At 57.3% G+C, this 230,686-nt stretch carries 205 protein-coding genes, 8 tRNA genes and 2 pseudogenes (2 of these 215 only partly in view); 122 read left to right on the top strand and 93 right to left on the bottom strand.

All coding sequences use genetic code 11. The annotated features are described in order from the left end of the window. The 12 genes from rppH to recD all read left to right on the top strand — a co-directional run. A protein-coding gene (rppH, locus tag GNG29_RS18540) for an RNA pyrophosphohydrolase (RefSeq protein WP_103180968.1) crosses the window boundary here: on the top strand, positions 1–151 show its 3' portion. 380 nt of this gene lie to the left of the window's left edge; only the last 151 of its 531 coding nucleotides appear in the window; the start codon falls outside the window, past its left edge; it ends in the stop codon at positions 149–151. A gap of 12 nt (positions 152–163) precedes the next feature. Further along, positions 164–2,410 (top strand): phosphoenolpyruvate--protein phosphotransferase, encoded by a 2,247-nt coding sequence (gene ptsP, locus GNG29_RS18535; protein ID WP_103180967.1) that lies wholly within the window; start codon positions 164–166, stop codon positions 2,408–2,410. A 185-nt stretch (positions 2,411–2,595) separates the two neighbouring features. Next, positions 2,596–3,468: a prolipoprotein diacylglyceryl transferase gene (gene lgt / locus GNG29_RS18530; RefSeq protein ID WP_103180966.1), complete on the top strand. Its 873-nt coding sequence runs from the start codon at positions 2,596–2,598 to the stop codon at positions 3,466–3,468. Between the two features lie 6 nt (positions 3,469–3,474). Beyond that, complete coding sequence (thyA, locus tag GNG29_RS18525; protein WP_103180965.1) at positions 3,475–4,269, top strand: thymidylate synthase; 795 nt, start codon at positions 3,475–3,477, stop codon at positions 4,267–4,269. 183 nt (positions 4,270–4,452) lie between these two features. Next, positions 4,453–4,917 (top strand): prepilin peptidase-dependent protein, encoded by a 465-nt coding sequence (locus GNG29_RS18520; protein ID WP_156655183.1) that lies wholly within the window; start codon positions 4,453–4,455, stop codon positions 4,915–4,917. Beyond that, positions 4,908–5,471 carry a prepilin peptidase-dependent protein gene (locus tag GNG29_RS18515; RefSeq protein WP_103180963.1) on the top strand — a complete coding sequence of 188 codons (564 nt, stop codon included), beginning with the start codon at positions 4,908–4,910 and terminating at the stop codon, positions 5,469–5,471. Before GNG29_RS18520 ends, GNG29_RS18515 begins: the two co-directional genes overlap by 10 nt. Further along, positions 5,468–5,872, top strand: a complete 405-nt coding sequence (locus GNG29_RS18510) for a DUF2509 family protein (protein ID WP_156655182.1) — start codon at positions 5,468–5,470, stop codon at positions 5,870–5,872. Before GNG29_RS18515 ends, GNG29_RS18510 begins: the two co-directional genes overlap by 4 nt. Further along, entirely contained in the window at positions 5,857–6,180 is a 324-nt protein-coding gene (locus tag GNG29_RS18505; RefSeq protein WP_156655181.1) for a prepilin-type N-terminal cleavage/methylation domain-containing protein, read from the top strand. Before GNG29_RS18510 ends, GNG29_RS18505 begins: the two co-directional genes overlap by 16 nt. A gap of 11 nt (positions 6,181–6,191) precedes the next feature. After that, a complete protein-coding gene (gene recC / locus GNG29_RS18500; RefSeq protein WP_156655180.1) occupies positions 6,192–9,566 on the top strand; it encodes an exodeoxyribonuclease V subunit gamma in 3,375 nt (1,124 codons plus the stop codon). A 141-nt stretch (positions 9,567–9,707) separates the two neighbouring features. After that, positions 9,708–12,590 carry a pitrilysin gene (gene ptrA / locus GNG29_RS18495; protein WP_156655179.1) on the top strand — a complete coding sequence of 961 codons (2,883 nt, stop codon included), beginning with the start codon at positions 9,708–9,710 and terminating at the stop codon, positions 12,588–12,590. After that, positions 12,587–16,132 carry an exodeoxyribonuclease V subunit beta gene (recB, locus tag GNG29_RS18490; RefSeq protein ID WP_156655178.1) on the top strand — a complete coding sequence of 1,182 codons (3,546 nt, stop codon included), beginning with the start codon at positions 12,587–12,589 and terminating at the stop codon, positions 16,130–16,132. The genes ptrA and recB overlap by 4 nt, the downstream gene beginning before the upstream one ends. After that, entirely contained in the window at positions 16,129–17,949 is a 1,821-nt protein-coding gene (recD, locus tag GNG29_RS18485; protein ID WP_103180957.1) for an exodeoxyribonuclease V subunit alpha, read from the top strand. The genes recB and recD overlap by 4 nt, the downstream gene beginning before the upstream one ends. Positions 17,950–17,997: 48 nt before the next feature. On the opposite strand, the gene argA is transcribed toward recD, so the two are convergent. Continuing rightward, positions 17,998–19,329 carry an amino-acid N-acetyltransferase gene (gene argA, locus GNG29_RS18480; RefSeq protein ID WP_103180956.1) on the bottom strand — a complete coding sequence of 444 codons (1,332 nt, stop codon included), beginning with the start codon at positions 19,327–19,329 and terminating at the stop codon, positions 17,998–18,000. Positions 19,330–19,558: 229 nt separating this feature from the next. Between argA and amiC the strand changes: the two genes are divergently transcribed. Further along, positions 19,559–20,812, top strand: a complete 1,254-nt coding sequence (gene amiC, locus GNG29_RS18475; RefSeq protein WP_156655177.1) for an N-acetylmuramoyl-L-alanine amidase AmiC — start codon at positions 19,559–19,561, stop codon at positions 20,810–20,812. A 103-nt stretch (positions 20,813–20,915) separates the two neighbouring features. On the opposite strand, the gene GNG29_RS18470 is transcribed toward amiC, so the two are convergent. The 3 genes from GNG29_RS18470 to GNG29_RS18460 form a co-directional block, all read right to left on the bottom strand. Beyond that, positions 20,916–20,992: transfer RNA gene (locus GNG29_RS18470), tRNA-Met, on the bottom strand. A gap of 33 nt (positions 20,993–21,025) precedes the next feature. Beyond that, positions 21,026–21,102, bottom strand: a tRNA-Met gene (locus GNG29_RS18465). Between the two features lie 34 nt (positions 21,103–21,136). After that, positions 21,137–21,213 (bottom strand) — tRNA-Met (locus GNG29_RS18460). A 207-nt stretch (positions 21,214–21,420) separates the two neighbouring features. Between GNG29_RS18460 and mltA the strand changes: the two genes are divergently transcribed. Continuing rightward, positions 21,421–22,518: a murein transglycosylase A gene (gene mltA, locus GNG29_RS18455; protein WP_103180954.1), complete on the top strand. Its 1,098-nt coding sequence runs from the start codon at positions 21,421–21,423 to the stop codon at positions 22,516–22,518. Positions 22,519–22,588: 70 nt separating this feature from the next. Continuing rightward, entirely contained in the window at positions 22,589–23,395 is an 807-nt protein-coding gene (gene tcdA, locus GNG29_RS18450) for a tRNA cyclic N6-threonylcarbamoyladenosine(37) synthase TcdA (RefSeq protein ID WP_103180953.1), read from the top strand. Here the strand turns inward: tcdA and csdE are convergent. Next, positions 23,386–23,826, bottom strand: a complete 441-nt coding sequence (csdE, locus tag GNG29_RS18445; protein ID WP_103180952.1) for a cysteine desulfurase sulfur acceptor subunit CsdE — start codon at positions 23,824–23,826, stop codon at positions 23,386–23,388. The two genes, tcdA and csdE, sit on opposite strands and share 10 nt — an antisense overlap. Next, positions 23,826–25,031 (bottom strand): cysteine desulfurase CsdA, encoded by a 1,206-nt coding sequence (gene csdA, locus GNG29_RS18440; protein WP_156655176.1) that lies wholly within the window; start codon positions 25,029–25,031, stop codon positions 23,826–23,828. Before csdA ends, csdE begins: the two co-directional genes overlap by 1 nt. 192 nt (positions 25,032–25,223) lie before the next feature. Between csdA and GNG29_RS18435 the strand changes: the two genes are divergently transcribed. The 4 genes from GNG29_RS18435 (at position 25,224) to rlmM (ending at position 28,249) form a co-directional block, all read left to right on the top strand. Continuing rightward, positions 25,224–25,451 carry a YgdI/YgdR family lipoprotein gene (locus GNG29_RS18435; protein WP_039029916.1) on the top strand — a complete coding sequence of 76 codons (228 nt, stop codon included), beginning with the start codon at positions 25,224–25,226 and terminating at the stop codon, positions 25,449–25,451. Positions 25,452–25,800: 349 nt separating this feature from the next. Continuing rightward, positions 25,801–26,715, top strand: coding sequence for a glycine cleavage system transcriptional regulator GcvA (gcvA, locus tag GNG29_RS18430; protein ID WP_103180950.1), 915 nt, complete (start codon positions 25,801–25,803; stop codon positions 26,713–26,715). Positions 26,716–26,760: 45 nt separating this feature from the next. After that, the gene (locus tag GNG29_RS18425; protein ID WP_039029918.1) at positions 26,761–27,156 is read left to right on the top strand and encodes a DUF423 domain-containing protein; all 396 of its coding nucleotides are present in this window, start codon (positions 26,761–26,763) and stop codon (positions 27,154–27,156) included. Further along, on the top strand, positions 27,149–28,249 hold the full coding sequence (gene rlmM, locus GNG29_RS18420; protein WP_103180949.1) for a 23S rRNA (cytidine(2498)-2'-O)-methyltransferase RlmM: 1,101 nt from the start codon (positions 27,149–27,151) through the stop codon (positions 28,247–28,249). The genes GNG29_RS18425 and rlmM overlap by 8 nt, the downstream gene beginning before the upstream one ends. Before the next feature lie 91 nt (positions 28,250–28,340). Here rlmM and xni read toward each other — a convergent pair whose 3' ends face one another. The 5 genes from xni to queF all read right to left on the bottom strand — a co-directional run bounded on the left by xni (position 28,341) and on the right by queF (position 34,806). Further along, positions 28,341–29,099, bottom strand: a complete 759-nt coding sequence (xni, locus tag GNG29_RS18415) for a flap endonuclease Xni (RefSeq protein ID WP_156655175.1) — start codon at positions 29,097–29,099, stop codon at positions 28,341–28,343. Positions 29,100–29,211: 112 nt separating this feature from the next. Continuing rightward, positions 29,212–30,579 carry an L-serine ammonia-lyase gene (locus GNG29_RS18410; protein WP_156655174.1) on the bottom strand — a complete coding sequence of 456 codons (1,368 nt, stop codon included), beginning with the start codon at positions 30,577–30,579 and terminating at the stop codon, positions 29,212–29,214. A 63-nt stretch (positions 30,580–30,642) separates the two neighbouring features. Further along, positions 30,643–31,932: an HAAAP family serine/threonine permease gene (locus GNG29_RS18405; protein ID WP_103180946.1), complete on the bottom strand. Its 1,290-nt coding sequence runs from the start codon at positions 31,930–31,932 to the stop codon at positions 30,643–30,645. A gap of 550 nt (positions 31,933–32,482) precedes the next feature. Next, positions 32,483–33,847 (bottom strand): nucleotide 5'-monophosphate nucleosidase PpnN, encoded by a 1,365-nt coding sequence (gene ppnN, locus GNG29_RS18400; protein ID WP_103180945.1) that lies wholly within the window; start codon positions 33,845–33,847, stop codon positions 32,483–32,485. 116 nt (positions 33,848–33,963) lie between these two features. Further along, positions 33,964–34,806, bottom strand: coding sequence for an NADPH-dependent 7-cyano-7-deazaguanine reductase QueF (gene queF, locus GNG29_RS18395; RefSeq protein WP_103180944.1), 843 nt, complete (start codon positions 34,804–34,806; stop codon positions 33,964–33,966). Between the two features lie 68 nt (positions 34,807–34,874). Between queF and syd the strand changes: the two genes are divergently transcribed. The 8 genes from syd to GNG29_RS18355 all read left to right on the top strand — a co-directional run bounded on the left by syd (position 34,875) and on the right by GNG29_RS18355 (position 43,383). Continuing rightward, positions 34,875–35,420, top strand: a complete 546-nt coding sequence (gene syd, locus GNG29_RS18390; protein WP_156655173.1) for a SecY-interacting protein — start codon at positions 34,875–34,877, stop codon at positions 35,418–35,420. 632 nt (positions 35,421–36,052) lie between these two features. Beyond that, on the top strand, positions 36,053–36,379 hold the full coding sequence (locus tag GNG29_RS18385) for a YqcC family protein (RefSeq protein ID WP_103180942.1): 327 nt from the start codon (positions 36,053–36,055) through the stop codon (positions 36,377–36,379). Then, entirely contained in the window at positions 36,376–37,170 is a 795-nt protein-coding gene (gene truC, locus GNG29_RS18380; protein ID WP_103180941.1) for a tRNA pseudouridine(65) synthase TruC, read from the top strand. The genes GNG29_RS18385 and truC overlap by 4 nt, the downstream gene beginning before the upstream one ends. Before the next feature lie 3 nt (positions 37,171–37,173). Next, positions 37,174–37,623 (top strand): flavodoxin, encoded by a 450-nt coding sequence (locus GNG29_RS18375; RefSeq protein ID WP_103180940.1) that lies wholly within the window; start codon positions 37,174–37,176, stop codon positions 37,621–37,623. A gap of 484 nt (positions 37,624–38,107) precedes the next feature. Then, the gene (gene gudP / locus GNG29_RS18370) at positions 38,108–39,460 is read left to right on the top strand and encodes a galactarate/glucarate/glycerate transporter GudP (protein ID WP_103180939.1); all 1,353 of its coding nucleotides are present in this window, start codon (positions 38,108–38,110) and stop codon (positions 39,458–39,460) included. Between the two features lie 2 nt (positions 39,461–39,462). Then, positions 39,463–40,803: an enolase C-terminal domain-like protein gene (locus GNG29_RS18365; protein ID WP_103181129.1), complete on the top strand. Its 1,341-nt coding sequence runs from the start codon at positions 39,463–39,465 to the stop codon at positions 40,801–40,803. 12 nt (positions 40,804–40,815) lie between these two features. Then, a complete protein-coding gene (gene gudD, locus GNG29_RS18360; RefSeq protein WP_168192060.1) occupies positions 40,816–42,156 on the top strand; it encodes a glucarate dehydratase in 1,341 nt (446 codons plus the stop codon). A gap of 87 nt (positions 42,157–42,243) precedes the next feature. Then, on the top strand, positions 42,244–43,383 hold the full coding sequence (locus GNG29_RS18355) for a glycerate kinase (protein ID WP_103180937.1): 1,140 nt from the start codon (positions 42,244–42,246) through the stop codon (positions 43,381–43,383). 38 nt (positions 43,384–43,421) lie between these two features. Here the strand turns inward: GNG29_RS18355 and barA are convergent, their stop codons facing one another. After that, complete coding sequence (barA, locus tag GNG29_RS18350; protein ID WP_156655172.1) at positions 43,422–46,193, bottom strand: two-component sensor histidine kinase BarA; 2,772 nt, start codon at positions 46,191–46,193, stop codon at positions 43,422–43,424. A gap of 57 nt (positions 46,194–46,250) precedes the next feature. On the opposite strand from barA, the gene rlmD reads away from it, so the two are divergent. From rlmD to eno, 5 genes are all read left to right on the top strand, one after another. After that, positions 46,251–47,549, top strand: a complete 1,299-nt coding sequence (rlmD, locus tag GNG29_RS18345) for a 23S rRNA (uracil(1939)-C(5))-methyltransferase RlmD (protein WP_156655171.1) — start codon at positions 46,251–46,253, stop codon at positions 47,547–47,549. Between the two features lie 52 nt (positions 47,550–47,601). Further along, positions 47,602–49,839, top strand: a complete 2,238-nt coding sequence (gene relA, locus GNG29_RS18340; RefSeq protein WP_103822711.1) for a GTP diphosphokinase — start codon at positions 47,602–47,604, stop codon at positions 49,837–49,839. Positions 49,840–49,908: 69 nt separating this feature from the next. Next, complete coding sequence (mazG, locus tag GNG29_RS18335) at positions 49,909–50,700, top strand: nucleoside triphosphate pyrophosphohydrolase (RefSeq protein WP_103180933.1); 792 nt, start codon at positions 49,909–49,911, stop codon at positions 50,698–50,700. Positions 50,701–50,924: 224 nt separating this feature from the next. Next, positions 50,925–52,562, top strand: coding sequence for a glutamine hydrolyzing CTP synthase (gene pyrG, locus GNG29_RS18330; protein WP_103180932.1), 1,638 nt, complete (start codon positions 50,925–50,927; stop codon positions 52,560–52,562). An 82-nt stretch (positions 52,563–52,644) separates the two neighbouring features. Then, the gene (eno, locus tag GNG29_RS18325) at positions 52,645–53,940 is read left to right on the top strand and encodes a phosphopyruvate hydratase (RefSeq protein ID WP_103180931.1); all 1,296 of its coding nucleotides are present in this window, start codon (positions 52,645–52,647) and stop codon (positions 53,938–53,940) included. A gap of 56 nt (positions 53,941–53,996) precedes the next feature. Here eno and GNG29_RS18320 read toward each other — a convergent pair whose 3' ends face one another. After that, entirely contained in the window at positions 53,997–55,211 is a 1,215-nt protein-coding gene (locus GNG29_RS18320; RefSeq protein ID WP_156655170.1) for a glycosyltransferase, read from the bottom strand. 252 nt (positions 55,212–55,463) lie between these two features. Between GNG29_RS18320 and queE the strand changes: the two genes are divergently transcribed. After that, positions 55,464–56,135 (top strand): 7-carboxy-7-deazaguanine synthase QueE, encoded by a 672-nt coding sequence (gene queE, locus GNG29_RS18315; RefSeq protein WP_103180929.1) that lies wholly within the window; start codon positions 55,464–55,466, stop codon positions 56,133–56,135. 20 nt (positions 56,136–56,155) lie between these two features. On the opposite strand, the gene GNG29_RS18310 is transcribed toward queE, so the two are convergent. Next, the gene (locus GNG29_RS18310; protein WP_103180928.1) at positions 56,156–57,550 is read right to left on the bottom strand and encodes an MFS transporter; all 1,395 of its coding nucleotides are present in this window, start codon (positions 57,548–57,550) and stop codon (positions 56,156–56,158) included. A 26-nt stretch (positions 57,551–57,576) separates the two neighbouring features. Then, the gene (locus GNG29_RS18305; protein ID WP_156655169.1) at positions 57,577–58,746 is read right to left on the bottom strand and encodes a M20 aminoacylase family protein; all 1,170 of its coding nucleotides are present in this window, start codon (positions 58,744–58,746) and stop codon (positions 57,577–57,579) included. 171 nt (positions 58,747–58,917) lie between these two features. Here GNG29_RS18305 and GNG29_RS18300 point away from each other — a divergent pair, with 171 nt between their 5' ends. Next, a complete protein-coding gene (locus GNG29_RS18300) occupies positions 58,918–61,242 on the top strand; it encodes a helix-turn-helix domain-containing protein (protein ID WP_156655168.1) in 2,325 nt (774 codons plus the stop codon). Here GNG29_RS18300 and queD read toward each other — a convergent pair whose 3' ends face one another. Continuing rightward, positions 61,243–61,605 carry a 6-carboxytetrahydropterin synthase QueD gene (gene queD, locus GNG29_RS18295; protein ID WP_103180925.1) on the bottom strand — a complete coding sequence of 121 codons (363 nt, stop codon included), beginning with the start codon at positions 61,603–61,605 and terminating at the stop codon, positions 61,243–61,245. 307 nt (positions 61,606–61,912) lie between these two features. Here queD and cysJ point away from each other — a divergent pair, with 307 nt between their 5' ends. The 3 genes from cysJ to cysH all read left to right on the top strand — a co-directional run bounded on the left by cysJ (position 61,913) and on the right by cysH (position 66,264). After that, complete coding sequence (gene cysJ, locus GNG29_RS18290; protein ID WP_156655167.1) at positions 61,913–63,718, top strand: NADPH-dependent assimilatory sulfite reductase flavoprotein subunit; 1,806 nt, start codon at positions 61,913–61,915, stop codon at positions 63,716–63,718. Further along, a complete protein-coding gene (cysI, locus tag GNG29_RS18285) occupies positions 63,718–65,430 on the top strand; it encodes an assimilatory sulfite reductase (NADPH) hemoprotein subunit (protein WP_103180923.1) in 1,713 nt (570 codons plus the stop codon). Before cysJ ends, cysI begins: the two co-directional genes overlap by 1 nt. Positions 65,431–65,529: 99 nt before the next feature. Further along, positions 65,530–66,264: a phosphoadenosine phosphosulfate reductase gene (gene cysH, locus GNG29_RS18280; RefSeq protein ID WP_156655166.1), complete on the top strand. Its 735-nt coding sequence runs from the start codon at positions 65,530–65,532 to the stop codon at positions 66,262–66,264. Between the two features lie 74 nt (positions 66,265–66,338). On the opposite strand, the gene GNG29_RS18275 is transcribed toward cysH, so the two are convergent. Next, entirely contained in the window at positions 66,339–67,382 is a 1,044-nt protein-coding gene (locus GNG29_RS18275; RefSeq protein ID WP_156655165.1) for an aminopeptidase, read from the bottom strand. Positions 67,383–67,622: 240 nt separating this feature from the next. On the opposite strand from GNG29_RS18275, the gene cysG reads away from it, so the two are divergent. From cysG to GNG29_RS18220, 11 genes are all read left to right on the top strand, one after another. After that, complete coding sequence (gene cysG, locus GNG29_RS18270; protein WP_156655164.1) at positions 67,623–68,981, top strand: siroheme synthase CysG; 1,359 nt, start codon at positions 67,623–67,625, stop codon at positions 68,979–68,981. A 155-nt stretch (positions 68,982–69,136) separates the two neighbouring features. Beyond that, the gene (gene cysD, locus GNG29_RS18265; protein ID WP_156655163.1) at positions 69,137–70,045 is read left to right on the top strand and encodes a sulfate adenylyltransferase subunit CysD; all 909 of its coding nucleotides are present in this window, start codon (positions 69,137–69,139) and stop codon (positions 70,043–70,045) included. Positions 70,046–70,054: 9 nt separating this feature from the next. Continuing rightward, complete coding sequence (cysN, locus tag GNG29_RS18260) at positions 70,055–71,482, top strand: sulfate adenylyltransferase subunit CysN (protein ID WP_156655162.1); 1,428 nt, start codon at positions 70,055–70,057, stop codon at positions 71,480–71,482. Then, positions 71,482–72,087 (top strand): adenylyl-sulfate kinase, encoded by a 606-nt coding sequence (gene cysC / locus GNG29_RS18255; RefSeq protein ID WP_103180918.1) that lies wholly within the window; start codon positions 71,482–71,484, stop codon positions 72,085–72,087. Before cysN ends, cysC begins: the two co-directional genes overlap by 1 nt. Positions 72,088–72,145: 58 nt before the next feature. Continuing rightward, entirely contained in the window at positions 72,146–72,469 is a 324-nt protein-coding gene (locus GNG29_RS18250; protein WP_103180917.1) for a DUF3561 family protein, read from the top strand. Between the two features lie 167 nt (positions 72,470–72,636). Further along, complete coding sequence (ftsB, locus tag GNG29_RS18245; RefSeq protein ID WP_032613637.1) at positions 72,637–72,948, top strand: cell division protein FtsB; 312 nt, start codon at positions 72,637–72,639, stop codon at positions 72,946–72,948. Between the two features lie 19 nt (positions 72,949–72,967). After that, the gene (gene ispD / locus GNG29_RS18240) at positions 72,968–73,678 is read left to right on the top strand and encodes a 2-C-methyl-D-erythritol 4-phosphate cytidylyltransferase (RefSeq protein ID WP_103180916.1); all 711 of its coding nucleotides are present in this window, start codon (positions 72,968–72,970) and stop codon (positions 73,676–73,678) included. Next, a complete protein-coding gene (gene ispF, locus GNG29_RS18235) occupies positions 73,678–74,157 on the top strand; it encodes a 2-C-methyl-D-erythritol 2,4-cyclodiphosphate synthase (RefSeq protein ID WP_048959481.1) in 480 nt (159 codons plus the stop codon). Before ispD ends, ispF begins: the two co-directional genes overlap by 1 nt. Then, positions 74,154–75,203 (top strand): tRNA pseudouridine(13) synthase TruD, encoded by a 1,050-nt coding sequence (gene truD, locus GNG29_RS18230; protein ID WP_156655161.1) that lies wholly within the window; start codon positions 74,154–74,156, stop codon positions 75,201–75,203. The genes ispF and truD overlap by 4 nt, the downstream gene beginning before the upstream one ends. Next, positions 75,184–75,945: a 5'/3'-nucleotidase SurE gene (surE, locus tag GNG29_RS18225; protein ID WP_156655160.1), complete on the top strand. Its 762-nt coding sequence runs from the start codon at positions 75,184–75,186 to the stop codon at positions 75,943–75,945. Before truD ends, surE begins: the two co-directional genes overlap by 20 nt. After that, positions 75,939–76,565, top strand: a complete 627-nt coding sequence (locus GNG29_RS18220) for a protein-L-isoaspartate(D-aspartate) O-methyltransferase (protein ID WP_103180913.1) — start codon at positions 75,939–75,941, stop codon at positions 76,563–76,565. Before surE ends, GNG29_RS18220 begins: the two co-directional genes overlap by 7 nt. A 66-nt stretch (positions 76,566–76,631) precedes the next feature. Here the strand turns inward: GNG29_RS18220 and GNG29_RS23425 are convergent, their stop codons facing one another. Then, positions 76,632–76,835, bottom strand: coding sequence for a hypothetical protein (locus tag GNG29_RS23425; RefSeq protein WP_231736555.1), 204 nt, complete (start codon positions 76,833–76,835; stop codon positions 76,632–76,634). Here GNG29_RS23425 and nlpD point away from each other — a divergent pair. Both nlpD and rpoS read left to right on the top strand, forming a co-directional pair. After that, complete coding sequence (nlpD, locus tag GNG29_RS18215) at positions 76,741–77,805, top strand: murein hydrolase activator NlpD (RefSeq protein WP_231736666.1); 1,065 nt, start codon at positions 76,741–76,743, stop codon at positions 77,803–77,805. The genes GNG29_RS23425 and nlpD overlap by 95 nt on opposite strands. A 60-nt stretch (positions 77,806–77,865) precedes the next feature. Beyond that, a complete protein-coding gene (gene rpoS, locus GNG29_RS18210) occupies positions 77,866–78,858 on the top strand; it encodes an RNA polymerase sigma factor RpoS (RefSeq protein WP_103180911.1) in 993 nt (330 codons plus the stop codon). A 51-nt stretch (positions 78,859–78,909) separates the two neighbouring features. Here the strand turns inward: rpoS and GNG29_RS18205 are convergent, their stop codons facing one another. Together GNG29_RS18205 and GNG29_RS18200 are read right to left on the bottom strand one after the other, a co-directional pair. Then, the gene (locus GNG29_RS18205) at positions 78,910–79,287 is read right to left on the bottom strand and encodes a DUF4440 domain-containing protein (protein WP_156655159.1); all 378 of its coding nucleotides are present in this window, start codon (positions 79,285–79,287) and stop codon (positions 78,910–78,912) included. Then, the gene (locus GNG29_RS18200; protein ID WP_103180909.1) at positions 79,284–79,700 is read right to left on the bottom strand and encodes a MarR family winged helix-turn-helix transcriptional regulator; all 417 of its coding nucleotides are present in this window, start codon (positions 79,698–79,700) and stop codon (positions 79,284–79,286) included. Before GNG29_RS18200 ends, GNG29_RS18205 begins: the two co-directional genes overlap by 4 nt. Positions 79,701–79,872: 172 nt before the next feature. On the opposite strand from GNG29_RS18200, the gene GNG29_RS18195 reads away from it, so the two are divergent. From GNG29_RS18195 to GNG29_RS18185, 3 genes are read left to right on the top strand one after another with little or no spacing between them, the layout of a single operon-like run. Beyond that, complete coding sequence (locus GNG29_RS18195; protein WP_103180908.1) at positions 79,873–80,475, top strand: non-oxidative hydroxyarylic acid decarboxylases subunit B; 603 nt, start codon at positions 79,873–79,875, stop codon at positions 80,473–80,475. After that, positions 80,465–81,892 (top strand): non-oxidative hydroxyarylic acid decarboxylases subunit C, encoded by a 1,428-nt coding sequence (locus GNG29_RS18190; protein ID WP_156655158.1) that lies wholly within the window; start codon positions 80,465–80,467, stop codon positions 81,890–81,892. The genes GNG29_RS18195 and GNG29_RS18190 overlap by 11 nt, the downstream gene beginning before the upstream one ends. Before the next feature lie 10 nt (positions 81,893–81,902). Continuing rightward, positions 81,903–82,142 carry a non-oxidative hydroxyarylic acid decarboxylases subunit D gene (locus GNG29_RS18185; protein WP_114316919.1) on the top strand — a complete coding sequence of 80 codons (240 nt, stop codon included), beginning with the start codon at positions 81,903–81,905 and terminating at the stop codon, positions 82,140–82,142. A 153-nt stretch (positions 82,143–82,295) separates the two neighbouring features. Here GNG29_RS18185 and mutS read toward each other — a convergent pair whose 3' ends face one another. Both mutS and GNG29_RS18175 read right to left on the bottom strand, forming a co-directional pair. Beyond that, on the bottom strand, positions 82,296–84,857 hold the full coding sequence (gene mutS, locus GNG29_RS18180) for a DNA mismatch repair protein MutS (RefSeq protein WP_156655157.1): 2,562 nt from the start codon (positions 84,855–84,857) through the stop codon (positions 82,296–82,298). 113 nt (positions 84,858–84,970) lie between these two features. Next, entirely contained in the window at positions 84,971–85,201 is a 231-nt protein-coding gene (locus GNG29_RS18175) for a SymE family type I addiction module toxin (protein WP_103180903.1), read from the bottom strand. Positions 85,202–85,390: 189 nt separating this feature from the next. Here GNG29_RS18175 and GNG29_RS18170 point away from each other — a divergent pair, with 189 nt between their 5' ends. Continuing rightward, complete coding sequence (locus GNG29_RS18170; protein ID WP_156655512.1) at positions 85,391–85,735, top strand: nitrous oxide-stimulated promoter family protein; 345 nt, start codon at positions 85,391–85,393, stop codon at positions 85,733–85,735. Positions 85,736–85,739: 4 nt separating this feature from the next. Here the strand turns inward: GNG29_RS18170 and GNG29_RS18165 are convergent, their stop codons facing one another. From GNG29_RS18165 to ascF, 6 genes are all read right to left on the bottom strand, one after another. After that, entirely contained in the window at positions 85,740–86,972 is a 1,233-nt protein-coding gene (locus tag GNG29_RS18165; RefSeq protein ID WP_156655156.1) for an MFS transporter, read from the bottom strand. 13 nt (positions 86,973–86,985) lie between these two features. Beyond that, the gene (locus tag GNG29_RS18160) at positions 86,986–87,747 is read right to left on the bottom strand and encodes an ABC transporter ATP-binding protein (RefSeq protein ID WP_103180900.1); all 762 of its coding nucleotides are present in this window, start codon (positions 87,745–87,747) and stop codon (positions 86,986–86,988) included. Then, entirely contained in the window at positions 87,747–88,784 is a 1,038-nt protein-coding gene (locus GNG29_RS18155; RefSeq protein WP_156655155.1) for an iron ABC transporter permease, read from the bottom strand. The genes GNG29_RS18160 and GNG29_RS18155 overlap by 1 nt, the downstream gene beginning before the upstream one ends. Next, entirely contained in the window at positions 88,784–89,782 is a 999-nt protein-coding gene (locus tag GNG29_RS18150; protein WP_103180898.1) for an ABC transporter substrate-binding protein, read from the bottom strand. The genes GNG29_RS18155 and GNG29_RS18150 overlap by 1 nt, the downstream gene beginning before the upstream one ends. 193 nt (positions 89,783–89,975) lie before the next feature. Further along, complete coding sequence (locus GNG29_RS18145; RefSeq protein ID WP_156655154.1) at positions 89,976–91,400, bottom strand: 6-phospho-beta-glucosidase; 1,425 nt, start codon at positions 91,398–91,400, stop codon at positions 89,976–89,978. Positions 91,401–91,418: 18 nt separating this feature from the next. Then, complete coding sequence (gene ascF, locus GNG29_RS18140) at positions 91,419–92,870, bottom strand: PTS cellobiose/arbutin/salicin transporter subunit IIBC (RefSeq protein ID WP_103180896.1); 1,452 nt, start codon at positions 92,868–92,870, stop codon at positions 91,419–91,421. Positions 92,871–93,114: 244 nt separating this feature from the next. On the opposite strand from ascF, the gene GNG29_RS18135 reads away from it, so the two are divergent. Beyond that, a complete protein-coding gene (locus GNG29_RS18135) occupies positions 93,115–94,128 on the top strand; it encodes a LacI family DNA-binding transcriptional regulator (RefSeq protein WP_103180895.1) in 1,014 nt (337 codons plus the stop codon). Between the two features lie 350 nt (positions 94,129–94,478). On the opposite strand, the gene norW is transcribed toward GNG29_RS18135, so the two are convergent. Further along, on the bottom strand, positions 94,479–95,612 hold the full coding sequence (gene norW / locus GNG29_RS18130) for an NADH:flavorubredoxin reductase NorW (RefSeq protein ID WP_156655153.1): 1,134 nt from the start codon (positions 95,610–95,612) through the stop codon (positions 94,479–94,481). Further along, the gene (gene norV / locus GNG29_RS18125) at positions 95,609–97,057 is read right to left on the bottom strand and encodes an anaerobic nitric oxide reductase flavorubredoxin (RefSeq protein ID WP_156655152.1); all 1,449 of its coding nucleotides are present in this window, start codon (positions 97,055–97,057) and stop codon (positions 95,609–95,611) included. Before norV ends, norW begins: the two co-directional genes overlap by 4 nt. Before the next feature lie 189 nt (positions 97,058–97,246). Between norV and norR the strand changes: the two genes are divergently transcribed. Continuing rightward, the gene (norR, locus tag GNG29_RS18120; RefSeq protein ID WP_103180891.1) at positions 97,247–98,761 is read left to right on the top strand and encodes a nitric oxide reductase transcriptional regulator NorR; all 1,515 of its coding nucleotides are present in this window, start codon (positions 97,247–97,249) and stop codon (positions 98,759–98,761) included. On the opposite strand, the gene gutQ is transcribed toward norR, so the two are convergent. The 7 genes from gutQ to GNG29_RS18085 all read right to left on the bottom strand — a co-directional run bounded on the left by gutQ (position 98,758) and on the right by GNG29_RS18085 (position 103,699). Further along, positions 98,758–99,723 carry an arabinose-5-phosphate isomerase GutQ gene (gutQ, locus tag GNG29_RS18115; RefSeq protein ID WP_103180890.1) on the bottom strand — a complete coding sequence of 322 codons (966 nt, stop codon included), beginning with the start codon at positions 99,721–99,723 and terminating at the stop codon, positions 98,758–98,760. The genes norR and gutQ overlap by 4 nt on opposite strands. Then, positions 99,716–100,489, bottom strand: a complete 774-nt coding sequence (locus GNG29_RS18110; protein WP_103180889.1) for a DNA-binding transcriptional repressor — start codon at positions 100,487–100,489, stop codon at positions 99,716–99,718. Before GNG29_RS18110 ends, gutQ begins: the two co-directional genes overlap by 8 nt. 63 nt (positions 100,490–100,552) lie before the next feature. Continuing rightward, positions 100,553–100,912 (bottom strand): transcriptional regulator GutM, encoded by a 360-nt coding sequence (gutM, locus tag GNG29_RS18105; protein WP_103180888.1) that lies wholly within the window; start codon positions 100,910–100,912, stop codon positions 100,553–100,555. Positions 100,913–101,010: 98 nt separating this feature from the next. Beyond that, the gene (gene srlD / locus GNG29_RS18100) at positions 101,011–101,790 is read right to left on the bottom strand and encodes a sorbitol-6-phosphate dehydrogenase (protein WP_103180887.1); all 780 of its coding nucleotides are present in this window, start codon (positions 101,788–101,790) and stop codon (positions 101,011–101,013) included. 14 nt (positions 101,791–101,804) lie between these two features. Then, a complete protein-coding gene (srlB, locus tag GNG29_RS18095) occupies positions 101,805–102,167 on the bottom strand; it encodes a PTS glucitol/sorbitol transporter subunit IIA (RefSeq protein ID WP_103180886.1) in 363 nt (120 codons plus the stop codon). 12 nt (positions 102,168–102,179) lie between these two features. Next, positions 102,180–103,139 carry a PTS glucitol/sorbitol transporter subunit IIB gene (locus GNG29_RS18090; RefSeq protein ID WP_103180885.1) on the bottom strand — a complete coding sequence of 320 codons (960 nt, stop codon included), beginning with the start codon at positions 103,137–103,139 and terminating at the stop codon, positions 102,180–102,182. Then, a complete protein-coding gene (locus GNG29_RS18085; protein ID WP_103180884.1) occupies positions 103,136–103,699 on the bottom strand; it encodes a PTS glucitol/sorbitol transporter subunit IIC in 564 nt (187 codons plus the stop codon). The genes GNG29_RS18090 and GNG29_RS18085 overlap by 4 nt, the downstream gene beginning before the upstream one ends. An 84-nt stretch (positions 103,700–103,783) precedes the next feature. On the opposite strand from GNG29_RS18085, the gene GNG29_RS23460 reads away from it, so the two are divergent. The 18 genes from GNG29_RS23460 (at position 103,784) to GNG29_RS18000 (ending at position 118,795) form a co-directional block, all read left to right on the top strand. Further along, complete coding sequence (locus tag GNG29_RS23460; RefSeq protein ID WP_259935559.1) at positions 103,784–103,909, top strand: hypothetical protein; 126 nt, start codon at positions 103,784–103,786, stop codon at positions 103,907–103,909. Between the two features lie 57 nt (positions 103,910–103,966). Next, the gene (gene mltB / locus GNG29_RS18080; RefSeq protein ID WP_156655151.1) at positions 103,967–105,058 is read left to right on the top strand and encodes a lytic murein transglycosylase B; all 1,092 of its coding nucleotides are present in this window, start codon (positions 103,967–103,969) and stop codon (positions 105,056–105,058) included. A gap of 161 nt (positions 105,059–105,219) precedes the next feature. After that, entirely contained in the window at positions 105,220–105,717 is a 498-nt protein-coding gene (gene pncC, locus GNG29_RS18075) for a nicotinamide-nucleotide amidase (RefSeq protein ID WP_103180882.1), read from the top strand. 87 nt (positions 105,718–105,804) lie between these two features. Further along, positions 105,805–106,863, top strand: coding sequence for a recombinase RecA (gene recA / locus GNG29_RS18070; RefSeq protein WP_103180881.1), 1,059 nt, complete (start codon positions 105,805–105,807; stop codon positions 106,861–106,863). A 67-nt stretch (positions 106,864–106,930) separates the two neighbouring features. Next, positions 106,931–107,431, top strand: coding sequence for a recombination regulator RecX (gene recX, locus GNG29_RS18065; protein WP_103180880.1), 501 nt, complete (start codon positions 106,931–106,933; stop codon positions 107,429–107,431). A gap of 131 nt (positions 107,432–107,562) precedes the next feature. Continuing rightward, a complete protein-coding gene (gene alaS / locus GNG29_RS18060) occupies positions 107,563–110,190 on the top strand; it encodes an alanine--tRNA ligase (protein ID WP_156655150.1) in 2,628 nt (875 codons plus the stop codon). A 241-nt stretch (positions 110,191–110,431) separates the two neighbouring features. Then, the gene (csrA, locus tag GNG29_RS18055; protein ID WP_000906486.1) at positions 110,432–110,617 is read left to right on the top strand and encodes a carbon storage regulator CsrA; all 186 of its coding nucleotides are present in this window, start codon (positions 110,432–110,434) and stop codon (positions 110,615–110,617) included. A 342-nt stretch (positions 110,618–110,959) separates the two neighbouring features. Continuing rightward, a tRNA-Ser gene (locus tag GNG29_RS18050) sits at positions 110,960–111,052 on the top strand. Between the two features lie 4 nt (positions 111,053–111,056). Next, positions 111,057–111,133, top strand: a tRNA-Arg gene (locus tag GNG29_RS18045). 64 nt (positions 111,134–111,197) lie between these two features. After that, positions 111,198–111,274, top strand: a tRNA-Arg gene (locus GNG29_RS18040). Positions 111,275–111,435: 161 nt separating this feature from the next. Beyond that, positions 111,436–111,512: transfer RNA gene (locus tag GNG29_RS18035), tRNA-Arg, on the top strand. Positions 111,513–111,709: 197 nt separating this feature from the next. Then, positions 111,710–111,786 (top strand) — tRNA-Arg (locus GNG29_RS18030). A 248-nt stretch (positions 111,787–112,034) separates the two neighbouring features. Further along, positions 112,035–112,601: a fructose-1-phosphate/6-phosphogluconate phosphatase gene (yqaB, locus tag GNG29_RS18025; protein ID WP_156655149.1), complete on the top strand. Its 567-nt coding sequence runs from the start codon at positions 112,035–112,037 to the stop codon at positions 112,599–112,601. Continuing rightward, entirely contained in the window at positions 112,598–113,026 is a 429-nt protein-coding gene (locus tag GNG29_RS18020) for a YqaA family protein (RefSeq protein WP_103180877.1), read from the top strand. Before yqaB ends, GNG29_RS18020 begins: the two co-directional genes overlap by 4 nt. A gap of 71 nt (positions 113,027–113,097) precedes the next feature. After that, positions 113,098–114,642 carry a glutamate--cysteine ligase gene (gene gshA, locus GNG29_RS18015; protein WP_156655148.1) on the top strand — a complete coding sequence of 515 codons (1,545 nt, stop codon included), beginning with the start codon at positions 113,098–113,100 and terminating at the stop codon, positions 114,640–114,642. A gap of 152 nt (positions 114,643–114,794) precedes the next feature. Next, on the top strand, positions 114,795–115,310 hold the full coding sequence (luxS, locus tag GNG29_RS18010) for an S-ribosylhomocysteine lyase (RefSeq protein WP_103180875.1): 516 nt from the start codon (positions 114,795–114,797) through the stop codon (positions 115,308–115,310). Between the two features lie 228 nt (positions 115,311–115,538). Beyond that, positions 115,539–115,907, top strand: coding sequence for a hypothetical protein (locus tag GNG29_RS18005; protein ID WP_103180874.1), 369 nt, complete (start codon positions 115,539–115,541; stop codon positions 115,905–115,907). A 77-nt stretch (positions 115,908–115,984) separates the two neighbouring features. Next, positions 115,985–118,795: an FKBP-type peptidyl-prolyl cis-trans isomerase N-terminal domain-containing protein gene (locus GNG29_RS18000; protein WP_156655147.1), complete on the top strand. Its 2,811-nt coding sequence runs from the start codon at positions 115,985–115,987 to the stop codon at positions 118,793–118,795. A gap of 60 nt (positions 118,796–118,855) precedes the next feature. On the opposite strand, the gene emrB is transcribed toward GNG29_RS18000, so the two are convergent. The 12 genes and pseudogenes from emrB to GNG29_RS17940 all read right to left on the bottom strand — a co-directional run bounded on the left by emrB (position 118,856) and on the right by GNG29_RS17940 (position 131,794). Then, positions 118,856–120,403 (bottom strand): multidrug efflux MFS transporter permease subunit EmrB, encoded by a 1,548-nt coding sequence (emrB, locus tag GNG29_RS17995; protein WP_103180871.1) that lies wholly within the window; start codon positions 120,401–120,403, stop codon positions 118,856–118,858. A 16-nt stretch (positions 120,404–120,419) separates the two neighbouring features. Then, entirely contained in the window at positions 120,420–121,592 is a 1,173-nt protein-coding gene (gene emrA / locus GNG29_RS17990; protein ID WP_103180870.1) for a multidrug efflux MFS transporter periplasmic adaptor subunit EmrA, read from the bottom strand. A 124-nt stretch (positions 121,593–121,716) separates the two neighbouring features. Further along, positions 121,717–122,247, bottom strand: coding sequence for a transcriptional repressor MprA (gene mprA / locus GNG29_RS17985; RefSeq protein WP_039029994.1), 531 nt, complete (start codon positions 122,245–122,247; stop codon positions 121,717–121,719). Between the two features lie 309 nt (positions 122,248–122,556). After that, a complete protein-coding gene (locus GNG29_RS17980) occupies positions 122,557–123,741 on the bottom strand; it encodes an MFS transporter (protein ID WP_103180868.1) in 1,185 nt (394 codons plus the stop codon). 135 nt (positions 123,742–123,876) lie between these two features. Beyond that, the gene (gene proX / locus GNG29_RS17975) at positions 123,877–124,872 is read right to left on the bottom strand and encodes a glycine betaine/L-proline ABC transporter substrate-binding protein ProX (protein ID WP_156655146.1); all 996 of its coding nucleotides are present in this window, start codon (positions 124,870–124,872) and stop codon (positions 123,877–123,879) included. 9 nt (positions 124,873–124,881) lie between these two features. After that, positions 124,882–125,952 (bottom strand): glycine betaine/L-proline ABC transporter permease ProW, encoded by a 1,071-nt coding sequence (proW, locus tag GNG29_RS17970; RefSeq protein ID WP_156655145.1) that lies wholly within the window; start codon positions 125,950–125,952, stop codon positions 124,882–124,884. Beyond that, entirely contained in the window at positions 125,945–127,147 is a 1,203-nt protein-coding gene (proV, locus tag GNG29_RS17965; RefSeq protein ID WP_156655144.1) for a glycine betaine/L-proline ABC transporter ATP-binding protein ProV, read from the bottom strand. The genes proW and proV overlap by 8 nt, the downstream gene beginning before the upstream one ends. Before the next feature lie 341 nt (positions 127,148–127,488). Beyond that, on the bottom strand, positions 127,489–128,448 hold the full coding sequence (gene nrdF, locus GNG29_RS17960; RefSeq protein ID WP_156655143.1) for a class 1b ribonucleoside-diphosphate reductase subunit beta: 960 nt from the start codon (positions 128,446–128,448) through the stop codon (positions 127,489–127,491). Between the two features lie 9 nt (positions 128,449–128,457). After that, positions 128,458–130,602: a class 1b ribonucleoside-diphosphate reductase subunit alpha gene (gene nrdE / locus GNG29_RS17955; protein WP_156655142.1), complete on the bottom strand. Its 2,145-nt coding sequence runs from the start codon at positions 130,600–130,602 to the stop codon at positions 128,458–128,460. Then, positions 130,575–130,985: a class Ib ribonucleoside-diphosphate reductase assembly flavoprotein NrdI gene (nrdI, locus tag GNG29_RS17950; RefSeq protein WP_103180862.1), complete on the bottom strand. Its 411-nt coding sequence runs from the start codon at positions 130,983–130,985 to the stop codon at positions 130,575–130,577. The genes nrdE and nrdI overlap by 28 nt, the downstream gene beginning before the upstream one ends. Beyond that, a pseudogene (nrdH, locus tag GNG29_RS17945) lies at positions 130,982–131,227 on the bottom strand (glutaredoxin-like protein NrdH). Before nrdH ends, nrdI begins: the two are co-directional and overlap by 4 nt. A 240-nt stretch (positions 131,228–131,467) precedes the next feature. Next, positions 131,468–131,794 (bottom strand): DUF883 family protein, encoded by a 327-nt coding sequence (locus GNG29_RS17940; protein WP_103180860.1) that lies wholly within the window; start codon positions 131,792–131,794, stop codon positions 131,468–131,470. A gap of 161 nt (positions 131,795–131,955) precedes the next feature. Here GNG29_RS17940 and GNG29_RS17935 point away from each other — a divergent pair, with 161 nt between their 5' ends. After that, positions 131,956–132,300 carry a DUF2002 family protein gene (locus tag GNG29_RS17935; RefSeq protein ID WP_039030004.1) on the top strand — a complete coding sequence of 115 codons (345 nt, stop codon included), beginning with the start codon at positions 131,956–131,958 and terminating at the stop codon, positions 132,298–132,300. A gap of 32 nt (positions 132,301–132,332) precedes the next feature. Here GNG29_RS17935 and alaE read toward each other — a convergent pair whose 3' ends face one another. Beyond that, positions 132,333–132,782 (bottom strand): L-alanine exporter AlaE, encoded by a 450-nt coding sequence (alaE, locus tag GNG29_RS17930; RefSeq protein ID WP_103180859.1) that lies wholly within the window; start codon positions 132,780–132,782, stop codon positions 132,333–132,335. 629 nt (positions 132,783–133,411) lie between these two features. Between alaE and stpA the strand changes: the two genes are divergently transcribed. Continuing rightward, the gene (gene stpA / locus GNG29_RS17925) at positions 133,412–133,816 is read left to right on the top strand and encodes a DNA-binding protein StpA (protein WP_103180858.1); all 405 of its coding nucleotides are present in this window, start codon (positions 133,412–133,414) and stop codon (positions 133,814–133,816) included. A 45-nt stretch (positions 133,817–133,861) separates the two neighbouring features. Here the strand turns inward: stpA and GNG29_RS17920 are convergent, their stop codons facing one another. Continuing rightward, positions 133,862–134,041: a hypothetical protein gene (locus GNG29_RS17920; protein ID WP_103180857.1), complete on the bottom strand. Its 180-nt coding sequence runs from the start codon at positions 134,039–134,041 to the stop codon at positions 133,862–133,864. Between the two features lie 221 nt (positions 134,042–134,262). On the opposite strand from GNG29_RS17920, the gene GNG29_RS17915 reads away from it, so the two are divergent. After that, positions 134,263–134,421: a YqaE/Pmp3 family membrane protein gene (locus GNG29_RS17915; protein WP_103180856.1), complete on the top strand. Its 159-nt coding sequence runs from the start codon at positions 134,263–134,265 to the stop codon at positions 134,419–134,421. On the opposite strand, the gene GNG29_RS17910 is transcribed toward GNG29_RS17915, so the two are convergent. Then, entirely contained in the window at positions 134,418–135,347 is a 930-nt protein-coding gene (locus GNG29_RS17910) for a LysR substrate-binding domain-containing protein (RefSeq protein ID WP_103180855.1), read from the bottom strand. The two genes, GNG29_RS17915 and GNG29_RS17910, sit on opposite strands and share 4 nt — an antisense overlap. A 319-nt stretch (positions 135,348–135,666) precedes the next feature. On the opposite strand from GNG29_RS17910, the gene GNG29_RS17905 reads away from it, so the two are divergent. The 6 genes from GNG29_RS17905 to GNG29_RS17880 all read left to right on the top strand — a co-directional run bounded on the left by GNG29_RS17905 (position 135,667) and on the right by GNG29_RS17880 (position 143,285). Next, positions 135,667–136,272, top strand: a complete 606-nt coding sequence (locus GNG29_RS17905) for an ankyrin repeat domain-containing protein (protein WP_103180854.1) — start codon at positions 135,667–135,669, stop codon at positions 136,270–136,272. A gap of 105 nt (positions 136,273–136,377) precedes the next feature. Then, positions 136,378–137,919 (top strand): acyl-CoA synthetase FdrA, encoded by a 1,542-nt coding sequence (gene fdrA, locus GNG29_RS17900; protein ID WP_103180853.1) that lies wholly within the window; start codon positions 136,378–136,380, stop codon positions 137,917–137,919. Next, positions 137,919–139,334: a DUF1116 domain-containing protein gene (locus GNG29_RS17895; RefSeq protein ID WP_197431821.1), complete on the top strand. Its 1,416-nt coding sequence runs from the start codon at positions 137,919–137,921 to the stop codon at positions 139,332–139,334. The genes fdrA and GNG29_RS17895 overlap by 1 nt, the downstream gene beginning before the upstream one ends. Positions 139,335–139,345: 11 nt before the next feature. Next, the gene (locus tag GNG29_RS17890; RefSeq protein WP_156655140.1) at positions 139,346–140,899 is read left to right on the top strand and encodes a xanthine permease; all 1,554 of its coding nucleotides are present in this window, start codon (positions 139,346–139,348) and stop codon (positions 140,897–140,899) included. Continuing rightward, positions 140,896–141,843 (top strand): carbamate kinase family protein, encoded by a 948-nt coding sequence (locus GNG29_RS17885; RefSeq protein ID WP_156655139.1) that lies wholly within the window; start codon positions 140,896–140,898, stop codon positions 141,841–141,843. The genes GNG29_RS17890 and GNG29_RS17885 overlap by 4 nt, the downstream gene beginning before the upstream one ends. Before the next feature lie 53 nt (positions 141,844–141,896). Then, on the top strand, positions 141,897–143,285 hold the full coding sequence (locus GNG29_RS17880) for an amidohydrolase family protein (RefSeq protein WP_156655138.1): 1,389 nt from the start codon (positions 141,897–141,899) through the stop codon (positions 143,283–143,285). A 245-nt stretch (positions 143,286–143,530) separates the two neighbouring features. Here the strand turns inward: GNG29_RS17880 and GNG29_RS17875 are convergent, their stop codons facing one another. Further along, the gene (locus GNG29_RS17875) at positions 143,531–144,451 is read right to left on the bottom strand and encodes a LysR substrate-binding domain-containing protein (protein ID WP_103180848.1); all 921 of its coding nucleotides are present in this window, start codon (positions 144,449–144,451) and stop codon (positions 143,531–143,533) included. 281 nt (positions 144,452–144,732) lie between these two features. On the opposite strand from GNG29_RS17875, the gene GNG29_RS17870 reads away from it, so the two are divergent. From GNG29_RS17870 to GNG29_RS17855, 4 genes are read left to right on the top strand one after another with little or no spacing between them, the layout of a single operon-like run. Continuing rightward, on the top strand, positions 144,733–146,064 hold the full coding sequence (locus GNG29_RS17870; RefSeq protein WP_156655137.1) for an MFS transporter: 1,332 nt from the start codon (positions 144,733–144,735) through the stop codon (positions 146,062–146,064). 36 nt (positions 146,065–146,100) lie between these two features. Next, positions 146,101–146,850 (top strand): SDR family NAD(P)-dependent oxidoreductase, encoded by a 750-nt coding sequence (locus GNG29_RS17865; RefSeq protein WP_103180846.1) that lies wholly within the window; start codon positions 146,101–146,103, stop codon positions 146,848–146,850. 12 nt (positions 146,851–146,862) lie between these two features. Further along, positions 146,863–147,708 (top strand): transketolase, encoded by an 846-nt coding sequence (locus GNG29_RS17860; protein ID WP_156655136.1) that lies wholly within the window; start codon positions 146,863–146,865, stop codon positions 147,706–147,708. Next, entirely contained in the window at positions 147,708–148,706 is a 999-nt protein-coding gene (locus GNG29_RS17855; protein ID WP_103180844.1) for a transketolase family protein, read from the top strand. Before GNG29_RS17860 ends, GNG29_RS17855 begins: the two co-directional genes overlap by 1 nt. Before the next feature lie 37 nt (positions 148,707–148,743). On the opposite strand, the gene GNG29_RS17850 is transcribed toward GNG29_RS17855, so the two are convergent. Further along, positions 148,744–149,346, bottom strand: a complete 603-nt coding sequence (locus GNG29_RS17850) for a short chain dehydrogenase (RefSeq protein WP_103180843.1) — start codon at positions 149,344–149,346, stop codon at positions 148,744–148,746. A 98-nt stretch (positions 149,347–149,444) separates the two neighbouring features. Between GNG29_RS17850 and GNG29_RS17845 the strand changes: the two genes are divergently transcribed. Further along, positions 149,445–150,332, top strand: coding sequence for a LysR family transcriptional regulator (locus GNG29_RS17845; RefSeq protein WP_156655135.1), 888 nt, complete (start codon positions 149,445–149,447; stop codon positions 150,330–150,332). Between the two features lie 140 nt (positions 150,333–150,472). On the opposite strand, the gene GNG29_RS17840 is transcribed toward GNG29_RS17845, so the two are convergent. The 19 genes from GNG29_RS17840 to GNG29_RS17760 all read right to left on the bottom strand — a co-directional run bounded on the left by GNG29_RS17840 (position 150,473) and on the right by GNG29_RS17760 (position 168,070). Next, complete coding sequence (locus GNG29_RS17840; protein ID WP_103180841.1) at positions 150,473–151,033, bottom strand: Ail/Lom family outer membrane beta-barrel protein; 561 nt, start codon at positions 151,031–151,033, stop codon at positions 150,473–150,475. A gap of 168 nt (positions 151,034–151,201) precedes the next feature. Further along, positions 151,202–151,543 (bottom strand): hypothetical protein, encoded by a 342-nt coding sequence (locus tag GNG29_RS17835; RefSeq protein WP_156239645.1) that lies wholly within the window; start codon positions 151,541–151,543, stop codon positions 151,202–151,204. 42 nt (positions 151,544–151,585) lie between these two features. Beyond that, the gene (locus GNG29_RS23420; RefSeq protein WP_231736552.1) at positions 151,586–151,786 is read right to left on the bottom strand and encodes a hypothetical protein; all 201 of its coding nucleotides are present in this window, start codon (positions 151,784–151,786) and stop codon (positions 151,586–151,588) included. Then, positions 151,787–151,921, bottom strand: coding sequence for a hypothetical protein (locus GNG29_RS23455; protein WP_259935557.1), 135 nt, complete (start codon positions 151,919–151,921; stop codon positions 151,787–151,789). Positions 151,922–151,948: 27 nt separating this feature from the next. Beyond that, positions 151,949–152,356: a hypothetical protein gene (locus tag GNG29_RS17825; protein ID WP_231736549.1), complete on the bottom strand. Its 408-nt coding sequence runs from the start codon at positions 152,354–152,356 to the stop codon at positions 151,949–151,951. A 35-nt stretch (positions 152,357–152,391) separates the two neighbouring features. Beyond that, complete coding sequence (locus GNG29_RS17820) at positions 152,392–152,808, bottom strand: Imm63 family immunity protein (RefSeq protein ID WP_168192034.1); 417 nt, start codon at positions 152,806–152,808, stop codon at positions 152,392–152,394. Positions 152,809–153,305: 497 nt separating this feature from the next. Next, complete coding sequence (locus GNG29_RS17815; RefSeq protein WP_103822619.1) at positions 153,306–153,725, bottom strand: SMI1/KNR4 family protein; 420 nt, start codon at positions 153,723–153,725, stop codon at positions 153,306–153,308. 118 nt (positions 153,726–153,843) lie between these two features. Further along, positions 153,844–154,071, bottom strand: coding sequence for a hypothetical protein (locus tag GNG29_RS17810; RefSeq protein ID WP_156655133.1), 228 nt, complete (start codon positions 154,069–154,071; stop codon positions 153,844–153,846). A gap of 7 nt (positions 154,072–154,078) precedes the next feature. After that, on the bottom strand, positions 154,079–154,327 hold the full coding sequence (locus tag GNG29_RS17805) for a hypothetical protein (RefSeq protein WP_103180834.1): 249 nt from the start codon (positions 154,325–154,327) through the stop codon (positions 154,079–154,081). A 65-nt stretch (positions 154,328–154,392) separates the two neighbouring features. Next, complete coding sequence (locus tag GNG29_RS17800; protein WP_231736546.1) at positions 154,393–154,728, bottom strand: immunity protein YezG family protein; 336 nt, start codon at positions 154,726–154,728, stop codon at positions 154,393–154,395. A gap of 107 nt (positions 154,729–154,835) precedes the next feature. Beyond that, on the bottom strand, positions 154,836–155,297 hold the full coding sequence (locus tag GNG29_RS17795) for a hypothetical protein (RefSeq protein ID WP_156655132.1): 462 nt from the start codon (positions 155,295–155,297) through the stop codon (positions 154,836–154,838). Positions 155,298–155,403: 106 nt separating this feature from the next. Next, on the bottom strand, positions 155,404–155,886 hold the full coding sequence (locus GNG29_RS17790) for a hypothetical protein (protein WP_156655131.1): 483 nt from the start codon (positions 155,884–155,886) through the stop codon (positions 155,404–155,406). 152 nt (positions 155,887–156,038) lie between these two features. Then, positions 156,039–156,194, bottom strand: coding sequence for a DUF6966 domain-containing protein (locus tag GNG29_RS23540; RefSeq protein WP_371816560.1), 156 nt, complete (start codon positions 156,192–156,194; stop codon positions 156,039–156,041). Beyond that, positions 156,134–156,337, bottom strand: a complete 204-nt coding sequence (locus GNG29_RS17785; RefSeq protein WP_103180830.1) for a hypothetical protein — start codon at positions 156,335–156,337, stop codon at positions 156,134–156,136. Before GNG29_RS17785 ends, GNG29_RS23540 begins: the two co-directional genes overlap by 61 nt. Before the next feature lie 103 nt (positions 156,338–156,440). Then, on the bottom strand, positions 156,441–156,695 hold the full coding sequence (locus GNG29_RS17780; RefSeq protein WP_103180829.1) for a hypothetical protein: 255 nt from the start codon (positions 156,693–156,695) through the stop codon (positions 156,441–156,443). Continuing rightward, positions 156,682–165,237 carry a hemagglutinin repeat-containing protein gene (locus GNG29_RS17775; RefSeq protein WP_156655130.1) on the bottom strand — a complete coding sequence of 2,852 codons (8,556 nt, stop codon included), beginning with the start codon at positions 165,235–165,237 and terminating at the stop codon, positions 156,682–156,684. Before GNG29_RS17775 ends, GNG29_RS17780 begins: the two co-directional genes overlap by 14 nt. Then, positions 165,230–165,778, bottom strand: a complete 549-nt coding sequence (locus GNG29_RS17770; RefSeq protein ID WP_156655129.1) for a toxin-activating lysine-acyltransferase — start codon at positions 165,776–165,778, stop codon at positions 165,230–165,232. The genes GNG29_RS17775 and GNG29_RS17770 overlap by 8 nt, the downstream gene beginning before the upstream one ends. Further along, positions 165,778–167,427, bottom strand: coding sequence for a ShlB/FhaC/HecB family hemolysin secretion/activation protein (locus GNG29_RS17765; protein ID WP_231736664.1), 1,650 nt, complete (start codon positions 167,425–167,427; stop codon positions 165,778–165,780). The genes GNG29_RS17770 and GNG29_RS17765 overlap by 1 nt, the downstream gene beginning before the upstream one ends. Before the next feature lie 250 nt (positions 167,428–167,677). Continuing rightward, positions 167,678–168,070: a YdeI family stress tolerance OB fold protein gene (locus GNG29_RS17760; RefSeq protein ID WP_103180825.1), complete on the bottom strand. Its 393-nt coding sequence runs from the start codon at positions 168,068–168,070 to the stop codon at positions 167,678–167,680. A gap of 142 nt (positions 168,071–168,212) precedes the next feature. Here GNG29_RS17760 and GNG29_RS17755 point away from each other — a divergent pair, with 142 nt between their 5' ends. The 4 genes from GNG29_RS17755 to GNG29_RS17740 are packed head-to-tail and all read left to right on the top strand — an operon-like array spanning position 168,213 to position 170,705. Further along, positions 168,213–168,719 (top strand): hypothetical protein, encoded by a 507-nt coding sequence (locus GNG29_RS17755; RefSeq protein ID WP_103180824.1) that lies wholly within the window; start codon positions 168,213–168,215, stop codon positions 168,717–168,719. Positions 168,720–168,728: 9 nt separating this feature from the next. Continuing rightward, on the top strand, positions 168,729–169,181 hold the full coding sequence (locus tag GNG29_RS17750) for a DUF421 domain-containing protein (protein ID WP_103180823.1): 453 nt from the start codon (positions 168,729–168,731) through the stop codon (positions 169,179–169,181). Further along, positions 169,178–169,708 (top strand): 2-oxo-tetronate isomerase, encoded by a 531-nt coding sequence (locus GNG29_RS17745; RefSeq protein ID WP_156655127.1) that lies wholly within the window; start codon positions 169,178–169,180, stop codon positions 169,706–169,708. Before GNG29_RS17750 ends, GNG29_RS17745 begins: the two co-directional genes overlap by 4 nt. Before the next feature lie 10 nt (positions 169,709–169,718). Then, positions 169,719–170,705, top strand: a complete 987-nt coding sequence (locus GNG29_RS17740; protein WP_103180821.1) for an SDR family oxidoreductase — start codon at positions 169,719–169,721, stop codon at positions 170,703–170,705. A 123-nt stretch (positions 170,706–170,828) separates the two neighbouring features. On the opposite strand, the gene cydB is transcribed toward GNG29_RS17740, so the two are convergent. The 6 genes from cydB to GNG29_RS17710 form a co-directional block, all read right to left on the bottom strand. Then, positions 170,829–171,839, bottom strand: a complete 1,011-nt coding sequence (gene cydB, locus GNG29_RS17735) for a cytochrome d ubiquinol oxidase subunit II (protein WP_103180820.1) — start codon at positions 171,837–171,839, stop codon at positions 170,829–170,831. After that, entirely contained in the window at positions 171,839–173,242 is a 1,404-nt protein-coding gene (locus GNG29_RS17730) for a cytochrome ubiquinol oxidase subunit I (RefSeq protein WP_103822604.1), read from the bottom strand. Before GNG29_RS17730 ends, cydB begins: the two co-directional genes overlap by 1 nt. Before the next feature lie 74 nt (positions 173,243–173,316). Further along, complete coding sequence (locus GNG29_RS17725) at positions 173,317–174,189, bottom strand: manganese catalase family protein (RefSeq protein ID WP_156655126.1); 873 nt, start codon at positions 174,187–174,189, stop codon at positions 173,317–173,319. 15 nt (positions 174,190–174,204) lie between these two features. Further along, on the bottom strand, positions 174,205–174,711 hold the full coding sequence (locus tag GNG29_RS17720) for a ferritin-like domain-containing protein (RefSeq protein ID WP_103822602.1): 507 nt from the start codon (positions 174,709–174,711) through the stop codon (positions 174,205–174,207). A gap of 31 nt (positions 174,712–174,742) precedes the next feature. Continuing rightward, on the bottom strand, positions 174,743–175,237 hold the full coding sequence (locus GNG29_RS17715; RefSeq protein ID WP_103180816.1) for a ferritin-like domain-containing protein: 495 nt from the start codon (positions 175,235–175,237) through the stop codon (positions 174,743–174,745). Positions 175,238–175,329: 92 nt separating this feature from the next. Beyond that, on the bottom strand, positions 175,330–175,515 hold the full coding sequence (locus GNG29_RS17710) for a general stress protein (RefSeq protein ID WP_103180815.1): 186 nt from the start codon (positions 175,513–175,515) through the stop codon (positions 175,330–175,332). A gap of 581 nt (positions 175,516–176,096) precedes the next feature. Here GNG29_RS17710 and GNG29_RS17705 point away from each other — a divergent pair. After that, positions 176,097–176,615 carry a hypothetical protein gene (locus GNG29_RS17705; RefSeq protein WP_156655125.1) on the top strand — a complete coding sequence of 173 codons (519 nt, stop codon included), beginning with the start codon at positions 176,097–176,099 and terminating at the stop codon, positions 176,613–176,615. A 186-nt stretch (positions 176,616–176,801) separates the two neighbouring features. Further along, entirely contained in the window at positions 176,802–177,188 is a 387-nt protein-coding gene (locus tag GNG29_RS17700; RefSeq protein ID WP_103180813.1) for a hypothetical protein, read from the top strand. 33 nt (positions 177,189–177,221) lie between these two features. Here GNG29_RS17700 and GNG29_RS17695 read toward each other — a convergent pair whose 3' ends face one another. The 4 genes from GNG29_RS17695 to GNG29_RS17680 all read right to left on the bottom strand — a co-directional run bounded on the left by GNG29_RS17695 (position 177,222) and on the right by GNG29_RS17680 (position 180,194). After that, positions 177,222–177,908, bottom strand: coding sequence for an RluA family pseudouridine synthase (locus tag GNG29_RS17695; protein ID WP_103180812.1), 687 nt, complete (start codon positions 177,906–177,908; stop codon positions 177,222–177,224). A 42-nt stretch (positions 177,909–177,950) separates the two neighbouring features. Further along, complete coding sequence (locus GNG29_RS17690; protein WP_156655124.1) at positions 177,951–179,186, bottom strand: MFS transporter; 1,236 nt, start codon at positions 179,184–179,186, stop codon at positions 177,951–177,953. Positions 179,187–179,275: 89 nt separating this feature from the next. After that, positions 179,276–179,755, bottom strand: coding sequence for a DMT family transporter (locus GNG29_RS17685; protein WP_103180811.1), 480 nt, complete (start codon positions 179,753–179,755; stop codon positions 179,276–179,278). 4 nt (positions 179,756–179,759) lie between these two features. Then, positions 179,760–180,194, bottom strand: a complete 435-nt coding sequence (locus GNG29_RS17680; RefSeq protein WP_103180810.1) for a DMT family transporter — start codon at positions 180,192–180,194, stop codon at positions 179,760–179,762. Positions 180,195–180,292: 98 nt separating this feature from the next. Between GNG29_RS17680 and GNG29_RS17675 the strand changes: the two genes are divergently transcribed. Then, on the top strand, positions 180,293–181,237 hold the full coding sequence (locus GNG29_RS17675) for a LysR family transcriptional regulator (protein ID WP_156655123.1): 945 nt from the start codon (positions 180,293–180,295) through the stop codon (positions 181,235–181,237). Positions 181,238–181,333: 96 nt separating this feature from the next. After that, a complete protein-coding gene (locus GNG29_RS17670; RefSeq protein ID WP_103180808.1) occupies positions 181,334–181,726 on the top strand; it encodes a hypothetical protein in 393 nt (130 codons plus the stop codon). Positions 181,727–181,851: 125 nt separating this feature from the next. On the opposite strand, the gene GNG29_RS17665 is transcribed toward GNG29_RS17670, so the two are convergent. The 6 genes from GNG29_RS17665 to GNG29_RS17640 form a co-directional block, all read right to left on the bottom strand. Further along, the gene (locus tag GNG29_RS17665; protein WP_103181127.1) at positions 181,852–183,021 is read right to left on the bottom strand and encodes an HlyD family efflux transporter periplasmic adaptor subunit; all 1,170 of its coding nucleotides are present in this window, start codon (positions 183,019–183,021) and stop codon (positions 181,852–181,854) included. A 10-nt stretch (positions 183,022–183,031) separates the two neighbouring features. Then, positions 183,032–185,224: a type I secretion system permease/ATPase gene (locus GNG29_RS17660; RefSeq protein ID WP_103180807.1), complete on the bottom strand. Its 2,193-nt coding sequence runs from the start codon at positions 185,222–185,224 to the stop codon at positions 183,032–183,034. After that, on the bottom strand, positions 185,221–186,621 hold the full coding sequence (locus GNG29_RS17655) for a TolC family outer membrane protein (RefSeq protein ID WP_103180806.1): 1,401 nt from the start codon (positions 186,619–186,621) through the stop codon (positions 185,221–185,223). The genes GNG29_RS17660 and GNG29_RS17655 overlap by 4 nt, the downstream gene beginning before the upstream one ends. 77 nt (positions 186,622–186,698) lie before the next feature. Beyond that, positions 186,699–202,847, bottom strand: a complete 16,149-nt coding sequence (locus GNG29_RS17650; RefSeq protein ID WP_156655122.1) for a BapA/Bap/LapF family large adhesin — start codon at positions 202,845–202,847, stop codon at positions 186,699–186,701. Positions 202,848–203,878: 1,031 nt separating this feature from the next. Then, positions 203,879–206,683 (bottom strand): Ig-like domain-containing protein, encoded by a 2,805-nt coding sequence (locus GNG29_RS17645; RefSeq protein ID WP_156655121.1) that lies wholly within the window; start codon positions 206,681–206,683, stop codon positions 203,879–203,881. 688 nt (positions 206,684–207,371) lie between these two features. Continuing rightward, on the bottom strand, positions 207,372–207,926 hold the full coding sequence (locus GNG29_RS17640) for a YceI family protein (protein WP_103180804.1): 555 nt from the start codon (positions 207,924–207,926) through the stop codon (positions 207,372–207,374). A gap of 345 nt (positions 207,927–208,271) precedes the next feature. On the opposite strand from GNG29_RS17640, the gene nanR reads away from it, so the two are divergent. The 8 genes from nanR to GNG29_RS17600 all read left to right on the top strand — a co-directional run bounded on the left by nanR (position 208,272) and on the right by GNG29_RS17600 (position 215,259). Further along, positions 208,272–209,057 (top strand): transcriptional regulator NanR, encoded by a 786-nt coding sequence (gene nanR / locus GNG29_RS17635; RefSeq protein ID WP_103180803.1) that lies wholly within the window; start codon positions 208,272–208,274, stop codon positions 209,055–209,057. A gap of 127 nt (positions 209,058–209,184) precedes the next feature. Continuing rightward, on the top strand, positions 209,185–210,084 hold the full coding sequence (gene nanA, locus GNG29_RS17630; RefSeq protein ID WP_156655120.1) for an N-acetylneuraminate lyase: 900 nt from the start codon (positions 209,185–209,187) through the stop codon (positions 210,082–210,084). Positions 210,085–210,171: 87 nt separating this feature from the next. After that, a complete protein-coding gene (locus tag GNG29_RS17625) occupies positions 210,172–211,656 on the top strand; it encodes an MFS transporter (RefSeq protein WP_156655119.1) in 1,485 nt (494 codons plus the stop codon). Positions 211,657–211,680: 24 nt separating this feature from the next. Then, positions 211,681–212,370 carry an N-acetylmannosamine-6-phosphate 2-epimerase gene (locus GNG29_RS17620; protein WP_156655118.1) on the top strand — a complete coding sequence of 230 codons (690 nt, stop codon included), beginning with the start codon at positions 211,681–211,683 and terminating at the stop codon, positions 212,368–212,370. Beyond that, positions 212,367–213,242 carry an N-acetylmannosamine kinase gene (nanK, locus tag GNG29_RS17615; RefSeq protein WP_103180799.1) on the top strand — a complete coding sequence of 292 codons (876 nt, stop codon included), beginning with the start codon at positions 212,367–212,369 and terminating at the stop codon, positions 213,240–213,242. Before GNG29_RS17620 ends, nanK begins: the two co-directional genes overlap by 4 nt. Then, positions 213,239–213,721, top strand: a complete 483-nt coding sequence (gene nanQ, locus GNG29_RS17610) for an N-acetylneuraminate anomerase (RefSeq protein WP_103180798.1) — start codon at positions 213,239–213,241, stop codon at positions 213,719–213,721. Before nanK ends, nanQ begins: the two co-directional genes overlap by 4 nt. A gap of 229 nt (positions 213,722–213,950) precedes the next feature. Further along, positions 213,951–214,952 (top strand): zinc-binding alcohol dehydrogenase family protein, encoded by a 1,002-nt coding sequence (locus tag GNG29_RS17605; protein WP_156655117.1) that lies wholly within the window; start codon positions 213,951–213,953, stop codon positions 214,950–214,952. A 16-nt stretch (positions 214,953–214,968) separates the two neighbouring features. Continuing rightward, entirely contained in the window at positions 214,969–215,259 is a 291-nt protein-coding gene (locus tag GNG29_RS17600; RefSeq protein ID WP_197431860.1) for a putative quinol monooxygenase, read from the top strand. Between the two features lie 256 nt (positions 215,260–215,515). Here GNG29_RS17600 and GNG29_RS17595 read toward each other — a convergent pair. Continuing rightward, positions 215,516–216,636 (bottom strand): IS3-like element ISSen4 family transposase gene (locus GNG29_RS17595; RefSeq protein WP_156653759.1). Its coding sequence is split into 2 segments (ribosomal slippage): positions 215,516–216,378 and positions 216,378–216,636, totalling 1,122 coding nucleotides; the frame shifts between segments, so codons are not numbered across the junction. A 467-nt stretch (positions 216,637–217,103) separates the two neighbouring features. Between GNG29_RS17595 and GNG29_RS17590 the strand changes: the two genes are divergently transcribed. Together GNG29_RS17590 and GNG29_RS17585 are read left to right on the top strand one after the other, a co-directional pair. Then, the gene (locus tag GNG29_RS17590) at positions 217,104–217,643 is read left to right on the top strand and encodes a Panacea domain-containing protein (protein WP_156655115.1); all 540 of its coding nucleotides are present in this window, start codon (positions 217,104–217,106) and stop codon (positions 217,641–217,643) included. A gap of 1 nt (position 217,644) precedes the next feature. After that, the gene (locus GNG29_RS17585) at positions 217,645–218,112 is read left to right on the top strand and encodes a hypothetical protein (RefSeq protein WP_156655114.1); all 468 of its coding nucleotides are present in this window, start codon (positions 217,645–217,647) and stop codon (positions 218,110–218,112) included. A 24-nt stretch (positions 218,113–218,136) separates the two neighbouring features. On the opposite strand, the gene GNG29_RS17580 is transcribed toward GNG29_RS17585, so the two are convergent. After that, positions 218,137–219,309: a site-specific integrase gene (locus GNG29_RS17580; RefSeq protein ID WP_156655113.1), complete on the bottom strand. Its 1,173-nt coding sequence runs from the start codon at positions 219,307–219,309 to the stop codon at positions 218,137–218,139. Next, entirely contained in the window at positions 219,270–219,476 is a 207-nt protein-coding gene (locus GNG29_RS23415; protein ID WP_231736543.1) for an excisionase, read from the bottom strand. Before GNG29_RS23415 ends, GNG29_RS17580 begins: the two co-directional genes overlap by 40 nt. A gap of 1,162 nt (positions 219,477–220,638) precedes the next feature. Between GNG29_RS23415 and GNG29_RS17575 the strand changes: the two genes are divergently transcribed. Then, positions 220,639–221,127: a hypothetical protein gene (locus GNG29_RS17575; protein ID WP_156655112.1), complete on the top strand. Its 489-nt coding sequence runs from the start codon at positions 220,639–220,641 to the stop codon at positions 221,125–221,127. Between the two features lie 346 nt (positions 221,128–221,473). On the opposite strand, the gene GNG29_RS17570 is transcribed toward GNG29_RS17575, so the two are convergent. After that, a complete protein-coding gene (locus GNG29_RS17570) occupies positions 221,474–222,121 on the bottom strand; it encodes a LexA family transcriptional regulator (RefSeq protein ID WP_156655111.1) in 648 nt (215 codons plus the stop codon). Between the two features lie 97 nt (positions 222,122–222,218). Here GNG29_RS17570 and GNG29_RS17565 point away from each other — a divergent pair, with 97 nt between their 5' ends. From GNG29_RS17565 to GNG29_RS17495, 15 genes and pseudogenes are all read left to right on the top strand, one after another. Beyond that, positions 222,219–222,428: a Cro/CI family transcriptional regulator gene (locus GNG29_RS17565; RefSeq protein ID WP_156655110.1), complete on the top strand. Its 210-nt coding sequence runs from the start codon at positions 222,219–222,221 to the stop codon at positions 222,426–222,428. A 28-nt stretch (positions 222,429–222,456) separates the two neighbouring features. Beyond that, positions 222,457–223,008 carry a YmfL family putative regulatory protein gene (locus GNG29_RS17560; RefSeq protein ID WP_156655109.1) on the top strand — a complete coding sequence of 184 codons (552 nt, stop codon included), beginning with the start codon at positions 222,457–222,459 and terminating at the stop codon, positions 223,006–223,008. 163 nt (positions 223,009–223,171) lie between these two features. Further along, a complete protein-coding gene (locus tag GNG29_RS17555) occupies positions 223,172–223,390 on the top strand; it encodes a DUF4222 domain-containing protein (protein ID WP_156655108.1) in 219 nt (72 codons plus the stop codon). Next, positions 223,344–224,105: a helix-turn-helix domain-containing protein gene (locus GNG29_RS17550; protein WP_156655107.1), complete on the top strand. Its 762-nt coding sequence runs from the start codon at positions 223,344–223,346 to the stop codon at positions 224,103–224,105. The genes GNG29_RS17555 and GNG29_RS17550 overlap by 47 nt, the downstream gene beginning before the upstream one ends. Next, complete coding sequence (locus tag GNG29_RS17545) at positions 224,102–224,566, top strand: PerC family transcriptional regulator (RefSeq protein ID WP_156655106.1); 465 nt, start codon at positions 224,102–224,104, stop codon at positions 224,564–224,566. The genes GNG29_RS17550 and GNG29_RS17545 overlap by 4 nt, the downstream gene beginning before the upstream one ends. Continuing rightward, entirely contained in the window at positions 224,563–225,792 is a 1,230-nt protein-coding gene (locus GNG29_RS17540) for a phage N-6-adenine-methyltransferase (protein ID WP_156655105.1), read from the top strand. The genes GNG29_RS17545 and GNG29_RS17540 overlap by 4 nt, the downstream gene beginning before the upstream one ends. Continuing rightward, entirely contained in the window at positions 225,789–226,109 is a 321-nt protein-coding gene (locus tag GNG29_RS17535; RefSeq protein WP_231736540.1) for a LexA family transcriptional regulator, read from the top strand. The genes GNG29_RS17540 and GNG29_RS17535 overlap by 4 nt, the downstream gene beginning before the upstream one ends. Next, positions 226,106–226,492 carry a RusA family crossover junction endodeoxyribonuclease gene (locus GNG29_RS17530; protein WP_156655104.1) on the top strand — a complete coding sequence of 129 codons (387 nt, stop codon included), beginning with the start codon at positions 226,106–226,108 and terminating at the stop codon, positions 226,490–226,492. Before GNG29_RS17535 ends, GNG29_RS17530 begins: the two co-directional genes overlap by 4 nt. 15 nt (positions 226,493–226,507) lie before the next feature. Next, entirely contained in the window at positions 226,508–227,194 is a 687-nt protein-coding gene (locus tag GNG29_RS17525) for a phage antirepressor KilAC domain-containing protein (protein ID WP_156655103.1), read from the top strand. Then, positions 227,191–228,180, top strand: a complete 990-nt coding sequence (locus tag GNG29_RS17520) for a DUF968 domain-containing protein (protein ID WP_156655102.1) — start codon at positions 227,191–227,193, stop codon at positions 228,178–228,180. The genes GNG29_RS17525 and GNG29_RS17520 overlap by 4 nt, the downstream gene beginning before the upstream one ends. 14 nt (positions 228,181–228,194) lie before the next feature. Continuing rightward, positions 228,195–228,323: pseudogene (locus GNG29_RS17515) on the top strand (antiterminator Q family protein); the annotation flags it as partial. A 71-nt stretch (positions 228,324–228,394) separates the two neighbouring features. After that, a protein-coding gene (locus GNG29_RS17510; protein WP_156653759.1) for an IS3-like element ISSen4 family transposase occupies positions 228,395–229,515 on the top strand; the annotation gives its coding sequence in 2 pieces (ribosomal slippage) (positions 228,395–228,653 and positions 228,653–229,515; 1,122 coding nt in all). Positions 229,516–229,550: 35 nt separating this feature from the next. Next, a complete protein-coding gene (locus GNG29_RS17505) occupies positions 229,551–229,856 on the top strand; it encodes a hypothetical protein (protein ID WP_156655101.1) in 306 nt (101 codons plus the stop codon). Positions 229,857–230,043: 187 nt separating this feature from the next. Then, positions 230,044–230,532 carry a DUF1441 family protein gene (locus tag GNG29_RS17500; RefSeq protein ID WP_097455171.1) on the top strand — a complete coding sequence of 163 codons (489 nt, stop codon included), beginning with the start codon at positions 230,044–230,046 and terminating at the stop codon, positions 230,530–230,532. Further along, a protein-coding gene (locus tag GNG29_RS17495; protein WP_156655100.1) for a phage terminase large subunit family protein crosses the window boundary here: on the top strand, positions 230,532–230,686 show its start. Its footprint extends 1,948 nt past the window's final position; the window shows 155 of its 2,103 coding nt (coding positions 1–155); its start codon is at positions 230,532–230,534; the stop codon falls past the right edge of the window. The genes GNG29_RS17500 and GNG29_RS17495 overlap by 1 nt, the downstream gene beginning before the upstream one ends.

Below are 230,686 nucleotides of genomic sequence, written 5' to 3'. Positions count from 1 at the left end.
CAGCTACTGGTATCCCGTTCGGCAGGTCGTGTCGTTTAAGCGCGATGTTTACCGCAGGGTGATGAAAGAGTTCGCAAGTGCCGTAATGATGCTTCAGGAGGTTCCTCCTAAGCCCCAAAGCGCACCTGCCTGGCGACGTAAAAGAGGTTAAGCTACGCACATTATGCTCACCCGCCTGCGCGAAATAGTCGAGAAGGTGGCCAGTGCCCCACGGCTCAACGAGGCGCTGGATATTCTGGTCACTGATATCTGCCTTGCGATGGAAACCGAGGTCTGTTCGGTCTATCTGGCCGACCATGACCGCAGGTGTTATTACCTTATGGCCACGCGCGGATTGAAAAAACCGCGTGGTCGTACCGTTGCGCTGGCATTTGATGAAGGCGTTGTGGGTCTGGTCGGGCGTCTGGCCGAACCCATCAACCTTGCCGATGCGCAAAAACACCCCAGCTTCAAATATATCCCCTCCGTAAAAGAGGAGCGTTTTCGCGCCTTCCTGGGCGTACCGATCATCCAGCGTCGCCAGCTGCTGGGCGTGCTGGTTGTGCAGCAGCGCGAACTGCGTCAGTACGACGAAAGCGAGGAGTCATTCCTCGTTACGCTGGCCACGCAAATGGCGGCTATTCTCTCCCAGTCCCAGCTCGCGGCACTGTTTGGTCAGTACCGGCAGACGCGCATTCGCGCCTTGCCGGCCTCACCCGGCGTCGCGATCGCCGAAGGCTGGATGGACGCCACGCTGCCGCTCATGGAGCAGGTTTACGAAGCCTCCACGCTGGACACCGCCCTTGAGCGCGAACGTCTGACCGGCGCGCTGGAGGAGGCTGCCAACGAGTTTCGCCGCTACAGCAAGCGCTATGCCGCAGGTGCGCAAAAAGAGACGGCGGCGATCTTCGATCTTTATTCACACCTGTTGTCTGATGCCCGGCTGCGTCGGGAGCTGTTTGATGAGGTCGACAGGGGCTCGGTGGCGGAGTGGGCCGTCAAAAAGGTCGTCGAAAAATTCGCCGAACAGTTTGCCGCCCTGACCGATGGCTATCTGAAAGAGCGTGCCGGGGATCTGCGTACCTTAGGTCAGCGTCTGCTGTTCCATCTCGATGATACCATTCAGGCTGCCAATACCTGGCCGCCGCGCTTTGTACTGGTTGCGGATGAGCTTTCCGCCACCACGCTCGCGGAGTTGCCGCAGGACAGACTGGCCGGGATCGTGGTCCGCGACGGCGCCGCCAACTCCCATGCCGCCATTATGGTGCGGGCGCTCGGGATCCCGACCGTAATGGGGGCCGATATTCAGCCCTCTGCGCTGCACCGCCGAACGCTGGTGGTGGACGGTTATCGCGGCGAGCTGCTGGTCGATCCTGAACCGGTGCTGTTGCAGGAATATCAGCGGCTTATCAGCGAAGAGAACGAGCTGAGCCGTCTGGCGGAAGATGACGTCAACCAGCCCGCGGCGCTGAAAAGCGGTGAGCGCATCAAGGTAATGCTCAATGCCGGGTTAAGCCCGGAACATGAAGAGAAGCTCGGCAGCCGTATTGATGGTATTGGTCTCTACCGCACCGAAATCCCGTTCATGCTGCAAAGCGGCTTCCCCTCTGAGGAGGAGCAGGTAGCGCAGTATCAGGGCATGCTGCAGATGTTCAACGACAAGCCGGTGACGCTACGTACGCTGGACATTGGCGCAGATAAGCAACTGCCCTATATGCCCATCAGCGAAGAGAATCCCTGCCTGGGCTGGCGCGGGATCCGCATTACTCTCGATCAGCCGGAGATCTTTTTGATCCAGGTGCGCGCCATGCTGCGTGCCAATGCGGCGACCGGCAACCTCAGTATTTTGCTGCCGATGGTCACCAGCATTGATGAGATCGACGAAGCCCGACGCCTTATTGAGCGCGCCGGACGCGAAGTCGAAGAGATGATCGGCTACGAAATACCGAAGCCGCGAATTGGCGTGATGCTGGAAGTCCCGTCGATGGTCTTTATGCTCCCGCAGCTGGCCACGCGCGTCGACTTTGTTTCGGTGGGCACCAACGACCTGACCCAGTACATGCTGGCGGTGGATCGCAATAACACCCGGGTGGCGAGCATCTACGACAGCCTGCATCCAGCGATGCTGCGCGCGCTGGCAATGATTGCCCGCGAGGCGGAAGCCAACGGTATTGATCTGCGTTTATGCGGCGAGATGGCGGGCGACTCAATGTGTGTAGCGATCCTGATTGGTCTCGGCTTCCGCCACTTGTCCATGAACGGACGTTCCGTTGCCCGCGTGAAGTATCTGCTGCGCCATATCGACTTTGAAGAGGCTCAGCAGCTGGCGAAACGCAGTCTTGAAGCCCAGCTGGCAACGGAGGTGCGTCATCAGGTGGCGGCCTTTATGGAGCGTCGCGGCATGGGCGGGCTGATCCGCGGCGGACGTTAGGCACCAGGTATCCCTCAGCGTCTGCGCCGGGGGATACAAACCCCTATACACATCTTTTACATCTCTGGCGCAACCTCCACGCTCGCTTGTGCTATGATTCGCAACTTTGGAGCGCAGGGTACTCCTCTGCGCGCTTCTCTACCGCTGTCCACTTTCAGCGGAATAACAACATCTTGTGGTGACAGATGAACAGTGGCTATCTGCATTTTCCGGAGTTTGATCCGGTCATTTTCTCAGTAGGACCCGTCGCGCTGCACTGGTACGGATTGATGTATCTGGTCGGTTTCGTCTTTGCCATGTGGCTGGCTGGCCGTCGCGCCAAACGCCCGGGCAGCGGCTGGACCAAAGACGAAGTGGAAAACCTGCTGTATGCCGGTTTCCTCGGCGTTTTCCTCGGTGGACGTATCGGCTATGTGCTCTTTTACAACTTCCCGGTCTTCCTGAACGATCCGCTCTACCTGTTCCGCGTCTGGGATGGCGGCATGTCCTTCCACGGTGGCCTGATTGGCGTCATTCTGGTGATGGTCATTTTCGCGAAGCGCACCAAACGCAGCTTCTTCCAGGTCTCTGACTTTATTGCCCCGCTGATCCCGTTCGGTCTGGGCGCAGGCCGTCTCGGTAACTTTATCAACGGCGAGTTGTGGGGCCGTGTCGACCCGAGCGTGCCGTTTACCATGCTGTTCCCGCAGTCCCGTGCCGAAGATATGGCCCTGCTGCCGTCGCATCCGGAATGGCAATCGATTTTCGATACCTACGGCGTCCTGCCGCGCCATATGTCGCAGCTGTATGAAATGGCGCTGGAAGGGGTGGTGCTGTTTATCATTCTGAACCTCTTCATCCGTAAACCGCGCCCGACGGGCTCTGTATCTGGCCTGTTCCTGATCGGTTATGGCGCGTTCCGCATTATCGTGGAATTCTTCCGCCAGCCGGATGCGCAGTTTACCGGGACGTGGGTCCAGTACATCAGCATGGGGCAGATCCTCTCCATTCCGATGATCGTCGCGGGTATCGCGATGATGGTCTGGGCGTACCGTCGTCCACAGCAACAGGTCTCCTGAGGAATCATGAAACAGTATCTTGAACTGATGCAAAAAGTGCTCGATGAGGGCACGCCAAAAAACGATCGTACCGGCACCGGTACCCTCTCCATTTTTGGGCACCAGATGCGCTTCAACCTGCAGGAAGGCTTTCCGCTGGTGACAACCAAGCGCTGCCACTTACGCTCAATTATTCACGAGCTGCTCTGGTTCCTGCAGGGCGACACCAACATCGCTTACCTGCGCGAGAACAATGTCTCTATCTGGGACGAATGGGCAGACGAGAACGGCGATCTGGGCCCGGTATATGGCAAGCAGTGGCGCGCCTGGCCGACGCCGGATGGCCGCCACATTGACCAGATCACCACCGTGATGAACCAGCTGAAAAACGATCCCGATTCACGCCGTATCATTGTGTCGGCCTGGAACGTGGGCGAACTGGATAAAATGGCCCTGGCTCCGTGCCATGCCTTCTTCCAGTTCTATGTCGCGGATGGCAAGCTCTCCTGCCAGCTCTATCAGCGCTCCTGCGATGTCTTCCTCGGCCTGCCGTTCAACATCGCCAGCTATGCGCTGCTGGTGCATATGATGGCCCAGCAGTGCGACCTGGAAGTGGGTGATTTTGTCTGGACCGGGGGGGATACCCACCTCTACAGCAACCATATGGAGCAGACCCATCTGCAGCTGACCCGCGAGCCGCGCGCGCTGCCGAAGCTGATTATCAAACGTAAGCCGGACTCCATTTTCGACTATCGCTTTGAAGATTTCGAAATCGAAGGCTACGACCCGCACCCGGGGATCAAAGCGCCTGTAGCGGTCTGATGCTGCAATCCTGACACAACCGGCGCACTCTGCGCCGGTTTTTTTATGCCTGTCGTCGCCTTTTGCGAGCCTGCGTCCGCGAGGATTGCAACGAGCTGCAATCCCTCATAAAGCGCGGAAAGCGCCTCGTAATTCGCTTAACGCCGCCTCGACCTGTTTCTTCCCTCCCGGCACACTACCGCCATGAAAAAGGAAAAGGGGTTCACCCTCATGGAAATGCTGATCGCCCTCTCGCTCATCATGACGCTGAGCGCTGCGGGGCTGTACGGCTGGCGATCCTGGCAGCAGCAACAGCAGCTATGGCAGACGGCGCGCCAGGTGCGCGATTTTCTGGTGGTGCTACGCAATGATGCCTGGCGAAATAACCGCGACCATATCATCACACTCAAACAGGACGGCAAGCGGTGGTGCCTGTTAAAGACGGGGATTCCTACGTGTGAGGCGGAGAGCGCCTTTGTGCTAATCCCGCAGTGGGCGGATATCAGCCTTACCGAGTTAACGCCGGGGTTGGGATTTTACGGTTTGCGGGATACCGCCTGGGCCGGAAGGGTGCCTCTGCAAAGCCAGGCCGGCGAGTGGCTTATTCTCATCTCTTCGTGGGGACGTATCCGGATGTGTAACGGCAAGGGAGCGTTCGCATGCCGGTAAAGCAGCGGGGATTTTCCCTCACGGAAGTGCTGATCGCGATGGCGATAAGCAGCGTGCTGCTGTTAAGCGCAGCGCGGTTTTTGCCCGCGCTCCAGCAGTCAGTCACGCGGCTCACGAAACAGCAGGAGCTTGAAGAAGAGCTTTGGCTACGCATAACCACTATCGGTAAACATCTGCAGCGGGCGGGGTATTGCGCGGGCGAGTGCACTGGCGAGGCGTTAAAAGTGGGGCAGGGTGGTGAATGTGTCATTGTGCAGTGGGACGAAAACAGCAATGGCCGCTGGGAAACCTCCCCGCCTGCTGCGGCGGAACAGACCGGGTTTCGCCTGAACGGCGGTGCGCTGGAAACAGTGCGCGGCGCGACAGAGTGTGGCGGCAAGGGGTGGGAGAGAATAACCGATCCCGACCGGATCACGGTCCTGCGTTTTCAGGTGCAGCGCATTGCCCGCGCAGACTTTGCGCCGGAGCTGAGTCTGATGCTGGCGGCCGCCGTCAACGGAGAGCATGACGGCGGCGTTGAGGTGCGCCACATCGTTACCGGGTTTAATTTATGAGCCGCGAGCGGGGAATGTCATCGCTGGCGCTGGTGCTCCTGCTGTTAATTCTGGGTAGCCTGATGCTGGCGGGACTTAACCAGCAGCTTGACGCGCTGCTGCGTATCGTCAGTGCAGAACGCCAGGCGATACAGCATCAGGCTGCCGCCCAGTCAGCGCTGGAGTGGGGAAGAACGCTCGACTGGCGAACGCAGGTGGACTATGCGTGCCAGCAGCATCCTCTGCACCCCTGGCGAGTCTGTTTGCGTCTGACCGGGGAGCGCGCACTGCTTATCGCCAGCAGCGACAGCATCACGTTGTGGTGTCTGGGCGAGGTAAAGGCAGACGGCATACATTTTCTGCCCCACGGCTGGAGCGATTTTTGTCCCCTGAAGGAGAGAGCGTTATGTCAGCCACAGTAGCCAGACAGAAAGGGTTCAGCATCGTGGAGGTTCTGCTGGCAATGGTGCTGATGGTCGTGGTCGTCACCGCGCTGGCAGGTTACCATCGTGTTTTAGCCACTCGGTTTGTCGCGCTTGAGCAGTATCGCCAGCTCTGGCGTCATGCTCAGACGCTGTCCCAGCTGAGCGCCGGGGATGCGCCTGGCGGCTGGCAGGTAAACAGGATGCAGACAACACAGGCTGGATGTGTCAGCATCTCGGTCAAACTTATTTCTCCTCTGGGTCGGCAGGGTCAACTGACACGCCTGCACTGCCCGGTTAGCCAGTAGTTGGAGCAGCAATGTTAAGGGTCTACCACTCAAACCGTCTTGATGTGCTGGAAGCACTGATGGAATTTATTGTCGAGCAGCAGCGGCTCGACGATCCCTTTGAACCAGAGATGATCATGGTTCAGAGCACCGGTATGGCGCAGTGGTTACAGATGTCCCTTTCACAGAAGTTTGGTATCGCCGCCAATATTGATTTCCCGCTGCCGGCCAGCTTTATCTGGGATATGTTTGTCCGCGTACTGCCGGAGATCCCAAAACAGAGCGCATTCAGCAAACAGAGCATGAGCTGGAAGCTGATGTCGCTGCTGCCTGAGATGCTGACCCATGACGAGTTTGTCATGCTGCGCCACTACCTGAATGACGATACCGATAAACGGAAGCTGTTCCAGCTGGCGTCGCGTACGGCGGATCTCTACGACCAGTATCTGGTCTATCGGCCGGAGTGGTTAACGCGCTGGGAGGCGGGCGAGCTTGTCGACGGTCTTGACCAGGCGCAAATCTGGCAGGCCCCGCTGTGGAAAGCGTTGGTCGCCCATACTGAAGCGCTGGGTCAGCCGCAGTGGCACCGCGCAAATTTATATGAGCGTTTTATCGCGACCCTGGAGTCCGCCTCTGAGACGCCTGCCGGTTTGCCGTCCCGGGTCTTTATCTGCGGGATATCCGCACTGCCGCCGGTCTACCTGAAAGCGCTGAATGCGCTGGGCAGGCATATCGACATTCATATTCTCTTCACCAACCCCTGCCGCCATTACTGGGGAGATATTCAGGATGCCCGCTGGCTGGCCCGCATGGTGACGCGCCAGCGTCGTCGCCTGTTTGACGACGGCACGGTACCGCTGTTTAAAGACAGCGAGACGGCCTCTGAACTCTTTGACGAACAGGGGATCCAGCACTTGCCGAACCCGCTGCTCGCCTCCTGGGGCAAGCTGGGGCGCGACTATATCTATATGCTCTCGGAGCTGACCGCCTCCGGGGAAGGGGATGTCGACGCCTTTGCGGATATCACCCCGGACAACCTGCTGCATAACATACAGCGGGACATTCTGGAGCTGGATAACCGCGCGGTGACAGGCATCACCGCTACGGAGTTTGCCCGCAGTGACAGCAAACGCCGGCTCGATCCTGACGATCGCAGCGTGACCGTTCACCTGTGCCATAGCCCGCAGCGCGAAGTAGAGGTGCTACACGACAAACTGCTGGCGATGCTGGAGGAGGATCCGCAGCTGACGCCGCGCGATATCGTGGTGATGGTGGCGGATATCGACAGCTACAGCCCCTATATCCAGGCCGTTTTTGGGAGTGCGACGGGCGACCGCTACCTGCCGTTTGCCATATCAGACCGTCGTGCGCGTCAATCGCACCCGGCCCTGCAGGCGTTTGTCAGCCTGCTTTCCCTGCCGGATAGCCGCTTCGTCCCGGAAGATGTGCTGGCCCTGCTGGACGTGCCGGTCCTGGCGGCTCGTTTTGATATTGACGAGGAGGCGCTGCGCTACCTGCGTCAGTGGGTTAACGAGTCGGGCGTGCGCTGGGGCATGGACGATGACAACGTGCAGGAGTTTGAGCTGCCCGTCACCGGCCAGCACACCTGGCAGTTTGGCCTGACGCGTATGCTGCTCGGGTATGCCATGGAGAGTAGCCAGGGGGAATGGAATGCCGTGCTGCCTTATGATGAGTCCAGCGGCTTAATTGCCGAGTTGGTCGGGCATCTGGCGTCACTGCTGATGCAGCTTAACCGCTGGCGTCGGGAGCTGATGAAAGCCCGCCCGCTCGACGAGTGGATGCCGGTATGTCGCGAGATGCTCAATGATTTCTTCCTGCCGGATCAGGAAACCGAAGCGGCGATGGCGTTAATCGAGCAGCAGTGGCAGGCGATCATCGATGAAGGGATCTCCTCGCACTATGGTGAAGCGATCCCCCTGTCATTGTTGCGGGATGAGTTAACCCTGCGTCTCGACCAGGAGCGTATCAGCCAGCGTTTTCTCGCCGGGCCGGTAAACATCTGCACCCTGATGCCGATGCGATCCATCCCGTTTAAGGTCGTCTGCCTGCTGGGCATGAACGACGGCATTTACCCGCGCGCGCTGGCGCCGCTGGGCTTTGATTTAATGAGTCAGAATGCGCAGCGCGGCGACCGCAGTCGTCGCGATGATGACCGCTATCTGTTCCTTGAGGCGCTGATCTCCGCGCAACAGCAGCTCTATATCAGCTATATCGGCCGATCTATCCAGGACAACAGCGAACGGTTCCCCTCCGTGCTGGTGCAGGAACTGGTGGACTACATCGGGCAAAGCCACTACCTGCCGGGCGATGAGGCGCTCAACTGTGATGAGAGCGAAAAGCGCGTAAAAGCGCATATCACCTGTTGTCACAGCCGTATGCCGTTTGATGCGGAGAACTACAAGGCTAACGAGCAGCAGAGCTATGCCCGGGAATGGCTGCCCGCCGCGAAACGGGAGGGCGTAGCCCATGGCGACTTTATCCAGACGCTGAAGCCGTTAGCGCTTGATACCGTTCCCTTTGAACAGCTTCAGCGTTTCTGGGCGCACCCGGTGCGGGCGTTTTTCCAGATGCGGTTGCAGGTTAACTTCCGCTCCGAAGAGAGCGAGATCCCGGATGCCGAGCCGTTTACGCTGGATGGCTTAAGCCGCTACCAGCTCAATCAGCAATTGCTGAATGCGCTGGTGGAGCAGGAAGATGCCCAGAAGCTGTTCCGTCACTATCGCGCGGCAGGTCAACTGCCCTACGGCGCCTTCGGTGAGATCGTCTGGGAGGCTCAGTGTCAGGAGATGCAGGCCCTGGCTGGCCGGGTGATTGAGTGCCGTCAGCCGGGTACGAGCATGGAGATCGATCTCAACTGCAACGGTGTGAACCTGACGGGGTGGCTACAGCACGTGCAGCCCGACGGGCTGCTGCGCTGGCGACCGTCGATGCTTAGCGTTTCGCAAGGTCTGCAACTTTGGCTGGAACACCTTGTCTACTGTGCGAGCGGTGGCGAAGGTGAGAGCCGGTTATTTGTCCGCAAAGAGGGTGAATGGCGCTTCCCGGCGCTCTCTGCTGAACAGGCCATGAACTATCTGTCGCAGCTGGTTGAGGGTTACCAGCAGGGGATGAACACGCCGCTGCTGCTGCTGCCAGAAAGTGGGGGGGCATGGATTAAAACCTGTTATGACGCCTCAAATGATGCCATGTTAACGGATGAGGCGACCCTGCAAAAAGCGCGCAGCAAATTTTTGCAGGCCTACGAAGGCAACATGATCGTCCGCGGGGAAGGTGACGACGTCTGGTATCAACGCCTGTGGCGAACCCTTGAACCGGAGTACTTCGAGGCCATCACCAACGAGGCCCGACGCTACCTGTTACCGCTCTATAAATTTAATCAGTCCTGACGGCTGTATAAAAATTGCACGGATTTGGGCATTCATTTATGATGCGCAACTTGTCATGGACTGATGTACCAAAACAAAGAGATGCTGGCGTGTCCGGCACGAAGCTTGTTAATGATGATGTCCGTGATGAAGAGGTAGTGAATGCCAGGCAGCACCTTATTGAAAACGTTAGTTTTGTTCGTCGCTCTTTGGGCCCCCCTCAGTCAGGCAAATACCGGTTGGCAACCCGTTCAGGAAACGATCCGCAAAAGTGATAAAGATACCCGTGAATATCAGGCGATCCGCCTTGATAACGGGATGGTCGTGCTGCTGGTTTCCGATCCGCAGGCCGTAAAGTCACTGTCGGCGCTGGTGGTGCCGGTGGGCTCGCTGGAAGATCCTGAATCGCATCCCGGTCTGGCCCACTATCTTGAACATATGACCCTGATGGGCTCAAAGAACTATCCGCAGCCTGACAGTCTGGCCGAATTTTTAAAGATGCACGGTGGCAGCCATAACGCCAGCACCGCGCCGTACCGCACGGCTTTTTATCTTGAAGTGGAAAACGATGCGCTGGAAGGTGCCGTCGATCGTCTGGCGGATGCCATTGCTGCCCCGCTGCTGGATAAAAAATATGCCGATCGTGAGCGCAATGCCGTTAATGCGGAGCTGACGCTGGCGCGTACCCGGGACGGGATGCGGATGGCGCAGGTCAGCGCCGAAACCATCAACCCCGCGCACCCTGGATCGCGTTTCTCCGGCGGAAATCTTGAGACGCTGAGCGACAAGCCGGGCAGCCCGGTGCTTGATGCGCTGCACGCGTTTCGCGACAAATACTACTCCGCTAACCTGATGAAGGCCGTGGTCTACAGCAATAAGCCGCTGCCGGAACTGGCGCAGCTGGCTGCCCAGACCTATGGCCGGGTGCCGAATAAAAATATCACCCGCCCGGAAATCACCGTGCCGGTGGTCACCGACGCGCAGAAAGGCCTGATCATTCACTACGTTCCCGCGATGCCCCGCAAGGTGCTGCGCGTGGAGTTCCGTATTGATAACAATACGCCGCAGTTTCGCAGTAAAACCGACGAGCTGGTTAACTACCTGATTGGCAACCGTAGCCCGGACACCCTCTCCGACTGGCTGCAAAAGCAGGGGCTGGTGGAAGGTATTCGCGCCGACTCCGATCCCGTCGTTAACGGCAACAGCGGCGTACTGGCGATCTCCGCCACCTTAACCGATAAAGGTCTGGCCCATCGCGATGATGTCGTCGCCGCGATTTTCAGCTACCTTTCCCTGCTGCGTGAAAAAGGGGTGGATAAACGCTACTTTGACGAGCTGGCGCACGTGCTGGATCTCGACTTCCGTTATCCTTCCATTACCCGCGATATGGACTATGTCGAGTGGCTGGCTGACACCATGATCCGCGTGCCGGTTGAGCACACGCTGGATGCGGTCAATATCGCCGATCAATATGATGCCGACGCCGTCAAAGCCCGACTGGCGATGATGACGCCGCAGAACGCCCGTATCTGGTATATCAGCCCGAACGAGCCGCATAACAAGACCGCTTACTTTGTGAACGCCGAATACCAGGTGGACAAAATCAGCGAGCAAACTTTTGCCGACTGGCAGAAGCGAGCCGCCGGGATCGCCCTTAAGCTGCCGGAGGTGAACCCTTACATCCCGGACGACTTTACCCTTATCAAACCGACTAAAGATTATCCACAGCCGCAGCTGATTGTGGATGAGCCTGACCTGCGCGTGGTCTATACCCCGAGCCGCTACTTCGCCAGCGAGCCAAAAGCCAACGTCAGCATGGTGCTGCGTAACCCTGCGGCGATGAATACCGCTAAAAACCAGGTGATGTTTGCGCTGAATGACTATCTGGCCGGTATCGCGCTGGATCAGCTCAGCAACCAGGCCGCGGTAGGCGGGATCGGTTTCTCCACCAACGCCAATAATGGCCTGATGCTCAACGCCAACGGTTACACCCAGCGTCTGCCGCAGCTCTTTAAGGCGCTGCTGGAAGGCTATTTCAGCTACACCGCCACCGAGGAGCAGCTGGAGCAGGCTAAGTCCTGGTATGCGCAGATGATGGATTCCGCAGAAAAGGGCAAAGCCTTCGATCAGGCTATTATGCCGGTGCAGATGCTCTCGCAGGTTCCCTATTTCCAGCGCGAGGAGCGCCGGGAGCTGCTGCCGTCCATCACGCTGGACGACGTAATGGCCTACCGTGCCGCGCTGAAGACCAATGCCCGTCCGGAGTTTCTGGTGGTGGGCAACATGAGTGAAGATCAGGCGAAAACCCTGGCGCAGGATGTGCGTACTCAGCTGGGTGCGAAGGGGACCGAATGGTGTCGTAACCAGGACGTGCTGGTCGAAAAACAGCAGAACGTGATTTTCGAAAAAGCGGGCAGCAGCACGGATTCCGCTCTGGCAGCGGTCTTTGTCCCGACCGGCTATGACGAATACGCCAGTTCAGCATACAGCGCCGTACTCGGACAGATCGTGCAGCCCTGGTTCTACACCCAGTTGCGTACCGAAGAGCAGCTGGGCTATGCCGTCTTTGCCTTTTCGATGAACGTTGGTCGCCAGTGGGGGATGGGCTTCCTGCTGCAAAGCAGTGATAAACAGCCAGATTATCTCTGGCAGCGTTTCCAGGCCTTCTTCCCGCAGGCCGAAGCGAAGCTGCGTGCGATGAAGCCGGAAGAGTTTGCCCAAATTCAGCAGGCGGTCATTGCCCAGATTATGCAGCCGCCGCAGACGCTGGCTGAAGAAGCATCAAAAATCAGCAAAGATTTTGATCGGGGTAATATGCGCTTCGATTCGCATGATAAAGTAGTGGCCGAGATAAAACAGCTCACGCCACAGAAAGTGGCCGACTTCTTCCACCAGGCCGTGGTCGCCCCGCAGGGGATGGCTATCCTGTCTCAGGTTTCCGGTAGCCAGAGTAAGAAAGCCGATGTCACCCCGCCTGCGGGCTGGACGGTATGGAAGAGCGTGAGCGCATTGCAGCAATCTTTGCCCAGGAGTAAGAACGAATGACCGATACCGCTGAGTCCCTTAACCCCTTACGTTTACCGTTACAGGGGGAGCGACTGATAGAGGCCTCAGCGGGAACCGGAAAAACCTTCACCATCGCTGCACTCTATCTGCGACTGCTGCTCGGTCTGGGCGGCAGCGCGGCGTTTAGCCGCCCGCTCAACGTGGAAGAGCTACTGGTGGTGACCTTCACCGAAGCCGCGACGGAAGAGCTGCGCGGACGTATCCGCGCTAACATCCATGAGCTGCGCATCGCCTGCCTGCGGCAGAGTACAGATAACCCGCTGTATGCCAGCCTGCTGGATGAGATTGACGATAAACAGCAGGCGGCACAGTGGCTGCTGCTGGCGGAACGGCAGATGGATGAGGCTGCCGTGTTTACTATCCACGGCTTCTGCCAGCGCATGCTCAGCCTGAATGCGTTTGAATCAGGCATGCTTTTTGAGCAGCAACTTATCGAAGATGAATCCCAGCTGCGCTACCAGGCGTGCGCCGACTTCTGGCGTCGCCATTGCTACCCCCTGCCACGTGATATCGCCGAAGCGGTACACAATCTCTGGAAAGGCCCGGACGAGCTACTGCGGACCATCGATCGCTATCTGCAGGGGGAAGCCCCGGTCATCAAATCTGCCCCGCCTGCGGACGAAACGCTGGCTTCACGCCATGAGAAGATTGTCGGCCTGATCGCCGCCATGAAACAGCAGTGGTCTGACAGCGTGGCGGAAATCGAGGCGGTGATTGAACGCTCCGGCATCGATCGGCGTAAATTCAACCGCGGCAACCAGGCAAAATATATCGAGCGCGTTACGGCCTGGGCGCAGGAAGAGAAGCACAGCTATCAGTTGCCTGACGCGCTGGAAAAATTCTCCCAGTCGTTCCTTGCCGAGCGCACGAAAGCGGGGGGCGAGGTACCGGAACACCCGCTCTTTTCCGCCATCGATAACCTGCTGGCAGAGCCGTTAACCCTTAACGATCTGATGATCACCCGTGCGCTGTCAGAGATCCGCGAAGCGGTGGCGCGGGAAAAGCGCCGTCGCGGTGAGCTGGGCTTCGACGATATGCTCAGCCGTCTCGATGATGCCCTCAACAGCGACAATGGCGAGGCGCTGGCTGCCGCCATCCGGACCCGTTTTCCGGTGGCGATGATCGATGAATTTCAGGATACCGATCCCCAGCAGTACCGGATTTTCCGCCGCATCTGGCGCCAGCAGCCGGATACCGCCCTGCTGCTGATTGGCGACCCGAAACAGGCGATCTACGCCTTCCGTGGGGCGGATATTTTCACCTACATGAAAGCGCGTGGCGAAGTGGCCGCGCACTATACGCTGGATACCAACTGGCGTTCGGCGCCCGGCATGGTGGAGAGCGTGAATACGCTCTTTTCACAGATGAACGATGCTTTCATGTTCCGTGAAATCCCCTTCTTACCGGTCAAATCTGCCCCGAGAAACGCCACGCTGCGTTTCGAGTATAAAGGCGATTTCCAGCCCGCGATGCGCATCTGGCTGATGGAGGGCGAGGGGTGTGGCGTCGGAGATTACCAGACCTTTATGGCCCAGCACTGTGCGGCGCAAATCCGCGACTGGCTGAGCGCTGGCGTGCGCGGCGAAGCCATTCTGCACCGGGGCGACGATGCCCAACCGGTAAAGGCGTCAGACATTACGGTGCTGGTGCGCAGCCGTCAGGAGGCGGCGTTGATCCGTGATGCGCTGACCCTGCTGGGCATTCCTTCGGTCTATCTCTCCAACCGCGACAGCGTATTTGAAACGCTGGAAGCCCAGGAGATGCTCTGGCTGTTACAGGCGGTGCTGGCGCCGGAGCGTGAAAGCACCCTGCGCAGCGCCCTGGCAAGCGCCATGCTCGGCCTTAACGCCCAGGATATCGATACGCTGAATAACAGTGAGACACTCTGGGATGAGGCGGTGGAAGAGTTTACCCGCTACCGTGAGCGCTGGCAGAAGCGGGGCGTAATGGCGATGCTGCGCGACCTCATGACCCAGCGCAACATCGCCGAAAATATGCTGGCGACCGCCGGAGGGGAACGCCGCCTGACCGATATTCTGCATATCAGCGAACTGTTGCAGGAGGCGGGGGCCCAGCTTGAGAGTGAATATGCCCTCGTGCGCTGGCTGGCGCAGCACATTGCCGAGCCGAACAGCAACGCCTCAAGCCAGCAAATGCGTCTCGAAAGTGACAAGCATCTGGTTAAAATCGTCACCATTCACAAATCGAAAGGGCTGGAGTATCCCCTGGTCTGGTTGCCTTTCATTGCCAACTACCGGGTTCAGGATCAGGCCTTTTATCACGATCGTAAGACCTTCGAAGCGGTGCTCGACCTCAGCAAGGCCGATGACAGCGTGGAGCTGGCCGAAGCTGAACGGCTGGCGGAAGATTTACGCCTGCTCTATGTGGCACTGACCCGTTCGGTGTGGCACTGCAGCTTAGGCGTGGCGCCGCTGTTCCGTCGGCGTGGCGAAAAATCGGGTGACAGCGACGTCCACCTGAGCGCGCTTGGACGCCTGATCCAGCGCGGCGAGCCGAAAGATGCCGCCGGTCTGCGCCAGTGTCTGGAGGCGTTATGCAATGACCACATTGCATTGCAGGTTGCCGATGTGGCAGACGCCGCCCGCTGGCATATGCCGGATCCGGTGATGCCGGATCTGCAGGCGCGGCAGGTGGCTCGCATGCTGTATGACGACTGGCGGGTCACCAGCTATTCCGGACTTCAGCAGCACGGGCACAGTATCGCCCAGGATCTGATGCCGCGCCTCGATGTTGATGCCGCAGGCACCGGCGAAGTGCCGCAGGAGCCAGAGCTGACGCCGCATCAGTTTCCGCGCGGCGCCTCGCCGGGCACCTTTTTACACAGCCTGTTTGAAGCACTCGATTTTACGCAGCCCGTCTCCCCGGAGTGGGTGCTGGAGATGCTGCAAAAAGGGGGGTACGATGCCCGCTGGGAGCCGGTGTTAACCCGCTGGATCGCGCAGGTGCTGGAAACTCCGCTCAATGAGGAGGGGATCTCACTGAGCCAGCTGACAGCCGCTGATAAGCAGGTTGAGATGGAGTTTTATCTGCCCATCGCCGGGCCGCTCACCGCCGGGGCGCTGGATGCGTTGATCCGCGAGTACGATCCACTCTCCCGGGGCTGCCCGCCGCTCGATTTTCGTCAGGTGCGCGGCATGCTGAAAGGCTTTATCGACCTGGTCTTCCGCCATAATGGCCGCTATTACCTGCTGGACTATAAATCCAACTGGCTGGGTGAAAACAGCGAGGCCTATACCCCGCAGGCTATGGCCCGGGCGATGCAGTCGCACCGCTACGATCTGCAGTACCAGCTCTATACCCTGGCGCTGCACCGATATTTACGTCACCGTATTGCCGACTATGACTATCAACAACATTTCGGTGGGGTGATCTACCTGTTTTTACGTGGCGTCGATGGCAGCTCGCCGGGCGCCGGTTGCTTTGCCACCCGTCCGGATGAAGCGTTAATCGAACAAATGGATAGCCTGTTTTCCGCCAGCAACGAGGAGCTAACACAATGACGATGCAGGAACACTTGCTGGAAGCCGTAGAGCAGCGCGTGCTGCGTCGTCTGGATGTACAGTTTGCGATGATGGTAGCAGGGAACGACGAACCGGCGGTGATGCTGGCGGCGGCAATCTTAAGCCGTGATGCGGGAGAAGGGCACGTTTGCCTGCCGTTGTCCCGGCTGCGTGCCGAGGCGAAAAGCGCCGCGATGCAGGCCTGTTTTGCGCTGTTTGACCAGGAGCCGGACTGGACCGCTACGCTGCTGCGCTCCCGCGCGGTGAGTGCAGGGGATGAACCGACGCCGCTGGTGCTCACCGGCGAACGGCTCTACCTCAACCGGATGTGGCGCTATGAGCGGGCGGTGGCCCGCTTCTTTAGCGAAGCCAACCAGCCTTTGCCCCATGACAGCGCCGACGTTCAGCGCACGCTGAATGCGCTGTTCACCTCTGATGAATCCGTCAACTGGCAAAAGGTGGCTGCGGCAGTCGCGTTAACGCGGCGTATTTCCGTGATCTCCGGCGGGCCGGGGACCGGCAAAACGACCACCGTTGCCCGCCTGCTGGCGGCGCTGATCCAGATGGCGGGAGAGGAGAAATGCCGGATCCGGCTGGCGGCCCCCACCGGTAAAGCGGCCGCTCGTCTGACCGAATCCCTGGGCGGCGCGCTGCAAAAACTGCCCCTGACCGAGGCCCAGCGCGCGCGATTCCCGACGGAAGCGAGTACGCTGCACCGTTTGCTTGGCGCGCAGCCGGGCAGCCAGCGCCTGCGTTACCATGCAGGTAATCCGCTGCACCTGGATGTGCTGGTGGTGGATGAGGCGTCGATGATTGATCTGACGATGATGTCGCGTCTGATCGATGCCCTGCCGCCTCATGCCCGGGTTATTTTCCTCGGCGATCGCGACCAGCTGGCCTCCGTCGAAGCGGGCGCGGTGCTGGGTGACATCTGTACCTGGGCCAGCGCCGGCTTTACGGTCCGGCGCGCGCAGGAGCTTGCCAGCATGACGGGATGCGAGATGGAGGGCAACGTCAGCCCGGTCGCGGGTGCGCTACGCGACAGCCTGTGCCTGCTGCAAAAAAGCTACCGTTTTGGCAGCGATTCTGGCATCGGGCAACTGGCGGCCGCGGTCAACCGGGGCGATCGCCACGCTATCCGCTCGGTATTTGATGGCAAATTCAGTGATATTGAGAAAAAGCAGCTCCAGAGCGGGGAAGAGTATCTGGCGATGCTGGAAGATGCCCTGCAGGGGTATCAACATTTTCTCGACAGCGTGCAGCAGCAAGCCTCCGAAGCGGAGATCCTGGCGGCATTTGGCCGCTACCAGCTGCTTTGCGCCTTACGGGATGGCCCCTTCGGCGTTGCCGGGCTCAATGAAAAGCTCGAGCAGGTCCTGGCGCAAAAACGCCGTATTGGCCGTCAGCCGCATTCACGCTGGTATGAAGGCAGGCCGGTGATGATTTCACGTAACGACAGCGCGCTGGGCCTGTTTAACGGCGATATCGGGATTGCGCTGGACCGGGGTCAGGGGCTGCGCGTCTGGTTCCAGATGCCGGATGGCAGCGTGAAGTCCGTGCAGCCCAGCCGCCTGCCGGAACATGAAACCGCCTGGGCCATGACGGTGCATAAATCCCAGGGCTCTGAGTTCGATCACGCGGCGCTGATTTTACCTAACCAGATGTCGCCCGTCGTGACCCGCGAGCTGGTCTATACCGCCATTACCCGCGCCCGTCGGCGGTTGTCGTTGTATGCGGATGAAGGGGTGCTGACCCAGGCTGTCACTACCCGTACAGAGCGACGCAGCGGGCTGAGCGCGATTTTTGAAGCCTTATAAGCGTGTGAAAAGCCGGGCGGCGCTTGCCCGGCCTGTGGGTGATGACCGTTATCCCAGGTCCGCCATCAGCACTTTTGAACGGCGCTGGTAGTTGTACATCTCTTTCTTGGTTTCCGGCAGCGAATCAATATCCACCGGCGTGAAACCCCGCTCCTGGAACCAGTGAATGCTGCGGGTCGTCAGCACAAACAGCTTGCTCAGCCCCATCTGCCGCGCCTGGAGGGCGATCCGCTCCAGCAACACTTCGCCGCGCGATGAGCTGCGGTAATCCGGATGTACCGCCACGCAGGCCATTTCACCGATCTTCTCTTCCGGGAAGGGGTAGAGCGCCGCACAGGCGATGGTGAGGTTATCGCGCTGAATAATGGTGAACTTGTCGATCTCCATCTCCAGCTGTTCGCGGGAGCGGCGCACCAGGATCCCCTGCTGCTCCAGCGGGCGGATGAGTTCCAGAATGCCGCCGATGTCGTTGATGGTGGCGCGACGGATCTGCTCGGCGCTCTCCATCACAATCTGCGTCCCGATACCGTCGCGGGAGAAGAGCTCCTGCAGCAGGGCGCCATCTTCCTGATAGCTGATCAGGTGGCTGCGACGCACGCCGCTGCGGCAGGCTTTGATCGCGCCCCGCAGAAAACGCACGGTACCGGAGTAGTAGTCCCCCTGCGCCTCAAGGGCATCGACGCGTGCCTGAGCCTCGTTAGGGAACAGCTCAGAGACAATATTCCCGAGCTCGTTCATCACCCCCTGCGAGGAGCAGAAGCCGATCATTTTTTCTGCTTTCAGCTTGATCGCCAGCTGGGTGGCAATCTCTTCGGAGGTGAGGTTGAAACTTTCGCCCGTGACAGAGACGGCCACCGGGCCGGTCAGCACAATCGCGCCGCCATCGAGCTGACGGTGGATCGCCTCTTCATCAATACGACGAATACGTCCGCTGTGGCAGTAATCCACGCCATCATCCACGCCGAGCGGCTGGGCGATAATAAAATTACCGCTGACCACATTAATATGCGCCCCCTGCAGCGGGGTGTTGTTAAGGCTCATCGACAGGCGCGCGGTGATGTCCAGCTGCAGCAGACCGGCGGCCTGCTTAACCAGCTCCAGCGTTTTAGCGTCGGTGACGCGGGTATGTTTGTGGTAGATCGGCTCGTGATGATGCGCGGCCAGATTCGCCTCGATCTGCGGGCGAGCGCCATACACGACAACCAGACGAATACCCAGGCTATGCAGCAGGCCGATGTCATTGACAATACTGGAGAAATTCTCATGCTCAATGGCTTCGCCACCCAGCATGACGACAAACGTCTTTCCCCGGTGGGCGTTGATATAGGGAACAGAATGGCGGAATCCCTGGACCAGTTCGATTCTACGTTCCTTCACCACGGCACAACCCCTTAATGAATGTTTATTCGTAATTTTTGTATTTTTATTCGATTATCGCTCTGTGCGCAAGCCAAACTTTTCTGCGAAGCAAAGAAAAGATTCAGCTAAGTTATCGTTAACGCATGATTGTTTACCCTTTTAGGGATGACAGGTTATGCATCATTCGTTAAAGTTTTCGGTCAATTTGGACGTTATGAAAAGTTATTCGATATCTTTGCTCGGGAGAAGCATGTCGGGAGCCAGTAAAGCATTAAGTCGTCGTCGCCTGTTACAAGGGGCCGGAGCAATGTGGTTGCTTAGCGTCAGTCAGGTCGGGTTTGCCGCTGTCAGCCAGGTTGTTGCGGTGCGCGTCTGGCCGTCTTCGACCTATACGCGCGTGACGGTCGAGTCAAACCGGGTGCTGAACTATAAGCAATTCGCGTTGAGCAACCCGGAGCGGGTGGTGGTGGATATCGAAGGCGTAAATCTTAACTCGGTGCTGAAAGGAATGAGCGCCCAGATCCGCGGCGACGATCCCTTTATCAAATCCGCGCGGGTAGGGCAGTTTGATCCGAAAACCGTGCGCATGGTGTTTGAGCTCAAGCAGAACGTCAAACCGCAGCTGTTTGCCCTCGCACCGGTGGCCGGTTTTAAAGAACGTCTGGTTATGGATCTCTATCCTGCCAACGCGACCGATATTCAGGATCCGCTGCTGGCCCTGCTGGAAGATTACAACAAAGGCGATCTGGAAAAACAGGTACCGCCTGCGCAAAGCGGCCCGCAGCCCGGCAAAGCGGGACGCGATCGTCCGATTGTGATCATGCTCGATCCGGGGCACGGCGGTGAGGACTCCGGCGCGGTAGGCAAATACCGGACCCGGGAAAAAGATGTGGTGCTGCAAATCGCCCGTCGCCTGAAGGCGATGATCGACAGAGAAGGCAACATGCGCGCCTACATGACGCGCAACGAAGATGTCTTTATTCCGTTAAAAGTGCGTGTGGCGAAAGCGCAAAAGCAGCGTGCGGATCTCTTCATCTCTATCCATGCGGACGCCTTTACCAGTCGCCAGCCCAGCGGGTCATCAGTGTTTGCCCTCTCCACCAAAGGGGCGACCAGTACCGCAGCACGCTATCTTGCCGATACCCAGAACGCCTCCGACCTTATCGGTGGGGTAGGGCGGAGCGGCGATCGCTACGTCGACCACACCATGTTCGATATGGTCCAGTCGCTGACCATTACCGACAGCCTGAAGTTTGGTAAAGCGGTGCTGGGCAGGCTCGGGCATGTGAACAAGCTGCATAAGAACAGCGTCGAGCAGGCCGGATTTGCGGTGTTGAAAGCGCCGGACATCCCGTCGATTCTGGTGGAAACCGCCTTTATCAGTAACGTGGAAGAGGAGCGCAAACTTAAAACGGCTAAGTTCCAGCAGGAAGTGGCGGAGTCAATACTGGCGGGGATTAAAGCCTATTTCTCTGACGGGGCGACGCTGGCGAGACGCGGATAAGATCAACACTGCCCGGCGGCGCTGCGCCTGCGCGGGCCTACGGGTGGGCTGACGACAAAAACAAAAAAACACCCGGAAGGGTGTTTATTGTTTTAAGAAGTGTTGGTTGCGGGGGCCGGATTTGAACCGACGACCTTCGGGTTATGAGCCCGACGAGCTACCAGGCTGCTCCACCCCGCGGCACCGTACTGCTTCTACTTCTTCAAATTTGATTGGTTGCGGGGGCCGGATTTGAACCGACGACCTTCGGGTTATGAGCCCGACGAGCTACCAGGCTGCTCCACCCCGCGTCACCGTACTGCTTGTACTTCATCAAATTTTAATTGGTTGCGGGGGCCGGATTTGAACCGACGACCTTCGGGTTATGAGCCCGACGAGCTACCAGGCTGCTCCACCCCGCGTCCGTGGATGCGCACTATACTCTGCTGACTTTTTGTTGCAACCCTTTTTCGTAAAAATCACCAAATTAGACGTTGAATTGCCTGCTCTGCCGTCGATTTGGCTGTTTTTTACGCAAAATTTGCCTAAGGGGAGGCAATCGCATTTCAATACCTTTGCCGGTTTGTTATCTTCGTTGCGCAGAATGGGGCAACTTGAAGATGGGATATATGAAAGGACGTTGGGCGAAGTATCTGATGACAGGCGCAATGGTAGCAATCCTCGCCGCCTGTTCCTCCAAACCGACCGATCGCGGTCAGCAATATAAAGACGGGAAACTGACCCAGCCTTTCTCTTTAGTAAACCAGCCGGATGCCGTGGGTGCACCCATCAATGGCGGTGACTTCGCGGAGCAGGTAAGCCAGATCCGCACCGCATCGCCGCGGCTGTATGGCTCGCAGAACGCCGTCTATAACGCAGTACAGGACTGGCTACGCGCCGGGGGCGATACCCGCACCATGCGCCAGTTCGGCATTGATGCCTGGCAGATGGAGGGCACCGATAACTACGGTAACGTCCAGTTTACCGGCTACTACACCCCGGTGGTACAAGCCCGCCATACCGCTCAGGGTGAGTTCAAATACCCTATCTACCGCATGCCGCCAAAACGTGGCCGCCTGCCGTCCCGGGCCGAAATCTACTCGGGCGCGCTGAGCGACAACTATGTCCTCGCTTACAGCAACTCGCTGATGGATAACTTCATCATGGATGTGCAGGGCAGCGGCTATATCGATTTTGGCGACGGCAGCCCGCTTAACTTCTTCAGCTATGCGGGTAAAAACGGCCATGCCTACCGCAGTATCGGTAAAGTGCTGATCGATCGCGGAGAAGTGAAACGCGAAGATATGTCGATGCAGGCGATCCGCGAGTGGGGGGAGAAGCACAGCGAATATGAAGTGCGTGAGCTGCTTGAGCAGAACCCGTCGTTTGTCTTCTTCAAACCGCAAAACTTTGCCCCGGTGAAAGGCGCCAGCGCGGTGCCGCTGATTGGCCGCGCGTCGGTCGCCTCTGACAAGACAGTGATCCCGCCGGGTACCACGCTGCTGGCCGAAGTCCCGCTGTTGAATAACGAAGGCAAATTCAGCGGCCAGTACGAGCTGCGCCTGATGGTGGCGCTGGATGTGGGTGGCGCGATTAAAGGCCAGCACTTTGATATCTATCAGGGCATTGGCGCCGATGCCGGCCACCGCGCGGGCTGGTATAACCATTACGGCCGCGTGTGGGTGCTGAAAACTGCCGCAAGTACGGGCAACGTCTTTAGCGGCTGAGTGTGGTAATATTGACGCTATGTTTTCCGGGGTGAGGGGTAACTCTCACCCTTTTTACATCTGAGGTCTTATGTCTGTGGTAATGAGCGAAGCCTGGCGCCAGCGTTTTGGTGGCACCGCACGTTTATATGGTGAAAAAGCCCTGCAACTGTTTGCCGATGCGCACATCTGCGTGGTCGGCATTGGCGGCGTCGGCTCATGGGCAGCGGAAGCGCTGGCACGAACCGGGATCGGCGCCATTACGCTTATCGACATGGACGACGTCTGCGTCACCAACACTAACCGGCAGATCCACGCCCTGCGCGACAGCGTCGGGCTGGCGAAGTCAGAGGTGATGGCGGATCGCATTCGCCAGATCAACCCGGAGTGTCGCGTCACCGTCATTGATGATTTTGTGACCGCCGATAACGTGGCGCAGTATATGGGAGCTGGCTACAGCTACGTGATTGACGCCATCGACAGCGTGCGCCCGAAAGCGGCGCTGATCGCCTGGTGTCGCCGCAATAAAGTGCCGCTGGTGACCACCGGCGGCGCGGGCGGGCAGATCGACCCGACGCAGATCCAGGTGACGGACCTGGCGAAAACCATTCAGGATCCGCTCGCGGCCAAGCTGCGCGAGCGTCTGAAAAGCGATTTTGGCGTGGTGAAAAACAGCAAAGGCAAGCTCGGCATCGACTGCGTCTTTTCAACGGAAGCGCTGGTTTATCCGCAAGCGGACGGTTCAGTCTGCGCCATGAAAAGCAGTGCGGAAGGGCCAAAACGGATGGATTGTGCCTCTGGGTTTGGCGCGGCCACGATGGTGACCGCGAGCTTTGGTTTTATCGCCGTCTCTCATGCGCTGAAAAAGATGATGGCGAAGGCGGAACGTCAGGCCTGACGCGCCGCTTCCAGTACCGCGTCACTGAGCGCAGCCAGCCCCTGGCTGCGCGAGGCGCTAAGCTGGCCGCGTAGCCCCAGCGCATCGAACAGCGCCAGCGGGTTCTCCTCCAGGATCTGCGCGGCGCTTTTCCCCTCAATGGCCGTCAGCAGCACGGCCAGCAAGCCGCGAACAATCCGTCCTTCGCTGTCGCCATAAAAATGCAGCTTATCCCCAATTTTTGTAACGCCAAGCCAGACGCGGTTCTCGCAGCCGGGGATCTCTTTCGCCTGCGTTTTGAGTTCATCGGACAGCGCAGGGAGCTGCTTGCCCAGCAGGATCAGCTGGCGATATTTGTCTTCCCACTGGGTCAGCGGGGCAAAGGTCTGTTTTAACGTCTCTTCAGTGATGACGGTGCCGAACGGATGTCCGGCCAGGGTTGGGCTTGTCATTAATCCACCAGTAAAGCTAGAGCGCGATCGACGGCGGCAACCAGCGCGTCGACATCGCTTTGGGTGTTATAGGGAGCAAACGAGGCGCGCAACGTGCCGTTGACGCCCAGCGCCGCCAGCAGCGGCTGGGCGCAATGCTGGCCGGCGCGCAGGGCAATGCCATACTCCGCCAGCAGCGTCACCATGTCGCTGTGATGAACCCCGGCAAAATCGAATGCCAGCAGGCTCGAATCCTGTACCCGGAAGGAGCGAAAACCGGGGCGTTGTTTCAGCGCCTCTTCCGCCAGCGTTGCCAGCCCGCGGCTCCAGCTCTCTGCCTGTTGCAGATCGAGATCCGCCAGCCACTCCAGCGCCGCGCTCAGGCCAATGACGCCTGCGACATTTGGCGTCCCGGCTTCCAGACGATAAGGCACCTGCTGAGTTTTAAAGCCCTCGAAAGTCACCTCGGTGATCATCTTGCCGCCGCCGAGCCACGGGGTCATCTCCTCCAGCAGCGCCGCTTTGCCGTACAGTGCGCCAATACCGGTAGGACCGTACAGCTTATGTGCGGAGAAGGCATAGAAATCGATATCCAGCTGCTGTACGTCCGCCGGGAAGTGGACCACACCCTGGGCGCCATCCACCATCACTACCATCCCGCTCTCATGGGCGAGGCGGATGGCGCGGGCCAGATCCGGGCAGCCGCCGGTGACGTTGGACATCTGCCCGAGCGCGAGAATGCGGCTACGCGGGGTGATCAACTCAGGCAGGCGAGTCACATCCGCCAGGCAGTCTGTGCCAATCGGGAGCTTAACCACCTTTGCGCCGGTCTGTTCGGCCACCATCAGCCACGGCACGAGATTAGCGTGGTGCTCCGCCTCGCTGACGATAATCTCATCGCCCGGCTGCAGGCGCGGGCGGGCATAACATTGCGCCACCATGTTGATGGCTTCGGTGGTGCCCCGCGTCCAGACAATATTTTTGCCGCTTTCAGCGTTAAGCAGACGGGCAACCTGATCGCGCGCCGCTTCATAGCGTGCGGTTAAGCGCTGCGCCTCGGCAAACTGGCTGCGATGCACATTGCCAGCGCTCAGGCTGTAAAACTGGTTGGTGGCCTCAATCACTGCCTGAGGCTTAAGGGCTGTCGCAGCGCTATCAAGATAGACACCGGCATCGGCCAGGGCCGGAAACTGGGCGCGAAAATGGGCAGGGCTGAATGCGTTCATGGAATTCCTCTTCGTGATGATGAGATCGTCGCGCAAATTCCGCAGCAGGGCAAGAAGGTTGATCTCTATCGGAATTGTCTGTTTATCCTGGCGCAACAGACGAAGCAGGTTATGCTGAAATAGAGTCAGGAGAATGTCTTAGCCTGTTAATAAACACGCTTGAAATAGCATTAATTGCTGAAGGAGAAGAAAATGAAAAAGACTATCGCAATCGCCTCTGCCTGTATGCTTACCTTTGCCCTGAGCGCCTGTTCTGGCAACAACTATGTCATGCACACTAACGATGGCCGCTCTATCGTATCAGAAGGTAAGCCGCAAACTGATAATGATACCGGCATGATCTCGTATAAGGATGCTAACGGGAATAAACAGCAGATTAACCGTAGTGATGTGAAAGAGATGGTTGAGCTGAATAAGTAAGGATACAGCAGACAAAAAAAAGCACCGCAATTGGGCGGTGCTACATTAATCACTATGGACAGACAGGGTAAATGTACAGGAAGTGAAAAGGTGGTAGTTTTCCTACCGTGGTCTGAATCGCAGACCAATTGCAAACACAACAACACAACATCACAACCGTAAGCCAAAAGCCCATCAGAACACGCATTCCAAAAAAAGCTTTTCGTTCCGGCTCAGGAAGTGCCGCCACTATAGGTATTTGCTGGTAGTTCCTCAACGGACAATTTATAATGGCTCAGATAAAAAAAACTAATAGGTTAAACGTTGTTTCCTGTTTGTTAAAAGCCGTTAACATCTAAGCCAGATAACCATGTCCAAGCGATTACCACCACTTAATGCATTACGTGTATTTGATGCTGCTGCGCGCCATCTGAGCTTCACGCGCGCGGCCGATGAACTTTTTGTGACGCAGGCCGCAGTCAGTCATCAAATCAAGTCTCTTGAGGATTTTCTGGGCCTCAAGCTGTTCCGCCGCCGCAACCGTTCCCTGCTTCTGACGGAAGAGGGGCAGAGCTATTTTCAGGATATCAAAGAGATATTTTCCCAGCTTACCGAGGCTACCCGTAAGCTGCAGGCGCGCAGTGCCAAAGGGGCACTGACGGTCAGTTTATTGCCAAGTTTTGCCATTCAATGGCTGGTGCCGAGACTCTCAAGCTTTAACTCAGCTTATCCGGGAATCGACGTTCGCATCCAGGCGGTCGACCGTCAGGAAGAGAAGCTGGCAGACGATGTCGACGTAGCGATTTTTTATGGCCGGGGCAACTGGCCAGGGCTGCGTGTTGAAAAATTGTACGCAGAATATTTGCTGCCGGTCTGCTCGCCACTACTCTTAACAGGCGAAAAAGCGTTAAAAACGCCGGACAATCTGGCGCAACACACGCTTTTGCATGATGCTTCTCGCCGCGACTGGCAAACGTATACCCGGCAGCTCGGTCTTAACCATATCAATGTGCAGCAGGGGCCCATCTTCAGCCACAGTGCGATGGTGTTACAGGCTGCCATCCACGGACAGGGCGTGGCGTTGGCAAACAACGTGATGGCGCAGTCCGAAATTGAGGCTGGCCGCCTGGTCTGCCCTTTTAATGATGTTTTGGTCAGCAAGAACGCATTTTATCTGGTTTGTCATGACAGTCAGGCAGAATTGGGTAAAATAGCCGCGTTTCGCCAGTGGATCCTGGCAAAGGCGGCCAACGAGCAAGAAAAATTCCGCTTTCGGTACGAGTAATACTTTCTTTTGCGTGCAGGGCGCGCATAACTTCAGGACAGAAACATGACCAGCCGTTTTATGCTGATTTTCGCCGCGGTGAGTGGCTTTATTTTTGTTGCGCTGGGCGCCTTTGGCGCACATGTATTACGCAAATCCCTGGGTGTGGTGGAGATGGGCTGGATCCATACCGGTCTGGAATATCAGGCGTTTCATACCCTGGCAATCTTCGGACTGGCTGTGGCGATGCAGCGTCGCATCAGCATCTGGTTTTACTGGAGCAGCGTATTTATGGCGCTGGGCACCGTGTTGTTCAGCGGTAGCCTCTATTGCCTTGCGCTGTCGCATTTACGCCTGTGGGCGTTTGTTACCCCGGTGGGCGGCGTCAGCTTCCTGGTCGGGTGGGTATTAATGTTAATCGGTTCGTTCCGTCTGAAACGCAAGGGCGTTGTTCATGAATAAAGTTGTCTTATATTGTCGCCCGGGCTTTGAAAAAGAGTGTGCCGCGGAAATTACTGATAAAGCCGCGAAGCGTGAAGTCTTTGGTTTCGCTCGCGTGAAAGAGAATGCGGGCTACGTTGTTTTCGAATGCTATCAGCCCGAAGATGCCGATAAACTGGTTCGCGAACTGCCGTTCAGCTCGCTGATTTTTGCCCGTCAGATGTTTGTGGCCGGTGAGCTGCTGCAGGATCTGCCGCCAGAGGATCGTATTACCCCTATTGCCGGTATGCTGCAGGGCGTTGTGGAGAAGGGCGGTGAGCTGCGCGTTGAGGTGGCCGATACTAACGAAAGCAAAGAGCTGATGAAGTTCTGCCGCAAATTCACCGTGCCGCTGCGCGCCGCACTGCGTGACAGCGGCGTGCTGACCAACTACGAGACGCCAAAGCGTCCGGTGGTGCATGTCTTCTTTATCGCCCCGGGCTGTTGCTACGCCGGGTATTCCTATACCACCAACAATTCGCCGTTTTACATGGGGATCCCGCGTCTTAAGTTCCCGTCCGACGCGCCGAGCCGTTCCACCCTCAAGCTGGAAGAGGCGTTCCATATCTTTATTCCGGCCGACGAGTGGGATGAGCGTCTGGCAAACGGGATGTATGCGGTGGATCTGGGGGCCTGTCCGGGGGGCTGGACCTATCAGCTGGTGAAACGCAACATGTGGGTCTACTCCATTGATAATGGCCCGATTGCGCAAAGCCTGATGGACACAGGCCAGGTGACCTGGCTGCGCGAAGATGGTTTCCGCTATCGTCCGAACCGCAATAACATCTCGTGGCTGGTGTGCGATATGGTAGAAAAGCCGGCCAAGGTGGCCGCGCTGATGGCTACCTGGCTGGTCAACGGCTGGTGCCGCGAGGCGATTTTTAACCTCAAGCTGCCGATGAAAAAGCGCTACGAAGAGGTTTCCCAGAACCTGGCATACATCCAGACCCAGCTTGCAGAGCATGGCATCAATGCGGAGATCCAGGCGCGTCAACTGTACCACGACCGCGAAGAGGTTACCGTGCATGTACGCCGCTGGTGGGCTGCCGTAGGTGGCCGTCGCGACGAGCGGTAATCTGTACAACGCCCGGAGGCGCTACGCTTACCGGGCCTACAACACCCCTCGTCCCGTAGGCCCGGTAAGCGCAGCGCCTCCGGGCATGACGTCACACTCGCTCTAACCTGAGCTGCTGCAAATTCCCGTCTAGCTGTAAATCCGTCTGCAATCGCGCCACGTCCCGGCAGATAAAGGCCATCTCTTTGTGCGCCTCCAGCTTTTTGCGCCACTTCTCCGGCACCTCATCCAGACGGGCATAAATCCCTTCCAGATCCTGAAAATCAGCCAGCAGTTGGGCGGCACTTTTCGGGCCAATGCCCGCCACGCCCGGCACCCTGGAGCTGCTGATCCCCGCCAGTCCCCAGTAATCCGGCAGCTGCTGGGGTGATACGCCAAACTCACTGGCGATAAAGGGCGCGTCGAGCCAGCGTTTCTGAAAATAGTCGCGAATGCGAATGGTGGGGGAAAGCAGCTGACAATAGCCTTTGTCCGTCGAAACAATGATAGCCTGATGGCCTGCGCTGGCCACTTTGACCGCCAGAGTCGCCGCGAGATCGTCGGCTTCGTTGCCCTGAGCACCCCAGCAGGGAACCCCTCGCTGCTCAAAGGCGGCGCGTATCACAGGCATTTCGGCGTGCAGATCGTCCGGCATCGGCGCGCGGCCAGCTTTGTAATCCGGCAGACGCTGGTGACGCCAGCCGCTGTTGCGGGCTTCATCGTCAAAAACGGCAACCGCATGGCTGGGCTGGCTGTGACGAATAAGCTGCTCCAGAGCATGCAGGCAGGTATCCTTGCAGGGGGTGCCCTGTACCGCATGAATGCGGCGGATAAGATTCAGCGCGTCGACAATAAGCAAATGAACAGCCACAGATAATCCCTCTTATATCCAGTGGATTAAGGGTAACACCGTCGGCAGAATGAAACTACGAGAGGCGGGAAGAACGGGAAGGAGCCTCGCAAAACAAGGCTCCTTTTGAGGCTTAGTCGCAGGTCACGATCTTCATCGCCAGACCACCGCGAGAGGTTTCACGGTATTTGGCGTTCATATCTTTACCGGTTTCATACATGGTCTCGATCACTTTATCGAGGCAGACGCGCGGCTCGCTGGTGCGGCGCAGCGCCATACGTGCGGCGTTCACCGCCTTCACGGAGGCAATGGCATTACGCTCGATACAGGGCACCTGCACCTGGCCGGCAACCGGATCGCAGGTCAGACCGAGGTTATGTTCCATGCCAATTTCTGCCGCAATGCAGACCTGCGCCGGACTGCCGCCCAGCAGCTCTGCCAGACCCGCTGCCGCCATGGAGCAAGCCACGCCCACTTCGCCCTGACAGCCCACTTCGGCGCCAGAGATCGAGGCGTTCATCTTATACAGCGAGCCAATGGCGCTGGTTACCAGCAGATAGCGGGCCAGTGAGTTGGCGTTTACTTCGCGGATAAACTTGTCGTAATAAGCCAGCACCGCAGGAACGATACCGCAGGCACCGTTCGTTGGGGCCGTTACTACGCGGCCACCCGCGGCGTTCTCTTCGTTCACCGCCAGCGCGAACATATTGATCCAGTCCACGACCGCCATCGGATCGCTGGTGGTTTTATCGCTGCTCACCAGCATACGACGCAGGGCCGCAGCACGGCGTGGAACACGCAGTTTACCGGGCAGCACGCCCTCGGTGGTGATACCGCGCTCAATACCGCCGCGCATCACTTCCCAGACGTTAGCAAAGTGCTGTTCCAGTTCTTCTTTGCTGTGTAGCGCCAGCTCGTTTTTCATCATCAGGCCGGAGAGGGAGAGGCCGCTCTCCTGGCAATGACGCTGAAGGTCGGCAGCCGTTTTATACGGGTACGGCACCGCGACAGGCGCGCTCTCTTGCTGCCCAAAATGGTCTTCGTCGACGATAAAACCGCCGCCGATAGAGTAATAGGTTTGGCTGTAAATCGCCTTGTCGCCTGCCAGCGCGGTGATGCGCATACCATTTTCGTGCAGCGACAGGTTGTCGGCGTGGAAATTCATGCAGCGATCAACCGGGAATTCAACTTCATGCTCACCGTTGGCCAGCAGCAGTCGGCCATGGGTGTTAACGTCCTGGATAAAGCCCGGGATGGCGTCAATATCAACACTATCCGGCAGGTTGCCCGCCAGGCCCATAATGATGGCGATATCGGTATGGTGACCTTTGCCGGTCAGCGACAGGGAGCCATAGACATCTACAACTACGCGGGTGGTGTCGTGCAGCATTCCGCGCGCAATAAGATCGTCCGTGAACTGTTTACCTGCTTTCATTGGCCCGACGGTGTGCGAGCTGGAAGGACCAATACCAATTTTAAAAATATCGAAAACGCTAATCATGATGCGTCCGTTGCTTTACGTCAGAGGAGTAGATTGCGCCATCCGAAGATGGCGCGGGAGGCATTACGCGAACAGCGAATAGAAGATAGCGGAGATAGCAATCAGACCCATAACCACAACGAAGACGTTGCTGATCTGGCCGCTGTATTTACGCATCGCTGGCACTTTCTGAATGGCGTACATCGGCATCAGGAACAGGATCATCGCGATGACCGGGCCGCCCAGGGTTTCGATCATGCCGAGGATGCTCGGGTTCAGGGTCGCAACCGCCCAGGTGGTCAGCAGCATGAACAGCGCAGTGATTTTGTTCAGCTTGTTGATTTCAATGCTCTTACCTTTGCCACGCAGAGATTTAATTACCATACCGTTAAAACCTTCACGTGCGCCCAGATAGTGGCCGAGGAAGGATTTAGTGATAGCGATAATGGCAATGATTGGCGCCATCCAGGCAATCACCGGGGCATTAAAGTGGTTCGCCAGGTAAGAGAGAATCGAGATGTTCTGCTCTTTCGCTGCCGCCAGATCCGCCGGGGAGAGGCTCAGTACGCAGCTGAAGACGAAGAACATAACGGTCAGCACCATCATCACGTGAGCGCGAGCCAGGATGCTGGAGCACTTCTTCTCGGCGCCCTGGCCGTACTCTTCACGCTTCGCCACGGCGAAGGAGGAGATGATCGGCGAGTGGTTAAAGGAGAAGACCATTACCGGGATTGCCAGCCACAGGGTCATCCACAGGCCATTACCGGTGGCGGACGCGCTGCTCAGGGAGAGGGTTTCCAGCGCTGCGCCGTTCCACTGAGGGATCAGGTAGCAGGCCAGCACCATCAGGGCGATAACGAACGGGAACACCAGCACGCTCATCGCTTTTACAATCATCTGCTCACCGAAGCGCACGATAGTCATCATGCCGACAATCAGGATCAGCGACAGAATGGCGCGCGGTGGCGGCGTCATGCCCAGCTGGTGGGTCATAAAGCTGTCAACGGTGTTGGTGATAGCCACGCTATACACCAGCAGGATTGGGTAGATGGCAAAGAAGTAGAGCAGGGTAATCAGCTTACCTGCGCCAATCCCGAAGTGCTCTTCAACCACTTCAGTGATGTCTTCGCCCGGATTTTTGCCGGATAGCACAAAACGGGTCAGGCCGCGGTGTGCGAAGTAGGTCATCGGGAACGCAATGATTGCCATGATGATCAGCGGAATTAAGCCGCCAACACCCGCGTTAATAGGCAGGAAGAGAACACCAGCGCCGATTGCTGTGCCGTACAGGCCAAGCATCCACATGGTATCGGTTTTACGCCATCCGCTTCGGGTTTCAATCGAAGCAACGGTGCTGGTTTGAGTGGTTTCCATCTGTGTCTCCAGGAAGTAGCTAATGTCAGGTTTCTGGTCAAATTCGATGCAAAAAGGGCTAATCGTAATATGAAATTCGCTCAGTGACGGTTTTTATATAATTTTTCTCCGTAACTATCGGCGGGCGGAAAGATACATTTTCGTAATGGATCTATCAGTGATCCCGATCTCAAATGCAATAATCTACTTTTGAGGTGGATATCTTTAGACCATTTATCTGCTAATAAAACATCACAGCGAATTTCTGGGCGCGAAGGCTAACATTAACGATATGTAGCGTGATAGAGAGCCCGGGAATATAGGTGTCATACGCTGTAAAAGTGAGTTTTTAGAGGATTTTTTCGTGATTTAAGACGTTTGTAGCTAATAAATAACGCTTAGAAATTGTACGTAATCGTTTGCGTTTGGTTATCTAAACGCAAAAAGATAAGTTACGGTGATATCTCAAGCCACGCCATGTGGCTGAAGGGAATAAAAAAGCCGGGCGGCTGAAGGCGATTCCCGGCGGGGGAGAGTGAGAAGGTGCCCGACACGCAGCCGGGCACGGGTGTTATGCGCAAATCTCGTAGCAGGGGATGTAGGCGCTGCCCGGAAGTTTCATACGATGCTGAGCGACAAAGCCCTGGAGCAGATCGTCCATGCGGCGCATCATTTCGCGGTCGCCATGAATTTTATAGGGACCAAACTCCTCGATGGCCTGGATACCCACCTCTTTAACGTTACCGGCCACGATGCCTGAGAAGGCGCGACGCAGATCGGCGGCCAGCGTTTCAACCGGCTGATCGGGGTAGAGCTTCAGGTTAGCCATATTTTCATGGGATGGCTCAAACGGGATCTGCAGATCGGGCGAAATACGGATCGACCAGTTAAAGCTGTAGGCATCCCCGGTATCCCGGCGGTTCTCTTTCACCAGCGGCATGGCCTTTTTCATCTGGCGTGCCACTTCTGCGGCATCGTCAATAATAATGCGATAGTGACGACGGGCCGTTTCTCCCAGCGTATGCACAATGAACTCATCCAGGACGCGGAAGTAGTCGGCGCTCTCTTTCGGGCCGGTGAGGATCAGCGGCAGCACCTGATCGTGGTTTGCCGGATGCATCAGAATGCCCAGCAGATAGAGCAACTCTTCTGCTGTCCCTACGCCGCCCGGGAAGATGATAATCCCGTGGGCGATACGGACAAACGCCTCCAGACGTTTCTCAATGTCCGGCATGATGATCAGTTCGTTAACCAGCGGATTGGGTGGTTCAGCGGCGATAATAGACGGCTCGGTCATACCGATGAAGCGGCCCTCTTTGTAGCGCTGCTGCGCATGGCCCACTGCCGCTCCCTTCATTGGCGCCTCCATCGCACCCGGGCCACAGCCTGTGCAGATGTTCAGCTCGCGCAGACCCAACTGGGTGCCCACGCGACGGGCGTAGAGATATTCGGTTTCGTTAATGGAGTGACCACCCCAGCACACCACCATGCTTGGCGCTTCGCCCACGTGCAGAGCACGGGCGTTACGCAGAATAGAGAAGACCAGGTTGGTAATATGAACGGAGCTTTCCAGGTTCAGATGCTGAAAACGACCGGCGTTATTGATCTGGCCGTTCACAAACAGGATATCGCGCAGGACCGCAAACAGGTTGGCCTGCAGCGCACGAATGATGCGCCCGTCAACAAAGGCCTCTTCTGGCGGGTTAATCAGTTCCAGCTTTACGCCACGTTCGCGGCGCAGGACATTGATATCAAAGCTTTCAAAGCGCGACAGCAACTCTTTGCTGTTGTCGGTGAGGCTACCGGAGTTCAGAACGGCAAGTGAACAGTTGCGAAACAATTGATAAAGATCGCTGCTGGCCGTGCTCTTGAGCATGTCCACTTCCAGCTGCGACAACATATCCATTGAGCCAAGCGGGCTAATATGTGTAATCAAGTGAGCTCCTTACGGGACGTTTATCGTCTTTCCCCGTTGATTACAATAGCCCTGGCTTATGACCTTTCACAACCTAAAGCGCGGAACATACCGCGCATATTATAAATTTATTTATTTTACTGACGTACTAACCGACCGATGGCAGGAACAAAATCGGTATTGCTGCGCCACGGGTTGATATCCAGTCCGCCGCGTCGGGTATAGCGGGCATAGACGCTGAGCGCCTCCGGCTGGCAGAAATGAAGAATATCGTTGAAGATGCGCTCCACGCACTGCTCGTGGAACTCATTGTGGTTACGGAAGGAGACCAGGTAGCGCAGCAGCTTCTCACGATCGATTTTTGCCCCGCGATACTGGATCTGCACCGAACCCCAGTCAGGCTGATGGGTAATCAGGCAGTTGGATTTGAGCAGGTGGCTGACCAGCGTCTCTTCCACCACTTTGCCGCTGGCACTCTTTTCCAGCCACGCGGTGTCAAACTGATAGTTGTCAATCTCAATATCTTGATCGTCGATGCAGGTGCCGTGGAAGTGGGCGATGGGCTGGCCTTCAAGCTCATCAATCCGGTAGAGCGCCACCGTGACCTTGCCCTGGGCACAGGCGCTTAAATCCCTCTCCAGAGTGCGCTGTACCGCTTCCCAGCTCTCAAAGCGGGTCTGGTTAAAGCTGTTGAGGTAGAGCTTAAAGCTTTTGGACTCCACCAGATTGACGCTGGTGTAATCCAGCTCAACATGACCCACTGCCACCTGCGGTAAACCGCGGGCGTTAAGCCAGGAGAGCTCGTAGAGCGTCCAGATATCTCCGCCGTGGAAAGGCAGGGCATCGGCCTTCAGGCCCAGCGGATCGCGGTTGAGGCTGCGCGGCACCCCCTGCAACAGGCTGGCATCGTAGATGTCGCGGTAGGCTGTGCTTTTGCCCAGCGTCAGGCCCGATAAGGCATCATGGTTTTCGTAAGACATGTTTCATTGTCACTTTAAAGGTAAACTATGGGCTGAGTGTATCCTGGCTTATATGAAGAGAGAAACCGGTGGATAAAGAGACTGCTGCTGCGTTAACCGCATTTACCACGCGTTACTGTGACGCCTGGCATGAACAGAAAGCGTCATGGCCGCAAAGCGAAGAGCTGTACGGCGTGCCTTCACCCTGCATTATCACCTCTTCCGGCGAGACCGTGACCTGGCAGCCGCAGCCGTTTACCGCTGAGCAGAGTGTAAAAGCCATTGAACGTGCCATGGACATTGTGGTACAACCTCCGGTTCACGCGTTCTATACCACACAGTTCGCCGGGGATATGTGCGCTCGCTTTGATAATGAAGCGATGACGCTGCTGCAAACCTGGAGCGAAGAAGACCTGCTGCTCGTGCAGGAGAACCTGATTGGGCACCTTGTTACTCAGAAGCGCCTGAAGCTATCGCCAACGTTGTTTATCGCCACGCTCGACAGTGAAATGGACGTTATCTCTGTCTGCAACCTTACAGGTAACGTGATAAAAGAGACGCTGGGTACGCAGAAGCGTCAGATCCTCTCCGCTTCCCTTGCGGATTTTCTTAATCATCTTCATCCCGTCGTGTAATCCTGCATACTACTGCGCGTGTGAGAGATCTCTTACAGAGTTTGTGAGAGATCGCCCTTATTAGTTGAATGCTTTAACCATCCCGCTATTTAATAATCACTAATTTATCAGTAACTTGTCTTTTTAAAACGCTTAGCACAGATACGCAAACTTTTTAATTTGGCTTACGTAGTACCTTGTAAGACGAAGCGGAATCATGGATTCTATCTCCGTCGACAGGAAGCCGACACAAGAAACGAACATCAGGATGATGACGTTTCTTAATAAGGACACGTCAGGAAGACGCTACAAGGAAGGCTTCAGGATGAAGCAAGAGGATCACGCAGGACGCGTTGAAGGACACCTCCAGGAAGGAGAATGAGAGCCGGTACAGATGTCCGGTGGGTCAGGAAGACCAGGACGCTTCAGGAAGAAGCAGTCACATCAGGACGATGTGCGCAGGATGCAGCGGTCAAGGGAAGACCAGGCCTTAGGGTCAGAGGAAAAGTTGTCACGGATGAGCAGGGAGCACTAAAAGTAGCTGGATTGCTACGAAACGAACCGGGAGCACTGTTTTTACAGTGCTCCCTTTTTTTATTTCTGCGTGGTCTTTGCTATGCTGCGCGCCGTTCACATTTTCAGTTGAGGTTTGTATGACCCATCACGACAACGTGCGCGCGCAACTGCACGCCATTGAAGCTTTACTGCGCGACCATCAGCTGTGGCAGGAGACGGCGCCGCAGCCAGAGGCTTTTGAGAGCACGCAACCTTTCTGTATGGATACCCTGGAGCCGTTTGAGTGGCTGCAATGGGTCCTCATTCCCCGCATGCATGCACTGCTCGACAGCGGCCATCCGCTACCCCAGAGCTTTGCCGTGGCGCCCTATTATGAAATGGCGCTGGACGCTGCTCATCCGTCACGCGACGCGGTGCTGGCCGTGCTGCTGGCCCTCGATACGCTCTTCGGCGACGAAGCATGATCGAGATCCTCTATCAGGATGAGTGGCTGGTCGCTGTTAATAAGCCCTCCGGCTGGCTGGTGCACCGTAGCTGGCTGGACCGGGATGAAAAAGTGGTGGTGATGCAGACGGTGCGCGACCAGATCGGTCAGCATGTCTTCACTGCCCACCGTCTGGACAGACCCACTTCCGGCGTTCTGCTGATGGGGCTCTCCAGCGAGGCCGGTCGACGTCTGGCGCAGCAGTTTGAGCAGCATCAGATCCAGAAACGCTACCATGCGATTGTCCGGGGCTGGCTGACAGAGTGCGCCACGCTCGATTACCCCCTGACGGAAGAGCTGGATAAAATTGCCGATAAGTATGCCCGCGACGACAAAGGCCCGCAGCCCGCGGTAACCGACTATCGCGGCATGGCGACCACTGAAATGCCCGTTCCCACCAGTAAGTTTCCCACCACGCGCTATAGTCTGATTGAACTGGAGCCGAAAACCGGGCGTAAGCACCAGCTGCGACGCCACCTTGCCCATCTTCGCCATCCGATCATCGGCGACAGCAAGCATGGCGACTTGCGGCAAAACCGCAGCGCCGCGGAGCATTTCGGCTGCCATCGTCTGATGCTACACGCCAGCCAGCTGCAACTTATCCATCCGTTTACCGGCAAGCCACTGACGATCCGGGCCGGGCTGGACGAGGTGTGGATGCAGGCGTTGTCACAGTTTGGATGGCGCGGACAACTCCCCGAAAATGAAAGGGTTGAGTTTGACGTAACCAACGTTCAGGATGATCGGAACGAGCGTTTAATCAGGGAGTAAAACATGGCGGTAATCGGAATTTTTGTCGGCACGATGTACGGTAACTCGCTGCTGGTGGCAGAAGAGGCCGAAGCGATTCTGGCAGGCATGGGTCATAAAGCCACGGTCTATGAAGATCCCGATCTGGCCGACTGGGAAAAATATCAGGGCCAGTATGTGCTGGTGGTCACCTCGACAACCGGGCAGGGCGATCTCCCGGACAGCATTGTTCCGCTATTCCAGGGAATTAAAGATAAGCTGGGTTATCAGCCGGAAATGCGTTACGGCATTATTGCGCTCGGTGACAGCACTTACGCGAATTTCTGCGGTGGCGGTAAGCTGTTCGACGCTCTGTTACAGGAGCAAAGCGCGCAGCGCGTGGGTGATATGCTGATGATTGACGCCTCTGAACACCCTGAGCCGGAAGGCGAATCCAATCCCTGGGTTGAACAGTGGGGCACATTGCTAAAATAAGTTCCTGCCCTCCCTGAGCGGAGGGCCAGAACTCTTTGCCAGTTGACAAAGCGACCATGCAGCCAGTATAAGTTAACTGAATCGAGTAAGCTTTGGGCAATCGCCCGTAAATCCTCATCTGAAGCGCGGTTATTAGCAGGCATTTTCACTGCGTCAAGCGACCTGTTTCACACTCCCGTTATTCCCTGGCACTGGCCTCCCCCTTACGGGCAGGCAGTTTTCATTTCCGTGAAGTCTCTTCCATTGTCCTGGGCTTTTGCCACAAACAACCGCACAGAGCCGTGCCAATGTTGTGTTGATGCACGGTGAGAGGGGCCAGGTTCCTTTCTTATACTTTTTCCGCCAGTTAATAAAAATGCAGTCAGTAAGGCGAAACGACCTACATGTTCGAACTGCAAAAACACATACACGTCATTCTGATTACCCTACGGTTGAGCTGTTCAGAATGAACGTAGCGAAAACGCTATGATTCAGGAGTGCAAGAATGAGTTCATTAAGCCAAGCGGCGAGCAGCGCTGAAAAGCGTACTAACGCCCGCTACTGGATAGTGGTGATGCTGTTTATCGTCACATCCTTCAACTATGGCGACCGCGCCACCCTGTCGATTGCCGGTTCAGAAATGGCAAAAGATATCGGTCTGGATCCGGTCGGTATGGGGTATGTTTTCTCGGCATTTTCATGGGCCTATGTTATCGGCCAAATTCCTGGCGGTTGGCTGCTGGATCGCTTCGGTTCAAAACGCGTCTATTTCTGGTCCATTTTCATCTGGTCCATGTTTACCCTGCTGCAGGGCTTTGTCGATATCTTTAACGGCTTTGGCATCATTGTCGCGCTCTTTACCCTGCGCTTCCTCGTCGGGCTGGCAGAAGCCCCATCCTTCCCCGGCAACAGCCGAATCGTGGCTGCCTGGTTCCCGGCTCAGGAGAGGGGAACGGCGGTCTCCATTTTTAACTCTGCACAATACTTTGCCACCGTCATCTTTGCGCCCATCATGGGCTGGCTGACGCACGAGGTGGGCTGGTCGCATGTGTTCTTCTTTATGGGCGGTCTGGGCATTGTGATCAGCTTTATCTGGCTGAAAGTGATCCACGAACCGAACCAGCATCCCGGCGTAAACCAGAAAGAGCTGGACTACATTGCCGCAGGCGGCGCGCTGATCAACATGGATCAGGCGAGCAGCAAAGCGAAAGTCCCCTTCAGCCAGAAATGGGGCCAAATCAAACAGCTGGTGGGTTCCCGCATGATGCTCGGGATCTATCTCGGCCAGTACTGCATCAACGCCTTAACCTACTTCTTTATTACCTGGTTCCCGGTCTATCTGGTGCAGGCGCGCGGCATGTCAATTCTGAAAGCCGGGTTTGTCGCCTCCGTTCCGGCAATCTGCGGCTTTGTCGGCGGCGTACTGGGCGGGGTAATTTCCGACTGGCTGATGCGTCGTACTGGCTCGTTGAATATCGCCCGTAAAACGCCAATCGTGCTGGGTATGCTGCTCTCCATGACGATGGTGATGTGTAACTACGTGAACGCCGAGTGGATGATTATCGGCTTTATGGCGATGGCCTTCTTCGGTAAAGGTATCGGGGCGCTGGGCTGGGCGGTGATGGCAGATACCGCGCCGAAAGAGATCAGCGGTCTGAGCGGCGGTCTGTTCAACATGTTCGGCAACATCTCCGGGATCGTCACCCCGATCGCCATTGGCTACATTGTCGGTACCACCGGTTCGTTCAACGGGGCGCTGATCTACGTCGGTATCCATGCCCTGGTAGCGGTACTGAGCTACCTGGTCCTGGTGGGTGATATCAAACGTATCGAGCTGAAACCTGTTACGGAGCGTTGATGATGAGTATGCAATCCAGCCCTGTCGTCACTGAAATGAAGGTTATCCCGGTTGCCGGCCAGGACAGTATGCTGCTGAACATTGGCGGCGCGCATAACGCCTGGTTTACCCGTAATATCGTGGTACTGACCGATAACGCCGGGAATACCGGCGTAGGTGAAGCGCCTGGCGGCGAGGTGATCTACCAGACCCTGGTGGATGCCATTCCGCAGGTGGTGGGTCAGGAGGTGGCGCGCCTGAACAAAGTGGTGCAGCGCGTACACAAAGGCAACCAGTCTGCCGATTTCGATACGTTCGGCAAAGGTGCCTGGACCTTTGAGCTGCGGGTGAATGCGGTGGCGGCGCTGGAAGCGGCGCTGCTGGACCTGCTCGGCAAAGCGCTGAACGTGCCGGTGTGTGAACTGCTCGGCCCTGGAAAACAGCGCGATGCGGTCACCGTGCTGGGCTATCTCTTCTACCTGGGCGATCGCACCAAAACCGATCTCCCTTACCTGGAACGTTCGCCGGGCAGCCACGAGTGGTATCACCTGCGCCATCAGGAGGCGCTCTCCAGTGAGGCGGTGGTGCGTCTGGCGGAAGCGGCGCAGGATCGCTACGGCTTTAAGGATTTCAAACTGAAAGGCGGCGTTCTGCCGGGCGAGCAGGAAATTGAGAGCGCCCGCGCCCTGAAAAAACGCTTCCCGGATGCCCGCATTACCGTGGATCCCAACGGCGCCTGGCTGCTGGATGAAGCTATCGCCCTGTGCAAAGGGCTGGGCGATGTCCTGACCTACGCCGAAGATCCGTGCGGCGCCGAGCAGGGTTTCTCTGGCCGTGAGGTGATGGCGGAGTTCCGCCGCGCCACGGGCCTGCCGGTAGCGACCAACATGATCGCCACCAACTGGCGCGAGATGGGACATGCCGTCATGCTCAACGCGGTCGATATTCCGCTGGCGGACCCGCACTTCTGGACCCTTTCCGGCGCGGTACGGGTGGCGCAGCTGTGCGATGACTGGGGCCTGACCTGGGGTTGTCACTCCAACAACCACTTTGATATTTCGCTGGCGATGTTTACCCATGTCGGTGCCGCCGCACCGGGCACGCCGACCGCTATAGACACCCACTGGATCTGGCAGGAAGGCGAAGCGCGCCTGACTAAAAATCCACTCGAAATTAAACACGGCAAGATTGCCGTACCTGACGCTCCGGGGCTTGGCGTGGAACTTGACTGGGATCAGATCCACAAAGCGCATGAGGCGTATAAGAAACTGCCAGGCGGCGCGCGTAATGACGCAGGCCCGATGCAGTACCTTATCCCCGGCTGGACCTTTGACCGTAAACGCCCGGCGTTCGGTCGCCACTGATTAAAGGATGGAATTATGAGCACGTCTACTACTCCTGTTGTGACCTCCATGCAGATTATCCCGGTCGCGGGTCATGACAGCATGCTGATGAACCTGAGCGGCGCCCATGCCCCGTTCTTCACCCGTAATATTGTGATTATCAAAGATAACGCCGGTCACACCGGGGTAGGTGAAATCCCGGGTGGCGAGAAGATCCGTAAAACGCTGGAAGATGCGATCCCGTTAGTGGTGGGTCAAACCCTGGGCGCCTATAAAAACGTTCTTAACGCCGTCCGTAACGAATTTGCCGACCGTGACGCAAGTGGCCGCGGGTTGCAGACCTTCGACCTGCGCACCACTATCCACGTGGTGACCGGTATTGAAGCGGCGATGCTCGACCTGCTGGGCCAGCATCTGGGCGTTAACGTCGCCTCCCTGCTGGGTGACGGGCAGCAGCGCACCGAAGTTGAGATGCTGGGCTACCTGTTCTTTGTGGGCAACCGCAAGCTGACCCCGCTGCCGTACCAGAGCCAGCCGGATGAGCAGTGCGACTGGTATCGCCTGCGCCATGAAGAGGCGATGACCCCTGATGCGGTGGTCCGTCTGGCGGAAGCCGCCTACGAGAAGTACGGCTTTAACGATTTCAAACTCAAGGGCGGCGTGCTGGCGGGTGAAGAAGAAGCCGAATCGATCATTGCACTGGCGAAACGCTTCCCACAGGCGCGCGTCACCCTCGATCCAAACGGCGCATGGTCGCTGGACGAGGCGATCCGCATCGGTAAGCGTCTGAAGGGCGTGCTGGCCTATGCGGAAGATCCGTGCGGTGCCGAGCAGGGCTTCTCTGGGCGTGAAGTGATGGCCGAGTTCCGCCGCGCCACCGGTCTGCCAACCGCCACCAACATGATCGCCACCGACTGGCGTCAGATGGGGCATACCCTGTCGCTGCAGTCGGTGGATATCCCGCTGGCGGATCCGCACTTCTGGACCATGCAGGGCTCGGTGCGCGTGGCGCAGATGTGCCACGAGTTCGGCCTGACCTGGGGCTCACACTCCAACAACCACTTTGATATCTCGCTGGCGATGTTCACCCACGTGGCCGCAGCCGCGCCGGGCAACATCACCGCCATCGACACCCACTGGATCTGGCAGGAGGGCAACCAGCGCCTGACCAAACAGCCGTTCGAAATCAAGGGCGGTATGGTGCAGGTACCAACCACACCGGGTCTGGGCGTGGAGCTGGATATGGATCAGGTGATGAAGGCGCACGAGCTCTACCTGCAGCACGGTCTGGGCGCACGCGACGACGCGATGGCGATGCAGTACCTGATTCCGGAGTGGACCTTCAACAACAAACGCCCTTGCATGGTGCGTTAAGTCCGGTGCCGGTTCCTGCGGGAGTCGGCATTATCTCTTGCGTGACGGGTGTATGCTTATGGTAGTCAACATGCGTAAGGACGGCTTATGAAAATAGTGATCGCACCGGACTCTTACAAAGAGAGCCTGAGTGCCCTGGCAGTGGCAACGGCGATAGAGCAAGGATTTTGCGAGATTTTCCCCACGGCGGAGTACGTGAAACTGCCGGTTGCCGATGGCGGGGAGGGCACCGTGGAAGCGATGGTCGCCGCCACCCAGGGTGAAATTATTCAGGTACGCGTAACGGGGCCGCTCGGCGAGCATGTTGACGGTTTTTATGGCCGCTCCGGCGATGGAAAAAGCGCATTCATCGAGATGGCGGCGGCCAGCGGTCTGGAGCTGGTTCCCCCGGCCCAGCGCAATCCGCTGAAAACCACCTCCTGGGGAACCGGGGAGCTGATCCGCCATGCCCTGGATGCAGGCGTAAAACATATCATCATTGGGATTGGCGGCAGCGCCACTAACGATGGCGGCGCAGGGATGGTGCAGGCGCTTGGTGCGAAACTGCTGGACGAACAGGGTCACGCCATCGGTCCCGGCGGCGGTGAACTGGAAAGGCTGGCACGTATCGATATCAGCGGTCTGGATAAACGACTGACGGCGTGCCGCATTGAGGTGGCATGCGATGTCACTAACCCGCTGACCGGCGACAATGGCGCGTCCGCCGTGTTTGGTCCGCAAAAGGGGGCGACCTCAGAGATGATCGTGCGCCTCGATCGCGCGCTGACGCAGTATGCCCGGATCATCGCCCGCGACCTGGACGTTGACGTGCTCGGGCTGGCGGGTGGCGGCGCGGCGGGCGGTATGGGCGCGGCGTTGTATGCGTTTTGCGGCGCGCAGCTGCGCCAGGGTATTGAAATCGTCACCGATGCGCTCAATCTCGACGGCCTGGTGGCCGATGCCGATCTGGTGATCACCGGCGAAGGGCGGATCGACAGCCAGACCGTTCATGGCAAAGTGCCGGTAGGGGTGGCGAAGATTGCCAAACGCTACAATAAACCGGTCATTGGCCTCGCGGGCAGCCTGACGGCGGACGTCGGCGTGGTGCATGACCATGGCATCGACGCGGTGTTCAGCGTGATTTATACCGTCTGTACGCTGGAAGAGGCGCTGGAAGAGGCCGAAGAAAACGTGCGGATGGCGGCCCGCAATATCGCCGCCGTATTAAAAGTGGGAAGGGGGCTGTAATCCCTTCTGTTCCCCCTCTTCCTGTCGGGAGAGGGGCCTTACGACCCCAGCACCTTCATCGCTTCCCGCGTGACGTTATCCATCTCATCCAGCAACTCCAGGAACTCCGGCTCTAGCTCGCTTTCCGGCGTACCGGAACGTAACTGCTGCTCCAGCAGCTGACAGAGATTCTTAAGACGTGGCACCCCGCTGTACCCGCAGCTGCCGTGCAGCTTATGGATCGCCCCGACCAGGTCTTCCGGGTTTTCTCCCACCAGTTGTTCTTCCACTTTATTGCGGATCTCTGGCAGGAACGCGACCAGCATCTGCAGCATCTCCCGCGCGAGGTCATTTTTGCCCGCCGCCTGACGCAGCGCCAGCTGCCAGTCGAGGGTGGCACTGACGTTAGTCACAATCTCCGGGGCCGCCGGCGGAATCTCCGGTGCGGGGATCCAGTTGCCTGTGGTAGGGCCGGGTTTGTAGCGCAGCAGCAGGCTGTGCAGTTTCTCTTCTTCAATCGGCTTCGCCAGATAGTCGTTCATCCCGGCGCTCAGCAGCTTCTCCTTTTGCCCCGCCATCGCATGCGCCGTCACGGCAATCACCGGGGTTTGCTGCTGATGAGGAAGCTGGCGAATCAGTTCACAGGCGCGGATGCCGTCCATACCGGGCATCTGAATATCCATCATGATCAGGTCAAACTGCTTCTCCTTCGCTCGCTCCACCGCCTGCAGACCGCTCTCGCACAGTTCGACATGCTGAACCTGATCCTCCAGCAACGCCCCGATCAGCTTCAGGTTGGCGGGGTTGTCATCCACCGCCATCACGGTCATCGGCAGTTTGCTCTCATCGCTGGTCATCGGTGCGATGTGATGGTTCAGACGGCAATATTCCGTCAGCGTTGGCAACAGGCGCGTGGCCGTCAGCGGTTTCAGCAGGCAGGCGGCCGCCCCGTCATGTTTTAGCTCCTCGGCGTTGATCTGGGCATGGCAGGGCAGGGCCAGCAGCAGGTAATCGGTCATCGAGGCCGCTTTCGCCAGCCGCTCCTCCTGCATGGTCAGATCGCCGGTAAAGGTCACCGGGATCCCCAGCAGCAGGATGTCGTAATGGTCAACCGGCAACGTGGAGAAGTTCGGGCTGTAGACCACCTCCAGCGGCGTCGTGCTTAACACATCGAGCGTGCTTTGCGCGGCGGCGGTATTGGGCTCCACGTACGCCAGCCGTTTACCCTGCAGGCAATCCATGGCCGGACGATCGGTCAGCACGTTCGGATTCAGGTCGAGGTTGATATGGAACCAGAAGGTCGAACCCCGGTTAGGCTGGCTGTGGAAGGAGATATCGCCCCCCATCTCATTAACCAGTTTTTGCGTGATGACCAGCCCCAGCCCGGTACCGCCGTGGCGGCGGGAGATACTGGCGTCGGCCTGGCGGAAGGCCTGGAACAGCCGGGACTGATCGCGCTCAGGAATACCGATCCCCGTGTCGCGGATCTGCACCTCAATCTGCACTTTGGTATTGCTGATGGAGCGTTTTTCGACCAGCACGTCGATGTTCCCGCTCTCGGTGAACTTAATGGCGTTACCCACCAGGTTGGTGATCACCTGTTGCAGGCGCAGCGGATCGCCAATGACGTTGTCCGGCACATCATTTTTAATGTTCAGCGTAAGCTCCAGCCCCTTGTCGTGGGAGGAGTGCGCCAGTAGGGTGACCACCTCATCCAGGGTGTTGCGCAGCGGGAACGGAATACTCTCGAGGATCAATTTGCCCGCTTCGAGCTTGGAGAAGTCCAGTACGTCATTGATGATCGCCAGCAGGTTGTTGGCGGAGCGTTCAATGGTATGCAGGTGGTCACGCTGGGTCGGGTTGAGCTCGGTTTTCAGCGTCAGGCGGGTAAAGCCAATCACCCCGTTGAGCGGGGTGCGCAGCTCGTGGGACATATTCGCCAGGAACTCCGACTTGATGCGTGCCGCCTCCTGGGCGCGTTTTTTAGCCAGATCCAGCTCAACGTTCTGGATCTCCATCTGCTCCAGCGTTTCGCGCAGGTCGGAAGTAGCCTGATCGACGTTATGCTGCATCTCCTCATGGTATGCCGCCAGCGACATGGCCATTGAGTTGATGCCGTTTTTCAGCATATCCAGCTCGCCGAGCATAAAGCCTTCGACGCGGCTGTCGAGCTGGCCCCGGCGGATCCGGTCGACGGTATTTACCATGTTGCGGATGGGGCTGGTTACATCCCGCATCAGACGCCAGCCGAAGATCAGCGCAATGCCGATACAGAACAGCATCATCACCGTGGAGATAAAGATCTCCCGGTACTGTTGCAGCCGCACGGACTTGAGATCCAGCTCCAGCGCCACATATCCCAACAGATTGTTATTGGGCTTAGCGTCCGACGCGGGAGATTCATCCGGTGAATAGCTTTCCGAAATAATAGGGGTGCGCAGGATCATTTTTTCATCCTGGCGGATCACGCTCAGCCGTTTTGGAAACGCCGTACCATCCGGCAGCTTCAGGGTGTCGGGATCAAGCTGAATATTGGAGGTCACAAACAGGTGATTATTTTGGTCATACACTGAAATCGCCCGCACAATGTCCGAATGACGACGGTGCAGAATGCTGATGAGCTGGCCGATGGGCTCGCGATTTTGCAGGTTCATGCCGTACTCGCTGGAGACCGCGAGCGGCTCAATAATGCTGGCACCGGCGTCCTCGAGCTGACGTTGCAGGTCGTTATAACGGTGCACCACGAAGAAGGTACTCAGCAGTAAACCAATGAGTACGGTAGGGGCGAGGATCAAAATCATCATGCGCGCACGCAGGCTGTAGTTGGTCATGGAGTTCCGTTATGGGACAATTAGAGTCAATATGTTCATTTGAGAAAATTCCCGGCGATGGCGCAATTCTACTCTGCAAAGCGACGCGTGACGACGCGTCAGATCATAACTGTTGAAGTGACAGACCTCGATCCGTTCGGACAGGGGGTGGCGCGCCACGAGGGCAAGACCGTATTTATTCCCGGCCTGCTGCCCCAGGAGCGTGCGGAAATCACCCTGACGGAAGAGAAACGTCAGTACGCACGCGGGCAGGTAAAGCGCCGTCTTAATGATAGCCCGGAACGTGAAACGCCTCGCTGCCCGCACTTTGGCGTCTGCGGCGGCTGCCAACAACAGCACGCCAGCGTCGCGCTGCAGGAGCGCAGCAAAAGCAACGCCCTGGCGCGCCTGCTGAAGCACGACGTTGATGAAGTGATCGTAGATAAACCCTGGGGCTACCGCCGCCGGGCGCGTCTGAGCCTCAATTATCAGCCGAAAACCGCGCGTCTGGAGATGGGCTTTCGCAAGGCCAACTCCAGCGACATCGTTGATGTCAGAGCGTGCCCCATTCTGGTGCCCCGTCTTGAGGCATTGCTGCCAGAGGTGCGCAAATGCCTCTCTGACCTGCAGGGCGTCCGCCATCTTGGGCACGTTGAGCTGGTGCTGGCGAACAGTGGCCCGCTGATGGTGCTGCGCCATACGGCGCCGCTGTCGGCCCGGGATCGTGAAAAACTGGAACGCTTTTCGCATTCTCATGACCTTGCGCTTTATCTCGCCCCGCAAAGCGAGATACTTGAGCAACTGAGCGGCGAAACGCCCTGGTATGATTCAGACGGGCTACGCTTAACGTTCAGCCCGCGCGACTTCATTCAGGTTAACGACGGCGTTAACCAGCAGATGGTCGCGACCGCGCTGGCGTGGCTGGATATTCAGCCGGAGGACCGGGTACTCGACCTGTTTTGCGGGATGGGCAACTTTACCCTGCCGCTGGCAAAACGGGCACGAAGCGTGGTCGGCGTTGAAGGCGTGGCGGCGCTGGTGGAAAAGGGGCGCGATAACGCTGTTCACAATGCGCTGCAAAACGTGACATTTTTTCACGAAAATCTTGAAGAGGATGTTACCCAGCAGCCATGGGCGGCGCACGGTTTCGATAAAATCCTGCTTGATCCGGCACGCGCGGGCGCGCCAGGCGTGATGCAGCATATTATTAAACTGGCGCCCAAACGCGTGGTCTATGTTTCCTGTAATCCGGCAACGCTTGCCCGCGATAGCGAGGCGTTATTAGCGGCGGGTTACCAGATTCAGCGTCTGGCAATGCTTGATATGTTCCCGCACACTGGGCATCTGGAATCAATGGCGTTGTTTGAACACAATTGATGAGTTTCGGCTTGTCGAATTCGACAGGCAGGGGTCCCTAAAGGAGAGGACAATGGTTGCGGTAAGAAGTGCACATCTCAATAAAGCTGGTGAGTTTGACCCACAAAAATGGATCGCAAGTCTGGGGATTGCCAGCCAGCAGTCGTGTGAACGCTTAACCGAAACATGGGCCTACTGTCTGCGCACCACGCAGGGGCATCCCGATGCCGAGCTGCTGCTGTGGCGCGGCGTAGAGATGGTTGAGATCCTCTCCATGCTGAGTATGGATATCGACACCCTTCGTGCGGCTATGCTCTTCCCGCTGGCCGACGCCGAGGTGGTCACAGAAGAGGTGCTGCGCGAAAGCGTCGGGAAATCGATCGTGGCGCTGATCCACGGCGTGCGCGATATGGCGGCCATCCGTCAGCTCAAAGCCACCCACACCGATTCGGTCTCGTCTGAACAGGTGGATAACGTGCGTCGTATGCTGCTGGCGATGGTGGATGATTTCCGCTGTGTGGTCATTAAGCTTGCCGAACGCGTCGCCCACCTCCGGGAAGTCAAAGACGCGCCGGAAGACGAACGCGTGCTGGCGGCGAAAGAGTGCACCAACATCTATGCCCCGCTGGCGAACCGTCTGGGCATCGGCCAGCTGAAATGGGAGCTGGAGGATTACTGCTTCCGCTACCTGCACCCGGCGGAATACAAACGCATTGCTAAGCTGCTGCACGAACGCCGTATCGATCGGGAACACTACATCGATGAGTTTGTCGGCGGCTTACGTAAATCGATGAAAGAAGAGGGGGTGAAGGCTGAAGTCTATGGCCGTCCGAAGCATATCTACAGCATCTGGCGCAAAATGCAGAAAAAGCATCTCGCCTTTGACGAGCTGTTTGATGTGCGCGCCGTGCGTATCGTCGCCGAGCGGCTGCAGGACTGCTACGCCGCGCTGGGGATTGTCCACACCCATTACCGCCACCTGCCGGATGAGTTTGACGACTATGTCGCCAATCCGAAACCGAACGGCTACCAATCGATCCATACCGTGGTGCTGGGGCCGGGCGGCAAAACCGTCGAAATCCAGATCCGTACTAAGCAGATGCATGAGGAGTCCGAGCTCGGCGTCGCCGCGCACTGGAAGTATAAAGAGGGGCCCACAAGCGGGGCGCGCTCCGGGCACGAGGATCGTATCGCCTGGCTGCGTAAGCTGATTGCGTGGCAGGAGGAGATGGCCGACTCCGGTGAAATGCTCGACGAATTGCGCAGCCAGGTCTTTGACGACCGGGTCTACGTCTTTACGCCGAAAGGCGACGTGGTTGACCTGCCGGCAGGCTCAACGCCGCTCGACTTCGCCTACCATATCCATAGCGATGTGGGGCATCGCTGCATCGGCGCCAAAATCGGCGGGCGTATCGTGCCGTTCACCTACCAGCTGCAGATGGGCGACCAGATTGAGATCATCACCCAGAAACAGCCGAACCCGAGCCGCGACTGGCTGAACCCGAACCTCGGCTATGTCACCACCAGCCGCGGGCGCTCAAAAATTCATGCCTGGTTTCGCAAGCAGGATCGCGACAAGAATATTCTTGCCGGACGCCAGATCCTCGATGACGAGCTGGAGCATTTAGGCATCCACCTGAAAGAGGCAGAAAAATTCCTTCTGCCGCGCTACAACTTTAACGAGCTGGATGAGCTGCTGGCCGCCATTGGCGGTGGGGATATTCGTCTTAACCAGATGGTGAATTTCCTGCAGGCGCAGTTCAACAAACCGAGCGCGGAAGAGCAGGATGCGGCGGCGCTGAAGCAGCTTCAGCAGAAGAGCTACGCCCCCTCGCACCGTGGCAAAGAAAAAGACAAAGGCAGAGTGGTGGTGGAGGGCGTCGGCAACCTGATGCACCATATTGCCCGCTGCTGCCAGCCAATCCCGGGGGATGAGATTGTCGGCTTTATCACCCAGGGGCGCGGGATCTCCATTCACCGTGCGGACTGCGATCAGCTGGACGATTTACAGTCTCACGCGCCGGAACGCATCGTGGATGCGGTGTGGGGCGAGAGCTATTCCGCCGGTTATTCACTGGTAGTGCGGGTCTCAGCCAACGATCGCAGCGGCCTGCTGCGCGATATCACCACCATTCTGGCGAACGAGAAGGTGAACGTGCTGGGCGTCGCCAGCCGCAGCGATACGCGGCAGCAGCTCGCCACCATTGATATGACCATCGAAATCTATAACCTGCAGGTGCTGGGCCGTGTGCTCGGCAAGCTGAACCAGGTGCCGGATGTGATCGACGCCCGTCGTCTGCACGGCGGATAATCGCACCTTCTTTTGTAGGCCGGGTAAGGCGCAAGCCGCCACCCGGCATTTTTTTATCAGGACAAAACTATGACCCAAATCGACCGCCTGCTCGGCATTATGCAACGTCTGCGCGACCCGGAAAACGGCTGTCCGTGGGATAAAGAGCAGACTTTCGCCACCATCGCCCCCTACACGCTTGAAGAGACCTACGAGGTATTGGACGCTATCTCCCGGGAAGATTTTGACGATCTGCGCGGCGAGCTGGGAGACCTGCTATTCCAGGTGGTGTTCTATGCGCAGATGGCCCAGGAGGAGGGACGCTTCGATTTCAACGATATCTGTGCCGCCATCAGCGACAAGCTGGAGCGCCGTCACCCGCACATCTTTGGTGATGCCACCGCCGAAAACAGTACCGAGGTTCTGGCCCGCTGGGAACAGATTAAAAGCGCGGAACGGGCTGAAAAGTCGCAACATTCGGCGCTGGACGATATTCCGTTAAGCCTGCCGGCGCTGATGCGCGCGCACAAGATTCAGAAACGCTGCTCGACGGTGGGGTTTGACTGGACATCCTTAGGCCCGGTGCTCGACAAAGTGCATGAAGAGATTGACGAGGTGATGCACGAAGCGCAGCAGGCGGTAGTGGACCAGGAGAAGCTTGAAGAGGAGATGGGCGATCTGCTGTTTGCCACCGTCAATCTTTCTCGTCATCTGGGCGTCAAAGCCGAAATGGCGCTGCAGAAAGCGAACCTCAAATTCGAGCGCCGCTTCCGGGAAGTGGAGCGCATTATCGCGGCGCGCGGCCTGGAAATGACCGGCGTGGACCTCGACGCGATGGAAGAAGTCTGGCAGGAAGTAAAACGCCAGGAATCTGATCTCTAACGGGTTTTTGCGATCAAGCGCAATTTGTGTGATTTTTTAAATGACAAGCGCTTGATTTGCGTCAAAAACATTTACCCAAAAGGGGCTATTTTCTCACTCCCAATATGAGTCAAAGCCTGAGACAGGAGACGGAGAATGAAAGTTTGTGGCGCTCGCCGTGTTCGGGTATACTACTTTCCCGTCCTGGTTATTCCATCGTTTCACCCTAACTTCTCAGGTTCAGCATGACAACGAACTATATTTTTGTGACCGGCGGGGTTGTATCCTCTCTGGGTAAAGGCATTGCCGCAGCCTCCCTCGCAGCCATTCTTGAAGCCCGTGGCCTCAATGTGACCATGATGAAGCTGGATCCGTACATCAACGTCGATCCAGGTACCATGAGCCCGATCCAACACGGGGAAGTGTTCGTTACTGAAGACGGCGCTGAAACCGACCTGGACCTGGGTCACTACGAGCGCTTCATTCGCACCAAAATGACCCGCCGTAACAACTTCACGACTGGCCGTATCTACTCCGACGTTCTGCGTAAAGAGCGTCGCGGTGACTACCTGGGCGCAACCGTTCAGGTTATCCCACACATCACCAACGCCATTAAAGAGCGCATCATTGCTGGTGGTGAAGGCCACGACGTCGTGCTGGTAGAAATCGGCGGTACCGTAGGCGATATCGAATCCCTGCCGTTCCTCGAAGCGATCCGTCAGCTGGCGGTTGATATTGGTCGCGAACACGCGCTGTTCATGCACCTGACCCTGGTGCCTTACATGGCTGCCGCAGGTGAAGTGAAAACCAAACCGACTCAGCACTCCGTTAAAGAGCTGCTCTCCATCGGTATTCAGCCAGATATTCTGGTCTGCCGCTCCGATCGTGCGGTTCCGGCCAACGAACGTGCAAAAATTGCATTGTTCTGTAACGTGCCAGAAAAAGCCGTTATTTCAATGAAAGATGTCGATTCCATTTATAAAATCCCGGGCCTGTTGAAATCACAGGGCCTGGACGATTATATTTGTAAACGATTCAGCTTGAACTGTCCGGAAGCTAACCTGTCTGAATGGGAACAGGTTATTTACGAAGAAGCGAACCCGGCAGGCGAAGTGACTATCGGTATGGTCGGCAAGTACATCGAACTGCCGGACGCCTATAAGTCCGTTATCGAAGCGCTGAAACACGGTGGCCTGAAAAACCGCGTAACCGTCAACATCAAGCTGATCGATTCGCAGGATGTTGAAACCCGCGGTGTAGAAATTCTGAAAGATCTGGATGCTATTTTGATCCCTGGCGGCTTCGGCTACCGTGGCGTTGAAGGCAAGATCGCCACCGCACGCTATGCGCGTGAAAACAATATTCCTTACCTCGGCATTTGCCTGGGTATGCAGGTTGCACTGATTGAATTTGCCCGTAATGTGGTGGGCATGGAAAACGCGAACTCTACGGAATTTGTGCCAGACTGTAAGTACCCTGTTGTGGCGCTGATTACCGAATGGCGCGACGAAGAAGGTAACGTCGAAGTCCGTACCGAGAAAAGCGATCTGGGTGGCACGATGCGTCTGGGTTCTCAGGCTTGCCAGCTCTCTGATGACAGCCTGGTACGCCAGATGTACGGTGCGCCAGTCATCACTGAACGCCATCGTCACCGTTATGAAGTGAACAACCTGCTGTTGAAACAAATTGAAGCTGCGGGTCTGCGTATTGCGGGCCGCTCCGGGGATGATCAGTTGGTCGAGATCATCGAAGTGCCGAACCACCCGTGGTTCGTTGCCTGCCAGTTCCACCCGGAATTTACTTCTACGCCGCGTGATGGACATCCGCTGTTTGCTGGCTTTGTGAAAGCCGCGACGGAGTTCCAGAAGCGTCAGGCGAAGTAAGAAAAGTTAGAACGGCAACGCGTACCAGAGGTACGCGTTGTTTGTCTGGAGTTTTAGTTTAACTTGTACTGAGGAAAATCTAATGTCCAAAATCGTTAAAGTCATCGGTCGTGAAATCATCGACTCCCGTGGTAACCCGACTGTTGAAGCCGAAGTACACCTGGAAGGTGGTTTCGTAGGTATGGCTGCTGCGCCGTCAGGTGCTTCTACTGGTTCCCGCGAAGCGCTGGAACTGCGCGATGGCGACAAATCCCGCTTCCTGGGCAAAGGCGTAACCAAAGCGGTTGGCGCAGTAAACGGTCCTATTGCTCAGGCAATCCTTGGCAAAGATGCCAAAGATCAGGCTGGCATTGACAAGATCATGATCGATCTGGACGGTACTGAAAACAAATCTAACTTCGGTGCGAACGCAATCCTGGCTGTTTCCCTGGCTAACGCCAAAGCAGCAGCTGCTTCTAAAGGTCAGCCACTGTTCGAACACATTGCTGAACTGAACGGCACTCCAGGCAAATACTCTATGCCAGTTCCGATGATGAACATCATCAACGGCGGTGAGCACGCTGACAACAACGTCGACATCCAGGAATTCATGATTCAGCCGGTTGGCGCGAAAACTGTTAAAGAAGCCATCCGTATGGGTTCTGAAGTTTTCCATCACCTGGCAAAAGTTCTGAAAGCCAAAGGCATGAACACCGCTGTTGGTGACGAAGGTGGTTATGCACCTAACCTGGGTTCTAACGCCGAAGCACTGGCCGTAATCGCTGAAGCAGTTAAAGCAGCAGGCTACGAGCTGGGCACCGACATCACCCTGGCGATGGACTGTGCAGCATCTGAATTCTACAAAGACGGTAAATACGTTCTGGCTGGCGAAGGCAACAAAGCCTTCTCTTCCGAAGAGTTCACTCACTTCCTGGAAGAGCTGACCAAACAGTACCCAATCGTCTCCATCGAAGATGGTCTGGACGAGTCTGACTGGGATGGTTTCGCATACCAGACTAAAGTCCTGGGCGACAAAATCCAGCTGGTTGGTGATGACCTGTTCGTAACCAACACCAAAATCCTGAAAGAAGGTATCGAGAAAGGCATCGCTAACTCCATCCTGATCAAATTCAACCAGATCGGTTCTCTGACCGAAACTCTGGCTGCGATCAAAATGGCGAAAGACGCTGGCTACACTGCCGTTATCTCTCACCGTTCAGGCGAAACTGAAGACGCGACCATCGCTGACCTGGCTGTTGGTACCGCTGCTGGCCAGATCAAAACCGGTTCTATGAGCCGTTCTGACCGTGTTGCTAAATACAACCAGCTGATTCGTATCGAAGAAGCGCTGGGCGAGAAAGCACCTTACAACGGTCGTAAAGAGATCAAAGGTCAGTAATTCACGCTGAACTTTCATCTTTAGAAAAACCCGCTTCGGCGGGTTTTTTTTTATCATTACACCGTCGGTACGCGATGACGTGTGCATACCGCCTGTTCAATAATTTCGGCAGCCCGTGCTGCCCCTCCGGCATTTATCAGCTGAGTCTGGAGGGCGGTGATGCGCTGCGTGTACTGCTTATTTTCCAGCAGGTCGAGAAGATGCTGGCTGAGCGTGCGGCTCGGCGAAAAACGGCAGGCCTTCAGGCCAATGCCGCTGAAGACCACTCGGGCGGCGACGCCTGGCTGATCAAACGCCAGAGGTACGGCGAGGATCGGCGTGGCGGTGGCGATGGCATCCATAACCGTATTCAGCCCTGCGTGGGTGATGACGGCGCTGGCATCGCGCAAGACCGCCAGCTGATCGGTAAATCCTACGGTTTGCGCCCCCGCACGCGCCAGCCGGGCGGTTTGACTTGCATTGAGTCTGTCACAGTGGGCAATAAGCAAGGGCACACCAGCCTGTCGGCAGGCGCGGGCAATCGTGCGGAACAGCCCGTAGCGGTAGCCCTGGAGCGTGCCCAGTGAGGCAAAAACAAACGGCTTCTTATTGCCGGTAGAGACCGTTGGCGGATCGTAGCGTAGCGGGCCTACCGCATGGAAGCAGGCGGGCAAGGTGCGTGGAAAATCAAAGCCCGGGATGGTCTGGCTGATTTGCGCCAACGGCGACAGGCATTGATCCAGCCTGGTGCGCGAGGGTAGACCAAACGCCCGGGCATGACAGGCAATGACCCGCCCCTGTTTCGACATCAGCCAGTCATAAACATCCGCGCTGGAGGCGTATAATTTCCGGCTGCGATTGCTGGTGCCATAGCGAAAAGGCATCACCGGCAAGGGAATGGTGTTATCCCGGTTTACCGGCAGGGCGCAGCAGATAGAGATAAAGGGCAGGTTGAGCGCTTGTGCAACCAGCCCTCCTGCCGGCTCCATCTGATCGACAATCACGGCGTCAATATTGTGCTGTTTGAAGGCGAGAGGCAGTTCACGGCACAGCATATCGGTAACGCTTGCCATGTCTGATATCAGGCGGAAAAAACCCGGCTCGTGCATCGCAGACGGCGTCGGGTGACCCACGGCGATGAAGTGCGCCTGCGGTTCCCTGAGCAGCGTGCGGGCCTCTTCCTGCTGAAAAAAAGTGACCCGATGGCCGCGCACGATAAGGTGTTTTGCCAGTGCTTCCATAGCGCGCATATGGCTGTATAACGGTAGCGTTATTACCGCAAAATGGCTCATTCTGCTTGTCCAGTATTCTGATGGCTACTCAGTCAAAGGGGTTAACGTCGACAGCCGGGTGGGCGATATCTTAAAAGCGTAGCGTAAGTTTTAATGTTTTTAACATTGCCTTCTGACCACGGCTTTCCACCCTAAGGCTGTTAACCTGGCTATCCTTAAACTGACCGGAATAAAATCGTGACGGGGGTTGTTTTGCCTGATTATGTGCGATCTGCAATAATGCCCCCCCCGTAAATCTGACCAGAGATAACTATGCAGTACCCGATTAACGAGATGTTCCAGACCCTGCAAGGCGAGGGTTACTTCACCGGCGTTCCCGCTATTTTTATTCGTCTGCAGGGATGCCCGGTTGGCTGTGCCTGGTGTGATACCAAACATACCTGGGAAACGCTTAGCGATCGGGAAGTGTCACTGTTCAGCATTCTGGCGAAAACCAAAGAGAGCGACAAATGGGGCGCAGCAAATCCGGAAGATCTGCTGGCGATCATTGGTCGTCAGGGCTGGACGGCGCGCCATGTGGTGATCACCGGCGGTGAACCTTGCATTCACGATCTGATGCCGCTCACCATGCTGCTGGAGAAGAACGGCTTTAGCTGTCAGATTGAGACCAGCGGCACCCATGAAGTGCGCTGCTCCCACACCACCTGGGTGACGGTATCGCCAAAAGTCAATATGCGTGGCGGTTACGACATCCTCTCCCAGGCGCTGGAGCGTGCCGATGAGATCAAACACCCGGTCGGGCGCACGCGCGATATCGAAGCGCTGGACGAGCTGCTGGCAACGCTGACGGACGAAAAACAGCGCGTTATTGCGCTGCAGCCCATCAGCCAGAAAGAGGATGCCACCCGTCTGTGTATTGAGACTTGTATTGCGCGTAACTGGCGTCTGTCGATGCAGACGCACAAATACCTGAACATCGCCTGATAGCCCTGCGGCCTCTGTTACTAAGGGGCCCGCAATTTGGGTAATAACGCCCAGGCCACCACCGCCGAACCGAGACAAATCGCACTGTTAAACAGCAGCGCGTACTGTGCGGCGCTGGCCATGCCCAGCGGCAGCAGCAGGGCATACAGTGAAGCCGTTACGGCGATCCCCATTGCTCCGCCCAGCGAACTGCCCATCTTATAGATCCCTGATGCCACCCCAACTTTGCTCTCTGGGGCGTTCATCACCGCCGTGTCTGTCGATGGCGTGGCATAACAGCCCAGCCCGAGGCCAAACAGGACGTTGCTGAAAAAGACGGTCACGATATAGATCTCTTTGCTCAGGAAAGTGCAGGAGATAAAGGTGATGCCGATTGCGGTCAACACCGGGCCGGTCATCATCGGCAGGCGGGCGCCATAGCGTTGAAGCAGCTTTTCTCCAACGCGAATCATGGCGAGCACCGTCACCAGATACCCCAGCGTCATCATTCCGGTTTGTAAAGGCGTCAGATGATGGCCCTGCTGTAACCAGATGCTGGTGATCATCATGGTGCCAATACAGCCGTTGAGCATGAAGTTTGAGAGCACCGCCGCGCTGTAGGCCCGGTTTTTAAACAGCGCAAAATCAATCAGCGCCGCATCGCCTTTGCGCAGGCCGGTATAGATAAAACCGAGTGCCGCGAGGATCGTTGCCCCCAGCACCGTCAGTGACAGGCCGCTGCCCCAGCCCCAGCTATGCCCTTTGCTGATAAACAGGTTGAGCAGCACCAGCATACAGACAAAACTCACCAACCCGCCAATATCCAGCTTGTGCTGACCAGCACTGGCGCTTCGGCTTTCCGGCGTACCGCGGATCAACAGCAGTGCAGCCAGGGCCATCGCGATGGAAAAAACAAAAATCCAGCGCCAGCCCAGGCTGGTGGCAATCGCGCCGCCAACAAACGAGCTCAGGCCACTGCCGCCCCAGGAGCCAATGACCCAGAAGCTGATCGCCCGCTGGCGCGCTTTACCGTCGTACCAGGTTTTAATCAGCGCCAGTGTCGCGGGCATAATGCAGGCTGCCGACAGCCCCTGGATCGCCCGTCCCAGCAGGAAAAGCACCGGTTCCCGGGTCAGAAACAGCAGGCCGCTGCCGATGATACTCAGCACCAGGCCGATAACCGTCAGGCGCACGCGGCCAAACTTATCGGCAAAGCCACCGCTGGCAACCACAAAGCAGCCGCTGAATAACGCGCTGAGACTGACTGCCAGCGTGAGCGTCTCCAGGGATATGTCGAGGCTATTTTTCATGGCCGGCACGACGTTAATCACCGACTGGGCAAATAACCAGAATGTCAGAACGCTCAGAACAATACCCGCCAGCAGTCGATCGTTACCTGCGAAAGCCGGGGTGCCTGTCAGGGGAACGGTACTCATTGTGCAGCCCTCCTGGGGATATGGGATCAACGCAGATAGTGTTCGGTCAGGGCGCTCCAGAGTGCGGCGCCGGTGATCAGGATCTTGTCGTTAAAGTCATAGCCCGGGTTATGCACCATGCAGCGATCCGCTTCATCGCCAGCGCCGATGGTGAAGTAACAGCCGTCAGGGTTCTTTTCAAGCATAAAGGCGAAGTCTTCACTGCCCATGAATGAACCGATAGCGGCCACAGCATCCTGTCCGAACAGATCCTGGGCGACGGTACGCACCATCTCGTTGGCCGCAGGATTATTGATGAGCACCGGGCTGCCGTTGATATGACGGATGGTGGCCGTGGCGTTGAAGCTCTCTGCCTGCGCAACGGCGATATCGTGGATGCGCTGCAGAACGGTTTGACGCACCTTTTCGTTCAGGGTGCGCACGGTCAGTTTCATCAGAACTTTGTCGTTGATGATGTTGGGCGCATGACCGGCCTGAATACTGCCGACCGTCACCACGGCGGGTTCAAATGGAGTGATATTGCGCGACACAATCGACTGCAGGGCGAGGGTAATATGGCAGGCCACCAGCGTCGCATCGACGGTATGTTCCGGCAGGGCACCGTGCCCACCCACGCCATTAACTTCAATGTGTATAGTGTCCGAGGAAGCCATCATGGCGCCATCGCGCAGGCCAATTTTGCCCAGTTTCTGCCCCGGCATATTATGCAGGCCAAAAATATGGTCGCAGGGGAAGGTCTCAAACAGGCCATCTTCGACCATCACCCGTCCGCCATACATGAGCTCTTCCGCTGGCTGGAAAATCAGGTGCAGCGTGCCGTTAAAGTTGCGGGTGCGCGCCAGGTACTCGGCGGCATAGAGCAGGGTGGTGGTGTGGCCGTCGTGACCGCAGCCGTGGAATTTGCCTTCAACGGTGCTGCTCCACGCTTTGCCGCTCTCCTCCTGCATCGGCAACGCATCCATATCGGCGCGAAGACCAAGACGTTTGCTGCCGTTGCCCACTTTCAGGGTGCCGACCACCCCGGTTTTTGCCATCCCGTGATGTACCTCATATCCCCATTGCTGAAGCAGTTCCGCAACGCGCTGGCTGGTTTGCTGCTCCTCAAAACCGATCTCAGGATGCTGATGAAAATGTCGCCGCAGCTCAATAAACTGCGCTTCGTTGCCCTGCAGTGCTTCAACAATCGGATGTGTCATTTTTGTTATCCTTTTTTTATCAAACAATGCTAATTTCGAGTTTATGCCGATCGCAGCGACGGAAAATGCACTTTTTTGTTGTGAAGCGACGCATTATTTCTGATTGTTTTTCATACAATTCCGTTATAACAAAAAACAGCGCGTCATAATTTGTCTTCCCTGGAGGAACACATGGAGCATCGGGGTAGCGAGTTTTGGGTGAAGGTGCAGGATATTCGTCAGTTTCATCAGGAGGAGGACGACGCGCTGACGCTGCTGTGGCTGCTGGAAGGGAGCGCCGACCTGCACACCGACCAGCGGCAGATGACCCTGACAGCGGATAGCCTGACGATCGTTAATCGCAATCAACGCTGGCAGCTCACCAGCGAGAGCGGCAATACGACGATGTGTGTCATGCTTTCCGGGCGCTGGATCCAGCAGCTCTGTAGCGACTTTTTTACCCATGATTACGCCATCCCGCCCGAAGCCGGGAGCGGCTGGCCTCCTGGTGATGAGCTACGCCATCTTCTGCGCCAACTGCTGGTCTGCACCCTGATCAACGATCAGCATCGCTACCGGCTGGAGGCGACCCGCTGGCTGAGCGAGATCCTGCTCCTGCTGACCAGCCGGTTTCAGCAACCCGCCCGCCTGCTTCTGCGGGAACATCATCCGGGCGTAAGCAAACGCATCGCCCGAGTGGTGGAACGCATCAACGCCAGCTACACCCGACGCATTACGCTTGCTGAAATCGCCGGAAGCGAATTTGTTTCAGAAGCCTGGCTCTCCCGTCTTTTTCGCAAAGAGATGGGCGTCAGTTTTATGCAGTACATTACCACCCTGCGCCTTGAGAAGGCGGCCGACGCGCTTCGCCTGACCAACCGTCCGCTGCATCAGATTGCGCTGGAGCAGGGGTTCGCCAGTACGCGGATGATGAGCGATCTGTTCCGGCGTCATCACCAGATGGCCCCGGGAGCGTATCGCAAACAACGTCGTCATCACGCCGGGATGCCCCGTCTACGTCCAGGCAATGGGGAGCAGCGTTATCCGGTGGCAGTGGACAAGCTCTTCAGCCTGCTAAATGAAGCCGAAACGCGCGGTCGGGAGCCGTTGCCATTAACCCCGCATCCGGTGCAGGAGAGGGTGCTCGATCTGCATCTTCTCAAGCCCGCCGCGCCGCTGCGTCATACCCGAATGGTAGTGACGGTGCGTGAGCTGGACGATCTGCTGCGGGAGGATGTGCGCCGGGAGCTGGAAAAGCTGGGGGAGGCGATGCCTCTTTTCGGGATTGATATCGCTGAGCCATTTCTCAGTAGCCGCCTGTTTGCCAGCGGCTGGGACGATCCGCTGATGGCAGGTTATGCCTGCTGGTACAACCTTCATCAGGTCTTCAGCTGGCTTGCTCAAAAACAGTGGACGGTGCTGCTGCATACCGGCCTGACAACCCGCACCGACCTGCTGGCGCGTTTCTTACAGCAGTCGGTCAATCACTTTTCGCCTGAGATTACCGATCGCTGGCAATTTGTGATGCACTGGTCAACGCAGGCGAGCGAGGAGACAAGAGCGCAGGTCTGGCAGGCTCAGCGGGCGACGCTGCGGGAATATCTGCCGCAGGCGACGTTCGGCGTGTGGCACAGTTTTGCGCCCGGGCACACGGGGCATAACGATGAGGCTCTGCTGGACTCGACTCTCCTCACCCAGGCCGATTTTTTGGCCTGTCCGGCCGATGCCAATGAGCTTCTCGATCTGGCGCAGCTGGATCCGGCTCATCTCTCTTCCTCTGAAAACTATCCGGTGCAGAAGGTCCGGCAGATCCTGACCTCGCTTCGTCAGCGAAAGCTCTCGCTTCCGGTATGGCTGCTGTCGTGGAATACCCTCACCGGCAACACGCGCGCCACCAACGGCTGGTTTTTTCGTGGGGCACTGCTGATGCAAAACCTGCTCGGACTGTCGGAACAGGTGTGGCTGGCCGGGTTCTGGCTCAACTCGGGCTTACAGGGGGAAGCGCGGGCCAACAATACCATCGATACCTCGAGCCTGGCGCTGCAGTATAACCACGGCCTGCCGCGCCCGATCTATTGGGTAGTCTGGCTGTGGCGACGCCTGCGCGGTGAGGTGTTAGTCAACGAAAAGAATCTTCTGCTATTGCGCCACCACAACGGATACCAACTGCTGCTGCGCAATACGGTGGTGTTTAACCCGTTACTCTCCAGCGAAGAGGCTTTCATTCAGCGTTTTCGCCAGCAGTACCACGTTCAGCTGAAGGGGCTAAGCGGCAGGTGGCGGATTAAGTGTCATCTGTTTGATCAGCACAACGGCGCGCTGTACCCCTTGATTGAAGGCGTGCGCAGTGAAAGGGGACCTGACGAAGAGATGTGGCGCTGGATGGAGCATAAAGCGCGTCCAACGTTGTCAATGCGTGATGAACGGCTTCATGATGGCTGGCAGATTACGGCGTCGCTGGAAAGCAACGCGCTGATGCTCTTTGAGCTTGCGCCGTTGCTCTCTCATGAGACGTAATTATTCGCCGCGGTAGACGCAGCCCGCGGTGCAGGTCTCTTTGATCATTACCGCACTCAGCAGCGGCACCAGCGGTTTGATCTCATTCCAGATCCATTTTGCCAGCACTTCGCTGGTCGGATTTTCAAGACCCGGAATATCGTTCAGATAGTAATGATCGAGGCGATCGTAGGTCGGCTTGAAGGCGGCCTTCAGCTCGGCAAAATCCATGATCCAACCGGTATACGGATCGACTTCACCCGTGATCTCCAGACGCACCATAAAGGAGTGTCCGTGCAGACGACCACATTTATGCCCTTCCGGGACGTGAGGCAGATGGTGGGCGGCTTCGAAGATGAAATCTTTAAACAGTGTGGTGGACATCGTGGACTCTCAAAAATGCGGAAAAAACCGCCGTAGAGTACCGGAAAGTACATTTTTTATCATTAACTAAAACGGGCATTATGGTCAGGGGCACCTGACAGCGTAATAAGGGCTGTTTTTTATTTTATTTTTCAAGGGGATGGTTAATCACTTTTATTGTTAAGAACAATAGCTAAAAGAGGTTAGTCCATTTGGTTATTTATTATTTCCATCCTGTCTTTAATTGTTATGATCCGCGCCGTTAACCTTACACTCTGTTCTGTCTTTCAGATAAAAATTCAGCTTTGCTACTGGAACATAACGACGCATGACAACACAGGCCCCACCTTCAAATTTGCTTCCCCTGAACCCGGAGCAACTGGCACGCCTGCAGGCGGCCACCACTGACTTTTCACCCACCCAGCTGGCCTGGGTATCCGGTTATTTCTGGGGAATGCTCAATCAACAGCCGGGTGCTGTGGCGAGTGCGCCGGCTACGGCTGTAGAGATCCCGGCAATCACGCTTATCTCCGCCTCGCAAACCGGCAACGCCCGTCGCGTGGCGGAAGCCCTGCGCGACGATCTGCTCGCAGCCAAACTGAACGTGAACCTGGTGAACGCCGGGGACTATAAATTTAAGCAAATCGCGTCAGAGAAGCTGGTTATCGTTGTGACCTCAACCCAGGGCGAAGGTGAGCCGCCTGAAGAAGCGGTTGCGCTGCATAAGTTCCTGTTCTCGAAAAAAGCGCCAAAACTGGCGGGCACCGCCTTTGCGGTCTTCGGCCTTGGCGACTCTTCCTATGAATTCTTCTGCCAGTCGGGCAAAGATTTCGACAGCAAACTGGCCGAGTTGGGGGCAGAACGCCTGCTGGACCGCGTCGATACCGACGTTGAATACCAGTCTGCGGCGGCCGAATGGCGCGCGCGCATTGTCGAGGTGCTGAAAGCCCGCGTACCGACCGGGACGCCAGCCCAGGCGGCAGCCACCGCCGCTGGCGCAGTCAACGACATTCACACCAGCCCCTACACCAAAGAGGCCCCGCTGACGGCGAGCCTCTCGGTGAACCAGAAAATCACCGGTCGCGATTCAGAGAAAGATGTGCGCCATATCGAAATCGATCTCGGCGACTCGGGTCTGCGCTACCAGCCGGGTGATGCCCTTGGCGTCTGGTACCAGAACGATCCGGCGCTGGTGAAAGAGCTGGTTGAGCTGCTGTGGCTGAAGGGTGACGAGCCGGTCAGCGTGGAAGGCAAAACGCTGCCGCTCTCTGAAGCGCTGCAGTGGCATTTCGAGCTGACCGTTAATACCGCGAACATCGTGGAGAACTACGCCACGCTGACCCGCAGCGAATCCTTGCTGCCGCTGGTGGGCGATAAAGCCAGGCTGCAACACTACGCCGCCGCCACGCCCATCGTGGATATGGTGCGTTTCGCGCCAGCCCAGCTGGATGCCCAGGCGTTAATCGACCTGCTGCGTCCGCTGACGCCGCGCCTCTACTCTATCGCCTCTGCGCAGGCCGAGGTGGAGAACGAAGTCCACGTCACCGTGGGCGTCGTGCGTTACGACATCGAAGGGCGCGCCCGCGCCGGCGGCGCGTCGAGCTTCCTTGCGGATCGCGTGGAAGAAGAGGGCGAGGTGCGGGTCTTTATCGAGCACAACGACAACTTCCGCCTGCCCGCCAACCCGGAAACCCCGGTGATCATGATTGGTCCGGGCACCGGTATTGCGCCGTTCCGCGCCTTTATGCAGCAGCGCGCCGCTGACGAAGCGCCAGGTAAAAACTGGTTGTTCTTCGGCAACCCGCACTTCACCGAAGATTTCCTCTATCAGGTGGAGTGGCAGCGCTACGTTAAAGAGGGCGTACTGAGCCGCATCGATCTGGCCTGGTCCCGCGATCAGAAAGAAAAAATCTACGTACAAGACAAACTGCGCGAACAGGGCGCAGAGCTGTGGCGCTGGATCAATGACGGTGCCCACATTTATGTCTGCGGCGACGCCAATCGCATGGCGAAAGACGTTGAGCAGGCTTTACTGGAAGTGATTGCCCAATTCGGCGGTATGGATGCCGAAGCGGCGGATGAATATTTAAGTGAGCTGCGCGTCGAGCGCCGTTATCAGCGAGATGTCTACTAATGAGCGAAAAACATCCTGGCCCACTGGTGGTCGAAGGCAAACTGTCTGATGCCGAGCGCATGAAGGTTGAGAGTAACTACCTGCGCGGCACCATTGCCGAAGATTTAAATGATGGTCTGACCGGCGGTTTCAAAGGCGACAACTTCCTGCTGATCCGTTTCCACGGCATGTACCAGCAGGACGACCGCGATATCCGCGCCGAGCGTGCTGAACAGAAGCTGGAGCCGCGTCATGCGATGCTGCTGCGCTGCCGCCTGCCGGGTGGCATCATCACCACCAAACAGTGGCAGGCGATCGACAAGTTTGCCGGTGAAAATACAATTTACGGCAGCATCCGTCTGACCAACCGTCAGACCTTCCAGTTCCACGGCATTCTGAAGAAGAACGTGAAGCCGGTACACCAGATGCTGCACTCCGTCGGGCTGGACGCGCTGGCGACCGCCAACGACATGAACCGTAACGTGCTCTGCACCTCCAACCCGTACGAGTCCGAGCTGCATGCCGAAGCGTACGAGTGGGCGAAGAAGATCTCCGAGCATCTGCTGCCGCGTACCCGCGCTTATGCCGAGATCTGGCTCGATCAGGAGAAAGTGGCGACCACCGACGAAGAGCCAATTCTGGGCCAGACTTACCTGCCGCGTAAGTTCAAAACCACGGTGGTGATCCCGCCGCAGAACGATATCGATCTGCACGCCAATGACATGAACTTCGTGGCCATTGCCGAGAACGGCAAGCTGGTGGGCTTTAACCTGCTGGTGGGCGGCGGTCTCTCTATTGAACACGGTAACAAAAAGACTTACGCCCGTACCGCGAGCGAGTTTGGCTATCTGCCGCTGGAGCACACCCTGGCGGTGGCGGAAGCGGTAGTGACCACCCAGCGCGACTGGGGTAACCGTACCGATCGTAAAAACGCCAAGACCAAATACACCCTTGAGCGCGTGGGCGTTGAGACGTTCAAAGCCGAAGTGGAACGCCGTGCGGGTATCAAGTTTGAGCCGATCCGCCCGTACGAATTCACCGGGCGTGGGGATCGTATTGGCTGGGTAAAAGGTATCGACGATAAATGGCACCTGACGCTGTTTATTGAAAATGGCCGTATCCTGGACTATCCGGGTCGCCCGCTGAAAACCGGTCTGCTGGAGATCGCGAAGATCCACCAGGGCGAGTTTCGTATCACCGCCAACCAGAACCTGATCATTGCCGGCGTGCCGGAAAGCCAGAAGGCGAAGATCGAGAAGCTGGCGCGGGATCATGCCCTGATGGAGGCGGTTAAACCGCAGCGCGAAAACTCCATGGCCTGCGTGTCGTTCCCGACCTGTCCGCTGGCGATGGCTGAAGCTGAGCGTTTCCTGCCGTCGTTCACCGACAAGGTTGAAGCGATTCTGGAGAAACATGGCATTCCGAACGAACATATCGTGATGCGCGTGACCGGCTGCCCGAACGGCTGCGGCCGCGCGATGCTGGCCGAGCTGGGGCTGGTGGGCAAAGCGCCAGGGCGCTATAACCTGCACCTGGGCGGTAACCGTATCGGCACCCGTATTCCGCGCATGTTCCGGGAAAACATCACCGAGCCGGAAATCCTTGATTCCATCGACCTGCTTATCGGGCGCTGGGCGAAAGAGCGCGAAGCGGGTGAAGGCTTCGGCGACTTTACGGTGCGTGCGGGCATCATTCGCCCGGTGCTCGATCCCGCACGGGATTTCTGGGAGTAACCCACCCTTTGCCCGGTGGCGCTTCGCTTACCGGGCCTACGGGTTTTGTAGGCCGGGCAAACGCAGTGCCGCCCGGCAAAACAGGCAAACGAGGTTCTTATGTCCGTACTCGATCTAAACGCCCTTAACGATCTGCCAAAAGTCGAACGCATTCTGGCGCTGGCCGAAACCAACGCCCAGCTGGAGAAGCTGGACGCCGAAGGGCGTGTCGCCTGGGCGCTGGAAAATCTGCCGGGCGAATATGTGCTCTCGTCGAGCTTCGGTATTCAGGCGGCGGTCAGCCTGCATCTGGTGAATAAAATTCGCCCGAATATCCCGGTGATCCTCACCGATACCGGCTACCTCTTCCCGGAAACCTATCAGTTTATCGATGAGCTGACGGACAAGCTTAAGCTGAACCTGAAGGTCTACCGCGCAGAGCAGAGCGCGGCCTGGCAGGAAGCTCGCTACGGCAAGCTGTGGGAGCAGGGCGTCGAGGGCATTGAGAAATATAATGCCATCAACAAAGTTGAGCCGATGAACCGGGCGCTGTCCGAGCTCAACGCCAAAACCTGGTTCGCCGGCCTGCGCCGGGATCAGTCCGGTAGCCGGGCCTCTTTACCGGTTCTGGCGATCCAGCGCGGGGTGTTCAAAGTGCTGCCGATTATCGACTGGGACAACCGGACCGTATACCAGTACCTGCAACAGCATGGCCTGAAGTATCACCCGCTGTGGGATCAGGGCTATCTGTCGGTAGGGGATACCCACACTACCCGTAAATGGGAGCCGGGTATGGCAGAAGAAGAGACCCGTTTCTTTGGTCTCAAGCGCGAGTGCGGGCTGCACGAAGGGTAATGTTTTGCCCGGTGGCGACTACCCCTTACCGGGCCTACAAATGCGCATCCTGTTGGCCCGGTAAGCGCAGGGCCTCAGGCTTTCTCCGCTTTCGCCAGCTCTTTCACCAGCGGCAGCATCACCCGAACCACATCCCGGCTGCGGTGTTCAATCCGCTGCGGCAATGCCTTGTCGATGTGCTGCAGATTATCCAGCCTGAAGTCGTGCCAGCTTGTTCCCGCTGGAAACGCTTTTGATTTTGCCTGCTGCTGATAACCATCCTTTTTGCCCAGGGACCAGTTGGTCGCTTCAACGTAGAGCACCGGGATCCCGGCTTTATCGAACACCTCGCCATCATTGCAGCAGCCGGTGCCTTTCGGATACGTGGCGTTGCCGCCCGGGTTGGTGGCAGCATAGATGCCGTGGGCGCGGGCAATCGCCAGCGCGCGGTCGCGGGTTAACTTGCGTACCGGTCCTGGGGTGGTTTTGCCGCTGTTGAAATAGAGCTTATCCCCCACAATCAAATTATCGAGGTTGATCACCAGCAGGGTGTTTTTCTTCTCGGCCGCGCTCATGCGTTTAAGGACATTCTCGGCACCCAGCCGTCCCTCTTCCTCGCCGCTGGTGGCGATAAAGCGGATGCTGTACTGGGTGGGAATATTTTTTAGCTGATCGGCCAGCTCCAGCATCACGCCGACCCCAGCGGCATTATCATCAATGCCCTGTAACGTGAGGCCGCCAAGATTGTTGTCGGCATCGCTGTCGCTCATCGGAGCATAGGTGTCCAGGTGCGCCAGAATAATAATCTGCTGCGCGGCTTTGCCTTCATGGGCCGCAATCACGGTACTGCCGGTGACGTTGTGCCAGTTTTTACTCAGATTGCGTGAGGTATAGATGTAGCGGCTCTGAAATGTGCGGATATCGCTCTGGTAGCCCATCCCGGCGAACTGCTGGCGCACGTAGTCAGCGGAGAGCATTTCGGCGGGGGTGCCGGTCATCCGACCCGGGAAAAAGGTGGCAATATGACGTGCCTGCGTCGCGGCCATCTCACCCAGGGGCGAGGTCTTAGCCTGAACCGTTCCGATTAAGCAAACGCCGAGCGCCAGGGCAGCGTATCGGTGGCGCATTGCGGAAAACATAGTGAGTCCTTAAAAAAATAACGCAAAATTTTAACGCGCTTAGTATGAAACTGTGACCGCGCTTACACAATTTGATTTGCGCTTAAATGCCCGGAATGTCGCGCGTTAAGCACTTTTTGATATGAGCTTTTTCAGGGCGTTATTCCATTGAGTAACTACTCATTCCAATTCGTAATTTCATTCGCTCGTAGCCGCCCCCTATAGTCCCCCTATTCCTGGTTGTTAGCGAGTTGTAGCATTGTGGATTACCTTCCTTTATTCGCTGCTGTAAAAGACCGCCCGGTGCTAGTTGTCGGCAGCGGCGAAATCGCGGAGCGCAAAATTGCCTTTTTACATCGGGCAGGCGCTCGCGTGCAGGTTGTTGCCGAAGCGGACTTTGCTGAATCGCAAATCGACAATGTGGTGCTGGTGATTGCCGCCACCGAAAACCGGGCGCTCAACCAGCGCGTCTCCGATGCCGCCCACGCCCGTCACCGCCTGGTGAACGTGGTGGACGACCAGCCGCTCTGCTCCTTTATCTTTCCGTCAATTGTCGATCGCTCGCCGCTGCTGGTGGCGATCTCTTCTGGCGGGACTGCCCCGGTGCTGGCCCGCGTCTTGCGGGAAAAAATCGAAGCGCTGCTGCCGACAAGCCTGGGCCGCATGGCCGAGAAGGCCAGCTACTGGCGCAACCATCTGAAAACCCGTCTGACCAGCGTGGCGGAACGCCGTCGCTTCTGGGAGCGCGTATTTCGTGGCCGTTTTGCCAGCCTGATGCAGGCCGGTAATGAGACAGCAGCGCAACAGCTTCTTGAAGACGAACTCGATAACCCCGGCAGCACTGGCGGGGAGATCATTCTGGTAGGCGCCGGGCCAGGCGATGCTGGCCTGCTGACCCTGCGGGGGTTGCAGGTGCTGCAGGACGCCGATGTGGTTTTCTATGACCACCTGGTGAGCGACGGCGTGCGCGAGCTGATTCGTCGCGACGCCGAGCAAATCTGCGTGGGCAAACGCGCGGGCGGGCACGCTGTTCCCCAGCACGATACCAACCAGATGCTGATTGCGGCGGCCAAAGCGGGCAAAACCGTGGTACGCCTGAAAGGCGGCGATCCGTTCATCTTTGGTCGCGGTGGCGAAGAGTTGCAGGCGGCAGCCGAAGCGGGCGTACCTTTCCAGGTGGTGCCGGGGATCACCGCGGCCTCGGCGGTCACGGCTTATGCCGGCATTCCCCTGACGCACCGTGATTACGCCCAGAGCGTTACTTTTGTCACCGGCCACTACAAGGCCGACAGCACCCCGTTTGACTGGACGCATCTGGCGCAGAGCCGTCAGACCCTCGCCATCTACATGGGCACCATGAAAGCGGCGGAGATCGGCGAACAACTGATTCGACACGGGCGCGATGCGAATACCCCGGTCGCGGTGATATCCCGCGGCACGCGCGTCGATCAGCATGTGTCGATCGGAACACTACAACACCTTGCAACCCTGGCGAAAGACGCCCCGATGCCCGCCCTGATTGTGGTGGGGGAAGTGGTGCAGCTGCACAGCACCCTCGCCTGGTTCCAACATACAACCGACACAGAAGGCTTTAGTTCTTCTGTTGTCAATTTGGCTTAGTCCTGGAGCAACAGGCTATTTTATTTGCCATTTTTGCCCCGGGCTGTGCTCGCAATCCTCACGTACTTGAGTACGCTCCGGTTGCTGTGCGCAGGCCGTGACAAAACTGGCTGCAACAATAACGCCTGTTGCACCAGGCCTTATAAGGAACAGTTATGGATCAAAAACGACTGACGCACCTGCGGCAACTGGAAGCGGAGAGTATTCATATTATCCGCGAAGTGGCCGCTGAGTTTGCAAATCCGGTAATGATGTACTCCATCGGCAAAGACTCCAGCGTAATGCTGCACCTGGCGCGTAAAGCGTTTTATCCGGGCACGCTGCCGTTCCCGCTGCTGCACGTGGATACCGGCTGGAAATTCCGCGAAATGTATGAGTTCCGTGACCGTACCGCCAAAGCCTACGGCTGTGAACTGCTGGTGCATAAAAACCCGGAAGGGGTGGCGATGGGCATTAACCCGTTTGTCCACGGCAGCGCCAAGCACACCGATATCATGAAAACCGAAGGGCTGAAGCAGGCGCTGAACAAATACGGCTTTGATGCCGCTTTCGGTGGTGCCCGTCGCGATGAAGAGAAATCCCGCGCCAAGGAGCGTATCTACTCCTTCCGTGACCGCTTCCACCGCTGGGACCCAAAAAATCAGCGTCCTGAGCTGTGGCATAACTACAACGGCCAGATCAACAAGGGCGAAAGCATCCGCGTCTTCCCGCTCTCCAACTGGACCGAGCTGGATATCTGGCAGTACATCTATCTGGAAAATATCGGGATTGTTCCGCTTTACCTGGCGGCTGAACGCCCGGTTCTGGAGCGCGACGGCATGCTGATGATGATCGACGACGATCGCATCGACCTGCAGCCTGGCGAAGTGATCAAAAAGCGGATGGTACGCTTCCGTACCCTCGGCTGTTGGCCGCTGACCGGCGCGGTGGAATCCGACGCGCAAACGCTGCCGGAGATCATCGAAGAGATGCTGGTGTCCACCACCAGCGAGCGACAGGGGCGCGTGATTGACCGCGACCAGGCAGGCTCGATGGAGCTGAAGAAACGTCAGGGTTATTTCTAAGGAGCCGCCATGAATACCACTATTGCTCAACAGATCGCCAATGAAGGCGGCGTCGAAGCCTACCTGCACGCCCAGCAGCATAAAAGTTTGCTGCGTTTTCTGACCTGCGGCAGCGTGGACGACGGTAAAAGCACCCTGATTGGCCGTCTGCTGCACGATACCCGTCAGATCTATGAAGATCAGCTCTCCTCCCTGCATAACGACAGCAAGCGTCACGGTACCCAGGGCGAAAAACTCGATCTGGCCCTGCTGGTGGATGGCCTGCAGGCGGAGCGCGAGCAGGGCATCACCATCGACGTGGCCTATCGCTATTTCTCCACCGAGAAGCGCAAATTTATCATCGCCGATACCCCGGGGCATGAGCAGTACACCCGCAATATGGCGACCGGCGCCTCCACCTGTGACCTGGCGATCCTGCTGATCGATGCCCGTAAAGGGGTGCTGGATCAGACCCGTCGTCACAGCTTTATCTCCACGCTGCTGGGGATCAAGCACCTGGTGGTGGCGGTTAACAAGATGGATCTGGTGAACTTCAGCGAAGAGAAGTTTAACGAGATCCGCGAAAGCTACCTGACCTTTGCCGAGCAGCTGCCGGGCAATCTCGATATCCGCTTTGTGCCGCTCTCGGCGCTGGAAGGGGATAACGTCGCTTCCCAGAGCGTGAGCATGCCGTGGTACAGCGGCCCGACGCTGCTGGAAGTGCTGGAGACCGTTGAGATCCAGCGCGACGTGGATACGCAGCCGATGCGCTTCCCGGTGCAGTACGTTAACCGCCCGAACCTCGATTTCCGCGGCTTCTCCGGCACGATTGCCTCCGGCAGCGTGCGCGTAGACCAGCGCGTGAAGGTACTGCCGTCCGGCGTGGAATCGGCCATTGCCCGTATCGTGACCTTCGATGGCGATCTGCAGGAAGCGGGGGCCGGCGAAGCGGTCACCCTGGTGCTGAAAGATGAGATCGATATCAGCCGCGGCGATCTGCTGGTGGATGCGCAGGAGTCGCTGCCTGCGGTACAGAGCGCCGCGGTGGATGTGGTGTGGATGGCCGAGCAGCCGCTGAGCCCGGGCCAGAGCTACGACATCAAGATTGCCGGGAAGAAAACCCGCGCCCGCGTCGACGGCGTTCAGTATCAGGTCGACATTAACAATCTGGCGCAGCACAGCGTGACTGAACTGCCGCTGAACGGCATCGGTCTGGTGGATTTCACCTTCGACGAACCGCTGGTACTGGACGAGTATCAGCAGAACCCGGTGACCGGCGGGCTGATTATTATCGATCGTCTGACCAACGTCACCGTTGGCGCAGGGATGGTGCGCGAACCTAAAGCGCAGGCGAGCGCGGTGCCGTCTGAATTCAGCGCCTTTGAACTGGAGCTCAACGCGCTGGTGCGCAAACACTTCCCGCACTGGGGCGCGCGCGATCTGCTGGGAGGCAAGTAATGGCGCAGCATGATGAGAACGTCGTCTGGCATCCTCATCCGGTCACGGTGGCCGAACGCGAACAGCTCCACGGTCACCGTGGGGTTGTGCTGTGGTTTACCGGGCTCTCGGGGTCCGGTAAGTCCACCGTCGCGGGGGCGCTGGAAGAGGCACTGCACAAAGCGGGCGTCAGCACCTATCTGCTGGATGGCGACAACGTGCGCCACGGGCTGTGCAGCGATCTGGGCTTTAGCGATGCGGATCGCAAAGAGAACATCCGTCGGGTGGGCGAAGTGGCCAGCCTGATGGCCGATGCCGGGCTGGTGGTGTTAACCGCCTTTATCTCACCGCACCGCGCCGAGCGGCAGATGGTGCGTGAGCGGGTGGGGAACAGCCGCTTCATTGAAGTGTTTGTTGATACCCCGCTGGAAATATGCGAGCAGCGCGATCCGAAGGGACTGTACAAAAAGGCCCGCGCTGGCGAGCTGAAGAACTTCACCGGCATTGATGCGGTTTACGAAGCGCCGGAAAACCCCGATATTCACCTGCAAGGCCAACAATTGGTAACAAATTTGGTGGGTCAATTATTAGACCTGCTCCGGCAGGGCGATATTATCAGATCCTGAGATGGTATTGATGGGGATGCTTAATCTCCATCAATATGTCACGGTCACAGGATCAGCTATGCGGAACAGTGAAAACTACATCATCACCGGGTCGGACACAGTATCGGCACATGACGAGACGACCTGGTCTTTTCCTGGGGCGATTGTCGGCTTTGCGTCATGGCTGATGGCACTGGGGATCCCTTTCCTGTTTTATGGCAGCAATACGCTGTTTTTCTTCCTTTATACCTGGCCTTTCTTTCTGGCGCTGATGCCCGTTGCCGTTGTGGTAGGGATCGCGCTCCACTCTCTGCTTCACGGCAAGCTGCTCTACAGTTCGTTTATCACCGTGTTAACGGTGGTCGCTATGGTGGGACTGTTATTTTTGTGGCTCATGGGATAAGTTCATCCATAATTCAAACCGTAACCAACTATGTGACATTGTTGGCTTGCGCGAATCTGCAAAAAAAATGTGGTACATTTGCCCGCAATGTTGCGGCATCTCTGTAGCCCCGATGTAGAGTCATGGGGAAAGTTATGGGATGATGATGCCGTTTTTCAGGGGGCAGGATGGGTAAACTTACGCTGCTGTTGCTGGCTCTGCTGGTCTGGCTTCAGTATTCGCTGTGGTTCGGTAAGAACGGCCTTCACGATTACAGTCGCGTCAGCGATGACGTGACGGCGCAGCAGGCAACAAACAGCAAATTAAAAGCGCGAAACGATCAGCTGTTTGCGGAAATTGACGATCTCAATGGCGGGCAGGAAGCCATTGAAGAGCGTGCGCGCAACGAACTCAGCATGACTAAGCCGGGCGAAACCTTCTATCGTCTGGTGCCGGATGCGTCTAAACGCAACCAGGGCTCAGTACAAAACACTCGATAATCAGGCCCAGGATTACGCCATGGCAGTAACATTTTCCAACGTATGCGCCGTTGTGCCAGCCGCCGGGTTTGGCCGGCGCATGCAGACTGAATGTCCTAAGCAGTACCTTTCAATTGGTGATAAAACGATCCTTGAGCACACCGTGGCGGCGCTGCTGGCGAACCCACGTGTGACGCGGGTCGTTATCGCTATCAGCCCGGGCGACGTCCGCTTCGCCGCGCTGCCGCTTGCCCGCCACCCGCAGGTGACCGTGGTGGACGGTGGCGCAGAGCGTGCCGATTCGGTGCTGGCGGGACTGAAAGCCGCCGGTGACGCACAGTGGGTACTGGTGCACGATGCGGCGCGGCCCTGTTTGCATCAGGATGACCTGGCGCGGCTGCTGGCCATCAGCGAAACCAGCCGCGTTGGTGGCATTCTGGCCACGCCGGTCCGCGATACCATGAAACGCGGCGAGCCCGGCCTGCCGGCCATCGCCCATACGGTGGAGCGCGTTGACCTCTGGCATGCACTCACGCCGCAATTTTTCCCTCGCGAGCTGTTGCACCACTGCTTAACCCGTGCGCTGAACGAAGGCGCAACCATCACCGACGAAGCCTCGGCGCTGGAGTACTGCGGTTTTCACCCGGAACTGATTGAAGGGCGCGCAGATAATATAAAGGTGACGCGCCCCGAAGATTTACAGCTGGCAGAATTTTATCTTACCCGTTCGACCCATCAGGAGAAGGCATAATGCGAATTGGACATGGTTTTGACGTACACGCCTTTGGCGGCGAGGGCCCAATTATCATTGGCGGCGTACGCATCCCTTATGAAAAAGGACTGCTCGCGCATTCTGATGGCGATGTTGCACTGCACGCGTTAACCGATGCGCTACTTGGTGCGGCGGCGCTTGGCGATATCGGCAAGCTGTTCCCGGATACCGATCCGGCCTTCAAAGGGGCCGACAGCCGCGAGCTGCTGCGCGAAGCCTGGCGCCGTATTCAGGCCAAAGGCTATACCCTTGGCAACGTGGATGTGACCATTATTGCCCAGGCGCCGAAAATGCTGCCGCATATTCCTCAGATGCGCGTCTTTATTGCCGAAGATCTTGGCTGCCATATGGACGACGTCAACGTCAAAGCGACCACCACCGAGAAACTCGGCTTTACCGGCCGTGGTGAAGGCATTGCCTGCGAAGCCGTGGCGCTGCTGGTGAAGGCGGTGAAATGACGGACTTCGACAACCTGACCTACCTGCACGGTAAACCGCAGGGTACGGGGCTGCTGAAAGCCAACCCGGAAGATTTTGTGGTCGTCGAGGATTTGGGGTTCGAGCCGGATGGCGAGGGCGAGCACATTCTGGTGCGGATCCTGAAGAATGGCTGTAACACCCGTTTTGTGGCCGATGCGCTGGCAAAGTTCCTGAAAATTCACGCTCGTGAAGTAAGCTTCGCCGGGCAGAAAGACAAACACGCCGTGACGGAACAGTGGCTCTGCGCGCGGGTGCCGGGTAACGGGATGCCCGATTTAAGCCAGTTCCAGTTCGAAGGCTGCCAGGTGCTGGAATATGCCCGCCATAAGCGCAAGTTGCGCCTCGGCGCGTTAAAGGGCAACGCCTTTACCCTGGTGCTGCGCGAGGTAAGCAACCGCGACGAGGTAGAACAGCGTCTTAACGCCATCCAGGCGCAGGGTGTGCCGAACTACTTTGGCGCGCAGCGTTTTGGCATCGGCGGCAGTAACCTGCAGGGGGCGCTACGCTGGGCGCAGAGCAATGCCCCGGTGCGCGATCGCAATAAACGCAGTTTTTGGTTGTCGGCAGCCCGCAGCGCGTTGTTTAATCAAATCGTCAGCGAGCGACTGAAAAAAACAGACGCGAATCAAGTTGTTGTCGGCGATGCGCTACAATTAGCGGGACGCGGCAGCTGGTTTGTCGCCACTGACGAAGAGCTGCGCGATGTGCAGGCGCGCGTCGAGGCAAAAACGCTGATGATCACTGCGGCCCTGCCGGGTACCGGCGACTGGGGTCCGCAGGGTGATGCGCTGCGCTTTGAACAGTCTGCCATCGCCGATGAAACAGAGTTATGCTCACTGCTGGGGCGGGAAAAAGTCGAAGCGGCACGCCGGGCGATGCTGCTCTATCCGCAACAGTTGAGCTGGAACTGGTGGGATGACGTAACCGTCGAGCTACGTTTCTGGCTGCCGGCAGGCAGCTTTGCCACCAGTGTTGTCAGGGAACTTATCAACACTTCGGGTGACTATGCGAATATTGCTGAGTAACGATGACGGGATCCATGCGCCAGGCATTCAGACGCTGGCGAAAGCGCTACGTGAGTTCGCCGAGGTGCAGGTGGTGGCTCCCGATCGTAACCGCAGCGGTGCCTCTAACTCGTTAACCCTCGAGTCGTCTCTTCGCACCTTTACCTTTGATAACGGTGATATCGCCGTGCAGATGGGCACCCCGACCGACTGTGTCTTTCTGGGGGTTAATGCGCTGATGCGTCCCCGTCCGGACGTGGTGGTCTCCGGCATTAATGCCGGACCCAACCTGGGCGATGACGTGATCTACTCCGGTACGGTGGCGGCAGCCATGGAAGGGCGCCATCTCGGCTTTCCTGCCCTGGCGGTCTCGCTTAACGGCCATCAGCATTATGACACCGCCGCCGCGGTCACCTGCGCCATTCTGCGCGCGCTGAGCCGTGAACCGCTGCGCACCGGTCGCATCCTTAATATCAACGTGCCGGATCTGCCGCTGGATCAAATCAAAGGTATCCGCGTGACGCGCTGCGGCAGCCGCCACCCGGCGGATAAAGTGATCCCGCAGGAAGATCCGCGCGGCAACACGCTGTACTGGATTGGTCCGCCGGGCGAAAAACATGATGCCGGGCCGGATACCGATTTTGCCGCCATAGATGAAGGCTACGTCTCCGTCACCCCGCTGAACGTCGATTTGACCGCGCATAACGCGCAGGATGTGGTTTCAGGCTGGCTGGATCGCGCCGGGGTGAGCTCGCAATGGTAAGCAATCGTGTACAAACTCTTCTGAATCAATTACGCAGTCAGGGCATTGCTGACGAGCGGGTGCTGGACGCCATCTCGCGGGTACCGCGGGAAAAATTCGTGGATGAGGCGTTTGAGCACAAAGCGTGGGACAACGTCGCGTTGCCGATAGGGCAGGGGCAAACCATCTCCCAGCCCTATATGGTGGCGCGCATGACCGAGCTGCTGGAGCTGACCCCGGACTTGCGGGTGCTGGAGATTGGCACCGGTTCTGGATACCAGACCGCCATTCTGGCGCACCTGGTGCATCATGTCTGCTCGGTTGAGCGCATTAAAGGGTTGCAGTGGCAGGCGCGCCGCCGCCTGAAGCAGCTCGATTTACATAATGTTTCTACCCGTCACGGGGATGGCTGGCAGGGCTGGAAGGCACGCGGCCCGTTTGATGCCATTATCGTGACGGCTGCACCGCCTGAGATCCCGGCTGCGCTGATGGCGCAACTGGACGACGGCGGGATCCTCGTTTTACCGGTGGGCGATGAACACCAACTGTTGAAGCGTGTTCGTCGACGGGGCAACGAGTTTATTATCGATACCGTAGAAGCCGTACGTTTCGTGCCTCTGGTAAAAGGAGAGCTGGCCTGAGACTCGGATTTTTCCAGGGTTATTCAGGCAAATTCAGCGTATGGTGTGGCGCAAAACGTCGTGACATTACGGTAATTTTAAGTCACTGGTAATTAAAAATAATCCTGGGGGATAAATGAGCGCGGGAAGCCCAAAATTCACCATCAGCCGAGTTGCGGCATTGTCACTGGTTTCAATCTGGCTGGCAGGTTGTTCAACATCGAATAATGCCCCTGCGCCTGTCAGTTCGGTCGGCGGTAATAGCGGCTCTGGTAATTCATCCGGTGGCATGCTGATCACCCCTCCGCCCAAAATGGGCACCTCAACGGCGCAACAAACTCCGCAAATCCAGCCTGTTCAGCGTCCGGTTACCCAGCCAGTACAGATTCAGCCAGTGGAACAACCTGTCCAGACGGAAAATGGCCGCATTGTGTATAACCGCAAGTATGGGAACATTCCGAAAGGCAGCTATACTGGCGGCAGCACCTACACCGTGAAACGCGGTGATACCCTCTTCTATATTGCCTGGATCACCGGGAACGATTTCCGCGATCTGGCAGAGCGAAACAACGTTCCGGCCCCGTATGGCCTGAATGTCGGCCAGACGCTACAGGTGGGCAATGCGACCGGCGCACCGTTAACGCCAGGCAATACTGTTTCTGCGGCTGACGTCACAGCGCAAAATAACAGTGTGACGCCTGCGCAAAAATCAAGCACAGTGGTTGCGTCGCAACCGACAATTACGTATTCTGAAGATTCAGGTGAACAGAGTGCTAACAAGATGTTGCCGAACAATAAGGGGACTGCGACTGTAGTTACAGCACCCGTTACGGCTCCTGTGGTTAGCTCTACCGCACCCGTTGCCAGTAGTCAGACGTCCAGCTCGCCAATCTCTTCCTGGCGCTGGCCGACTGAAGGCAAGGTTATCGAGAACTTTTCTTCCTCCGAGGGGGGAAATAAAGGGGTCGATATCGCAGGGAGTAAGGGACAGGCTATTATCGCGACCGCTGATGGACGCGTGGTATACGCCGGTAACGCTCTGCGCGGTTACGGTAATCTTATTATCATCAAACACAACGATGATTACCTGAGTGCCTACGCCCATAACGATACGATGCTGGTCCGGGAACAACAAGAAGTTAAGGCGGGGCAAAAAATAGCTACTATGGGTAGCACCGGAACCAGTTCTACACGCTTGCATTTTGAAATTCGTTACAAGGGGAAATCCGTAAACCCGCTGCAGTATTTACCGCAGCGATAAATTGGCGGGACATATCTTTTGGTATGTTGCGCCCAGGGATCACGGGTAGGAGCCACCTTTATGAGTCAGAATACGCTGAAAGTTCATGATTTAAATGAAGACGCGGAATTTGATGAGAACGGAGTAGAGGCTTTTGACGAAAAAGCCTTAGTAGAAGAGGAACCCAGTGATAACGATTTAGCTGAAGAAGAGCTGTTATCGCAGGGTGCCACACAACGTGTGCTGGATGCGACTCAGCTTTACCTTGGGGAGATTGGTTACTCCCCACTGTTAACAGCAGAAGAAGAAGTTTACTTCGCGCGCCGGGCATTACGTGGTGATGTGGCTTCACGTCGTCGCATGATTGAAAGTAACCTGCGTCTGGTGGTTAAGATTGCCCGTCGTTACAGCAATCGTGGTCTGGCTCTGCTGGATCTGATTGAAGAGGGCAACCTGGGCCTGATCCGCGCAGTAGAGAAATTTGACCCTGAACGTGGGTTCCGTTTCTCAACCTATGCGACATGGTGGATCCGACAGACCATCGAACGGGCAATCATGAACCAGACCCGTACGATTCGACTGCCTATTCACATTGTGAAAGAGTTGAACGTTTATCTGCGTACCGCGCGCGAGTTGTCCCATAAGCTGGACCACGAACCAAGCGCGGAAGAGATTGCCGAACAGCTTGATAAACCTGTTGATGATGTTAGCCGTATGCTGCGTCTCAACGAGCGTATTACCTCTGTCGACACCCCGCTGGGTGGCGATTCCGAGAAAGCGCTGCTGGACATCCTGGCCGATGAAAAAGACAACGGCCCGGAGGACACCACGCAGGACGATGATATGAAACAGAGCATCGTCAAATGGTTGTTCGAACTGAACGCCAAACAGCGTGAAGTGCTGGCACGTCGTTTCGGTCTGCTGGGGTATGAAGCTGCGACACTGGAAGATGTCGGTCGTGAAATCGGCCTGACCCGTGAACGTGTTCGTCAGATTCAGGTAGAAGGTCTGCGTCGCCTGCGTGAAATCCTGCAGGGGCAAGGGCTGAATATCGAAGCGCTGTTCCGCGAGTAAGCACCTTTTCGTCAAAAAAGGCCAGTCTTTCGACTGGCCTTTTTCTTTTGCTTAAGGCGCTGCGGTTTCATGTAGCAGACGCCAGGTGAGGTTGTCTCCCTCCTGGTTCAGGATGGCGCTGGACCAGCGCACGTTCACCGGCTGATCCGGGCGGGTTTGTGTTTCACGGTAGTGAAGCACTGCGGCGTTATCCCAGGTCTGCAACGTCGTTAATTCATCAATCACGATCTTCAGTCCAGGGCGGCTGCCGCGCTGCGCCTCGAGGAAACGTGCGAGCGCGGGGTGATCCAGGTGTGCGCCGGTTGGGGCAATCATCAAAAAGTCCTGATGAAAACGGGCGAGCAGGGGGGCAAAATCGCCTTCACCCTGGCCTAACCACTTTTCTAATGCGATGTGAGCATCAATAATTTCTGTTTCATAGCGGGTCATTCTCTCTCCTTTACCATCATTTTGCGAACCAACTCCGTAAACTGGCGACGCTCCTCAGCCGTTAAACGCCCCAGAAAAGCCTCATCGACATGATTCCCTACCGGTTTACAGTTGCCGAGCAACGCTTCGCCTTCCGGCGTTAAGAATACAAACCGGCGGCGCTTATCTGCAGCATCGGCTTCGCGCTTCACCAGCCCACGTAATTCCATACGGCTCAGCATCTCCGCGAGGGTAGCTTTGGTGCTTACCGCCGCTTCGGTGAGCGCCACCTGCTCAATGCCAGGATGTTCCGCGATAGAACGCAGCACCGCGTATTGCGGCTTAGTCAGCTCGGGTAAGGCCTGCTGCCAGCGCGCAGTATGTTGCTGAAAAAGCTGACGTAACAGGTGGAACGCTTCTTGTTTTAGTTCCATGAACTCTCCAGCATAAAAATGATCTCTTTATGATAGCCCCGATCAGCGGCGAATTTAACGCAGCCCGTTTTACCATTTCGTGTGATCGCATGCGAACGATCTTGTCAGCGTTCAGATCCGGGCGTACGGTAAGCAACAAGTTCGTATGCGAACAAATTAAATGAGGTTTTGCATGAGATTGATTGTTGGGATGACAGGGGCGACCGGTGCGCCGCTCGGCGTGGCGCTGCTGCAGGCGCTTCGCGACATGCCGGAAGTTGAATCCCATCTGGTGATGTCGAAATGGGCGAAAACAACGATTGAACTGGAAACGCCGTATACCGCTCAGGACGTTGCCGGGCTGGCGGATGTGGTTCACAGCCCGGCGGATCAGGGGGCAACCATCTCATCCGGCTCCTTTCGCACCGACGGCATGATCGTCATTCCCTGCAGCATGAAAACGCTGGCGGGCATCCGCGCAGGCTACGCCGAAGGGCTGGTGGGGCGTGCCGCTGACGTGGTGTTAAAAGAGCGACGCAAGCTGGTGCTGGTCCCGCGGGAAATGCCGCTCAGCACTATCCATCTTGAAAATATGCTGGCGCTTTCCCGCATGGGCGTGGCAATGGTGCCGCCGATGCCCGCTTATTACAACCATCCGCAAACCGCCGATGACATTACTCAACACATTGTGACCCGGGTGCTCGATCAGTTTGGTCTGGCGCATAACAAAGCCCGTCGCTGGGAGGGGTTACAGGCGGCCAGAGATTTTTCCCAGGAGAATAAACATGGCATTTGATGATTTGAGAAGCTTCCTGCAGGCGCTCGATGAGCAAGGGCAACTGCTAAAAATCACGGAACAGGTTGATGCGGAGCCGGATCTGGCCGCGGCAGCCAACGCCACCGGGCGCATTGGCGATGGCGCACCTGCGCTCTGGTTTGACAACATCCGCGGCTTTACCGACGCCCGCGTGACGATGAACACTATCGGATCCTGGCAAAACCACGCCATCTCGCTGGGGCTGCCGCCGAATACGCCAGTGAAAAAGCAGATCGACGAGTTTATTCGCCGCTGGGATAACTTCCCGGTTGCGCCGGAGCGTCGCGCCAACCCGGCCTGGGCAGAGAACACGGTGGATGGCGACGCGATCAATCTGTTCGATATTCTGCCGCTGTTCCGCCTGAACGACGGTGACGGTGGTTTCTACCTGGATAAAGCCTGTGTGGTCTCCCGCGATCCGCTCGACCCGGATCACTTCGGCAAGCAGAACGTCGGCATCTACCGCATGGAGGTGAAGGGCAAACGCAAGCTGGGTCTGCAGCCGGTGCCGATGCATGACATCGCCCTGCACCTGCATAAAGCGGAAGAGCGCGGGCAGGATCTGCCGATTGCGATCACCCTGGGCAATGACCCGATCATCACCCTGATGGGGGCGACGCCGCTCAAGTACGATCAATCAGAATATGAGATGGCGGGTGCGTTGCGCGAAAGTCCCTATCCGATCGCCACCGCGCCGCTGACCGGTTTTGACGTGCCCTGGGGTTCGGAAGTGATCCTCGAAGGGGTGATTGAAGGCCGCAAACGCGAAATCGAAGGGCCGTTCGGGGAGTTCACCGGGCACTACTCCGGTGGCCGTAACATGACCGTGGTACGCATCGATAAAGTCTCTTACCGCACAAAACCGATTTTTGAGTCGCTCTATCTCGGGATGCCGTGGACCGAAATCGACTACCTGATGGGCCCGGCAACCTGCGTGCCGCTCTACCAGCAGCTGAAAGCTGAATTCCCGGAAGTGCAGGCGGTGAACGCGATGTACACCCACGGCCTGCTGGCAATTATCTCCACTAAAAAACGTTACGGCGGTTTTGCCCGCGCCGTGGGGCTGCGGGCGATGACCACGCCGCATGGCCTGGGCTACGTGAAGATGGTGATCATGGTGGACGAGGATGTCGATCCATTCAACCTGCCGCAGGTGATGTGGGCCCTGTCGTCGAAGGTGAACGCCGCGGGGGATCTGGTGCAGCTGCCGAACATGTCGGTGCTGGAGCTGGATCCGGGTTCAAGTCCGGCGGGGATCACCGACAAACTGATTATCGACGCCACCACACCGGTTGCACCCGATATGCGTGGACACTACAGCCAGCCGGTACAGGATCTGCCTGAAACCAAAGCCTGGGCTGAAAAACTGACCGCGATGCTGGCCGCACGTAAATAAGGAGGGGAAAATGATTTGTCCACGTTGTGCCGATGAACATATTGAGGTGATGGCGACGTCGCCGGTTAAAGATGTCTGGACGGTGTATCAGTGCCAGCACTGTCTGTATACCTGGCGCGATACCGAGCCGCTGCGCCGCACCAGCCGCGAGCACTATCCCGAAGCGTTTCGCATGACGCAGAAAGATATCGACGATGCCCCGCAGGTGCCGACTATTCCGCCGTTGCTGGCGGAAGATAAGCGCGGATAAAAAAGCCGGGTGGCGGCTACGCCTTACCCGGCCTACTATCCAGCGTCTTTTGTAGGCCCGGTAAGCGATAACGCCACCGGGCGTAAAAACCGCATGAAATCTCCGCAGGCCCGGTAAGCGATAGCGCCACCGGGCGATACAGACCGCAGAGCTTTACACCAGATTTTTCAACCGATAAATCCACTCCAGCGCCTGACGTGGTGTCAGAGAATCCGGGTCGAGGTTCTCCAGTGCTTCCAGCGCCGGGGAGGTCTCTTCGGCAGGGACCAGCAGAGACATCTGGGTGCCATCTACCTGGGTAGCCGCTGCGTTTGGCGCCAGGCTTTCCAGTTCGCGCAGCTTCTGACGGGCCCGCTTGATCACCTCTTTCGGCACGCCCGCCAGCGCCGCCACGGCCAGACCGTAGCTTTTGCTCGCCGCGCCATCCTGTACGCTGTGCATAAAGGCGATAGTATCGCCGTGCTCCAGCGCATCCAGATGCACGTTCGCCACGCCCTCCATCTTCTCCGGCAGTTGCGTCAGCTCGAAGTAGTGGGTGGCAAACAGGGTCAGGGCTTTGATCTTATTGGCCAGGCTTTCGGCACAGGCCCACGCCAGCGAGAGCCCGTCGTAGGTGGAGGTGCCGCGACCAATCTCATCCATCAGCACCAGGCTGTACTCCGTGGCGTTGTGCAGGATATTTGCCGTTTCGGTCATCTCGACCATAAAGGTGGAGCGACCGCTCGCCAGATCGTCCGCCGCGCCCACGCGGGTAAAGATACGGTCGATAGGGCCAATCTCCACCTTTTGCGCCGGAACGTAGCTGCCGATGTAGGCCAGCAGCGCAATCAGTGCCGTCTGGCGCATATAGGTACTTTTACCGCCCATGTTTGGCCCGGTAATAATCAGCATCCGGCGCTGCGGCGACAGGTTCAGCGGGTTAGCGATAAACGGTTCGTTCAGTACCTGTTCCACCACCGGGTGGCGCCCTTCGGTAATGCGCACGCCTGGCTTATCGGTGAAGGTTGGGCAGCAGTAGTTCAGCGTCTCGGCACGTTCCGCCAGGTTGACCAGTACATCCAGCTCGGCCAGCGCCGTGGCGCTCTGCTGCAGATCCGCAAGGTGCGGCATCAGGATGTCGAACAGGGCGTCATAGAGCTGTTTTTCCAGCGCCAGCGCTTTGCCTTTTGAGGTGAGCACTTTGTCTTCGTACTCTTTCAGCTCCGGAATAATGTAGCGCTCGGCGTTTTTCAGCGTCTGGCGGCGCACGTAGTGAATAGGAGCCAGGTGGCTCTGTCCACGGCTGATCTGAATAAAGTAGCCGTGCACTGCGTTGTAACCCACTTTCAGGGTGTCCAGCCCAAGGCGCTCACGCTCGCGGATCTCCAGCTTATCCAGATAGTCCGTCGCGCCATCGGCCAGCGAGCGCCACTCGTCCAGCTCTTCGTTGTAGCCCGGGGCAATCACGCCGCCGTCACGCACCAGAACCGGCGGGGCATCGATAATGGCCTTTTCCAGCAGTTCACGCAGTTCGCTAAATTCGCCCATCGCCTCGCGCAGCTTTTGCACCGGGGCGCTGTCGATCTCCGCCAGCAGGCTGCGCAGTTCAGGCAGTTGCTGGAAGGCATGGCGCATGCGGGCTAAATCGCGCGGGCGTGCGGTGCGCAGCGCCAGTCGTGCCAGAATACGTTCCAGATCGCCCACCTGACGCAATACCGGCTGAAGGTCGCTATACCGATCCTGCAGGGCGCCAATGGTCTGCTGGCGCGCGGTGAGCGTGGCAATATCGCGGACCGGCATATGCAGCCAGCGTTTCAGCATACGGCTGCCCATCGGGGTGACGGTGCTGTCGAGCACCGAGGCGAGGGTGTTCTCCACACCACCGGCTAAATTCTGGGTGATCTCCAGATTGCGGCGGGTGGCGGCATCCATAATGATGCTGTCCTGCTGGCGTTCAATCGTAATGGAGCGGATATGCGGCAGGGCGGTTCGCTGGGTATCTTTTACGTACTGCAGCAGACAGCCCGCGGCGCACAGGCCGCGCGGCGCGTTTTCTACGCCAAAGCCGGTCAGATCGCGGGTGCCAAATTGCAGATTGAGCTGTTGACGCGCGGTGTCGATTTCAAACTCCCACAGCGGACGGCGACGCAGGCCGCGACGCCCCTCAAGCAGCCCCATCTCGGCGAAATCTTCGGCATAGAGCAGCTCCGCAGGATTGGTGCGTTGCAGTTCGGCCGCCATGGTTTCGCGGTCGGCCGGTTCGCTCAGGCGAAAACGCCCGGAGCTGATATCCAGCGTGGCGTAACCGAAACCTTTGCTCTCCTGCCAGATGGCGGCAAGGAGGTTATCCTGGCGCTCCTGTAACAGCGCTTCATCGCTGATGGTGCCCGGTGTGACGATACGCACCACTTTGCGCTCGACCGGGCCCTTCGAGGTGGCCGGATCGCCAATCTGTTCGCAGATGGCGACTGATTCACCCTGGTTAACCAGCTTCGCCAGGTAGTTCTCTACCGCATGATGCGGAATACCGGCCATCGGGATGGGTTCACCGGCCGAGGCGCCGCGTTTGGTCAGGGAGATGTCGAGCAGCTGCGAGGCGCGTTTCGCATCGTCATAAAACAGCTCGTAAAAGTCGCCCATCCGGTAAAAGAGCAGGATCTCCGGATGCTGAGCTTTCAGCTTCAGGTACTGCTGCATCATAGGGGTATGGGCGTCAAAATTATCGGTAGTGGTCATGGAGTGATGATGTCCATTTCTTTGAAAACAGTGCTTTTCAGGCGACGTTAGGGTCGTGTATTACCGCTATTGTCGCATGAAAAAATGGCCCGGCGCAGCAAAATGTCACCGCCTTAGTCCGGCTCTTCGCCGACCAGCTCAATCACCAGTTTTCCTTGTTCAACCAGCACCCGTACCCGGGAATGGGTTTTAAAACCGGCCTCTTCCAGCCAGTCGCCCTTTAAACTCAACGCGGCGTGTACGCTGTAGCGGGTCGGGATCTTGGTCTTGCGATCCTCATGACGCTTTCTGAAATACCCCACGGTGAGCTGGCGGCTGGGTCTGGAAATGCTGATATCTGACATAGAAACTCCTTTTTCTCAGGCAAGGATCAGGTGATAAAAATACCTGTATAAAATGCCAGTAAAATGAACCTGAGACAAACGCAGAACTGCGAAGCGTCTTCAGAAAACGAAATGTAAAATATGAAATCGGGCTGAAATTCCCGATTTAAAAAGGTATTATGCATGCAACTTATTAGTGAGTATCAGGCTATGGCAGGAAAACGGATCGCGCGCGAAAAAGAGACCATCCGTAAGATGATCGCGCTCTATGAAAAGCAGTGCCCGCAGGCATCTAACGAGGCGGGGCATTACGCAGCGCTGAATGCGTATGCCGACAAGCGGCTGGATAAATGCGTGTTTGGTGAAGAGAAACCGGCCTGCAAGCAGTGCCCGGTCCACTGCTACCAGCCCGCTAAGCGTGAAGAGATGAAGCAGGTCATGCGTTGGGCGGGGCCGCGCATGCTCTGGCGTCACCCGATTCTGACGATTCGCCATCTGATTGACGATCGCCGCCCGGTGCCCGAGCTGCCGGAAAAGTACCGCCCGAAAAAGTAACCTCTCAGGTGCGCGGCCTGCGCATCGGGCGGCAGATTGCCACCATAGCAATTGCACTGCACAGCGGGAATACCGCCAGCACCAGCCACGGAACGATCGCCCCGGTGGATGGCGTCAGCGCCCGATCGAGCAGATCGCCGAGCAGTAAATTTCCCGCCAGCACCGCACAGCCCCCAGCGGTAGCCAGTGCGCCATAGTGCGCACCCAGGGTCGATTCGCTGGCAAACCATGGCACCACATCTTTTCCTGCCGGTACCAGCAGCATCTGCCCGGTGGTCAGCAGGGTGACAAAACAGGCCGCAGGCAGCAGCCGCAGTAACCCCGTGCCCGGCGGCGAAGAGGCAAACAGCGCGACGCTCAGAAACGCGGCGGCGATAAGCAGAAAACCCACCGGCAGGACCCGCACCGCGCCCACCCGACGGGCAAAACGCGCCAGCGGAAGCTGAAAGAGGATCACCAGCCCCGAGGCCAGCATAAACAGCGGGCCAAGATCTTTCTCGCTGCCGCCAGCACGCTGGATCTCCACCGGGAGCGCCAGATAGAGCTGGTTATAGCTCAACAGCCAGCTGCTCCAGGCGATGATAAACGCCACGAACCGCGGCTGGCGAAAGGTGGTCCACCAGGGGGTGATATGCAGCGGCTGGTTTTTTGCTGAGCCTGAAGGTAAACAGAAGAACAGCACTATCAGCGCCACCACGAAGACCGCGGCCCCGGCCAGCGCCACCTGACGAAAACCCAGGCCGGTGAGCAGGGCACCCGCGACCGGGCCCAGGACGGCCCCCAGCTCGCCACATACCGCAAAGAGGGCGAACCACTCGGCGCGGCTGCGTTTTCCCTGCGCCTCGCTGCGGGTTCCGGCTTTAGCCAGTAAGGCTTCGATGGAGGGGGAGAAGAGCGCGCCCCCGATCCCGGTGAGGCACGCCCCGGCAATAATGACCGGCAGGGTGTAACCAAAGGCCAGCAGCAGATAGCCCACCACCCGTACAACGCAGCCGCAAAGAATAATGATGCGCGCGCCGTAGCGGTCGGAGAGAGCGCCGCCAACGATAAACATCCCCTGCTGGGAGAAGGTCCGCAGCCCGAGCACCAGCCCGATAACGCCGCCGGAGAGCAGCATATCGTCGCGTAAAAAAATCGCCAGGAAGGGGACGACGGCATAAAAACCAATATTGAAAACAAACTGGCTGCCCAGTAAGACGGGCGGCCAGAGTTGCGTCGCGGGGCGAATGGATAGCACCTGTTATTTTGCCTCAGACGAGGAAGTGAATATGTTTTTTGCCATGATCGGGGGAGAGCTCAATGCGGGTTTTCACCCGGAATATCTCCCACAGCAGCTCTTCGGTCAGGATCGCCTGCGGCGTACCGCTGGCGACAACGCGCCCTTTTTGCATCACGATCAGCGCATCACAGAACATAGAGGCGTGGTTAAGATCGTGAATGGCGACGATGCTGGTGACCGGCAGCTGGCTAATCAACTGCATCAATTGCATCTGATGGTGAATATCCAGGTGGTTAGTGGGTTCATCCAGCAGGATCTCGGTTGGCATTTGCGCCAGCGCCCGGGCGATGTGCACCCGCTGGCGCTCGCCGCCGGAGAGGCTCAGCCAGCCCTGCTCGCTATGATGCAGCATATCCACCGTCTTCAGCGCCTGGTTTACCGTTTCGTCATCCTGCGCCGTCCAGCCGGAGAAAGGGGAGTGGTGCGGAATACGCCCCAGCTTCACCACATCCCGCACGCGCATGTTGGCGTCGGTCATGCCATGCTGTTCCACAAAGGCTACCCGCCGGGCGAGCTGCTTTTTCGGGATGCCACTGATGCTTTTGCCATCCAGCGCGACGGTGCCGCTATGGGGGCGACGTAACCCGGCCAGGATCCGCAGCAGCGAGGATTTGCCGGAGCCGTTTGGCCCCAGCAGGCCGACGGTCTGCCCCTGGGATACTGCCAGCGAGACATTGTCGACGATGACCTTTTTACCCACCTTCCAGGTGATATTTTCAGCAGTGATGCTCATCACTTATTCCTTGAACGGTAGATAATCACAGCAAAGAACGGGACGCCCACCAGCGCGGTAACGACGCCCACCGGCAGGCTTTGCGGAGCGATCAGCAGGCGTGAGGCGATATCCGCCAGCACCATCAGGATGGCACCCGCCAGCGCGCTGGCGATAAGCAGCGTGCGGTGCAGCGGACCAAAGAAGAAGCGCATCATGTGTGGCACCACCAGGCCGACAAAGCCGATGGAACCCGCCATGCTGACGATGGTGGCGGTCATCAGTGCGGTAACGATGAACAGGATCAGCCGCACCCAAGGGACGGCGATCCCCAGCGAGGCGGCGGCATCATCGCCAAAGGTGAAGGCGTCGAGCGCCCGGGCGTACCAGAGGCAGACAGCCAGACCGACCAGCACCGCGACCAGCACCATCTGGAACTCGGGCCATCTCACGCCGCTAAAGCTGCCCAGCAGCCAGAACATCACGTCGCGCGCCTGCTGGGCGCTGGCCGAGGTGCTGACGGTCCAGGCGGTGATGGCGTTAAACAGTTGCGAGGCGGCAACCCCGGCAAGGATGGTGCGTTCACTGCCGCCGCGGGCACCGTTCGTCAGCAGGGCCACAAACGCGAAGGCGGTAAACGCCCCGGCGAAGGCCCCGGCGGAAAGCGTCACGGTACCGCTGCCAATGCCCAGCACGACCACGGAGACCGCCCCGGTTGACGCCCCGGCGGAGACCCCCAGAACGTAAGGTTCGGCGAGGGCGTTTTTCAGCAGGCTTTGCAGCACCGCGCCGCAGATAGCCAGACCCGCACCGCAGCAGGCCGCCACCAGCGCCCGGCTCAGGCGAAAGTCCCAGATCACGCTCTCATAGATGCGATTGAGCGGCACCTCGGTTAAGCCCATTTTATTGGTAATGGCGTAGAACACGCTCTGCAGGGGGATCGACAACTCCCCCACGCTGACGCCAAAAGCGATAACCAGCAGCAGCGCGACCACCGCCAGGAAACCCGAAGCTGGCAACAGCCAGCTCAGGCGGGTCTGTTGTACTACCGCGGTCATTAATTCAGTTCCATTTTTCTGAGCTGTTCACCAATCTGCTCCGCGCCGTAAAGGGTGCGGATGGTCGGGTTCATCGCCTGGCCGTCCATCACCACGATGTGGCCTTTTTTCACCGCGTCGAGCTGGCTGACGGCGGGATCGCTTTTCAGGAATTTGATTTTTTCCTCGGCGTTATCCAGCGCCCAGCGGTTGCGGTCGAGGCTGGAGACCACGATCACGTCCGGGTTGGCCGCGATAATGCTTTCCCAGCCGACGGTCGGCCATTCCGTTTCAGAGGTGATGGCGTTGTGGCCACCCAGCACGTTAGCAATAAAGCCGGAGGCGCTGTTTTTACCGCCGACGTAAGCGTCAGAAGAGGGGGAGGAGCTGGAGAACCAGAAGACAAATGAGAGATCTTTCTTGTTTTTGCTGAACTCAGCCCGCAGGTCGGCTTCACGCTTTTTGAAATCGGCAATCAACGCCTGGCCGCGATCTTCGACGTTAAAGATTTTGGCGAAATCTTCAATCTCTTTATACAGGAAGGTCATATCCCAGAGCTTCTGGCGGCTGCCGTACATATCGCCGATATCTTTTTTGGTGGCGCACATGCCCGGCGACATGTAGCTGTTGACGCCGACGGTGGCCAGATCTTCGCGTTTGGCGACTTTACTCTCTGGCCCCAGTAGCAGCGGCAGCTGGGCCGGAACGAAGTCCGGATTTTGCGCAAGGATAGACTCCAGCGTCGGGATCTCAACGGTCAGCAATTTAACTTTTTCATTCTTTTCAGCGAGTTCAGGTAGCACTTTGGTCGGCCAGAAGGCGCTGGCGGCAACCTTATCCTGCAGGCCCAGCAGTAAGAGAATTTCTACGGTGTTCTGGCCCAGTGCCACCACGCGCTCTGGCGCTTTGGTGAAGGTCTCTTTATAGCCGCAGTTCTCGATCGTCAGAGGGTAGGTGGTTGCAAAAGCAGAACCGGCTGTCGCGATCAGCAAGCCTAATGCACTGATGATCTTTTTCATGAAACGCTATCCTTCATTAATTTATTGATGACAGCCCGGGAGCATGGCTGAGAATGAATATCATTTATTATGGCGGGGTTTTATACAATGATATATTCACGGTGTCAATGAACGATAATAACGTCATGAAATTATTGGGTTTCATAGGGGATTTGTAGGCCGGGCAAGCGTAGCGCCGCCCGGCGAAGGGGGGTTAATCTAAATCTGCACCATTGCTGGCAATCACTTTCTTGTACCACCAGAACGATTTTTTGCGTTTGCGTTCAAGGGTGCCGTTGCCCGCATCATCACGATCGACATAGATAAAGCCGTAGCGCTTGCTCATCTCGCCGGTGGAGGCGGCAACCAGATCGATGCAGCCCCAGCTGGTGTAGCCCATCAGCGGAACACCATCTTCAATGGCGTCGCCCATCGCGCGGATATGCTCCCGCAGGTAGCTGATGCGGTAATCGTCGTTAATCTCACCGTTGGCGTCCATCTCATCCTTCGCGCCTAAGCCGTTCTCCACCAGGAAGAGCGGCTTCTGGTAGCGGTCGTACATCATGTTCATGGTAATGCGCAGGCCCAGCGGGTCGATGCCCCAGCCCCACTCGCTGACGTCAATATGCGGGTTACGCAGGGATTTCACGATATTGGCCGCGCTGGTGTTGTTGGCATTCATATCCGCCGAGGCGCAGCGCGAGGCGTAATAGCTGAATGAGACAAAATCGACGGTGTGTGTCAGCAGTGCGTCATCACCCGGATCTTTGACAATCACCACCCCCTTTTCGCGGAACACGCGAGCAGAGTAGGCCGGGTAGCGGCCACGGGCCTGGACGTCGATAAAGAACAGGTTCTCACGATCTTTTTCTAATGCCGTCCACACATCTTCCGGTTTGCAGGAGTAGGGGTAGAAGTTACCGCCCGCCAGCATGCAGCCCACCTGGTTTTGTGGGTTCACCTCGTGGGCAATTTTGGTTGCCAGCGCGCTGGCAACCAGCTCATGGTGGGCGGCCTGATACTTCACCTGATCCTCATTTTCACCTTCCTCAAACACCAGCCCGGCACCGGAGAAGGGGCTGTGCAGCATGATGTTGATCTCGTTGAAGGTGAGCCAGTATTTCACCAGCCCGTTAAATTCTTCGAAGCAGGTGCGGGCGTAGCGGGCAAAGAAATCGACCATCTTGCGGTTGCGCCAGGAGCCATACTCGGTCACCAGATGCATCGGCACGTCAAAGTGGCAGAGGGTCACCAGCGGTTCGATATTGTACTTTTTACACTCCTCGAACACGGCCCGGTAAAAGGCAATCCCTTCTTTATTAGGCAGCGGTTCGTCGCCGTTTGGGTAGAGACGGCTCCAGGCAATGGAGGTACGAAATACCGTGAAGCCCATCTCGGCCATTAAGGCGATATCTTCTTTATAGCGATGGTAAAAATCGATCGCGTCGTGGCTGGGATAGAACTCATCGTCACGCAGCGAAAAGCGTTTTTCCTTGCCGACCTTCACCGCCAGGCGGTTTGCGCCGTGGGGGATCATATCGACGGTGGTCAGGCCCTTGCCGCCCTCGCGGTATGCGCCTTCGCTCTGGTTAGCGGCCAGTGCGCCGCCCCATAAAAATCCTTGTGGAAAAACTGACATTCTTACCTCGCTATAAATTTATGCTTGTGCTGCTTTGGCCTGAACCGGTGCGGATTGCAGCGCACGCGCTTTTTCTGCTTCGTCTTCTACCGGGATATCTTCAAAGCCCAGAATCAGGGTCAGCACGAAAGAGAGCACCACGGCCAGGGCCATGACTCCGAATACCCAGACGATGGACATCGGATTGGCCGGGTCGAAGAACTGGACGCTGGTAAACAGGCCCGGCGCCGCCATCGAGTGGCTGGCCAGCCCGGCGATCCCGGCCACGGCGCCGCAGATAAAGCCGCTGATCAGGCTCGCAATTAAAGGACGTTTCAGACGAACCGCCACGCCATACAGCGCCGGTTCAGAGATCCCGGCCATGATGGCGGAAGCGGCCGCGGCCAGCGCCGTCTGGCGCAGTTCCGGGTTTTTGGTTTTCCAGGCGACCGCCAGCGACGAACCGCCGAGGGAGAGGTTGGCGCCGATTTCTGACGGCATCACCATCCCCTCTTTGCCCGTTTCGGCAATGGTCTGAATGATGGTAGGCGTAAAGACGCGGTGCATCCCGGTCATCACCAGCAGCGGCCACAGCGCGCCCATGATGGCGACGGAGAGCCAGCCCAGATAGCCGTGAATGGTGTAAACCAGCGCGGAGATGCCGCTACCGATCCAGATCCCCAGCGGCCCAATCAGGACGATGGCGAGTGGGGCGGCAATCAGCACGATCAGCATTGGCTTGAGGAAGTTTTTCGTCACCGCCGGGGTGATTTTGTCCACCCAGCGTTCGATATAGGACAGGCACCAGGTCATCACCAGCGCCGGGATCACCGTATAGGTATATTTCACCGCCGTCACCGGCACAAACGCGAACTCAACGTGCTCGCCCTGCGCCGCTTTCGCCATCAGCTCAATAAAACTCGGGTGGACCAGCACGCCCGCAATAGCGATCGCCAGCGACATGTTGGTTTTGAATTTCACCGCCGCAGAGGCGGCCACCATCAGCGGCAGGAAGAAGAACGCGCCGTCGCCGATGACGGTCAGGATCGTCAGCGTCGGATCGCCTTTGGTCAGCACGCCGCTCATCTCGAGGATCATCGCCAGCAGCTTGACCATTGAACCGCCGATGATCGCCGGGATCAGCGGTGACATGGTGCCGATCAGGGCATCAAGAATGCCCGCCCCAATGCGTTTCAGGGTCAGCTTTTGCGGCCCCTGGGGCGCGGCAGGCTGCATGTCGGCGGGCAGCAGGTTGACCACCTCGCGGTACGCCTGGGAAACGGTATTGCCGATGATCACCTGGCACTGGTTGTCGTTGCGCACGACGCCCAGCACGCCGCTGATGCTTTTCAGCGTCGCGCTGTCGATCAGGCTCTCGTCTTTTGCCACGAAGCGCAGACGGGTCATGCAGTGGGTGACCGCGACGATATTTTCTTTGCCGCCGAGCGCGCTGACAACGGCATTCGCCAGCGCAGCATAATTTTTGGCCATCGGGTTGTATCCTGTTTTATCAGTAAGGTACGTCTTCATCGGGGTGAGCGATGAAACTTATATAGGAAACCGGTTCCACAAAATCATGAAGAGTTTCCTGGAATCTAACAAGATCACGTTTTAGCCATTTTTTAAATTCGTGATGGCGATCACCTGGCGTGTTAAAAAGCGTGTGACAGACGCTGCGACAATTTTCACGCGGTGCAGTACACTGCCGCTCACGGGATTAAGACGGAACAGATGCATGACCACGATGCTGGAAGTGGCGAAGCGGGCAGGGGTCTCGAAGGCGACGGTTTCCCGGGTGCTTTCGGGCAATGGCTACGTGAGCCAGGAGACAAAAGACAAGGTTTTTCAGGCGATTGAAGAGAGCGGGTATCGGCCTAATTTACTGGCGCGTAACCTGGCGACCAAAAGCACGCAAACCCTTGGGCTGGTGGTGACCAACACCCTCTACCACGGGGTCTATTTCAGCGAGCTGCTGTTCCATGCCGCCAGAATGACCGAAGAGAAGGGACGTCAGCTGATCCTCGCCGACGGTAAGCACAGCGCCGATGAGGAGCGCGAGGCGATTCAGTACCTGCTGGATATGCGCTGCGATGCGATCATCATCTACCCGCGTTTTCTCAGCGTTGATGAGATGGACGAGATCATCCAGAAACACGCCCAGCCGGTGATCGTGCTTAACCGCCGCCTGCGTAAAAACAGCAGCCACTGCGTCTGGTCAGATCATAAAGCCTCCAGCCAGGCGGCGGTATCGACCCTTATCGAGCAGGGCCACCGCGATATCGCGTTTATCACCGGATCGCTCGATTCCCCCACCGGGATCGAACGCCTTTCCGGCTACAAAGAGGCCCTTGCTGCGCACCGCATTCCGCTACGCGAGTCGCTGATTGTCGAGGGTAAATGGCACCCGGCCAGCGGCGCGGCAGGGGTGGCGACGCTGCTGGCGCGCGGCGAGCATTTTACCGCGCTGGTGGCGAGCAATGACGACATGGCGATCGGCGCCATCAAGCAGCTTCACGACAGTGGGGTCGCCGTGCCGGAGGCGGTGTCGGTAGTGGGTTTCGATGACATTGCGATGGCGCCCTACGTGGTACCCTCCCTCTCCAGCGTGCGCGTACCGGTGACAGAGATGGTGAAAGAGACCATCAGCCGTCTGATCTTTATGCTCGATGGTGGGGACTTCACCTTCCGGCAGACCTTCGCCGGAGAGTTGATGCTGCGTGATTCCGTCATCCCCGGCCCGCACCACTGATTTACAGGGCAGCCAGGCACAAGTAAAGCCGAGTCGGCCGCCCGCGGTCAGCGCCATATCCTGCACGTTTTCCAGGGCGTTGAGCGGTGATGGGCTGAGACAGCGCCAGCGAAAAAAGAGGTTCATGCTTCCTGACCTGTCTGAACCAGGCGGCAAGCCAGGTTATTTCCTGGGTGAAGTTTGCCATGTGTCGTCTCCGGTGAAGGAGTAGCGCAACAGTGTAGGCCGGAAAACAGGCTTAAAACCTGACGCGGTTTCATCACTGTTCCGCATTAAAAAAGCCCCGGGCACCGGGGCTGCGAAAGGCAAAATCTGACAAGCATACAACGAGTAGAACAAGAGTTTGAGGGTTAAACAGGTAAGGCTTTCAGCAGGGCGAAGGCCTCCTTCATACGATCTTCGCTGACCACAAAGGCGCGCAGATTGCCCTCGTTGTCGGCCCCTTTCGCCACCATCCCCTGGGCTTCGATGGCGATCTGCCAGTTCAAATCCTGGCGCTGGGTTTCGCCTGCCAGGTGCAGCGGCAGTTCCGGCGTTTTGACCTTCACCAGCATCGCAGGCAGTTTCAGTGGCGTACTGGCCCCGAGCAGATTCTTCGCCAGATACATGGCGCTTAACTGGATCGGCTGCAGGAACGGCAGCACCTGACCGTTAATTTCGGCGCAGTCGCCCAGAGCATAAATATCGGGCCGGGTGGTTTGCAGATAGCTGTCGACCTTTACCCCGCGATCTGTTTCTGCACCGGCCCGCTGTGCCAGCCCGATTTCCGGGCGCAGGCCAGTGGCGGCAATCACCACATCGACTTCAAGGCAGCGATCCCGATCCAGCAGGGCGCAGATCCCAGTGTCGGTTTGGGTCAGGCTTTGCAGCTGGGATTTCAGCAGCAGATGCACCCCCATATCGGTCAGCCGGTGTTGTAAGCGACTGCTCACTTCGGCGGGCATCAGCGCTGAGAGAATGCTGGCGGAATGGTCAACCAGGGTGACCTCTTTCCCGGCCCGGCAAAAATCCATCGCCAGTTCGCTGCCGATAAGACCTGCGCCAACAATCATCACCCGTCGGGCGTCACGCAGGGTGCTTTCGCAGGCCCGGTACTCCGTCTGGCTGTTCAGGGTCAGCATCAGCTCGCGGCCTGCAACCGGCGGCACAAAGGCCGAGGCTCCGGTTGCCAGCACCAGTTTGTCATAGGACCACTGCTTGTCTTTCCCTTTGACCACGTGGGCTGCGGCGTCGATGTCGGTGACCCAGGTGTAGGGAAACAGGCGCAGGTTAAACTGTTCGGCAAACTCTCCCGCCGTCTGGCGGGTGAGGTCGTCGGCCTGCTGGCGCTGACTGATAACGTGGCTTAAGTCTGGCTTGTTGTACTCATCCATGCTGTCCGCTGCAATAAGCGTCAGCGGGACGTTCGCATCCTGTTTACGGATGTTTTTCACCAGCTGGCGGGCGGAGAAGCCCGAGCCGATGATGACGATACCGTGGCTCATTTTGCCTCCGATGCCAGTTCTTCAAATACATCTTTACCAAGGGAACATTCCGGGCAGAGGAAGTTGTCCGGCACGTCGCTCCACGGGGTACCTGGCGCGACGTCCTGCAGCGGCTCGCCGAGGGTTGGATCGTAGATCCACTGGCATACGCTGCACTGCATGCAGGGGCCGAGGTCGGCGGTGGTCTCTTCGACGCTGGCGCTTTCTTCCGCCTGAGCGGCAGGTTTCACGCTGGCTTCAGGCAGCGGAGCGAGCGCCCACTGACGGGCAATATCGCGACCATGCTGACGGCAGACTTCCAGCGCATCGAGATCCGGGCGCCATTTGGCCTTCAGGCTCATGGACATCTCAAAACCGGCATCCTGCAGGCGGGTGGAGAGACGATCTACCGCGCCGCCGCTCCAGCCGTGGGAGCCAAAGGCGCTGGCACGTTTGTTACGGAAGCGCAGGCCGGTCATCTCTTCCACCAGGCCGGCAATTTTCGGCATCATCACGTTGTTCATGGTGGAGGTACCCACCAGCACGCCTTTTGAGCGGAAGACGTTCGTGAGAATGTCGTTTTTATCGCTGCGGGCGACGTTAAAGATTTTCACCGCCACGTTCGGGTCAACTTCATTAATGCCCTGGGCGATGGCGTCGGCCATCATGCGGGTATTGTTGGACATGGTGTCGTAGAAAATGGTGATGCGGTCTTCCTGATAATCCGCCGCCCATTTCAGGTACAGCTCGACGATCTGCGTAGGGTTATCACGCCATACCACACCGTGAGAGGTGGCAATCATATCCACCGGCAGGTTAAAGCCGAGGATCTCGGTGATTTTTGGCGTCACCAGACGGCTGAACGGGGTGAGGATGTTGGCGTAGTAGCGCTGGCACTGCTCAAAGAGTTCGGCCTGATCCACTTCGTCATTGAACAGACGTTCGTCGCAGTAGTGCTGGCCGAAGGCGTCGTTACTGAAGAGCACCGCGTCGCCGGTCATGTAGGTCATCATGCTGTCCGGCCAGTGCAGCATTGGGGTTTCCACGAAGATCAGCTGTTTGCCGTTGCCGATATCCAGAGAGTCGCCGGTTTTCACCACGTTGAAGTTCCACTCCGGATGGTGGTGATGGCCGGTGATGGAGTCGATGGCGTTGGTGGTGCAGTAGATCGGGGTGTCCGGGATGCAGGACATCAGCTCGGTCAGCGCCCCGGCATGGTCCTCTTCCGCATGGTTAATGATGATGTAGTCGATATCGGCCAGGTCGATTTCACTGCGCAGGTTCTGCACGAACTCGCGGCTGAATTTATGATCGACGGTATCGATCAGGACGTTTTTCTCTTCCCGGATGAGATAGCTGTTATAGCTGCTGCCGCGCAGCGTTTTGTACTCCGTTCCGTGAAAATCACGTACTTCCCAGTCACGTTGACCAACCCAATGAATATTGTTTTTAACCAGAATAGACATAGCAACCTCAACTTAATACAGCGCAATTAAATGAAAGATGTCATGCCTAGTGCAGGGTGCGTGCCAACTTTTTAAGTTATTAATTTTTAATGGTTTTAAAAATAACCGCACTCTTGTGGTAGTCAATTTGACTGTGTCTGGTATAGTCAATATGACACTGCGTATTGTCAAAATGACAACGAGGCGAGAATGAGTTTTTCTGTAGAGGTGCTGGCGAAAATCGCCATTGAATTGCAGAGCGGCATCGGCCATCAGGATCGCTTTCAGCGGCTGATCTCCACCCTGCGTCACGTGCTGGAGTGCGATGCGTCGGCGCTGCTGCGCTACGAAGGGCGGCAGTTTATCCCGCTGGCGATCGACGGGCTGGCGCAGGATGTGCTGGGGCGGCGCTTCACCCTTGAAGGCCATCCGCGGCTGGAGACCATCGCCCGCGCCGGGGATGTGGTGCGCTTCCCGGCCGACAGCGACCTGCCCGATCCCTACGACGGGTTGATCCCCGGTCAGGAGAGTCTGAAGGTGCACGCCTGTATCGGCCTGCCGCTGTTTGCCGGGCAGAACCTGATTGGCGCGCTGACCCTCGATGGCATGTCGCCGGACCAGTTCGACACCTTCAGCGACGAAGAGTTGAGGCTGATTGCCGCCCTGGCCGCCGGGGCGCTGAATAATGCCCTGCTGATTGAGCAGCTCGAGAGCCAGAACACCCTCTCCACCCGCCCGACGGGGTTTGAGCAGGTAAAAAGCACCGAGATGATTGGCCTCTCGCCGGGCATGATGAGCCTGAAAAAAGAGATTGAGATTGTCGCCGCCTCCGACCTGAACGTGCTGATCGAAGGGGAGACCGGCACCGGTAAAGAGCTGGTGGCCAAAGCCATTCACCAGGCTTCTCCCCGGGCGGTGAATCCGCTGGTCTATCTCAACTGTGCCGCGCTGCCGGAAAGCGTGGCGGAGAGCGAGCTCTTTGGTCACGTCAAAGGGGCGTTTACCGGGGCCATCAGCAACCGCAGCGGCAAGTTTGAGATGGCCGATAACGGCACGCTGTTCCTGGATGAGATTGGCGAGCTGTCGCTGGCGCTGCAGGCTAAGCTGCTGCGCGTATTGCAGTATGGCGATATCCAGCGGGTGGGCGATGACCGCAGCCTGCGGGTCGACGTGCGGGTGCTGGCCGCCACCAACCGCGATCTGCGTGAAGAGGTGCTGGCCGGGAACTTCCGCGCCGATCTGTACCACCGCCTGAGTGTGTTTCCGCTTTCGGTGCCGCCGCTGCGCGAGCGTGGCGAAGATGTGGTACTGCTGGCAGGCTATTTCTGTGAACAGTGCCGGTTGCGGATGGGGTTATCCCGGGTGGTGCTAAGCCCCGGCGCCCGGGCGCATCTGCTGAGCTACGCCTGGCCGGGCAACGTGCGCGAACTGGAACATGCCATTCACCGGGCGGTAGTACTGGCCCGGGCGGCGCGGGCAGGGGATGAAGTGGTGATCCACGCGCAGCACTTTGCTCTGCATGATGAGAGCACACCCGTGGTGACGCCGGAGACGCCGCGCGTTGAGAATCAGAACCTGCGTGAGGCGACGGAGGCGTTTCAGCGCCAGATGATTGTCCGGGCGCTGGAGCAGAACAGCCGCAACTGGGCGGCGAGCGCGAGGGCGCTGGAGACGGACGTCGCCAACCTGCACCGGCTGGCGAAACGTCTGGGTCTTAAGGGTTAGAGAATGCCTGCCTGGTAGAAATCCTGCAGGTTGATGGCACCGCACAGGCGGCCATGGCTATCCACCACCGGCGCGGCGGTGATTTTGCGCTTCATCAAGAGCTCTTTGGCTTCAATGGCGCGGCTGTCGGCATTCAGCGTCAGGCCACCGGCGGTCATGGCGTTGCTGACGGCAATCTCCAGTTTGCCGCCGCTCACCAGCCAGCGGCGCAGGTCGCCGTCGGTGAAGACCCCTTTGACCTGCTGGACATCATCACAGACCGCCACCAGCCCCAGTCCGGTACGGCTCAGCTCCAGCATCGCGTCCATCACGCTGGTATTCAGTTTCACCTGCGGGATAGCCTCGTCGGTGCGCATCAGGTGGTGCACTTTATTCAGCAGGCGTGCTCCCAGAGCGCCTGCCGGGTGCGAGCGGGCAAAATCCTCTTCATTAAACCCGCGGGCCTGCATCACCGCCATCGCCAGCGCATCGCCCATCATCAGCGTGTTGACGGTGCTGGAGGTCGGCGCAAGGTGCATCGGACAGGCTTCGCGCTCCACCGAAATATCCAGCGTAGCGTTGGCGGCCAGCGCCAGCGGCGAGCGGGACTTGCCGGTCATCGCCAGCAGCGCCACCGATTTTTCCTGCAAACGCGGGAGGATCAAATCCAGCTCTTTTGCCGAGCCGGAGTAGGAGATAAAGAGCAGCACGTCGCGACTCTCAATCATCCCCAGATCGCCGTGCAGGGCTTCAGCAGGGTGGACAAAAAAGGCGGGGGTGCCGGTGCTGGCAAGGGTCGCGGCAATCTTCTTGCCGATATGCCCGGATTTGCCGATGCCCGAGACGATCACCTTCCCGTCGCAGTGAATAATGGTATTGGCTGCGCGAACAAAATCTTCCCCCAGACGGTCCGGCAGGCGGCTGGCCTCCTGCAGTTCCAGCATCAGGGTCTGGCGACCCGCGTTTAACAGAAAATCACTCATCACGCTCTCCGGTTACAATCACGTCGATTCCTTTCTCTTCCAGCGCTTTCTTAAACGCCGGATCGATGCCCGCGTCGGTAATCAGCTTATCGACGCTCTCCAGGCTACAGACAATATTCGGGCTTTTACGGCCAAACTTTGACGAGTCCGCCATCAGGATCACCTCCCTGGCGGCATTGCACATCGCTTTACTGACGCTGAACACTTCATTGAAGGTGGTGACGCCCGCGTTGAGGTCGATGCCGTCGGTGCCCATAAACAGGCGGTCGAAGCTGAAATGGTCGAAGGCGTTCTCCGCAAGCTGGCCGTGAAACGAGGCCGACTTTTTGCGGAAGGTGCCGCCGGGCATCAGGATGGTTTGTTCATTGTCGAATTCGGAAAGGGCGTTGACGATATGCAGGCTGTTGGTCATCACCGTGATGTTATTGAAGCGGCTCAGCATTGGCACCATCTGCAGAACCGTGCTGCCCGCATCGAGGATAATGGAGTCGCCGTCATGGATAAATTTTACCGCGGCGTCAGCGATTAACGCCTTCTGATGGGTGTTGATGAGCGTCTTGTGATCGATAGGCGGGTCGGCCTCGTCTTTATTCAGCACCACGCCGCCATAGGTGCGGATCACCGCCCCGGCGTTTTCCAGGATCACCAGATCCTTGCGGATTGTGGTGCCGGTGGTATCAAAGTAGTGGGCCAGATCCTCAACCGAACATTTTCCCTGTTTTTGCAAATGGTCGAGTATGGCCGCCTGCCGCTGGCGGGGTTTCATAGGCGTTGAGTTCCTTAGGTTGCGAAATGATAATTTCGCAAGCTTATAACGTTCACAACGAAATTATCCATGTTTCAATTTAAGCGCTAATGATAGTGCATCTTGACAGAGCGAATCATTGGGAAAGATCACATCGGGCTCTAATTCCTGCAACGCGGTGCCGTTAATCGCTGCAATTTTCACCGGTCGGGCAAAGACCGTCAGCCCACGCATCATCAAGGAGTCACAGACCCGGTGGTTATCATCCAGCGCAATGGCGACAATCACCCGCGGCTTAAAGCGACCGCCGGAGCGGCCCACGCCCACGCGCCCTTTCTGGCAAAGGGCGTCAAAGGCGCGGTTAAAACGATGGATTTGCCAGCCGCCGAGTGCCAGCTGGCACAGCCAGGCGATAACAGCGACGGTGATCAGGGTGGTGACCATGTTTAGCTCCTGTGCTATGGCCGGGCGGCGATACGCTTGCCCGGCCTGGGGTTCGGGGTTTGTAGCCCCGGTAAGCGCAGCGCCCCCGGGGAATGAACTCAGAACATCACCTGCCCACCGGTGACATTGATCGACTGCCCGGTGCAGTAAGAGGCTTTCGGGCTGGCATAAAACAGCAGCATATTCAGCACGTCCTGATAGTCGCAGCCGCGCTTCAGCGGCACTTTATCGATGTAGTATTGCTCCACCTGATCCTCATTAATGCCAAGTTTGGTGGCGTACTGCGGCAGCAGGGACTGGAACATCGGCGATTTCAGCAGGTTGCCGAGCATCAGGGAATGCACGGTAATGCCATATTCCGCCAGATCCAGCGCCAGGGACTGCGTCAGCCCCACGCCGCCGAACTTGGCCGCGCTGTAGCCGGAGTTGTGCTTGCTGCCCACCTTGCCGGATTTGGAGTTGATCTGAATGATGCGCCCGGCAATGCCGTCGCGGATCATCAGGCGCGAGAACTCCCGGGCGCAGAGGAAATAGCCCACCAGGTTCACCTGCAATGAACGGTCGAAATCCCCCAGCTCCACATCGCTGATAAATGCCGCTTTGGCGATCCCGGCGCTGTAGACCAGCAGATCGGTGCGGCCAAAAATCTCGTCCACGCCGCGGGCGAGAGCCAGCACGCTCTGCTCGCTGGTGGCGTCAGCGCCAAATCCCCAGGCCATCCCGTTACCGAATTCGGTATTAATGGCGTCCGCCACGCGGGCGGCCTTTTCACTCTGGATATCGACTACCGCCACGCGGTAACCCTCTGCGGCAAGCCCACGGCAGAGGAACTCCCCTAAGGTTTGTCCTCCACCAATGACAACGGCAACCTGACTCATATTTCTCTCCTTAATTACGCAACAAATTTTAATGTGCAGCCTGGGGTAACAGCCTGTGGAACCGGGCCCGCCACGTGAACCGTGCCGGGGTACTCCGCCTGGAGCCGACCATCGAAACGCAGGGTGATGTGGCCCAGCTCGCGCAGGTTTTGTTCGGCCACGTCGCCCACGGCGGTGACGGCATAGCGCGTTTCGCCCAGCTCCAGCTCGCTTCCGACCTTCAGTTCGCCATTGAGCTCCCCGTGGCAGTGGATAAAACAGAATTCCTCAATATCTGCCGGGGCCCCTTCACGAAAGGTGATCAGCATCTGGTCGCTCAGCGCATCCGGGGCGCTCTGGCCGATGCGGGTAATGGTGGTCTGGTAAATCACGGTCATCAGGAATTCCTCTTATTGATAAATAAAGCCGGAGACGAACCAGGCGATCAGCACCGTTGGCGCACCAGTCAGGAAGCGGCTTACCAGCACCGAAGGGACGCCGACGCGTACGGTCTCCTGGCGCGCTTCAGCCAGCGACAGCCCCACCGGGATAAAGTCACAGGCGGCCTGGGCATTAATGGCGAACAGCGCGGGCAGGGCGAGGTGCGGGGGAATATTGCCCAGCCCAATCTGCACGCCAATCAGTACGCCAATGACCTGGGCGATGACCGCGCCGGGACCGAGGAACGGCGACAGCAGCGGGAAGGAGCAGATCAGCGCCAGGGTCACCAGCCCGAGCGGATGACTGGCCAGCGGAGCCAGGCCGTGGGCGATCCAGTCCCCCAGCCCGGAGGCCATGATGATGCCGATCAGCGCCGAGACGAAGGCCATGAACGGCAGGATGGTTTTCAGCACCGTATCGATGGTGTCGCGCCCGGACTGGAACAGGACCGCAACCGCAGAGCCCATTCCCATCCCGACTTTTGCCAGCAGACCGTCGCTCTGCTCGGTGATCTTCTTGCTGGTGTCATATTCGCGCGGCGCGTGCTTTTTGGCTGGTGCAGCCCCGTCTACCAGCGTGATGTTCTCTTCTTTTACGCCTGAGACGTAAATGTCCTCCACGATATGCTGCGCCAGCGGGCCGGATTTCCCCGTCGAATGAATATTGACGGTGGGAATGCGCCGTTTCGGGTAGATGCCGCAGCGCAGGGTGCCGCCGCAGTCGATCACCGCCACGCCGATCTCCGCTTCCGGCGGCTCGCCCTCTTTAAAGCCGTCCATCGCTTCCCAGCCGGTGAGTTCGCGCAGCTTGTCGACGATAGCCGGGCGGGTGCCCGCGGTGATGTAGACGATTTTTTTGCCTTCGGTGGCGTCGAACTCCAGCGGGCCGCCCCAGCCACCCGTGCCTTTTTCAATGCGGATCCGGCTCATGCTGTGGCTCCCTTAAGCTGGACGTTCTGTTCAAGCTGAATGCCCATCTTCTTTTCGAAAATGGCGGTGGTGAGATCGGTCACCCAGCCGCGGAAGAAGTTAGTCACCAGGCCGACCACCAGGTAGCTCACCGCCAGCGGGCCGAGCGGCAGGCCGAGGGTGGTCAGGCCGCTGGCGATCCCCAGATAGACAAACAGCTCGCCCGGGTTGATATGCGGGAACAGGCCGTTCATGGAGTGGCAGCTGTAGGATGCTGCCGCGTAGTAGCTCGGCTTGTAGCGTTCGGGCATAAAGCGCCCGAGGCTCAGGGTCATGGGGTTACAAAACACAAAGGTGCCAATGCAGGGCAGCAGCAGATAGCGGGAAAGGGGGTTACCTGCGCAGCGCTGGGCCAGCTTTTCAATCCGCTGCTGGCCGATAAAGTTGATCAGCGCATTCATGATCACCAGCAGGCTGATCAGCAACGGCAGAATGCCGGTGACCATGCTGGTAAAGACTTCGCCACCTTTCTGAAACAGCCCGATAAACCACTCGGCGCCATGGGTGATGATTTCTATCATTATTTTCTCCTGTAGGGTATGTTCGCTCTGGCGGAGTAATAATAATCACTTTGAAAGGCTTTAAAGTGTTAAATAGATCCCACAATGAAAGAAAAAGTGATTATTTTGAAAGATAATAAGAAAGGTGACGGCGGCGTGGTGAAGAAGAGACTGAATTTACCTTTAGGCAGCGTAAAGATTTTGCCGGGTGCGTGTGCGCCCCTTCCTTGAGGTGTCCCGGATGCTTTACCATACTTGCCACTTATCGAATTCGTGAATGGATGTGTCATGTTCAAGCGTCGTTACGCAGCGCTACTCCCTGCGCTTATTCTGCTCTCCGCATGCAGTAGTAAACCGAAGACCGAAGAGGTCCAGCAAACGGCAGGCGCCCCTTCCGGCGGCTTCCTGCTGGAGCCTCAGCATAATGTGATGCAGATGGGGGGCGACTTTGCCAATAACCCTGCGGCGGAGCAGTTCATCGACAAAATGGTGAGCAAGCACGGCTTTAACAAAGCCCAGCTACAGGAGATCCTCTCCCAGGCGAAACGTCTGGATTATGTATTGCGACTGATGGATCGTCAGGCGCCGACCACCCAGCCTCCGGCCGGACCGAACGGCGCATGGCTGCGCTATCGCAAGCAGTTTATTACCCCGGACAACGTGCAGAATGGCGTGGCGTTCTGGAATCAGTATCAGGATGCACTGACCCGTGCCCAGCAGGTTTACGGCGTGCCGCCGGAGATCATCGTCGGGATTATCGGCGTGGAGACCCGCTGGGGCCGGGTGATGGGAAAAACCCGCATTCTTGATGCGCTGGCGACCCTCTCCTTTAACTACCCGCGCCGGGCGGAATACTTCTCCTCTGAGCTGGAAACCTTCCTGCTGATGGCCCGTGACGAGCAGGACGACCCGCTGGATCTGAAAGGCTCCTTTGCCGGGGCGATGGGCTACGGCCAGTTTATGCCCTCCTCCTATAAGCAGTATGCGGTCGATTTCAATGGGGACGGGCACATCAACCTGTGGGATCCTGAAGATGCCATTGGCAGCGTTGCCAACTACTTTAAAGAGCATGGCTGGACGCCAGGCCAGCCGGTCGCGGTTATGGCTAACGGCCAGGCACCGGGGCTGGAGAACGGCTTTAAAACCCGCTACAGCGCGGCACAGCTGACCTCTGCCGGCCTCACGCCGCAGCAGCCGCTGAACGGCAATCAGCAGGTGAGCCTGCTACGTCTGGATATTGGCACCGGTTATCAGTACTGGTACGGCCTGCCGAACTTCTACACCATCACCCGCTACAACCACAGTACGCACTATGCGATGGCGGTCTGGCAGCTGGGGCTGGCGGTGGCCCAGGCGAGGGCGGCCTCGCCGTTCAGTTAACGCCTGAAAACGTGGGTGGCTTACGCCACTCACGTTTCACTCCTGGCCGGATGGCTACGTTTATTTTTTCTGAATCCCCCTCGTAAAAGCGCCACCTCATCCTCATATCTACCGACTAAAGTGCTATCTTGTGCTGCACGTTTTTATGGAGACAAAACGAGATGAGTGACCATGAATTAATGCAGCTCAGTGAGAGGGTAGGGCAGGCGCTGAAACAGCGCGGTGCCACGGTCACCACGGCTGAGTCCTGTACCGGTGGCTGGGTGGCGAAAGCTATCACCGATATCGCGGGCAGTTCCGCCTGGTTTGAACGCGGTTTTGTCACCTACAGTAATGAAGCGAAAGCGCAGATGATTGGGGTTCGTGAGCCCACGCTCATCGAGCACGGCGCGGTGAGTGAACCGGTGGTCATTGAAATGGCGATTGGCGCCCTGCGTGCTGCCCGGGCGGACTATGCTATCTCTATTAGCGGCATCGCCGGGCCGGACGGTGGCAGCGAGGAAAAGCCTGTTGGAACAGTGTGGTTTGGCTTTGCGACGGCCCAAGGGGAGGGGATTACCCGCCGGGAATGCTTTAGCGGCGACCGTGAAAGCGTGCGTCGTCAGGCCACCGTTTATGCGTTAAAAACGCTCTGGCAACATTTTCTACAAAACACTTGATACTGTATGAGCATACAGTATAATTGCTGCAACAGAACAGAAATCCAAGGTGAAGCGCAGTTGTTTCACCCGGCATGAGAGGAAAAAATGGCTATCGACGAAAACAAACAGAAAGCGTTGGCGGCAGCACTGGGCCAGATCGAAAAGCAATTCGGTAAAGGTTCCATCATGCGCCTGGGTGAAGATCGTTCCATGGATGTAGAAACTATCTCCACCGGTTCGCTTTCTCTGGATATTGCACTGGGTGCTGGCGGCCTGCCTATGGGTCGTATCGTAGAGATCTACGGGCCAGAATCCTCCGGTAAAACCACCCTGACCTTACAGGTTGTGGCTGCTGCACAGCGCGAGGGCAAAACCTGTGCCTTTATCGATGCTGAGCACGCGCTGGATCCGGTTTACGCACGTAAACTGGGTGTTGATATCGACAACCTGCTCTGCTCGCAGCCGGATACCGGTGAGCAGGCACTGGAAATCTGTGACGCACTGGCGCGCTCTGGCGCAGTTGACGTAATCATCGTCGACTCCGTAGCGGCGCTGACGCCAAAAGCAGAAATCGAAGGCGAAATCGGTGACTCTCACATGGGCCTCGCGGCACGTATGATGAGCCAGGCGATGCGTAAGCTGGCCGGTAACCTGAAGCAGTCCAACACGCTGCTGATCTTCATCAACCAGATCCGTATGAAGATCGGTGTGATGTTCGGTAACCCGGAAACCACCACCGGTGGTAACGCGCTGAAATTCTACGCCTCCGTGCGTCTGGATATCCGCCGTATCGGTGCCGTTAAAGACGGTGAGAACGTGGTGGGTAGCGAAACGCGTGTGAAAGTGGTTAAGAACAAAATCGCTGCACCGTTCAAACAGGCTGAATTCCAGATCCTCTACGGCGAAGGCATCAACTTCTACGGCGAACTGGTTGACCTCGGCGTGAAAGAGAAGCTGATTGAGAAAGCGGGCGCCTGGTACAGCTACAACGGCGACAAGATTGGTCAGGGTAAAGCGAATGCTATCTCCTGGCTGAAAGAGAACCCGGCAGCAGCGAAAGAGATTGAGAAGAAGGTACGCGATCTGCTTCTCAACAATCAGGATGCTAAGCCAGACTTCACTGCGGATGACGCAGACGTAGAAGAAACCAACGAAGATTTCTAATCACTTGATGTAATAAAAGGGCTGCGATTGCGGCCCTTTTTTGCATTTGTTTTTCAGCAGGTGCTTTATGAGTGAATCATCCCCCCGACGCCCCGCCTGGAACCGTCTGCTTGATCGCGCAGTACGCATACTGAGCGTGCGCGACCATAGCGAACAGGAGCTGCGCCGCAAACTCATGGCGCCGGTCATGAGCAAAAACGGCCCGGAACAAATCGACGCGACCGCGGAAGATTATGACCGCGTTATTGCCTGGTGTTACGAGCATAACTATCTGGACGATAGCCGCTTCGTCTCTCGCTTTATCGCCAGCCGCAGCCGTAAAGGTTATGGCCCGGCGCGTATCCGCCAGGAGCTTAATCAGAAAGGTATCCCACGGGAAATCACAGAACGCGCGATGCGTGAATGCGAGATTGACTGGTGCGAACTGGCGCGGGAACAGGCGGTGCGAAAATACGGCGAACCGCTGCCGCGTGAATTTTCAGAAAAAGTCAAAATCCAGCGCTTTTTGCTCTACCGCGGTTTCCTGATGGAGGATATACAGGATATCTGGCGTAATTTTACCGATTGAACGCATGCGGGATTTTACTTCCCTCCAAAGAAAACTTATCTTATTCCCACTTTTTACAGTAGCTGGTCCGTCCAACAACGGTTGCGTAGTGACCCGCTGTGACATTTCGTTAGCTTGATTTCAGGATAATTATGAGCAAGAGCACCGCTGAGATCCGACAGGCGTTTCTCGATTTTTTCCATAGTAAGGGACATCAGGTTGTTGCCAGCAGCTCCCTGGTACCGAACAACGATCCAACTTTACTTTTTACCAACGCCGGGATGAACCAGTTCAAGGATGTCTTCCTTGGTCTCGACAAGCGTAATTATTCCCGCGCGACCACCTCACAGCGTTGTGTACGTGCGGGTGGTAAACATAACGATCTGGAAAACGTCGGTTATACCGCACGTCACCACACCTTCTTCGAGATGCTGGGTAACTTCAGCTTTGGCGACTATTTCAAACATGACGCTATCCAGTACGCATGGGAACTGCTGACCGGTGAAAACTGGTTCAACCTGCCGAAAGAGCGCCTGTGGGTTACCGTCTACGAAACCGACGATGAAGCCTATGAAATCTGGGAAAAAGAGGTGGGTATCCCGCGCGAACGTATTATTCGCATCGGCGATAACAAAGGCGCCCCGTACGCGTCTGACAACTTCTGGCAGATGGGCGATACCGGTCCGTGCGGTCCTTGCACCGAAATCTTCTACGATCACGGCGACCACATCTGGGGCGGCCCTCCTGGCAGCGCAGAAGAAGACGGCGACCGTTACATCGAGATCTGGAACATCGTCTTCATGCAGTTCAACCGTCAGATCGACGGCACCATGGAGCCACTGCCGAAGCCATCCGTAGATACCGGTATGGGTCTGGAGCGTATTGCCGCAGTACTGCAGCACGTTAACTCCAACTACGACATCGATCTGTTCAGCACTCTGATTAAGTCCGTTGCCGACGTGACTGGCGCGACCGACCTGAGCAACAAATCCCTGCGCGTGATTGCCGACCACATCCGCTCCTGTGCATTCCTGATTGCTGACGGCGTGATCCCATCGAATGAAAACCGCGGCTACGTGCTGCGCCGTATCATTCGCCGCGCGATCCGCCACGGCAACATGCTGGGCGCGAAAGATACCTTCTTCTATAAGCTGGTGGGGCCGCTGATTGGCGTTATGGGCGCAGCGGGCGAAGAGCTGAAACGTCAGCAGGCGCAGGTTGAGCAGGTTCTGAAAACCGAAGAAGAGCAGTTTGCCCGTACGCTGGAACGTGGCCTGACCCTGCTGGACGACGAGCTGTCGAAGCTGAAAGGCGACACTCTGGATGGTGAAACCGCCTTCCGTCTGTACGACACCTATGGTTTCCCGGTTGACCTGACGGCTGATGTTTGCCGCGAGCGCAACATTAAAGTTGACGAAGCGGGCTTCGAAGCGGCAATGGAAGAGCAGCGCCGTCGTGCGCGTGAATCCAGCGGGTTCGGCGCCGATTACAACGCCATGATCCGCGTTGATGGCAGCAGCGAATTTGAAGGTTACGAGCATCTGGAAACCAACGGCACAGTAACAGCCCTGTTTGTTGACGGCAAAGCCGTGGAGAGCATCAGCGCGGGCCAGACTGCCGTTGTGGTTCTGGACAAGACGCCGTTCTACGCGGAATCAGGCGGCCAGGTGGGTGATAAAGGCGAACTGAAAGGCAATGGTTTCAGCTTTGCCGTCAGCGACACGCAGAAATATGGTCAGGCAATCGGCCACCAGGGGACGCTGGCATCCGGCGAACTGAAAGTGGGCGAGGGCGTTCAGGCTATCGTTGACGAAGCGCGCCGCGCACGTATTCGTCTGAACCACTCCGCGACGCACCTGATGCACGCCGCGCTGCGCCAGGTTCTGGGTACGCACGTTGCCCAGAAAGGCTCCCTGGTAAATGACAAAGTGCTGCGTTTCGACTTCTCCCATTTTGAAGCGATGAAACCGGCAGAAATCCGCGCGGTGGAAGATCTGGTTAACGCTCAGATCCGTCGTAACCTGCCGATCGAAACCAACATCATGGACCTCGAGGCGGCGAAGAACAAAGGCGCAATGGCCCTGTTCGGTGAGAAGTATGACGACCGTGTACGTGTGCTGAGCATGGGTGACTTCTCCACCGAGCTGTGTGGTGGTACGCACGCCAGCCGTACGGGCGACATCGGTCTGTTCCGCATCGTGTCCGAATCCGGTACCGCGGCAGGCGTTCGTCGTATCGAAGCGGTCACCGGTGAAGGCGCGATTGCCAGCCTGCATGCTGAGAGCGATCAGCTGCACGACATCGCGCAGCTGCTGAAGGGCGACAGCCAGAACCTGGGCGAGAAAGTGCGCAGCGTGATGGAACGTACCCGCCAACTGGAAAAAGAACTCCAGCAGCTGAAAGAGCAGGCTGCGGTTGCGGAGAGCGCAAACCTCTCCAGCAAAGCGGTTGAAATTAAAGGCGTTAAACTGCTGGTCAGCGAGCTGACGGGCGTTGAGCCGAAAATGCTTCGTACCATGGTCGACGATCTGAAGAACCAGCTCGGTTCAACGGTTATCGTTCTGGCAACGGTAGCGGAAGGTAAGGTTTCTCTGATTGCGGGCGTATCTAAGGACGTGATCGACCGTGTGAAAGCAGGGGAGCTGATTGGTATGGTCGCTCAGCAAGTGGGCGGTAAAGGCGGTGGTCGTCCTGACATGGCGCAAGCCGGTGGTACGGACGCTGCGGCCCTCCCGGCAGCACTGGCCAGTGTAGAAAGCTGGGTAAATTCGAAACTGTAATAATTACAAAGCGTAATCAGACGCCATAACGACACCGTTATGGCGTACTGCGCTCTACGCTATCCATAATGATAAAGTCAGGTTGAGTTTGTGTATATCGGCTAAACTTACGTTTAACAGATTGTGATGCCGTGACTACCTACACATTACGTGTTTGTCATCGCTTACTTTTTGGCGTTATATGATGGATAATGCCGGGATACAAGAGACCCGACTCTTTTAATCTTTCAAGGAGCAAAGAATGCTGATTCTGACTCGTCGAGTTGGTGAGACCCTCATGATTGGGGATGAGGTCACCGTGACAGTTTTAGGGGTAAAGGGTAACCAGGTACGTATTGGTGTGAACGCCCCTAAAGAAGTCTCTGTTCATCGTGAAGAGATCTACCAGCGTATCCAGGCTGAAAAATCCCAGCAGTCAAGTTACTGATATTATCGCGTCTCGCTCTCTGGCGAGACGCACCCCTCCTGACATTCTCCTTCCTTAAAGTTACCGTTCTGTTTCGTTCGCTCTGTTTTTGACCACTCTCATCTCTTTTACTTCGCCAAAATCTACCGTTCTCCATGCAGAAGAGTGTAGAAAGAGGGGCAAAATACGTTTATAAAACACTCTCTTTGCAGGTTTTACGTCCGAATTGCCTGTGAATTGTGCAAACGATAAAAGCTTGTGGAAAATTGTTTGACTTATAAGTCCCAGAAAGTAATATATGCGCCACGCAGCGACGAGAAGCTCTTAGCGAGTTACTCGGAGCACTCGAAAGAGGCGTTGTGTGGTGAGGTGGCCGAGAGGCTGAAGGCGCTCCCCTGCTAAGGGAGTATGCGGTCAAAAGCTGCATCCGGGGTTCGAATCCCCGCCTCACCGCCATTTTGCATCCGTAGCTCAGCTGGATAGAGTACTCGGCTACGAACCGAGCGGTCGGAGGTTCGAATCCTCCCGGATGCACCATCTATTACTTCATATTGCTTTAGAAGTGATATGAATATCGAGCAGTACAGTAGTAAATCCCGATGCATCCGTAGCTCAGCTGGATAGAGTACTCGGCTACGAACCGAGCGGTCGGAGGTTCGAATCCTCCCGGATGCACCATATTCTCCGAGATAACAGCGAAGCTGTTGTTTCAAGGTCTGCGAGTTAATCGCCAGCACCAGGGAGGATAACGTTGCTTCAGCAACGGCCCGAAGGGTGAGGCGCAGCCGAGTAATCCTCCCGGATGCACCATTTACTACATCTCAAAGCAGTATCCCGATGCATCCGTAGCTCAGCTGGATAGAGTACTCGGCTACGAACCGAGCGGTCGGAGGTTCGAATCCTCCCGGATGCACCATATTCTCCGAGATAACAGCGAAGCTGTTGTTTCAAGGTCTGCGAGTTAATCGCCAGTACCAGGGAGGATAACGTTGCTTCAGCAACGGCCCGAAGGGTGAGGCGCAGCCGAGTAATCCTCCCGGATGCACCATCTTTTATTGCATGTCGATTTCGAAATGATATGTGGTATCGAGTAGTACAGTAGTAAATCCCGATGCATCCGTAGCTCAGCTGGATAGAGTACTCGGCTACGAACCGAGCGGTCGGAGGTTCGAATCCTCCCGGATGCACCATCTTCTCAGAGATAACAGCCAGGCTGTTGTTTCATGGTCTGCGAATCAATCGTCAGCATCAGGGAGGATAACGTTGCTTCAGCAACGACCCGGAGGGCGAGGCAACGCCGAGTAATCCTCCCGGATGCACCATCTTCTCCCTCATTGTTTATTCCTTCGACGTTTCGTCAGCAATCATCTTCTCTGTCAGCGACAAAATCCCTTGTTTACGATAAAGTAACGCTTTGTAATCCTTTCGCGAGAGCACGATGTACGCACAGTATGACGGTTTGATTTTCGATATGGATGGCACCATCCTCGACACTGAGCCAACGCATCGCCAGGCATGGACTGAAGTCCTGGGTCGTTATGGTATGCGTTTCGACTTACAGGCGATGATAGCCCTCAACGGATCTCCAACCTGGCGTATTGCGCAGGCCGTGATTGAACTGAATCAGGCCGATCTCGACCCGCACCTGCTCGCGCGTGAAAAAACCGATGCAGTAAAAGCCATGCTGCTGGACACTGTGCGTCCTTTGCCCTTAATCGACGTAGTGAAGGCGTGGCACGGGCGACGTCCCATGTCCGTCGGTACGGGCAGTGAAAGCGCTATCGCTGAAGCACTGCTCAACCACCTTAACCTGCGCCACTATTTCTCTGCCGTGGTCGCGGCCGATCACGTTAAAAACCACAAGCCTGCACCTGACACCTTTCTGCTTTGTGCAGAGCTGATGGGCGTACCACCCGCGAAGTGTGTCGTGTTTGAAGATGCCGATTTTGGTATCCAGGCAGCACGTGATGCCGGTATGGCCGCGGTGGATGTTCGCTTACTGTGAGTGACACACTGTCACTCGCCTCATTATTCGCCAGCAGTTTTTTAAGCGCCACGATCCTGCCCGGAAATTCCGAGGTGGTACTGGTGGCGATGCTCTTGTCCGGTGTCAGTCAGCCGTGGTTACTCGTGTTAATAGCAACAATGGGTAATAGCCTTGGAGGGCTGACTAACGTTATTCTTGGGCGATTCTTTCCGCTACGCAAAAAATCGCGCTGGCAGGAAAAGGCAGTCGGCTGGCTAAAACGCTATGGCGCTGCCACGCTTTTACTAAGCTGGATGCCGGTAATCGGTGATTTACTGTGCCTGCTGGCGGGATGGATGCGCATCTCCTGGGGGCCTGTGCTCTTTTTTTTATGCCTTGGCAAGGCATTGCGCTACATTCTTGTAGCGGTTGCAACTTTGCAGGGCATGACGTGGTGGCACTAATTGGACTGTTTGTGACCAGAAACCATTACAATTATGCTAAATGAAATGATTTTGACAGGCGGGAGGTCGAATTGATCCCGGACGTATCACAGGCACTGGCCTGGCTGGAAAACCACCCTCAGGCACTGAAGGGTATTCAGCGCGGTCTTGAGCGCGAAACGCTGCGCGTTAACGCAGATGGCAGTCTCGCAACGACAGGCCATCCACAGGCGTTGGGTTCGGCGCTGACCCATAAATGGATCACTACTGATTTCGCCGAAGCACTGCTTGAGTTTATTACGCCGGTCGACGGCGAAATTGACCACATGCTGAAAATCATGCGTGACATTCACCGCTACAGCGCCCGTAATCTGGGTGATGAGCGGATGTGGCCGCTGAGTATGCCGTGCTATATCGCGCAGGGGCAGGATATTGAACTGGCGCAGTACGGCACGTCCAATATCGGTCGTCTGAAAACGCTCTATCGCGAAGGATTAAAAAATCGCTATGGCGCGCTGATGCAGACGATCTCTGGCGTGCACTATAACTTCTCCTTGCCGATGGCATTCTGGCAGGCGAAGTGCGGCGAAACAGATAAAGAGGCGATCTCCGCAGGCTATTTCCGCCTGATTCGTAACTACTATCGCTTCGGCTGGGTCATCCCGTATCTGTTTGGGGCTTCTCCGGCGATTTGCTCCTCTTTCCTGCAGGGCAAACCGACCACGCTGCCGTTTGAGAAAACCGACTGCGGTATGTACTACCTGCCATATGCCACCTCCCTGCGTCTCAGCGACCTGGGTTATACCAATAAGTCGCAAAGCAATCTCGGTATTACGTTTAACGATCTGCACGAGTATGTGGCAGGATTGAAGCGGGCGATCAAAACCCCGTCGGAAACCTACGAAAAGATCGGTCTTGAGAAAGACGGTAAGCGCCTGCAAATCAACAGTAACGTTTTACAGATTGAAAACGAACTGTACGCGCCTATCCGTCCGAAACGCGTCACGCGCAGCGGAGAAACACCATCGGATGCGTTACAGCGCGGTGGGATTGAGTACATCGAAGTGCGCTCCCTGGATATCAACCCGTTCTCGCCTATCGGCGTGGACGAGCAGCAGGTACGCTTCCTGGATCTGTTTATGGTCTGGTGCGTGCTGGCCGATGCGCCGGAAATGAGTGCTGACGAACTGCTCTGCACCCGCACGAACTGGAACCGGGTGATCCTTGAAGGGCGTAAACCTGGCCTGACGCTGGGCATAGGTTGCCAGACGGCACAGTTCCCGCTGCAACAGGTGGGTAAAGATCTGTTCCGCGATCTCAAACGCGTCGCCCAGACACTGGACAGCGTTTATGGTGGCGATGCGTATCAGCTGGTTTGCGATCAGCTGGTCGAAAGTTTTGATAATCCTGAGCTAACGTTCTCGGCACGCATTCTGCGTTCTATGATTGATCGGGGCATCGGCGGGACCGGTCGTGCACTTGCGGCGGAGTATCGCGATATGCTGCTGCAGGAACCGCTGGAGGTGCTTACCGAAGCTGAGTTCGCTGCTGAACGCGAAGCGTCAACGGTGCGTCAGCGTGAGATTGAGGCGGCGGATACAGAGTCGTTTGCTGAGTTTCTGGCGAAACAGACCTGACAGAAAAGAAAAAGGCCACATCGCTGTGGCCAAAATAACATCTCTGAAGAACAGGGATGATGATAACAAATGCGCGTCTTTCATATACTCAGACGCGCGTTGAAAAGAAGAGTTCATTTTTTTTAAAAAAAAATCACTATCGGAGGTGACGTATGCCGTTATTAGATAGCTTTACTGTCGACCATACCCGTATGGAAGCACCTGCTGTACGCGTTGCGAAGACCATGCATACCCCGCACGGCGATACGATCACGGTATTCGACCTGCGTTTCTGCGTACCGAATAAAGAAGTGATGCCGGAAAAAGGCATTCACACCCTGGAGCACCTGTTTGCCGGCTTCATGCGCGATCACCTGAACGGTAACGGCGTTGAGATCATCGATATCTCGCCTATGGGTTGCCGTACCGGGTTCTACATGAGCCTGATTGGGGTGCCGGAAGAGACCCGCGTCGCAGATGCGTGGAAAGCGGCGATGGAAGATGTGCTGAAAGTTAAAGAGCAGAACCAGATCCCGGAGCTCAACGTTTACCAGTGCGGTACATATCAGATGCACTCTCTGGAAGAAGCCCAGGATATTGCCCGCCACATCCTTGAGCGTGACGTTCGCGTCAACAGCAATGACGAACTGGCGCTGCCAAAAGAGAAGTTGCAGGAACTGCACATCTAGCAAATTACCCGGCTCTTCGCAAGGAGTATGCCGGGTAATATTACTCTATTAATAAATTCCTAAAAGCCTGTCACTCGTTGTGCAATCCTCTCTTTCTCTTTATTATTGCAGCTAACGCATGATAGTTATTTATATATATTATATCTATGGATGAAACCTTAACGCTCATTCACTGTAATTATTGATGCGTTAATATTTCATGGAATAGAATATAATTAAGAGGGATTTATGAAAGTTTATTTTGCTGGCTCCGCGATTCTTTTTTCCGCTATTCTGCTGTCTGCCTGCAGTTCTAAACCGGTGACTACGCCTATAGCCAAAGCCCCTGCCGAACGTAAGCAGGAGGTGCAGTGCTATCAGGAGTTTTCTGCGCTGCAAAAGCTCGACCCGGCGGCCTACGAGACCTACCGTAAGCAATTTGAGAATATTAATAAAAACTATAAAATTTACGAATCGAATAAATCTCTGGTTGATGATAACGCTTCCGAAGTTATGCTCACCGAAATTAATAAAAAACTGTCGCTGGTATGCGTAAGGATTCGTAATACGGTTTATACCAATATGATGAACCGTGCCAATGAAATGAACAAGTTATGAATAAATATTTTAGCGCAGCACTGTACTGCGGATTGTTATTATCGGGTGGAAAAGCATTTTCAGCCGGAACGGAACTATTGGAACGTTTAAATAACGAAAAAATTATCGGCAATAATTCAACCAATCCTTTTATCTCCTCAGAGACCACCACTACTCCCCTGGATACAGCGCCGCAGCAGGTAAAACCTGCCCGTCCGGCGACCCGTGCCGCGTCTGTTAAAAACGACAAGGCCGTCGCGGCCGATCAGGCCAAACTTTCCCGCCTCACCGAGGCACTTCGTCAGGCCAATACCACCATCACCCAATTAGATAAACAGCTAAGTGCGGTGGAAAGCGAAAAGGCGCTGCTGGAACAGGCGGTTGCTCATGAAAGGGATCGTGTCGCGGAAAAAGAGCAGAAGCTCTCCCGGCTGACAGCACAATCGGAAGGCAGCGCGCAAAAGCTTGCCATTGAGAGCCTGATCGCGATGCTGCCGAAGCCTGCTGGCGTCGATCAACAAAAAAATGCAGAACTGGTGGAGCAGCTCAATAAAGCCAACGCGCAACGCGCCGCTCTGACGAAAGCGCTGAACGATCTACAGGCGCAGAAGGACGCGCTTGATGCGCAGCTGAGTGCCCTTAAGACCAACAGCATCCAGACCACTGGCGTGACAAAAGAGCTCGATGCTTTAAAAGCCCAGCTCTCGTCGCTGAATCTGCAAAAAGCGACTCTGGAGACCCGGCTCGCCGAACAGGAAAAAGCGTTCAGCGGCGAAAAGACAAAGTCTGAGATTGCGCAGAATCAGCTCGAAGATGCCAAAAAGGTGATTGCCTCGCAGGAGTCGCTGCTGGCTGTGCAGAAGAGCAGCGCCGGAAGCGACAAAGAGAAGCTGCTTAAAGAGCTGAGCGACCTGGAGGCGCAGAAGAAGGCGCTGGAAACCCAGCTGGCTTCACTGAAAGCGGCCGATGAGAAGAGCGCCACGCTGGCGAAAGAGTTGACCGATCTGCAGGCGCAGAAGAAGGCGCTGGAAACGCAGCTCGCTTCACTGAAAGCGGCCGAGGAAAAGAGCGTCGCGCTGACGAAAGAGTTGACCGACCTACAGGCACAGAAGAAGGCGCTGGATGCCCAGCTTGCCACCCTCAAAACCAGCAGCGAGAAAAGCGCCGGGGTGGCAAAAGAGCTTGAGGCTCTAAAAGCCCAGCTGTCGTCGCTGAATCTGCAAAAAGCGACTCTGGAGACCCGGCTCGCCGAACAGGAAAAAGCGTTCAGCAGCGAAAAGACAAAGTCTGAAATTGCGCAGAACCAGCTCGAAGATGCCAAAAAGGTGATTGCCTCGCAGGAGTCGCTGCTGGCTGTGCAGAAGAGCAGCGCCGGAAGCGACAAAGAGAAGCTGCTTAAAGAGCTGAGCGATCTGCAGGCGCAGAAGAAGACGCTGGAAACCCAGCTGGCCTCCCTGAAAGAGGTCAGTACCAAAAATGACACTCTCAGCAAAGAGCTGTCCGATCTGCAGACGCAAAAGAAAGCGCTGGATACCCAACTTGCTTCTCTGAAAGAAGCCAGTGCGAAAAATGCGACCCTTACCAAAGAGCTGACCGATCTGCAGGCGCAGAAAAAGACGCTGGATACTCAGCTGACGGCGCTGAAAGCGGTCAATGAGAAAAGTGCCGCGCTGGCGAAAGAGCTGACCGAACTGCAAACGCAGAAAAAGGGGCTGGAGACGGAGCTGGCTGCCCTGAAAGCGATCCGCGAGAAAAACGTGGCATTGTCCAAAGAACTGGCCGATCTGCAGGCGCAGAAGAAAGCGGTGGAGGCGCAGCTTGCGACCCTTAAAACCAGCAGCGATAAGAGCACCGGCGCGGTAAAAGAGGCGGATGCCTTAAAAGCCCAGCTGTCGTCGCTGAACCTGCAAAAAGCCACTCTGGAGACCCGGCTGGCCGAGCAGGAAAAAGTGCTTAAAAGCGAGAAGTTAAAATCTGAGATTGCGCAGAACCAGCTTGAGGATGCTAAAAAAGTTATCGCTTCACAGGAGTCCCTGTTGGCTCTTCAGAAAAATAACGTTGGCAGCGAGAAAGATAAAAGCGGTGCGCTGGTCACTCAACTGGCTGCTGCCGGAAAAGATACCGAGGAGCTGAAAAAGCAGCTGGCCCAGCTACAGACGCAAAAAGCCTCGCTTGAGGAGCAGCAGAAAACGCAAAGCGCCTCCCTGGCAACGTTGACGGCCGAAAACCAGAAGCTGAAGGAGAGTCAGGCAGCATCCGCAAAAGCGACTAAGGAGCCGCAGCGGATGAAGATCGATAAGACGGCGGCAAAAGATACGCTGACCAGCTACGCTATCGGCACCTGGTATGGCGATGCGGCAGGGCGTGAAAAGAGCAAGCTGCACGGGCTGAACAAAAAGCTCGATCTTAACGCCTTTATGCAGGGCTTTAACGACAAGGTGAACAATAAGCTCCAGATGACGCCAGCAGCGCTGTCGAAGGAGCTGGTCGCGCTGGATCAGGTACAGAAAAAGCAGTTTGTCGCAATGCAAAGTGAAAACGAAAAGCAGAGCAAAGCGATCATGACTAAGGCGGCGAATGAGAAAGGCGCTAAACGACTGCCGGAAGGAGCTATCTATCGGGTGATTCAGCAAGGTGAGGCGCCGCTGATTACGGCCCAGAACGAGATCATTGCCGAGATTGATGAGGTGCTGGGTACCGGTAAAGTGATGTCCAGTAAAGAGGTGCGCGCCAGCCGGGTTAAGGATTTACCGCCGCTGTTCCAGACGGTAGTGAAAAAACTGGGTCTGGGCGGGGAGGCAAAAATCCATATCCCGGCGAAACAGGCCTACGGTGAAGAGGGCGTACCCGGCTTTGTGCCACCAGGCACGGTCTCGATCATTACGATTAAAATTATCGGCATTAAGTAAGTTCTATCGCGCCCATAAAAAAACGGATCTGCATGCAGATCCGTTTTTCTTTTCAGATGATTAGTGCGCGCCACCGCCTCCGCCGCCCGCGCCAAACGGCGGTTTGGCGAACCAGATCAGCCCCAGCAGCACAATAAACACCCCAGCCGATAGCCAGAAGATCTCGTTGGCCGAGATGATTAGCCCCTGGGCGGTGATCTGCTGCGCTATCCATCCGGAAGCCTGCTGCTCAGACATGCCCATCCCCTGCAGCTGGCTGTAGACTTCCTGCGCCTGCGGATTGAACACGTTCACCGATTCAGTCAGCTGCGCATGGTGCAGCGACTCGCGGTTAGTCCACATGGTGGTGGTCATCGAGGTCCCGATAGAGCCCGCCAGCGTACGCATAAAGTTCGACAGGCTGGATGCCGCCGCCATCCTTTCCGGCGGCAGACCGGAGAGGGTGATGGTGGTCAGTGGCATAAAGAAGCAGGCCACTGCAAACCCCTGGATGAACTGCGGCCACGCGGAGGCGCCAAAGTCCATGCCCGGTTCAAAGGTATAGGCGCGCCAGTAGAAGCACACCGCATACATGATGAAGCTGAAGGTCACCAGGCGTCGCATATCCAGCTTATGGGCGAAGCGGCCGATGATCGGCGACAGCAGGACCGGGATCACCCCGACCGGCGCCGACGCCAGCCCTGCCCAGGTGGCGGTATACCCGTATACCTCCTGCAACAGCTGCGGCAGCAGAACAATGGCGCCGAAGTAAAGCATGTAGGCAAGGCTGATACACAAACACCCTATGGTGAAGTTGCGTGATTTAAATAGCGACAAATCGACTATCGGGTTGTCGTCCGTCAGCTCCCAGACAATCAGGAAGCTGAGCGCCACCACCGCCACAACAGTCAGAACGATGATCTCCTGCGAGGCGAACCAGTCCAGCTCTTTCCCGCGGTCGAGCATGATCTGCAGGCTACCGATGCCCAGCACCAGTAGCGCCAACCCCACGCCATCAATCCGCCGCTGTTCAGTGCGGGTTTCGCGGCCACGCAGCGACTGCAGGGTCAGCAGTACCACCAGGGCGCCAATCGGCACGTTGATAAAGAAGATCCAGCCCCAGTGATAGTTATCGCTGATATAACCGCCCAGAATCGGGCCGCAGATCGGGGCGACAATCACCGTCATCGACCACAGCGCCAGCGCAATAGAGCGCTTGGCAGGCGGGTAGTTGTTCAGGAGCAGACTTTGCGACAGCGGGATCAACGGTCCGGCCACAATCCCCTGGATCACGCGGAAGAAGATGAGCATGTTCAGGCTGGTGGAGACGCCACACGCCCAGGAGGCCAGCACGAAAGCGATCGTTGACCAGAGGAACAGTTTCACTTCCCCGACGCGCTTCGCCAGCCAGCCGGTAATCGGGATGGAGATCGCATTCGCCACCCCGAACGAGGTGATCACCCATGTCCCCTGGCTCAGGGATGAGCCAAGGTTCCCGGCGATGGTCGGGATCGCCACGTTCGCGATGGTGGAGTCCAGCACCTGCATGAATGTCGCCAGCGAAAGCGCAATGGTCATGATGACCAGCTGCGCCCCTTCCAACGGTTTTTGCGGTTTTTGCTGCTGCATAACGCTCACCTTCGGATTAACCGGCGTTTGCCTTCACGATCTCATCGATCAGTTTATTCACCGGCTCAAGGCTGATCTCACGGGCATTACTTTCGTAGGCCGGGTTCGAACGTGCCTGGTTTGCCAGCATCTGGCCGTCACGGTTGGAGGTGTCCACCGTCACCAGCGTGGAGAGGCCAATACGCAGCGGATGGTCCGCCAGCTGTTTCTCATCCAGCTCGATACGCACCGGCAGACGCTGAACCACTTTGATCCAGTTCCCGGTGGCGTTCTGCGCAGGCAGCAGCGAGAAGGCGCTGCCGGTCCCCATATCCAGCCCCACCACTTTGCCGGTGTACTTTACGTCGTCGCCGTAGATGTCGCTGACGACCGTGGCGGTCTGGCCGATACGCATATGCGCCAGCTGGGTCTCTTTGAAGTTGGCGTCAATCCACAGGTTGGTTGCCGGCACCACCGCCATCAGCGGGGTGGAGGAGGTGATCTGCGCGCCAGGCTGCACGGAACGACGGGAAACGTAGCCGGTCATCGGGCTGACGATTTTAGTACGCTGCAGCGCCAGCCAGGCGTTACGGACTTCGGTCGCCGCCTGTTTTACCGCCGGTTGTTGGTCGAGCGTGGTATTCAGCACGATCGCCTGATTAGCGTTATATTGCTGAAGTGCCACATCCAGCTGGGCCTGCGCGCTGGCGACCGCGTCACGGGCGTGTTGCAGCTCTTCGCGGCCAATCAGGTTGGCCGAACCCAGCGGGACGCGACGATTGAGGTCGCTCTGGGCCTGGGCGAGGGCGGTTTTCTGCACGTCAATATTGGCCTGCAGCTGTTTGCTGTTGATCATCAGCTGGCGGGTCTGACGTACGCTCGAGGCCAGCTCAGTCTGCGCTTTTTCAAACGCCTGCTGGGCATCGGTCGGATCGAGCGTTACCAGCACATCACCTTTTTGCACAAAGTCGGTATTGTCAGCCCAGACTTTCGTCACGCTGCCCGACACCTGCGCCATAATCTGAACCTGGTTCCCTGCCACATACGCGTCATCCGTCTCTTCACTATGACGCAGTACTAAAAACCAATAGATCCCATATGCCACGGCAATGATAATAAAGAGCAAGGTCAGCAGCAGAAGGGCGCGCTTGCGTTTGCCTTTCTTGTTGACCGGTTGCTGCGGGGTTGTGTTCTCCGCATTTGCGCTCATGTTGTTCTCCACGATCTTATTATTTCACATCGGCTGAGCCGACCTGTTATCAGAAAGGCCAGCACGATGAGATGCTGGCCTGACGGTTTTCTTATTAATCTGGATTTTGGAGCGTGTCGTCGCGTTAGCGCAGCGCCTCAAGAACAGCGCCATCTTCATCCATCTGGTCCAGACGGGTGAGCAGCTTACGGGTGATATGCTCGAGCTGATCTTTCTCTGCGTTACTTAAAGACGACCAGAGTTGATGCAGGCAGTTGTGCTGAGGTGGGAGCACCTCGCGCAGGAATTCGTGACCTTTCTCGGTCAGTTGCAGGTGCAGACAACGGCGGTCGTTGTCACTTTCGCGGCGCTCAATCCAGCCACGTTTTTCAAGCTCATCGGCAATACGGGTCGCATTGGTACGGGACGAACCCAGCGCGCAACTCAGTTCCGAAGGCTGAATGCTGTGATTTTCCTGAGACTCCAGCGTAATCAACGCCATAAATAACGTCTCGTTAATCCCTTGAGCTTTCAGCATTTTATTGCGATTTTCCAGCAGCTTACCCTGCATGTGCATGCAGAGACGCGTTAACAGGATCTCCTGATATGGGAAATCTGCATAGCGACTGGCGCGAAATTTAAGCATTTGTTCAATGGGCGTAAACGAACTATCCATTTGGGCATAACCTCATTAATTACAGCCGATATAGTAACGACAGTGACAAATAATGTAAATGAATTATTTGTGCGGATAAAATCCACAAGGCGAATTTCACTGTCATCAAGAGCCGGGTTGATCCGTGACCCGGTAAGCACAGAAAAGAGGGGGTGGCGCTGGCAAAACGGGGATGAGTCATCAGGCGTAAGCTATTCATGCGGTATTCTAATATATTACCCACATAAAAATTTTCGGTATAAATGATTGCGTACCTTAACAGACTGAGGGGCTCCTTAACACCCTGAGAGCCCCAAACTTATGTAAACCTTATTGAATAGCCTCCTGACGGTGATAACCGCGCCACCAGACCAGCAGGTTAAGCAGCGCCATCACCGACCCGACCGCACACACGCCCGTCCAGCCGGCATGCTGCCACGCCGAGGCCGAAATGAGCGACCCGGCCGCACCGCCGATAAAGTAGCTGGTCATATACCCGGCCGTCAGGCGGTTACGGGCATCCGGCTTGACGCGGTAAATCACGGTCTGGTTGGTGATATGCACCCCCTGCACGGTCAGGTCGAGCACCAGGATGCCGATAATCAGCGCCAGCACCGAGACATGTCCGTACCAGATTGCTGCCCAGGAGAGCAGCAGCATCACCAGACCGGCGGTGGTGGTGAGGTGCGATTTACCCTTGTCCGCCAGGCCACCCGCAGGACGCGCCCCCAGCGCACCGGCAGCCCCGGCCAGACCAAACAGACCGATCACTCCTTCGGAATAGTTAAACGGCGGAGAGGCCAGCAGGAAGGCCATCGAGGTCCAGAGAATACTGAAGTTAGCGAAGGTGAAACAGCCGAGCAACGCCCGGGTACGCAGCAGTTTATCCTTTATGAACAGGCTAAAGACGGAGCCCAGCAGCTGCGGATAGTTGAGATGGGTTTCTGACTTCACCTTCGGCAGGCCGCGCCACAGCGCCAGCGCCATCACCACCATCAGCACCGAGGCGACCCAGTAGACGGTGCGCCAGCCGCCGATACCCGCCAGTAAGCCCGCAACGGTACGCGCCAGTAAAATCCCCAGCAGCAGGCCGCTCATAATGGTGCCGACCACCTTACCGCGCTTATCCGGCGAGGCGAGGGTGGCGGCGAGGGGCACCAGAATCTGCGCCACCACCGAGAAGAGACCGGTCAGGGCGGTGCCGAGGATCATCATGCTAAGCGACTGGCTGGAGGCGGTGATCAACATCCCGCCCGCGGCCAGCAGCGTCATGGAGACAATCATCGCCCGGCGTTCAAACATATCCCCCAACGGGACGAGGAACAGCAGACCCACAGCGTATCCCAGCTGGGCGGCGGTAACGATAAAACCGGCTGAGCTTGCCGAGAGCGAGAAGTTGCGGGCGATGGTTTCCAGCAGGGGTTGCGCATAGTAGTTGCTGGCGACCGCCAGACCGGTTGCCACTGACATCAGCAGAATAAGTGCGGGGCTAAGCCCCTGAGGTGTTTTTGTCATTTGGTTTCGAAATCATTAGTTAAGTGATTATTTTTTCGTAAACCATAATAACGGATGAAGAGAGGAGGCGGGGAGTTGTTGAGTGATGGATCGTGCGGTCTGCTCCCCTCTCCGGGAGAGAGGAGCAGAGTAGCGTTACTTCTGTGCCGCCAGGGCTTCATTTACCCATGCATCAAACTGCTGCTGGTGGGCTTTGATCCAGCCATCGATATGGCCCTGTACATCGGCCTCAGATGACTTGCCGGCATGCATCATCGCGTTCTGCGCGTTGATGTCCGCCAGCGGCAGCTTCATGACCGAGAAGAGCTTCGCCGCTGCCGGGTTTTTCTCAGCCCAGGCTTTGTTGGCCACAATGTGCATGGTATTCACCGGGAAGCCGTAGTTCATGCCGTTAGGCAGTTTGGTGTCGATATCCTTCTGCTCGCCCGGCAGCGAGGAGAACGGCACCTGCAGCCAGACCACATCTTTACCCGGCTTCAGTACGTCGCTTACCCAGTATGGCGTCCAGGTGTAATAGATGACCGGTTTACCCTCTTTAAAGCGGGCAATAGTGTCCGCCATCATCGCAGAGTAGTTGCCGTGACTCACCTCCACCGTTTTTGCCAGGTCGAAGGCTTTGTTCTGATGGTTAATCACCGCCTCACAGCCCCAGCCCGGCGAGCAGCCCATCATGTCGGCTTTGCCGTCCCCGTTGGTATCGAACAGCTTCGCAATCTTCGGATCTTTCAGCTGCTCAATATTGGTGATGTGGTACTGATCGGCGGTTTTCTTGTCGATCAGGTAACCCTGAGCCGCACCGGAGACAAAGGTCCCTTCACGGTAGAACTTTTTGTCGCCGCCCGCGGCGGTGTACATGTCGTCATGCAGCGGCTGCCAGTTGACGGCAGTAAAGGTGGCATCCCCCGAGGCAATAGAGGTATAGCCGACGTTGTAATCCACTTCGCTGGGTTTATTGACCGTATAGCCCAGCTTCTCCAGCGCGCGGCTGACCAGCCCGGTCTGGAATGACTCTTCGGAGATGGTGCTCTGGACCGGTTGCACGGTAATACCGGTGCCCGGCAGGTCGGCAGCGAATGCGCTGGTGGAGGCAAGGGTGGCAAACGCTGTGGCAAAAAGTACGCTATGTCGCATCGTTGTTCCTTATTTAGACGTTGTGAATGGGCGGGTAAGCAACCCGACAGGGCCGGTGTTATACCAGCGACGGTTGCCGCGACTGCGTGCATCACGACCGACAGCCTGGGTCAGGCGGTCAAGGAAAATGGCGAGGATCACGATCCCGACGCCACCGACGGTGGCCAGCCCCATATCGAGACGACCAATCCCGCGCAGCACCATCTGGCCCAGACCGCCCACGGCGATCATCGAGGCGATCACCACCATCGACAGGGCCAGCATCAGGGTCTGGTTCACACCCGCCATAATGGTGGGCATCGCCAGCGGCAGCTGGACTTTAAACAGCATCTGACGCGGGCTGGCGCCAAACGAGCGCGAGGCTTCGATCAGATCCGCCGGCACCTGATTGATGCCCAGAATGGTCAGACGCACAATCGGCGGCAGGGCGAAGATAATGGTCACCACCACGCCCGGCACGTTGCCGATGCCGAACAGCATCACGATAGGCACCAGGTAGACAAACGCCGGGGTGGTCTGCATCGCATCCAGCAGTGGGCGAATAATTTTCGCTGCCCGCGGGCTGCGCGCCAGCCAGATCCCCATCGGCAGGCCGATCACCACGCAGAAGAGCAGGGCGGTCAGTACCAGCGCCAGGGTGATCATCGCCTGGGACCACGCGCCAATGGCGCCGATGGCGATCAGCGAGATCAACGTGGCGATCCCCATCCCCGCGCTGCCAAACTGCCAGGCGATCAGCGAGAAGAGCACGATGGCGACCGGAGCCGGCATCCCCAGCATCAGCTGCTGGAAGCCGTTGAGGATGTAGTCCACCGGGACGCGGATCCCCTGGAAGACCGGGCGGAAGTGGGTCACTACCCAGTCGATCCCCTCCGTCACCCAGCTGTCGAGCGGGATCAGGGTCTTATGGAACGGGTCCATAATATTGAAATGTTCTGGCGCAGGCGCAGGGGCGCTGGTCAGCCAGTCAGCGCCACCGCCGTCGGTGGGTGCTGGCGTAGAAGAACCCCACGCGTCAGCGGATTGCGCCGCGCTGTCCGCCGCCTCTGTAGTACCCCACGGGTTAGATTGATCAGCCATTGTTTGCCCCCTCGCGATCTAAAGCCTGCAGCAGCATGCGTTTTGAAATGATGCCGACGTACTGTTGTTCCTCTCCAACCACCGGCACCGCACAGGGCGCCTGGCCAACGTGAGAGAGCAACTCGCTGAGCGGCGTTTCGGCGTCCACAGCAAGTGGCGCGTCGATTAACGCCGCATCGATCCCCTGACCTTCGCCGAGGGCGGTTTTCAGGGAGTCGATGGAGACCACGCCGACAAATTTATTGCCGCGTTCAACCAGATAACCGTATTCCCGGTCCTCATCCTGCAGCAGCTTCAGTGCCGAGCGCGGGCCGAACCCTGGCGTTTTACGGATAATGCCGTTTGGCGTGCGGCGGGCAATATCTTTGGCGCTAAACACCTGGCTAATATCCACGCCGCGGAAGAAGGTGCGGACATAATCATTTGCCGGATTATTGAGAATTTCGTCCGGAGTACCCACCTGAACCACTTCGCCGTTTTGCATAATGGCAATACGATCGCCAATTCGCATGGCTTCATCGAGGTCATGGGAAATAAAGACAATGGTGCGCTGATGCCGGGATTGCAGTTTTACCAGCTCGTCCTGCATCTCGGTGCGAATTAATGGATCGAGGGCCGAGAAGGCTTCATCCATTAATAATATATCGGGGTTGATCGCTAATGCGCGGGCTAATCCTACGCGCTGGCGCATCCCGCCGGAAAGTTCATCCGGATATGCGTGGGCGTAATTTTCCAGCCCCACCTGACGCAGCGCATCCAGCGCTTTTTCCTGGCGATCATTGGCCGGTACGCCGGCTAATTCCATGCCGAAGGCAGTGTTATTTAACACCGTCATATGCGGCATCAGGGCGAATGACTGAAACACCATCGCGATCTTTTTTCTGCGCACCTCGCGAAGCTCGGCGTCTGATATTTTGGCGATATCGACGCCGTCAATCAGCACCTGCCCGCGGGTGGGTTCAATCAGGCGATTGAGAAGGCGAACCATAGTGGATTTACCCGAACCGGATAATCCCATGATGACAAATATCTCGCCTTCTTCAATGGCCAGACTGGCGTCTTTAACGCCAAGCGATAGCCCGGTTTTTTCCAGAATTTGTTCTTTTGAGAGACCTTTTTCAATATATTTGAAAGCCCTCTGCGGGTGCTCGCCAAATACTTTGTAGAGGTTTTTAACTTCTAATTTAATTGCCATGCAATAAAGAATGTCCCGTTATTTATTTAAATCGATAGCGTTACCAGTGAAATAATAAGCAGGCCATACCCTAACATACTCAGAATCTGAGACAACCCTTGCGGCGCTTGTGGCATGAATTTTGCCGTGGTTTGCACGCAGGTAATATCGCTCAATTTCCCATGAGATAAGGGCTGAGCGGGAAATGAATTTTTTTGAGATTTTTACCGTGCGGATGGGAAATTTCGCCTGAATCGATGTGATTCAGGCGAATATGACCGGAGAATTACAGCGTAGATCACGAAGAGATATTTGTCAGACATTAAGTGATATATTTCGCATTGAAAACCGATTTATTTTACTTAAAAATCCCAGTCCTGGTCTTCTGTCTCCACCGCTTTTCCCATGACATAGGACGATCCCGATCCGGAGAAAAAATCATGGTTTTCGTCACCATTCGGCGAGAGCGCGGCGAGGATCGCCGGGTTGACCTCCGCCATTTCCGGCGGGAAGAGCGCCTCGTAGCCGAGGTTCATCAGCGCTTTGTTGGCGTTGTAGCAGAGGAACGCTTTCACATCCTCCTCCCAGCCCGTTCCGGCATAGAGCTCGTCGGTATAGTTCAGCTCGTTATCATACAGATCCATCAGGAGATCCAGCGCAAAGCCCTTCAACGTCTCGCGTTCGGCCTCGCTAACTTTCTCGAGCCCTTTCTGATACTTATAGCCAATATAATAGCCATGTACGGCCTCATCCCGGATGATCAGCCGAATCAGATCCGCAGTATTGGTGAGCTTACCCCGGCTCGACCAGTACATCGGCAGCCAGAAACCGGAGTAGAAGAGAAACGACTCCAGAAAGACGCTGGCGATCTTCTTCTTCAGCGGTTCGTCGGCGCGGTAATGTTCCAGTACCCGCTGGGCTTTATGCTGCAACGCAACGCTCTCTTCGCTCCAACGGTACGCGGCATCCACATCTTTGGTCTGACAAAGCGTCGAGAAGATGGAGCTGTAGGAGCGGGCATGCACCGCCTCCATAAAGCTGATATTCGACATCACCGCCTCTTCGTGCGGGGTCAGCGCATCGTCAATCAGCGACGGTGCGCCCACCGTGTTCTGCACCGTGTCGAGCAGGGTCAGGCCGGTAAAGACGTGGATAGTGACCTGCTGCTCTTCGTGGCTTAAGGTCTGCCACGTCGGAACGTCGTTCGACAGCGGCACCTTTTCCGGTAGCCAGAAGTTGCTGGTCAGGCGGTTCCATACCTCCAGATCTTTGTCATCTTCAATCTTGTTCCAGTTAATGGCGTGAACCCGGGACAGTTTCATGCTCTCTCCTTACAGCGCGCAGGACACGCAGCCTTCTGTTTCGGTGCCTTCCAGCGCAAGCTGGCGCAGGCGAATGTAGTACAGGGTCTTGATCCCTTTCTTCCACGCATAGATCTGCGCTTTGTTGATGTCGCGGGTGGTGGCGGTGTCCGGGAAGAAGAGCGTCAGCGACAGCCCCTGATCGACATGTTTTGTCGCCTCGGCGTAGGTATCGATAATTTTTTCCGGGCCGATTTCATAAGCATCCTGATAGAGGTCCAGATTCTCATTCGTCATAAATGGGGCAGGGTAGTAGACGCGCCCGGTTTTCCCCTCTTTGCGGATCTCGATTTTCGACACAATCGGGTGAATGCTTGAGGTGGCATGGTTGATATACGAGATCGACCCGGTGGGCGGTACCGCCTGCAGATTCTGGTTGTAGATGCCGTAGCGCATCACGTCGTCGCGCAGCTGTTGCCACATCGCCCGCGTCGGCAGGCGGACCCCGGCGCGGGCAAACAGCGCCCGCACTTTTTCCGTTTTCGGCTGCCAGTCACCGTTGAGGTACAGGTTAAAGTACTCTCCGCTGGCGTAACGCGACTGTGCAAAACCGGCGAATCGCTGCCCTTTTTCACGGGCCAGCATCATAGAGGTGTTCAGCGCGTGCCAGGTGATGGTGTAGAAGTAGAGGTTGGTGAAATCCAGCCCCTCCGGGCTGCCGTAGGCAATGCCCTCCCGCGCCAGATAGCCGTGCAGATTCATCTGCCCCAGCCCAATGGCGTGCGAGGCGGCATTCCCGGCCTCCACCGACGGCACGCTGCGGATGTGGCTCATCTCCGACACTGCCGACAGGCCGCGCACCGCGGTTTCAACGGTGCGGCCAAAGTCCGGCGAGTCCATGGTATGGGCTATATTCAGCGAGCCCAGATTGCAGGAGATATCGTGCCCGATACGGGCGTAGTCCAGATTCTCGTCATAGGTTGAAGGGCTGTTAACCTGCAAAATCTCCGAGCAGAGGTTGCTCATATTGATGCGCCCGGCAATGGGGCTGGCGCGGTTGACCGTGTCCTCGTACATGATGTAGGGATAGCCGGATTCAAACTGGATCTCGGCCAGCCGCTGGAAGAACTCCCGGGCATTGAGGGTTTTTTTGCGGATCCGCGTATCCGCCACCATCTCGTCATACAGCTCGCTCACCGCCACATCGCCAAACGGCTTACCGTAGATGCGCTCCACGTCGTAGGGGGAGAAGAGCGCCATATCGGCATTCTCTTTTGCCAGCCGGAAGGTGACATCCGGGATCACCACCCCCAGGGAGAGGGTTTTGATGCGAATTTTTTCGTCGGCATTTTCGCGTTTGGTATCAAGAAAACGCATGATGTCCGGGTGATGGGCATGAAGATAGACCGCTCCGGCCCCCTGGCGCGCGCCAAGCTGGTTGGCGTAGGAGAAGGCATCCTCCAGCATCTTCATCACCGGGATCACCCCGGAGGACTGGTTCTCGATGCGCTTGATGGGCGCCCCCGCTTCCCGCAGGTTCGAAAGTAAAAAGGCCACGCCGCCGCCGCGTTTGGAAAGTTGTAGTGCCGAATTGACCGCCCGGCCAATCGACTCCATGTTGTCTTCAATGCGCAGCAGGAAACAGGAGACCAGCTCCCCGCGCTGTGCCTTGCCGCCGTTGAGAAAGGTCGGCGTGGCGGGCTGAAAACGCCCGGCGAGGATCTCGTCCGTCAGCTGGCGGGCCAGCGTTTCATCTCCCCGGGCCAGGGTCAGGGCGACCATTACCACCCGATCCTCAAAGCTCTCCAGATAGCGCTTTCCGTCGAAGGTTTTCAACGTATAGCTGGTGTAAAACTTCCAGGCGCCGAGGAAGGTCTGGAAACGAAAACCGCTGGCATGGGCATGGGCAAAGAGCGCCAGCACAACGCTGCTCTCATAGCGCGCCAGCACCCGTGGGTCGTAGTAACCCTCCCTGAGCAGGTAGTCCAGACGCGCCTGCGGGCTGGCAAAGGTCATGCTGTTGGGGCGGACATGGGCATTAAAAAAGGCGTCCACCGCCTCACGATCTTTGCTGAACTGGATCTTCCCGTCTTCATCGTACAGGTTCAGCATGGCGTTCAGGGCATGGAAATCCTGCGATCCCTGTATCACGCGTTCTGCGGTTGTCGTTGCCAAAATTCGTTTACTCCTTTACGCACGTTGTCGACGTCCTGCTGGGTCCCCATCAGCTCAAAGCGATAGAGGTACGGCACGCCGCACTTTTGTGAGATGACATCCCCGGCGCGGCAGAAGGCCTCGCCGAAATTACGGTTGCCGGCGGCGATCACCCCGCGGATAAGCCCCCGGTTATGGGGATCGTTAAGAAAGCGGATCGCCTGGCGCGGTACCGCCCCGGCGGTTCCGCCGCCGCCGTAGCTGGGCACCACCAGAATAAAAGGCTCGTCCACCTGGATGCGCTCCCGTTCGTTCAGCGGGATCCGCACGGCGGGCAGCCCGAGGCGCACGATAAAGCGGTGCGTGTTCTCCGAGCTGCTGGAGAAGTAGACGAGCAGGCTCATGCCCGGGCGGCCTGCGCAGCCTGCGGCAGCCGGTTAATCAGGTCCGGACGGAACCCCGACCAGCTCATCTCCCCGGCGACCACCACCGGCAACTGGCGGAACCCCTAGGCTTTAAGCCTCTCTGCCGCGTCGGCAACCTGATCCACATTCACCAGTTCGAAGCTCACGCCCCGGCTCTCCATGGCGCGTTTGGTGGCATGGCACTGCACACAGTTGTCGCGAGTGTAAATAATAATGCGCATGATTCGTATTTCCGTTTAAAATGAGAGTCCAACGCGATTGAACGCGTCACAGGAGTCTGTCTTGCTAAAAGGAATACTAGATGTAGTTATCTAAACTTTCAACCACACAAGATATGGGAAATTCAAGCGTGCTTGCTGCCGGTAACAACTGTTACGGGAAGGGGAGGTATGGCTTATAAAAATGAAAAACCCCAACACCGCAGGGCATTGGGGTAGAAGAACACAGTACGGCGTTGGGCGTTACTTACGCAGGGCGAGCAGCGCACCGATGAAGATCCCGACGGCGGCGACAGTACCTACCGCACACATGGGTCTCTCGCGAATAAAGGTGTTCGCACAGTTTATGGCATCGCAGGCAGACTGTTTGCTGGTGGAGCATCCATTAAGGCGCGCACGGGTTTCACGCAGTAGCGACCGCGCCTTCCGTCTGGCGTCGTCCGCTTCGCCCTTCGCATCTGAACCCCAGGATTTCAAAACGCTTTCCAGCGTATCCGCTAATTTCCTGACATCGTTATGGATATCCTGAGCATCGTCCTCAATGTCGTTTCGGTTTGATCGGCTAAACATACAATTCTCCCTTGAATTTGCGGTAATAAACAGTTTAGACCACCTTTTTAATATCTGAAGCCGGTCACGGCTTATCAGGCCGTTTATGGATTTTTCTGAAAGCACTGCTAATGCTGAATACGGTAAGGTTGCCCGGCAGGAAATGATAACGAGGAAAGAATATGTATTTACGACCCGATGAGGTTGCGCGCGAACTTGAAAAAGCGGGATTTACGGTGGATGTGGTAACACAAAAAGCATACGGTTATCGTCGTGGCGATAATTATGTTTATGTGAACCGGGAAGCCCGCATGGGGCGCACTGCGCTGATCATTCATCCGACGTTGAAAGAGAGAAGTCTTTCCTTCGCGGAGCCTGCTTCAGAGATGAAAACCAGCGACCATTACCAGCAGTTCCCGCTCTATTTAGGGGGCAATAATCAGGAACATTATGGTATTCCGCATGGTTTCAGTTCCCGCATGGCGCTGGAGCGCTTTCTGAAAGGCCTGTTTGGCGACTCGCAATAACGACGCGACTGGCTTTCGCCAGTCGCCGTGCTTCAGGCCTTGATCTGCTGGTACTGGCTCACTTTAAACAGACGTCGGCAGTAGTCGAGGAAATAGCCGTAGACGGCACCCATCATCATCGACACCACAATATTCGAGCTTACAGCAGCGGCGATCTGGTGCCAGTCTGCGCCCACCGTTAATAAAATGGCGACATATACCGGCGACTGGAAGGTAACATAGGCCACCACGTCCGCCAGATTTTTCATCCAGCCAGTAGATGAATAGCGGCGGGCAAAACGCATCACCGCATCGCGGTAGAAACCGTACGGCCATGCAATAAGGATGTTCACCGGCACGGCGACCAGACGTGAAGAAAGTGACTGCTCAAAGGTCATTCCGGAGAGGAATATTTCAATCAGCATGTTCACCACCGAACAGTAGACCACCATTGCAAATGTGTCCGCTACAGCGTGGCGCAGGCGAGACTGCCGTGAGAACATGTTCTGACTCCTGAAGATGATACGATAACGAGGCTAAAGCGGGTTGGGATAGTGCTTTAGTTTGCTTTGTTTTTCGTGTATAGCGTATCTCTCTGCATTAAAACTCTCAATTAGCGATAAATTTTTATTTAATGGCGTTTTGTCCGTAAAATTCTCTAAACGAACCGGTTTTGCCAGAACGGCGTTATTTTCTCTGTCCTGGTTATTTTTATCAATGTTAAACAATGGCTTAAGTGGTTTTCTTTCTGCGCTCTGGCATGAGCTCTCTGCAGATAAGGTAAAAAGCGCACCTCTCAAGCAACTTGTGTTGCTAAGTGGTCGCTATGTAGCGTAAAGCTCTGGAAGTAAGGGTTTGGTTTTATGCGAAACCAGTGAATGGCTATTCGTTTCGGGCGAGGGCGTCACCGCCATTGATGCGGGTAATAACACAGGACAAATAAATAATGGTTAAACGGCTACGCTGAATAAATCATACATTCTAAAAATAACCGCCGTTATATATTCTTTATTCTCAGATGTTGGGCTGGATTATATTTTCGTGCGGTATCGTCTGGATGTTTATAAACAAATGAATTACCATGAGCCGGTATTGATTATTTAGCAGACTTTTGAAAAGGTTTTCATATTATATGACTTCAACATTACACACTCTTAATAATATCCGTACACTCCGCGCGATGGCGCGTGAATTCTCTCTGGACGTGCTGGAAGATATGCTCGAAAAGCTGCGCATCGTCACGGAAGAAAAACGTAACGAGCAGGCTGAGATTGAACAGCAGCGTGCTGAGCAGCAGCAGAAAATTAGCGCTCTGCTGGAGATGATGAAAGCTGACGGTATTTCGGCCGAAGACCTGCTGGGTTCGGAACTGCTGAGCACCAGCGCGCAGCCGAAAAAGCGCAAACCGCGTGCTGCAAAATATCGCTATACCGATCTCGATGGCACTGAAAAAACCTGGACCGGCCAGGGACGTACGCCGAAGCCTATCTCCCTTGCGCTGGCAGAGGGTAAATCGCTGGATGATTTCCTGATTTAATCCGCGCAGACCGGGCGGATTGACACCGCCCGGTAGCACCGGCGCTTAGCAGACGCCGAAATCGCCATCTTCTTTATACAGCGCCACATCCGCTGCTTTCAGGGTGAACTTCTCGCCCTGCTCGTTACTTGCCTGCACCGCCACAATCTGATCTTCATGCACTTCGATGACTTTAAGTTTCGGGCCGCCCATGCGCGGCTGTACGAGATCGCCAACAGAAAACATAGTTACCTCCTTCTGATAGATGAGCTCCGAGCTTAGCCCAGGCGCAGGCCGCGGTACAGCGCGGCGGGTGGAATACCCCTTAATCGCCCGCCTAAACCTGTGTAAAGAGGGTAAAAGAGGGTAAAACTTCACGCCAACGCTGGCAGCTGTGCGTAGACTCGCTACTCTTAGAGTGAAAATCTCTTTTTTTACAATGACCTGACTGCTTGTATGGAGAATCTATGGGTTTCTGGCGTATCGTAATTACCATCCTGCTTCCCCCGCTTGGCGTGCTGCTGGGCAAAGGGTTTGGCTGGGCCTTTATCCTCAACGTCATCCTGACGCTGCTGGGTTACCTCCCCGGCCTTATCCATGCGTTTTGGGTGCAGAGCCGCAGCTAATCCCGCCACAGTAAATCGCTGTAGATCCCGGTCAGCACCCCGTCGGGCGCGAACTGCTGTTTGATCCAACGGGTGACCAGACCGGTTGCCGCATGCTGCGTGGCAAGCAGCATGCGCGAGTCCTGGCGCGGATTATTGATGCGCCGCGTCACCAGTAGCCCCGCCTCCACCGCCTCTCTCGCCATATGTTCCGGTAAAAAACCGATTCCTTCACCCAGAATCTGGCACTGGCATTTAGTATTAAAATCCGGGACCAGGATCGCCTCCTGGCCGTGCAGCAGCCAGCCCACTTTCTTGTTAATGGTATGCGCCGTGTCTTCGACCATGATGTTGGGATACAGGCGCAGCTGGCTCTCGGCCAGCGGCTCCGGGGCCAGGGCCAGCGGGTGGTCCGGGGCGATGGCAAACACCCAGCGGATCGCGCCAATCTCGGTGTAATCGATCCCGCCGCCGTCCAGCAGGGTATCCGGCGCGCCAATGGCGATGTTCGCCTGATTATTGATGATCGAATCCCAGACGCCGTTATAGACCTCGGTAGTGACGGTGATCTGGCAGGTGGGGAACTGTTTCTTTAATACCTGCAACAGGCGGGCGGTATGGCGCGGCGTATAGAGCAGCTGGTTGATGCAGATCCGCACCCGCGTCTCAATGCCCTGGGAGATGGTATCTATCCCGCGCTTGATGGCATGGAAGTCATTCAGCAGGTCTACCGCCTTACGGTAAAAGTAAAAGCCCGATTCGGTGAGCTCGATGCTGCGGGTGTTACGCACAAACAGCACCACGTCGAGGCCGGTCTCCATGCGCTTGATGGTATAGCTGATGGCCGAGGTGGTGACCCCCAGTTCGGTAGCCGCTTTGCTGAAGCTGCTGAAGCGGGCCGCGGTAGTAAACGCCAGCAGGTTCTCTTCGGTAAAGATGGAATTCATATCATGGCTCCTGGCACCCATCAGTTTTGAACATATTTTAACAACGCGGTTACAACTCATTTGATGCCGGTCACAGTTCTGCGAAATTGCTGCGAGCCCCGCCGGGCAAGGGCTCGTTAACCATAAGCAGAATGCAGCGCGGGCGGTAAAAACGCGGCCAAAGATAAGAAAAAGATTGCACGGACGCACGTTTTGACCGGACTGTTAAATTTATCTCAACAATGAATTGCCTGTCGATGAATCATTTTTAAGCGGATTCTTTTCTGACCAGGCCATTGCTATGCTCACTCCATCAGAAAGGAAAACCCGGAGTGTGGATATGTCCAGCAATGAACTCGTTACTGAATTTCTGTTAGCCGCCGAACAGGGGAATGTCGAGGCATTAAACGCCTGTCTGGAAAAAGGGGTGGATATAAACGCCACCAACCGGCAGAAAAGAACCGCCATTATTATCGCCAGCCTGAATAAACACTATTCCTGCGTGGAGCGGCTGATTGCCGCTGGCGCAAATATCGACCAGCAGGATCAGACCTGTTTCAACCCGTTCCTGATTAGCTGCCTGACCAACGATCTCACCCTGCTGCGTCTTGTGCTACCGGCCAACCCGGATCTCGACAGGCTGACCCGTTTTGGCGGGGTGGGGATCACCCCGGCCAGCGAGAAAGGGCATCTGGAGGTGGTGCAGGAGCTGCTGGCCCGCACCGACATCAACGTTAACCACACCAACTTTGTCGGCTGGACCCCGCTGCTCGAAGCCATTGTGTTAAATGACGGCGGCCCTCGCCAGCAGGCGATTGTGAAGCTGCTGCTCGACCACGGCGCCAACCCGCATATGACCGATAAATACGGCAAATCCCCCCTCGAACTGGCGCGGGAAAAAGGCTTCAGCGAAATTGCCGACCTGCTGATCGCCGCCGGCGCGTAATACTCCCGGCCAGCAGTTTCGCGCTGGCCTGAATTAAAAATAGCTCTTGCCGTCATGCCTTCGGGCGTGATGTGGCCCCCTTTTGCCCGCATTCAGGAGGACGTAATGCCCACCAAAATCGTGATAAGAAAGAATACCTATTTTGATTCTGTTTCGCTGATGTCGGTTTCCACCAAAGCCAACAAATTGCCCGGCGTGGAGCAGGCCTTTGTTGCTATGGCCACCGAAATGAATAAAGGCGTATTAAAAAATCTCGGTCTGCTGACGCCGGAATTAGAAGACGCCAAAAACGGCGATCTGATGATCGTGATTAAAGGTGAGGCCGCCAACGACGAGACGCTGGCCGCCATCGAGGCGCTGTTTACCCGCAAGGAGCGCGCAGGCTCACACGAATCGCGCTACGCCACGCTCGCCAGCGCCAAAACCCACCGCCCGGACGCCAACCTGGCGGTGATTTCGGTCAACGGCACCTTTGCCGCCCGTGAGGCGCGCCAGGCGCTGGAGAACAACCTCAACGTAATGCTCTTCTCGGATAACGTCTCCCTCGACGACGAGCTGGCGCTCAAGCAACTGGCCCACGAAAAAGGACTGTTAATGATGGGGCCGGACTGCGGCACCGCCATCATTAACGGGGCAGGGCTCTGCTTCGCCAACGCGGTCCGTCGCGGATCCATTGGCATCGTCGGCGCCTCCGGCACCGGCAGCCAGGAGCTGAGCGCGCGCATCCACGAATTCGGCGGCGGCATCTCCCAGCTGATCGGCACCGGCGGCCGCGATCTGAGTGAAAAAATCGGCGGCCTGATGATGCTGGATGCTATCGCCATGCTGGAAGCGGACGAGGCCACCCAGGTCATCGCCCTGATCTCCAAGCCGCCAGCGCCTGCGGTGGCCGAGAAAGTGCTGGCCCGCGCCCGCGCCTGCCGCAAACCGGTCGTAGTCTGTTTCCTTGGTCGCAACGAGCCGCCTGCCGATGAAGCGGGATTACAGTTTGCCCGCGGCACCAAAGAGGCGGCGCTGAAGGCGGTGCTGCTCACCGGCATCAAACAAGAGTCCCTCGATCTGCACCCGCTCAACTGGCCGCTGATTGAAGAGGTGCGCGCCCATCTCACCCCGCAGCAGAAGTACATTCGCGGCCTCTTCTGCGGCGGCACCCTGTGCGACGAAGCGATGTTCGCCGCGCTGGAGAAATATGACGAGGTCTACAGCAACATCCAGCCGGACCCGGCTAAGCGCCTGAAGGACATCAACGTCAGCCAGGCCCATACCTTCCTCGATTTCGGCGATGACGATTTCACCAACGGCAAACCGCACCCGATGATCGATCCGACCAACCGCATCAGCCGCCTGTTGCAGGAGGCACGCGATCCGGAAGTAGGCGTGATCGTGATGGATTTCGTCCTCGGCTTTGGATCGCATGACGATCCGGTAGGGGTGATGATCGAGGCGATCCAAGAGGCGCAGGCGATCGCGAAGGCCGATCACCGGCCGCTGGTCATCCTCGGCTATGTGCTTGGCACCGACCAGGATCCCCAGTCGCTGGCGCAGCAGTGCCAGCGGCTCACCGACGCGGGCGTCATCTGGGCCAGCAGCAGCACTAACACCGGATTACTGGCACGTGAATTTGTCTTCAAAGGAGAGAAAGCCTGATGACCACCTTATTTAACCAGCCGCTGAACGTCATTAACGTCGGCATCGCCTTGTTCAGCGACGATCTGAAGAAGCAGCACGTTCCGGTCACCCATCTCGACTGGACCCCGCCGGGGCAGGGCAATATGCAGGTCGTTGAGGCCCTCGATCAGCTGGCAGAAAACTCGCTGGCGGAGAAAATCGCCGCGGCTAACAAGGTTGCGCTGGAGCGCATTATCCAGTCCCATCCGGTGCTGGTGGGCTTTGATCAGGCGATCAACGTCGTGCCAGGGATGACCCGCACCACCATTCTGCACGCCGGCCCGCCGGTGGCCTGGGAGAACATGTGCGGGGCGATGAGAGGGGCGGTCACCGGTGCGCTGGTATTTGAAGGCTTAGCCAGAGATCTGGAAGAGGCGGCGCAATTGGCGGCCTCAGGCGAGATCACCTTCTCGCCCTGCCACGAACACGACTGCGTGGGGTCGATGGCGGGCGTCACCTCGGCGTCGATGTTTATGCATATCGTCGAGAACAAAACTTACGGCAACCGCGCCTTCACTAACCTCAGCGAGCAGATGGCGAAGATCCTGCGCATGGGGGCCAACGACCAGAGCGTCATTGACCGCCTGAACTGGATGCGCGACGTGCTCGGCCCGATGCTGCGCGACGCCATGAAGATCATCGGCGAAATCGATCTGCGCCTGATGCTGGCCCAGGCACTGCACATGGGTGACGAGTGCCACAACCGTAATAACGCGGGCACCACGCTGCTGATTCAGGCCCTGACCCCGGGGCTGATCCAGGCGGGCTACCCGGTAGAGCAGCAGCGCGAGGTGTTTGAGTTTGTCGCCAGCAGCGACTACTTCTCCGGCCCAACCTGGATGGCGATGTGTAAAGCCGCGCTGGACGCTGCCCACGGCATCGAGTACAGCACCGTAGTCACCACCATGGCGCGCAACGGCTACGAGTTCGGCCTGCGCGTCTCCGGCCTGCCGGGGCAGTGGTTCACCGGCCCGGCGCAGCAGGTGATTGGCCCGATGTTCGCGGGCTACAAACCGGAAGATTCCGGGCTGGATATCGGGGACAGCGCCATCACCGAAACCTACGGCATCGGTGGCTTTGCCATGGCGACGGCTCCGGCGATTGTCGCCCTGGTGGGCGGCACGGTGGAAGAGGCCATCGACTTCTCCCGCCAGATGCGCGAGATCACCCTCGGCGAAAACCCGAACGTCACCATTCCGCTGCTCTCTTTTATGGGCATTCCCACCGCCATCGACATCACCCGCGTGGCGGGCAGCGGTATTCTGCCGGTCATTAACACCGCCATCGCCCATAAAGATGCGGGCATCGGCATGATTGGGGCGGGCATCGTTCACCCGCCGTTTAGCTGTTTTGAAAAGGCGCTGTTGGCCTTCCGCGATCGCTACTTCCTGTAAGGTAAGCATCCATGAAAAGCATGAAACTGGAGTGGAAAAGAGGTGACTGGGCGGCGTACTTCGGGTTGATGACCAACAACCTGACGAACCTGCTGACCATGATGGGGCTGCTCATTTTTGTCGTCGGCATCCCGAAAGAGATTGTTTATGGACGTATTGCGCCAGCCTTCGGGCTGGCGGTGCTGGTGGCGAGCGTCTGCTACGCGTGGTTTGGTCTGCAGATGGCGCGCCAGACCGGGCGTAACGACGTGACTGCGCTGCCGTCGGGGCCGAGCGCGCCCTCGATCTTCACCGTCACTTTTCTGGTGCTGATGCCGGTCTACCAGCAGACCGGTGACGCGGATTTCGCCATCCAGATTGGTCTGGTGTGGTGCTTCGTGGAGGCGATGATCCTCGCGGGCGGTTCCTTCCTCGGCGAAACCATCCGCAAGATGATCCCGCGTACCGTGCTGCTCTCGTGCCTCTCCGGTCTGGGTCTGCTGCTGCTGGCGATGAACCCGATGTTGCAGGCGTTCGAAGCGCCGACGGTCTCCTTTATCGTCCTGCTGCTGATCTTCATCAACTGGTTCGGCAAAAAGCCGATCTTCGCCCGCATCCCCACCGGTCTCCTGCTGCTGATCGCCGGTACGGCCCTGGCGTGGATCTCCGGCCTGCAAAGCCCGGAAGCGATCAAGGCGTCGATGTCCTCCTTCGGCTTTAACCCGCCGGAAGTGCATATCGACAGCTTTATGCAGGGCCTGCCGCACGCCCTGCCGTATCTGGCCTCTGCCGTGCCGCTGGGGCTGGCCAACTACATCTTTGACCTGGAGAACATCGAAAGCGCCCACGCGGCGGGGGATGAGTACCCGACCCGCAAGGTGATGCTGGCCAACGGGCTCTCGTCCATGCTCGGCTGCCTGATGGGGAACCCGTTCCCGGTAACGGTCTACGTCGGCCACGCGGGCTGGAAAGCGATGGGGGCCAGCATCGGCTACACGCTGGCCTCCGGCGTCACCATGTTCATCGTGCCGCTGTTCGGGCTGGGAGCCTTTATGCTCGCCATCATCCCAATGACCGCCATTGTGCCGATTCTGGTCTTTATCGGCGTGGTTACCGCCAACCAGGTGGTGAGGGAGACGCCCAAAGTGGAGGTGCCCGTCATCTTTATCTGTCTGTTCCCGTGGATCGCCAACTGGGCGCTGACCATGATGAACAGCGTGATGGGCGCGGCGGGCACCAACGCGGCGAAAATCGGCACCGACGTGCTGCACAGCAAGGGCATTTACTACGAAGGGCTGATGCACCTGGGTAACGGCGCACCGCTCGCCAGCATGCTGTGGGGCTGTATCGCCATCTTCGCCATCGTCAACAAGCCGTTGCGCGGTGCCGTTGCCGCTGCGGTCGGTGCGCTGCTGGCGCTGTTCGGGGTGATCCACGCTCCGGTGGTGGGCTTTGCTGAGGGCAGTTCGCTGACCTTTGTGCTGGCTTACCTGATGATGAGCGGCATGTTTGTGCTGAAGCATGTTCTGGATAGCCGCGAAGCGGCAAGCGCGACGTCGGGCACCGTTATAAAGGACAACGTATGAAAGAGCTTATGGTCGTTGCCATTGGCGGCAACAGCATTATCAAAGATAACGCCAGCCAGTCGATTGAGCACCAGGCGCAGGCGGTGAAAGCGGTGGCCGAGTCGGTGCTGGAGATGCTGGCCTCGGACTACGACATCGTCCTCACCCACGGCAACGGCCCGCAGGTGGGGCTGGATCTGCGCCGCGCCGAGATTGCCCACGAGCGGGAAGGGCTCCCCCTGACCCCGCTGGCGAACTGCGTGGCCGATACCCAGGGCGGCATCGGCTACCTGATCCAGCAGGCGCTCAACAACCGCCTTGCCGCCCGCGGGGAGCAGAAAGCGGTCACGGTGGTCACCCAGGTGGAGGTGGATAAAAACGATCCCGGCTTTACCCATCCTGCCAAGCCCATCGGGGCGTTTTTCAGCGAGACGCAGCGCGATGAGCTGCAACGCGCCCATCCCGACTGGCATTTCGTCGAGGATTCCGGGCGCGGATACCGCCGGGTGGTGGCCTCGCCCCAGCCGCTACGCATCGTTGAGGCGGATGCCATCAAGGCCCTGACGCAACAAGGCTTTGTGGTGATTGGCGCGGGCGGTGGTGGCATTCCGGTGGTGTGTACCGAACAGGGCGACTACCAGAGCGTGGATGCGGTGATCGACAAAGATCTCTCTACCGCGCTGCTGGCGCGTGAGATCCGCGCCGACGTGCTGGTGATCACTACCGGGGTGGAGAGAGTGTGCATTAACTTCGGCAAGCCAGACCAGCAGGCGCTGGACACCGTCAACGTGGCGCAGATGACGCGCTATATGGAAGAGGGGCACTTCCCGGCGGGCAGTATGCTGCCGAAAATTATGGCCTCGCTGGAATTTCTGCACCACGGCGGCAAGCGGGTGATCATCACCTCGCCGGACTGCCTGCCCGCAGCCCTGCGTGGTGAAACCGGGACCCATATTGTGGCTTAACCCTGGCGGGCTTCCCGCCCGCTGTGTGAATGCGTAAGTAAAAGGACAAGACAATGAGTGAGAATAAAAGCCGCCGGGAGTTTCTCAGCCAGAGCGGCAAAATCGCCACCGCTGCAACCGCCTGCGCCCTGTTTGGCACTGCTGGCTCCGTCGCGTATGCTGCTGACACCGCAAAAGCGACCTGCGAGACGGGCAAATCGATGAACATCACCGCGACACACTACTATCTGGACAACGTGCTGCTGGAGGCCGGGTTTAACGTCGACGGCGACGTGGCCGTCAGCACCCGCACCGAACTGAAAACGCTGGAGATCAAGGACGGCAAGATCGCTGCCCTGCGCGACAACAACAGCCACGCCGACGCCACGCTGCCGCACTACGATGCGGGCGGCAAACTGCTGTTACCGGCGATGCGCGATATGCACATCCATCTGGATAAGACCTTCTACGGCGGCCCGTGGCGCTCGCTCAACCGCCCGGCGGGCACTACCATTCAGGATATGATCCGCCTGGAGCAAAAGCTGCTCCCGGAGCTGCAACCTTATACCCAGGAGCGGGCGGAAAAACTGATCGACCTGATCCAGTCGAAGGGCTCCACCATCGCCCGCAGCCACTGCAATATCGAGCCAACCTCCGGGTTAAAAAACCTGGAAAATTTACAGGCGGTACTGGCCCGGCGTAAACCCGGGTTTGACTGTGAGATTGTCGCCTTCCCGCAGCACGGCCTGTTGCTCTCAAACGCTGAAAAGCTGATGCGTGAGGCGATGCAGGCCGGGGCGCACTACGTCGGCGGGCTGGATCCCACCAGCGTTGACGGCGCGATGGAGAAATCCCTCGACCTGATGTTCCAGATTGCGCTCGATTACGACAAAGGGGTGGATATCCACCTGCACGAAACCAGCCCGGCGGGCGTGGCGGCGGTGAACTATATGGTGGAAACCGTGGAGAAGACCCCGGCGCTGAAGGGCAAGCTGACCATCAGCCACGCCTTTGCGCTGGCGACGATGAACGCGCAGCAGGTGGATGAGATTGCCACCCGCATGGCGGCGCAGCAGGTGACGATCGCCTCTACGGTGCCGATTGGCACGCTCCACATGCCGCTCAGGCAGCTGCGTGACAAAGGCGTGTTTGTCATGACCGGGACCGACAGCGTGATCGACCACTGGTCGCCGTATGGCCTGGGGGACATGCTGGAGAAAGCGAATCTCTATGCCCAGCTCTACATCCGCCCGAACGAGCAGACGCTCTCCCGCGCGCTGGGTATCGCCACCGGCGACGTGCTGCCGCTGAACGATAAAGGCGAACGCGTATGGCCGAAAGCCCAGGATGCCGCCAGTTTTGTGCTGGTGGACGCCTCCTGCTCCGCCGAAGCGGTGGCGCGCATCTCTCCGCGTACCGCGACCTTCCATAACGGGAATCTGGTGTGGGGCACGGTGGGGTGATGTGAAGCCGGGTGGCGGCTACGCCTTACCCGGCCTACGAGGTAAAAGCAAACCTCGCCCCGGCCTTCCGGAAACGCTTCGGCGATTTTCAGTCGGACCAGGGAGCCGCTTTAAGTTCCTAATTTTTATGTGATTATTTCATTGCTTTAAAGGCAATTAAATTACCTGGGGTTCCTCAGCTCTGTGGGGAAGGGCATCAGACCGCACGTTCTGTAGGCCGGGTAAGGCGAAGCCGCCACCCGGCGTTACAGGTGATACCCCGACAGCCGCAACTCCCGGTCGATCCACTCGACAAACTGCTGGATCTTCCAGCTACGCTCGTTCATGTGCGGCATCACCAGATGATGGGCGTTTATGGCGATCCCCATGCTGTCCGGCAGCACCTGCACCAGCGAACCATCGTTCAGGTGATCGGTGGCCATCATCTTGCTTTCAAGAATAAATCCCAGCCCCATGCGCGCCGCCTCAAAGCTCATATAGGAGCGATCGAAGCTCAGGCTGAAGTTGAGCCAGGGCCGGTCGATATTGTGCCAGGCAAACCACTTCTCCCAGTTCACCAGGGTGCTGGTGGATGAAATCAGCGCCTGCTGTAAGAGATCCTGCGGTGACTGTACCGGATGCTCGCGCAGGTAATCGGGCGAGGCCAGCACCACCAGCGCGTCATTTTTAATGGTCATCACCCGGTAGGCGTCCCAGTCCGGGATGCCGTGGCGAATGTCGATGTCGATATTATCCCGGGCGAACTGCAGGTTCTCATAAGAGCAGGTGAGGTTGAGGATGATATCGGGATATTCGGCGCGGAACTTGCCCAGGCGGCGCAGCAGCCAGGATAAACCGAAGGTCGGGGAGGAGTGCACGCGCAGCACAGCGTTCTCCTTCTCTTTGATCACCTGCTCGGTGGCGCGCCCGATGGCGCTCATGGCCGCCGAGACCTCCCGCAGATACTTCTCTCCGGTAGGCGTAAGGGTGACCCCCTTGCCGCTGCGGATAAACAGCTTTTTGCCCATCCAGGACTCCAGGGAGGCGATCTGATGGCTCACCGCCGAGGGGGTGACGTTAAGCTGCTCGGCCGCCAGGTGAATGCTCAGGGAGTTGGCGACCGCGATAAAAGACTGAATGTTTCGCAGCGAAGGGATGGGGAGCGTCTGGCGATCCTGCGCGGGCATAACCGGTCCTCCTTGAGGATGTTGCGGTAAAAAAACATAACATTCTGACCCTGCACCGGCAATATTATTGCGGCTGAATGGATTAAACAGGATCCCCGCCACATTTTTAAAAAACCTATATCCCCATAAACGAAGCCGTTATTTTTATGACGCGCTTCGCGAATCAAATTTATCTCAGCAATAAATGAGTTTTATTGAATGGTGTTTCAAACGTAAGCCGATATATTGAGTTTGAACGCGAAATTAAAACGACTCACGTTGTTCGAATAATGAGGTAAAACATGTCTCGTATAGAACAAGCTGTCCCCTACATAGCCACTAAAAAAACCAATTACCGCTTCGTGGTGCTGGCGTTAATATTTATTGTGTATGCCATTAATTATGCAGACAGAACCAATATTGGCGCCGTGCTTCCCTTTATCATCGATGAATTTCATATCAATAATTTCGAGGCCGGCGCCATCGCCAGCATGTTTTTTTTAGGCTATGCCCTGAGCCAGATCCCGGCGGGCTTTTTTATTGCTAAAAAAGGCATTCGCGGCATGGTGGCCCTGTCGATATTTGGCTTCTCTGCTTTCACCTGGCTGATGGGCACCGCCACCTCGGTGCTGGGGCTGAAGTTTATCCGCCTCGGGCTGGGCCTGACGGAAGGCCCCTGCCCGGTGGGGCTGGCCTCCACCATCAATAACTGGTTCCCGCCGAAGGAGAAAGCGACCGCCACCGGCGTCTATATCGCCGCCACCATGTTCGCCCCCATTCTGGTGCCGCCGCTGGCGGTGTGGATCGCCATGACCTGGGGCTGGCGCTGGGTCTTTTTCTCCTTCGCCATTCCGGGGCTGGTGATTGCCGTGCTCTGGTATCTGCTGGTGCGCACCCGTCCCGCAGAGAGCCCGATGGTCTCTAAAGCTGAGTTGGAGACCATCGTCGGGGGGCAAAACGCAGCGGAAACCCGGCGGGAAAATATCGTGATTGAACCGCGCTTCAACCGCCTCGACCGGTTGATCCGCGTGCGCGAGCTGGCCCCGATAGAGACGGTAAAAGGTCTCTTCACCTCGAAGAATATTCTTGGCGACTGCGTGGCCTACTTCATGATGGTGAGCGTGCTCTACGGCCTGCTGACCTGGATCCCGCTCTACCTGGTCAAAGAGAAAGGCTTTACCTTCATGAGCATGGGGCTGGTCGCCAGTATGCCCTGCATCGGCGGCTTTATCGGGGCGATTTTCGGCGGCTACGTGTCGGACAAGCTCCTGGGGCGCCGACGTAAGCCGACCATGATGTTTACCGCCATCAGCACCGTATTGATGATGGTCATCATGCTCAATATTCCGCAAAGCACCGTGGCGGTGTGCGTGGGGCTGTTCTTCGTTGGCCTGTGCCTGAATATCGGCTGGCCCGCTTTTACCGCCTACGGCATGGCGGTGGCGGACAGTAAAACCTATCCCATCGCCGCGTCCATTATTAATAGCGGCGGTAATCTCGGCGGATTTGTTTCGCCAATGCTGGCGGGTTATCTGCTGGATAAAACAGGAAGTTTTAATTCCGTCTTTATTTATTTCGGTATTTGCGCAGCTATTGGCTTATTAATGATCACCCTGCTGGAAGAACCGAAATAATAAATTAAACACCTCTCAATATTATGGAGTAAATATATGCTACTGAAAGATAAAGTCGCCGTTATTACCGGCGCGGCTTCCGCACGCGGTTTGGGTTTCGCTACGGCAAAACTCTATGCCGAACAGGGCGCGAAAGTGGTCATTATTGATTTAGATGCAGAGGCCAGCAAGCAGGCGGCGGCAAGCCTGGGCGAGGGGCATCTGGGGCTGGCGGCGAACGTCAGCAACGAGCTGCAGGTGAATGCCGCCATCGAGCAGGTGCTGGGCAAATACGGGCGCATCGATATTCTGGTGAATAACGCCGGCATCACCCAGCCGATCAAGCTGATGGATATTAAGCGGGAAAACTATGACGCGGTGCTGGATGTCAGCCTGCGCGGCACGCTCTTAATGTCTCAGGCCGTTATCCCCACCATGCGCGGCCAGCAGTCCGGCAGCATCGTCTGCATCTCCTCGGTGTCGGCCCAGCGCGGCGGCGGCATCTTCGGCGGGCCGCACTACAGCGCCGCCAAAGCGGGCGTGCTGGGGCTGGCGAAGGCGATGGCCCGCGAGCTGGGGCCGGATAACGTGCGGGTTAACTGCATCACCCCGGGGCTGATCCAGACCGACATCACCGCGGGCAAACTTTCGGACGAGATGAAAACCGCCATTCTGGCAGGCATTCCGCTTAACCGCCTCGGCGACGCGCAGGATATCGCCCGCGCCGCGCTGTTCCTCGGCAGCGATCTCTCCTCTTACTCCACCGGCATCACCCTCGACGTCAACGGCGGCATGCTGATCCACTAAGGAGACAGGATTATGACTGATACCACGATTCAACAGGTCGCTGCCGCCGCGTGGCGCATCCGCCGCTATGCCCTGCGGATGGGCGAAGTGCAGGGGCAGGGCTATATCGGCCAGGCGCTGGGCTACGCCGACGTGCTGGCTACCGCCTTTGCCCACGGCATGACCTTTAAGCCCGACGAGCCGGAGTGGGAAGGGCGCGACCGCTTCCTGCTCTCCCACGGCCACTACGCCATCGCCTGCTACGCGGCGCTGATCGAGGCGGGCATTATTCCCGAAGAGGAGCTGGAGACCTACGGCGCCGACGACAGCCGCCTGCCGATGTCCGGCATGGCTACCTACACACCGGGCATGGAGATCTCCGGCGGCTCGCTGGGGCAGGGCCTGAGCATCGGCGTGGGCATGGCCCTGGGACTGAAGCACAAGGGGAGTGATGCCTGGGTGGTGAACTCCATGTCCGACGGCGAGCTGGACGAAGGCTCCACCTGGGAAGCGGCGATGTCCGCCGCCCACCACGGCCTGTCGAACCTGATCGTGCTGGTGGATATCAACCGCCAGCAGGCCGACGGCAACTCCCACAAAATCCTCGGCTTTGAGCCGCTGGAAGATAAGTGGACCTCGTTTGGCTGGTACGTGCAGCGGGTCAACGGCAACGACGCGCCGGCGCTGGTGGCGGCGTTCGATAACGCGAAGCGCTATCCGGAGAATCAGCCCCGCGTCATTCTCTGCGACACCCTGATGGGCAAGGGGGTGCCTTTCCTTGAGCAGCGCGACAAGAACCATTTTATCCGCGTGGATGCTGACGAGTGGCAAAAAGCGCTCGCGGTGCTGGACGCGAACAAACCGGAAGGAGTGCAGTGATGAGCCAGACCACCGAGAAAAAACCGCGTTTAACCACCTCGGCGATGATCGCCTCTATTGCCGAAGAGGGGCAGGAGACCCGCGCCGCGCCGTTCGGCCACGCGCTGGTGAAGCTGGCGGAGCAGCGCCCGGAGATCGTCGGCATGACGGCGGATCTCTCAAAATATACCGACCTGCATATCTTTGCCCAGGCGCACCCCGAGCGCTTCTTCCAGATGGGGATGGCGGAGCAACTGCTGATGGGCGCCGCGGGCGGGATGGCGAAAGAGGGCTTTATCCCCTTCGCCACCACCTACGCGGTGTTTGCCACCCGCCGCGCCTATGACTTTATTCATCAGGTGATTGCCGAAGAGCACCTGAACGTGAAGATCTGCGCCGCGCTGCCAGGGCTGACCACCGGTTACGGCCCCAGCCATCAGGCGACGGAAGATCTCGCCATTATGCGTGGCATTCCGGGCATGACGATTATCGATCCCTGTGATGCGATAGACACCGAGCAGGCGGTACCGGCCATGGCAGAGCACGATGGCCCGGTCTATATGCGCCTGCTGCGCGGCAAGGTGCCGGTGGTGCTGGACCAGTACAACTACCAGTTCAAAATCGGCAAAGCCGCGCTGCTGGAGGAGGGGAGCGATGTGCTGATTATCGCCTCCGGCCTGATGACCATGCGGGCGCTGGAAGCGGCGAAGCAGCTGCGTAAGGATAACATCAGCGTGGCGGTGCTCCACTCGCCCACCATCAAGCCGCTGGACGAGGAGACCATTCTGGCGCAGGCGGCGAAGCCGGGCAGGCTGGTGGTAGTGGCGGAAAACCACAGCAGCGTGGGTGGCCTGTGCGAGGCGGTGGCGTCACTGCTGATGCGCAACCGGGTGCAGGTCGATTTTGATACCGTCGCGCTGCCGGACGCCTTCCTCGACGCCGGAGCGCTGCCGACCCTGCACGACCGCTACGGGATCTCCACCGCGGCGATGGTGGAAAAAATCCGCCGCAGGCTCTGAACCTGAACGGGGCGAGGCCGACTCGCCCCGGTTACCATCAATACCCTACCTGATACACCCGTCCGCTCTGTACCCCTTCCACGCTGCGGCGATAGGCCTGGGCGACCGTTGCGGCGGGCACGCTTTCGAAGCCCGGGAAGAAACCGTCGTAGGCTTCAGCCGATTCGGTGAGTACCGTCGGGCTAATCAGGTTGATGCGGATCCCGCGCGGCAGTTCGCAGGCGGCGGCGCGGACAAAGCCTTCCAGCGCGACGTTTACCGTGGTGGCATTCACCCCCTGGGCGATAGGCTCGTGGGCGACGATGCCGCTGATCAAAGTGATCGACCCGCCCTCATTCAGATAGTGCTGCCCGGTGAGCGCCAGCCGCACCTGGCCCAGCAATTTGTCCTGCAATCCCTGGTTAAACTCGCTGTCGGTCATGGTCGACAGAGGGCCAAAGTGCAGCCCGCCGCTGGCGGAGACAATCGCATCCACCGGACCGATCTTTTCGAACAGCGCCTGGACGCTGGCCTGGGAGGTGATATCTACCTGATGATCGCCTTTCGTGCGACCCACGCGAATGACTTCATGACGACGACTCAGCTCTTCTGTAACGGCCTGACCGACCGTACCGCTGGCACCAATAATGACGATTTTCATAGCCGACTCCTCTGTGTTGTGAGCCTTGATTGTTTAACAAACCAGAGAACGGATAAACTGGGCTAAAGTTAGATCATTATTAACCAGAGGTTTGCAATATGGATAAGCTTCGCGGCATGGAGACTTTTATCGCGGTGGTGGAGAGCGGCAGCTTTACCGGTGCCGCCGCCCGGCTGGAGATGTCGGCGGTGATGGTCGGGAAGTATATCGCCTGGCTGGAGGCGCAGCTTGGCACCCGGCTGCTGGAGCGCAATACCCGCCGCCAGAGCCTGACTGACGCCGGGCGGGTCTGGTTCGAAGAGGCAAAGCGGGTTATCGAGCAGGTCGCCATCGCTGAACGTTCGGTGGAGCGTCTGCGTACCGCGCCCGCGGGCACGCTGCGGGTGACTGCGCCCACCTCGTTCGGCGGGTGCGTGATTGCCCCGCTGACTGCCACCTTTTTGCAGCGTTTCCCGGAGGTGCGCGTCGAGCTGGATCTCACTAACCGGATGGTCGATCTGGTGGAGGAGGGGGTGGACCTCGCGATCCGCATTGGCGACATCCAAACCGAGGATCTGGTGGCAAAATACCTCTGCCCGTACCGGATGGTGATCTGCGCTGCCCCGGACTATTTAGCCCGCCACGGCACGCCGCAAACGCCGGACGATCTGGTGGAGCATCTTTGTCTCTCTCATACCGTCTGGACCGCGCGCAACGAGTGGCGGCTGCCGGGAGTGGAAGGGGAGGTGCGCTGGAAGCGCGATGCGATCCTGCGCTGTAACGATGGCTACGGTCTGCGGATGGCGGCGATTGCCGGCGCGGGATTGCTGTTGCAACCGGAGGTGCTGGTGGCGGATGAGCTGGCGAATGGACGGCTGATACGTGTTTTAGAAGGTTACACACCACAACCCCGACCGGTGCACCTGTTATGGCGTCAGGATCTACGTCCGTTGCCGAAGTTAACCCAATTTATTGCGCATATTATGCAGGCACAGTGCGGTTTGTAACGCCCGGCGGCGCTGTGCTTGCCGGGCCTGCAAAACCTTCAGACCGTAGGCCGGGTAAGGCATCGCCGCCACCCGGCACAACCGCACCGGACCGTAGGCCGGGTAAGGCATCGCCGCCACCCGGCATCAGGCCGCACCAATTAAAAACGGTAACCTACGCCCACATTCCAGCCGTCGATCCCGTAATCATCACCCAGGTCGGCAGTGGTGCCTTCGTAACCGACGTGGATCGCCAGCTCAGGCGTTGGGTTGAACTGTACGCCCGCGCCGTAAGCGAAAGAGGTGGATTTCTCATCGATGCCGTCACGCTGGGTATAGTTGTCGCCGCCGTTCACCCAGGTGGTGTGGCCGTCTGCTTTCACGCGTGCCACGCCGCCCAGCGCATACAGGGAAACGAAATCATTCAGGCGATATGCCGGGCCTGCCATCAGGGAGTAATATTTCACTTCGACGTGGTTTTTAACGGAGTCAGAGAAGAGATAATAATGCTCGTCCTGATCGCCGCTCATATAGGTGAATGAACCCATCAGGCTGACCGGGGAATCCCACTCGTAGCGATACTGAACGTTCACGCCGCGGATATTTTTGAAGTCTTCAACGTTACTCTGCGCATAACCCACAGAAACAGTCTGATTATCCGCCAGAGCAGCCCCGCTTGACAGACTCGCCGCAACGCATACCGCCAGAGAGAGTTTTTTCATTTTCCGTAATCCTTGTTGTCATTTTTTATGTGTAATGCCATATATCCCCATCTGTCAGGCTGGAGATATTCCACTGCAAATTAAGGCGATAAAATTGTTGGTTTTTTTGGCAGGCGATGAAATAGGGAATAATCTTAAAGCCCGGAATAGTCCTGGAATTTGCCTCCCCTATATTGGTAGGGCGTCATATTTAAAGCTGATGCTTATTTTCTCTGCGGGTATTTCAACGGTGATATCGCAACCTGTCCAGGGCGCTTTACCCTGCATCATATTATTCTGAATATAATAGTCCCGCAGGTTAACTAACAGGAGCCGAAGATGATAACTGGCGAGCTTATCCGGCACGAACCAGTCCAGGTTATCCTGCTGATCAACATAATCATATTCATATTCACAGGACTCGCCATCTTGGGCTAATTTTGCGCGAGCAATGATTTTCTTCGCCTCAGCAGGACCGGCATCAACCAGTAATTGACCAATTTTATTATGCAGATCGTCTAAGTCGCTCATTTATTTGTCCTGAAGTTTTATTTAGTGCGAGATTATTATCTGTTAATCAGCATACTTAAAATCAATCTTGATTCTGAGCGTTTCAACATCGACCGTTATTTCGCAGGCATGCCAGAACGAAGGCTGTTTTGAGGAGATGTTATTAACAAAAAATGTCCTCAGCTCAACCAGAAGGTCCAGCAAATCAGCATTGGCCTGTGCGCCTGCAGTAAACCAGTTTGTCTCACCTGAGGTGCTGTCCACCTAATCAAACTCACATTTGCAGTGATCATTTTCGGGCGACAGCTCAGCACGCACGATGATGGTTGCGGCGTTATCGGGCGCTGCGGCAACTAAGACCGAGCCAATATCATTATAAATAGCCTGGGATTCGCGCATATTTTCATCCTGGGGTGACAAATCGTATTAATTAGGGCAAAGGCCGGTCGGCGCTTTAAGCGGGCCACACGCATCGTAACCGTACACCTTGTAGCCTTTACTTTTCATACAGCCTGAAATTTTTTCGTTCCTGGCAACGATCTCCTGAAGCGTTTGCTCCGGGCGGGCGCTACCACCGTTCCAGCTACCATCATCAAGATTGGCATTTTTAGGTACGCCACAGCTATAGAGATCGGCTTTACGCTGTTCATTATCGGTGTAACCGCCAGCACCTGGCTTCTGAAACGTTTGCGCATAGCGCACGTATTGATAGTCGGTTGAATCCATATTGCCAACAACACAGCCGCTGAGCATGAAACAGAACAGGATGGGGAATATTTTCATTTGCGACTCCCTGTGATTGATAGCCATTACCTTGTCAAAATGAGCAGACATCTTCTGCGTCGGTGCTGATGCGATGCTGCCCTCAACTATGTATAGAGGCTATCGTCAAAGGGTGCTTCAGCCAGAATATTTTGAATTTCATTTCGCGCTTTTAACTCCCATGCTGGGTTCATATTCGCCATTATTTCAATAAATTTTGGAAAAGCGATGCGGCGTCCATCTCTGCCTTCAACCCTGTGATCTAACTCATACTGGTATGCAATCTTATAGGCAAATTCGGAGATTATCCAATAAAGCAGCGTGTTTAAAGAGTGCGTGACTTTTCGGGAGAACTCATACCCTCTTTCTGAGTAAATATAGTTATATGAACTATTTTCGAATGAAATATAGGGAGTGCCATCGCCATAGGGAGCAGAACACAGATTAACTGAATGTTTTGGAAAGCCTGCTCGCAAAATAATTTCATTAACTTGTTTTTGTATTTCATCAATGTTGACTAACATATTATTGAACCTCACTGCACACTATTTTAACGTTAACTGGATGTTGCTACCATCAGGAACATCTCTTATTTGCAATGCAATAGTGGCTCTTGCTTTCATTGCTATTGTCGATTTTTCTAAATAAAGATTATCTGGCTCATATTCGCCACCCACTACAAACGGAATTTTTGGAACCAGGCGATAGCCCGCTGGTATTGAACCATACTTCTTCTGCCATGCGTTTGCCAGTGGGTAGCCCGTTAATACCTCATAGTCTTCAAGAATATGTTTACACCATTCATTGATATCTGGAGCAAGATAATCAAAAGCACCTGTCTCTGGATCGAATGTGTATATTCCATCTTCTTTTATACAAAATTGACCGCCAAAAACATCTTCAGCGAAGAAGAGGGCGTTACGAGCAAGATCATCGTAACACTCAAACCATAAGCCTTTTCTACAGGTGCTCCAAAAATCATCTTTTATGGTGCCAGGGATTTTCAGGTAAAATAATTACCTTAGTTGCCATCGATCCAGACATCTTTCACCCAGGCGGCTAAATCAGGCCACTGCTCTTCACTATCACCATCGCCAGTCCAGTATCGGACACGACCTTGTTGATCTAAACAATAATAACTACCGTTATCTTCACATATCGGTAACCACGATTCAGGTACTCCAACTTCTTTTGCATCATTTATAGCCGTTAATAACTCGCCATAGAATTTTTTGTCTTCTGTGATAGACAACAATTCGATTGTTCCATAATAGATATTGCCAGCTTCCTTAAGAAGTTTCTTATAGTCAGGTGAAAAAGAAAAGCCTGTCTCTTCTTCATATTTAGAAATAAGAGCTTCATCCGGCAAAGGAATATTAGTTCTCTCGTTCCCGGATACAACCTTTAACTCTTCAATAACATTATTCAGGCTGTTAGTCATACCGTCACCTATTTGAAATCGTTAGCTCGCTGCTTCCACTAATCAGAGCGCCATCTGTTGAGTTGTGCACGATTTATACCAGAAGTTATGCTGTTATCGTTGTGGAAAGTTTGCGTCACTATCCGCAATAGGCCCATCCTGTCTTTGCAGCATAGGGTGCAGAAGCAGAGCTATCGTCCACCAACCCACCGGATAAGCCTGCCGCCAGCGCAGCGTTGACCACCGCGTGGGCGGCGGCTTTGCCCTCGATACGGGCAATATCCGCCACCCGATTACCAGTCTCGCCGATCAACTGCGCCTCCGGGAGCCATTCCTGCTCTTTCTCCTTGTCGCGCCTGACTGACAACGACTGGTCAACGCAAACCAAAGGTATCGGGCAGATCTTTGACAAAGTCGGACTCATCCCCCCGATACGCTTTCGCAATCTCTGTAAAGGAATCGATAACTCTCGCTTTCTCAGCGTCCGTTAGTCGCTGAAGCTCGGCGGCAATACGTTCCATCATTTCCACAGCGGCATCTGGATTGAGCGAATGGTCGTCAGTGAATTCAAGAAAAATGGTCATATCAGCGATAATTTTAATCAAATGATGCGAGTGAGTCATAGACCCTTTCCCCTTATTACTAACGTAAACCCAACATCCCGCCGGCAGGGGCGAGAGACTGTTTATTAACTCTCATACTTGAAGTCGATATTTATTTTCAGTGTTTCAATGTTTACCGTTACTTCACACCCATGCCAGAATGGCTTTTCTTGTGATTTAAAGTTATCAACAAAGAAATTTCTTAGTTCGACTAAAAGATCTAAAAGTCTTGCACTGGCATCTGCGGTTTCAGTGATCCAGTGCTGGTTACCCTGTTTATCTATATAGTTATAAGTAAACTCACCACAGTCACTTTCCGGATCTAACGTGGCACACAGAATGATTTTTTCCGCAGTATCAGGTGCGATCGAGAGCAGTACTGAACCAATGTCATTATAAATATCCTGGGATTCGCGCATCATTCCTCCTGACAGATAAATTTGCTCAAAGAGGGCAATATTTGTGCCCGTAATCGCTATACACCGATTCGGGCTAAAATTTGATTAAAATCGTTACAAATCATTGTGTTTTAATTTTTAATTAACGTTGCGTGACACAGATGATTATGCTCCGTGTACTGAATATGTACTGAGTGGTTCCCGTAATCATACTTTGACCATCCATTAATCCATCCAAGGAGCATGTCGATTTTGCCTTCGCCAACCAAAGTGGGTTTTCCAAGCAATTTTGTAATGTATGCTCTGTCCATTCCCGCTTCAATTCCAGGGGTGAAATTACCAGTAAACGGTGAATATTCATCTTCATTGCCAAAGTAAAAATGAATATGACTTAAGCAGTTTTTCCGAAACCCCATCTCGATACCCGAGTGGTAAAATTTATAATACTTCGTTTTTCCATCCGGATCTTTATATTCGCCAGCATCAGCTGATATAACCGGGGATTCACCGATAGCATGACACAGGTTGATAACTCCAATAGAATCTTCCCTTTCACCAAGAACATCTATAAAACTAGCCCATTCCACTGTCATTTTATAACCCCATCTGGCGTGTGCTTCTCAACTATAATATATCTTGTTTGTTAAAGAACAAATTTATAGCCAAAATTCCGCTAACAAAGTGCCAGGCAATTTAAAGTCAATTCCGCGTATCAGAAAGTGTTTCAACAAAGTCATTATAGGCTTCATGAAGATGGTAAAAATAAGCATCGGGCTCATTCTTAACAACTTCGTATCGTGCTAACAATTTAGTGAATAGCCCTTCGGGAACGGGATAAGGTGCGGCTTCGTTTTTATCACAATAAAAATAAAAAAACGCCTTTTCAAGTTCCGGGATAGAAAGTCTTTCCGCCTGGCTATAAAGATACTGATACGCGAAACTCCATTCACTGGACAGTAGTAAGAAATCAAGTGCGGCTGATTTTAGTTCATCATTGGCCTGGGACTGCAGCAAAAATCTCTGGCAATACTTTAGCGCCGTGGGTTGTTCTTCCACGAGCAGCATGCCCAGATATTCCAGAGCATCATCATTCGGATCGTTAAATGAATTAGATTCGACATAGCCGTTTGACTGGTAGAGATCTAATCCTGCCCGTAATTGGTTAACTGATTTATTCGTCATTTAAAGGCCCCTGTCGTCACCGTCGATAATCGTTTCGTTCATTGTTCAGGAAGCAGAAATAATTTACATCATCCTGGCCACGTCATCGGGACAGAGCGAATTCACATCCAAATACAACCTTCCAGCCATAATCACCTTACCTTAATTTTTGTTCAGGAAAGAAGGTTAAACAGGTCGCGTCTGAGCTGATCGAGTTCATCGTTCTCACTCATCAAAACCTTTCCGTTTCTATACAGTACGAGATCGTTTAGAGATCCCATTCCACCATAGAGATTGAGAAAAATGTGTTTGGTATCATCAGGTTCCAGCTCATATTTTTTAGCCAGTTTACAAATACTACTGACCATTCGGCATAACCCCCTAATTCTAATAAAGTAGCCATGCGTTGCATTTTCTCTACGATTAGCGTCGTTTTCTCGATAGTCAATACCTTCACCTGTTCTTCGGCCATTTGCTCGGTGGGTTTACCGGGCACTTACCCCGTGGCGATGTCGCCAGGGGCGCTATTATCAACAACAATCCCAGTCTGCTGGCTGAGATTGTTGTTGGCTTATTTATCTGCTTCTTTTTTTCTTTTTACGCTCTTGTAACCTGGCTTTAATCCAGATGCCGAAAGCAAGTATTAAGCCGCCAGCGATACCTTTCCTTAAGGCATCACTGAAAGCTTCTCTCCAATCGAACTCAAATACATTTATTTTAAAATAAACGATTACTGAAACGATTAGATAGCCGATGACTACCGCAATAAACAATATGCTTACACATATGCAAACCAGTTTAACCAAATCCTTAATGTTAATTTTTTCCATTTTTCTTTCCTGCATTGTCAAGTTTATCTTTAACTTTATTGCCGGAAACCTCTCCCACAGTGGCCCCCGTAGCTGCTCCAATTATTTCAGCACTACCTTCTTTTATAACAGGTTTTAGCTGCTCGGTTGCCACTTTGCCAATACCACCACCAAATAGAGAGCCAACTCCGGCGCCAATAGTTGAGTTAGTTGGATCTTCACCTTTAATACTACTACCTATTGCCGCACCACCCATATTTATAGGAGTTGAAACCAGAATACCTTTCCCCGTTGTTGCTGCGGCTGTTACTCCCGCCATGATTGCGTCCACATAACTGAAAGGATCCTTTCCTGCCAGTTGCACACCCGTATTTACTCCAATACCAATTGCAGCATTAGCGGCCATACCTTTCACAGTAATGCCCAGCACGCTGCCCCCGAACATGACAGGTGCGTCGCCAATGCTGGCATTCGATTTATGGTAGCCCCAGGTATTCATGATTGTCTGAGCCTTAGACATGGCCTCAGAGTCAGGGTTACGTTTCATGTAATCCTGTCCGGAGAGCAAACCTTTGACCAGTTCTTGCGAAACAGCAGAACCGTATTCCCTCTCCATCTCTGATGCGTAAACACGTAAGTAACCTGCCAATTCAGCCCGTTCATTGCTGCTCATCTGTGATGGATCTTTAGTAAATTTAGAAACCAGTGCATCGCTACGTTTGTCGGCATTTTCCAGCTTGATTAGCTCATTGGCAGTTGCTAATGACTTATCACCGTTCTTAATTTTCTCAACGGCTTTGTCAAGTTTGTCTGAAGATGTAGAACCAAGGAAATTATTCTCAACCGTCGTTTTACCCGCCTGCGCCCCCGCCACAGCAGACGCAGAGCTGTCGCCCACCAGGCCGCCGGAAAGCCCCGCCGCCAGCGTCGCCAGCGCAGAGACCGTCTGCTTCTGCGTTTCGTCCAGCTCGTCGGCCGGTTTCCCGTACATCTCGGTGGCGATCATCCCCACCAGCTCGCCTGTGGCGGCACCGGCGGCACCCGCCAGCGCGTCCTGCCCCTGGGCGGCGGCCAGCGCGGCGTTGACCACCGCGTGGGCGGCGACTTTGCCCGCGTCGTTCAGACCGCTGTAGTGACCAATCACCTCCGCCACGTATGGCGCAGCACCGCCCGCGAGAGCGGCACTGAGATCGCTCCCGGCCAGCCCCTGAACCGCTGCCGTCGCCGCCTGAATCGCCTGCTGATACTGCCCGCCGGTGCCAAAGCCGGAGGCACTGAGCGCGTCGTTATACGCCGTCTGGTAGATCTGGCTGTTAATGTCTTCAAGAGTCGCGGTTTTGCCCGGATTGGCTTTCTCCCACGCCGCTTTTGCCTCCTGCAGATCCTGCGCGTTGACGTTATTCAGCTTCTCTTTCGCCGCGTTGGTGGCGCGGATGCTCCCCTCGGTGCGGGCAATATCCGCCACCTGATTGCCAATCTCACCGATGAGCTGCGCCTGCTGCAGCCGCTCCTGCTCTTTCTCTTTGTCGAAGATAGGGGAGAGGGTCTGGTTGGCGTGTTCCACGTCGCGGCTGAGCTGATTGACATCCTGAACCTGACGATCCTGGTCGCGGACAATCAGAGTGCCGTCCGATACTGCCGCGTGCGTGGTACTGCTGTCATGCCCGTCGCGGTTCGCCCCCACCAGCAGGCCGTTCGCCATATTCCCGGCAAACTGGCTGCCGATGCTGCCCCCGGTGCTCATGCCCACGCTCTGGTGTTCCACCTCGAAGTCGGCGCGGTTTTCGATATCGCTAAAGCCAATGGTGCCGGTATCGAGACGGTTTTTATCGGCGGTAGCCGTAGAGCCAATCACCGCCCCGTTGAGCTGGGTATGCTCGCCCACGGTAACGTCGTAGCCGCCTTTGCCGGCGAAGATCCCGGTCTGCTCCACGACAGAGTCGTAGTTGCTGTGCATCTTGTCGCGGCTGAGGTTGACGCTGGCCGAACCAGTCATAGAGCCGATGCTGAAGCTGCCCCCCGCGCTGGCGTTCTGCTGCTTCGAGTCGTAGCGATCGCTGTCCTGCTCGGAGGTGAGGGTCAGGTTGCGGCCAATATCCGCTCTTACCGTTTCGCCGCTCACCTGCGCCCCGGTCAGGGTGGCGTCACGTCCGGTCAGGATATTCACCTGGCGGCCCGCGTCCACGGTGGTCTCACTGTGAGTGGTGCCGTTACCGCTCTCGTTACCCTTGCCGCGGTTGACGCTGGCGGAGATGTTGATGCCCGCGCCGCCGGAGCCGTATCCGATGCCCACCCCGACGCTGCCGCCCTTGCTCTCGTTTTTGCCGTCCAGCAGCTGGGTGTTTTGCGCCGAGCGCAGATACAGATCGCGGTTGGCGGCGAGGGTGAGATCGTTGCCCGCTTTCAGCTGGCTGCCTTCCACGGTCAGATCGCCGTCCACGCCACGCGCGCCGCTGCCGGTGGCGACAACGCTGAGATCGCGCCCGGCGTTAAGCGTGCTGCCCTGGGCGGTGTTCTGCTCGCTGTATTGGGTCGATTTCGACGACTGGCTGCCGTAAGAGAGGCTGATGCCCACGGTATTGGTGTTTGATTTGTCTGCCCCCAGCGCCTGGTCCATGCGTGCGGCCTGGGCAGCCTGCACGCCGGAGAGCGCGGCCTTCACGCCCTGCAACGCCTGCAGGCGGCCGCTGCCGGAGGATTTCGCCTGCTGGGAGGCCTCAACGGCGCTGTTCAGTGCGCTGCCGACGGTGCCGGAGAGCGCCAGGGTCAGGCCGGAGGTTTTCTGTTCCACCTCATGAGTTTGCTGGCTGCGGTTGTTCACCGCCGTGATGTCGACGTTTTTACCGGTCAGCGTCATGTCCTGACCCGCCACCAGATCGGAGCCGCTTACCGTCAGGCGCTCCCCCGCCCGCAGGGTCAGGTCGCCGTCGACGCTGCCGACGGTGCTGCCCGCCTGGGTCGCGTCCGCGCCGGTGTCGGTGGTTTTGATGCTCCGGGTACCGACGCTAAAGCCGATCCCGCCCGAGCTCAGCAGCCCCGATTTTTTCTCCTGCTTCTGGTGCAGCTCGTTATTGCGTTCGGCCTGGGTCTCCACGCTCAGGTTGTTGCCTGCCAGCAGGGCCACATCCCCCGTGCCCGCCACGTTACTGCCGCGCACGGTGAGATCGTTTCCGGCGGTGAGGTTAACAGTGTCGCCGTTCAGCTCGCTGCTCTGCACCGTCTGACGGGCGATCTGGTCGCGGGTGGTGGTGGTGGTTTTTGACAGCCAGCCGTTACCGCCCACCACTTTATGCCGTTCGTCCAGATCCTGGCTGTTTTCGCCTGCCGTCAGGGTCAGGTTATTCCCGGCGCTGACGTTCAGCGCCTGCCCGGCGGAGAGGGCGGCGGCGCGGGCGTTGAGGTCATTCCCGGCGGCCAGGGTCACGTCGCCTTTGCCGGTCACCTCGCTGCCCACGCTGTTGTTCTGCCCCTGTTTCAGGCTGTTGTCGCCATCCCACACCAGGCTATCGCGGCTGGCGGTCTGAAGATCGTTGAGGGTCATATCCCGCCCGGCCACCAGCTGCGCTTTGCCGTTCTCGCCGCTGGCGATCACCTGTGCGCCGGTCAGGGTGATATCCCGCCCGGACTGCAACGCCAGTTTGCCGTCGTCGCCCTGGACGTAGATGCCGGAAACGCTGTTGATGGTGGTGCGGGCGAAGCGGTTCTCGCCGTTCACGCTGTCGGCGCTGAGGGTGGTGCTGGTGAGGTTGATGTCGCGTCCGGCGCTGGCCAGCACGCTGTTGTCACCCACGATGGCACCGCCGATATTGTTGATATCGGTGCGCGCGTTGAGGTTGACGTCCGCCCCCTGAATCGTCCCGGTCTGGTTGGTGATGTTGTCGGCGTCCAGTTGCAGGACTTTGCGCCCGGCAAGGGTGCCACGGTTAAACAGGTCGCCGTTAAGCTTGATGGAGACGTTGTTCCCGGCAATCAGCGCGCCAGAGCCGTCGATATCACCCGGTTTCACTTTGGCGTAGACCTGCGGCACCAGCACGTTCTCGGTGGAGCCGTCCGGCATCTTCACCCGGGTGTTGACCAGCCAGACGATATCCCCGGTCAGCAGCGCCATCTGCTCTGGCGTCAGCGCCACGCCAATCTTCAGGTCGTACTGCTTGCCGAAGGTGATGCCGCGATCCATCAGCGCCTTGTACTGCTCTTCGTCGTTGCTGTAGCCATCCAGGTAGCGCTGGCCGGTGATGCCAATCACCTGCTCGCGGATCAGGCGCTGCTCGTAGTAGCCATCCCCCAGCCGTTTCAGCGTGTTGTCGCCATCGGCGGTAAAGGCGTCCTGCATATAGTCGCTGCCGAGCCACTGGCGCTCGTTAGTGAAGCGCGGATCGGTCTCCACCAGGTACGGCACCTCCGCCGACGGGTTCACCTTGAACAGGCTGTTGTCCGGCAGGGTGGTGTTGGGGCCGATAATGCGGATCGCACCGTCGGCCGGGGTCACTTCAAACTGCTGTCCGGCAGGTGGGGTCACCGGCTCGCCCGGCGAAACGGTCTGCTGCGGGGCGGGTTTCACCCCGGCGGCCTGGCCAATGGTCACGTCCGTTCCCTGTAGTACCAGCGGAGTGATGCTGAGATTGCTGCCCTCGACGCTGCCGTTGCTGATCAGCTGGCCCGGCTTCAGGGAGATGTCCTGAATGGTGGTGGGCGGGGTGTATGCCGTGCGGTCGCGCCCTTGCTCATCGTCGCCTTTGTGGCGAATACGGTAGTAGTGGGTGACGGTGCCCTCATCGGTGGTGTAACGCTTGCCGGGCACGTCCTCGTTCTGCACGCTGCCCAGCTGGTCGATTGCCAGGGTGCCGCCTGCAATCACCTGGCTCTTGTCGTTAAACAGTTTGTCACCGGTCAGCAGCAGGTTGCCCCCGGCGAGGATCTTCGCCGGGTCGCTCTCTTTGATGCGCGTTTCGTCAATGGTGCGGGTGTAGTCGTACTGGTTGAAGTTGTCGTTATTTGCGCCGCTGTCTTCTGGCGTATTCAGGTTACGCAGTCCGTCGGAAGAGTTGTCATCCACCCAGACGCCTTTTTCTGTCGAACTCCAGCGGTTGGTTGAGCCCGTGTGCTGATAGTCGGTGAGCTCTTCCTGCGACACCCGCACCACCTCGGTGGAGAAGTGGTCGTTGATGTTATTGATCTGCCCGGCGGCAATCGCCATATCCCCGGCGGATTCAATGGTCGAGCTGTGGTTGTTAATGGTCGCGGCGCGGCCAGTGACGGCGCCGTTATCATCCAGCGCGCCGCCGATGCTCATGCTGCCCGCACTGTAGATCAGGCCGTGATCGGCGTTGTTCAGGGTCTGCACGCCGAGGTTGACGCGCTCGCGCCCGGCCAGCGTCGCTGCGGTGCCGTTTTCGGCGAGGTTGTTAAAGGTACCCACATTTACCCCCACCGCATCGCCATAAATCCGCCCGGTGCCGGTGTTGGTCAGGGTGTTGGCGTTGATGCGGGTGGCGATCCCGTCGATCAGGCCGGTGTTGCGTACCGTGCCGCGGGCCGTCAGGGTGGTGCTGCCGGCGTTGATTTCACCGCTGGCGAGGTTATTAAGATTCGCGCTCTGCACGTTGAGGGCGCTGCCCGCCATTAGCTGGCCGCTGTTGGTGAGATCGCCATCGGTGGTGAACGTCAGGTTGCCGTTGGCGAGGGTAGTGCCGCTGTTGTTCACGCCGCGGGTGCTGTGAAGCGTCATATCCCCCAGCGACAGCAGCTGGCCGCTGGCATCCAGAGACTGAGCCTCCACGCGCAGCGCTTTACCCGCTTTCAGGGTGCCGTCCGCGTTCAGCAGATTCAGGGCGCTACCGCTGAGATCCAGGGTATCACCCGAGGCCAGCACCCCCGCGCCGTTGTTCAGCACGCCGCTGTTATTGATGCTCAGGGTGTTATTCGCCAGGATACTGCCGCGCTGGTTATCCAGACTCCCGGTGTTCAGCGCCAGGCTCTGGCCCTCCAGCCCCTGGTTCTCGCCGAGCGTACTGGTGTTAACAAATTCCAGGGCAGTGAGGGTCACGCTTTTGCCGCTGCGGATCAGCCCGGAGACGTTATCCACCATACCCTGGGCGCTGTCGAGCAGCAGGTCGCCCACCGACTGGATCTCTCCGCCGCCGTTTTGCAGGTTACCGGTATGCAGGGCGGTATCGGCCTCGCCAATGATGCGTCCATTGTTGCGGTTATCCAGGCTGGTGGCGGCGATCTCCGCCGCGCCGCTGGCCGCCAGGGTGCCGGCCTGGTTATTCACGTTGTCCGCTGAGAGGTTCAGCGCCCCCAGGCTGTTCAGGGTGCCCGCGCTATTATCCAGCGTGCCAGAGGTGACAGCCACGCCGTCGCCCTGCAGCACGCCTTTATTATTGATGAGCTGCGAGGTGCCCAGTGACAGGCTCCCTGTCGCAGCAAGCTGCCCGGACGTATTGTTCAGCGTGCCGCCGTTGAAATTCAGGCTTTCGCCGGAGAAGGTAGTCCCCTGGCTGTTATCAAGCAGGCCGCCGCTGAGGGTCATAGCCCCGACCGACTTCAGCGCGCCGCCGTTATTGGCGAGGGTGTCGAACCCGGCGGTCAACGTCCGGTTCGCACCAATCTGCCCGTCGGTGTTGTCGATAGCCCCCGCGCTCAGGCTAAAATCGCCCTCGCTCGCCAGGAAGCCGCGCTGGTTATTCAGCGCGCCGCTCTCAAGATTAAGGGAGCCCTGAGAGAGCAGGGCGCCGTCGCGGTTATCCAGGGCGCCGCCGTTGAGGGCCAGGGTTGCGCCGTCGGCGACAATCACCCCCTGCTGGTTGTCGAGGCTTGCGGCGCTTATGCGCTGGGTTTTCGCCGCCTCAATGCGGCCTTTGGCGTTGTTCACCGCCTGCTGGCTGGCAATCTCGCCGTCACCCGCGCTAGCTGAGATCAACCCCTGCTGATTGTTTACGCTCCCGGCCTCGAGCCGGGTGTTGCCCGCTACCGCCACGATCTGCCCGGCGGTGTTGTCGAGGGTCCCGGCCTTAAGCTGCACGCCGTTCGCCGCGCCAATCTGCCCCTGCTGGTTATTGAGGGCGCCTGGCAGGTCTACCGCCAGGGTGCTGCCGCCGCGCTGCACGATGTTGCCTTTCTGGTTGCTGAGGTCGTGGGCGCTGAGGCTGATGGTCTCCGCCCCCAGCGTGCCGCCGTTGTTATTGAGCATTTTGCCGGTACGCACAGTCAGTTCGCTGGCGTTGACCTTCGCGCTGGCGGTGCTCACGCCTTCCGCGCCGCCGTCCAGCAGCACGCGTTTGCCCTGGGTCTGGCTGCCGCTGACGTCCACCCCCTGGCCGCTGGCACTGAGATTGCCGCCCGCCAGGGTTTGCCCGTGGGCGCTTAGCTGGCCGCGGGTGCTGATTTCCAGATCCCCTGCATCGGCGAGCTTGCCGTCGCTTTTCACCCCGGCGGCCAGCACGCTCTGCTGACTGCCGGTGAAGCTGGCCGCGCTCACCCGGACGTTATTCGCGGCGGTCATCACGCCGCTGTTGTTCACTTCCCCTGCGGTTTGCAGGCTGGCACTGTCGCCAGCGCGCAGGGAACCGCTGTTCTCGATGCGGCCGTCAGCGGAGATCGTCACGCTGCCCGCCTGGGCACCAAGGGTCCCGGCGTTACGTACCCCGACGCCGCTCTCGGTGCCGACCATGCGGATTTTGCCTGCGTACATGCCGCCGAGGCTGGCCACGTCCACCGCCAGCTGCGGGCGGGTGGCAGGATCGTCGCTGCCTTTTTCGATCGTCTCGTGGGCGGCATCCACCTTGTTGCGCCCGGTGGTGACCTTCAGATCGTTGGCCCATAGCCCGGCATTAACCTTCACCGAGCGGGCGATGATGTCGGTGTAATCCGCGCCGGAGGTGTCCATCCCCGCGCCTTCGACCACCACTTCGCCGCGCTCGACGTTAAACCCGGTCAGCGCGCCGTCTTTCATCTGCGGCTGGCCGGTGGTGAGGGTGGCGCGGTTGGCGTTGATAAAGCCGCAGCCGCTACAGGTAATGCCTGACGGGTTGGCGATCACTACCTGGGCTTTTTTACCCGCCACTTCGATCATGCCGTTCAGCTTGCTCGGGTCGCGGGAGCTCACCTCGTTGAGGATCACTTTAGCTTCGCCTTTCGCCAGCCACGGGTTGCCCGCCACCATGCCGCCAATGTTGGTCTGCACGTTTTTGTGCGAGTTGTTGAGGATCGCCCCTTTGCTCTCCACGTCGAACTGGGTGTAGTTGTTACGTGACACCCCCGCAGTAGATGGCGTCTGGATATTGACCTGCGGCGTGCCGTTGGCGCTGTTGATGACCGTTGGCTGCTGGTTTTTTGGCGCACCGGCGTCGGCCACGATAGCGGCCTGCGCCGTCTGCACGGCTCCCATCGCCAGCCACAGGCTAAAGCTTAAGGCGCTCACCTTGCCGATAAGCTGGCTGTGGGTATGGCCAATGCCGGAAGAACGGGACGAACCGGCGCGGCCGGAGCGGGCGATATCCGCCACCACCATCAGCATGCCGCGCGCTTTGTTAAAGACAATTCGGTACAGGTTCTTATTCATGGTTCATTCCTTTAAACGCTTCCGGCAGGCTCACGATGAGCGGGTGATTCTGTTGCCACTCTCTGGCGTGTTGACGGCTGACGCGGCTGCCGTGGAACAGCATTACGAGCTTGCCACGCGCCGCGCCGCGGTGATACAGCGCGCGGCAGACGTGGTCGGGGAAGATATCGCGACGCATCAGGTTATACATCGCGGCGGTATGGCCGAAGGGGGCGATCCAGTCGCAGAACCAGATCCGATCCCCGCAGTCCCAGTCCGCCTCTCGCATCTCGATGGCGGGGCGGGTGAGGTAGCGGACTTCCGCCTCCTCGTTCAGCCAGGCCCAACTGAGGAAAAAGACCGGGCGGTCGTTTTCGCTCACCAGCACGTACTGGCGGCGCTTGATGATCGGCAGCAGCAGGGTGGGCAGGGCGTGCAGGGGGGCGTCCCGGTGCATCGGGGAGTGCATCCACAGCCAGACGGTGGCGCCCAGCACTTCGGCCTCGCTCTCCTCACCGCCGAGGATCAGCGGCGCTTTGATATCCAGATCTCCGACGCGCATTACCAGCTCCAGTTGAGGTTAAAGCCGAGCGTCAGATCGCTGGTTTCAAAGCCGTCAGGCTTCGAGAATGGCGTCCCGGCGAACAGGTCGTAGCCGGTGTTAAAGGCGTTGCCGCGCAGGCCCGCTACGCCGCCCGCCAGATGTTTACCCACCTGGAGATCGGAACTGTAGCCGCCCACTTCGCCGTAGTCGGCGCCCAGATAGAACTCCTGGTTCGGCAGCGGCGTGCGCCAGGCCACATCGTTACGCACGTACCAGCCGTGGCTGGCGCTGAGGGTGCGCTCACCGTCAAAACCGCGCACCGTCCAGCGGTTGCCGATGGCGAACTGATCCTGCGGCGTCAGCGGCGTGTTGCTGATCTGACGCAGGTACTGCACGTTGTAGCGGAAGTTTTGCGTACCGATGGCAAACGGCAGATCGAGCTGGGCGCTCAGCAGGGTAATTTTGCCAAGCGCGGTGGCATCGCCCCAGTACTCTTCCGGCGCAGGCCGGGCACCGAACCAGCGGGTGCCGCGCTGATAGCTGATGCCCGCATCCAGCGTCGCCTGGCCGATGTAGTGGCGATGATCCAGCCCGATGCGCCAGCCCGCGGTCTGACGGCGCTGGACGCCCACTTCCGTATCGTCGATATAGTTGCGGGTCTCCCGCGCCAGCACGTCGTAAGAGAAGGTGGTTTTTTGTGAGCCGCTGCGGTGCAGCACCCGGCTGAGCTGAATGTCGAGGTTTTTACTTTTACCGCTGTAGCGATAATCCTCGTTCAGCCCGGCGACGGTCTGGTGGTAGTCGTAGTCGCTGCCGGTGACGCCCAGCATCCAGTAGCCAAACGGCACCGAGTAGTGGGCGGTGACGTTTTTACTCCCTTTGCCGCCCTTGTCGTTCAGATCGTGGCTGGCAGAGACATAGAGCAGATCGCTCAGCGAGAAGGGGTTATCCAGCGACAGCGTCACGCCGCCCTGGTAGCGCCCGGTGGTTTCGGTCCCGGCATCGTCCAGCGACAGGCCGATACGCCACATTTTGCTCTGCTTGCGGGTGATGACCACGTCGCTCTCGCCCGGGTTTTCCCCCGGCAGCAGCTCCATACTGGCCTCAACCGTTGGCAGACGCTGTAGGTTTTCCAGCCCCTGCTCAATATCGCGCAGATCCAGCAGGTTGCCCTCGTGCGCCGGGAAGGCGCTATAGAGCTGAATATAGTCGTCGCTCTCTTCGGTCAGCTTCACGTGGCGGATAGTGCCCGGCACGATGGCCAGCTTCAGGGTGCCGCTCTTCAGATCCTGCGACGGGGCCAGCACGCGGGTGGTGATCCAGCCGTGGTCGACGATGCGGTTCTGCAGGGTGCTCATCAGCAGGTTAATGCCCTTGCCGCCCAGACAGCGCCCCTGCGCCTGGTCCGCAATACGCTGCAACGGCACCCAGTGGGGCAGGGCCTCCTCGCCGCTCAGCTCGACGCGGTTAATCAGAAAACAGGGCGTTTCGGTCGGGAAGGCAATGTTGCCAGAACCGGATGACGGTTCTGAAAGGCGCACATCCGGGACCGGCGGGGTTAATTGCTCCTCTAATGCTCTCTGGCGCTGCTGCTGAATAATAAATTGATTATCGGGTGGCGCCGCATGGGCAGAGACCATTAAAGACAGACCAGAGGCTGTCGCCATTATCAGGGCAATATTATGTCGGGCTTTCATCGGCGAATCCGTGCTGTGTAAGCAATAAAGAAGGCAATGTGAATTTGTGTAAAATTGTTTAAGTATTGCCAGGGGAAGGAAAGGGGGATTAATCCTAAAGCCCGGAATTATCCGAGTTTTTGGCTCCTTAAATCTGGTAGGTTAAGGTTTAGAGAATATATTCCGCAGGGTTCTCGTGGATATCTGGGAATATCCACGAGAAACTTAAGTGAAATTTACACTATTTCTGAATACGGTCGACACGGACCACCGGTGGATTTGATTTTTTATCCAGACTGCCGTTAATGCTGATCATATTATCGGGCTGGACGGTACGGCCATCAAATACCGCCTGGGGGATCACTGTATCAATAGTGCCGGTTTTATCGCGGAATTTAAATTTATCGCCGCCGGAACCTTCTATGAGATTACCGCGCAGGGAGATCGTAGCCCCGTCGTGCATCTCTTTGGCCTGCTCCACGGTCATGATGCGGGCATCTTCCGCGCCACGATAACCATCATCCAGCGCGTGCGGTGGAGGAGGGGCAGTATCTTTCTTCAGTCCACCATTATCATCGGCATATACAGCCGGAATTATAAGACAACACAATAAGGGTGCGACGGATAATTTCATACAGCCTCCTTGGTTTAGCCTGCTTGACAGATTAAGCCTGGTTGCTATTTTTTATTTTGCAAACAGGAACAGTCTTAATCAAATTTATCGATAAAAATCATCTGGCTGCATAATATTAATTAACGAGACGGTGAGGTGATAAATGGCAAAAGCCAAAGAAAATCCCCCTGAATTGCCCGGCGTCAAACAGAGTCATGCTTCCCTGCAGTTTGAATACGATGCGCACCGCTTCGGTTTTGTTCTGTTAATACTCATTATCACCGCTGCGCTGTCAGGGCTTTTTTCTGGTGGCTATTTTAGCGAAGCGACAAAGAGTAACGCTCCGGGTAATTTGCAGGTTGAGTATGAACGTTTTGGACGCTTGCAAACGCCCATTGAGTTGAAAATTAGCGTGCCAGAACAGAGTACTACGCCGCTGACGTTGCGCATCGGCGGCGAATATATGGAACGGATGCAAACCGATAATATCTGGCCGCAGCCCGATGAAATGTACAGCGAGGGCGGGGAGATCGTGTTGGTTTATCAGGAACCGCGCAAGGGTTTAACCGTCTGGCTCTATACCACCCCACAACGCCCCGGCAAAACCGACCTCTCTGTCACGGTAAATAATCAACCGGGCCTCTCTTTCTGGCAATTTATCTATCCCTAAGGCACCAACATGGAAATGATACTCAGGGCGGTGGCGATTTATCTGATTTTGCTGGTGGTATTTAAAATCGCCGGCAGGCGGGCGCTGCTGCAAATGACCAGCTTCGATCTGATCCTGTTATTAATTATTAGTGAAGCTACGCAACAGGCGCTGCTGGGGGATGATTTTTCCGTCACCGGCGCCATGCTCACCATTATTACGCTGGTAGTGGTGGATATGCTGTTTGGCATGGTAAAAAAATATATATCCGGTGCGGAATCGGCCATCGACGGCTCCCCGGTTATTCTGGTGGTGCACGGTGAACTGCAAAACGAAAAATTAAAGAAAGTCGATGTCTCCTGCGACGACATTCTGGTCTCTGCCCGGCAAAATCACGGCATAACCACTCTGGAAGAAATTAAATACGCCATACTTGAACGTAATGGTCATATTTCGATTATTCCTGAAGAGAGTGCATCATGAAAGAAAATGAAAATGTCTGGAACCAGGCCAAAACCACCAAAGAACTCACCAGCCAGGTATCAACTGTCCTGATCGATCTGGGCTGGCTGCTTACTACCGCAGAATCCTGCACCGGCGGCAACCTGGCCTCTGCGCTCTGCGCCGAGAAAGATACCGCCTCGTTCTTTGGTACCGGCGTGGTCACCTTTAACAACGAAGCTAAACACAAGGTACTGGGTGTCAACAATGCCACCCTGGAAAAATATACCGCCGTCAGCAGCCAGACGGTGGGCGAGATGGCTCAGGGCGCACTGGAGCTTGCCGACGCGGATATCAGCATCGCCATCAGCGGTTATGCCGGGCCGGACGGCGGTGAGGATGGCACTCCGGCAGGCACCGTCTGGTTTGGTTGGTCTTTTCGCGGTGAGGTCACTACCGCCGTGCAGCACTTCACCGGCGAGTGTGAAGATGTGATTGAGAAAGCGGTTCGTTACGCGCTTTCTGAACTGTTGCGGCAGATCCCGCACTGGAAAAAGCAACTGCATTAAGGAGAGCATGATGAGCGTTGTGGTGATCACCGGAGCGACGGCTGGCGTGGGCAAAGCCACGGCGCTGCGTTTTGCAGAGGCGGGCTATCACGTGGGGATTATCGCCCGGGATGACCCCAGCCTTGAGGCGGCGCGGGCCGAAATTGAACGCTTCGGCGTGAAGTGTCACACGGTGAATGCCGATGTGACGGACGCGTCGGCCATCATGGCGGCGGCCAACGCGTTCGAGACGCAGCTCGGCGCAATTGATGTATGGATCAACAACGCCATGTGCGGGGTACTGGCGCCGTTTCGCGCCATGAGCGATGAGGAGTTTCGCCGGGTCACGGACGTAACCTACCTGGGCTACGTTAACGGCACCCGGGCGGCATTGTCCGTGATGACCCCGCGCGATGCGGGACAGATTATCCAGGTGGGCTCTGCCCTGGCTTACCGCTCCATCCCGCTCCAGTCCGCCTACTGCGGCGCGAAAGCGGCGATCCGCGGCTTTACCGACGCGGTACGCACCGAGCTTATCCACGAGCGTATCAATATCCAGCTGACGATGGTGCAGATGCCGGGCCTTAACACGCCGCAGTTTAGCTGGGCGCGCAATAAGTTTGCCTTCGCCATGCGCCCCATCGGGCCGGTCTACGAGCCGGAGGTGGCCGCCGAGGCGATTTTCAACGTGACCCGCCGCCCGGTGCGGGAGCTGTGGGTCGGGCGCAGCACCATGCAGGCGATTATCGGCCAGTTTCTCTTCCCCGGCCTGCTGGATCGCATGATGGTGAAAAAGGCGTGGGAAGGGCAGATGACCAACGAACTCAACGTCCCCGAGCGGCAGGATTATCTTTCCGGGCCGGTCAGGGGGATGCACCAGGTCCACGGGCGCTTTTCCGACGAGTCGAGAACCCGGGCGACGGCCATCACCTCCGGCGTGCCGGGGAAAGTACTGCTGGGTAGCGCTGCGCTGGCGGGGCTGCTGCTGGTGGGGAAACTGATCACCCGGCGGAAATAGGGTAAGCAGTATCGTTTTGTAGGCCGGGTAAGGCAAAGCCGTCACCCGGCTTTTTATTGCGCAACGCCCGGCGGCTGTGGTAGGCCGGGTAAGCGTCAGCGCCACCCGGCAATGCTGCCGCGCTTAATGGTAGCCCTCGGTGTCGGTCACCTTGCCGCGAAACACGTAGTAGCTCCAGGCGGTATAGACCAGAATCAACGGGATGATCAGCAGCGTGCCCACCAGCATAAAGAGCTGGCTGGATGGCGGCGCGGCGGCGTCCCAGATGGTGATGCGTGGCGGGATAATGTTGGGCCACAGGCTGATGCCGAGCCCGCTAAAGCCAAGGAAGATCAGCCCGAGGGTCAGCAGGAAGGGCCGGGTATGGCTGTGCGGATCGCGGGTGAGTCGCCAGATCCACAGACCGAAGATCCCCACCAGCAGCGGCACCGGCAGGAAGTAAAAGAAGTTCGGCAACGTGAACCAGCGGTCGGCCACATATTGCCAGCCGAGCGGGGTCCAGACGCTTACCACCGCCACTACTGCCAGCAGCGCCAGCAGTACCTTGCGGGTCAAATCCCGCATATGGCGTTGTAATGCCCCTTCGCTTTTCATAATCAGCCAGGTGGTGCCCAGCAGGGTATAGGCCACCATCAGCCCCAGCCCGCAGAAGAGGTTAAAGGGGGTCAGCCAGTCCAGCGACGAACCCGCGAAGCGGCGGCCTTCAACGTCAAAGCCGTTAATCATCGCCCCGACGACAATCCCCTGGCTGAAGGTCGCCAGCAGCGAGCCCCCGGCGAAGGAGTAGTCCCAGAAGGCGCGGTGCGACGGTGTGGCTTTAAAACGAAACTCGAACGCCACCCCGCGGAAGATGAGCCCGATCAGCATCGCGGTCAACGGGATGGTAAGGGCGTCGATAACCACCGCATAGGCCAGCGGGAAGGCGCCAAACAGCCCGGCTCCCCCCAGCACCAGCCAGGTTTCGTTTCCGTCCCATACCGGGGCGACGCTGTTTACCATCACGTCGCGCGCCTGCGGGTCGCGCTCAAAGTAGAAGAGCATGCCGATACCTAAATCGAAGCCATCCATGATGATGTACATCAGGGTGGCGAAAACGATGATGGCAAACCAGATAACTGAGATATCGACGCCCATTACAGTTTCTCCTCTTCCGGAACCGGTTCTGCCGCCGAGAGCGGGCGTGCGGGTCTGCCGTCGGTCTTCATCGAGAGATTATCGGTAGGCTGCGGTCCTTTCTTAATCAACCGCACCAGATAGACTAACCCCACGCCAAATACCGAGCAGTAAACAACGATAAACGCCAGCAGGCTGATGCTCATTTGCAGGGTGCTGTGCAGCGACACCGCATCAATGGTGCGCAGATAGCCATATACGACCCACGGCTGGCGGCCCACCTCGGTCGTGACCCAGCCGGCGAGGATCGCGACTACACCCGCTGGCCCCATACTCAGGGCAAAGCGGTGGAACGGGCGGGAGTGATAGAGCCGACGGCGATGGCGCAACCAAAGGCTGATAACCCCCATCAGGATCATCAGCAGCCCCAGGCCCACCATCACGCGGAACGACCAGAAGACGATGAGCGAGTTAGGGCGCTCATCTTTCGGGAAATCTTTCAGCGCCGGGACCTGCTTATCCAGGCTGTGGGTGAGGATCAGGCTGCCAAGCGCCGGGATCTCCAGCCCATACTTGGTGCGCTCCTCTTCCATATCGGGCACACCAAACAGCAGCAGGGGCGTCGCTTCGCCTGGGGGATTTTCCCAGTGCCCTTCGATGGCGGCGATTTTTGCCGGCTGGTGTTCGAGGGTGTTCAGGCCGTGCATATCCCCGACAAAGGCCTGTATCGGCGCCACCAGCAGCGCCATCCACAGCGCCATTGAGAACATTTTGCGCACCGCCGGGCTGTCGTTACCGCGCAGCAGATGCCATGCGCCGGAGGCGCCCACAAACAGGGCGCTGCTCAGGAAGGCGGCGATGGACATGTGGATCAGACGATACGGGAAAGAGGGGTTAAAGATGATGGCGAACCAGTCCTCGGGGATGACCTGACCGTTCTCGATGCTAAAGCCCTGGGGCGTGTGCATCCAGCTGTTGGAGGCGAGGATCCAGAAGGTGGACATCAGAGTGCCCAGCGCCACCATACAGGTGGCAAAGAAGTGCAGGCCAGGCCCAACCTTGTTCCAGCCAAACAGCATGACCCCAAGGAAACCCGCTTCGAGGAAGAAGGCGGTGAGCACTTCATAGGTGAGCAGCGGGCCGGTGATGCTGCCGGCAAACTGCGAAAAGCCACTCCAGTTGGTGCCAAACTGGTAAGCCATCACCAGCCCGGAGACCACGCCCATGCCGAAGTTAACGGCGAAGATTTTTAACCAGAAATGATAGAGCGAGCGCCAGACATCATTTTTCGTTCTCAGCCACATCCCCTCCAGTACCACCAGATAGCTGGCAAGGCCGATGGTTAACGCCGGGAAGATAATATGAAATGAGACAGTGAAGGCAAACTGAAGCCTGGCGAGATAAAACGCATCGAGTTCGAACATCGTACTCTTCCCCTGTCAGCGAAAAGCCCCGTATAAAACGGGGCATCGTGGTACGGCTGTTGTTGCGGGCGGGGTTACGGTTTATTTTTACCGGCACCCAGCTCAGCGCCAGTGAGCGGATCGGCTGTTGGATCCGACTCGGTGCGGCTCGCCATCGCTTTGAGTAGTGCGGCCTGCTCTTTCGTGAGCGTAACCTCAGCGCTGCCATCGCCGCCATCAACGGCGGGTTGCGGATCGGCAACGTACTCAAAGTTTTCATCGCTGTTCCAGCTGCCGCGAAGATCATCACCTGCAGACATATTGTAGTAGGTGGTTGCGTATTGTTCGATTGGCGGTAGTTTCCCTGGTGGGAAATTATTGCGAATCGACTGCAACGCCTTCTCAAACGAGAGCTGGTGTGCGGCTTCACGGGTCATCAGGAACGCAAGGGCATCTTTTACCCCGACATCGTCAGTGACGTTGATCAGGCGTTCATAGATGATTTTGGCGCGTGCTTCCGCCGCGATGTTGGAGCGCAAATCGGCGGTGGCTTCCCCGATAGTATCGATATACGCCGCAGTCCATGGCACGCCTGCGGAGTTGGTCAGCGGTGGCCCACCGCCATACAGCAGGGAGGTGATATGGCTGTCGTTACCGTTTTGCGTCAGTGAGCGGTAGAGTTCCGCTTCACTTTCGGTACCTTCCGCCAGTTCGCCTTTGGCGCCTTTGTTCAGCATGCCGACCAGCGTACCGATGATCTCAAGGTGGCTGAGCTCTTCGGTCGCGATATCCATCAGCATCTCTCTGCGGCCTGGATCGTCATCGCTCAGCCCCTGGGTGAAGTAACGGCAGGCGGCCGCCAGCTCGCCCTGTGGGCCGCCAAACTGTTCAAGCAGCAGGTTTGCCAGGCCGGGGTTCGGCTCGGCAACGCGGACGGTATACTGCAATTGTTTTACGTGTCGAAACATACGATCACTCCCTGGTTATTTTTTCGCTTCGACACCGTCAGCATCTGAGCGCAGCAGGAACTGCTCAGTCGTGTCAGGAATATGCTGGATCAGCCAGTCGGCCATGCGCTGCTCTTCGGCGAGGATCGATTCGATCGCTGGAATCGATGCCACGTCTCCGGCTTTTCGCGCCGCGGCCAGCAGGGAGGTATAGCAGGCAATTTCGAACTGCTCGAAAACGTAGCCGCTAATAGAGCCTTTTACGATTTCATCCGAGGTCATAATGCCGCCGACAGACTGGCCGAACGCCATCATTTTGCTCATGGAGTCTTTCAACATTGAGCGGGAAATATCGTTACGGTCGAGGATCTCTTCCAGTACATTTATTTGCTGTTTGGTTTCAGTAAGATGTTGCTCAATACGGGCGCGGACATCAGGATAATTATCGATACGGCTCGCCATTGATTCGAGCATAGATTCCGCTTGCTTTTCCATGGCGTGAGCATCGCGTAGCCAGTCATGGTAGTGTTCTACGTGATTCATATTTTCGTCCTCGGGTTCGGTTAATTCAGGCTTACTTTTCTGCTTTCTGATTAATATTTCCGACTGCCAAATCGGTCAGTTTAAGATCGGTGGATTTCTCTTCTTCCAGCGTCTCGGCTAATAATTTGACCGCCTGGGTGTATCCTAATTGCTCCGCCAGGGTAGCGAGCGTGCCGTAGCTGGCAATTTCATAGTGTTCGACTTTTTGCGCCGCAGCGATTAATGCTGCATCACGCACTTCATTTTTTTCTGTGCTTTCAAGGACTTCATTGGCTTCTTCAATTAACCCTTCCATCGCCACGCATTTCATTCTTTTCAATTTAATATTTGGCGTTTTCTCGATGAGCTGATCGATACGCTCAATCTGACCATGGGTTTCTTCCAGGTGCGCTTTAAACGCAGCGCTCAGATCGGGGCTGGCGGCTTCGCGGGATAATTTAGCCAGCGCACGAGTAAGCTGTTTTTCTGCACTATAGGTATCGGATAACAAATGAATAAATACATCCTCTATACTTTTCATATTCATACTTTTTCTCCAGTGCTATAAAAATCTGCGAGCCCGCGGACCCGCAGAGGTTACCCATTAAAGTGAAGAACAGGCTTTAATAATGAGATGAATTAAGAGTTGTCAGACTTACGTCCGCCACCATGGCTATGCTGACCGCCCTTTTTACCTGCTTCGGAAGCGCGCTGCGGATCGTTTTTGAAATTACCACCGCTCTGCTGACCGCCTTTTTTCCCTGCTTCAGAGGCCTTTTCACGATCCTGTGCGAAATTACCTGAACCACCACGTTGCTCTGCCATATTATGTTTCCTCATTTACATCGTTTATGTCAGTAAGATACGTTTTTATTCGTATCCGTTGTCGTTCAGGATTAAATTTAGCCCCTATTTCAGAAGAGTCAAATGCGGTTTTGAAAATAAATTATCTTATGTTTTAAGATTTAACTGAATATATCGCTCCGCTTGTTTCGCAAATAAGTTTCGCCAAGGTAATGTAAACAAACGACCTTCCGGTTGTTCTGCTTTATCGCTTGTTTTGTGTTTCGCTGAAACGTTCGAGTCCAGGCGTGGCGGGGCTCTTTACGTAAGTTTACGTTCAGGGTGGCCCGCTTATAGCCCATATGAAAATATTGTGCGTGGGATTAATCTTAATTGGTTTTTATATTATTTATGGACATTGTTTTCGGCTGTTAAATAATATAACAAATTGTTTGCGTATATTATGTATGGATTACAGTTACTCACGGAAATTACTACTTCAAAAAGGGTAAGCGAAGGGCAAATAAAAGAACCTGATAAAGTATGATGGTAGAGCGGGTACCCCAGGCAATACTCAACCGGAGCGGTGACGCGGTGTCACCCCGGAGGCGAAGGTGAACCCTATGCTTGATTTCATCTCTGGTGTCCTGATTCATACCCCCGTCTGGGTCTATCTGGTTCTGCTGTTCCTGATAAGCAGAGGCATCCGGGCGCGTAAGCCCGCCACCGTTGCGCTGGAAAAGCTCGCCATCGTTCCGGCCCTGTTTCTGATCTGGGATATCTACGACCTGCTGGTCTTTCGCACACTCACCTTCGGCACCGGCTCCCTGTGGCTGGCAGGTCTACTCAGCGGCGCGGCGATGGGCTATATCCTGAGCAAAGGGGTGACGGTGAGCCGGGCTGCCGCCCCGCGCAGCATTTACCGTTCGGCGGACTACTCGGCACTGCCCATTATGATGCTGGCCTTCGCGGTGAAATATGTGCTGGGAGCGATCAGCGCCATTGCGCCCGAGACGCTGCAGCGCCCCGGCGCAAGCGCCTTCGCCATCATTACCGGCGGGCTGTTCGCCGGGGTCTTTGTCGGCAAATTTGTACGCTACGTGCGGGTCTATTTGTCGGCACAGGTGCAGCAGTCGGGGTGAGAGGGCTCATCGTTCTGGATTAACCGGATAGCCACATTCCGCTGCAAACTCACCCGGACCGCCCGGCGGCGCGATGCAACATCAGGCGTGCCGCCGTTATGTCGGAACGCACTGAGAGGAAAATGGCAAACGCAACGGCAGGTAGACTGAGACGGCATGATAAACCAGCAGCCCACAGGAGCCCGGATGTTCACCCATATGCGTATTGCCAGACCTGTCATAAACCTCGACAACGCTTTCCTGATGTACAGCCAGGGATTAGGACTGAAAAAGATTGCGGACTTTAGCGATCATCAGGGCTTCAGCGGGATCATGTTAGGGCGGGAAGATTTACCCTGGCATATCGAATTTACCGTGTGCCACCACCATCCCGTTCAGCCTCTGCAAACGAACGAGGATCTGATCGTTCTCTATTATCCCGATAAAGCCGAATGGGAAGCGACCTGCGGGCGAATGCGCAGCGCGGGCTTTACGCAGGTAAATGCGTTTAACCCCTACTGGGAGGTCAATGGGCACACATTCGTGGATGACAACGGGTACCGGGTGGTGATTCAGAACCAGGCGTGGGGCTGAACTGACAGAGAGCCGCGTGGCAAAATGGCACTATCAAAACGGGCTGGCATGGCGGATATGGACAGGCTCCCCGTTGACCGGATGCACGAACCGCAGCTCGCTGGCGTGCAGCATCAGGCGCGGCGTGCGTTCGGTGCCGGGTATCTGCACTCCGCCATACAGGTCGCAGCCTAAAATCGGGTGGCCCAGCTGCTGGCAGTGAATGCGCAGCTGGTGGGTGCGTCCCGTCTCCGGCGTCAGTTCCACCCGCGTGACCGGCACATCACCCTGATAATGCCCGCGCTCCACCACCCGATAGCGGGAACGGGCGGGCTTGCCGTTGATAGCGCAAATCGACATCCGCGGGAACAGCGCCGGATCTTTGGCTATGGGGGCGTCTATCACCCCTTCATCATCGGCCAGATGCCCGCAGAGCAGGGCGGTGTAAGTCTTGGTTACGCTGCGCTGGCTGAACTGCTGGCAGAGAGCGGCATTGATCGCCTTGTTGCGGGCAATCACCATCAGCCCGGAGGTGCCAAAATCGAGGCGATGCACCAGCGTGCAGCCGGGAAAGATCTGCACCAGCCGGTAATGCACCGAATCAAGGTTTTGCGGATTTTTCCCCGACAGGCTGAGCAGCCCGCTGGGTTTATTGATCAGCACCAGATGATCGTCCTGCCAGAGCGTCTCTATCGCCGCATGGCAGGGCGGGGCAATAAAATTATCGATAATCACTGACATCAGTCTGACCGCAGAAACAAGAGGGAGACGGATGATAACCCATTATGTATGCGATTTAAGCTGTGACGTGTTATCGAGTCGTCTTATCGCCGGCACCAGGCTGGCGGCTACCGTGGCGAGAACCACGGCACAGGCCGCCACCAGCAGCACGTTGCTGGTGCCGTACTGGTTGGCCAGCGGCCCGGCGATAAGCTCGCCGCAGGGGATCGCCACAAACGATCCCACCGCATCGTAGGCATAGACGCGCGCCAGCTTATCCTGCGGAATATGCGTTTGCAGGGACTGGGCCCAGGCCACCCCAAAGAGGCCAAAGGTCACCCCGGCAATAAAGAACGCGGCAATCAGCCAGGGCGTGGAGGGGAGCAGGCTCAGCATAAAGATGGGCAGGGCGCAGCATGACACCAGCATCACGCCGATAAAGAGATCCCGGCGCGGTCGCCAGCGCAGGGCAAGGGAGGAGCCCACAATGAGGCCAATACTCTGGCATGCCAAAATAATCCCCCACTGCGCCCGGCCAAAAGAGGTATCTGCAATCACCGGCCCGAGCACCATCATTACCCCGCTAAAAGCGGCGTTAATAATGGTGAACTGCACGACGATCGACCACACCCAGGCCCGGCTGGCGAACTCCTGCCACCCCGCTTTTAAATCCTGCAGCATGTTGCTTTGAGAAGGCCCGGCTTCAAGGGCGGTCACGCGAATCATCAGGTAGAGGGGGGCGGCGGCGGCGAACCCCAGGGCATCAATGGCAAGCCCCCAGCCCGGTCCGACGGCGCCTGTCAGAACGCCGCCCAGCGACGCGCCGATAACCGTCCCGCTGTACACCCCGAGCTGAATGAAGGCGTTGGCTTCGCGCAGGCTTTTACCGGGGACCGTCTGGGGAACGAGGGCAGAAGAGGCGGGAAGGGTGATGCCCGCGGCGGCACCGTTTACCGCGCCAAGCAGGGTCAGGCTGAGCACCGTGGCGGACCCGTCCAGCACCGACCACGCCACGACAGCCTGTGAGATGGCGGCCACCACCGACGAGGAGACGAGCACCCGGCTGCGGGAGTAGCGGTCCGCTAATACTCCGCCCAGCAGCAGAAACAGCACGTTAAAAATCGAGCGGGAGGCCACGACGATACCTAAATCAGAGGCCGAGCCGCCAATATCCAGCACCGCAAATGCCAGCGCAATGGGGGCGATACCGTTGCCCAGAACGGTGAGAAAACGTGCGGCAAAAAGATGGCGAAAGGGGGAAAAATGATAAGCACGAACGCGTTTATTATCGGTTTTCATGGTGTTAATGGCTACGGGATGAGGGGAAGTACTATAAATGACCTGAAAAGCAAAAACACCTGCCTGCGCCTCCCCTCACCGAAGCTGGCTTAACTTCGCGTTTCTGCAGGCGCCTTCTCCTCTGACTTCTGCGTGCTGCTGGAGTAGATAAACCACAGCGCGATCCCGAGGCACAGAACCGCACCCAGGCGCGTCATCGAGAAGGGAATGGCGTCGTTCCCCAGCCAGCCAAAATTGTCGATCAGCATGCTCATGGTCAGCTGGCCGAAAATCACCGCCACCGTGGCCACCGCCGTACCGATACGCTGCACGGCCAGCACCATGATGACGATGTACGGCACGCCAAACATCGCCCCCAGCAGCTGCCATTTGGGCACATCCAGCAGGCTGACGGCATGGCGCGGTTCAAAGAAGAAGATCAGCAGGGCGGTGATCAGCGCCCCGACGGAAAAGGTCAGGAACGCGCTTTTGAATACGCCCACCTTGCTGCCCAGCTGGCCGTTGATGGCGGCCTGAATGCTCAGCGTCGCACCGCCAATCACCGCCAGAATAATCATAATTAATGTCATCGTCTTACCCCTGTGCAACCAGAACCAGCGCGGCAATGATAAAAATCAGCGCGATGATGCGTTTAGTGTCAATTTTGCGGTGCGGCGTGCCCAGCAGGCCGTAGTGATCGATGATCAGGCTTTTAAAGACCTGGCCGGCAAGGATGCCAATCATCGTCATGGCGATACCGATGGCGGGCGTCACCACGGTGAGAATAATGACGTAGACCGGGCCGAGAACGCCGCCCAGCAGCTGCCATGAAGGCTGTGAAAAAAACGACGGGCTGTTGCGTGGGCTGAAAAAGAGCATCAGCAAAAAGGTCAGGGCGGCACCGACGCCGAACACGCTGAACGTGGCCCATAAATCACCTACCTCACCGCCGAGCGGCCCCAGTAGCCCTGCCTCGACGGACAACCCCATCCCCCCGGCAATAACCAGTAAAATCAATATCAGCTGCATAGTTACTCTTCTCCGTTTTCAAGGCGGGGAAGCGTACCCCTGAACATCCGTGAGAAAAATGCCATAATGAAAGAAACACCTGTGCAGGAAATGCATTAATGCGCGACCCCGCCACGATCAGCCTCCGCTGGCTGCAAACCTTTAAAGAGGTCTATGAATCCCAGAATTTTTCGGTGGTGGCACGCCGGGAGGGGATCTCCGCTTCGCAGGTTTCGCGGGTCATCCATCAGCTTGAGGATGCGCTCGGCCAGCAGCTTTTTTACCGCAACACGCGGGCAATTATTCCCACGGAAAGTGGTCACCTTTTTATCCGCTATGCCCGCCTGATGCTCGGCAACCTTGAGGAGGCGCGCCGGGAGCTGGACGCGCGCAAGCAGGAGCCCTCCGGTCTGCTGCGCATCAACGCCCCGGTCTTTTTCGGTCAGCGGCATATCGCGCCGGGGCTTCCCGGCCTGACGGAACGCTATCCCCGGCTCAGCATCGAGCTGACGCTGACGGACGACTATATCGATCCCCACCGGGATGCTGCCGACCTGATCTTTCGCATCGGTATGCTGACCGACTCCTCTTTTCACGCCCGGGTTTTCGGGCCGCAGTTTTATCACCTCGCCGCTTCTCCGGCCTATCTGCGCAAATACGGCGCGCCCGAGGTGCCGGACGACATAACCCGACATAAATGCCTTGTCTACCGCGGTTCGTCCGGCCCCAACCGCTGGCTGCTGCGTGCGCCTGGCGGGGCGTGGGTCCACTATCCCGTGTCGCCGCTGTTATCGTCCAATAACGCGGAAACCCTGCTGACCTCGGCGCTGGGCGGGATGGGGATGGTGCTCTTCCCGGACTGGCTTATCGGCGACCGGTTGCGCAGCGGGGAGCTGGTAAAACTGCTGCCGGACCATGAGGCCGCTATCAACACGGAACCGCAGAACATTTCGGCGATCTACCCCAATGCGCGTCATCCACCGCTGAACGTCAGGGCGGTGATTGACTACTACGTGGCGTTTTTCGGCACGCCCCTTTACTGGCAATCCGCAATGAAGGAGTAAAGAGGCGCGGGCGTTTCTAATGATTTCCTATTATTGCTCTAAGTCAGCCTGCTAATAAGAATGTAACTACGCTACTTATCTTGCAGGGTGACTCACATGTTTGTGTCATGGTGGTTAATTGTTCCTGTCATCGCCGGGGTCGCCATCCTCTTTATGATGGTTTCCCGGCTGACCAATGAGGTTGATAAACTTGAAACGGCGCTGGAGGAGAGCCGGGGGCAGCTGAAGTCTGCCAGTCAGCACGCTGAGGCGTGCAAGCTGACGAATCTGCGCATGACGGAAAATTTGCTTCAGGTGAAAGGCTACACGCAGCAGTTGTCCGGCAGCAGCGGGCCTGAACAGGAAAGGCTGCTGTATGAGATGCACTGCGCCCTTAATCTGGCGACAAACAATGTTATTCATCACCCTGATTTTATCGAACACCCTTCAGCATCAGGCGCAACCCGACCGCAGCAGCCTGGCGAAACCTTGCCGTTAATGTTTCGTTGAGAGTATGGCCTGGTGGGTTTGCACCGGTGCGACCTGTTTGCCGGGCGGCGCTTCGCTTGCCCGGCCTACAAGGGCGTGCCGGTTTGGTAGGCCGGGTAAGGCGCCGCCGCCACCCGGCGCTCTTGCTACCGCTCCCTTAGTGCCTCTTTCGCCCGGTTAAACGGCTTGATCATATAATCCATCACCGATTTCTCGCCGGTTTTGATATCCACCGTGGCAATCATCCCCGGCACAATCGAGAAGTGCCTGCCCGCTTTGTTCACCAGGTAATCCTGGCTGGTGCGGATAAACACCCGGTAGTAAAACACTTCCGGTTTGGCTTCATCCTGAATGGTGTCCGGGGAGATGGTCTCCACCACGCCATCCAGCCCGCCGTAGATGGCGTAATCGTAGGCGGTGATCTTCACCAGCGCCTTCTGGCCGGGGTGGATAAAGGCGATATCCCGCGGCGACAGGCGGGTTTCAATCAGCAGGTGATCGTCCACCGGCACAATCTCCATCACCTCGCCGTTCGGGGGAATAACGCCGCCGATGGTGGTCACCTTGATGTTCTTCACAATGCCGCGCACCGGCGAGGTCATCGTCAGGCGGGTCACCGAGTCTTCACGTCCTTTCAGCACCGCCGAGAGCATATCCACTTCGGCGTTCGATTTAGAGAGCGCCTCCCGGGCCTGAACATAGTACTGCGAGCGCAGGTCGGTGAGCTTCAGCTCAAGATCGCTCTTCTGGCGTTGCAGGCGCAGCGCCTCGACGTGGCTGGCGGCGCCGGTTTTTACCAGCCGCTGGGTGATCGCAAGCTCTTTATTCACCAGATCCAACGCCTGGCGCAGCTCGCGCCGGGAGTCTTCCAGCTGCTCGCGGCGGGAGTTGTAGAGCCGGGTTTCGGCGGCGATCAGGTCGGTCCATTTCGCCAGCTCCGGCGGAAAGATGAGGGGCAGATCGTTCACCTCCGCACGCAGACGGGCGCTGGAGGCCAGCGACGCGCGGTAGCGGGCGGCGCTTTCGCCGACGTTGGATTCAGAGCGGGTCGGGTCGAGACGCGCCAGCACCTGGCCGGCCTGCACCTGATCCCCTTCGTGAACCTTTAGTTCGGCGAGGATCCCGCCGTCGAGAGACTGCAACACCTGCTCCCGGGAGCTGGGGATCACCTTCCCGGTGCCGGTGGAAACCTCATCGAGAATGCTGAACCACGCCCACACCCCGGCAGCGACAAACAGCAGCAGGCTGAATAACACAATGCTTCTCGCCCCGGTATAGCCGCTCTCGGAGCCGAGGGCGTTATCCAGGTCATCCATCGCCGCAACGTCACGCTGATTGATTTTCATTTTTCCACTCCCGGCCATTTGTCTGCTGCGGTTGCTGCATCCGGCTGTTGCTCAGCGCCTGCGCTTTCGGCGCGTCCATCACCAGCATGCCCTCTTTCAGCACCACCACGCGCTCCACCAGCTCCAGCATCGGTACGCGGTGGGTGGCGACAATCAGCGTGCGATGACCGAGCCACTGGCCCAGACGCTGGATAAATTCACGCTCGGTGTGCTCATCCAGCGAGGCGGTGGGTTCATCCAGCAGCACGACGTTGGGATCGCGCAGGAACATCCGCGCCAGCAAAATCGACTGGCGCTGGCCGCCGGAGAGCCCGACGCCGTTCTCCATAATCGGGTGATCCAGCCCCTTCGCCAGCTTCTGCACAAAGCTGGCCGCGCCGCACATCTCCAGCACGGCAAAGATCTCCTCATCGGTGGCCCGCGGCATCCCGAGGGTGATGTTCTCCCGCAGGGTGCCGTAAAACAGCCGCGCGTTCTGGCTCATCAGGCCGACGTTGCGGCGCACATCCGCCATGTCGAGATGGGGCAGGCTGAGGTTGTCGAGCCGCAGCTCGCCGCCCACCAGATCCATGCTGCCCACCATCGCCTGCAGCAGGGTCGATTTGCCCGCGCCGTTACGTCCCAGCACTGCCACATGTTCGCCGGGTTTGATCTCCAGCCGGTTGATGCGCAGCGCCGGGTTCTGCGCGTCGCCGCCGTAGGCGAACTGCGCCTGCTCGAAGAGGTAGTGTCCACGCAGCACGTCCTGGCGGATCGGCGTCTCTTCACGCTGGTTCTCGGTGGGCAACTGCATAATGTTGTCCAGCCCCTCTTTAGCCGCCTTCACCTGCTGCCAGCGGGCCAGCACGCCGCACAGGGTCGCCATCGGGGCGATCATCCGCGAGGCCAGCATTGAGGCGGCCACCACCGCACCGGTGGTCATTTCGCCTTCGATCACCATCGGGGCACCCACTACAATCACCGCGGTGTAGACCAGGCTCTGAATGGTCATCCCCCAGCTGATCAGGCCCTGAGTCAGCTCCCGGGTCTTAAGGCCCGACTCGGCGGTGATCTGAATGTAGCTGTTCCACTGTTGCAGGAAGCGGTTCTCCGCCTGCATCAGCTTGATGTCCTCCAGCCCCTGCACGCTCTCCACCAGCACGGCGTTGCGCAGGGTCGCCTCGTGGGCCGACTGCTTCGCCAGCGCCGCCAGCTTTTTCTGTAGCAGCAGGCCCGGCAGCACCATCACCACTGCCGCAACCGGGGCGATCCAGGCGAGTGACGGGGCGATGATCGCCAGCACCACCACAAACAGGAAGAAGAAGGGCAGGTCGACGATGGTAGAGATGGTGGAGGAGGTGACCATCTCGCGGATCTGCTCCAGCTCACGCAGCTGGGAGATAAAGCTGCCGGTGGAGCGGGGCACCGCGCTGTTGCGCAGGCGCAGGGCGTGGCCAAACACCCGGTCCGAGACGCGCATGTCGGCGCGTTTGCCCAGCAGATCCATAATGTGAGACCGGGCGAGACGCAGGATAAAGCCGAACAGGGTGGCAATCAGCACCCCGATGGTCAGCACATAGAGGGTGGGGTAGGACTGGGCGGGGATCACCCGGTCATAGACCTGCATTGAAAAGAGAATGCCCGCCAGCGACAGCAGGTTGATGAACAGCGCCGCCAGCATGACGTAGGTATAGGGGCGCAGGTCGCGCATCACCAGCCGGTAGAGCCAGTCGGGGCGGTATCTGGAGATATAGGCATCCACCCGGCTGTCTTTCAGCGCCGCCAGCGGGCGCAGGGCCACCACCTGGCGAATGGCCGGGAGCATCTTCGCCAGCGAGATGCGGTTGGTCTGCGCCTTGCCGTCAAAGAAGCAGACATCCAGCAGATCCTCGCCGTCGAAGTGCTCAATCACCCCAATCTTGCCGTCATTAAGCTCCACCACCACCGGCAGGCGCCAGCTGTTGATGGACTCCTGGCCGTTGGTGAGCAGCTGAAAGGAGAGGCCCGCCTCGCGGGCAAGCCCGGTCAGCGCCGGGATTTTGCTTTTGCCCTGCAGCCAGGGCGCGCCCGCCACCAGCGCGCCGGGGGAGCAGGCCACCCGGTAGCGGGTGGCGACGTAGCCAAACGCCTGCGCCCAGTGCTCCAGCGCCTCTTGCGTCAGTGTCTCCTCATAAAGGATATCGTCTCGGATCATGGCTGGATCTCCACTGACTGAATGGTGTGGTTTTCAAGGCCGAAGGCATTGCGCATTCGCCCGGTGTTATAGAGGCAGTTGATCTGCAGCTGGCGAAGCTGTCCGGCGGTTTGCCACTGGGTAAAGCGGGCCTGGTAGACCTCCTGCTCGGCGTTCAGCACGTCCAGCAGGGGGCGGGAGCCCAGATCGAGATACTGCTGCTGATAGAGTTCGCGGGTACGCTGGCTGAGCGTCTCCTGGCGGGACTGGATCTGCAGGGTGCTCATCAGGCTCATCACCTGACTTTTGGACTCCAGCAGCTTTTGCCGCACGTCCAGCCGGGTGCGCTGAATATTGGACTGCGCCGCTTCCACCGCGTGGCTGGCGGCGTTGCGCCGGGCGCTTAGCCCGCCGCCCTGGTAGAGGGGCATCTCGACGTTCACCGAGACGTTGTACTGGGTCTTGTCCAGCGTATCGTGGCCGGGGTAGCGGTTGTTCATGTAGTGACGCACCTGCGGCTCCAGCGAGACGGTAGGAGTCATCTGCGCATTGGCGTAATCGAGGTTCGCCTGCGCCACGTTAGCCTGCGCCCAGGAAGCCAGCACCGCGGGCACCAGCCGGTCATCCGGCTCGTTGATGTCGCAGCTGCGGGCCAGTTTTTCCGGGAAGGCGTTGCTGACCGCGTTCAGATTGCTCCAGCCGAGGTTGCTCATCAGCGTGGCGCGGGCGCTGTCGAGGTTGGCCTGATACTGCATCAGCTGCGAACGCGCCCCTTCGATACGGGCGTCGGTCTGCACCACGTCCGAGAGCGAGGTGGCCCCTTCGTCGTTACGCTGGCGCGTCAGCTTGCCGATGGCGCCGAGCGCCTCAAGCTGCTCTTCTGCGGTCTCCACCATCTGCTGCCACATCTGCACCTGCACCAGGGCGATGGCGGTATCCCGGGCGATAGTGTCGATGCTCAACAGCACGTTGGCCTGCTGTTGCACCACGCCCGCGTCTTCAGCGCGCACCTGGCTTGCCACCTTGCCAAAGTCATAGAGCATCTGGGAGAGGGAGACCACCACCGAGGGGGTAAAGCCGGTATCGCTGGAGTTATTGCTGTAGCCGTTGTCTATCCCGGCGCTGATTTGCGGATAGTATTTCGATTTAGCGACATCGACCTGCTGGATCTGTTCGTAAAGTTTGCCCACCGCTTCGCGAATGGTGGGATGCCAGTTGACGGCGCGGGTCACCGCATCGCCAAGGGTTAAGGTACCGGGGGCGGCCTGACGGGTGGGCAGGGCGACCCGTCCATCCAGAGCGGGCAGCGCCTGATTTTCATTTAATTGTCCAAAACTGATTACCGCAGGCGAATCGGCGGCAAGGACCTGTGCAGACAACAGGCAGCACCCAAGCCACCAGCAAGGTACTTTGTTCATGGCATTATCCCTAAAAAAACTGAACAACTTTATAATGTTAAGCCCGGGCGACGAGCGCCCGGGTCTTGTTATTAGCGCTAACCGGTGATGATGTGATTCTGGTTAACCAGCTCCTCATAAGTTGTCTGAACGTTATCCAGTGTTACCAGTGTAGTATTCGTGTAAATATTTGCCGCTCCGTCCCGGTCGACGGAGATCACGGTATTGCCATTGCTATTTGTGACGTGCAAATAGTTACCGAGCGTCGCGCTACTTCCGTTCCAGCCCACCAGCAGATCGCTGATATCGATCTTGTCTCCCTGCGCCAGTGAGAAGTTGGTCCAGTGGTCGTTACCGCCGTTGCCTGCCGTCCCGTTCCCCGCCGTGTTGTTCAGCACTTCGTAAATCAGCGTGTCGCCATAGGCGCTACCGGTGAAGGTATCGTTATGCTCCGTGCTGACGAACTTCGGTGCCATGTTGATGGTGAGGGTGGCGGTGTCGGTCGTGCCGTTATCGCCGGTCAGTTTGTAGGTAAAGGTCTCCTTCGTGGTCATTGAGGCCAGCGAGACGCCGCTGTTCAGGGTGTAGGTGTAGTGACCATCTACTCCGATGTTCAGCACCCCGTAATGCCCCTGAATGTTGGCGGTAGCGTTGGCCGTGGTGTACGGATCGAGGGTAGTGGTGGTGCCGTTATAGCCGGTGATGCTCAGACGGCTGTCTACCGAGTGCAGCTGATCCAGCACGCCGCCGGAATCCGTCCCGTCGAAGATATTGCCGGTGACGGTGTGGCCCGCGGTGGTGAGCTCATTGTTCAGGTAGACGGTAGTACCGGTGACGTATGGCGTGATGGAGATCTGGCCCACTCCCAGCGGCCCCATGGAGCCGGTAAAGCTCAGGGTGTAGGTCCCGGCGTCCAGATCCAGACCGGTGACGTTAATGGTCGCCACGCCACCCAACAGCAGGCCGCCATTGAATGAACCGCTTCTGGAAACCCCTCCCCCGGTAATGGTCCAGTTTACGTTCAGCCCGCCCAACGACAGCAGGGAGGCGACGTTAAAGTGGAGCACGATGTCATGCAGGGCGGTGTTGGCGTCCACCACAAACGTGCCGCTGCCGCTGCGGGAGGTTGGGGCCAGCAGGGCGGCGTTCCACGTTGCGTTACCCACCGTGTCATCGCGGTAGGCGGCAACCTGCGGGGTAGTATCCACCACCAGCTCGCGGCTGACGTCGTTCACCGCATCCAGCGCCACCGGTGTCGGGGTGATGTTCAGGGAGGCGGTGTCCTTATCGCCATTCGGTGCCGTCACGGTGTAGATGAAGCTGTCCGGGGTGCTGATTTGGTCGGCGCCCACCCCGGCGCGCAGGGTATAGGTATATTTGCCCTGGGCGTCGATCAGCAGTGTGCCGTACTCTCCCTCGATGCGGGTGGTGCCGGTGGCGTTCACGTTAACGCCGTTCACCTGGGTGACAAGCGTGCCCGCAGGCGCGATGTCACTTTGCAGCACGTCGCCGGTGGTGCTGGCGGTGGTGCTGGTGACGGCATAAACGTGGTCCTCAAGCACGTTCAGACGGTAGCCGGTCAGGGCGGTGATCCCCGAGACGGTGTTCATCAGGAAGATGTAATCCCCTGCCGGCAGGGTCAGGGTCAGCGGTGCCGAGGTGCCACCCAGCAGCGGCGCGCGCAGCCAGCCTGCCTCGGTGCGTACCCGCTCGTAGCTCTGGGTTGCCGGGTTGAACTTGTAGATATAGAGGTCAAACACCGAGGCCAGGGCCACCCCGCCGACGCTACTCTGGATGGTCATGGTGCGGGTGGTACCCTCCGCCACGCTGTACTTCATGGTCTCGCTACGATCGTCCAGCAGGTTGAGGTTCAGCACGTTGCCGAGGTTAACCCCCACCACGGTAAAGCCGCCCTGGCTTGACGGGCCGTAGTCGATGGACTGTACCTGCGTGCCGAAGGTCAGGGACGCGGTGTCGTCCACCGCCGTCACGCTGTTGCGCACCGTGTTCTCACCCAGGGTGATCACCAGGCGGGCGTCGTCCGTGGCCCCTTTGCCGGCGATGTTATAGATGAAGGTGTCGGTCCGGCCCAGCACCGAGGCGCTGGTGTTGGTCAGGGTGTAGGTGTAGCTCCCGTCGGTGTGCAGGGTCAGGGTGCCGTACAGCCCGTTGATGGTGGTGCCCGCCGCCCCTGCCGCCACGTTGACGGTGACGCCGTTGGCGTTGGTCACGCTGGTCACCACCGTGCCGTTTGGCGCGCTGTCGCTGCCGCTCACCGGATCGATATCGGTGATGACGTTACCGTTTTGCACCAGCGTGCCGGACAGGGTACCAGCCGTGGTCTGGGTGACGTCCACGTCCAGGCTGGTGTATGACCCGGTTGCCAGCAGGTTGGTGTTGTAGCTCAGCACACGATACTGCCCGCCCGGCAGACCGGCCAGGTTCAGGGTCACGCCGCTGGCACCCAGGGTCAGCAGGTTGGCGAACTGCGGCAGGCCAGTATCCACTTCGGTGGTCCAGGAGCTGCCGTTCCAGCGCTGCACAATGATCTCCAGGGTGTTAAGCAGGGAGAGCACGATACCCGTGGCGCTGGCGTTGATCTCCATATCTGCGCTACCGCCGGTCGGTACGGTGAAGGTCACCTGGGCGGAATTCTCCCCCAGCAGCGACAGCACGTTGCCGACGCCGCCCACCAGCTGCACGCCGTAGTCGCTGTACTGGGCGGTGCTGGTGGTGGCGTTGGTGGTCAGGGCCAGCCCTACCACGTTGTCACTCGCGGACAGCGGCAGGTTTGGCGCAATCACCGTACCGGTGGCGGAGGTGTTGCCCGCCGCATCGGTGGCGGAAAGGGTGATTCGCTCCCCTTCGGACTGTCTGTCGAGGAAGGTGTAGCTCCAGTTGCCCTGGGCGTTAGCGGTGGTGGTCACCACGCTGTTATCGCTCAGCAGCAGGGTGATGGTGCTCCCCGCTTCGGCGGTCCCGCTCAGAACGCTGCCGTCGGCGTTAAAGGTTCCCTGCGGCGTGCCCGGGGCGACGGTATCCACGACAATCGAGCTCAGCGGCGTCACCGGGCTGGTGCCAACCGCATTGCCTGCGGTGGCGGTAAAGGCGTGAGGGCCATTACCCAGCGGCACGGTTGGGGTGTATGTCCAGACCCCGGCGCTGTTGGTGGTCACCGTGGCTAACAACACATTGTTGTCATACAGGGTGATGGTGGAGAGCGGCTGCGCGGTCCCGGTCAGCGTTGGGGTGGTATCGTCGGTGCGCTGCCCGTTGAGCAGATTGCCAATGATGCTGCCCACGTTGTCGTTGACGCTGGTGATGACTGGCGGATTCGGGATCACCGAGTACGGCACCCGCAGATCCACCGTCTGCCCCACGTTACCGGCCCGGTCGGTGGCGAAGAGGTGCAGCAGTTCGGCGTTCACCTGCGGCGTGGAGAGCGCGATGCTGAAGCGCCCGGACGCGTCGGCTACGCCGGTGCCCAACACGGTCACGTTGTCGGTGCCGAGAATGGTGACGGTGCTGCCCGCCTCGGCGGTGCCGTTAATCCGGCCCCCGCTCTCCAGTACAGTCAAGCCGCCCGGTGCCCCTGGGGCGATAGTGTCGACGGTGATGGCGGTGACCGGCGATGCTGCGCTGAGGTTGCCCGCCGCATCGGTGGCGGTGGCAGTAAAGTTATGTACTCCGTTGGTGAGGGCGGTGGTGGTCTGCGCCAGCGTCCACTGGCCCTGGGCGTTGGCCGTCACCTCGCCTACCAGCGTGGTGCCGTCGTAGATGCGCACTATTGCGCCCGCTTCGGCGGTGCCGTTGAGGGTTGGACGGGTGTCATTGGTCGGATTGCCGTTGATCACCGGGCCCTGGATCGAGCCGACGTCATCCACTACCGAGGTAATGACAGGCGCAGCCGGGGCGGTGGCATCGACATTCACGGTAAAGCCCGCGGTCGGCAGGCTGACGTTGCCCACCGCGTCGGTGGCGGTCACCGTCAGGGTGTGCAGGCCATCCGCCAGCGGGGTAGTTGGAGTAAAGCTCCAGGCGCTGTTGGCATCGGCCACCACGCTGCCGAGCAGCAGGGTGCCGTCGTAGATGCTCACCGTCGCGCCCGCTTCCGCGGTGCCGCTGAGGGTCGGTCTCGCATCGTTGGTCAGCTGGCCGCTGGTGAGGGTTGTCACCGCACCGACATCATCCACCACTGAGACCAGCACCGGCACCGCTGGCGGCTGGGTATCTACCGTCAGGCTGAAGGTATTGGACGGATCGCTGACGTTGCCCGCCGCATCCGTCGCCAACGCTGTAAAGTTGTGCGTGGCGTTGGTGAGCGGGGTGGTCAGGGCAATCGACCAGTTACCGCTGGCATCCGCGGTGGCGGTGCCCAGCAGGATATCGCCTTCAAACACCTGCACCCGGGCGTTCGCTTCGCTGGTCCCGGTGAGCACCGGCAGGGTGTCATCGGTGCGCTGCCCGCTGGGGAGTGCCCCGGTTATGCTGCCGACATCATCCTGGGCCAGGGCGATCACCGGTGCGAGCGGTTTGACGGTATCGACAATCACCGTGAACCCCGCCGAGGCTTCGCTGAGGTTGCCTGCCGCGTCGGTGGCGCTGGCGGTGAAGGTGTGGCTGCCGTTACCGAGCGCCGTGGCCGGGGTAAAGCTCCACTCCCCGGCGGCGCTGGCCTGTACGGTGCCAAGGGCCACGCCGTTGTCATAGATCGTCACCGTGGCGCTGGCGGCCGCCTGGCCGGACAGGGTTGGGGTCGGATCGTCGGTCACCTGGCCCGAAACGGTGAGCGGCGTCTGGATGCTGCCCACGTTATCGGCGGCGGCCAGGATGGTCGGTGCCGCCGGGGCGGTGGTGTCTACCGTCAGGGTAAAGGCTGCGCTTGCAGGACCGGTGTTCCCCGCCGGATCGGTGGCGGTGAAGGTGACGCTGCGCAGCCCCTCGGCGAGGGCGGTGTCAGGGGTAAAGGTCCAGTTCCCGGCGGCGTTAACCACCGCGGTGCCGACCGCTTCTCCATCCACAAGGATAGTGACAATCGAGCCCGCTTCGCCGGTGCCGTTAAAGGTTGGGCGGGTATCGTTGGTGATGCCGCCGTTGTTCACCGTGCCGGTAAGGGTCCCGACGTCATCCACCACGTTTGCCAGCACCGGCGCCAGCGGCGCGACGGTATCGACGTTCAGGGAGAAGGCTGGAGAGGTGCCCGAGACGTTGCCTGCGGCATCGGTGGCGCTGACGCGCAGCTCGTGCGGCCCCTGGGCCAGATCGGTGTCCGGGGTAAAGCGCCAGTTGCCGCTGCCGTCCACCAGCGCGGTGCCGATCTGCTGGCCGTTATCCAGAATGCGCACGGTGCTGCCCGCCACGCCGGTCCCGGTCAGTTCCGGACGCGCGTCATTGGTGATCTGGCCGCTGACCAGTACGCCGGTGTTGCCCGCCACGTCGTCATTAACGCTGACCAGGACTGGCGTCGCCGGTGGCGTGATGTCCACGGTCAGGGTATAGGCCCCGGACGCTACGCTGACGTTGCCCGCCAGGTCGGTGGCGATGGCGGTAAAGCTGTGTTGGCCCTCCGGCAGCACCACCGTCGGAGTGAAGCTCCAGATCCCGCTGGCGTTGGCGACCACGGTGCCGAGCAGACGGGTGCCTTCATAGAGGGCGACGCTGCTGCCCGCTTCCGCGGTGCCCGTCAGGGTCGGAGTGTTGTCGTTGGTGCTGCCGCCGCTGACCACGTTGCCGGTCACCGGCCCGACGTCATCATTCGCTCCGGTAATAACCGGTGGTGTCACCACCGTATCCACCACCAGTGAGAACGGTGCCGACGGCTGGCTCTGGTTGCCCGCCGGATCGGTGGCGGTGAGGAGCAGGGTATAGGTGCCATCCGCCAGCGGCTCGGCGGGGGTGAAGCTCCAGGCTCCGGTTGCGCTCACCGGTACGGTGCCGAGCACGGTATCACCGGCATAAATGGTGATCACATCCCCCGGTGTCGCCGTGCCGTTCAGGGTTGGCTGGTTGTCGTTGGTCGGGGTACCGCTAACCACTGAACCGGTGACGGTGCCGACGTTATCCACCAGCGTGCCCAGAGCAGGTGCCGCAGGCGGGGTGAGGTCGATATTCACCGTCGCCTCTGGCGACTGGCCGCTGGTCTGGCCGTCGACGGTAGCGGTGACGCTGAAGCTATGGCTGCCTTCGCTCAAGGCGGTGGCAACCGGCAACGACCAGGCCCCGGTGGTGGCATCGGCGGTGACGGTGCCCAGCGGCGTGGTGCTGCCGTCGAGATAAACGGTCACCACGCTGCCCGGGATCGCCGTGCCGGTAAGGGTTGGCGTGGCGTCGTTAGAGCTGAGGCCCTTGACGTTGATGCTGCCGCCGGTGCCGTTGTCATCCACGATGGCGTCAATAACCGGCACGTCCGGCAGCGCTGGCGTGGCTGGAACGTCATACGATCCCGGCAGGCTGGTGTTGCCCGCCACGTCGCTGGCGGTCAGGCTCAGGGTGACCGCGTCGCTTTGCGGCGGGGTCAGGGCGACGGAGAACTGACCCTGGGCGTTGGTGACCCCGGTGCCCAGCACCACGTTGCCCGGGCCGGTCACCGTAATGATGGAACCCGCTTCGGCGGTACCGGTCAGCGGCGTACCGCCGGAGACAATCCCGGTCACCACCGGCGCACCCGGCGCCTGGGTATCAACGATCAGGTTAACCGGCGTGCTTTCGCTGGTATTGCCCGCCGCATCCCGCGCCACCACGGTAAAGGTGTGCGGGGCATCGGAGAGCGGGGTGCCGTCAGGGATCGGCAGCGTCCACTGGCCCTGGGCGTCGGTCTGCACCTCGCCCAGCGGTTGTCCGTCAACAGAGACGGTGATGGTGCTGAGCGGCTCCCCGGTCCCGCTCAGGGTCGGGGTGCTGCTGTTGGCGTAGAGCTGGCCGCCCGCCAGGGTGCTGTCGGAGATCGCCAGCAGCTGCGGGATGGCAGGAGGGAGGGTGTCAATGGTGAAGGCGAAGTCGCTCCCCGCCGCGCTGACGTTCCCGGCAACATCCACCGCCGCCACGGTCAGGGTGGTGGGGCCATCTCGCAGTTCCGAAGTGGTGATGCTCCAGATGCCGTCAGTGACCTGGCCGCGTCCCACCTCAATGCCGTTGCTGTAGAGAATCACCGTGGTGCCGTTCTCTCCGGTACCGGTGACGGTTGGGGTATTGTCGTTGCTGCTGCCCCCCGCCGTAATGTTGCCGGTGACCGGACCGACGTTGTCGTCCACGATGCCGATAGTTGGGATCGCTGGCACGACGCTGTCAACGGTGACGGTCATGCTGCCCGATACCGGCGATGCGTTGCCCGCCGGATCGGTGGCGGTCAGGGTGAAGCTGTGGCTGCCCTCGGTCAGCGGCAGGTCCGGACGCCACGTCCAGTTGCCGTTGATGTCGACCACCACTTCGCCCACCGGATTGTTTCCGTTGAGGGTCTCGTCATAGATGGTGATGATGTCGTCCGGCGTGCCTGTGCCGCTCAGCACCGGACGGGTATCGTTGGTGGCGCCGTTGTTGGCTACCGGGCCGGTGATATCGCTGACGTTATCCGTCACCACCGGCAGCGCTGGCGTCTCTGGCGCTTCGGTATCGATGGTGATGCTTACCGGCTGGGATGGCGCACTCTCGTTACCCGCGCCGTCGCTGTTGGTCACGGTCAGGCTCAGATCGTAGGTGCCGTTAGGCAGATCCGCAGGCGGCGTCCAGGTCCAGGTCCCGTCCGGCTGCACGGTGGTTTCACCGATAGGGGTGGTACCGTTATAGATGGTGACGAGATCCCCCTCATTCCCGGTCCCGCTCAGGGTTGGGGTGGTATCACGGGTGCTGCCCCCACCGGTAAGCGGGGTCTCGCCGCTGCCGTCCGGGTTGACGGTGATAGCCGGAATCTCCGGCGTGGCAGGCGGCACGTTATCCACCACCAGGTTAAAGGTGCCGGAGGTGGCGATGTTGCCCGCCGCATCGCTCACCGTGGCGGTCAGGGCGTGGGTGCCGTTCCCCAGCGGCGTGGTGAGCTGTACGCTCCATGCTCCCGTCGCGCTGGTGGTGGCGGTGCCCAGCAGGGTGGTGCCGTCATAGAGGTTAATCTGCGCGTTCGCCGGACCCGTTCCGCGGATCAGCGGCAGATTCTCATCGGTCGGCTGGTCGCTGAGCACGTCGCCGGTGACGCTGCCGGTATTGTCCACGGCCAGGGTGATGACCGGGGCGGCTGGCGGTACGGTATCGATAGTGATGTTAAAGGCGGCGGACGGCTCACCGGTGTTCCCGGCGGCATCGGTCGCCACCACGGTGATGACGCGTAGCCCCTCGCCGAGCGCCTCCGGCGGCGTGAAGGTCCATTCGCCCCCCGCGCCCACCTGGACAGTACCCACTTCCTCGCCGTCCACCCGAATGCTGAGGGTGGTGCCCGCCTCCCCGGTCCCGCTCAGGGTTGGCTGGTTGTCGTTGGTGGCGCCGTTATTGCTGATGGCAACCGGGCTGCCGGAGAGATCGTTGATCGCCTGGGTAATGACCGGGGCGTCCGGGGCGGTGGCATCCACTACGATGCTCCAGCTGTTGGACGGCGCGCTGTTGTTGCCCGCGGCGTCCGCCGACTGCGCGGTCAGAACGTGACCGCCATCAGGCAGCGGTGCCGTCAGCTGGATCTCCCAGGTTCCCTCTGCGCTGACCTGGGTGGTGCCAACCAGATCCGTGCCGCTGTAGAGCAGGATAGTGGCGTTGGCAACGCCGGTGCCGCGCACCAGTGGCGTGTTGTCATTGGTGGTCTGCCCGTCGTTGATGGTGCCGGTATACGCACTCACGTTGTCCACCACGTCGGTGATCGCCGGAACGGCAGGCGGCGTGGTGTCCGGAGCGACGATCTGGCCTTCCGCGCCGGTGTTCCCGGCCCGGTCGGTTGCCGTTACCGTCAGCAGTTCCCCATTCTGTTTTGGCGTGGTGAGGGTAAGGGAGAAGTTGCCGGTCTCGTCAACGACCCCGGTGCCAATCACCGTGTCTCCATCGCGCACGGTGATGGTGCTGCCCGCTTCGCCCTGGCCGGTGAGGGTATTGCCGTTGTTGAGCACGGTGAAGCTGCCCGGCGCGCCCGGGGCGATAGTGTCAACGGTGATCGACGTAACCGGTGACCTCGCGCTGAGGTTGCCCGCAGTGTCGGTGGCGGTGGCGGTGAAGTTATGCACCCCGTCGATGAGAGCGGTGGTGGTCTGCGCCAGGGTCCACTGGCCCTCGGCGTTAGCGATCGTCTCGCCCACCAGGGTGTCGCCGTCGTAAATACGCACGATGGCCCCCGCTTCGGCGGTGCCGTTGAGGGTCGGACGGGTATCGTTGGTCGGGTTGCCGTTGAGAACAGGCCCCTGTACCGAACCGATGTCATCCACAACCGAGACGATGGCAGGCGCTGGCGGCGCGATGGTATCCACGTTGATCACAAATCCGCTGGTCGGCGGGCTGACGTTGCCCGCCGCGTCGGTGGCGGTCACCGTCAGGGTGTGCAGACCGTCGCCCAGTGGGCTCTGCGGGGTAAAGATCCAGGCGTTGTCGGCCCCGACGAGCGCCGTGCCCAGCAGGGTGGCGCCGTCGTAAATGTTCACCGTGGTGCCCGCCTCTGCCGTGCCGCGCAGCGTCGGGTTCGCATCGTTGGTCAGCTGGGCGTTGTCGAGGATGCCTCCGGCGCCGACATCATCAGTGACCGAAACCAGTACCGGCGCCGCTGGCGGCTGGGTATCGACGGTCAGGGTGAAGGCGGCGGATGGATCGCTGGCGTTGCCCGCGGCATCAATGGCTACCGCCCTGAAGCTGTGCTGAGCATCGCTGAGCGGCTCGGTGAGCGTGGCCGTCCAGTTTCCTTGCGCATCCGCCACGCCAACGCCCACCAGGGTTTCGCCTTCAAAGATCTGTATCCGGGCATTCGGCTCGCTGGTGCCGGTGAGCACCGGCAGGGTGTCGTTGGTGCTGCTTCCGCTGGCGAGCGCGCCGGTGCCCGGGGCGACGTCATCCTGGGCCAGGGCGATCACCGGGGCTACCGGTTTAAGGGTATCGACAATCAGGGTGAAGCCCGGCGAGAGCTCGCTGACGTTGCCCGCCGCGTCGGTGGCGCGGGTGGTAAAGGTATGGCTGCCGTTGTTGAGCGCCTGGTCTGGGGTGTATGTCCAGTCACCCGCTTCGTTGGCCTGCACGGTATCGATCAGGGCGCCGTTGTCATAAATATCCACCGTGGCATTGGCTTCAGCCCTGCCGCTCAGAGTCGGGGTGGTGTCGTCGGTGGTCTGGCCGGAGGTGGTGATCGGGTTCTGGATCGTCCCGACGTTATCGCTGATGGCGGTGAGGGTCGGCGCCGTTGGCGCCTGGGTATCCACCGTCAGAACAAACGGCTCGCTGGCATCCCCGGTATTTCCGGCGACGTCAGTGGCGGTAAAGCGAATGCTGCGGGTGCCCTCTTCCAGGGGCTGATCGGGCGTGAAAGTCCAGTTGCCCGCGGCGTTAACCACCGCGGTGCCGATCTCCCGATCGTCAACAAGGATACGGATCGTGGCACCCACTTCGCCGCTGCCGGTAAAGGTTGGACGGGTGTCGTTGGTGGTATCGCCGCTTGCCAGCGTGCTGGTGGCCGCGCCGACATCATCCACAACGGTGATCACCACTGGCGCCAGCGGGGCGGCGGTATCCACGTTCAGCGTGAAGGCTGGCGAGGTGCCCGAGAGGTTGCCTGCGGCATCGGTGGCGCTGACGCGCAGATCGTGCGAGCCCGGCGTCAGATCGGTCCCAGGGATAAAGCTCCAGTTGCCGCTTTCGCTGACTAAGGCGGTGCCGATCTCCACGCCGTTATCGAGAATATGCACGGTGCTGCCCGCCACGCCGGTCCCGGTCAGTTCCGGGCGGGTGTCGTTGGTGACCTGGCCGTTGGTCAGCGGGCCGGTGCTGCCCTCCACATCATCGTTGACGCTGACAATGACCGGGGTGGCCGGTGGGGTCATGTCCACGAACAGCGTGTAAGCACCGGATACCGGGCTGACGTTACCCGCGCTGTCGGTCGCGACTGCGGTAAAGCTGTGCTGACCTTCCGCCAGCACGCGGGTGGGGGTGAAGCTCCAGGCGCCCGTGGCGCTGGCGGTGACGGTACCCAGCAACGTAATGCCATCGTAGATCGCCACGCTGCTGCCCGCCTCCGCGGTGCCCGAGAGGGTAGGGGTGTTGTCGTTGGTGCTGCCGCCGTTAGCCACGTTGCCGCTGACCGGATCGACGTTGTCGTTAGCGCCGGTGATAAGCACTTCGCCCGCGCTGGTATCCACCACCAGCGTGAACGGTGCCGAGCGCGGACTTTCGTTGCCCGCCGGATCGGTGGCGGTCAGGGTCAGGCTGTAGGTGTCATCATCCAGCGGCTGGGCGAGGGTAATGCTCCAGGCCCCGGTGTTGCCCACCGTTGCCGTACCGAGCACGGTGTCGCCTGCATAGAGGGTAATGACGTCGCCCGGCGTCGCTGTGCCGTTAAAGGTCGGCAGATCATCGTTAGTCGGTCTGCCGCTGACGATGGCGCCCGAAACCGGGCCCACGTCGTCCACCACGCTACCGAACGCCGGGGCGGATGGCGGGGTGATATCGATATTGACCGTCGCCTCCGGCGACAGGCCGCTGGTCTGGCCGTCAACGGTGGCGGTGACGCTGAAGCTATGGCTGCCCTCATCCAGGGCAGTTTCAATCGGGAACGACCAGGCGCCGGTGGTGGCGTCGGCGGTGACGGTGCCCAGCGGCGTGGTGCTGCCGTCGAGATAGAGTGTCACCTCGCTGCCCGGGATGGCGGTGCCGGTGAGGGTCGGGGTGGTGTCGTTGGAGCTGCCGCCTTTAACGTTGCCGCCGGTACCGTTGTCATCAACAATCTCGTTGATGACCGGCACCTCCGGCAGCGCTGGCGTAGCCGGAACGTCATACGATCCCGGCAGGCTGGTGTTGCCCGCCACGTCGCTGGCGGTCAGGTTCAGGGTGACCGCGTCGCTTTGCGGCGGGGTCAGGGCGACGGAGAACTGCCCCTGGGCGTTGGTGACCCCGGTGCCCAGCACCACGTTGCCCGGGCCGGTCACCGTAATAATGGAACCCGCTTCGGCAGTGCCAGTCAGCGGCGTACCGCCGGAGACAATTCCGGTCACCACCGGCACGCCCGGTGCCTGGGTATCAACGATCAGGTTAACCGGCGTGCTTTCGCTGGTGTTACCCGCCGCGTCGCGCGCCACCACGGTGATGGTATGGCTGGCATCGCTCAGCGTGGTGCCCTCGGGCAGCGGCAACGTCCATTGGCCATCGGCATTGGTCTGCACTTCGCCTACGGCGTTGCCGTCGATAACGACGGTGATGGTGCTGAGTGGTTCACCGCTGCCGCTCAGGGTCGGAGTGGCGTTGTTCACATAAAGCTGGCCACCGGCCAGGGTGCTTTCAGAGATCGCAAGCAGCTGTGGGTTACCTGGCGGTTGGGTGTCGATGGTGAAGGCAAAATCGTTGCCCGCGCCGCTGACGTTCCCGGCAGCATCCACCGCCGCCACGGTCAGGGTAGTCGGGCCATCTCGCAGTTCCGGAGTGGTGATGCTCCAGCTGCCGTCAGTGACCAGGCTGCGTCCGACCTCCACGCCGTTGCTGTAAAGGATCACGGTGGTGCCGTTTTCGCCGGTACCGGTGACGGTCGGGGTATTGTCGTTGCTGCTGCCGCCCGCCGGGAGGTTGTCATCCACGCTGCTGATAACCGGGATCGCCGGTACCTCGCTGTCGACGGTCACGGTGATGGTGTTTGAGATCGCCGAGACGTTACCCGCCTCGTCGGTGGCGGTCACGGTAAAGCTGTGCTGCCCCTGGGCCAGCTCGTCATCAGGTCGCCAGCTCCAGTTGCCGTTGATGTCGACCACCGCTTCGCCCACCTTGACGTTGCCCGTGGCGGTCTGGTCGTAGATGCTGATGGTGTCATCTGGCGTGCCCGTGCCGCTCAGTACCGGACGGGTATCGTTAGTGGCGCCGTTGTTGCCAACCGGGCCGGTAATTTCACTGACGTTATCGGTAATTACCGGGGCGGCAGGCTGATCCGGCGCGTCGGTATCGATGGTAATGCTCACCGGCTGCGACGGGGCGCTCTCGTTGCCCGCGCCATCTTTGTTGGTCACGGTCAGGCTGAGATCGTAGGTGCCGTTAGGCAGTCCTTCTGGCGGGGTCCAGCTCCAGCTCCCGTCTGGCTGGACGGTGGTTTCGCCGATTTTGGTAGTGCCGTCGTAGATGGTGACGATGTCGCCTTCCGTACCGGTACCGCTCAGGGTTGGGGTGGTGTCGCGGGTGCTGCCGCCGGAGGTGAGGATCGCTTCCTCGCCGCCGTCAGGATTGACGGTGATCTCCGGTAGCGCCGGAGTGTTCGGGGCGAGGGTATCCACCACCAGGTTAAAGCTCTCCGAGGTGGCGGTGTTGCCCAGCGCATCGCTGACGGTGGCGGTAATGGTGTGAGTGCCATTCCCCAGCGGGACGGTCACTTGCAGGCTCCATTCGCCCTGCGCATTGGTGGTGGTGGTGCCCAGCAGAGTGGTGCCTTCATAGAGGGCGATCTGCGCGTTCGCCGGGCCGGTGCCGTAGAACACCGGACGGGTTTCGTCGGTGGGCACGTTGTTGCCCACATCACCCTGCACGCTGCCGGTGTTATCTGCCACCCGGGTAATGACCGGGGCGGCGGGGGCGGTGGTATCAACGGTCAGCGTAAAGGCGTCGGAGGCGGCGCTGTTATTCCCGGCGGTATCTTTCGCCACCACCGTGATGGCGTGCTCCCCATCCTCAAGCGCCGTCGCCGGGGTGAAGTTCCACTCGCCGCCGCTGCCCACCTGCGCGGTGCCCACCTCCACGCCATCCACCAGAATAGTGATGGTCGACCCGGCTTCACCGGTGCCGTAGAGGGTAGGGCGGTTGTCGTTGGTGGCGCTGTTGTTATTAATCACGCCAGCGGAGTCAGGCAGATCGTTGATCACCTGGACGATGGCAGGCGTACCCGGCGCGGTGGCATCGAGAATAATGCTCCAGGTGTTGGACGGGCCGCTGCGGTTGCCTTCACTGTCCACCGCTTCCGCCCTCAGGACGTAGCCGCCGTCCGCGCCCAGCTCTGTTTGCGCTGACCAGCTGCCGTCCGCATTCACTACGGCAGAACCGACCACAACGTCGCCGCTTAAGATGTAAATGGTGCTCCCTGGTTCCCCGGTGCCGGTGATAACCGGACGGGTGTCGTTGGTGATCTGACCCTCGAGAACCAGGCCAGTAACATCATCCACGTCATCAACCACGCTGTTGATAATCGGCGCCTCGGGCGGGGTAACGTCCGGGGCGGCAACGGTGCCCTGCGGCCCGGTATTGCCCGCGGCATCGGTGGCGGTAACCGCCAGCGCCTCACCGTTGAGCCTTGGGGTGCTGAGAAGAATATTGAAGTTGCCGTCAGCGTCCGCCACCCCTCTGCCGATCACGTCGTCGCCATCGCGGATGGTCACGGTGCTGCCCGCCTCCGCCTTACCGGTAACGGTGGCGCCATTCAGGGAGATTTGCAGATCGGTTGGCGCGTCAGGCGGGGTGACATCCCCCACCACCGCAGTGGCGGGCTGGCTCTGGTTCCCGGCGGCATCGGAGGCCACCACGTTGAGGGTATCGCCTTCGTTTTGCGCCTCGTCGAGGGGGATCGTGAAGTCGCCGTTGGCATCGGCAGTGCCGCGGCCAATTTCGTCCCCGGCACCGTTGGTGATGATGATGTTACTGCCCGGCTCGGCGGTACCGACGACCTCGGTGCCGCCCGGGATCAGGCTAATGGTTGGCTGGTCCGGTGGCGTACGGTCGATGGTAAAAGCAAACGGCTCGGAGGGGGCGCTGGTGTTGCCCGTGAGATCCGTTTCCGTCAGGGTGAGGGAGTGTGGCCCGTCGGCAAGGGGCGTCTCCGGAGTAAAGCTCCAGGTGCCGTCTGCGCCGACAACGGTCTCGCCTACGAGCTGGCCGTTATCATAAATCCGGATGGTGCTGCCCGCCTCACCGCTGCCGTTCAGGGAAGGGCGGTTGGCGTCAGTGGTCTGCCCGGCGGCAATGACTCCCTGTATCGTGCCGGTGGTGTCATTCACCGTCACGCCGGATGGCGCATTCGGCGCGACGGTATCCACGGTAAAGCTGAAGGCCGGGGAGGCCGGTCCGGTGTTGCCCGCGCCGTCGGTGGCCCGGGTGGTGATCTGATGCGCCCCTTCGCCCAGCGCGCTGGCCGGGGTGAAGGTCCAGCTACCGTCGCTGTTGACCTGCGCGGTGCCGATGGCGTTGCCGTTGTCGTAAATCGTGATAGTGGCACCGGGTTCGCCGCTGCCGCTAAAGGTAGGGCGGGCGTCATCGGTGGTCTGGCCGCTGGTGAGCGACCCGGTTACGTTGCCCACGTCATCGACCACGCTGGCGACAACTGGCGCTGCGGGTGGGGTGGTATCTGCGGCGGTCACCGGGGTGCCCGGGCCGACGTTGCCTGCGCCATCGGTTGGCGTGACGGTCAGGGTTTCCCCGTTGGTATAAGGCTTGCCGAGATCGACGGTGAATTCGCCGTTGCCGTTGGCCTGGCCCCGACCGATGACGTTGCCGTTGGCATCGGTAACGGTGAGGGTGCTGTTGGGTTCGGCGCTCCCGCTAAGCTGGGTGCCATCTGCTGAGAATCGGAGGTTGGCAGGTGCGCCCGGCGGGGTGGTGTCGTTCGGGCTGCCCGGGAGGTTGGGGCTCCCGCCGTTGTCGCTGCCACCGCCGTTATCAATGCCGCCGTCACCGTCGCCATTACTTCCGCCACCACCGCCGCCACCGCCACCAGCGGCCAGCGCAATGCCCCCTGCGACCGCCACTCCGCCCAGCGCCCACGGCCAGATCGCCGCTTCGCCCGCGGACGCGGTTGTGGTTCCTGCCAGCAGGGCATCAATGGAGGCTATCGACTGATATTGCTCTGCTGCCATCGGGTCTGCAATCCACCACAGCGCACCGTTGTCCTCTTCCAGTACCAGCTGGCTGATACCGTTATCGCCGCTGACGAAGAAGTTTTTGACGGTAATGGTTTCGCCGTCGGTCAGCTTAACGATCAGGTCATTCCCGCTGCGGTTGTACTCGAGAATGTCAGCCCGTTCAGCGTTGATTTTTACAATGGAGGAATCATTCAGCGTCACCTGAGACCCGTCTGTTACTGATTCGACGTGCGTCAGTTTGGAGATGACAGTGATTTTACTCATGTGTATTACTCCCGGCAGAGTGCAGAGAAACGGCGTCTATTTTTCGCCATTTCTTTTCAGCAGATTAAGCGCCACCCAAAGGGATATTGTTTATTTAAAACAATGACCCTGGGTAATTATGTGAAAGTGATTAAAAGCTGCCGATATAGCGATGGTGGCAGCGACATTTAGCCTTTGATACTCAAAAAAATAATGCGATTGGGAATATGTTTTCAGCGGTAAAATCCTTGTCTTTAATAATGGTAAGAATTTGTGATTGACTGAATTTGATATAGCCAGAAAGTACCAGAAGTGCAAATTAAGCGTGAGTTAATAAATGGTTAGTCATATTTAAAATATTGCGCTGTGCAGTGTGAAAATGGCGGTGGCAGGCGTGGCGCGGCTTGCAGGTGTCTGCTGAGCGAGGCGTGTGTAGGGATTTTTGTTTTTAATTTAATGAGATAGCGACATTTGGTGAGGGGGAGGTATTTTATAGGGGTATTTTAGTGTGGCTGTATAAATATTTAAACGGGAGTGAAGTTGATATTGAATATGATATATTTGAGAAGGTTTTTAATATTGTCGAATCTAGGTTGAATTAATAAAGAGTTGTGCTATTTAGATGGGCGTATAAGTTAAGGCAACCAGGTTATTTGGTAGAAATGTTATTACGGTGGGAGAGATCACATTATTTTCTTCTTGTGGGGAATGAAGAGAAGTATATGTGGCGAAGTAGGGGTTCCGTTCACCTCACGTTTTCTGCTTCTGTTACGCCTGAACCGGTGAACGTGCCAGGGTGGCTCAATCGCCACCACCCTGGCGACCCGGGCTCCCGGCAATTTTGTCTTCGGCTTATTCCCTTCGGCTATCGGGGCGGGCGTGATCCTTGCGCCTCGCCCCGGCCTGCGGTCAACGCCTCAGCGATTTTCAGCCGGACACGGTAGTCGCGGTAAGCTATTTATTTTATTTGACTTTTTCATTGCTGTTTTTCGTTTTTGGGTTTTTGGTTTTGTAGGCCGGGTCAGGCGTAGCCGCCACCCGGCGGGGTTGAGTTAACCGGTGATAATATGATTCTGGTTCACCAGCTCCTCGTAGGTGGTCTGCACGTGATCCAGCGTCACCAGCGTGGCCGGGGCAAAGCTGGTGCCTGCACCATCCCGGTCGAGCGTGATTGTCGTGCTGCCATCGCCGTTGCTGGTGAGATGGAGATAATCCCCCAGCGTGTTGCCATCGCCATTCCAGCCCACCAGCAGCTGGCTGATGTCGATTTTGTCGCCCTGTGCCAGCGAGAAGTTACCGACGTGCTCCCCGCCGTTATCGCTGAGCACGTTATAAATCAGCGTCTCGCCCGTGGTACTGGCACTCAGGGTGCTCACCAATGGCTCCTCGCTCTGGGCAAACGCCGCGGTTGCCACTGATGCCGTCGGTGGGTTCGGGGCCAGCGGGTCGACGTTAATCGTCCAGGTCTCGGAGATCAGGCTGTGATTGCCGCGGCGGTCAACCGCATCGGCGGTCAGGGAGTGGAGCCCATCGGTCAGACTGGCGGAGACCTGGAACGACCAGTTACCTGCCGAATCCACCTCCGTAAAGCCGATCTGCATCTGCTCGCTGTAGACATAAATTTTGGTGCCGACCTCACCGGTGCCGGAGATGAGCGGCGTGCGGTCATCGGATAAGGTCCCCCTCACGATGGTGCCGATGGCGTCCGGAACGTTATCCACCACGTTGGTGATGATCGGTGTGGCCGGCGGGGTTGTGTCGTCGGCTTCTACCGTACCGGGCGCGCTGGTGTTGCCCGCCTTATCGGTAGCGGTAAGCGTCATGATCTCCCCGTTCAGTTTGGCGGTAGGCAGGGTGAAGGAGAAGCTACCCGATTCGCCGACAATCAGCTCGCCGAGTTTAGTGGTGCCTTCCATGACGACCACGGTGCTACCCACTTCCGCCGTGCCGGTGAGCGCCAGACCATTATCGGAGACATCCAGCCCTGCAGGCGGTGCCGGTGGCGTGGAGTCAAGGGCGGTGGCCTGCGCCGGCTGGCTCTGGTTTTGGGCGGCATCGAAGGCGTAGACCGTCAGCACTTCGCCGTTGAGCTGGTTCGGGGCGATATTGACGGTGAATTTGCCGTCGGCACCCACGGTGCCGGTACCTATCTCCTGGCCCGTGGCGTCGCGTACCGAGATGCGGGCATCCACTTCCGCTTCACCGCTCACGCTGTCGCCCGTCGCGGCGACGGAGAGGGCTGTCGGTGCCGCTGGCGGGGTGATGTCCGGCACAGGCAGCGAAGAGGCTGGACCTTCGTTACCCGCCCGGTCAGTAGCCACGGCGCTCAGGGTTTCGCCATTGACCTGCGGAGTGGTCAGGGTCAGCGAAAATGCCCCATTGACGTCCGCGGTGGCCGTACCCAGGCTATCACCCAGGTCGTTGGTCACCGTAACCGTCGAGTTGGGCTCGGCGCTACCGGTGACGATGGTGCCAGTGGCATTGATGGCGAGGCCACTCGGCGCGGCGGGCGGCGTGCGGTCGACGGTAAATTCAAACGGCGCGGAAGAGGGGCTCAGATTGCCCGCAATATCCGTCTCCGTCAGGGTAAAGGTCTGTAGCCCTTCCGTCAGCGGCTCGGCAAGCTGGTAGCTCCAGGAGCCGTTGTCCGGAACGATGATCTCCGCCACCAGCAGATCGTTGTGGTAGAGGGTAATGGTGCTGCCGGGATCGCCCGTACCGCTCAGCACCGGCTGGTTGTCATCGGTAAAACCCCCGGAGGTGATGAACCCCTGGATGTTGCCTACCTCATCCATCACCTGCAGAACCGGCGCATTCGGGGCGACGGTATCGATGGTGAGGTTGAACGCGGGAGAGTCCGGGCTGGTATTGCCTGCCGGGTCGGTGGCGCTGGCGGTGATCTGATGCAAGCCGTTAGCGAGATCGGCGGTGGGGGTAAACGTCCAGCTACCGTCACTGTTCACTACCGTGCTGCCGATGTTCTTCCCGTTATCATACACCGTGATGGTCGAACCGGCCTCGCCGCTGCCGCTAAAGACCGGGCGCGGATCGTCGGTGGTCTGATCGCTGTTCAGCGCCCCGGTCAGGCTGCCGGCGTTGTCGTCAGCGATAATAATCATGGGCGCATCTGGCGGGGTGGTATCCGCGGCGGTAAGGCTAGTGGGCGGACTAACGTTGCCGGAGCTGTCGGCGGCTGTGGCCGTCAGCGTCTCGCCGTTGGTGTAGGGCACCCCCAGCTCGACGGTAAATTCACCATTGCCGTTGGCTTTGGCTTTGCCCACCACGTTACCGCTGGCATCGGTGATGGTTACCATGCTGTTGGCTTCGGCGCTGCCGAGCAGCTGGGTGTTACCGTTGGCGAAATGCAGGTTAGTGGGCGCGCCGGGCGGCGTGGTATCCTGCGCTACCGGACCCGGATCGATGCGATCGTCACCGCCCCCACCGCCGCCGCCCCCACCGCCTGCTGCCAGCGCAATGCCCCCCGCTGCGGCCACGCCACCCAGCACCCACGGCCAGATAGGAGTATCGCCCGATGAGCTACTGACGTTACCGGCAATCAACGCGTCGGTTGACGGGATCGACTGGTAACGCTCAACCGCCAGCGGATCTTCAATCCACCACAGCGCGCCGTTTTCATTCAGTACCAGCTGATGATCGTTGATGTAGTAGTTCTTCAGCGTCACGGTTTCGCCGTTGGTCATCCTGACCAGCAAATCGTTATTGCTGCGGGAATAACTGGCAATATCGCCCCTGCCTGCATCGAGCTTAACAACGGAATCCTCGCCCAGAATGATCTGGTTACCTTCTGCGACTGTTTGTTGATGCGTCAGTCTGGAGATAACAGTGAATTTACTCATTTGTATGACTCCCAACAGAGTGTAATGAATGCTGTGTGTAAAAATCGTTTTTCTTTCAGCAGAGTTTAAGCGTCCCGAAGGAGACACTATTTGTCAGAAATAATGTTCTGCTGTAATAGTTTTTCTGCGACTTTTTTGTTTTTTGCGCAGGCGTGATGATTGCCATCCCTGTTATTTATATTGCTGGCTTTTTATAAGTGCATTAAAGGATATAGTCATAAAGAACCAAAAGCGCAAATGACGAAGCGGTGAAATAAAGCATAGGCGCTTACTTAACCGCGTTGAAACCTAATAAACCAGTGGGCAATCGCCAGAATTATTGATTAAAATGTTGTATTTTATCTATTTTTATTCTGATGTGTCGGGTTTTGTTAGTGCGGATGATGAAGCGGAGATTGCGAGAGATCACAAGTTTCATCGCTGGATTAGCTTTTATATTTATTAAATTCGAGGGCGCGATAACACGCTATTTATTATATTTTCGCCACCGGCTAATAGAAGCGTTGCTGAATTTTTGAATAATACAAAGGTATGATTTTTTCTCGTCTGGATAACGCCTTCTACAAAACGCTCTACGACGTTTGTACTATTTTTTGCGCGTTTATTATTTTCTGAAAGGCAGTATAGAACAGGCGGGATTTTTTACCGGAGCAATTATTAATAAATATTATTGTATCAGGTCGAAATTTTACTGACGCCGCATCGCCTGGATCTCAATGGCAATGGCGATGCGATCGTCCACCACCAGCGCAAAGCGATCCATCTTGTACGCTGAACGGGAGATGGCGGTGGTGGCATGCAGCGCGATCGCCTCGTCCGGCAGACGATCGAGCGTGGCTTCGAGGATCACCGGACGACTGAGATCCCGGACGGTGAGAGTGCCGAACGCGCGGTAATGATCGTCCTTCACTTTCACCACCCGGGTGCTGGTAAAGGTGATCGTCGGGTAGCGGGCGGCGTCAAAAAACATATCGCTTTTCAACTGCCAGGTGAGCAGATTGTTGGAGGCCTGAAGTGTGGCGACCGGCACCGACACCCGGATGCGATCGTCATATTCATTGTCCGGGTTCAGCGTGACCGTCCCCGTCACCCCCTGGAGATGCGCCCAGGAGGGTATGCCGCCGAAGGCGCGCCACGACAGCCTGATGGCGGTCTTCTGCGTGTCGATGACATAGACGACGGGGGCGGCGTAAAGCGACGGGCAAGCGATCATGAAGACCAGCAGAAGAATGCGGCGCAGCATAGGGGGCTCTCCCATTCACAGGTTGCAAGTTAACGCATCAGCGCGCAGGCTTGTTTGGTGTAAGAGGGGTGTTGCCCTGCGTGAGAATAAGCGTAGAAACAGGGAAGCGCGTGAGCAAGGGGTTTCAGAAGAGTGTTAAATATGCGTTTGTAGCGGGTTCACAGTTTGAGAAAGTTTCAGGTGAGCGTCGCGATAACGCCGGGGCCATTTGGGTCTACCTCGCCATATAAGTGAATGTCTGCGTTGACGTTATCCTCTGGCACCTGCGTAACCCATCGCACCTGGCACCAACGCCTGTGTTATGATAAAGAACTCCTTAACTCAACTTCTTATGATGTAGCGTCTATGACTCTTTCCAGCGAAAAACAGACAGAAATCTCCTCTGAAACCATTGGGCGGACATTGCGTCGTCGCCCGCTGGCGCGCAAAAAATTGTCCGAGATGGTGGAAGAAGAGCTGGAGCAGATGATCCGTCGCCGTGAGTTTGCCGAAGGTGAACAGCTGCCCTCTGAACGTGAGCTGATGGCCTTTTTTAATGTCGGGCGACCTTCAGTGCGCGAGGCGCTGGCGGCACTCAAACGCAAAGGGCTGGTGCAGATCCAGAACGGCGAGCGCGCCCGTATTTCGCGCCCCTCTGCGGACACCATCATTAGCGAACTCTCCGGTATGGCAAAAGATTTCCTCGCCCATCCGGGTGGGATCGCTCATTTTGAGCAGCTGCGCCTGTTCTTTGAGTCCAGCCTGGTGCGCCATGCTGCACAGCATGCCAGCGATGAGCAGATTGCCCTGCTGGAAAAAGCCCTGACGTTGAACAGCCAGTCGCTGGATGACAATGCGCTGTTTATTCGCTCCGACGTGGAATTTCACCGCGTGCTGGCGGAGATCCCCAACAACCCGATCTTTTTGGCGATCCACGTGGCGCTGATCGACTGGCTGATTGCCGCGCGCCCCACGGTACCGGAGCAGGCGCTGCACGAGCATAATAACACCAGCTATCAACAACATATCGCCATCTTTAACGCTATCCGCAGCCACGATCCCGATGCGGCTGAAGAGGCATTACAGGCCCACCTCACCAGCGTTTTCGCCACCTGGCACGCCTTCGAGCAGGGCAAAAAACGCCGCAAATAATCGCCTCGATGATTTAGTGAACTCGATCGCGTTCTGCGCATTTCGATCGCGCTGTTTTTAATGTGTCTGGTATAACAGGTATAAAGGTCTACCATTATCGCGTCATCACATTACATTCGAGGTATCTATGTCCGTCACGCTTAAAGGGGTTATGCCCGCACTGCTTACACCGTTCGATCGCAACCAGCAGTTGGATTCGCAAAGCTTGCGCCAGCTGGTACGGTTCAACATTGCCCAGGGCATCGATGGCCTCTATGTTGGGGGATCTACCGGCGAAGCCTTCGTGCAGAACAGCGCCGAACGTCAGGAAGTGCTTGAGATCGTTGCTGAAGAAGCAAAAGGCAAAGTCACCCTGATCGCCCATGTCGGCACCGTCAGCACCCACGAGAGCCAGCAGTTGGCCCAGGCGGCCAGCCGCTATGGCTATGACGCCGTCTCTGCGGTCACGCCCTTCTACTATCCGTTCAGCTTTGAAGAGCATTTCGATCACTATCGGGAAATTATTGATTCAGCAGATGGGTTGCCGATGGTGGTCTACAACATCCCGGCCCTGAGCGGGGTCAAACTCTCTCTGGATCAGATCAATACGCTGGTGACCTTACCCGGCGTGTGCGCGCTGAAGCAGACCTCCGGCGATCTCTATCAGATGGAGCAGATCCGCCGGGCACACCCGGATCTGGTGCTGTACAACGGTTACGATGAGATTTTCGCCTCCGGCCTGCTGGCGGGTGCGGATGGTGGCATCGGCAGCACCTATAACATCATGGGCTGGCGCTATCAGGGGATCGTCAGGGCGCTAAAGGAGGGGGATATCGCCACCGCCAAAGCGTTGCAGGTCAAGTGTAATGAAGTGATCGACCTGCTGGTCAACGTGGGCGTATTCCGCGGCCTGAAAACGGTGCTGCACTATATGGACGTGATTGATGTTCCGCTGTGCCGCAAGCCGTTTGCCCCTGTCGATGAACAGTATCTCCCCGCGCTACGGGCATTAGCGCAGCGGCTCCAGCAAGAAAAAGAGCAACGTTAAGACAACGCCGGATGCCGGGCATACCCGGCATTACTAAAGCTGTATCCTGCAAAACAGCGTATGGGTTTACCCATTGCGGAGACTGACATGAATACAATGACTCAAAATGTCCCGTGGTATCGTTGCCTCAACCGTCAGCAGTGGCGCGCGTTTTCTGCCGCCTGGGTCGGTTATGTTCTTGATGGTTTTGATTTTGTCCTCATCGCTCTTGTTTTAACCGATATAAAAACCGAATTCGGCCTGACCACCCTTCATGCCGCGAGCCTGATCTCCGCCGCCTTTATCTCCCGCTGGTTTGGCGGTCTGGTGCTGGGCGCAATGGGGGATCGCTACGGTCGCCGTCTGGCGATGGTGAGCAGCATTATCCTCTTTTCCGTCGGGACGCTGGCGTGCGGCCTGGCCCAGGGCTATACCACCATGTTCATCGCCCGTCTGGTGATCGGCATGGGGATGGCGGGGGAGTATGGCTCCAGCGCCACCTATGTGATTGAAAGCTGGCCCAAACACCTGCGTAACAAAGCCAGTGGTTTCCTGATCTCGGGCTTCTCCGTCGGCGCGGTGGTGGCGGCTCAGGTCTATAGCCTGGTGGTGCCGGAGTGGGGCTGGCGGGCGCTCTTCTTCATCGGCATTTTGCCGATCGTTTTTGCCCTCTGGCTGAGAAAAAATATTCCGGAAGCCGAAGACTGGAAAGAGAAGCAGCAGAGTAATGCGCCCGTGAAAACCATGGTCGATATTCTCTATCGCGGTGAACATCGGGTTATCAATATTATGATGACCCTGGTGGCCGCCGTCTCGCTGTGGTTCTGCTTCGCAGGCCAGCTGGAGAGCGCGGCGATTGTGGCCTTGCTCGGCCTGCTGTGCGCGGGGATCTTCATTAGCTTTATGGTGCAAAGCAACGGCAAGCGCTGGCCGACCGGCGTCACCCTGATGGTGGTGGTGCTGTTTGCCTTCTTATACTCCTGGCCGATTCAGGCGCTGTTGCCTACCTGGCTGAAAACCGATCTGGCTTACGATCCCGCCACCGTTGCTCAGGTGCTGTTTTTCAGCGGCTTTGGTGCGGCGGCAGGCTGCTGCGCCGGGGGCTTCCTTGGCGACTGGTTGGGCACGCGCAAAGCCTATGTCTGTAGCCTGCTCGCCTCGCAGCTGCTGATCATTCCGGTATTTACCCTTGGCGGCAGCAGCGTCTGGGTGCTGGGCCTGCTGCTCTTCTTCCAGCAGATGCTTGGACAGGGCATCTCAGGGATCCTGCCTAAACTGATCGGAGGCTATTTTGATACCGAACAGCGCGCGGCCGGGCTCGGGTTTACCTACAACGTCGGCGCGCTCGGCGGTGCACTGGCCCCGGTTCTGGGGGCGTTTATCGCTCAACGTCTCGATCTGGGCACCGCGCTCTGCTCGCTCTCGTTTGGTCTGACGTTCGTCGTCATTTTGCTGATTGGTTTTGATATGCCGTCCCGCGTTCAGCGCTGGCTGCATCCTGAAGCCCTGCGTACCCACGATGCCATCGACGGCAAACCGTTCAGCGGCGCCATTGTGGCCGGCAAAAGGGCGAGCCAGCTTGCCAAACACTAAGGCTGAATTTTTAACGGAGGAGTTATGTCGTTCCTTGATGAACTGGATGCAAACATAAAAGCCCGGGGCGGGCTGATCGTCTCGTGTCAGCCGGTACCGCAAAGCCCGCTGGATAAGCCGTTGATCGTCGCGGCGATGGCGCTGGCGGCGGAGCAGGCGGGTGCCGTGGCGCTGCGTATCGAAGGTATTGAAAACCTGCGGGCGGTGCGTGCCGTGGTAAGCGTGCCGGTTATTGGCATTATTAAACGCGATCTGCCCGATACCCCGGTGCGTATTACGCCCTGGCTGGAGGATGTGGATGCGCTGGCTGAGGCAGGCGCCAGCATTATTGCGTTTGACGGCACACAGCGCACGCGGCCTGTGCCGGTTGAGGCCCTGCTGGCGCGCATCCGGCACCATCAGCTGATCGCGATGGCAGACTGCGCCTCGCAGGAGGAGGGGCTGTATTGCCATCAATTGGGGGTTGAACTGATTGGCACCACGCTGTCGGGATATACCTCAGACGTTACGCCCGTCGAGCCGGACCTGGCGCTGGTTTCAACCCTGAGTCAGGCCGGGTGCCGGGTGGTGGCCGAAGGGCGCTACAACTCACCGGAGCTGGCCGCGCAGGCTATGAAGCACGGGGCATGGGCCGTGACGGTAGGCTCTGCCATCACCCGCCTGGAGCATATCTGTCAGTGGTATCGGGACGCCTTACAGGACGCGACAAAATGATCACGCTGGCTATTGATATTGGCGGGACCAAACTCGCCGCGGCGCTGGTCGACCGCGAGCTGAGGATTATTGAACGCAGGGAGATCCCCACCCCTGCCAGCAAAACGCCGGATGCGCTGGAAGCGGCGCTGTGCGAGCTGGTCACCCCGCTATACCGCCGGGCGCAGCAGTTCGCTATCGCCTCGACAGGGATTATCCAGCAAGGGGTACTCACCTCCATTAACCCGGCAAATCTGGGCGGGCTGGCGCATTTTCCGCTGGTGAAATCGGTCTCGGCTATAACCGGGCTCCCCGGCGTGGCGCTAAACGATGCCCAGGCCGCGGCGCTGGCGGAGTATCAACACATGCCAGATGCCGTGCGCGATATGGTCTTTATCACCGTTTCGACCGGCGTAGGGGGCGGGATGATCCATAACGGCAGCCTGGTGACCGGCTCCGGTGGGTTGGCCGGACACTGCGGCCACACTCAGGCCGACCCGAACGGACCGCGCTGCGGCTGCGGGCGGATCGGCTGTGTGGAAGCGATCGCCTCAGGCCGGGGTATCGCCGCGGCGGCAGAAGGGGAGCTTTGCGGGCTGGATGCGAAAGCCATCTTTGCCCGCGCCGCAGAGGGACATGCCCAGGCGGGGAGATTGATTGCGCGTTCCGCCCGGACGCTGGCGCGGCTCATTGCGGATATAAAAGCGCTGACCGACTGTCAACGGGTGGTCATTGGCGGCAGCATTGGCCTGGCCGACGGCTATCTCACGCAGGTACAGCATCACCTTGCGCAGGAGCCCGCTGTTTATCAGACCGAACTCTGCTCAGCCCGCCATCGCGGCGACGCGGGGCTGCTGGGTGCTGCATTATGGGCAAAAGGAGCGTGGCAATGATTGTGGGTGATATCAACCGTCTGCAGGCTGCCGGTCTGTCGACGGTGTTCTGTCAGGCGATCGACCAGGCCCTGAGCGCGGGGCTAGCGCAGCTGGCGCCGGGTAGCTATCCGCTGCAGGGCGAGAAGATGTTCGTCAACGTGATGCAGTTTGAGACCCAGCGCGCTGAGCAAAAACGTGCCGAGCTGCACCGCAACTATATCGATATCCAGATCCTGCTGGAGGGAGAAGAGCACATTTATTACGGACTGGCGGGAAGCGCCCGGGCCTGCGATGCGTGGCACGAGGAGGAGGATTATCAGCTCTGTGACCGCATCGGGAATGAACAGTGCCTGACGTTGAAGCCGGGGATGTTTGCCATTTTTATGCCGGGCGAACCCCATAAGCCGGGCTGTTTTACCGCGAAGCCCGGTATGCTTAAAAAAGCGGTGATTAAACTGCATCATCGCGCGCTGACTGACCTTCATAACAGGCTTTAACTCTTCCTACACTCATCTGACGCCCGCAGACAGCGGTTTGCGGTGCGGACAGAGGATATTCAGCAACATGCGTCATTCTCATGGCCCGTCAGGCGTGCTCCGCAATCTTCAAGCCGGGCCATTTTCATCTCCCGAGTACAAGTCTTATCGTCGCGAGGCTATTTTTCCCGCCACAGCTACGCTTTACCATCACATTATTGCGACACACACGATAAACGACGGAGAGATTATGAAAGCCATTGCCATTACCCGTTCTGCCCCTGACAACATCGCGTTCCTGCAGGATATCGAATTGCCGCAGCCGCAAGCGACAGGACACGATCTGCTGATTGAAGTGAAAGCCATCTCCGTAAACCCGGTGGATACCAAGGTCCGCGCCGGTTTTACCGGCGATACGCCGCGTGTTCTCGGCTGGGATGCCGTGGGCGTTGTGGCGGCGGTGGGCGAGGCGGTAACGCTTTTCGCGCCCGGGGATGAAGTCTGGTATGCCGGTGCGCTGGGACGGCCTGGCAGCAACAGCGAGTTTCAGCTGGTGGATGAGCGCATTGTCGCCCTGAAGCCCAAAACCCTGGATAACGCCTCCGCTGCCGCAATGCCGTTAACCGCTATCACCGCATGGGAGATGTTGTTCGATCGCCTGGGCATTCAGGAGCAGGGTAATGAAGGCGACACGCTGCTGATCGTCGGCGCGGCGGGCGGAGTGGGGTCGATTCTGGTGCAGCTGGCGCGCAAGCTGACGAAAATGACTGTAGTAGGTACGGCCTCACGCCCGGAAAGCCAGCAGTGGGTGCGGGAAGCGGGGGCGCATCACGTTATCGATCACAGCAAGCCGCTGTCGGAAGAATTAGCCGCCGCGGGTATCAAAGAGGTGACCCACGTCGCCAGCCTGACCCATACCGCAGCGCACTATGATGAGATTATTAAGGCGCTAGCGCCGCAGGGCAAACTGGCGCTGATCGACGATCCCGATACGCTGGACGCCCGTCCGCTGAAAGCAAAAAGCATCTCCCTGCACTGGGAGTTTATGTTCACCCGCTCTATGTTTGAGACCGCCGATATGATTGCCCAGCACCAGATGCTGACCCGCGTGGCAAATCTGATTGACGAGCAGGTGCTTACCACGACGCTGGGTGAGCATTACGGGGCGATTACGGCGGCGAATGTGCAGAAGGCCCATGCGCAGCTCGAGACCGGGCGTGCGGTCGGGAAGATTGTACTGGAGGGGTTCTGAGATGGCCACCTCTGACATCATCTCGCTTATAGCGGTTCTGAAGGCGAAGCCCGGCAAACGTGACGCGCTGAAGACGGCCTTACAGGCGCTGCTGCTGCCGACCCGTCAGGAGCCGGGCAACGTTGTGTATCAGCTGTTTCAGCTGCGCGATACGCCGGACATGTTTTACGTCCGGGAAGCCTGGCGAGGCCAGAAGGCACTAGAGGCTCACATTGCGCTGCCCCATTTCCAGGCCTTTATCCTGCAGATGGATGAGTTGCTGGCGGAGCCGCTGCGGCTGGATTACCTGACGGCGGTAGAGGCTTAAGGATTCTGTTGAGGGACGCAGGGAAGGTTAGAGTACTGGAATAGAGGGACGGTAGAAACAAAAAAGCCCGCATTGCGGGCTTTCAGGACTTTGTATCAGGCTCTGGTGACCGTTAACAAAGAATTTTGGTGGAGCTGGCGGGAGTTGAACCCGTGTCCGAAATTTTTTAAGCCTCTAATAAATATCAATTAATTTTCTATGAAAATCCGCGCGGCTCCTTTGCGGATTGACCTGCCCCCACGATTAGATACAACACTCAGTTAGTAACGTCGGAATCTTCATTCTCAGAATGACCCTTTCTCCAGCCCGCTGCAAATTCAGACGGTGTCTGATAATTCAGCGTGGAGTGCGGGCGGCATTCGTTATAATCCTGCCGCCAGTCATTAATAATTTTCCTGGCATGAACGATATCGCTGAACCAGTGCTCATTCAAACATTCATCGCGAAATCGTCCGTTAAAGCTCTCAATATATCCGTTCTGCGTTGGCTTGCCCGGCTGGATTAAGCGCAACTCAACACCATGCTCAAAGGCCCATTGATCCAGTGCACGGCAAGTGAACTCCGGCCCCTGGTCAGTTCTTATCGTCGCCGGATAGCCTCGAAACAGTGCAATGCTGTCCAGAATACGCGTGACCTGAACGCCTGAAATCCCAAAGGCAACAGTGACCGTCAGGCATTCCTTTGTGAAATCATCGACGCAGGTAAGACACTTGATCCTGCGACCGGTGGAAAGTGCGTCCATGACGAAATCCATCGACCAGGTCAGATTGGGCGCCGCCGGACGGAGCAGCGGCAGACGTTCTGTTGCCAGCCCTTTACGACGTCTTCTGCGTTTTACGCCCAGGCCACTGAGGTGATAAAGCCGGTACACGCGCTTATGATTAACATGAAGCCCTTCACGGCGCAGCAACTGCCAAATACGACGGTAGCCAAAACGCCTGCGCTCCAGTGCCAGCTCAGTGATGCGCCCTGATAAATGCGCATCAGCAGCCGGACGGTGAGCCTCATAGCGGCAGGTCGACAGGGATAAACCTGTAAGCCTGCAGGCACGACGTTGCGACAGACCGGTCGCATCACACATCAACATCACGGCTTCCCGCTTCTGGTCTGTCGTCAGTACTTTCGCCCAAGAGCCACCTGAAGCGCCTCTTTATCCAGCATGGCTTCGGCAAGCAGCTTCTTGAGTCTGGCGTTCTCTTCCTCAAGCGACTTCAGGCGCTTAACTTCAGGCACCTCCATACCGCCATACTTCTTACGCCAGGTGTAAAACGTGGCATCGGAAATGGCATGCTTGCGGCAGAGTTCACGGGCGGGTACCCCAGCTTCGGCTTCGCGGAGAATACTGATGATCTGTTCGTCGGAAAAACGCTTCTTCATGGGGATGTCCTCATGTGGCTTATGAAGACATTACTAACATCGGGGTGTACTAATCAACGGGGAGCAGGTCAGGATACTTCAGCGTCTATCTACTGTCTTTATCCTTTGCAAGATGATCAACATTTGTAATTAAACAGCTTTTAACGTTTGTCGATTTTGAACGAATTGTGCTGTGCATTTCAATGTCAACAAAATTTTGAATTAGCCACTAACTCTTTACAAATTTAGATATTGCTAACATCGTGCTTTTACCTTAAGGGTAAATGTTTCGAAATTGATGCTAACGTGCAAAATGTGGCCGTGAAAACATGAGAACTGTGCACCTATCATGATCAATCTCCCGTTGATTAATGTGTGCAGCTAGCTATACACTATCAATACGGTGTAATAGCTCACAATTGCACTGTAAATGCAGTGGCAATAGCCCGCTGCCATCAGTTTAAGGCCACATCAATGAAGGTATCGAGATGCTTAAGATTCGGTTCGATTCAGAAAAGGCTTTAGAGGCCATTCTGTATGTAGCCTCTAAAGCTCCCGTCCCTGACATCTATCATGTTGGGAAAATCCTTTATTATGCTGACCGTGCCCACCTCGAACGCTACGGGCGACTCATCACAGGTGATGAGTACAAAGCAATGAAAGATGGTCCAGTCGCAGAAAACACCTACGACATCATTAAGATTGCCCAAGGCAAAGGACGTTTTATACCAAATGGTATTGATGTTGAGGATATTAAGGCGGCGCTTCGAGTTTACGAAAAAGCTCATAATTATCGTGTTGAACCATTGAGAACTTGCGATGATGATGTCTTCAGTGACTCTGACATTCGCTGTATCGATGAAGCAATTGAACGGATAGGCCATTTATCGTTTGGTAAAATTCGTGAAATGAGTCATGACGAAGTTTGGGCATCAGCTAACGAGAATGGAGAAATTCCGTTAGAGGTTATTGCCAGAAGCTGTAAAGATGCTGATATACTGATTCCACATCTTTTCAGCGGAAGATAACATGCCTAATTTAGGGGATATGTTCCCTTCAAATTTTGCCCAAGTTTTTGCATCACATCACCAGCTTTCTGTTGGTGATGTGATTTATCTCTTCTGTGATTTTACAACCCCCGAAAAGCACAAGTTCATGGTGGTTTGTTGCTGCGAGCCGTTGCTTGTTTTGCTTATCAACTCTGAAATTAGTGATTACATTCAGGCTAGGCCCGCATTACTACAGTGCCAAGTAGACTTGCTTGAGGCTGATCACCCTTTTCTTGAGTGGGACTCGTTTGTTAATTGCATCGAAGCGCATCAGGCTTTTGATTTGGATGCAGTGAGAGAACAGATTACCATCAACTACACTGAGACATACAAAGGACGCGTTGCTAATTATTGCCTACGATCAATATATGAAGCCGTTCAAATGTCAGAAACGATGCTGCGTAAACACAAGCGATTAATTGTCGAGGCAATGCAGTCCTTTGTTTAACCCCGCCGAATGGCGAGGTTAAGTCTAATTATTTGTATTTTTTGCTAAAGTTGTAACATTCCCGTCGTACTCTTTCAAATAAGATCCGTAATGCCTGAAGAGCATTTCCGGCCCCTTATGCCCCATCTGTCCGGCGAGCCAGAAAAGGTTGGCGCCCTGGCTGATGTGGCGTGTCGCGAAGGTATGCCTGGTCTGGTATGGGTTACGGTATCTGATTCCTGCTTTACGTAATGTCGGGACCCAAGCTTTCTTGCGGATTGCGTCTGCGCTGGCCCACGGCTTATTCGTTTTAGGATCCTCGAAAATAGTGGTATCTTTCATGAAGGTGAAAGTCTTCTGATTCACCAGCACTGCCATAGCCACATCGTTAAGTTCTACTTTACGTGTACCTGCCTTTGTTTTAGTTCCCTTGATAATGCCTACCACACTTGCGTTCTGAACGTGCGCAGTCTTCCCGATGAAGTCGATATCGCGCCAGCGCAGTGCGCATAATTCCGAACTGCGCAAACCCGTCTGGATAGCGAACATAAACAGATTTTCCCACTGCTTATTACCGGCAGAGAAGAGGAGGGCATTTACTTCGGCTGGTGAAAGCGGATCAACAACATAGTCGCTCTCTGCAGTTGATTTGTCGCTTTGATACCGTGATGCCGTTACCAGTGATACCGGGTTGAGCTGGAGCACGCCATCTGTTACAGCCTCATCAAGAGCTGAGCGCAGGAAAGAAAGTTGATTGCGAATTGTCTTTAGCGTGGTGGTGCGGCTCTGGATCCATGCTTTCATCGCCGCCGGCGTCAGCTCGCTTGCAGGCAGTGAATGAAGGGCTACCAGAGCGCTACGACATTTTTTATAACCGCCGATGGTGGATGGCGAAAGTTTTCGCGTTTCACAGATGTTGATGTATTCGTCCAGGTACATTTTTATTGTCTTGCCGGCGGCTGCATTGCCAAATAATTTTAACCGTGCGGATCGCGGGAAATATTCTGCATAAACGAATGTTCCACGTTCGATTTGGTTATGAATTTCGCCGAGAGTCCGCTCGGCGTATTTCAGGTTCTTGCTGCTCACTTCTAAATTGGAAAGGGGCTCTCTGCATTTCACCCCTTTATAAGTGAACGTGATATTAATGGTTTCACCCTGGCTGTGCTTCCTGATGGTCACGCCGCGCGGGAGTTTAGGCGACTCTTTCTTGCCCATTTAGCTACCTCACTTAGATCAATCCATCTCTCCTTAACGCCTTCCACCTTCAGAACTTGAACACCTTCACGCCAAACTCCACGCTGTAAGCGCTTATTAATGGCATCAATGCTCTCACCAGTTTCATTGCAATAAGCTGAGATAGGGACACAATCGAGGTTCAGCATAGTTTCCTCCATTACCCCGGCTGCACCCGGGTAGTAATATCAATTATCAGCAATTTGTAAGGACATAACGCAAAACATCTTGTTTTTATTGTTTTGTCTCAAACAAAATTATTAAGTATTTACAATAAGCATTTTTTTGCTAGAATTCAGCCACCTCTGGAGAGGCAGTGAAATTGTTTCGCATATCTTATAAAAGAGCGTTCCTTTGCCATGCTAGGTTTAAGGTGCTGTAAAGAACTCTTTTTTAAGTAACCCTGGTGAGTAGTAGCCTTACTCATGCTTCACTTGCAATCTCTCCAGTAATGGAGGGTTATCAGTGCAGGGCTACGCGTTACGGCAGCTGATAAGACCTTGCCCCGTTATAAGGGGTTTAAACATGGCGCTAATGCTTGTATTTAAAGCAATCTATCACCTAGCGATGTTTGCTTGGTTGGTCTACCAATTTTACAACATTTGAAATCACGTCTCGGTTGCGGGGGCTACCCGCACCCACCTATCTTTTCGAAAATTAAACCCCTGTGGTGCCGGGGATTTAATAAAGAACAGTTTCAAGTTGGACAATACGCCGAACAAAACATATTTCATCACTGTTCAGTATGCTTTTACGCACACTCAAGTGTTGTTCACCCTTCATACAGCACGCATTTAAGCTCAAACGCCACCGCCCGTTAGTTTATCCACACATCATAGAAGAGCACCCGCTAGAGGAGCTGCCAGTGCTATTGGGTTATGAGCCCGTCACCCGGTGATGCTCTCATATGTTGTGTAAAAAAGGGCGGTACCAGCCATCAAGGGATAAAAAACTGGCATCGCCAAACAACCACTACGCTTGCTTTTATGATTACGGTTGTGAGCCAGCCGCTGCTCTTCTGGTTGTCATCGTGCGGCTGTAATTCACCACAACTCGAAGCGCACTACGCTGCTTTCACTCCTGTCACCCATAACTGGTTTGAAGGATTGCGCTTCCATGTTCTGTGCCTGTCTTTTCACCACTTCAGGCTCGGTGGATCCTGCTATTCCCCAACAACAAGGATTCGGTTAATCTGGATATCCCCAACGACATTAAAGGATTAACGATGTTAAGAATCGATTATGAAGAGCGTCACATGCCGCCTTATAAGCGACCTGAACCGCCGAAACCGGACGATGACTGAGGTGTAAAATGACTCTGGACGATTTGCATTTTGATATCACTTATTCATTTTTTATCGAAAAAATGAACTTTACCCTTCTAAATCGAATTGATAAGGGTATTACTCTTTCGCTAATTGTCCTTGGTTGTTCAGTCTTCGCACCATTCAGTAATATGTTCGTCTTCGGTCTCTTTGTGGCTGTGCTCTCCGTTCTACAATTGGTCTATCAATTTGGTCAGGAAGCTGGCTTATCAAAGGAGCAAATGAGGCAGTACAAAAGATTGTTGGTTGAATTCTCAATACTTCCTGAGGAAGAGCTGCGAACAAGATTCTTAAAAATACAGGATGCAGATAGCAACCCTTGGCGATCCCTTCAGGATGCAGCCTTTAAACGAACTTGCATTGCTCTCGGACGAAGCGATGATACGAAACTGTCCAAATTGCATTGCGCCATAGCTTGGCTTGCGGGAGACCTTCCTCGCAGCCTAAAGGACAAAAAAAATGACAAAACCAATTGAGCCGTTTCATGTGCCTCCTCATCCTCGACCGCCAGCTCCGAAGGGTGTGCGTTAAAATGGATAACATTTTGACTCACCAGGATAGACATGATCATCTTCCTGTAAAACCACGCCCACCTGTTCCTCCGGGGAAGTAGTTCAATTTGGGGCATCCAGATTGTTAAAGAGCAAGCGTCCTGCAGGGCGCTTTTTTATTGCCAGCAAATCATCCCATCTTCATATGCCTGGGGCGGCTACTGCATGGGCGTCCTGCCTGTTCGCTTTCCTTAATTAAATCTAAAATAACTTAGACTGAAGGTCAAGCAGAAAATCTAAGTTAATTTAGATTTTCTGAGGGGAATGGTAATTATTTGCGGCGCATCATGCGGCGGTGTTCAACAACCACCCCAACGATATGAATCTTTTCTTTTGCAGAATTGCGGATAGCGTAGTCTTCATTCAGTGGCACGAGTTCAAATATTTCTTCGCCAGTTTCACTGATTCCGCGTGCACGGTATTTTTTAAATGTAGCTTCGTCACCGCCGTTTTTTGCGACAACGTAATCGCCAGGGCCTGGGTGTAGCTCAGGATCCACAATAATTACATCACCTTCAACAAAGTCGGGCTCCATTGACTTTCCTTTGACCTTGAGGGCAAAGGTTGAATGAGAGTGAAACTCTGACGTCAAAATATACTCCACCGTGCCATCGATATTTCTGGCGTCGCACTCAGGTGACCAAGCTCCAGCCTGGACATAACTGATGATTGGAACTTGCTGCGCTGCTATTGGTGCAGGCCCAATGTTAGCCTCGTCCTCCCGGCCATATAACAGGAATCCTTCAGTTACACTGAGATATTGAGCAAGTTTTGTCAGCGATTTACCGCCCGGCACGTTCAGATCTCTCTCCCAGTAGCCAATCGTTACATCAGAAACTCCAAGCGCTTTACCCAATTGGCCTTGAGTAAGCTTTCTCTGTTTCCTTAACTCCTTTAACCGCGTGCCAAGTGTTCCCACGATTCAAACCCTTAGAAATGAAAACCTAAGTAATCTTATTTTTTATTGACCTAAAAAAGATTAGATAATAGTATCTAAATATTCTTAGGAGGATATTATGACCACAACCGAACTTGAGCAGTACTTCGGTTCGCCAAACAAGGCGGCTGAATTTTTTGGGGTATCGCCAGAAGCCTTTTATCAATGGCGTACTCGCCCGGGCCAACTGATTCCTAAAGGTCGTGCAGCTGAAGCTGCTGCACGTACTAAAGGAAAACTCAAATTTGACGCTTCGCTTTATCAGAAGCGTAACGAGAAAGCGGCATAGCAGAAACCACAGAATTAAGGGGTTAACCGTGGGTAATCAACATTGGCAAGCAGAGAAACAACCGGCCTGGCTGGTGGCTGCAATTAAGCGAACGATTTCCAGTCTTCCTGGAGGTTATTCAGAAGCGGCGGAATGGTTGGGAGTAACAGAAGATGCGTTGTTTAACCGCCTGCGCAGTGGCGGCGATCAGATTTTCCCAATGGGCTGGGCGATGGTTCTCCAGCAGGCCAGCGGCACCAAGCACATCGCGGATGCGGTTTCGCGCCAGTCGAACAGCGTCAACGTTCCGCTGGTGGAAATTGAGGATGTGGATAACGCCGATATTAATCAGCGCCTGATGGAGTCTATTGAGTGGATTGGTAAACACTCAACATACGTTCGCAAGGCTACCGCTGATGGCGTGATTGACCAGGCCGAACGCGAGCAAATCGAAGAGAACAGTTATCAGGTCATGCAGAAATGGCAGGAGCATTTAACGCTGCTGTATCGCGTTTTTTGTGCGGCAGAAAAGAATGACGCCCGCGAGTGTGCAGCTCCGGGCGTCGTGGCGTGTCGTAACAGTGGAGAAACTAACGCATGAACAGTTTAACGGCAAAGAACCGCTTACCGCAACTTCGGATGATCCCGGTGCCGGGCCTTCCGCTGTTTCGGTATGAACGCAGAGTAGCAAACCGCTGGGTGGCATGTAACCACAGCCGCGCCACTGCAATCGTGGGTGTGTACTACCGGAGGGCAAAGGCCTTATGCGCGAACTCGACCGCTGGTTTAAAGACCGCCGGGGGATCCCCGTTCGTGTCATCCGCTGGGAACCAGAAGCGCAGCGCGTTATATACCTGCGTTCTGGCTACCCACACGAGTGCTCAAGTCCACTCCAGGTCTTCAAGAGCGATTTCAGGGAAATTGAGGTAGGTCCAGATGAGCATGGAATTAATGGTCAGAGCCATGAAAGCAAAAGTGGGTAACCCGCTGCGCAAGCTCGTGCTGATCAAACTAGCCGATAACGCCAGTGATCAGGGCGAATGCTGGCCCTCCGTTCCCTATATCGCAGAGCAATGCGAGATATCTGAGCGCTCAGTGCAAAACCATATCAAACAGCTGGTTGTGGATGGTCTGGTATCGGTTGAAGTCCGCAAGGCGGCCACAGGTCTGAACCGAACCAACGTCTACAAACTCAACCTTCCCAGTGGTGCAAATGCTGCACCCTCTGGTGTACGTCCTGCACCGGGTGGTGAATCTCCTGCACCAGGTGGTGAATCTGCTGCACCGGTTAGTGGTGCAGGAGCTGCACCCGGAACCAGTCAGTTCTCTGAACCAGTCAATGAACCAGTCAATGAAAACTTATTTGATCTGGCCTGGGCGTTATATCCAAAGCGGGCAGGTGGTAACTCGAAAAGTGCTGCGCTGAAAGCCTGGGATGCCCGCGTTCGTGAAGGGGTGCCGCCTCTCGTCATGCTGGAGAGTGTGAAGCGCTATGCCGGGTTTGTTGCTCAAACAGGCAAGACCGGTACCGAGTTTGTCAAACAGGCCAAAACCTTCTTCGGCCCTGACATGCACTACGAAGACGACTGGATGGTTCCAGCCAGTTCCGGCATCAAAGAGGATCCGCTTTTTAAATCCAGCTATGTCGGCACCGACTATTCGCAGGGAGCCAAAGGCTTCCGGGTGGTGAACGGATGAACATCGAATCAGAAGTTTTGCAGTACGCGCTGGATAACCCAGGCTGCAGCACCCGGCAGGTTGCCAATGTTCTGACTCATAGCTCGTTTCGCACGATCAGCCGCTGCCTATTCCGTTTTCACAACGAGGGGAAGCTCAAGCGCGAGGTTCATAACGACACGACGATTGTGTATTACCCCTGCGAAGACTTCGTCAAAACAGAAACCGCAGCAACTGCTGCTTCCTACGCAGACACAGTGAAGACCCTGACTAATTTAGAAAATTACGCCATCGAGCTGGAGAGGAAGGGGTTTTACCTGCGTGCCGCCACGGTATGGCTTAAGGCTTTCGACCTGTCTCCAGCGAATAAGGATTGGGAGCGTTACGTCAAACGACGTGCATCATGCCTCAAGCAGGCCAAGAAACGCTGCGTAACAGACGCATGTTTGCTGGCAGGCCATTACATCGGAGAAGAGCAATGACCAATAAATACTGCCGGGACCTGGCCGAACTGCGCAGCCGGCCGTTGCACGAACTGAAGGAAGTCGGCGACCAGTGGCGTACGCCGGATAACATTTTCTGGGGCATCAACTCCATGTTTGGCCCGTTCGTTCTGGACTTGTTTACCGACGGCGAGAACAGCAAATGCGAAGCGTACTACACCGCTGAGGACAACGCGCTGGTGCAGGACTGGTCCGCCCGGGTGTCAGAACTCAACGGCGCCGCTTTCGGGAACCCGCCTTACAGCCGCGCCAGCATGCATGAAGATGATTACATCACCGGTATGCGTTACATCATGCAGCACGCCAGCGCGATGCGTGACAAGGGCGGTCGCTTTGTCTTCCTGTTCAAGGCTGCAACCAGCGAGGTATGGTGGCCTGAAGATGCCGATCACGTTGCGTTTATCCGCGGCCGCATTGGTTTCGATCTGCCGATGTGGTTTGTGCCAAAAAACGAAAAGCAGGTGCCGTCCGGAGCGTTCTTCGCCGGTGCGGTCGTCGTATTCGACAAGACCTGGCGCGGCCAGGCAATGAGCTATATCAGCCGTAAGGATCTGGAAGCGCGAGGGGATGCATTCATGGCGCAGATCCGCCGTGAAGCTGAGCGCCTGATTAAGCATGATGATCCGCATGGGCAACCTCAGCAGCTTATTCCGGAGGCTCTCTCCCCGCAGGAGGAAACGCATGTTCCGGCCAGCCATGTGCTGGTGGATGAAGCTTCACCAGCAGTTGCTGAGCCAGAACTCCCGCTGACCAAGAAAGATATTCTGGAGCAAAGCGGTTTTAACTTCTGGGCGTGTGCATGTGCGGCGTTCGGCGACAAAGAGGAATACACATTCTCCGAATCGCGCTTTGCACACACCTGGGCGTCTGATTCAGTGGCCAGCCCTGAATTCATTGTTGTGCCGCTCGAAACTATCGCACGGGCGGTAGCGCTGATAAGAGAAAATGTTGATCAGCAGCAGCTGATTACCTGGCTGGATCAGCAAAGCTTCGAGCATGACAACATCCGTAAAGACATGCAGGAGCGCCTGCTAATTCTGGCGCCAGAGATGATCAGCGAATATGGATTGGCGTGCGATGAGGTAGCCGCCATCCTCGAAACCATCCCCCGGCATCACTGGAACAATATTCGCTCTCTCAGGATCCGGTTCCGGATGCTGATGGATGAACGCAAAGCCGGGCTGAGTGAGGAGAAAGTAGCGTGAAAACCCTGAGCATGCGCCAGCAGGAGGTCTTGGCTCTGCTGGTCGATTACCAGAAAGAACACGGGTTCCCTCCAACCGTTGCTGAACTGGCCGATTTAATGGGCTGTCGCTCGCATAACTCGGCGCGGGACACTTTGCTCATCCTCCAGCGAAAAGGGGCCATCACGATCACCCCCGGCGTTTCCCGGGGGATCTCTATTACAGGGCAGCAATCTGAAGATGAAGCCATTGCGATAATTCGTGCGCTGCTGATCGGCGATGAAAGGGCGCGGGAGCAGGCGCTTACATTCCTGGAGATCCGCGGGGTCGAGCTATGAAGCTGACCTTGCCATTCCCGCCGAGTGTCAATGCCTACTGGCGATCCCCAAACAGCGGCCCGTTGAAAGGCCGCACTCTCGTTAGCGCCAAGGGGCGGGCATTCCAGAGCGAGGCATGCGCGGCGATCATCGAGCAGCTGCGCCGATTACCGAAGCCCAGCAGTGCGCCGGCGGCGGTGGAGATCGTTCTTTTCCCGCCGGACGCCCGCCGTCGCGACATCGACAACTACAACAAAGCGCTGTTCGACGCGCTGACTCACGCGGGCATCTGGGAGGACGACGGCCAGATTAAGCGAATGCTGGTGGAGTGGGGGCCAGTAACGCAGAAAGGAAAGGTTGAAATCACGATCAGTAAGTACGAACCGGCGGGGGCAGCCGCCTGACAAGTGGAGAATCGCATGAATCAGTTAATCGTGAATGGTGCAGTGACAATGTCCAGCCGGGAAATTGCGGATCTGGTACAGAGCAAACACAGTGACGTTAAACGCTCAGCGGAGCGCCTCGTTGCTGGTGGCGTTTTGACCGCGCCATTGGCGCAGTTCGATTTTGAGCACAATGGCAACGTTTATCAGGAGTACCGGTTCAACAAACGTGATTCGCTGGTCGTGGTCGCCCGGCTGTCGCCAGAGTTTACCGCAGCGGTTGTCGATCGCTGGCAGGAACTGGAGGAGGGGCGGGATATCAGCGTGCCCCGATCTTTACCTGAGGCGCTGCGCCTGGCGGCAGATTTGGCCGAGCAAAAAGAGCAGTTGACGCTCCAGCTTGCAGCTGCCGCACCGAAGGTTGAATTTGTCGATCGCTACTGCAGCGCCAGCGGCTCAATCTCATTCCGCCAGGTAGCGAAACTGCTTAAAGCCAAAGAGACTGAGTTCCGCCTTTTCCTGATCGAGAACGACATCATGTATCGGCTCGGTGGGGCGCTGACGCCGCGGCACCAGCATATCGATGCAGGGCGCTTTGAGGTTAAAACGGGGACTTCGACTACTTCAAACCACGCTTTCAGCCAGGCGCGCTTTACGGCTAAAGGGGTGAGGTGGATCGGCGGATTGTGGGCAGAGCATATCGCTAAAGGGGAGGCTGCGTGAGAGCGTTATTAAGCCCTGTCGTCGTAAAAGAGTTCGGGATCGTGGCTTTTCGGCCCGGTCCTGAGCTTATGCCGCATTTCCAACGTGGCCGCATTCTTCTGGAGAACGAGCCGGAGCGCCTGGCGGGTGTTCCAACCGGGGAGATCCCGGCGGCGCGGCAGCCGCTGGCGGAGGACCCGGCAATGATGCCCGTGTTTGAGCATGCCGATGTGATTAAGCGGGCTGGTGGCCTGTCATGTCTCGAAGCCTGGCTGATGCGGGAATCTGGCTGCCAGTACCGGCACAGCGACTATCACCACCACGAAATGGTCACCATGCGGCATTCGCCCGGCGTACTGCGGCTGTGCTGGGCCTGCGATATCCGGGTGCGCGAGCAATTTACTAACGAACTGGCGGGCATTGCGCGGGAGAACCTGGTAGCCTGGCTACTATCGGTTGTTCGCGGCGGGCTTGGTTTCGATGATTCGCACGCCGTGACTCTGCCAGAACTGTGCTGGTGGTTGACGCTCAACAAGCTGGTGCATGCCATCCCTGAGACGTTGGCGCGTAAGGTCTTGCGTATTCCGGCAGAGAAAATGCAATCGGTGACGCGTGAGGCTGACATTGTGCCGTCGGTACCGCCCACCAGCATTGTAGAGGAGGCGGTTAAAAAGGTGCTGGCGCTGCAGGTGGATCCTGAGACGCCCGAATCCTTCATGTTGAGGCCAAAGCGTCGACGCTGGCAAAACGAGAAATACACCCGCTGGGTAAAGGCGCAGCAGTGCGCATGTTGCCAGAACTCGGCAGACGACCCCCACCACCTGATCGGCCACGGCATGGGTGGCATGGGCACCAAAGCGCATGATTTATTCGTGATACCGCTGTGCAGGGCGCATCACGATGAGTTGCACGCTGACGCTGTGGCATTTGAAGCGAAGTACGGCACGCAGCCGGAGCTGCTGTTGAAAACCTTAGACCGGGCGCTGGCCATCGGTGCACTGGCGTAATTTAGTGGAGAGAGTTGATGCGTGATATTCAGAAGGTCATGGAGTTGTGGGGCGGGTGGGCTGCAAGTGATAGCTCAGGCGTGGATTACTCACCGATAGCTGCTGGATTTAAGGGATTGTTGCCGCAAACGGGCAAGTACCGGTGACCTGCTCCCCGTTGATTAGTACACCCCGATGTTAGTAATGTCTTCATAAGCCACATGAGGACATCCCCATGAAGAAGCGTTTTTCCGACGAACAGATCATCAGTATTCTCCGCGAAGCCGAAGCTGGGGTACCCGCCCGTGAACTCTGCCGCAAGCATGCCATTTCCGATGCCACGTTTTACACCTGGCGTAAGAAGTATGGCGGTATGGAGGTGCCTGAAGTTAAGCGCCTGAAGTCGCTTGAGGAAGAGAACGCCAGACTCAAGAAGCTGCTTGCCGAAGCCATGCTGGATAAAGAGGCGCTTCAGGTGGCTCTTGGGCGAAAGTACTGACGACAGACCAGAAGCGGGAAGCCGTGATGTTGATGTGTGATGCGACCGGTCTGTCGCAACGTCGTGCCTGCAGGCTTACAGGTTTATCCCTGTCGACCTGCCGCTATGAGGCTCACCGTCCGGCTGCTGATGCGCATTTATCAGGGCGCATCACTGAGCTGGCACTGGAGCGCAGGCGTTTTGGCTACCGTCGTATTTGGCAGTTGCTGCGCCGTGAAGGGCTTCATGTTAATCATAAGCGCGTGTACCGGCTTTATCACCTCAGTGGCCTGGGCGTAAAACGCAGAAGACGTCGTAAAGGGCTGGCAACAGAACGTCTGCCGCTGCTCCGTCCGGCGGCGCCCAATCTGACCTGGTCGATGGATTTCGTCATGGACGCACTTTCCACCGGTCGCAGGATCAAGTGTCTTACCTGCGTCGATGATTTCACAAAGGAATGCCTGACGGTCACTGTTGCCTTTGGGATTTCAGGCGTTCAGGTCACGCGTATTCTGGACAGCATTGCACTGTTTCGAGGCTATCCGGCGACGATAAGAACTGACCAGGGGCCGGAGTTCACTTGCCGTGCACTGGATCAATGGGCCTTTGAGCATGGTGTTGAGTTGCGCTTAATCCAGCCGGGCAAGCCAACGCAGAACGGATATATTGAGAGCTTTAACGGACGATTTCGCGATGAATGTTTGAATGAGCACTGGTTCAGCGATATCGTTCATGCCAGGAAAATTATTAATGACTGGCGGCAGGATTATAACGAATGCCGCCCGCACTCCACGCTGAATTATCAGACACCGTCTGAATTTGCAGCGGGCTGGAGAAAGGGTCATTCTGAGAATGAAGATTCCGACGTTACTAACTGAGTGTTGTATCTAATCGTGGGGGCAGGTCACTACCTATGCCTAGTAAATGGAATTTTGTACAAATAAATGCCGCTAGATCCTTATTAGGGCTGGGTGTTGAGGTTCAGGAAAGTAATAGCCATGTTTTGAGTATTCTTGACAAATATAATGAAACTATCGCAGCTTGGAAAAATGTTTCGGACTGTTGGATTATGTGTGATTCTAGTTTTGCTAATACAGATATAACCTCAAAATTTAAAGACCTAGAGAAACTATTTAGTGAATATATCGGAGGGAACAAGGATAAGAACACTATTCAATCGAAACTAAAGGAAATTCTAGATGCAGAATTCATATTCTAAATCTTTTTTATTAAGTAATTACAATCAGTTGGGTCCTCTTTAAGGGGGGCCCACCACGAGGCGGCGGGCACGCGGAAAACGGCTAGTTTTCGTGATCCAGGGTCATCATCATCATGTGTATAACTGTATGATTTTTAACAGTGCCGTTTTGCAATGATGTCGAATCGTTCAAAAAGTGTTCACCATCATGGACCAGGAACTCTCCACCCTGAAGCTGAACATTAATCAGCTGGCAGGGATCACCGGCGTTCATCGCCAGACCGTTGCCGCCAGGCTTAAGCAACTCGAGCCTGCGCTGGGCAGTAATAACAAACTCAAACTCTATCTCATCACCGATGTGCTGACCGAGCTGATGGCGCCCGTCGTCGCGTCCAGCGCCGAAGATATGACGCCCTCGGACAGGCTCGCCCACTGGAAAGCGGAAAACGAGCGGCTCAAATTCGAGCAGGATACCGGCCAGCTAATCCCGGCTGATGAGGTGGCCCGTGAATTTTCTGTCATGGCAAAAGCTGTGGTGCAGGTGCTGGAAACGTTGCCGGACATTCTGGAGCGTGACTGCGCCATGAGCCCCTCGGCTATCAGTCGGGTACAGAGTGTTATTGATGACCTTCGCGACCAGATTGCGCAGCGCGTTCTGGACGCAGAACCGGAGGAGGACGAGCCAGAGGAGGACTGATGGCGAAGCGGGCATCTGCCCGGGGGATCCGCAAGGATATCCCTGGAATACTTCGTGCCCCACGCCGCATGCTGGTGGCCGATGCAGTCAGTAAATTTATGCGCGTGCCAATGGGCGCCGGTAACTCCGTTCCCTGGGATCCGAACCTGGCTCC

It is taken from the genome of Leclercia sp. Colony189 (assembly GCF_009740165.1).
Lineage (GTDB): Bacteria > Pseudomonadota > Gammaproteobacteria > Enterobacterales > Enterobacteriaceae > Enterobacter.
The sequence above is the reverse complement of the archived record's forward strand: the minus strand, read 5'-3'. Positions and strand labels throughout refer to the sequence as shown.

Excerpts from the sequence above, each read along its gene's own strand:
- ptsP (WP_103180967.1), top strand. The coding sequence starts at position 164 with ATGCTCACCCGCCTGCGCGAAATAGTCGAGAAGGTGGCCAGTGCCCCA.
- lgt (WP_103180966.1), top strand. The coding sequence starts at position 2,596 with ATGAACAGTGGCTATCTGCATTTTCCGGAGTTTGATCCGGTCATTTTC.
- thyA (WP_103180965.1), top strand. The coding sequence starts at position 3,475 with ATGAAACAGTATCTTGAACTGATGCAAAAAGTGCTCGATGAGGGCACG.
- GNG29_RS18520 (WP_156655183.1), top strand. The coding sequence starts at position 4,453 with ATGAAAAAGGAAAAGGGGTTCACCCTCATGGAAATGCTGATCGCCCTC.
- GNG29_RS18515 (WP_103180963.1), top strand. The coding sequence starts at position 4,908 with ATGCCGGTAAAGCAGCGGGGATTTTCCCTCACGGAAGTGCTGATCGCG.
- GNG29_RS18510 (WP_156655182.1), top strand. The coding sequence starts at position 5,468 with ATGAGCCGCGAGCGGGGAATGTCATCGCTGGCGCTGGTGCTCCTGCTG.
- GNG29_RS18505 (WP_156655181.1), top strand. The coding sequence starts at position 5,857 with ATGTCAGCCACAGTAGCCAGACAGAAAGGGTTCAGCATCGTGGAGGTT.
- recC (WP_156655180.1), top strand. The coding sequence starts at position 6,192 with ATGTTAAGGGTCTACCACTCAAACCGTCTTGATGTGCTGGAAGCACTG.
- ptrA (WP_156655179.1), top strand. The coding sequence starts at position 9,708 with ATGCCAGGCAGCACCTTATTGAAAACGTTAGTTTTGTTCGTCGCTCTT.
- recB (WP_156655178.1), top strand. The coding sequence starts at position 12,587 with ATGACCGATACCGCTGAGTCCCTTAACCCCTTACGTTTACCGTTACAG.
- recD (WP_103180957.1), top strand. The coding sequence starts at position 16,129 with ATGACGATGCAGGAACACTTGCTGGAAGCCGTAGAGCAGCGCGTGCTG.
- amiC (WP_156655177.1), top strand. The coding sequence starts at position 19,559 with ATGTCGGGAGCCAGTAAAGCATTAAGTCGTCGTCGCCTGTTACAAGGG.
- mltA (WP_103180954.1), top strand. The coding sequence starts at position 21,421 with ATGAAAGGACGTTGGGCGAAGTATCTGATGACAGGCGCAATGGTAGCA.
- tcdA (WP_103180953.1), top strand. The coding sequence starts at position 22,589 with ATGTCTGTGGTAATGAGCGAAGCCTGGCGCCAGCGTTTTGGTGGCACC.
- csdE (WP_103180952.1), bottom strand. The coding sequence starts at position 23,826 with ATGACAAGCCCAACCCTGGCCGGACATCCGTTCGGCACCGTCATCACT.
- csdA (WP_156655176.1), bottom strand. The coding sequence starts at position 25,031 with ATGAACGCATTCAGCCCTGCCCATTTTCGCGCCCAGTTTCCGGCCCTG.
- GNG29_RS18435 (WP_039029916.1), top strand. The coding sequence starts at position 25,224 with ATGAAAAAGACTATCGCAATCGCCTCTGCCTGTATGCTTACCTTTGCC.
- gcvA (WP_103180950.1), top strand. The coding sequence starts at position 25,801 with ATGTCCAAGCGATTACCACCACTTAATGCATTACGTGTATTTGATGCT.
- GNG29_RS18425 (WP_039029918.1), top strand. The coding sequence starts at position 26,761 with ATGACCAGCCGTTTTATGCTGATTTTCGCCGCGGTGAGTGGCTTTATT.
- rlmM (WP_103180949.1), top strand. The coding sequence starts at position 27,149 with ATGAATAAAGTTGTCTTATATTGTCGCCCGGGCTTTGAAAAAGAGTGT.
- GNG29_RS18410 (WP_156655174.1), bottom strand. The coding sequence starts at position 30,579 with ATGATTAGCGTTTTCGATATTTTTAAAATTGGTATTGGTCCTTCCAGC.
- GNG29_RS18405 (WP_103180946.1), bottom strand. The coding sequence starts at position 31,932 with ATGGAAACCACTCAAACCAGCACCGTTGCTTCGATTGAAACCCGAAGC.
- queF (WP_103180944.1), bottom strand. The coding sequence starts at position 34,806 with ATGTCTTACGAAAACCATGATGCCTTATCGGGCCTGACGCTGGGCAAA.
- GNG29_RS18385 (WP_103180942.1), top strand. The coding sequence starts at position 36,053 with ATGACCCATCACGACAACGTGCGCGCGCAACTGCACGCCATTGAAGCT.
- truC (WP_103180941.1), top strand. The coding sequence starts at position 36,376 with ATGATCGAGATCCTCTATCAGGATGAGTGGCTGGTCGCTGTTAATAAG.
- GNG29_RS18375 (WP_103180940.1), top strand. The coding sequence starts at position 37,174 with ATGGCGGTAATCGGAATTTTTGTCGGCACGATGTACGGTAACTCGCTG.
- gudP (WP_103180939.1), top strand. The coding sequence starts at position 38,108 with ATGAGTTCATTAAGCCAAGCGGCGAGCAGCGCTGAAAAGCGTACTAAC.
- GNG29_RS18365 (WP_103181129.1), top strand. The coding sequence starts at position 39,463 with ATGAGTATGCAATCCAGCCCTGTCGTCACTGAAATGAAGGTTATCCCG.
- GNG29_RS18355 (WP_103180937.1), top strand. The coding sequence starts at position 42,244 with ATGAAAATAGTGATCGCACCGGACTCTTACAAAGAGAGCCTGAGTGCC.
- barA (WP_156655172.1), bottom strand. The coding sequence starts at position 46,193 with ATGACCAACTACAGCCTGCGTGCGCGCATGATGATTTTGATCCTCGCC.
- rlmD (WP_156655171.1), top strand. The coding sequence starts at position 46,251 with ATGGCGCAATTCTACTCTGCAAAGCGACGCGTGACGACGCGTCAGATC.
- relA (WP_103822711.1), top strand. The coding sequence starts at position 47,602 with ATGGTTGCGGTAAGAAGTGCACATCTCAATAAAGCTGGTGAGTTTGAC.
- mazG (WP_103180933.1), top strand. The coding sequence starts at position 49,909 with ATGACCCAAATCGACCGCCTGCTCGGCATTATGCAACGTCTGCGCGAC.
- pyrG (WP_103180932.1), top strand. The coding sequence starts at position 50,925 with ATGACAACGAACTATATTTTTGTGACCGGCGGGGTTGTATCCTCTCTG.
- eno (WP_103180931.1), top strand. The coding sequence starts at position 52,645 with ATGTCCAAAATCGTTAAAGTCATCGGTCGTGAAATCATCGACTCCCGT.
- GNG29_RS18320 (WP_156655170.1), bottom strand. The coding sequence starts at position 55,211 with ATGAGCCATTTTGCGGTAATAACGCTACCGTTATACAGCCATATGCGC.
- queE (WP_103180929.1), top strand. The coding sequence starts at position 55,464 with ATGCAGTACCCGATTAACGAGATGTTCCAGACCCTGCAAGGCGAGGGT.
- GNG29_RS18310 (WP_103180928.1), bottom strand. The coding sequence starts at position 57,550 with ATGAGTACCGTTCCCCTGACAGGCACCCCGGCTTTCGCAGGTAACGAT.
- GNG29_RS18305 (WP_156655169.1), bottom strand. The coding sequence starts at position 58,746 with ATGACACATCCGATTGTTGAAGCACTGCAGGGCAACGAAGCGCAGTTT.
- GNG29_RS18300 (WP_156655168.1), top strand. The coding sequence starts at position 58,918 with ATGGAGCATCGGGGTAGCGAGTTTTGGGTGAAGGTGCAGGATATTCGT.
- queD (WP_103180925.1), bottom strand. The coding sequence starts at position 61,605 with ATGTCCACCACACTGTTTAAAGATTTCATCTTCGAAGCCGCCCACCAT.
- cysJ (WP_156655167.1), top strand. The coding sequence starts at position 61,913 with ATGACAACACAGGCCCCACCTTCAAATTTGCTTCCCCTGAACCCGGAG.
- cysI (WP_103180923.1), top strand. The coding sequence starts at position 63,718 with ATGAGCGAAAAACATCCTGGCCCACTGGTGGTCGAAGGCAAACTGTCT.
- cysH (WP_156655166.1), top strand. The coding sequence starts at position 65,530 with ATGTCCGTACTCGATCTAAACGCCCTTAACGATCTGCCAAAAGTCGAA.
- GNG29_RS18275 (WP_156655165.1), bottom strand. The coding sequence starts at position 67,382 with ATGTTTTCCGCAATGCGCCACCGATACGCTGCCCTGGCGCTCGGCGTT.
- cysD (WP_156655163.1), top strand. The coding sequence starts at position 69,137 with ATGGATCAAAAACGACTGACGCACCTGCGGCAACTGGAAGCGGAGAGT.
- cysN (WP_156655162.1), top strand. The coding sequence starts at position 70,055 with ATGAATACCACTATTGCTCAACAGATCGCCAATGAAGGCGGCGTCGAA.
- cysC (WP_103180918.1), top strand. The coding sequence starts at position 71,482 with ATGGCGCAGCATGATGAGAACGTCGTCTGGCATCCTCATCCGGTCACG.
- GNG29_RS18250 (WP_103180917.1), top strand. The coding sequence starts at position 72,146 with ATGCGGAACAGTGAAAACTACATCATCACCGGGTCGGACACAGTATCG.
- ftsB (WP_032613637.1), top strand. The coding sequence starts at position 72,637 with ATGGGTAAACTTACGCTGCTGTTGCTGGCTCTGCTGGTCTGGCTTCAG.
- ispD (WP_103180916.1), top strand. The coding sequence starts at position 72,968 with ATGGCAGTAACATTTTCCAACGTATGCGCCGTTGTGCCAGCCGCCGGG.
- ispF (WP_048959481.1), top strand. The coding sequence starts at position 73,678 with ATGCGAATTGGACATGGTTTTGACGTACACGCCTTTGGCGGCGAGGGC.
- truD (WP_156655161.1), top strand. The coding sequence starts at position 74,154 with ATGACGGACTTCGACAACCTGACCTACCTGCACGGTAAACCGCAGGGT.
- surE (WP_156655160.1), top strand. The coding sequence starts at position 75,184 with ATGCGAATATTGCTGAGTAACGATGACGGGATCCATGCGCCAGGCATT.
- GNG29_RS18220 (WP_103180913.1), top strand. The coding sequence starts at position 75,939 with ATGGTAAGCAATCGTGTACAAACTCTTCTGAATCAATTACGCAGTCAG.
- GNG29_RS23425 (WP_231736555.1), bottom strand. The coding sequence starts at position 76,835 with ATGCCACCGGATGAATTACCAGAGCCGCTATTACCGCCGACCGAACTG.
- rpoS (WP_103180911.1), top strand. The coding sequence starts at position 77,866 with ATGAGTCAGAATACGCTGAAAGTTCATGATTTAAATGAAGACGCGGAA.
- GNG29_RS18205 (WP_156655159.1), bottom strand. The coding sequence starts at position 79,287 with ATGACCCGCTATGAAACAGAAATTATTGATGCTCACATCGCATTAGAA.
- GNG29_RS18200 (WP_103180909.1), bottom strand. The coding sequence starts at position 79,700 with ATGGAACTAAAACAAGAAGCGTTCCACCTGTTACGTCAGCTTTTTCAG.
- GNG29_RS18195 (WP_103180908.1), top strand. The coding sequence starts at position 79,873 with ATGAGATTGATTGTTGGGATGACAGGGGCGACCGGTGCGCCGCTCGGC.
- GNG29_RS18190 (WP_156655158.1), top strand. The coding sequence starts at position 80,465 with ATGGCATTTGATGATTTGAGAAGCTTCCTGCAGGCGCTCGATGAGCAA.
- GNG29_RS18185 (WP_114316919.1), top strand. The coding sequence starts at position 81,903 with ATGATTTGTCCACGTTGTGCCGATGAACATATTGAGGTGATGGCGACG.
- mutS (WP_156655157.1), bottom strand. The coding sequence starts at position 84,857 with ATGACCACTACCGATAATTTTGACGCCCATACCCCTATGATGCAGCAG.
- GNG29_RS18175 (WP_103180903.1), bottom strand. The coding sequence starts at position 85,201 with ATGTCAGATATCAGCATTTCCAGACCCAGCCGCCAGCTCACCGTGGGG.
- GNG29_RS18170 (WP_156655512.1), top strand. The coding sequence starts at position 85,391 with ATGGCAGGAAAACGGATCGCGCGCGAAAAAGAGACCATCCGTAAGATG.
- GNG29_RS18160 (WP_103180900.1), bottom strand. The coding sequence starts at position 87,747 with ATGAGCATCACTGCTGAAAATATCACCTGGAAGGTGGGTAAAAAGGTC.
- GNG29_RS18155 (WP_156655155.1), bottom strand. The coding sequence starts at position 88,784 with ATGACCGCGGTAGTACAACAGACCCGCCTGAGCTGGCTGTTGCCAGCT.
- GNG29_RS18150 (WP_103180898.1), bottom strand. The coding sequence starts at position 89,782 with ATGAAAAAGATCATCAGTGCATTAGGCTTGCTGATCGCGACAGCCGGT.
- GNG29_RS18145 (WP_156655154.1), bottom strand. The coding sequence starts at position 91,400 with ATGTCAGTTTTTCCACAAGGATTTTTATGGGGCGGCGCACTGGCCGCT.
- ascF (WP_103180896.1), bottom strand. The coding sequence starts at position 92,870 with ATGGCCAAAAATTATGCTGCGCTGGCGAATGCCGTTGTCAGCGCGCTC.
- GNG29_RS18135 (WP_103180895.1), top strand. The coding sequence starts at position 93,115 with ATGACCACGATGCTGGAAGTGGCGAAGCGGGCAGGGGTCTCGAAGGCG.
- norW (WP_156655153.1), bottom strand. The coding sequence starts at position 95,612 with ATGAGCCACGGTATCGTCATCATCGGCTCGGGCTTCTCCGCCCGCCAG.
- norV (WP_156655152.1), bottom strand. The coding sequence starts at position 97,057 with ATGTCTATTCTGGTTAAAAACAATATTCATTGGGTTGGTCAACGTGAC.
- norR (WP_103180891.1), top strand. The coding sequence starts at position 97,247 with ATGAGTTTTTCTGTAGAGGTGCTGGCGAAAATCGCCATTGAATTGCAG.
- gutQ (WP_103180890.1), bottom strand. The coding sequence starts at position 99,723 with ATGAGTGATTTTCTGTTAAACGCGGGTCGCCAGACCCTGATGCTGGAA.
- GNG29_RS18110 (WP_103180889.1), bottom strand. The coding sequence starts at position 100,489 with ATGAAACCCCGCCAGCGGCAGGCGGCCATACTCGACCATTTGCAAAAA.
- gutM (WP_103180888.1), bottom strand. The coding sequence starts at position 100,912 with ATGGTCACCACCCTGATCACCGTCGCTGTTATCGCCTGGCTGTGCCAG.
- srlD (WP_103180887.1), bottom strand. The coding sequence starts at position 101,790 with ATGAGTCAGGTTGCCGTTGTCATTGGTGGAGGACAAACCTTAGGGGAG.
- srlB (WP_103180886.1), bottom strand. The coding sequence starts at position 102,167 with ATGACCGTGATTTACCAGACCACCATTACCCGCATCGGCCAGAGCGCC.
- GNG29_RS18090 (WP_103180885.1), bottom strand. The coding sequence starts at position 103,139 with ATGAGCCGGATCCGCATTGAAAAAGGCACGGGTGGCTGGGGCGGCCCG.
- GNG29_RS18085 (WP_103180884.1), bottom strand. The coding sequence starts at position 103,699 with ATGATAGAAATCATCACCCATGGCGCCGAGTGGTTTATCGGGCTGTTT.
- GNG29_RS23460 (WP_259935559.1), top strand. The coding sequence starts at position 103,784 with ATGAAAGAAAAAGTGATTATTTTGAAAGATAATAAGAAAGGTGACGGC.
- mltB (WP_156655151.1), top strand. The coding sequence starts at position 103,967 with ATGTTCAAGCGTCGTTACGCAGCGCTACTCCCTGCGCTTATTCTGCTC.
- pncC (WP_103180882.1), top strand. The coding sequence starts at position 105,220 with ATGAGTGACCATGAATTAATGCAGCTCAGTGAGAGGGTAGGGCAGGCG.
- recA (WP_103180881.1), top strand. The coding sequence starts at position 105,805 with ATGGCTATCGACGAAAACAAACAGAAAGCGTTGGCGGCAGCACTGGGC.
- recX (WP_103180880.1), top strand. The coding sequence starts at position 106,931 with ATGAGTGAATCATCCCCCCGACGCCCCGCCTGGAACCGTCTGCTTGAT.
- alaS (WP_156655150.1), top strand. The coding sequence starts at position 107,563 with ATGAGCAAGAGCACCGCTGAGATCCGACAGGCGTTTCTCGATTTTTTC.
- csrA (WP_000906486.1), top strand. The coding sequence starts at position 110,432 with ATGCTGATTCTGACTCGTCGAGTTGGTGAGACCCTCATGATTGGGGAT.
- yqaB (WP_156655149.1), top strand. The coding sequence starts at position 112,035 with ATGTACGCACAGTATGACGGTTTGATTTTCGATATGGATGGCACCATC.
- luxS (WP_103180875.1), top strand. The coding sequence starts at position 114,795 with ATGCCGTTATTAGATAGCTTTACTGTCGACCATACCCGTATGGAAGCA.
- GNG29_RS18005 (WP_103180874.1), top strand. The coding sequence starts at position 115,539 with ATGAAAGTTTATTTTGCTGGCTCCGCGATTCTTTTTTCCGCTATTCTG.
- emrB (WP_103180871.1), bottom strand. The coding sequence starts at position 120,403 with ATGCAGCAGCAAAAACCGCAAAAACCGTTGGAAGGGGCGCAGCTGGTC.
- emrA (WP_103180870.1), bottom strand. The coding sequence starts at position 121,592 with ATGAGCGCAAATGCGGAGAACACAACCCCGCAGCAACCGGTCAACAAG.
- mprA (WP_039029994.1), bottom strand. The coding sequence starts at position 122,247 with ATGGATAGTTCGTTTACGCCCATTGAACAAATGCTTAAATTTCGCGCC.
- GNG29_RS17980 (WP_103180868.1), bottom strand. The coding sequence starts at position 123,741 with ATGACAAAAACACCTCAGGGGCTTAGCCCCGCACTTATTCTGCTGATG.
- proX (WP_156655146.1), bottom strand. The coding sequence starts at position 124,872 with ATGCGACATAGCGTACTTTTTGCCACAGCGTTTGCCACCCTTGCCTCC.
- proW (WP_156655145.1), bottom strand. The coding sequence starts at position 125,952 with ATGGCTGATCAATCTAACCCGTGGGGTACTACAGAGGCGGCGGACAGC.
- proV (WP_156655144.1), bottom strand. The coding sequence starts at position 127,147 with ATGGCAATTAAATTAGAAGTTAAAAACCTCTACAAAGTATTTGGCGAG.
- nrdF (WP_156655143.1), bottom strand. The coding sequence starts at position 128,448 with ATGAAACTGTCCCGGGTTCACGCCATTAACTGGAACAAGATTGAAGAT.
- nrdI (WP_103180862.1), bottom strand. The coding sequence starts at position 130,985 with ATGAGCCTGCTCGTCTACTTCTCCAGCAGCTCGGAGAACACGCACCGC.
- GNG29_RS17940 (WP_103180860.1), bottom strand. The coding sequence starts at position 131,794 with ATGTTTAGCCGATCAAACCGAAACGACATTGAGGACGATGCTCAGGAT.
- GNG29_RS17935 (WP_039030004.1), top strand. The coding sequence starts at position 131,956 with ATGTATTTACGACCCGATGAGGTTGCGCGCGAACTTGAAAAAGCGGGA.
- alaE (WP_103180859.1), bottom strand. The coding sequence starts at position 132,782 with ATGTTCTCACGGCAGTCTCGCCTGCGCCACGCTGTAGCGGACACATTT.
- stpA (WP_103180858.1), top strand. The coding sequence starts at position 133,412 with ATGACTTCAACATTACACACTCTTAATAATATCCGTACACTCCGCGCG.
- GNG29_RS17920 (WP_103180857.1), bottom strand. The coding sequence starts at position 134,041 with ATGTTTTCTGTTGGCGATCTCGTACAGCCGCGCATGGGCGGCCCGAAA.
- GNG29_RS17915 (WP_103180856.1), top strand. The coding sequence starts at position 134,263 with ATGGGTTTCTGGCGTATCGTAATTACCATCCTGCTTCCCCCGCTTGGC.
- GNG29_RS17910 (WP_103180855.1), bottom strand. The coding sequence starts at position 135,347 with ATGAATTCCATCTTTACCGAAGAGAACCTGCTGGCGTTTACTACCGCG.
- GNG29_RS17905 (WP_103180854.1), top strand. The coding sequence starts at position 135,667 with ATGTCCAGCAATGAACTCGTTACTGAATTTCTGTTAGCCGCCGAACAG.
- fdrA (WP_103180853.1), top strand. The coding sequence starts at position 136,378 with ATGCCCACCAAAATCGTGATAAGAAAGAATACCTATTTTGATTCTGTT.
- GNG29_RS17895 (WP_197431821.1), top strand. The coding sequence starts at position 137,919 with ATGACCACCTTATTTAACCAGCCGCTGAACGTCATTAACGTCGGCATC.
- GNG29_RS17890 (WP_156655140.1), top strand. The coding sequence starts at position 139,346 with ATGAAAAGCATGAAACTGGAGTGGAAAAGAGGTGACTGGGCGGCGTAC.
- GNG29_RS17885 (WP_156655139.1), top strand. The coding sequence starts at position 140,896 with ATGAAAGAGCTTATGGTCGTTGCCATTGGCGGCAACAGCATTATCAAA.
- GNG29_RS17880 (WP_156655138.1), top strand. The coding sequence starts at position 141,897 with ATGAGTGAGAATAAAAGCCGCCGGGAGTTTCTCAGCCAGAGCGGCAAA.
- GNG29_RS17875 (WP_103180848.1), bottom strand. The coding sequence starts at position 144,451 with ATGCCCGCGCAGGATCGCCAGACGCTCCCCATCCCTTCGCTGCGAAAC.
- GNG29_RS17870 (WP_156655137.1), top strand. The coding sequence starts at position 144,733 with ATGTCTCGTATAGAACAAGCTGTCCCCTACATAGCCACTAAAAAAACC.
- GNG29_RS17865 (WP_103180846.1), top strand. The coding sequence starts at position 146,101 with ATGCTACTGAAAGATAAAGTCGCCGTTATTACCGGCGCGGCTTCCGCA.
- GNG29_RS17860 (WP_156655136.1), top strand. The coding sequence starts at position 146,863 with ATGACTGATACCACGATTCAACAGGTCGCTGCCGCCGCGTGGCGCATC.
- GNG29_RS17855 (WP_103180844.1), top strand. The coding sequence starts at position 147,708 with ATGAGCCAGACCACCGAGAAAAAACCGCGTTTAACCACCTCGGCGATG.
- GNG29_RS17850 (WP_103180843.1), bottom strand. The coding sequence starts at position 149,346 with ATGAAAATCGTCATTATTGGTGCCAGCGGTACGGTCGGTCAGGCCGTT.
- GNG29_RS17845 (WP_156655135.1), top strand. The coding sequence starts at position 149,445 with ATGGATAAGCTTCGCGGCATGGAGACTTTTATCGCGGTGGTGGAGAGC.
- GNG29_RS17840 (WP_103180841.1), bottom strand. The coding sequence starts at position 151,033 with ATGAAAAAACTCTCTCTGGCGGTATGCGTTGCGGCGAGTCTGTCAAGC.
- GNG29_RS17835 (WP_156239645.1), bottom strand. The coding sequence starts at position 151,543 with ATGAGCGACTTAGACGATCTGCATAATAAAATTGGTCAATTACTGGTT.
- GNG29_RS23455 (WP_259935557.1), bottom strand. The coding sequence starts at position 151,921 with ATGCGCGAATCCCAGGCTATTTATAATGATATTGGCTCGGTCTTAGTT.
- GNG29_RS17825 (WP_231736549.1), bottom strand. The coding sequence starts at position 152,356 with ATGTCTGCTCATTTTGACAAGGTAATGGCTATCAATCACAGGGAGTCG.
- GNG29_RS17820 (WP_168192034.1), bottom strand. The coding sequence starts at position 152,808 with ATGTTAGTCAACATTGATGAAATACAAAAACAAGTTAATGAAATTATT.
- GNG29_RS17815 (WP_103822619.1), bottom strand. The coding sequence starts at position 153,725 with ATGACTAACAGCCTGAATAATGTTATTGAAGAGTTAAAGGTTGTATCC.
- GNG29_RS17805 (WP_103180834.1), bottom strand. The coding sequence starts at position 154,327 with ATGACTCACTCGCATCATTTGATTAAAATTATCGCTGATATGACCATT.
- GNG29_RS17800 (WP_231736546.1), bottom strand. The coding sequence starts at position 154,728 with ATGATGCGCGAATCCCAGGATATTTATAATGACATTGGTTCAGTACTG.
- GNG29_RS17795 (WP_156655132.1), bottom strand. The coding sequence starts at position 155,297 with ATGACAGTGGAATGGGCTAGTTTTATAGATGTTCTTGGTGAAAGGGAA.
- GNG29_RS17790 (WP_156655131.1), bottom strand. The coding sequence starts at position 155,886 with ATGACGAATAAATCAGTTAACCAATTACGGGCAGGATTAGATCTCTAC.
- GNG29_RS17785 (WP_103180830.1), bottom strand. The coding sequence starts at position 156,337 with ATGGCCGAAGAACAGGTGAAGGTATTGACTATCGAGAAAACGACGCTA.
- GNG29_RS17780 (WP_103180829.1), bottom strand. The coding sequence starts at position 156,695 with ATGGAAAAAATTAACATTAAGGATTTGGTTAAACTGGTTTGCATATGT.
- GNG29_RS17775 (WP_156655130.1), bottom strand. The coding sequence starts at position 165,237 with ATGAATAAGAACCTGTACCGAATTGTCTTTAACAAAGCGCGCGGCATG.
- GNG29_RS17770 (WP_156655129.1), bottom strand. The coding sequence starts at position 165,778 with ATGCGCGTCGGAGATCTGGATATCAAAGCGCCGCTGATCCTCGGCGGT.
- GNG29_RS17765 (WP_231736664.1), bottom strand. The coding sequence starts at position 167,427 with ATGGCGACAGCCTCTGGTCTGTCTTTAATGGTCTCTGCCCATGCGGCG.
- GNG29_RS17760 (WP_103180825.1), bottom strand. The coding sequence starts at position 168,070 with ATGAAATTATCCGTCGCACCCTTATTGTGTTGTCTTATAATTCCGGCT.
- GNG29_RS17755 (WP_103180824.1), top strand. The coding sequence starts at position 168,213 with ATGGCAAAAGCCAAAGAAAATCCCCCTGAATTGCCCGGCGTCAAACAG.
- GNG29_RS17750 (WP_103180823.1), top strand. The coding sequence starts at position 168,729 with ATGGAAATGATACTCAGGGCGGTGGCGATTTATCTGATTTTGCTGGTG.
- GNG29_RS17745 (WP_156655127.1), top strand. The coding sequence starts at position 169,178 with ATGAAAGAAAATGAAAATGTCTGGAACCAGGCCAAAACCACCAAAGAA.
- GNG29_RS17740 (WP_103180821.1), top strand. The coding sequence starts at position 169,719 with ATGAGCGTTGTGGTGATCACCGGAGCGACGGCTGGCGTGGGCAAAGCC.
- cydB (WP_103180820.1), bottom strand. The coding sequence starts at position 171,839 with ATGGGCGTCGATATCTCAGTTATCTGGTTTGCCATCATCGTTTTCGCC.
- GNG29_RS17730 (WP_103822604.1), bottom strand. The coding sequence starts at position 173,242 with ATGTTCGAACTCGATGCGTTTTATCTCGCCAGGCTTCAGTTTGCCTTC.
- GNG29_RS17725 (WP_156655126.1), bottom strand. The coding sequence starts at position 174,189 with ATGTTTCGACACGTAAAACAATTGCAGTATACCGTCCGCGTTGCCGAG.
- GNG29_RS17720 (WP_103822602.1), bottom strand. The coding sequence starts at position 174,711 with ATGAATCACGTAGAACACTACCATGACTGGCTACGCGATGCTCACGCC.
- GNG29_RS17715 (WP_103180816.1), bottom strand. The coding sequence starts at position 175,237 with ATGAATATGAAAAGTATAGAGGATGTATTTATTCATTTGTTATCCGAT.
- GNG29_RS17710 (WP_103180815.1), bottom strand. The coding sequence starts at position 175,515 with ATGGCAGAGCAACGTGGTGGTTCAGGTAATTTCGCACAGGATCGTGAA.
- GNG29_RS17705 (WP_156655125.1), top strand. The coding sequence starts at position 176,097 with ATGCTTGATTTCATCTCTGGTGTCCTGATTCATACCCCCGTCTGGGTC.
- GNG29_RS17700 (WP_103180813.1), top strand. The coding sequence starts at position 176,802 with ATGTTCACCCATATGCGTATTGCCAGACCTGTCATAAACCTCGACAAC.
- GNG29_RS17695 (WP_103180812.1), bottom strand. The coding sequence starts at position 177,908 with ATGTCAGTGATTATCGATAATTTTATTGCCCCGCCCTGCCATGCGGCG.
- GNG29_RS17690 (WP_156655124.1), bottom strand. The coding sequence starts at position 179,186 with ATGAAAACCGATAATAAACGCGTTCGTGCTTATCATTTTTCCCCCTTT.
- GNG29_RS17685 (WP_103180811.1), bottom strand. The coding sequence starts at position 179,755 with ATGACATTAATTATGATTATTCTGGCGGTGATTGGCGGTGCGACGCTG.
- GNG29_RS17680 (WP_103180810.1), bottom strand. The coding sequence starts at position 180,194 with ATGCAGCTGATATTGATTTTACTGGTTATTGCCGGGGGGATGGGGTTG.
- GNG29_RS17675 (WP_156655123.1), top strand. The coding sequence starts at position 180,293 with ATGCGCGACCCCGCCACGATCAGCCTCCGCTGGCTGCAAACCTTTAAA.
- GNG29_RS17670 (WP_103180808.1), top strand. The coding sequence starts at position 181,334 with ATGTTTGTGTCATGGTGGTTAATTGTTCCTGTCATCGCCGGGGTCGCC.
- GNG29_RS17665 (WP_103181127.1), bottom strand. The coding sequence starts at position 183,021 with ATGGATGACCTGGATAACGCCCTCGGCTCCGAGAGCGGCTATACCGGG.
- GNG29_RS17660 (WP_103180807.1), bottom strand. The coding sequence starts at position 185,224 with ATGATCCGAGACGATATCCTTTATGAGGAGACACTGACGCAAGAGGCG.
- GNG29_RS17655 (WP_103180806.1), bottom strand. The coding sequence starts at position 186,621 with ATGAACAAAGTACCTTGCTGGTGGCTTGGGTGCTGCCTGTTGTCTGCA.
- GNG29_RS17650 (WP_156655122.1), bottom strand. The coding sequence starts at position 202,847 with ATGAGTAAAATCACTGTCATCTCCAAACTGACGCACGTCGAATCAGTA.
- GNG29_RS17645 (WP_156655121.1), bottom strand. The coding sequence starts at position 206,683 with ATGAGTAAATTCACTGTTATCTCCAGACTGACGCATCAACAAACAGTC.
- GNG29_RS17640 (WP_103180804.1), bottom strand. The coding sequence starts at position 207,926 with ATGCTGCGCCGCATTCTTCTGCTGGTCTTCATGATCGCTTGCCCGTCG.
- nanR (WP_103180803.1), top strand. The coding sequence starts at position 208,272 with ATGACTCTTTCCAGCGAAAAACAGACAGAAATCTCCTCTGAAACCATT.
- nanA (WP_156655120.1), top strand. The coding sequence starts at position 209,185 with ATGTCCGTCACGCTTAAAGGGGTTATGCCCGCACTGCTTACACCGTTC.
- GNG29_RS17625 (WP_156655119.1), top strand. The coding sequence starts at position 210,172 with ATGAATACAATGACTCAAAATGTCCCGTGGTATCGTTGCCTCAACCGT.
- GNG29_RS17620 (WP_156655118.1), top strand. The coding sequence starts at position 211,681 with ATGTCGTTCCTTGATGAACTGGATGCAAACATAAAAGCCCGGGGCGGG.
- nanK (WP_103180799.1), top strand. The coding sequence starts at position 212,367 with ATGATCACGCTGGCTATTGATATTGGCGGGACCAAACTCGCCGCGGCG.
- nanQ (WP_103180798.1), top strand. The coding sequence starts at position 213,239 with ATGATTGTGGGTGATATCAACCGTCTGCAGGCTGCCGGTCTGTCGACG.
- GNG29_RS17605 (WP_156655117.1), top strand. The coding sequence starts at position 213,951 with ATGAAAGCCATTGCCATTACCCGTTCTGCCCCTGACAACATCGCGTTC.
- GNG29_RS17590 (WP_156655115.1), top strand. The coding sequence starts at position 217,104 with ATGCTTAAGATTCGGTTCGATTCAGAAAAGGCTTTAGAGGCCATTCTG.
- GNG29_RS17585 (WP_156655114.1), top strand. The coding sequence starts at position 217,645 with ATGCCTAATTTAGGGGATATGTTCCCTTCAAATTTTGCCCAAGTTTTT.
- GNG29_RS17580 (WP_156655113.1), bottom strand. The coding sequence starts at position 219,309 with ATGGGCAAGAAAGAGTCGCCTAAACTCCCGCGCGGCGTGACCATCAGG.
- GNG29_RS23415 (WP_231736543.1), bottom strand. The coding sequence starts at position 219,476 with ATGCTGAACCTCGATTGTGTCCCTATCTCAGCTTATTGCAATGAAACT.
- GNG29_RS17575 (WP_156655112.1), top strand. The coding sequence starts at position 220,639 with ATGACTCTGGACGATTTGCATTTTGATATCACTTATTCATTTTTTATC.
- GNG29_RS17565 (WP_156655110.1), top strand. The coding sequence starts at position 222,219 with ATGACCACAACCGAACTTGAGCAGTACTTCGGTTCGCCAAACAAGGCG.
- GNG29_RS17555 (WP_156655108.1), top strand. The coding sequence starts at position 223,172 with ATGCGCGAACTCGACCGCTGGTTTAAAGACCGCCGGGGGATCCCCGTT.
- GNG29_RS17550 (WP_156655107.1), top strand. The coding sequence starts at position 223,344 with ATGAGCATGGAATTAATGGTCAGAGCCATGAAAGCAAAAGTGGGTAAC.
- GNG29_RS17545 (WP_156655106.1), top strand. The coding sequence starts at position 224,102 with ATGAACATCGAATCAGAAGTTTTGCAGTACGCGCTGGATAACCCAGGC.
- GNG29_RS17540 (WP_156655105.1), top strand. The coding sequence starts at position 224,563 with ATGACCAATAAATACTGCCGGGACCTGGCCGAACTGCGCAGCCGGCCG.
- GNG29_RS17530 (WP_156655104.1), top strand. The coding sequence starts at position 226,106 with ATGAAGCTGACCTTGCCATTCCCGCCGAGTGTCAATGCCTACTGGCGA.
- GNG29_RS17525 (WP_156655103.1), top strand. The coding sequence starts at position 226,508 with ATGAATCAGTTAATCGTGAATGGTGCAGTGACAATGTCCAGCCGGGAA.
- GNG29_RS17505 (WP_156655101.1), top strand. The coding sequence starts at position 229,551 with ATGCCTAGTAAATGGAATTTTGTACAAATAAATGCCGCTAGATCCTTA.
- GNG29_RS17500 (WP_097455171.1), top strand. The coding sequence starts at position 230,044 with ATGGACCAGGAACTCTCCACCCTGAAGCTGAACATTAATCAGCTGGCA.